This window comes from Qipengyuania vulgaris, from assembly GCF_009827325.1.
Lineage (GTDB): Bacteria > Pseudomonadota > Alphaproteobacteria > Sphingomonadales > Sphingomonadaceae > Qipengyuania > Qipengyuania vulgaris.
Map to the genome: position 1 here is coordinate 504,143 of NZ_WTYC01000001.1, position 230,686 is coordinate 734,828.

203 protein-coding genes, 3 tRNA genes, 1 other RNA gene and 4 pseudogenes (2 of these 211 cut by a window edge) are annotated in these 230,686 nt (G+C 60.2%); 99 read left to right on the forward strand and 112 right to left on the reverse strand.

Annotation, left to right across the window (positions count from 1 at the left end; translation table 11 throughout):
• Both GRI69_RS02540 and rnhA read left to right on the forward strand, forming a co-directional pair.
• Positions 1 to 79, forward strand: partial view of a homoserine kinase gene (locus GRI69_RS02540; protein ID WP_160726734.1) — the 3' end only. 878 nt of this gene lie to the left of the window's left edge; 79 of the gene's 957 nt are visible here — the last part of the coding sequence; the start codon falls outside the window, past its left edge; it ends in the stop codon at positions 77 to 79.
• Positions 80 to 106: 27 nt separating this feature from the next.
• On the forward strand, positions 107 to 556 hold the full coding sequence (gene rnhA, locus GRI69_RS02545; protein WP_160726735.1) for a ribonuclease HI: 450 nt from the start codon (positions 107 to 109) through the stop codon (positions 554 to 556).
• Positions 557 to 603: 47 nt separating this feature from the next.
• On the opposite strand, the gene GRI69_RS02550 is transcribed toward rnhA, so the two are convergent.
• Complete coding sequence (locus GRI69_RS02550) at positions 604 to 1,701, reverse strand: FAD-dependent oxidoreductase (RefSeq protein ID WP_160726736.1); 1,098 nt, start codon at positions 1,699 to 1,701, stop codon at positions 604 to 606.
• The gene (locus GRI69_RS02555) at positions 1,698 to 2,702 is read right to left on the reverse strand and encodes an alpha/beta hydrolase (RefSeq protein WP_160726737.1); all 1,005 of its coding nucleotides are present in this window, start codon (positions 2,700 to 2,702) and stop codon (positions 1,698 to 1,700) included. Before GRI69_RS02555 ends, GRI69_RS02550 begins: the two co-directional genes overlap by 4 nt.
• A 62-nt stretch (positions 2,703 to 2,764) precedes the next feature.
• Between GRI69_RS02555 and GRI69_RS02560 the strand changes: the two genes are divergently transcribed.
• From GRI69_RS02560 to GRI69_RS02590, 7 genes are all read left to right on the forward strand, one after another.
• Complete coding sequence (locus tag GRI69_RS02560; RefSeq protein WP_160726738.1) at positions 2,765 to 3,478, forward strand: A24 family peptidase; 714 nt, start codon at positions 2,765 to 2,767, stop codon at positions 3,476 to 3,478.
• Between the two features lie 91 nt (positions 3,479 to 3,569).
• Positions 3,570 to 4,655 carry a Flp pilus assembly protein CpaB gene (cpaB, locus tag GRI69_RS02565; protein ID WP_160726739.1) on the forward strand — a complete coding sequence of 362 codons (1,086 nt, stop codon included), beginning with the start codon at positions 3,570 to 3,572 and terminating at the stop codon, positions 4,653 to 4,655.
• A 38-nt stretch (positions 4,656 to 4,693) separates the two neighbouring features.
• Positions 4,694 to 6,238, forward strand: coding sequence for a type II and III secretion system protein family protein (locus GRI69_RS02570; protein WP_160726740.1), 1,545 nt, complete (start codon positions 4,694 to 4,696; stop codon positions 6,236 to 6,238).
• 14 nt (positions 6,239 to 6,252) lie between these two features.
• Positions 6,253 to 6,903 carry a CpaD family pilus assembly protein gene (locus tag GRI69_RS02575; RefSeq protein ID WP_160726741.1) on the forward strand — a complete coding sequence of 217 codons (651 nt, stop codon included), beginning with the start codon at positions 6,253 to 6,255 and terminating at the stop codon, positions 6,901 to 6,903.
• Between the two features lie 3 nt (positions 6,904 to 6,906).
• Positions 6,907 to 8,184, forward strand: a complete 1,278-nt coding sequence (locus GRI69_RS02580; RefSeq protein WP_202391788.1) for a pilus assembly protein CpaE — start codon at positions 6,907 to 6,909, stop codon at positions 8,182 to 8,184.
• An 87-nt stretch (positions 8,185 to 8,271) separates the two neighbouring features.
• Positions 8,272 to 9,243 carry a type II secretion system F family protein gene (locus GRI69_RS02585; RefSeq protein WP_160726742.1) on the forward strand — a complete coding sequence of 324 codons (972 nt, stop codon included), beginning with the start codon at positions 8,272 to 8,274 and terminating at the stop codon, positions 9,241 to 9,243.
• Between the two features lie 19 nt (positions 9,244 to 9,262).
• Positions 9,263 to 10,252: a type II secretion system F family protein gene (locus GRI69_RS02590; protein WP_160726743.1), complete on the forward strand. Its 990-nt coding sequence runs from the start codon at positions 9,263 to 9,265 to the stop codon at positions 10,250 to 10,252.
• A 45-nt stretch (positions 10,253 to 10,297) separates the two neighbouring features.
• On the opposite strand, the gene GRI69_RS02595 is transcribed toward GRI69_RS02590, so the two are convergent.
• Entirely contained in the window at positions 10,298 to 10,768 is a 471-nt protein-coding gene (locus GRI69_RS02595) for a MarR family winged helix-turn-helix transcriptional regulator (protein WP_160726744.1), read from the reverse strand.
• Positions 10,769 to 10,833: 65 nt separating this feature from the next.
• Positions 10,834 to 11,706, reverse strand: coding sequence for a crotonase/enoyl-CoA hydratase family protein (locus tag GRI69_RS02600; protein ID WP_160726745.1), 873 nt, complete (start codon positions 11,704 to 11,706; stop codon positions 10,834 to 10,836).
• A gap of 213 nt (positions 11,707 to 11,919) precedes the next feature.
• Between GRI69_RS02600 and GRI69_RS02605 the strand changes: the two genes are divergently transcribed.
• Positions 11,920 to 13,299, forward strand: a complete 1,380-nt coding sequence (locus GRI69_RS02605) for an NAD-dependent succinate-semialdehyde dehydrogenase (protein ID WP_160726746.1) — start codon at positions 11,920 to 11,922, stop codon at positions 13,297 to 13,299.
• 28 nt (positions 13,300 to 13,327) lie between these two features.
• Positions 13,328 to 13,927, forward strand: a complete 600-nt coding sequence (locus tag GRI69_RS02610) for an SDR family oxidoreductase (RefSeq protein WP_160726747.1) — start codon at positions 13,328 to 13,330, stop codon at positions 13,925 to 13,927.
• Between the two features lie 76 nt (positions 13,928 to 14,003).
• On the opposite strand, the gene GRI69_RS02615 is transcribed toward GRI69_RS02610, so the two are convergent.
• Together GRI69_RS02615 and GRI69_RS02620 are read right to left on the reverse strand one after the other, a co-directional pair.
• Positions 14,004 to 14,789, reverse strand: a complete 786-nt coding sequence (locus tag GRI69_RS02615) for an SDR family NAD(P)-dependent oxidoreductase (protein WP_160726748.1) — start codon at positions 14,787 to 14,789, stop codon at positions 14,004 to 14,006.
• A 132-nt stretch (positions 14,790 to 14,921) separates the two neighbouring features.
• A complete protein-coding gene (locus GRI69_RS02620; protein WP_160726749.1) occupies positions 14,922 to 16,094 on the reverse strand; it encodes an acetyl-CoA C-acetyltransferase in 1,173 nt (390 codons plus the stop codon).
• A 129-nt stretch (positions 16,095 to 16,223) separates the two neighbouring features.
• Between GRI69_RS02620 and GRI69_RS02625 the strand changes: the two genes are divergently transcribed.
• Genes GRI69_RS02625 through GRI69_RS02635 form a run of 3 tightly spaced genes read left to right on the forward strand, consistent with a single transcriptional unit; the run spans position 16,224 to position 19,553 of the window.
• Positions 16,224 to 16,970 carry a 2OG-Fe(II) oxygenase gene (locus GRI69_RS02625; protein WP_160726750.1) on the forward strand — a complete coding sequence of 249 codons (747 nt, stop codon included), beginning with the start codon at positions 16,224 to 16,226 and terminating at the stop codon, positions 16,968 to 16,970.
• Positions 16,970 to 18,661, forward strand: a complete 1,692-nt coding sequence (locus GRI69_RS02630; protein WP_160726751.1) for a 2OG-Fe(II) oxygenase family protein — start codon at positions 16,970 to 16,972, stop codon at positions 18,659 to 18,661. Before GRI69_RS02625 ends, GRI69_RS02630 begins: the two co-directional genes overlap by 1 nt.
• Positions 18,654 to 19,553, forward strand: a complete 900-nt coding sequence (locus GRI69_RS02635; RefSeq protein ID WP_160726752.1) for a class I SAM-dependent methyltransferase — start codon at positions 18,654 to 18,656, stop codon at positions 19,551 to 19,553. Before GRI69_RS02630 ends, GRI69_RS02635 begins: the two co-directional genes overlap by 8 nt.
• A gap of 128 nt (positions 19,554 to 19,681) precedes the next feature.
• On the opposite strand, the gene GRI69_RS02640 is transcribed toward GRI69_RS02635, so the two are convergent.
• The gene (locus GRI69_RS02640) at positions 19,682 to 22,759 is read right to left on the reverse strand and encodes a TonB-dependent receptor domain-containing protein (protein WP_160726753.1); all 3,078 of its coding nucleotides are present in this window, start codon (positions 22,757 to 22,759) and stop codon (positions 19,682 to 19,684) included.
• Between the two features lie 127 nt (positions 22,760 to 22,886).
• On the opposite strand from GRI69_RS02640, the gene GRI69_RS02645 reads away from it, so the two are divergent.
• Positions 22,887 to 23,519 (forward strand): hypothetical protein, encoded by a 633-nt coding sequence (locus tag GRI69_RS02645; protein WP_160726754.1) that lies wholly within the window; start codon positions 22,887 to 22,889, stop codon positions 23,517 to 23,519.
• 246 nt (positions 23,520 to 23,765) lie between these two features.
• Entirely contained in the window at positions 23,766 to 24,560 is a 795-nt protein-coding gene (locus GRI69_RS02650; RefSeq protein ID WP_237452897.1) for a hypothetical protein, read from the forward strand.
• Between the two features lie 116 nt (positions 24,561 to 24,676).
• Here the strand turns inward: GRI69_RS02650 and GRI69_RS02655 are convergent, their stop codons facing one another.
• From GRI69_RS02655 to GRI69_RS02670, 4 genes are all read right to left on the reverse strand, one after another.
• Positions 24,677 to 26,680, reverse strand: a complete 2,004-nt coding sequence (locus GRI69_RS02655) for an alpha/beta hydrolase family protein (RefSeq protein ID WP_160726756.1) — start codon at positions 26,678 to 26,680, stop codon at positions 24,677 to 24,679.
• Positions 26,681 to 26,782: 102 nt separating this feature from the next.
• On the reverse strand, positions 26,783 to 30,256 hold the full coding sequence (locus tag GRI69_RS02660; RefSeq protein ID WP_160727025.1) for a TonB-dependent receptor domain-containing protein: 3,474 nt from the start codon (positions 30,254 to 30,256) through the stop codon (positions 26,783 to 26,785).
• A 370-nt stretch (positions 30,257 to 30,626) separates the two neighbouring features.
• A complete protein-coding gene (clpB, locus tag GRI69_RS02665; protein ID WP_160726757.1) occupies positions 30,627 to 33,203 on the reverse strand; it encodes an ATP-dependent chaperone ClpB in 2,577 nt (858 codons plus the stop codon).
• A 138-nt stretch (positions 33,204 to 33,341) separates the two neighbouring features.
• Positions 33,342 to 34,790, reverse strand: coding sequence for a helicase HerA domain-containing protein (locus GRI69_RS02670; RefSeq protein WP_160726758.1), 1,449 nt, complete (start codon positions 34,788 to 34,790; stop codon positions 33,342 to 33,344).
• A gap of 121 nt (positions 34,791 to 34,911) precedes the next feature.
• Between GRI69_RS02670 and GRI69_RS02675 the strand changes: the two genes are divergently transcribed.
• The 3 genes from GRI69_RS02675 (at position 34,912) to GRI69_RS02685 (ending at position 40,409) form a co-directional block, all read left to right on the forward strand.
• Entirely contained in the window at positions 34,912 to 37,110 is a 2,199-nt protein-coding gene (locus tag GRI69_RS02675; RefSeq protein ID WP_160726759.1) for a penicillin acylase family protein, read from the forward strand.
• Between the two features lie 55 nt (positions 37,111 to 37,165).
• Positions 37,166 to 40,039, forward strand: a complete 2,874-nt coding sequence (locus GRI69_RS02680) for a M16 family metallopeptidase (protein ID WP_160726760.1) — start codon at positions 37,166 to 37,168, stop codon at positions 40,037 to 40,039.
• 64 nt (positions 40,040 to 40,103) lie between these two features.
• Positions 40,104 to 40,409: a hypothetical protein gene (locus GRI69_RS02685; RefSeq protein WP_160726761.1), complete on the forward strand. Its 306-nt coding sequence runs from the start codon at positions 40,104 to 40,106 to the stop codon at positions 40,407 to 40,409.
• Between the two features lie 72 nt (positions 40,410 to 40,481).
• On the opposite strand, the gene GRI69_RS02690 is transcribed toward GRI69_RS02685, so the two are convergent.
• The 8 genes from GRI69_RS02690 to rpsU all read right to left on the reverse strand — a co-directional run bounded on the left by GRI69_RS02690 (position 40,482) and on the right by rpsU (position 49,037).
• Entirely contained in the window at positions 40,482 to 42,644 is a 2,163-nt protein-coding gene (locus tag GRI69_RS02690; protein ID WP_160726762.1) for a S46 family peptidase, read from the reverse strand.
• A gap of 148 nt (positions 42,645 to 42,792) precedes the next feature.
• On the reverse strand, positions 42,793 to 44,289 hold the full coding sequence (gene gatB / locus GRI69_RS02695; protein WP_160726763.1) for an Asp-tRNA(Asn)/Glu-tRNA(Gln) amidotransferase subunit GatB: 1,497 nt from the start codon (positions 44,287 to 44,289) through the stop codon (positions 42,793 to 42,795).
• Positions 44,282 to 44,422, reverse strand: coding sequence for a hypothetical protein (locus GRI69_RS02700; RefSeq protein ID WP_160726764.1), 141 nt, complete (start codon positions 44,420 to 44,422; stop codon positions 44,282 to 44,284). The genes gatB and GRI69_RS02700 overlap by 8 nt, the downstream gene beginning before the upstream one ends.
• Positions 44,419 to 45,912, reverse strand: a complete 1,494-nt coding sequence (gene gatA / locus GRI69_RS02705) for an Asp-tRNA(Asn)/Glu-tRNA(Gln) amidotransferase subunit GatA (RefSeq protein ID WP_160726765.1) — start codon at positions 45,910 to 45,912, stop codon at positions 44,419 to 44,421. The genes GRI69_RS02700 and gatA overlap by 4 nt, the downstream gene beginning before the upstream one ends.
• Positions 45,912 to 46,214, reverse strand: a complete 303-nt coding sequence (gatC, locus tag GRI69_RS02710; protein WP_160726766.1) for an Asp-tRNA(Asn)/Glu-tRNA(Gln) amidotransferase subunit GatC — start codon at positions 46,212 to 46,214, stop codon at positions 45,912 to 45,914. Before gatC ends, gatA begins: the two co-directional genes overlap by 1 nt.
• A 59-nt stretch (positions 46,215 to 46,273) precedes the next feature.
• The gene (locus GRI69_RS02715; RefSeq protein WP_160726767.1) at positions 46,274 to 48,037 is read right to left on the reverse strand and encodes a DUF4153 domain-containing protein; all 1,764 of its coding nucleotides are present in this window, start codon (positions 48,035 to 48,037) and stop codon (positions 46,274 to 46,276) included.
• An 83-nt stretch (positions 48,038 to 48,120) separates the two neighbouring features.
• A complete protein-coding gene (locus tag GRI69_RS02720) occupies positions 48,121 to 48,696 on the reverse strand; it encodes an FKBP-type peptidyl-prolyl cis-trans isomerase (RefSeq protein ID WP_160726768.1) in 576 nt (191 codons plus the stop codon).
• 134 nt (positions 48,697 to 48,830) lie between these two features.
• Entirely contained in the window at positions 48,831 to 49,037 is a 207-nt protein-coding gene (gene rpsU, locus GRI69_RS02725; RefSeq protein ID WP_011413239.1) for a 30S ribosomal protein S21, read from the reverse strand.
• A 206-nt stretch (positions 49,038 to 49,243) separates the two neighbouring features.
• Here rpsU and crcB point away from each other — a divergent pair, with 206 nt between their 5' ends.
• From crcB to GRI69_RS02750, 5 genes are read left to right on the forward strand one after another with little or no spacing between them, the layout of a single operon-like run.
• Positions 49,244 to 49,654, forward strand: a complete 411-nt coding sequence (crcB, locus tag GRI69_RS02730; protein ID WP_160726769.1) for a fluoride efflux transporter CrcB — start codon at positions 49,244 to 49,246, stop codon at positions 49,652 to 49,654.
• Entirely contained in the window at positions 49,651 to 50,772 is a 1,122-nt protein-coding gene (locus GRI69_RS02735; protein WP_160726770.1) for a pseudouridine synthase, read from the forward strand. The genes crcB and GRI69_RS02735 overlap by 4 nt, the downstream gene beginning before the upstream one ends.
• Positions 50,769 to 51,428 (forward strand): HAD-IA family hydrolase, encoded by a 660-nt coding sequence (locus GRI69_RS02740; protein ID WP_160726771.1) that lies wholly within the window; start codon positions 50,769 to 50,771, stop codon positions 51,426 to 51,428. The genes GRI69_RS02735 and GRI69_RS02740 overlap by 4 nt, the downstream gene beginning before the upstream one ends.
• Before the next feature lie 37 nt (positions 51,429 to 51,465).
• The gene (locus tag GRI69_RS02745; protein ID WP_237452898.1) at positions 51,466 to 51,696 is read left to right on the forward strand and encodes a hypothetical protein; all 231 of its coding nucleotides are present in this window, start codon (positions 51,466 to 51,468) and stop codon (positions 51,694 to 51,696) included.
• Positions 51,693 to 52,382, forward strand: a complete 690-nt coding sequence (locus tag GRI69_RS02750) for an ATP12 family protein (protein ID WP_160726773.1) — start codon at positions 51,693 to 51,695, stop codon at positions 52,380 to 52,382. Before GRI69_RS02745 ends, GRI69_RS02750 begins: the two co-directional genes overlap by 4 nt.
• Positions 52,383 to 52,398: 16 nt before the next feature.
• Here GRI69_RS02750 and GRI69_RS02755 read toward each other — a convergent pair whose 3' ends face one another.
• From GRI69_RS02755 to GRI69_RS02775, 5 genes are read right to left on the reverse strand one after another with little or no spacing between them, the layout of a single operon-like run.
• Positions 52,399 to 53,589, reverse strand: a complete 1,191-nt coding sequence (locus tag GRI69_RS02755) for a GAF domain-containing sensor histidine kinase (protein ID WP_160726774.1) — start codon at positions 53,587 to 53,589, stop codon at positions 52,399 to 52,401.
• Between the two features lie 44 nt (positions 53,590 to 53,633).
• On the reverse strand, positions 53,634 to 54,218 hold the full coding sequence (locus tag GRI69_RS02760; protein ID WP_202391790.1) for an ABC-type transport auxiliary lipoprotein family protein: 585 nt from the start codon (positions 54,216 to 54,218) through the stop codon (positions 53,634 to 53,636).
• A 17-nt stretch (positions 54,219 to 54,235) separates the two neighbouring features.
• Positions 54,236 to 55,183: an MlaD family protein gene (locus GRI69_RS02765; protein WP_160726776.1), complete on the reverse strand. Its 948-nt coding sequence runs from the start codon at positions 55,181 to 55,183 to the stop codon at positions 54,236 to 54,238.
• A gap of 3 nt (positions 55,184 to 55,186) precedes the next feature.
• Positions 55,187 to 56,095, reverse strand: a complete 909-nt coding sequence (locus tag GRI69_RS02770) for an ABC transporter ATP-binding protein (protein WP_160726777.1) — start codon at positions 56,093 to 56,095, stop codon at positions 55,187 to 55,189.
• Positions 56,095 to 57,204: an ABC transporter permease gene (locus GRI69_RS02775; protein WP_160726778.1), complete on the reverse strand. Its 1,110-nt coding sequence runs from the start codon at positions 57,202 to 57,204 to the stop codon at positions 56,095 to 56,097. Before GRI69_RS02775 ends, GRI69_RS02770 begins: the two co-directional genes overlap by 1 nt.
• 103 nt (positions 57,205 to 57,307) lie before the next feature.
• Between GRI69_RS02775 and GRI69_RS02780 the strand changes: the two genes are divergently transcribed.
• Both GRI69_RS02780 and GRI69_RS02785 read left to right on the forward strand, forming a co-directional pair.
• Entirely contained in the window at positions 57,308 to 60,280 is a 2,973-nt protein-coding gene (locus tag GRI69_RS02780; protein WP_160726779.1) for a valine--tRNA ligase, read from the forward strand.
• 200 nt (positions 60,281 to 60,480) lie between these two features.
• On the forward strand, positions 60,481 to 61,218 hold the full coding sequence (locus GRI69_RS02785; RefSeq protein ID WP_160726780.1) for a 7-carboxy-7-deazaguanine synthase QueE: 738 nt from the start codon (positions 60,481 to 60,483) through the stop codon (positions 61,216 to 61,218).
• Here GRI69_RS02785 and GRI69_RS02790 read toward each other — a convergent pair.
• The 3 genes from GRI69_RS02790 to GRI69_RS02800 all read right to left on the reverse strand — a co-directional run bounded on the left by GRI69_RS02790 (position 61,215) and on the right by GRI69_RS02800 (position 64,930).
• Complete coding sequence (locus GRI69_RS02790) at positions 61,215 to 63,179, reverse strand: ATP-binding protein (RefSeq protein WP_237452899.1); 1,965 nt, start codon at positions 63,177 to 63,179, stop codon at positions 61,215 to 61,217. The two genes, GRI69_RS02785 and GRI69_RS02790, sit on opposite strands and share 4 nt — an antisense overlap.
• Before the next feature lie 99 nt (positions 63,180 to 63,278).
• On the reverse strand, positions 63,279 to 63,989 hold the full coding sequence (locus GRI69_RS02795; RefSeq protein ID WP_160727027.1) for a TIGR02186 family protein: 711 nt from the start codon (positions 63,987 to 63,989) through the stop codon (positions 63,279 to 63,281).
• Positions 63,990 to 64,024: 35 nt separating this feature from the next.
• Positions 64,025 to 64,930 (reverse strand): sulfite exporter TauE/SafE family protein, encoded by a 906-nt coding sequence (locus GRI69_RS02800; RefSeq protein ID WP_160726781.1) that lies wholly within the window; start codon positions 64,928 to 64,930, stop codon positions 64,025 to 64,027.
• A 200-nt stretch (positions 64,931 to 65,130) separates the two neighbouring features.
• Here GRI69_RS02800 and nhaA point away from each other — a divergent pair, with 200 nt between their 5' ends.
• Positions 65,131 to 66,348 carry a Na+/H+ antiporter NhaA gene (gene nhaA / locus GRI69_RS02805; protein WP_160726782.1) on the forward strand — a complete coding sequence of 406 codons (1,218 nt, stop codon included), beginning with the start codon at positions 65,131 to 65,133 and terminating at the stop codon, positions 66,346 to 66,348.
• A 16-nt stretch (positions 66,349 to 66,364) separates the two neighbouring features.
• Here nhaA and GRI69_RS02810 read toward each other — a convergent pair whose 3' ends face one another.
• Positions 66,365 to 66,802 (reverse strand): VOC family protein, encoded by a 438-nt coding sequence (locus GRI69_RS02810; RefSeq protein ID WP_160726783.1) that lies wholly within the window; start codon positions 66,800 to 66,802, stop codon positions 66,365 to 66,367.
• An 82-nt stretch (positions 66,803 to 66,884) separates the two neighbouring features.
• Complete coding sequence (locus GRI69_RS02815; protein WP_160726784.1) at positions 66,885 to 67,637, reverse strand: TorF family putative porin; 753 nt, start codon at positions 67,635 to 67,637, stop codon at positions 66,885 to 66,887.
• A gap of 272 nt (positions 67,638 to 67,909) precedes the next feature.
• Between GRI69_RS02815 and GRI69_RS02820 the strand changes: the two genes are divergently transcribed.
• From GRI69_RS02820 to GRI69_RS02830, 3 genes are read left to right on the forward strand one after another with little or no spacing between them, the layout of a single operon-like run.
• A complete protein-coding gene (locus GRI69_RS02820) occupies positions 67,910 to 68,713 on the forward strand; it encodes a metallophosphoesterase family protein (protein ID WP_160726785.1) in 804 nt (267 codons plus the stop codon).
• The gene (locus tag GRI69_RS02825) at positions 68,714 to 70,024 is read left to right on the forward strand and encodes a UDP-glucose dehydrogenase family protein (RefSeq protein ID WP_160726786.1); all 1,311 of its coding nucleotides are present in this window, start codon (positions 68,714 to 68,716) and stop codon (positions 70,022 to 70,024) included. It begins immediately after the preceding gene.
• 54 nt (positions 70,025 to 70,078) lie between these two features.
• On the forward strand, positions 70,079 to 70,573 hold the full coding sequence (locus GRI69_RS02830) for a hypothetical protein (protein WP_160726787.1): 495 nt from the start codon (positions 70,079 to 70,081) through the stop codon (positions 70,571 to 70,573).
• On the opposite strand, the gene GRI69_RS02835 is transcribed toward GRI69_RS02830, so the two are convergent.
• The 6 genes from GRI69_RS02835 to GRI69_RS02860 form a co-directional block, all read right to left on the reverse strand.
• Positions 70,558 to 71,340 (reverse strand): hypothetical protein, encoded by a 783-nt coding sequence (locus GRI69_RS02835; protein WP_160726788.1) that lies wholly within the window; start codon positions 71,338 to 71,340, stop codon positions 70,558 to 70,560. The two genes, GRI69_RS02830 and GRI69_RS02835, sit on opposite strands and share 16 nt — an antisense overlap.
• A 39-nt stretch (positions 71,341 to 71,379) precedes the next feature.
• An RNA gene (gene rnpB, locus GRI69_RS02840) (RNase P RNA component class A) lies at positions 71,380 to 71,774 on the reverse strand.
• 376 nt (positions 71,775 to 72,150) lie between these two features.
• Entirely contained in the window at positions 72,151 to 72,843 is a 693-nt protein-coding gene (locus GRI69_RS02845; protein WP_160726789.1) for a TonB family protein, read from the reverse strand.
• An 11-nt stretch (positions 72,844 to 72,854) separates the two neighbouring features.
• A complete protein-coding gene (locus GRI69_RS02850; RefSeq protein WP_337191011.1) occupies positions 72,855 to 73,601 on the reverse strand; it encodes an N-acetylmuramoyl-L-alanine amidase in 747 nt (248 codons plus the stop codon).
• Positions 73,598 to 74,257, reverse strand: coding sequence for a histidine phosphotransferase family protein (locus GRI69_RS02855; RefSeq protein WP_160726790.1), 660 nt, complete (start codon positions 74,255 to 74,257; stop codon positions 73,598 to 73,600). Before GRI69_RS02855 ends, GRI69_RS02850 begins: the two co-directional genes overlap by 4 nt.
• A 33-nt stretch (positions 74,258 to 74,290) precedes the next feature.
• Complete coding sequence (locus GRI69_RS02860; RefSeq protein WP_160726791.1) at positions 74,291 to 74,686, reverse strand: M67 family metallopeptidase; 396 nt, start codon at positions 74,684 to 74,686, stop codon at positions 74,291 to 74,293.
• A 16-nt stretch (positions 74,687 to 74,702) separates the two neighbouring features.
• Between GRI69_RS02860 and GRI69_RS02865 the strand changes: the two genes are divergently transcribed.
• From GRI69_RS02865 to GRI69_RS02895, 7 genes are all read left to right on the forward strand, one after another.
• Complete coding sequence (locus tag GRI69_RS02865; protein WP_160726792.1) at positions 74,703 to 75,647, forward strand: RluA family pseudouridine synthase; 945 nt, start codon at positions 74,703 to 74,705, stop codon at positions 75,645 to 75,647.
• A 122-nt stretch (positions 75,648 to 75,769) separates the two neighbouring features.
• A complete protein-coding gene (gene rpoH / locus GRI69_RS02870; RefSeq protein WP_337191012.1) occupies positions 75,770 to 76,675 on the forward strand; it encodes an RNA polymerase sigma factor RpoH in 906 nt (301 codons plus the stop codon).
• Between the two features lie 69 nt (positions 76,676 to 76,744).
• Positions 76,745 to 77,419, forward strand: coding sequence for a monofunctional biosynthetic peptidoglycan transglycosylase (gene mtgA, locus GRI69_RS02875; RefSeq protein WP_419957058.1), 675 nt, complete (start codon positions 76,745 to 76,747; stop codon positions 77,417 to 77,419).
• A gap of 5 nt (positions 77,420 to 77,424) precedes the next feature.
• Positions 77,425 to 78,345 carry a cation diffusion facilitator family transporter gene (locus GRI69_RS02880; RefSeq protein WP_160726793.1) on the forward strand — a complete coding sequence of 307 codons (921 nt, stop codon included), beginning with the start codon at positions 77,425 to 77,427 and terminating at the stop codon, positions 78,343 to 78,345.
• Positions 78,345 to 78,914, forward strand: coding sequence for a sigma-70 family RNA polymerase sigma factor (locus GRI69_RS02885; RefSeq protein WP_160726794.1), 570 nt, complete (start codon positions 78,345 to 78,347; stop codon positions 78,912 to 78,914). Before GRI69_RS02880 ends, GRI69_RS02885 begins: the two co-directional genes overlap by 1 nt.
• Positions 78,911 to 79,633 carry an anti-sigma factor gene (locus GRI69_RS02890; RefSeq protein ID WP_160726795.1) on the forward strand — a complete coding sequence of 241 codons (723 nt, stop codon included), beginning with the start codon at positions 78,911 to 78,913 and terminating at the stop codon, positions 79,631 to 79,633. The genes GRI69_RS02885 and GRI69_RS02890 overlap by 4 nt, the downstream gene beginning before the upstream one ends.
• A gap of 84 nt (positions 79,634 to 79,717) precedes the next feature.
• Entirely contained in the window at positions 79,718 to 80,287 is a 570-nt protein-coding gene (locus GRI69_RS02895) for a fasciclin domain-containing protein (RefSeq protein WP_160726796.1), read from the forward strand.
• A gap of 173 nt (positions 80,288 to 80,460) precedes the next feature.
• On the opposite strand, the gene clpX is transcribed toward GRI69_RS02895, so the two are convergent.
• The gene (clpX, locus tag GRI69_RS02900) at positions 80,461 to 81,717 is read right to left on the reverse strand and encodes an ATP-dependent Clp protease ATP-binding subunit ClpX (protein WP_160726797.1); all 1,257 of its coding nucleotides are present in this window, start codon (positions 81,715 to 81,717) and stop codon (positions 80,461 to 80,463) included.
• Between the two features lie 184 nt (positions 81,718 to 81,901).
• Positions 81,902 to 82,615 (reverse strand): ATP-dependent Clp protease proteolytic subunit, encoded by a 714-nt coding sequence (locus GRI69_RS02905; protein WP_160726798.1) that lies wholly within the window; start codon positions 82,613 to 82,615, stop codon positions 81,902 to 81,904.
• A 280-nt stretch (positions 82,616 to 82,895) separates the two neighbouring features.
• Between GRI69_RS02905 and GRI69_RS02910 the strand changes: the two genes are divergently transcribed.
• Genes GRI69_RS02910 through GRI69_RS02920 form a run of 3 tightly spaced genes read left to right on the forward strand, consistent with a single transcriptional unit; the run spans position 82,896 to position 87,895 of the window.
• Positions 82,896 to 84,983 (forward strand): TonB-dependent receptor plug domain-containing protein, encoded by a 2,088-nt coding sequence (locus tag GRI69_RS02910; RefSeq protein WP_237452900.1) that lies wholly within the window; start codon positions 82,896 to 82,898, stop codon positions 84,981 to 84,983.
• Between the two features lie 41 nt (positions 84,984 to 85,024).
• On the forward strand, positions 85,025 to 86,518 hold the full coding sequence (locus tag GRI69_RS02915) for an amidase (RefSeq protein ID WP_160726799.1): 1,494 nt from the start codon (positions 85,025 to 85,027) through the stop codon (positions 86,516 to 86,518).
• Between the two features lie 3 nt (positions 86,519 to 86,521).
• Positions 86,522 to 87,895 carry a cation:proton antiporter gene (locus GRI69_RS02920; protein WP_237452901.1) on the forward strand — a complete coding sequence of 458 codons (1,374 nt, stop codon included), beginning with the start codon at positions 86,522 to 86,524 and terminating at the stop codon, positions 87,893 to 87,895.
• Between the two features lie 61 nt (positions 87,896 to 87,956).
• On the opposite strand, the gene tig is transcribed toward GRI69_RS02920, so the two are convergent.
• Both tig and GRI69_RS02930 read right to left on the reverse strand, forming a co-directional pair.
• Positions 87,957 to 89,552, reverse strand: a complete 1,596-nt coding sequence (gene tig, locus GRI69_RS02925; protein WP_160726800.1) for a trigger factor — start codon at positions 89,550 to 89,552, stop codon at positions 87,957 to 87,959.
• 61 nt (positions 89,553 to 89,613) lie between these two features.
• Positions 89,614 to 89,698 (reverse strand) — tRNA-Leu (locus GRI69_RS02930).
• A gap of 149 nt (positions 89,699 to 89,847) precedes the next feature.
• Here GRI69_RS02930 and GRI69_RS02935 point away from each other — a divergent pair.
• The 6 genes from GRI69_RS02935 (at position 89,848) to GRI69_RS02955 (ending at position 93,087) form a co-directional block, all read left to right on the forward strand.
• Complete coding sequence (locus tag GRI69_RS02935) at positions 89,848 to 90,096, forward strand: hypothetical protein (protein WP_160726801.1); 249 nt, start codon at positions 89,848 to 89,850, stop codon at positions 90,094 to 90,096.
• 11 nt (positions 90,097 to 90,107) lie between these two features.
• The gene (locus GRI69_RS15700; RefSeq protein WP_202391791.1) at positions 90,108 to 90,278 is read left to right on the forward strand and encodes a hypothetical protein; all 171 of its coding nucleotides are present in this window, start codon (positions 90,108 to 90,110) and stop codon (positions 90,276 to 90,278) included.
• Between the two features lie 50 nt (positions 90,279 to 90,328).
• Positions 90,329 to 90,613 (forward strand): DUF3297 family protein, encoded by a 285-nt coding sequence (locus tag GRI69_RS02940; protein ID WP_160726802.1) that lies wholly within the window; start codon positions 90,329 to 90,331, stop codon positions 90,611 to 90,613.
• A gap of 214 nt (positions 90,614 to 90,827) precedes the next feature.
• The gene (gene der / locus GRI69_RS02945) at positions 90,828 to 92,267 is read left to right on the forward strand and encodes a ribosome biogenesis GTPase Der (RefSeq protein WP_160726803.1); all 1,440 of its coding nucleotides are present in this window, start codon (positions 90,828 to 90,830) and stop codon (positions 92,265 to 92,267) included.
• Entirely contained in the window at positions 92,260 to 92,769 is a 510-nt protein-coding gene (locus tag GRI69_RS02950; protein WP_160726804.1) for a DUF2721 domain-containing protein, read from the forward strand. Before der ends, GRI69_RS02950 begins: the two co-directional genes overlap by 8 nt.
• Positions 92,770 to 92,874: 105 nt before the next feature.
• Positions 92,875 to 93,087: a hypothetical protein gene (locus tag GRI69_RS02955; protein WP_160726805.1), complete on the forward strand. Its 213-nt coding sequence runs from the start codon at positions 92,875 to 92,877 to the stop codon at positions 93,085 to 93,087.
• On the opposite strand, the gene bfr is transcribed toward GRI69_RS02955, so the two are convergent.
• The 3 genes from bfr to GRI69_RS02970 all read right to left on the reverse strand — a co-directional run bounded on the left by bfr (position 93,084) and on the right by GRI69_RS02970 (position 95,247).
• Positions 93,084 to 93,575 (reverse strand): bacterioferritin, encoded by a 492-nt coding sequence (bfr, locus tag GRI69_RS02960; RefSeq protein ID WP_160726806.1) that lies wholly within the window; start codon positions 93,573 to 93,575, stop codon positions 93,084 to 93,086. The genes GRI69_RS02955 and bfr overlap by 4 nt on opposite strands.
• Before the next feature lie 122 nt (positions 93,576 to 93,697).
• Entirely contained in the window at positions 93,698 to 93,892 is a 195-nt protein-coding gene (locus GRI69_RS16465) for a (2Fe-2S)-binding protein (protein ID WP_160726807.1), read from the reverse strand.
• Between the two features lie 71 nt (positions 93,893 to 93,963).
• The gene (locus GRI69_RS02970; RefSeq protein ID WP_237452902.1) at positions 93,964 to 95,247 is read right to left on the reverse strand and encodes a DUF418 domain-containing protein; all 1,284 of its coding nucleotides are present in this window, start codon (positions 95,245 to 95,247) and stop codon (positions 93,964 to 93,966) included.
• A 237-nt stretch (positions 95,248 to 95,484) separates the two neighbouring features.
• On the opposite strand from GRI69_RS02970, the gene GRI69_RS02975 reads away from it, so the two are divergent.
• Genes GRI69_RS02975 through GRI69_RS02980 form a run of 3 tightly spaced genes read left to right on the forward strand, consistent with a single transcriptional unit; the run spans position 95,485 to position 98,307 of the window.
• Positions 95,485 to 96,204: a ParA family protein gene (locus GRI69_RS02975; protein ID WP_160726808.1), complete on the forward strand. Its 720-nt coding sequence runs from the start codon at positions 95,485 to 95,487 to the stop codon at positions 96,202 to 96,204.
• A 30-nt stretch (positions 96,205 to 96,234) separates the two neighbouring features.
• Positions 96,235 to 96,954 (forward strand): hypothetical protein, encoded by a 720-nt coding sequence (locus tag GRI69_RS15705; RefSeq protein WP_202391852.1) that lies wholly within the window; start codon positions 96,235 to 96,237, stop codon positions 96,952 to 96,954.
• Positions 96,955 to 96,993: 39 nt separating this feature from the next.
• On the forward strand, positions 96,994 to 98,307 hold the full coding sequence (locus tag GRI69_RS02980; protein WP_160726809.1) for an SPOR domain-containing protein: 1,314 nt from the start codon (positions 96,994 to 96,996) through the stop codon (positions 98,305 to 98,307).
• Positions 98,308 to 98,379: 72 nt separating this feature from the next.
• Here GRI69_RS02980 and GRI69_RS02985 read toward each other — a convergent pair whose 3' ends face one another.
• Both GRI69_RS02985 and GRI69_RS02990 read right to left on the reverse strand, forming a co-directional pair.
• Positions 98,380 to 99,594, reverse strand: a complete 1,215-nt coding sequence (locus tag GRI69_RS02985) for a dihydroorotase (protein ID WP_160726810.1) — start codon at positions 99,592 to 99,594, stop codon at positions 98,380 to 98,382.
• Complete coding sequence (locus GRI69_RS02990) at positions 99,591 to 100,616, reverse strand: aspartate carbamoyltransferase catalytic subunit (protein ID WP_160726811.1); 1,026 nt, start codon at positions 100,614 to 100,616, stop codon at positions 99,591 to 99,593. The genes GRI69_RS02985 and GRI69_RS02990 overlap by 4 nt, the downstream gene beginning before the upstream one ends.
• 111 nt (positions 100,617 to 100,727) lie before the next feature.
• Here GRI69_RS02990 and sppA point away from each other — a divergent pair, with 111 nt between their 5' ends.
• Both sppA and GRI69_RS03000 read left to right on the forward strand, forming a co-directional pair.
• The gene (gene sppA / locus GRI69_RS02995; protein ID WP_160726812.1) at positions 100,728 to 102,608 is read left to right on the forward strand and encodes a signal peptide peptidase SppA; all 1,881 of its coding nucleotides are present in this window, start codon (positions 100,728 to 100,730) and stop codon (positions 102,606 to 102,608) included.
• 71 nt (positions 102,609 to 102,679) lie between these two features.
• Positions 102,680 to 102,754: transfer RNA gene (locus tag GRI69_RS03000), tRNA-Val, on the forward strand.
• Positions 102,755 to 102,899: 145 nt separating this feature from the next.
• On the opposite strand, the gene GRI69_RS03005 is transcribed toward GRI69_RS03000, so the two are convergent.
• From GRI69_RS03005 to GRI69_RS03020, 4 genes are all read right to left on the reverse strand, one after another.
• Positions 102,900 to 103,967: an FAD-dependent monooxygenase gene (locus tag GRI69_RS03005; protein WP_160726813.1), complete on the reverse strand. Its 1,068-nt coding sequence runs from the start codon at positions 103,965 to 103,967 to the stop codon at positions 102,900 to 102,902.
• Positions 103,964 to 104,650 (reverse strand): methyltransferase domain-containing protein, encoded by a 687-nt coding sequence (locus GRI69_RS03010; RefSeq protein ID WP_160726814.1) that lies wholly within the window; start codon positions 104,648 to 104,650, stop codon positions 103,964 to 103,966. Before GRI69_RS03010 ends, GRI69_RS03005 begins: the two co-directional genes overlap by 4 nt.
• Positions 104,640 to 105,686, reverse strand: a complete 1,047-nt coding sequence (locus GRI69_RS03015; protein ID WP_419957059.1) for a type III polyketide synthase — start codon at positions 105,684 to 105,686, stop codon at positions 104,640 to 104,642. The genes GRI69_RS03010 and GRI69_RS03015 overlap by 11 nt, the downstream gene beginning before the upstream one ends.
• A 167-nt stretch (positions 105,687 to 105,853) precedes the next feature.
• On the reverse strand, positions 105,854 to 106,249 hold the full coding sequence (locus GRI69_RS03020; RefSeq protein WP_160726815.1) for a cupredoxin domain-containing protein: 396 nt from the start codon (positions 106,247 to 106,249) through the stop codon (positions 105,854 to 105,856).
• A gap of 322 nt (positions 106,250 to 106,571) precedes the next feature.
• Here GRI69_RS03020 and GRI69_RS03025 point away from each other — a divergent pair, with 322 nt between their 5' ends.
• Entirely contained in the window at positions 106,572 to 108,431 is a 1,860-nt protein-coding gene (locus GRI69_RS03025) for an ABC-F family ATP-binding cassette domain-containing protein (RefSeq protein WP_160726816.1), read from the forward strand.
• Between the two features lie 155 nt (positions 108,432 to 108,586).
• On the opposite strand, the gene GRI69_RS03030 is transcribed toward GRI69_RS03025, so the two are convergent.
• Positions 108,587 to 109,876 carry an adenylosuccinate synthase gene (locus GRI69_RS03030; protein ID WP_160726817.1) on the reverse strand — a complete coding sequence of 430 codons (1,290 nt, stop codon included), beginning with the start codon at positions 109,874 to 109,876 and terminating at the stop codon, positions 108,587 to 108,589.
• A 125-nt stretch (positions 109,877 to 110,001) separates the two neighbouring features.
• Between GRI69_RS03030 and GRI69_RS03035 the strand changes: the two genes are divergently transcribed.
• The 3 genes from GRI69_RS03035 to GRI69_RS03045 are packed head-to-tail and all read left to right on the forward strand — an operon-like array spanning position 110,002 to position 112,409.
• Positions 110,002 to 110,820 carry an aldo/keto reductase gene (locus GRI69_RS03035; RefSeq protein WP_160726818.1) on the forward strand — a complete coding sequence of 273 codons (819 nt, stop codon included), beginning with the start codon at positions 110,002 to 110,004 and terminating at the stop codon, positions 110,818 to 110,820.
• A 25-nt stretch (positions 110,821 to 110,845) separates the two neighbouring features.
• On the forward strand, positions 110,846 to 111,811 hold the full coding sequence (gene trhO / locus GRI69_RS03040; protein WP_202391793.1) for an oxygen-dependent tRNA uridine(34) hydroxylase TrhO: 966 nt from the start codon (positions 110,846 to 110,848) through the stop codon (positions 111,809 to 111,811).
• Complete coding sequence (locus GRI69_RS03045; protein WP_160726819.1) at positions 111,804 to 112,409, forward strand: glutathione S-transferase; 606 nt, start codon at positions 111,804 to 111,806, stop codon at positions 112,407 to 112,409. Before trhO ends, GRI69_RS03045 begins: the two co-directional genes overlap by 8 nt.
• Here GRI69_RS03045 and GRI69_RS03050 read toward each other — a convergent pair.
• The 3 genes from GRI69_RS03050 to GRI69_RS03060 form a co-directional block, all read right to left on the reverse strand.
• On the reverse strand, positions 112,406 to 113,518 hold the full coding sequence (locus tag GRI69_RS03050; protein WP_160726820.1) for an ATP phosphoribosyltransferase regulatory subunit: 1,113 nt from the start codon (positions 113,516 to 113,518) through the stop codon (positions 112,406 to 112,408). The two genes, GRI69_RS03045 and GRI69_RS03050, sit on opposite strands and share 4 nt — an antisense overlap.
• Positions 113,519 to 113,546: 28 nt before the next feature.
• Positions 113,547 to 115,130, reverse strand: coding sequence for a phosphoglycerate dehydrogenase (serA, locus tag GRI69_RS03055; RefSeq protein WP_160726821.1), 1,584 nt, complete (start codon positions 115,128 to 115,130; stop codon positions 113,547 to 113,549).
• 90 nt (positions 115,131 to 115,220) lie between these two features.
• The gene (locus tag GRI69_RS03060) at positions 115,221 to 116,378 is read right to left on the reverse strand and encodes a phosphoserine transaminase (protein ID WP_160726822.1); all 1,158 of its coding nucleotides are present in this window, start codon (positions 116,376 to 116,378) and stop codon (positions 115,221 to 115,223) included.
• A gap of 253 nt (positions 116,379 to 116,631) precedes the next feature.
• Between GRI69_RS03060 and GRI69_RS03065 the strand changes: the two genes are divergently transcribed.
• On the forward strand, positions 116,632 to 117,804 hold the full coding sequence (locus GRI69_RS03065; RefSeq protein ID WP_160726823.1) for a glycosyltransferase family 4 protein: 1,173 nt from the start codon (positions 116,632 to 116,634) through the stop codon (positions 117,802 to 117,804).
• 1 nt (position 117,805) lies between these two features.
• Here GRI69_RS03065 and GRI69_RS03070 read toward each other — a convergent pair whose 3' ends face one another.
• Positions 117,806 to 118,228 (reverse strand): hypothetical protein, encoded by a 423-nt coding sequence (locus tag GRI69_RS03070; RefSeq protein WP_160726824.1) that lies wholly within the window; start codon positions 118,226 to 118,228, stop codon positions 117,806 to 117,808.
• 96 nt (positions 118,229 to 118,324) lie between these two features.
• On the opposite strand from GRI69_RS03070, the gene GRI69_RS03075 reads away from it, so the two are divergent.
• Together GRI69_RS03075 and GRI69_RS03080 are read left to right on the forward strand one after the other, a co-directional pair.
• A complete protein-coding gene (locus GRI69_RS03075) occupies positions 118,325 to 119,641 on the forward strand; it encodes a replication-associated recombination protein A (protein ID WP_160726825.1) in 1,317 nt (438 codons plus the stop codon).
• A complete protein-coding gene (locus tag GRI69_RS03080) occupies positions 119,634 to 120,509 on the forward strand; it encodes a DUF2267 domain-containing protein (RefSeq protein WP_160726826.1) in 876 nt (291 codons plus the stop codon). The genes GRI69_RS03075 and GRI69_RS03080 overlap by 8 nt, the downstream gene beginning before the upstream one ends.
• Here GRI69_RS03080 and GRI69_RS03085 read toward each other — a convergent pair.
• Positions 120,506 to 121,447 (reverse strand): glutaminase, encoded by a 942-nt coding sequence (locus tag GRI69_RS03085; protein WP_160726827.1) that lies wholly within the window; start codon positions 121,445 to 121,447, stop codon positions 120,506 to 120,508. The two genes, GRI69_RS03080 and GRI69_RS03085, sit on opposite strands and share 4 nt — an antisense overlap.
• 91 nt (positions 121,448 to 121,538) lie before the next feature.
• Here GRI69_RS03085 and GRI69_RS03090 point away from each other — a divergent pair.
• Positions 121,539 to 121,614: transfer RNA gene (locus GRI69_RS03090), tRNA-Thr, on the forward strand.
• 481 nt (positions 121,615 to 122,095) lie between these two features.
• Here GRI69_RS03090 and GRI69_RS03095 read toward each other — a convergent pair.
• Both GRI69_RS03095 and GRI69_RS16380 read right to left on the reverse strand, forming a co-directional pair.
• Positions 122,096 to 123,046: an MlaD family protein gene (locus tag GRI69_RS03095; RefSeq protein ID WP_006834175.1), complete on the reverse strand. Its 951-nt coding sequence runs from the start codon at positions 123,044 to 123,046 to the stop codon at positions 122,096 to 122,098.
• Positions 123,019 to 123,564: a MarR family winged helix-turn-helix transcriptional regulator gene (locus tag GRI69_RS16380; RefSeq protein WP_160673231.1), complete on the reverse strand. Its 546-nt coding sequence runs from the start codon at positions 123,562 to 123,564 to the stop codon at positions 123,019 to 123,021. Before GRI69_RS16380 ends, GRI69_RS03095 begins: the two co-directional genes overlap by 28 nt.
• Before the next feature lie 108 nt (positions 123,565 to 123,672).
• Between GRI69_RS16380 and GRI69_RS03105 the strand changes: the two genes are divergently transcribed.
• The 3 genes from GRI69_RS03105 to GRI69_RS03115 are packed head-to-tail and all read left to right on the forward strand — an operon-like array spanning position 123,673 to position 127,882.
• On the forward strand, positions 123,673 to 124,800 hold the full coding sequence (locus tag GRI69_RS03105; protein ID WP_050599652.1) for an HlyD family secretion protein: 1,128 nt from the start codon (positions 123,673 to 123,675) through the stop codon (positions 124,798 to 124,800).
• Between the two features lie 3 nt (positions 124,801 to 124,803).
• The gene (locus GRI69_RS03110; RefSeq protein WP_050599572.1) at positions 124,804 to 126,357 is read left to right on the forward strand and encodes a DHA2 family efflux MFS transporter permease subunit; all 1,554 of its coding nucleotides are present in this window, start codon (positions 124,804 to 124,806) and stop codon (positions 126,355 to 126,357) included.
• Between the two features lie 37 nt (positions 126,358 to 126,394).
• Positions 126,395 to 127,882 carry an efflux transporter outer membrane subunit gene (locus tag GRI69_RS03115; RefSeq protein WP_160727036.1) on the forward strand — a complete coding sequence of 496 codons (1,488 nt, stop codon included), beginning with the start codon at positions 126,395 to 126,397 and terminating at the stop codon, positions 127,880 to 127,882.
• Between the two features lie 440 nt (positions 127,883 to 128,322).
• Here GRI69_RS03115 and GRI69_RS03120 read toward each other — a convergent pair whose 3' ends face one another.
• The 11 genes from GRI69_RS03120 to GRI69_RS03170 form a co-directional block, all read right to left on the reverse strand.
• Entirely contained in the window at positions 128,323 to 131,259 is a 2,937-nt protein-coding gene (locus GRI69_RS03120) for a TonB-dependent receptor (RefSeq protein WP_041685421.1), read from the reverse strand.
• A gap of 419 nt (positions 131,260 to 131,678) precedes the next feature.
• Complete coding sequence (locus GRI69_RS03125; protein WP_050599570.1) at positions 131,679 to 132,650, reverse strand: alpha/beta fold hydrolase; 972 nt, start codon at positions 132,648 to 132,650, stop codon at positions 131,679 to 131,681.
• Positions 132,647 to 134,284, reverse strand: coding sequence for a flavin-containing monooxygenase (locus tag GRI69_RS03130; protein WP_160682993.1), 1,638 nt, complete (start codon positions 134,282 to 134,284; stop codon positions 132,647 to 132,649). The genes GRI69_RS03125 and GRI69_RS03130 overlap by 4 nt, the downstream gene beginning before the upstream one ends.
• A complete protein-coding gene (locus GRI69_RS03135) occupies positions 134,281 to 135,891 on the reverse strand; it encodes an acyl-CoA synthetase (protein WP_006834182.1) in 1,611 nt (536 codons plus the stop codon). Before GRI69_RS03135 ends, GRI69_RS03130 begins: the two co-directional genes overlap by 4 nt.
• A gap of 63 nt (positions 135,892 to 135,954) precedes the next feature.
• Positions 135,955 to 137,046, reverse strand: a complete 1,092-nt coding sequence (locus tag GRI69_RS03140) for an acyl-CoA dehydrogenase family protein (protein ID WP_160726828.1) — start codon at positions 137,044 to 137,046, stop codon at positions 135,955 to 135,957.
• Positions 137,046 to 138,296 (reverse strand): acyl-CoA dehydrogenase family protein, encoded by a 1,251-nt coding sequence (locus tag GRI69_RS03145; protein ID WP_063506922.1) that lies wholly within the window; start codon positions 138,294 to 138,296, stop codon positions 137,046 to 137,048. The genes GRI69_RS03140 and GRI69_RS03145 overlap by 1 nt, the downstream gene beginning before the upstream one ends.
• A gap of 6 nt (positions 138,297 to 138,302) precedes the next feature.
• Complete coding sequence (locus GRI69_RS03150) at positions 138,303 to 138,779, reverse strand: Zn-ribbon domain-containing OB-fold protein (RefSeq protein ID WP_006834185.1); 477 nt, start codon at positions 138,777 to 138,779, stop codon at positions 138,303 to 138,305.
• Positions 138,776 to 139,948: a thiolase C-terminal domain-containing protein gene (locus GRI69_RS03155; RefSeq protein WP_050599565.1), complete on the reverse strand. Its 1,173-nt coding sequence runs from the start codon at positions 139,946 to 139,948 to the stop codon at positions 138,776 to 138,778. Before GRI69_RS03155 ends, GRI69_RS03150 begins: the two co-directional genes overlap by 4 nt.
• A complete protein-coding gene (locus GRI69_RS03160; RefSeq protein WP_160726829.1) occupies positions 139,945 to 140,637 on the reverse strand; it encodes a Coq4 family protein in 693 nt (230 codons plus the stop codon). The genes GRI69_RS03155 and GRI69_RS03160 overlap by 4 nt, the downstream gene beginning before the upstream one ends.
• A gap of 80 nt (positions 140,638 to 140,717) precedes the next feature.
• Entirely contained in the window at positions 140,718 to 141,860 is a 1,143-nt protein-coding gene (locus GRI69_RS03165; RefSeq protein WP_006834188.1) for an NAD(P)H-dependent flavin oxidoreductase, read from the reverse strand.
• A gap of 50 nt (positions 141,861 to 141,910) precedes the next feature.
• Complete coding sequence (locus GRI69_RS03170; protein ID WP_234036496.1) at positions 141,911 to 142,717, reverse strand: FadR/GntR family transcriptional regulator; 807 nt, start codon at positions 142,715 to 142,717, stop codon at positions 141,911 to 141,913.
• A 123-nt stretch (positions 142,718 to 142,840) separates the two neighbouring features.
• Here GRI69_RS03170 and GRI69_RS03175 point away from each other — a divergent pair, with 123 nt between their 5' ends.
• The 5 genes from GRI69_RS03175 (at position 142,841) to GRI69_RS03195 (ending at position 149,727) form a co-directional block, all read left to right on the forward strand.
• Positions 142,841 to 144,103, forward strand: coding sequence for a cytochrome P450 (locus tag GRI69_RS03175; RefSeq protein ID WP_006834190.1), 1,263 nt, complete (start codon positions 142,841 to 142,843; stop codon positions 144,101 to 144,103).
• 28 nt (positions 144,104 to 144,131) lie between these two features.
• Positions 144,132 to 144,458: a 2Fe-2S iron-sulfur cluster-binding protein gene (locus GRI69_RS03180; protein WP_006834191.1), complete on the forward strand. Its 327-nt coding sequence runs from the start codon at positions 144,132 to 144,134 to the stop codon at positions 144,456 to 144,458.
• Between the two features lie 68 nt (positions 144,459 to 144,526).
• Positions 144,527 to 145,738 carry an acyl-CoA dehydrogenase family protein gene (locus tag GRI69_RS03185; RefSeq protein ID WP_160726830.1) on the forward strand — a complete coding sequence of 404 codons (1,212 nt, stop codon included), beginning with the start codon at positions 144,527 to 144,529 and terminating at the stop codon, positions 145,736 to 145,738.
• 18 nt (positions 145,739 to 145,756) lie between these two features.
• Positions 145,757 to 146,827, forward strand: coding sequence for an acyl-CoA dehydrogenase family protein (locus GRI69_RS03190; RefSeq protein ID WP_160726831.1), 1,071 nt, complete (start codon positions 145,757 to 145,759; stop codon positions 146,825 to 146,827).
• Between the two features lie 167 nt (positions 146,828 to 146,994).
• Positions 146,995 to 149,727, forward strand: a complete 2,733-nt coding sequence (locus tag GRI69_RS03195) for a TonB-dependent receptor (RefSeq protein ID WP_160726832.1) — start codon at positions 146,995 to 146,997, stop codon at positions 149,725 to 149,727.
• A gap of 118 nt (positions 149,728 to 149,845) precedes the next feature.
• Here the strand turns inward: GRI69_RS03195 and GRI69_RS03200 are convergent.
• Positions 149,846 to 150,996 (reverse strand): IS3 family transposase gene (locus GRI69_RS03200; RefSeq protein ID WP_160726833.1). Its coding sequence is split into 2 segments (ribosomal slippage): positions 149,846 to 150,744 and positions 150,744 to 150,996, totalling 1,152 coding nucleotides; the frame shifts between segments, so codons are not numbered across the junction.
• A gap of 239 nt (positions 150,997 to 151,235) precedes the next feature.
• Here GRI69_RS03200 and GRI69_RS03205 point away from each other — a divergent pair.
• Positions 151,236 to 151,874, forward strand: a complete 639-nt coding sequence (locus tag GRI69_RS03205) for a TetR/AcrR family transcriptional regulator (RefSeq protein WP_063512598.1) — start codon at positions 151,236 to 151,238, stop codon at positions 151,872 to 151,874.
• Positions 151,875 to 151,915: 41 nt separating this feature from the next.
• Here the strand turns inward: GRI69_RS03205 and GRI69_RS03210 are convergent, their stop codons facing one another.
• The 7 genes from GRI69_RS03210 to GRI69_RS03240 all read right to left on the reverse strand — a co-directional run bounded on the left by GRI69_RS03210 (position 151,916) and on the right by GRI69_RS03240 (position 161,827).
• Complete coding sequence (locus GRI69_RS03210; protein WP_094062454.1) at positions 151,916 to 152,533, reverse strand: ABC-type transport auxiliary lipoprotein family protein; 618 nt, start codon at positions 152,531 to 152,533, stop codon at positions 151,916 to 151,918.
• Positions 152,530 to 153,495, reverse strand: a complete 966-nt coding sequence (locus GRI69_RS03215; protein ID WP_237452903.1) for an MlaD family protein — start codon at positions 153,493 to 153,495, stop codon at positions 152,530 to 152,532. Before GRI69_RS03215 ends, GRI69_RS03210 begins: the two co-directional genes overlap by 4 nt.
• Positions 153,438 to 154,205 (reverse strand): ABC transporter ATP-binding protein, encoded by a 768-nt coding sequence (locus tag GRI69_RS03220; RefSeq protein WP_160726834.1) that lies wholly within the window; start codon positions 154,203 to 154,205, stop codon positions 153,438 to 153,440. The genes GRI69_RS03215 and GRI69_RS03220 overlap by 58 nt, the downstream gene beginning before the upstream one ends.
• On the reverse strand, positions 154,202 to 155,302 hold the full coding sequence (locus GRI69_RS03225) for an ABC transporter permease (RefSeq protein WP_160726835.1): 1,101 nt from the start codon (positions 155,300 to 155,302) through the stop codon (positions 154,202 to 154,204). Before GRI69_RS03225 ends, GRI69_RS03220 begins: the two co-directional genes overlap by 4 nt.
• Before the next feature lie 643 nt (positions 155,303 to 155,945).
• Positions 155,946 to 157,397, reverse strand: coding sequence for an efflux transporter outer membrane subunit (locus tag GRI69_RS03230; protein WP_160726836.1), 1,452 nt, complete (start codon positions 157,395 to 157,397; stop codon positions 155,946 to 155,948).
• Positions 157,394 to 160,657: a multidrug efflux RND transporter permease subunit gene (locus GRI69_RS03235; RefSeq protein ID WP_160726837.1), complete on the reverse strand. Its 3,264-nt coding sequence runs from the start codon at positions 160,655 to 160,657 to the stop codon at positions 157,394 to 157,396. The genes GRI69_RS03230 and GRI69_RS03235 overlap by 4 nt, the downstream gene beginning before the upstream one ends.
• Positions 160,658 to 160,660: 3 nt before the next feature.
• Positions 160,661 to 161,827, reverse strand: coding sequence for an efflux RND transporter periplasmic adaptor subunit (locus tag GRI69_RS03240; protein WP_337191013.1), 1,167 nt, complete (start codon positions 161,825 to 161,827; stop codon positions 160,661 to 160,663).
• A gap of 96 nt (positions 161,828 to 161,923) precedes the next feature.
• On the opposite strand from GRI69_RS03240, the gene GRI69_RS03245 reads away from it, so the two are divergent.
• Complete coding sequence (locus GRI69_RS03245) at positions 161,924 to 162,580, forward strand: TetR/AcrR family transcriptional regulator (RefSeq protein WP_160726838.1); 657 nt, start codon at positions 161,924 to 161,926, stop codon at positions 162,578 to 162,580.
• Between the two features lie 523 nt (positions 162,581 to 163,103).
• Here the strand turns inward: GRI69_RS03245 and GRI69_RS03250 are convergent.
• Positions 163,104 to 164,079, reverse strand: a protein-coding gene (locus tag GRI69_RS03250) for an IS630 family transposase (RefSeq protein ID WP_160726839.1) whose coding sequence is annotated in 2 segments (ribosomal slippage) — positions 163,104 to 163,713 and positions 163,712 to 164,079 — 978 coding nt in all. Because the reading frame shifts where the segments join, the coding sequence is not laid out codon by codon here.
• 176 nt (positions 164,080 to 164,255) lie between these two features.
• Here GRI69_RS03250 and GRI69_RS03255 point away from each other — a divergent pair.
• A pseudogene (locus tag GRI69_RS03255) lies at positions 164,256 to 165,125 on the forward strand (IS3 family transposase); the annotation flags it as partial.
• A 268-nt stretch (positions 165,126 to 165,393) separates the two neighbouring features.
• On the opposite strand, the gene GRI69_RS03260 reads toward GRI69_RS03255, so the two are convergent.
• The 4 genes from GRI69_RS03260 to GRI69_RS03275 all read right to left on the reverse strand — a co-directional run bounded on the left by GRI69_RS03260 (position 165,394) and on the right by GRI69_RS03275 (position 169,098).
• Entirely contained in the window at positions 165,394 to 166,164 is a 771-nt protein-coding gene (locus GRI69_RS03260; protein WP_160726840.1) for an NUDIX hydrolase, read from the reverse strand.
• 77 nt (positions 166,165 to 166,241) lie between these two features.
• Positions 166,242 to 167,828: an ABC1 kinase family protein gene (locus GRI69_RS03265; protein WP_094062446.1), complete on the reverse strand. Its 1,587-nt coding sequence runs from the start codon at positions 167,826 to 167,828 to the stop codon at positions 166,242 to 166,244.
• Entirely contained in the window at positions 167,825 to 168,313 is a 489-nt protein-coding gene (locus tag GRI69_RS03270; RefSeq protein WP_232508371.1) for a MarR family winged helix-turn-helix transcriptional regulator, read from the reverse strand. Before GRI69_RS03270 ends, GRI69_RS03265 begins: the two co-directional genes overlap by 4 nt.
• 308 nt (positions 168,314 to 168,621) lie before the next feature.
• A complete protein-coding gene (locus tag GRI69_RS03275; RefSeq protein ID WP_094062444.1) occupies positions 168,622 to 169,098 on the reverse strand; it encodes a MarR family winged helix-turn-helix transcriptional regulator in 477 nt (158 codons plus the stop codon).
• A 76-nt stretch (positions 169,099 to 169,174) separates the two neighbouring features.
• Here GRI69_RS03275 and GRI69_RS03280 point away from each other — a divergent pair, with 76 nt between their 5' ends.
• Both GRI69_RS03280 and GRI69_RS03285 read left to right on the forward strand, forming a co-directional pair.
• Entirely contained in the window at positions 169,175 to 170,062 is an 888-nt protein-coding gene (locus tag GRI69_RS03280; RefSeq protein WP_094062443.1) for an alpha/beta fold hydrolase, read from the forward strand.
• Positions 170,059 to 170,472 carry a hotdog fold thioesterase gene (locus GRI69_RS03285; RefSeq protein WP_094062442.1) on the forward strand — a complete coding sequence of 138 codons (414 nt, stop codon included), beginning with the start codon at positions 170,059 to 170,061 and terminating at the stop codon, positions 170,470 to 170,472. Before GRI69_RS03280 ends, GRI69_RS03285 begins: the two co-directional genes overlap by 4 nt.
• 155 nt (positions 170,473 to 170,627) lie before the next feature.
• Here GRI69_RS03285 and GRI69_RS03290 read toward each other — a convergent pair.
• Positions 170,628 to 170,807, reverse strand: a pseudogene (locus tag GRI69_RS03290) (IS3 family transposase); the annotation flags it as partial.
• 4 nt (positions 170,808 to 170,811) lie between these two features.
• Positions 170,812 to 172,003, reverse strand: a pseudogene (locus tag GRI69_RS03295) (IS3 family transposase).
• 133 nt (positions 172,004 to 172,136) lie between these two features.
• On the opposite strand from GRI69_RS03295, the gene GRI69_RS15990 reads away from it, so the two are divergent.
• Positions 172,137 to 172,547, forward strand: coding sequence for a hypothetical protein (locus tag GRI69_RS15990; protein WP_237452904.1), 411 nt, complete (start codon positions 172,137 to 172,139; stop codon positions 172,545 to 172,547).
• A 394-nt stretch (positions 172,548 to 172,941) separates the two neighbouring features.
• Here GRI69_RS15990 and GRI69_RS15995 read toward each other — a convergent pair whose 3' ends face one another.
• The 3 genes from GRI69_RS15995 to GRI69_RS03315 form a co-directional block, all read right to left on the reverse strand.
• Positions 172,942 to 173,301 carry a hypothetical protein gene (locus tag GRI69_RS15995; protein ID WP_237452905.1) on the reverse strand — a complete coding sequence of 120 codons (360 nt, stop codon included), beginning with the start codon at positions 173,299 to 173,301 and terminating at the stop codon, positions 172,942 to 172,944.
• Positions 173,302 to 173,510: 209 nt separating this feature from the next.
• Positions 173,511 to 173,726 carry a helix-turn-helix transcriptional regulator gene (locus tag GRI69_RS03310; protein ID WP_006834205.1) on the reverse strand — a complete coding sequence of 72 codons (216 nt, stop codon included), beginning with the start codon at positions 173,724 to 173,726 and terminating at the stop codon, positions 173,511 to 173,513.
• Positions 173,719 to 174,210, reverse strand: a complete 492-nt coding sequence (locus GRI69_RS03315) for a hypothetical protein (protein ID WP_160726841.1) — start codon at positions 174,208 to 174,210, stop codon at positions 173,719 to 173,721. Before GRI69_RS03315 ends, GRI69_RS03310 begins: the two co-directional genes overlap by 8 nt.
• Before the next feature lie 366 nt (positions 174,211 to 174,576).
• Here GRI69_RS03315 and GRI69_RS03320 point away from each other — a divergent pair, with 366 nt between their 5' ends.
• From GRI69_RS03320 to GRI69_RS03405, 18 genes are read left to right on the forward strand one after another with little or no spacing between them, the layout of a single operon-like run.
• The gene (locus GRI69_RS03320; protein ID WP_006834207.1) at positions 174,577 to 174,909 is read left to right on the forward strand and encodes a hypothetical protein; all 333 of its coding nucleotides are present in this window, start codon (positions 174,577 to 174,579) and stop codon (positions 174,907 to 174,909) included.
• A 31-nt stretch (positions 174,910 to 174,940) separates the two neighbouring features.
• Positions 174,941 to 175,228, forward strand: coding sequence for a type IV conjugative transfer system protein TraL (traL, locus tag GRI69_RS03325; RefSeq protein WP_006834208.1), 288 nt, complete (start codon positions 174,941 to 174,943; stop codon positions 175,226 to 175,228).
• Between the two features lie 12 nt (positions 175,229 to 175,240).
• On the forward strand, positions 175,241 to 175,810 hold the full coding sequence (locus GRI69_RS03330) for a type IV conjugative transfer system protein TraE (protein ID WP_006834209.1): 570 nt from the start codon (positions 175,241 to 175,243) through the stop codon (positions 175,808 to 175,810).
• Complete coding sequence (locus tag GRI69_RS03335) at positions 175,807 to 176,622, forward strand: type-F conjugative transfer system secretin TraK (RefSeq protein ID WP_006834210.1); 816 nt, start codon at positions 175,807 to 175,809, stop codon at positions 176,620 to 176,622. Before GRI69_RS03330 ends, GRI69_RS03335 begins: the two co-directional genes overlap by 4 nt.
• A complete protein-coding gene (locus GRI69_RS03340) occupies positions 176,622 to 177,938 on the forward strand; it encodes a TraB/VirB10 family protein (protein ID WP_006834211.1) in 1,317 nt (438 codons plus the stop codon). Before GRI69_RS03335 ends, GRI69_RS03340 begins: the two co-directional genes overlap by 1 nt.
• Positions 177,935 to 178,819 (forward strand): DsbC family protein, encoded by an 885-nt coding sequence (locus GRI69_RS03345; protein WP_160726842.1) that lies wholly within the window; start codon positions 177,935 to 177,937, stop codon positions 178,817 to 178,819. Before GRI69_RS03340 ends, GRI69_RS03345 begins: the two co-directional genes overlap by 4 nt.
• Positions 178,816 to 179,403 (forward strand): hypothetical protein, encoded by a 588-nt coding sequence (locus GRI69_RS03350; RefSeq protein ID WP_050599560.1) that lies wholly within the window; start codon positions 178,816 to 178,818, stop codon positions 179,401 to 179,403. Before GRI69_RS03345 ends, GRI69_RS03350 begins: the two co-directional genes overlap by 4 nt.
• Positions 179,400 to 181,943, forward strand: a complete 2,544-nt coding sequence (traC, locus tag GRI69_RS03355) for a type IV secretion system protein TraC (RefSeq protein WP_066284723.1) — start codon at positions 179,400 to 179,402, stop codon at positions 181,941 to 181,943. The genes GRI69_RS03350 and traC overlap by 4 nt, the downstream gene beginning before the upstream one ends.
• A complete protein-coding gene (locus tag GRI69_RS03360; protein WP_050599558.1) occupies positions 181,940 to 182,320 on the forward strand; it encodes a hypothetical protein in 381 nt (126 codons plus the stop codon). The genes traC and GRI69_RS03360 overlap by 4 nt, the downstream gene beginning before the upstream one ends.
• A complete protein-coding gene (locus GRI69_RS03365) occupies positions 182,313 to 182,699 on the forward strand; it encodes a type-F conjugative transfer system protein TrbI (RefSeq protein WP_228135197.1) in 387 nt (128 codons plus the stop codon). Before GRI69_RS03360 ends, GRI69_RS03365 begins: the two co-directional genes overlap by 8 nt.
• Positions 182,696 to 183,217 (forward strand): S26 family signal peptidase, encoded by a 522-nt coding sequence (locus GRI69_RS03370; RefSeq protein ID WP_050599556.1) that lies wholly within the window; start codon positions 182,696 to 182,698, stop codon positions 183,215 to 183,217. Before GRI69_RS03365 ends, GRI69_RS03370 begins: the two co-directional genes overlap by 4 nt.
• A complete protein-coding gene (traW, locus tag GRI69_RS03375; protein ID WP_082835680.1) occupies positions 183,214 to 183,852 on the forward strand; it encodes a type-F conjugative transfer system protein TraW in 639 nt (212 codons plus the stop codon). The genes GRI69_RS03370 and traW overlap by 4 nt, the downstream gene beginning before the upstream one ends.
• The gene (gene traU, locus GRI69_RS03380; protein ID WP_050599555.1) at positions 183,849 to 184,862 is read left to right on the forward strand and encodes a conjugal transfer pilus assembly protein TraU; all 1,014 of its coding nucleotides are present in this window, start codon (positions 183,849 to 183,851) and stop codon (positions 184,860 to 184,862) included. The genes traW and traU overlap by 4 nt, the downstream gene beginning before the upstream one ends.
• On the forward strand, positions 184,859 to 185,611 hold the full coding sequence (trbC, locus tag GRI69_RS03385; protein WP_050599554.1) for a type-F conjugative transfer system pilin assembly protein TrbC: 753 nt from the start codon (positions 184,859 to 184,861) through the stop codon (positions 185,609 to 185,611). Before traU ends, trbC begins: the two co-directional genes overlap by 4 nt.
• On the forward strand, positions 185,608 to 187,341 hold the full coding sequence (locus GRI69_RS03390) for a conjugal transfer protein TraN (protein WP_067695815.1): 1,734 nt from the start codon (positions 185,608 to 185,610) through the stop codon (positions 187,339 to 187,341). Before trbC ends, GRI69_RS03390 begins: the two co-directional genes overlap by 4 nt.
• Entirely contained in the window at positions 187,338 to 188,168 is an 831-nt protein-coding gene (locus tag GRI69_RS03395) for a conjugal transfer protein TraF (protein ID WP_230833605.1), read from the forward strand. The genes GRI69_RS03390 and GRI69_RS03395 overlap by 4 nt, the downstream gene beginning before the upstream one ends.
• Positions 188,158 to 189,594, forward strand: coding sequence for a conjugal transfer protein TraH (locus tag GRI69_RS03400; RefSeq protein WP_160726843.1), 1,437 nt, complete (start codon positions 188,158 to 188,160; stop codon positions 189,592 to 189,594). Before GRI69_RS03395 ends, GRI69_RS03400 begins: the two co-directional genes overlap by 11 nt.
• A 12-nt stretch (positions 189,595 to 189,606) precedes the next feature.
• A complete protein-coding gene (locus tag GRI69_RS03405; RefSeq protein WP_067695821.1) occupies positions 189,607 to 192,318 on the forward strand; it encodes a conjugal transfer protein TraG N-terminal domain-containing protein in 2,712 nt (903 codons plus the stop codon).
• Here the strand turns inward: GRI69_RS03405 and GRI69_RS03410 are convergent, their stop codons facing one another.
• The gene (locus GRI69_RS03410) at positions 192,319 to 192,522 is read right to left on the reverse strand and encodes a hypothetical protein (RefSeq protein WP_320181559.1); all 204 of its coding nucleotides are present in this window, start codon (positions 192,520 to 192,522) and stop codon (positions 192,319 to 192,321) included.
• A 149-nt stretch (positions 192,523 to 192,671) separates the two neighbouring features.
• On the opposite strand from GRI69_RS03410, the gene GRI69_RS03415 reads away from it, so the two are divergent.
• Entirely contained in the window at positions 192,672 to 193,031 is a 360-nt protein-coding gene (locus GRI69_RS03415; RefSeq protein ID WP_067695826.1) for a helix-turn-helix domain-containing protein, read from the forward strand.
• A complete protein-coding gene (locus tag GRI69_RS03420; RefSeq protein WP_067695830.1) occupies positions 193,028 to 194,326 on the forward strand; it encodes a type II toxin-antitoxin system HipA family toxin in 1,299 nt (432 codons plus the stop codon). Before GRI69_RS03415 ends, GRI69_RS03420 begins: the two co-directional genes overlap by 4 nt.
• 228 nt (positions 194,327 to 194,554) lie before the next feature.
• Here the strand turns inward: GRI69_RS03420 and GRI69_RS03425 are convergent, their stop codons facing one another.
• The 5 genes from GRI69_RS03425 to GRI69_RS03445 form a co-directional block, all read right to left on the reverse strand.
• Positions 194,555 to 195,259: a hypothetical protein gene (locus tag GRI69_RS03425; RefSeq protein WP_157075203.1), complete on the reverse strand. Its 705-nt coding sequence runs from the start codon at positions 195,257 to 195,259 to the stop codon at positions 194,555 to 194,557.
• A 9-nt stretch (positions 195,260 to 195,268) separates the two neighbouring features.
• The gene (locus tag GRI69_RS03430) at positions 195,269 to 196,405 is read right to left on the reverse strand and encodes a hypothetical protein (protein ID WP_067695838.1); all 1,137 of its coding nucleotides are present in this window, start codon (positions 196,403 to 196,405) and stop codon (positions 195,269 to 195,271) included.
• A 163-nt stretch (positions 196,406 to 196,568) separates the two neighbouring features.
• Complete coding sequence (locus GRI69_RS03435; protein ID WP_067695841.1) at positions 196,569 to 197,489, reverse strand: XamI family restriction endonuclease; 921 nt, start codon at positions 197,487 to 197,489, stop codon at positions 196,569 to 196,571.
• Positions 197,480 to 199,096, reverse strand: coding sequence for an N-6 DNA methylase (locus GRI69_RS03440; protein ID WP_067695844.1), 1,617 nt, complete (start codon positions 199,094 to 199,096; stop codon positions 197,480 to 197,482). The genes GRI69_RS03435 and GRI69_RS03440 overlap by 10 nt, the downstream gene beginning before the upstream one ends.
• Positions 199,093 to 199,443 (reverse strand): HigA family addiction module antitoxin, encoded by a 351-nt coding sequence (locus tag GRI69_RS03445; protein WP_067695847.1) that lies wholly within the window; start codon positions 199,441 to 199,443, stop codon positions 199,093 to 199,095. The genes GRI69_RS03440 and GRI69_RS03445 overlap by 4 nt, the downstream gene beginning before the upstream one ends.
• Before the next feature lie 385 nt (positions 199,444 to 199,828).
• Between GRI69_RS03445 and GRI69_RS03450 the strand changes: the two genes are divergently transcribed.
• On the forward strand, positions 199,829 to 200,464 hold the full coding sequence (locus GRI69_RS03450) for a S24 family peptidase (protein ID WP_067695850.1): 636 nt from the start codon (positions 199,829 to 199,831) through the stop codon (positions 200,462 to 200,464).
• A gap of 15 nt (positions 200,465 to 200,479) precedes the next feature.
• Here GRI69_RS03450 and mobF read toward each other — a convergent pair whose 3' ends face one another.
• From mobF to GRI69_RS03470, 4 genes are all read right to left on the reverse strand, one after another.
• On the reverse strand, positions 200,480 to 203,404 hold the full coding sequence (mobF, locus tag GRI69_RS03455) for a MobF family relaxase (protein WP_067695853.1): 2,925 nt from the start codon (positions 203,402 to 203,404) through the stop codon (positions 200,480 to 200,482).
• A gap of 59 nt (positions 203,405 to 203,463) precedes the next feature.
• Positions 203,464 to 205,776 carry a type IV secretion system DNA-binding domain-containing protein gene (locus GRI69_RS03460; protein ID WP_067695856.1) on the reverse strand — a complete coding sequence of 771 codons (2,313 nt, stop codon included), beginning with the start codon at positions 205,774 to 205,776 and terminating at the stop codon, positions 203,464 to 203,466.
• Positions 205,766 to 206,098 (reverse strand): hypothetical protein, encoded by a 333-nt coding sequence (locus tag GRI69_RS03465; RefSeq protein ID WP_083508388.1) that lies wholly within the window; start codon positions 206,096 to 206,098, stop codon positions 205,766 to 205,768. Before GRI69_RS03465 ends, GRI69_RS03460 begins: the two co-directional genes overlap by 11 nt.
• A gap of 731 nt (positions 206,099 to 206,829) precedes the next feature.
• Entirely contained in the window at positions 206,830 to 207,051 is a 222-nt protein-coding gene (locus GRI69_RS03470; RefSeq protein ID WP_067696232.1) for a hypothetical protein, read from the reverse strand.
• Positions 207,052 to 207,396: 345 nt separating this feature from the next.
• Here GRI69_RS03470 and GRI69_RS03475 point away from each other — a divergent pair, with 345 nt between their 5' ends.
• Positions 207,397 to 207,663, forward strand: a complete 267-nt coding sequence (locus GRI69_RS03475) for a DUF6437 family protein (RefSeq protein WP_067695862.1) — start codon at positions 207,397 to 207,399, stop codon at positions 207,661 to 207,663.
• A 66-nt stretch (positions 207,664 to 207,729) separates the two neighbouring features.
• Here the strand turns inward: GRI69_RS03475 and GRI69_RS03480 are convergent, their stop codons facing one another.
• The 7 genes from GRI69_RS03480 to GRI69_RS03510 all read right to left on the reverse strand — a co-directional run bounded on the left by GRI69_RS03480 (position 207,730) and on the right by GRI69_RS03510 (position 213,630).
• Entirely contained in the window at positions 207,730 to 208,128 is a 399-nt protein-coding gene (locus GRI69_RS03480; RefSeq protein ID WP_067695865.1) for a single-stranded DNA-binding protein, read from the reverse strand.
• A 268-nt stretch (positions 208,129 to 208,396) separates the two neighbouring features.
• A complete protein-coding gene (locus GRI69_RS03485; protein WP_067695868.1) occupies positions 208,397 to 208,666 on the reverse strand; it encodes a hypothetical protein in 270 nt (89 codons plus the stop codon).
• A gap of 70 nt (positions 208,667 to 208,736) precedes the next feature.
• Positions 208,737 to 209,672, reverse strand: coding sequence for a DUF2493 domain-containing protein (locus tag GRI69_RS03490; RefSeq protein WP_067695871.1), 936 nt, complete (start codon positions 209,670 to 209,672; stop codon positions 208,737 to 208,739).
• Positions 209,673 to 209,891: 219 nt separating this feature from the next.
• Positions 209,892 to 210,332, reverse strand: a complete 441-nt coding sequence (locus GRI69_RS03495; protein WP_011413780.1) for a hypothetical protein — start codon at positions 210,330 to 210,332, stop codon at positions 209,892 to 209,894.
• Between the two features lie 11 nt (positions 210,333 to 210,343).
• Positions 210,344 to 211,273, reverse strand: coding sequence for an ArdC family protein (locus tag GRI69_RS03500; RefSeq protein WP_067695873.1), 930 nt, complete (start codon positions 211,271 to 211,273; stop codon positions 210,344 to 210,346).
• Positions 211,274 to 211,518: 245 nt separating this feature from the next.
• Positions 211,519 to 212,469 carry a patatin-like phospholipase family protein gene (locus GRI69_RS03505; RefSeq protein WP_157075204.1) on the reverse strand — a complete coding sequence of 317 codons (951 nt, stop codon included), beginning with the start codon at positions 212,467 to 212,469 and terminating at the stop codon, positions 211,519 to 211,521.
• A gap of 19 nt (positions 212,470 to 212,488) precedes the next feature.
• Positions 212,489 to 213,630 (reverse strand): IS3 family transposase gene (locus GRI69_RS03510; protein ID WP_157075205.1). Its coding sequence is split into 2 segments (ribosomal slippage): positions 212,489 to 213,393 and positions 213,393 to 213,630, totalling 1,143 coding nucleotides; the frame shifts between segments, so codons are not numbered across the junction.
• Between the two features lie 111 nt (positions 213,631 to 213,741).
• Between GRI69_RS03510 and GRI69_RS03515 the strand changes: the two genes are divergently transcribed.
• Entirely contained in the window at positions 213,742 to 214,797 is a 1,056-nt protein-coding gene (locus GRI69_RS03515) for a hypothetical protein (protein ID WP_067695885.1), read from the forward strand.
• 192 nt (positions 214,798 to 214,989) lie between these two features.
• On the opposite strand, the gene GRI69_RS03520 is transcribed toward GRI69_RS03515, so the two are convergent.
• From GRI69_RS03520 to GRI69_RS03540, 5 genes are all read right to left on the reverse strand, one after another.
• Positions 214,990 to 215,955, reverse strand: coding sequence for a hypothetical protein (locus GRI69_RS03520; protein ID WP_237452906.1), 966 nt, complete (start codon positions 215,953 to 215,955; stop codon positions 214,990 to 214,992).
• A gap of 19 nt (positions 215,956 to 215,974) precedes the next feature.
• Positions 215,975 to 217,135 carry an MvdC/MvdD family ATP grasp protein gene (locus GRI69_RS03525; protein ID WP_067695891.1) on the reverse strand — a complete coding sequence of 387 codons (1,161 nt, stop codon included), beginning with the start codon at positions 217,133 to 217,135 and terminating at the stop codon, positions 215,975 to 215,977.
• 1 nt (position 217,136) lies between these two features.
• Positions 217,137 to 217,934, reverse strand: a complete 798-nt coding sequence (locus GRI69_RS03530; RefSeq protein WP_083508390.1) for a Fic family protein — start codon at positions 217,932 to 217,934, stop codon at positions 217,137 to 217,139.
• 127 nt (positions 217,935 to 218,061) lie between these two features.
• Positions 218,062 to 218,223 (reverse strand): hypothetical protein, encoded by a 162-nt coding sequence (locus GRI69_RS16000; protein WP_237452907.1) that lies wholly within the window; start codon positions 218,221 to 218,223, stop codon positions 218,062 to 218,064.
• Positions 218,224 to 218,468: 245 nt separating this feature from the next.
• Positions 218,469 to 219,092, reverse strand: coding sequence for a hypothetical protein (locus GRI69_RS03540; protein WP_067695897.1), 624 nt, complete (start codon positions 219,090 to 219,092; stop codon positions 218,469 to 218,471).
• A 107-nt stretch (positions 219,093 to 219,199) separates the two neighbouring features.
• On the opposite strand from GRI69_RS03540, the pseudogene GRI69_RS03550 reads away from it, so the two are divergent.
• A pseudogene (locus GRI69_RS03550) lies at positions 219,200 to 220,551 on the forward strand (IS3 family transposase).
• 35 nt (positions 220,552 to 220,586) lie between these two features.
• Here the strand turns inward: GRI69_RS03550 and GRI69_RS03555 are convergent.
• The 5 genes from GRI69_RS03555 to GRI69_RS03575 all read right to left on the reverse strand — a co-directional run bounded on the left by GRI69_RS03555 (position 220,587) and on the right by GRI69_RS03575 (position 229,853).
• On the reverse strand, positions 220,587 to 221,090 hold the full coding sequence (locus tag GRI69_RS03555) for a hypothetical protein (RefSeq protein ID WP_160726846.1): 504 nt from the start codon (positions 221,088 to 221,090) through the stop codon (positions 220,587 to 220,589).
• A 404-nt stretch (positions 221,091 to 221,494) separates the two neighbouring features.
• Complete coding sequence (locus GRI69_RS03560) at positions 221,495 to 222,238, reverse strand: recombinase family protein (protein WP_067695913.1); 744 nt, start codon at positions 222,236 to 222,238, stop codon at positions 221,495 to 221,497.
• Positions 222,239 to 222,543: 305 nt separating this feature from the next.
• Entirely contained in the window at positions 222,544 to 224,517 is a 1,974-nt protein-coding gene (locus GRI69_RS03565) for a ParB/RepB/Spo0J family partition protein (RefSeq protein WP_067695916.1), read from the reverse strand.
• 104 nt (positions 224,518 to 224,621) lie between these two features.
• Positions 224,622 to 228,869 carry a strawberry notch family protein gene (locus tag GRI69_RS03570; RefSeq protein WP_067695919.1) on the reverse strand — a complete coding sequence of 1,416 codons (4,248 nt, stop codon included), beginning with the start codon at positions 228,867 to 228,869 and terminating at the stop codon, positions 224,622 to 224,624.
• A gap of 75 nt (positions 228,870 to 228,944) precedes the next feature.
• The gene (locus tag GRI69_RS03575; protein ID WP_153038146.1) at positions 228,945 to 229,853 is read right to left on the reverse strand and encodes a DUF7146 domain-containing protein; all 909 of its coding nucleotides are present in this window, start codon (positions 229,851 to 229,853) and stop codon (positions 228,945 to 228,947) included.
• A gap of 138 nt (positions 229,854 to 229,991) precedes the next feature.
• Between GRI69_RS03575 and GRI69_RS03580 the strand changes: the two genes are divergently transcribed.
• Together GRI69_RS03580 and GRI69_RS15710 are read left to right on the forward strand one after the other, a co-directional pair.
• Complete coding sequence (locus GRI69_RS03580) at positions 229,992 to 230,576, forward strand: lytic transglycosylase domain-containing protein (RefSeq protein ID WP_063506971.1); 585 nt, start codon at positions 229,992 to 229,994, stop codon at positions 230,574 to 230,576.
• 64 nt (positions 230,577 to 230,640) lie between these two features.
• Positions 230,641 to 230,686, forward strand: the start of a protein-coding gene (locus tag GRI69_RS15710; protein ID WP_197458270.1) for a thermonuclease family protein. The gene runs 506 nt beyond the window's last position; only the first 46 of its 552 coding nucleotides appear in the window; the start codon lies at positions 230,641 to 230,643; its stop codon lies beyond the right edge, outside the window.

Genomic DNA, 230,686 nt, shown 5'->3' on the forward strand with positions numbered 1-230,686 from the left:
GGTCTTGCGCAAGGACCCGATGGATTTCGTCCGCCGGTGGAATTTCTACGCCGACCAGGGTGCTACAGCGTTTGCCTGACGGCAACGAGCCGCTACAGGCGCGACCATGAAGACAGTCGAGATTTTCACCGATGGCGCGTGCAAGGGAAATCCCGGCCCTGGAGGCTGGGGCGCGATACTGCGCATGGGCCATCACGAAAAGGAATTGTCGGGCGGCGAACCCGACACGACCAACAACCGGATGGAAATGACCGCTGCCATCAAGGCGCTCTCGGCACTGATAGAGCCATGCGAAGTCGCGCTGCATACCGACAGCAAGTACCTGATCGACGGGATCACCAAATGGGTCCACGGCTGGAAAAAGCGCGGCTGGGTCAATGCCAGCAAGAAGCCCGTACGTAACGCCGAGTTGTGGCACGAGCTGATCGATCTGACAGCGCGCCACAAGGTCGACTGGCATTGGGTGAAGGGACATTCGGGGCACCCGGAAAACGACCGGGCGGATCAACTCGCCAGCGACGCCGCAGAGCGGATCGCTTCAGGCGGTAAAGACTAAGGCGTCAGAGCCTCCCCGCCACAATCTAACGAGTGATACGAGGGCGGCTAGCCAAAGCGGATTGGGTCATAAAGCGCTGCATCCAAATTTTGCGTCATGCCATCGCGCGCTTGTCCGAGCAGGAGCTGCGCTGCCAACCTGGCAGCGGCGGGCGAGGTCTGGATGCCATAGCCGCCTTGCCCTGCAAACCATGCGAAACCCTCGGTGCGAGGGTCGTAGCCGTAGATGGGTAGCCGGTCGGGCGCGAAACTGCGTAAACCTGCCCAGCGGCGCTCCAAAGCTTCGATCTTCCAATCAACCACCTGCTCCAGCCGGCCGATCGCTTCCGCGACGGCCAGTTCTTCGGGGGCAGCGTCGCAGGGAGCGCTTGGCTCTTCGTCGTGCGGACTGAGCCACAGGCGCCCCGCCTCCGGCTTGAAATAGAACCTTCCCGAAATATCGAGCACCAGCGGCTGGTCCGGCTTGGGTGCGGGATCGGTCCGCAACTGCACCACGGTCCGGCGTAACGGCTGGATTCCCAGTGGCCTTGCTCCAGCCGTCCTGGCGACTTCATCAGCCCATGCGCCTGCCGAATTGATTAGTACCTTCGCTGCGAACGTTCGCTCGCCAGCGCATGCCAAGGACCATGTCCCCTGCCTCCGGATAGCCTCGCCAAGCTGCGCGCGACATTCGAGCACGACATTCGCGGATTTTGCGCGGGCAAGATAATGAGCATGCAGGGTAGCGACGTCGATATCTGCGCATGCCGGCTCCCAGACCGCGCCCGTCCAGTCTTCGCGCAATCCTGGGATCATCCCCTGCAGGGGCTCTCTTCCGATCCGCTCGATCGTCGCGCCGGTCGGCTGGAATCTTTTCATGAAGGCATCGAGTGCCCGAGTGTCGCTCTCTCGCCCTATGTAGAGCGCGCCCCGCTGCGTCAAAAAGCCGTTGTCGCGCAGGTAATCCCCCGAAGCGAGCGTGAGCGGCACGAGCTCGGGGCCCCCGTAACACTCCTCCCAGAATGCTGCGGAGCGTCCGGTGGCGTGATAGCCGGGTTGGTCTTCGGCCTCGAGCAACAGCACGCGCGCACCGCCTTCGCCCAATTCGGCGGCAAGGCTGGCCCCGGCGATCCCGGCCCCGACGATGGCGAAATCGTAAATGCTCACAGTACCGGGGGCGCCACCCGGTCGAGGAAGTTGACAATGGCCTGCATTGCGCGCGAGCGTACTTCAGGCACCTCTCGCAGGACTTCGTGATGCGCTTCCTCGCCGAATTCGGCCAGTTCTCCGTTGGGAAAGCGCTGCGATGCCCGTACAGCCGATTCGTGCTTCACCAGCCTGTCGTTGGAGGTCGAAACGACCAGCACCGGAATATCGACCCTTTCCATCGCGCCGGGAGCTTCCAGTTCGCGGATCGAGGCATAGGCGCGTTCGACCCAGCGCCAGCTTCCCGGCCCCATCGCCAACTCGGGCCGCTTTTCACGCCACCACAACTCATCGGCATAGCGCTCGTCATCATGCGTCAAGAGATCGCGGCGGCGGGCCGGCATCTCGCCCGGCTTCTCGCTCCATTTCCACGCGGGGCGTTTGGGCGACCCGAGGCTCGCCATGACCCGCGCAACCGAATGGAGGACCGCAAGCGGCAGCGGGGGACCAGCCATGCCCAGCATGGGGGCGGAAAGAACAACGGCATCCGGATCGACCGCGTCGTCGATCAGTGCGCGCGCAACAATGTGACCGCCCATCGAGTGAGCGATAAGAACGTGGGGTGCGGGCGAAGCCGATTTCCATGCCGACCAGAAGTGGCGCAGGTCCGACACCCAATCGCCGAAATCCTCGACATGTCCCGTGAGCTTGTCGTCGCCCAGCCTGCCCGACCCGGCCTGGCCCCGCCAATCGAGCGCGGTTACCTTCCAGCCCGCACGATGCCATTCTTCCAGGCTTTCGATGTATTTCTCGTAAAAGTCGCCGCGGCCGGGAAGGAACAGGATTGAACCGCGCTCGGCACCCGCTGCACCCGGCCAATCGATCCTGCGCAGTTCATGGCCATCGCCAGCCTGCCAAAAGCCTTCCACGGCATGCGCCGGTATAGACCGGCGATCGATTGGACTGACCGCCCCGGATTGCTGGATATCGGAAATGGGTACCTCCGTTGCCGTTTCGGCCATGGTTACTGTTTGGTAAGCATGTTTCTGTAGCTCTCCCGCCTGAAGCATTTTCGGGACGGGTAATGGACCATCAGATTTTCACCTATGTTCTGCTCGGCGCCTTGGCAATGGCGCTGCTGGTTGCGGCATTTACCGACCTCAAGAGCCGAACCATCGGAAACAAGCTCAATCTGGTAATTGCTGCCGGTGCACCCTTGTTCTGGTGGGCCAGCGGTCTCGACCTTTGGCCGGGCGTGGCGATCCAGCTGGGTATCGCCGGTGCAACTTTCGCAGTGTGCTGCCTGTTCTTCGCAATCCGGCAGATGGGCGGCGGGGACGTCAAACTGCTCACGGCCCTCGCACTCTGGTTTCCGCCGACCAATTTCCTGGGTCTGGTGTTGATCATGGCCATGCTCGGTTGGGTCCTGACGCTGGTCATGGGCATCTGGGGTGTGGCGCATTCGAAGATTGTAGGCGCCAAGCCCGTTCGCGATACCGCGCTGCTTGTCGCCTGCACATTGATCGCGGCCAATTTCGCGAGCGCAGTATTGGGCGGACCGAAACTGGCAATTCCTCCGGGTTTGATCGACGCGTTCGGTTCGAATCCCGACACGGCGATCTTTGTCGCGATGCTTCCGATAGCGGTCCTCGCCATCGTCACGATTGCGTCGATTCGCATCATTCGCCGTCACGAGCACCAGCCACGCGTTCCATACGGCCTCGCCATTTCCATGGCAGGGCTGTGGATAGTCGGCGGCGGACTGATTTCGGGCATGGCCCCGGTCACAGGGGGCTGAAACCCGATTTTAACCAATCGGCGCTTAGTGATGGAAACCATAGCTGCCCGCATTCGAATCTGCGCGGGCCATACGAGGGGGCTTAAAAGCCATGGATAGGAAGAAGCTGGTTCTGCTGGTAGGCGCACTGATCGTTGCGATCGGTACCGCACTCGTTGCCCGCAGCATGTTCGCAGGGGCTGCGGCTCCGCAGGCTGAGGCCGCAGCGGTCGAAGCTCAAGGCCCCAAGGTTCTTGTCGCGCAGCGCGCTCTGCCCGTCGGCACCATCATCACAGCGGATGCCATCGGATATCAGCTGTGGCCCGAAGAACTGGTCCAGGATGCCTACTTCCTCGATGGAGAGGCAGACGTATCCCAGCTGATCGGCACAGTGGTCCGCTACCCGGTCACTGCAGGAGAGCCCGTAACGCAGGGTTCGCTGGTGAAGCCGGGAGACCGCGGATTCCTGGCGGCTGCTCTGACGCCCGGCATGCGTGCCATCACCGTCCCCGTGGATGCGAAAAGCGGTGTGGCCGGTTTCGTGTTCCCTGGTGACCGCGTGGACATGGTTTTAACTCAGGCCGTAAACGGCAACGAGGGCCAGTCACTGAAAGCTTCGGAAACCATTCTTCGTAATCTTCGCGTACTGGCAACCGACCAGACCACAACGCAAAACACAGTTGATGGAAAGACGCAGGTACGTGCCTTCCGCACGGTAACGCTCGAAGTCACGCCGACGATCGCCGAAAAGGTGGCTGTCGCACAAACTCTCGGCACGCTGAGCCTCGCACTGCGTCCGCTGGCGGACAGCCAGGGCGAACTGGAAAAGGCTATAGCTTCGGGCGATCTGGTCATCCCCGACGGCACCAGCCCCGAGGAGGAGGAACGCCTTCTTCGCGAAGTCGCCGGTCGTCCGGATGACGGCAAGAGCACCTATGTCACTGGCGGCGACGTATCGCGCTTCCAGCGCAGCTCGATGCCGCCACAGGGCGCGCCTCGCAACGCCGCTGCCCCGACGAATACCGGTGGAAGCGAAGCCGCCGCCCCGGTTCGTACGGGCCCGACCGTGATCGTCACGCGTGGCAAGAATGCCCAGGCCGTACCAGTTGGCCGTACCGGCGGCATTGCCGCCTCGGTCGCCGAAGGTACTGGCCGGGCTGCACAGACCGTGCCGTCCGCGCTGAGCACTCTTCGTTGAAAATAGAACAGACAGGAAGCCATTCAGGGGGCAATTCCATGAAACGTCGTCTTACCACCAAATTGCTGTGTGCCAGTATCGCTCTCGCGCCGCTGGCGGCAGTCCCGACGACTACGGCCACGGCCCAGTCGGTCGTTCGTCCGAGCCAGGAAATCGTACTCTCGATCGGACGCGGCGAACTCGTCAACGTTCCCGGTTCGATGGCCGATGTGTTCATCTCGAACGACAGCGTTGCCGATGTACAGGTCAAGTCGCAGCGGCAGCTCTACCTGTTCGGCAAGGCTGGCGGTGAAACAACTGTCTATGCCAGCAATGCCGCGGGCGATATTATCTGGGCTGCCAACGTCCGCGTCGGTTCGAACATCTCCAGCATCGACCAGATGCTCGCCCTCGCAATGCCGGAGGCAAAAGTGAACGTGGCGACCATGGGCACCAACACGGTGCTCCTGACCGGAACCGTCGCGGCGCCGGAAGATGCCGCGGATGCACAGTCGCTGGTCGAAGCCTATGTCGGCGAAGGCACAAACGTTATCAGCCGGTTGCGCATGGCAACGCCTCTGCAGGTAAATCTGCAGGTCCGCATTGCCGAAGTCAGCCGCTCCGTCGTCAAGACGATCGGTGTGAACCTCGCTACTGTCGATGCAACCGGCGGCTTCCGCTTCGGGATCGGCCAAGGCTTCGGGTCAGGTATTCCCAGCTATACCCCCGGCGGTCCTGCCGGCTTGGGTGTCGGATTCACGAACGCCGTTGCTGGTGGAACCAACGTTCCCACCAGCGGACAAGGCTCGACGCTCGGCTTCGCTGGGAAACTGCTCGGTCTCGATATTCTGTCGGCACTCGATCTTGCCGAAACGCAGGGCCTTGTGACAACCCTGTCGCAGCCGAACCTGACAGCCCTTTCGGGCGAGACGGCGGAATTCCTTGCTGGCGGAGAGTTTCCGATACCTTCCAGTGGCGGCCTCGGCACGACCAGCATCGAATACAAGAACTACGGAGTGAGCCTCGCCTATACTCCGACCGTTCTGGCCAACGGCCGCATTTCGATCCGGGTGCGCCCGGAAGTTTCGGAATTGTCGAGCCAGGGAGCCATCGAGGTCGACGGGTTCCAGGTGCCGGCATTGACGACGCGCCGTGCCGAAACGACCGTGGAACTTGGTTCAGGCCAGAGTTTCATGATCGCAGGACTGCTGCAGAACAATGCACAGAACGCACTCGAAAAGGCACCGGGTCTGGGCGACATTCCGATCCTCGGCAATCTGTTCCGTTCGACCACCTATCGCAAGGGTGAAACCGAACTGGTGATCGTGGTCACCCCCTATCTGGTGAAGCCGGTCAACGCCAATGACATCCGCCTGCCCACGGACGGCTTCCTCAAGCCGACCGAATACCAGCGCCTGCTGGAACTACGCGAGGCCGATGGCGTGTCGGGTGGATCGCGCCCGATGCCGAGCGCGAGAGCTACGGACGTGGCGCCGCAAGTGTCGCAAGGCCCGGCCGAGCCGGTCGAACAGGTGGCGATGCCCGCCGAGGCACGTCGTAACGAGAAGACCGCGGCGGCCACGCCCGGCTTCAGCTTCGAATAAGGGACCCGAGAACCATGAGCAAATTCAGCACTCGCGCTCTCGCAGCTCCGATGATGGCCTCGCTGGCCCTCGCCCTTGGCGCCTGCGGTCCGTCCAACATGTCCAACCGGACTCTTTACAGCGTCAAACAGCCGGTCGTCGAACGCTCGAACTACGTGTTCGATCTGAACACGACTTCGGAAGGCTTGCCGGTCTCCGAACAGCAGCGCCTGGCTGGCTGGTTCGACAGCATGGACCTGCGGTTCGGCGATCGTGTTTCGATCGATGATGGCAGCAACAGCCTCGCCTTGCGCGACGATGTCGCGGAAATTGCCGGCCGCTATGGCCTGCTGGTCGCTGAAGGCGCTCCGGTTACTGCCGGACCCGCCGGCCCCGGACAGGCACGCATCGTCATCACGCGTACCAGCGCTTCCGTGCCCGGATGTCCGGACTGGTCGCACACGGACGAATCGAACGACCTCAACGCGACAAATCCGAACTATGGCTGCGCCACCAACGGCAATCTGGCGGCCATGATCGCCAACCCGGAAGACCTTGTCCAAGGTCAGCAGGGCACAGGTGAAACGATTGTAACCACTTCGACCAAGGCCATTGAGGCCTATCGGGAAATGGCACCGACCGGAACTGGCGGGCTTCCCGAGGTAAGCAGCCAGGGAGGCAACTGAGCCATGAGCGCTTTTCCGAAATCGGGCGGCATGCCCGGCAATCGCGATCCGTTCGCAGCCTATATCTGCGACGAGACTGCGCTGGACGTCCTGCGTCCGGTGGTGATCGAGCTCGGCTGGCAGCCGGAGAAGTGCAACAAGGGCGGCCTGCGCAACGCAGTCCAGTCGCTCTCGGTGTCGGCCAGCCCCAACATCCTGATGGTCGATCTGTCGGAAAGCGGCGATCCCCTCAACGACATCAACGGCCTCGCCGAAGTGTGCGAGCCAGGTACCGTGGTAATCGCCATCGGCCAGGTCAACGACGTTCGTCTCTATCGCGACCTGCTCGCGAGCGGGATTCACGACTATCTGCTCAAGCCTCTATCAGCGCCTGTATTGCGGGATTCGCTCAACGCAGCGCAGGCGGTCTTTGCCGCTCCGCGCTCCGGCGAGGGGGAGCAGATCACGCGTCACATCTCGACTGCGATCATCGGAACCCGCGGGGGAGTTGGCGCTTCCACAATCGCGACTTCGCTGGCCTGGCATTATAGCGCCGACCGGAAAATGCCGACGGCACTCCTCGATCTCGACGTGCACTTCGGCACTGGCGCCCTGACACTCGATCTCGAGCCTGGCCGTGGCCTCACCGACGCGATCGACAATCCGAGCCGCATCGATGGCCTGTTCATCGAACGCGCCATGATCCGCGCGAATGAGAACCTGGCAATTCTTTCGGCAGAGGCCCCGATCAACTCGCCGCTAATGACCGATGGTGCGGCCTTCCTCCAGCTTCAGGAAGAGTTTCGGCACGCCTTCGAAATGACCCTCGTCGATCTTCCGCGCAACATGCTGATCAACTTCCCGCATGTGCTGAACGATGTGAACGTGGCAACGATCGTGTGCGAGATGACGCTTGCGTCGGCACGCGACACGATCCGCGTCCTGTCCTGGCTCAAAACCAATGCGGGTCATGTGAAGCCGCTCATCGTGGCGAACAAGGTCCAGCCGGGTAGTGCCGAAATAAGCAAAGCCGATTTCGAAGCATCGATCGAGCGGAAGATCGATGTGGTGATACCCTTCGATCAAAAGGGATCAAGCGTTGCTGCCAAGCTCGGCAAGACCTTTATCGATGCCAATAGCTCAAGCAAAGTCAGCGCAGGGATCAAGCAGGTGGCAAGCAAGATCATCGGGATCGGCGATGAGGACGGCGAAGATGCTGCTGAGGCAGACAGCAAGAAGTCCCTGTTGGGTAACTTCGACCTGAAATCGCTGATGTCTAAGAAGGACAAGGCCGACGCCTGACGAGTGAACCGGAGACAAACGGAAAAGCATTGGAAGCCTTTCCGTTTGTCTCCGGGGCTTAGGGAACGGACCGGACGGAGTAGATAAATGAACACGATCCAGCTCGTGCTAATGATCGGCGGCGTTTTCGGCCTTTTGATCCTTGCGTTCGTCGCCGTATCCGGCTCGAATGCCTCGAAGGCTAGCCAGCGCCGCCTGCAGCAAGTGCGTTTCCGCCACTCCGACAGCACAGACGCGAAGGTGGAATCGCAGCTCAAAAAAGCGATTGCTGCTCGGAAGCCCAAGCAGTTCAGGCAGGCCGGCTCCAATTCCCGGATCGAAGCGCTTGCCTTGCGTTTGCATCGCACAGGAAAGAACTGGACGCTTACCCAATATACCTATGCGACGATCGGCGTTGGTCTGTTCGTCGCCATAATACTCTTCCTGCGGTCCGGTTCATTGCCGCTATCTTTCGGCGTAGGCATCTTCGCGGGCGCGGGCATTCCGCACTTCGTCGTGGGCCAGGCGATCAAGCGCCGCACAGCGCAGTTCAATGTCAAGTTTCCCGATGCGATCGAACTGCTGGTTCGCGGACTGCGCTCCGGGCTTCCAGTGACCGAGACGTTGTCCGTGGTAGCACAGGAAGTTCCCGGCCCGGTTGGTCAGGAGTTCAAGGCCATCGTCGAGCGTATCAAGATCGGGCGCACGATGGAGGAGTCTCTCCAGGAAACTGCAGACCGGCTAAACATTCCCGAATTCAATTTCTTTTGCATCACTCTAGCGATCCAGCGCGAGACCGGCGGTAATCTTGCCGAGACGCTATCCAATCTTTCGGATGTGCTTCGCAAACGCGCGCAGATGAAGCTCAAGATCAGGGCCATGAGTTCGGAATCGAAAGCCTCGGCCTATATCGTGGGCTCGCTACCTTTTATCGTGTTCACGATGATCTGGTGGATCAACCCCAGCTACGTCGGCGGCTTTTTCGAAGATGATCGCCTCATTGTGACCGGGCTGGGTGGCCTGGTGTGGATGAGCATCGGCGGCTTCATCATGGCCAAGATGGTCAGCTTCGAAATCTAATTGATTAGGGACAGATACAATGGAAAGCGGAACCGGCCCTACTCTACTTGGCTTCGATGTCATCCTCGTCGGCTCTATCCTTGCGGGAGTTGCTGCAATGGCAGTCCTGCTCGCCATCTATACGGCGATCACGATCAGGGATCCGATGACGAAGCGCGTAAAGGCCCTGGAAGGCAGGCGCGAAGAACTCAAGCTCGGCCTTGTGACCGCAAGTGCGAAAAAGCGCCAAAGTCTCGTGCGCAAGACGAACACGACCGACAAGGTACGCGAAACCCTCGGCAATATGAAGGTGCTTCAGGACAGCCAGGTCGTGGAGATGCAGCAAAAGCTTGCCTGGGCAGGTTTCCGCAACAAGGAAGTCGCTGTCATCCTGATCGGCCTGCGCATGATTCTGCCGGTCGTATTGGGAACTGTCGCCGCCATCCTGCTCTACGGTATCGAAATCTATCCCGACTGGCAGTTCAAGCGCGTGGCCGCGCTCGGTGCAGCGCTATTCCTTGGTTACAAAGGTCCGGAAATCTATCTCAGCAACATCGCTGGCAAACGCACTGACGCTATCCGAAAAGGTTTGCCCGATGCACTCGATCTGCTGGTCATCTGCGCAGAAGCCGGTCTTACCGTCGATGCTGCGTTCAATCGCGTCGCCAAGGAACTGGGGCGCGCCTACCCCGAACTGGGCGACGAATTTGCCCTGACGGCGATCGAGCTCTCGTTCCTGAACGAGCGTAAAAAAGCCTTCGACAATCTGGCCTTTCGCGTGAATTTGGAAGCGGTAAAAGGCGTGGTCACCACGATGGTACAGACAGAGCGCTACGGCACGCCGCTCGCGTCGGCGCTGCGCGTCCTGTCAGCGGAATTCCGTAACGAGCGCATGATGCGCGCTGAGGAAAAGGCGGCGCGCCTGCCGGCCATCATGACCGTGCCGCTCATCTTGTTCATCTTGCCGGTTCTCTTCATCGTGATCCTGGGTCCGGCAGCCTGCGACATCTCGGACTCCTTCATGAACTAACAGGTTCAGAAAGGTCCCGAAAAGCTCGAAGCCTCGTCGACCTGATCAGTCGGCGAGGCTTTCTGCATCGAAATCTCCGGCACTTTCGCGCAAGCGGGAAAGCATGTCGCGCATGGCGAACTGCTCTTCTTGGCTGAGCACCGAAAACAGTTCTGCCTCGATCTTGAGCGCAAGAGGCATGATCCCGGCATGCACCGCCCTGCCCTCCGCCGTCAGTTCAAGCATGTGCGACCGGCCATCGTTCGCATTGGGTTTGCGCTCCGCGAGACCGCGCTGCTCCAGCGTCTTGCACGCGCGATTGACCGGCACCTTGTCCATCAACGTCGCCTGGGTGAGTTCGCGCTGGGTGGTTGGGCCGCTATCTCCGAGCACGGCCATGACCCGCCATTCGGTGGTCTTCAGCGCAAAACGCTTGCGATATTGCTCGGCAATGCGGGTAGACACCGCATTCGAGGCGACCGACAATTGATAGGGGAGGAATTCGGCGAGACGCTTGGCGGGCTTACGAGTGGACATGGCTCACACGTCTAGTCCGATCACCCTGATTTACAAGGTTGCAACTGTGACCATCTCACTTGCAACTAATTATATCCGGGCTCATCCCACCACGGATAAAAATCGGGCATGTCCTCGCCGACGGTATCCGGGTAGTTGGGCGGGCGCTTCTCGAGGAAGCTGGCGATACCCTCCTTGGCATCGGCGCTACGACTGAGACGGTAGATCGAACGGCTGTCGATCCGGTGCGCATCCATCGGGTGTCCGCCGGCTCCGAGCCGCCACATCATTGCCCGGGTCATGGCGACCGACACCGCAGAGGTGTTGTCGGCGATCTCCCGCGCGAGTTTGATAGCTGCTTTCATCAGACCATCGGACGGATGAACTGAACGAACAAGACCCCGATGAAGCGCTTCATTCGCATCGAAAATGCGTCCAGTCATACACCACTCTATCGCGGTCTGCATCCCGACGAGCCGTGGAAGGAACCAGCTTGAGGCAGCCTCCGGCGTGATCCCGCGCCGCGCAAAAACGAAGCCAAAGCGCGCATTTTCGCTGCAAATTCGAATGTCGAACGGCAATTGCATCGTCGCGCCGACACCCACGGCGACCCCGTTGCAGGCCCCGATCAGCGGCTTTTTGGAATTGAACAGTCGCAAGGTCAGCCGCCCGCCCCCATCGCGGACTCGCTCATCCGACAGGTCCTCGACAGGGTTCGGATCCGAGAATACGTGACCTCCGCCTTCGGGAGTAAGGTCCGCCCCCGCACAGAACGCACGCTCGCCGTGGCCCGTCACGATAACCGCCCGCACGCTGTCGTCGGCATCGGTCACATCAAGCGCGTCGATGAATTCCTGCATCATGATCCGCGTGAACGCATTCATCTTTTCCGGGCGATGAAGCGTGACGGTGGCGATCCCATCGGCGATATCGAGTTTGATCTGGGTGTAGTCACTCATTTGATTTCCTCAGGCCTCTCTGTCGGGTCCACTTGGAACACGCTCCTCGGCAAATTGGAAGCGGCTCGTTGTAAAACCTGACTGGCTTCTGCGTGCGCTGAAAGGCCTCGCCGACGAGGGTTCCCCAGGGTCCGGGAAATAGAGTCCGGAACATGAGCCTGAAGGATCCGTTGCAAATACGAACCTTCAATCAATCATCATCAAGGTGCACCCATGGCGCAAATCCAGACCTGCAACCCCGCAACGCGTGAACCAATCGAAACCTACGATCTCATGTCGAAAGACGAAGCCTTCGCCAAGATCGAGGCAGCGCACAACGCCTTTGTCGAATGGAAGACACGAAGCCACGAAGATCGCGCGAAGGTCCTGCGCAAGATTGCAGGGACCCTTCGTGACAATTCGGACCGCATCAGCGACCTGATGACACGCGAGACCGGCAAATTGCTGAAAGACGGCAAGATGGAAGTCGAAATTTGCGCGCGTATTTTCGAATACAGCGCCGATCACGGCCCTTCTGAACTTGCCGACGAGGAGCGCGAACATACGGGCGGCAAGAAGCGCGGCATCGTGACCTATTCGCCTATCGGCGTGATCTATTCCATCCAGCCGTGGAATTTTCCGCTGTATCAGCCGGTGCGCGTGCTGGCGGCCAATGCGATGGCGGGCAATGCCTGCATTCTCAAGCATGCTTCCATCTGCACCGGCAGCGGGTTGCTGTTGCGCGACCTTTGTCTGGAGGCCGGTCTTCCGAAGGGCCTCTTCGAAGTCGTGCTGGTCGATCACGATACATCGGACGAAATCATCACCCATGAGAAAGTCCGCGCGGTCACGATGACGGGAAGCGATAGCGCTGGTCGGCACATCGGAAGCAAGGCTGCCGAGGCGTTGAAGAAGACAGTCCTGGAGCTGGGATCGAACGATGCCTATCTGGTGCTTGAAGACGCCGACATCGAGCTGGCGGTTAAAACCTGCGTTACCGGGCGGCTCTACAATAACGGCGAGACCTGCGTTTCGGCCAAGCGCTTTATCGTTACCGACGCGGTCTACGAGGAGTTCGTCGAGGGCTTCGTGAAGCAGATGAAGGCAACGAAGATGGGCGATCCCACGCAGGAGAATACCCAGCTCGGCCCGGTGTCCAGCAAGGAGCAGTTCGATACGCTAGTGGAGCAGGTACGCAAAAGCCTCGACGGTGGCTGCACCCTTCTCTGCGGCGGAGACCCGGAGGATGATCCGGATGGCTGGTATTACCCGGCGACCGTCCTTGCCGACTGCAAGAAGGGCACACCAGCCTACGACGATGAATTGTTCGGTCCCGTCGCTTCAGTCATCCGGGCGAAGGATGACGAGGACGCCATGCGCATCGCCAACGACAGCCGGTATGGACTTGGTGGCGGCATCTTCACCAAGGATCAGGACAAGGCGATCCGTCTCGCGCGCGACCACTTCGATACCGGCATGATCCGCATCAACTCTTTCGGAGCAGCCGATCCGAACATGCCCTTCGGAGGCGTCAAGGATTCCGGATATGGCCGCGAACATGGCGGCTTCGGCATGAAGGAATTCGTCAACGCGAAGTCCATCTTCCTTCCCTGATCGCCCGCACAACAACAGGAGACCGTCCATGAAAATCCTAGTCGCCGGAGCTACCGGCAACACCGGCCTGCGCCTCGTCAGCGAGCTTTGCGAACGCGGCCATGAACCCATCGCGCTCGTAAGATCATCGTCCGATACGGAGAACCTGCCGAAAGGCGTGACACAGCGAGAGGGAGATCTTACCGACCTCGAAGACGATGTAACAAAGGGCTACGAAGTCGTCATCTTTGCTGCCGGTTCGGGCGGCGATACCGGCCCGGAAATGACCGACAAGGTCGACCGCGACGGCGCGATCAGCCTGATCGATATCGCCGAGAGAACCGGGGTGCGCCGTTTCGTGATGCTGAGTTCGGTGGGCGCCGACGATCCCGATCCGGACAGCGAACTGGCGCATTACCTCGAAGCGAAGCACGCGGCGGACGAGCGGCTGAAAAGCAGTTCGCTCGAATACGCGATCCTGCGACCAGTCGCCTTGACGGATGATGGTCCGACCGGATCAGTCAGGCTCGGTGACGACGTCGATCCAAAGGGAAAAGCCGCTCGCGGCGATGTCGCGGTACTACTCGCCGACGCAGCAGAGCAGGATGAATGGGTGGGCGCAATCCGACTGATGGAAACGGTCGGCTGAATTCACGCACTGAAGTACAAAGCGCCGCCCGTTCCTGTTCGAACGGGCGGCGCTTCTTGATCAGAGGGGGCGACGACTACCGCGGAGCCATGCGGATCGCGCCGTCAAGCCGGACGTCCTCGCCATTGAAGTAGCCGCATTCGATCATGGTCATGGCGAGCATGGCATATTCGTCCGGGTTGCCGAGACGCTTGGGGAACGGAACGCTGGCAGCCAGCGCCTCTTTCACCTGCGGGGGTGCGGCGTTCATCAGCGGCGTGTTGAAGATGCCGGGGAGGATGGTGTTCACCCGGATACCTTCGCTCATCAGGTCGCGCGCGATTGGCAGGGTCATGCCGATCACGCCGCCTTTTGATGCCGAATAGGCGGCCTGGCCCATCTGGCCGTCTTCACCGGCAACCGATGCAGTGTTGACGATCGCACCGCGATCGCCGTCTTCGCTCAACGGGTCGAGCGTCATCATGCCGGCGGCCGATTTCGCAATGCAGCGGAAGGTGCCGACAAGGTTCACCTGGATCACGAATTCAAAGGCCTGCAGCGGAAAGTGGCTGATTTCGCCCGTCTGCTTATCGCGTTTGGCAGTCTTGATCGCGTTGCCGATGCCTGCGCAGTTGACCAGAATCCGTTCCTGTCCGTGCGCCTCTCGCGCCTTGGCGAAACCGGCGTCTACATCTTCATCGCTGGTGACGTTTACCTTGCAGAAGATCCCGCCGATGTCCTTCGCGACGGCTTCGCCCTTCTCTTCGTTCATGTCGAAAATGGCGACCTTTGCGCCCCTGGCCGCGATGGCACGGGCAGTGGCTTCGCCAAGGCCCGATGCACCTCCGGTGACGACTGCGGGGGTATTGCTGCTAACTTCCATTGTATATCTACCTCTCGGTTCCGTTCGCCCTGAGCTTGTCGAAGGGCCGTACTTCTTTTGAAATCCCGCGCCATAAGAAAAGCGGTGCTTCGACAGGCTCAGCACGAACGGGATCGGGAGCAATTGTCTTCTTTAGAGCGCCTCGATGATCGTAACATTGGCGACACCGCCGCCTTCGCACATCGTCTGCAAGCCGTATTTCTTGCCGCGCGCTTTCAGAGCGTGAACCAGCGTGGCCATAAGCTTGGTCCCCGATGCACCGAGCGGATGGCCAAGCGCAATGGCACCGCCATTGACGTTCAGCTTCTCCGGATCCGCACCGGTATGCTTCAGCCATGCCAGCGGCACCGGCGCGAAGGCTTCGTTGACTTCGAACAGATCGATGTCGGAAATCTTCATGCCCGCGCGTTCAAGTGCACGGTCCGTAGCGAAAAGCGGCTCTTCCAGCATGATGACCGGATCACCGGCCGTGACAGTGAGGTTGTGAATGCGCGCCAGTGGCGTGAGTCCATATTCCTTTAGCGCCTTTTCGCTGACCACCAGCACCGCGCTGGAACCGTCGCAGATCTGGCTGCTCGAAGCGGCAGTGATGGTGCCTTCCGGACTGAGCAGCTTCACTCCTGCAATACTTTCCAGCGTGGCGTCGAAGCGAATGCCTTCGTCCACCGTATGCATCTCGGTGCCTTCGGCGGTATCGATCTCCACCGGCACGATTTCGCCCTGGAATGCGCCGGAGCGGGTTGCCTCGATCGCCTTCTCATGACTGGACAAGGCAAAGCGGTCGAGATCGTCCTTGGTGAAGCCATGCTTCTTCACGATCATCTCCGCGCCCATGAACTGAGACCACTGGATGCCGGGATATTTCTCTTCGAGACCCGGCGATTTGTAGTTCCCCAGACCCTCTTTCATATGGAACATCGCGGTCGAACCCATGGGCACCCGCGTCATGCTCTCCACTCCGCTGGCGATGACGACATCCTGCGTTCCGCTCATCACCGCCTGCGCAGCAAACTGGATCGCCTGCTGGCTGGAGCCGCACTGACGGTCGATGGTCACGGCGGGTACCCCCTCGCCGAGGCGCTTGCTGGCAAGAACGGCATTTCGTCCCACCTGCATCGCCTGTTCGCCGCCCTGGCTGACGCAGCCCATGACGACATCGTCGACGGCCTTTGCCTCCAGCCCCGAACGCTCCATCACCGCATCGAGCGATTGCGCTGCCAAGTCGACCGGATGGACCCCGGCAAGCCGCCCTCCCCGGCGTCCGCCCGCAGTGCGTACGGCTTCGACGATATAGGCTTCGGGCATCGGTCTCTCCAGTTGCGTTGCAATTTGATACGGGACTATGGCCGCTTTCCGTTTACGTCAAGTGCGGCTTGCGGCGTTGGTTGGTGCCCTGTGCTTGCGGGGAGGCAGAGCGCATCGTAAGGCTTGGTCATGGCTGAAAAGAAGCTTTTCGAGATCAATCCCAACCTCGATCGAGCCGCGCTCGCCGAACGCTTTGCGCAAAACGGGCGCGTCCAGGTTCGCGATGTCCTGACCGAAGAAACGGCGCGCGAGATCCAGATGATCCTCGCGCGCGCAACCAAGTGGGGCATGGCGGTTCAGGCCGGCGACGGACCGGGAATCAAACCGCAAAGCTTCCGCCAGGAAGAAGTGCAGGCACCGGGTGGTGCCGAACGGGTCAACGCTGCGGCGATGGCAGCACATCAGGCATCTGCAAGGGGCGACTATGCCTTTCGGTTTGCGCAATATCCGATACTGACTGCGATCCAGGAAGGCTGGGATCCGGGCGGTCCGCACGAGTTGATCCTCGAATATATCAATGCACCCGAATTCCTTGATCTGGCCCGCGAGATCACCGCAACGCCTACACTGACCAAGGCCGATGGGCAGGCCTCGCTATTCGCACCCAACCACTATCTGGGACGTCACATCGACAGCCACGTCGCCGAAGGATGGCGCTTTGCCTACACCCTCAACTTTGCGCCGGACAACTGGCATCCGGATTGGGGAGGATACCTGCTGTTCCTTGATGAGGAGGGCGATATCGTCGAAGGCTTCCGCCCGCGATTCAACGCGCTCAATCTCTTCGCCGTGCCGACCAGCCACATGGTTTCCTATGTCCCTCCATTCGCACCGATGGGCCGTACAGCGATAGTCGGCTGGCTACGCGACAAGTGATGACGACTGCGCAAGACTGGTTTGCTCGCGCAATATCGGCAGAGCAGTCGGGAAATCTACAGGAGGGCTTGCGGCTTCTCGAACGGGGATTGGCCGAACATCCCGAGCATGCTCAGCTGCACAATTCCTTGGGATCTATGGCGATGCGCAGCGGCAATCCCCAAGCTGCAGACGCCGCCTTTTCCCGCGCACTCGCGCTCGAGCCACGTAACCTCGAATTTGTCATCAACCGAGCGATTGCTCTCGGGAAACGGGGGCTCCATCAAGAGGGGCTGGCTCTGCTTACAGAGCATGAGGAAAGCGGATCTCGCGAGGCGCGCTATTGGTCGGTCCGGGCAGCAACCGCGCGATCTGCTGGTCGGCCCGCGGAAGCGGCGGCGGCTTATGATCGCTGTCTTGCCATTGAACCCAGCCATGCAAAGGGTTTGCACGGTAGAGCCCGCACCGCACTTGATCGGGGCGAAGAAAATGCAGTTGCCCGCTTCGATGCGGCGTTGGCGGTCAACAGTTCGGAGGCCGATCTATGGCTGGGCAAAGCTCAGGCGCTGGATGTGGCCGGACAGCACACAGCCGCGCGCGATATTGCGGAACAACTCGTTACACAGGCGCCGCAGTGGCTGGAAGGACTGAAATTCCTTTCTCAGCTGCGCTTGGCCGCAGGAGAAAAGGACTTCGCCGCGCATTATCGCGAGGCGGCAAGGCGCGTTCCCACGGACCCAGGTATTCCTTCCGCCCATGCGGCAGTGCTGGCGGGGCTGGACTATAACGAGGAAGCCGCCGAAGTTTCAGCCGAAGCACGCAAGAGATTCAGCTCACTCCCATACTTTGCTCTCCTCGAAGCCATCCATGCCGGCGCTGCCGGCCAGCCTAAAAGGGCTGAAAAGATCTTTGCCGATCTCGACCTCGACACCAGCGAACGTGCCATCCACGAAGCGCGTCACAGGATCCGGATCGGCGAGTTGGCCCGGGCGGAAGCGCTGCTCGATACCGCGATCGGCGATGAATCCGTGTCGCATTCCGCCTACGCCCTGCTAGGCTTGGTCTGGCGGCTGAATGACGATCCCCGCGCGAATTGGCTACACGGTCAGGCAGGGCTGGTCCGGCTAATACCACTGCGCAACAGCGAGAACGTCCTGCCACCTGCCATCGAAACCTTGCACAAGCTTCACGAAAATTCGCCTCTCCCTCTCGGCCAGTCGCTGCGCGGAGGCACGCAAACGCGCCATATTCTGTTTCATCGGCATGAACCCGAGTTCGCCCGGTTGCAGGAAGCGATTGTCGGGACGCTGGAAGATTATCGAGCGGGTTTACCGCCTTATGACGAAACGCATCCACTCTTGCGCCACCGCAGCGCGCCATGGTCTCTGGCAGGATCCTGGTCGGTCAGGATGCATGGCGGAGGCGATTTCCACACATCGCATATCCACCCCCAGGGCATGCTGAGCTCCGCGCTTTACCTTATCGTTCCAGACCAGGCGAAATCCGCAAACCAGCAAGGGTGGCTTGAGATCGGGCGTCCTCCGCCCGACCTGGGACTGGACCTCGGACCGCTGACAACCATCGAACCGCAGGAAGGATGCCTAGCCCTGTTCCCAAGTACACTTTATCACGGGACCACCAGTTTCGGGAGGGGCTTGCGAATGACGGTAGCTTTCGACGTTGTAGCCGACGGTGTAGCTCGCCATGGATAGGGTGGAGAAAGAAAAGGCCTGGAAGGCCTTTTGGGAACGTCAGCAATCCTCAACGGCTGGATCCGTGGTCTCGTCCGGGCCGGATCCGATCACCCGGGCCCAATTCGATGCCTGGGCGGACTTTTCCGCACATCTTAAACAAGGCGCGCGGGTTCTAGATCTCGGAACGGGTGGCGGGAAGCTTGCCAAGATCCTGTTGCAGGCGCGGCCGGATTTATCGATCGTGGGGATAGACCTTTCCAGCCCCCTGCCCGCTGCGCCTGACGGGATAGAACTCATTGGCGGCATATCGATGGAAAACCTTCCCTTCCCCGACAGCCATTTCGATGCGGCAGTGAGTCAGTTTGGCTTTGAGTATGGCGATACGGATCTTATCTCCGATGAGATTCTCCGTGTCGTGAAAACCGGTAGTTCTATCGGGCTGATGGTCCATCTCGGCGGAGGGCCCATCCTTGCTCATAATCTCAAGCGAAAAGAGCAAATTCTTTGGGTAAAAGTCAAAAAGGGTCTCTTCGATTACGTGAAGGAGATGCTCCACGACGAGGACTCCGATCGACAAGCGGCGATAGGTTTAGCGCAGAACATGGCGGTTGATGGAGCGGCCCGCTTCGGCAAGGGTTCGGTAGCGTGGGAGCTACCCGAGGCCGTTCGGCGTACACTGATTATGGCACAAGGCGGAGCGCACGAAAACTTGGTCGCAACGCTGGATCTTATCTCGGATCAAGCAGAGGCTGAACTTGGACGGATAGCGTCGCTTGCAGACGCCTGCGCGGCTGCCGACAATCGAGAACACCTTCTGGTGGGATTCCAAAGGCAGGGTCGGTTACCGATCGAAACGGTCTCCGTGCGCCTACCCGGTGAACCTGCCTTCGCCGAACTGATTATCATGTAAGCTTGGCTCTGGACCGGCGCATTCACGCTGTTCCGCCTGCGACGAACTTCGCAAGCTGCAGTGCCAATAGAAAAAGGGCGGCGGACCGAAGTCCACCGCCCGTATTTACGCTACTTCGAACGTGTCGATCAGAACTTGAAGTTGATCGAGGCGAAGAAGTCGCGACCCAGCACGTCGAAGGTGCTCGGGTAAGTGTTGGCCTGCTCCTGGTTATCCCCAAGCAGCGTACCATTGTTGTCGCTCGACACGATGATACCGTTGAACGTCGGGGTCTGCGGCAGAGTATCGAACAGATTGTTCACACCGATGGTGAACGTGGTCGATTCGCTGGCCATGAACGAGAACGTCAGGTCGACCAGATCGTATGCCGGGATACGCTCTACACCGTTGAAGTCGTTGTAGTTCACCGTATCGTCGTCGTCTTCGACGCCCGAAAGATGACGCCAACGAACCGAGGTCGTGAGCGGACCGTCGATGAACGATGCACGAGCCGTCCACTTGAACGAAGCGGTCGGATCGCCGCACTCGACGCCAAAGCGGCCGTCGCATACGATCGTACGTTCGAGATCAGCAACCGGACGGAAGCTGTTGCTTTCGGTCCAAGTTCCCAAGAACGACAGGTTGAGATCCTGCTCACCCGTGCCGGTCAGCAGCGAGAACGGGAGAACCGTGCTGTAGGTCGCCTGAAGGTCGACACCAGAGACAGAATATTCTGCAACGTTCACACCTGCCACGAGCGGCGGGTTATCGACAGTAATCGTACCGTCTCCGTTACGGGTACCCACGAACGGCTCACAGACCGGGCTGTTGAGGTCCTGAACTTCACCGAAGCAGAGGTTCAGAAGACCGGCCAAGCTACCACCTGCGATCGAGATGAAGTCTTCGACCTTGATGTCGAAGTAATCGGCCGTAAGCGTGAAGCCCGGGAAGAAGCTCGGCTGAAGGACAACACCTGCCGTCCAGCTGGTCGAGGTTTCTTCCTGGAGGTCCGGGTTACCACCGAACAGGGCAGGGATCTGCGCGTTCGGCTGTACGACGTCACCGGTACCCAAGTTACCCGCAGGAACACCGTTCTGTACGCAAAGGTCACCGGCGCCGGGATTAGCGGCGAGGAAGTCCGCGCTACCGCACGGATCGGTTGCACCGGGGAAGCCGATTGCCTGTCCACCGAAGAGTTCGCCGACGTTAGGCGCACGAACTGCACGCTGATATTGACCACGCAGCGTGATATCCGGGATCGGCGAGAACTGCACGCCACCGGCGTAAGTCCAGGTTCCGCCAACAGCCTCAAGAGAATAGTCCGAATAACGCGCAGCGCCCGTAAGCTCGAGACGGGCACTGCCGAACTCGATCGGAATGTTCAATTCGCCGAAGACTTCCTTCACATCGTAAGCGCCTTCAGTCGGCGAGCCGGCATTGAAGCCGATCACGTCACCCGAAGCGAGTGCGGTGTCCGGAAGGAACTGCGAAGCGACCCTGCGGTACTCGCCACCTAGAGCGAAACCGACCGGCTCTGCGGTACCGATGGCGAAATCGCCAAACGTACCCGAGACGGTGCCTACAACGTTCTCGAGAGTCGAGATGTCGCCATTCTGTGCCTGGATCGAGATCTGATCGACCTGAGCCGGTGTGAGCGTGTTCAGACCGAAGATGTTGATCGCCGGAGCCGAACCGTCAAGCGCAGCCTGGAAAGCCGAACGCGAGATGTTGCCGGCCTGCACGTTGGCATTCCGGGTACGTGCATACATGTAGTACGCATCGTAGCTCAGGTAATCGTTGATCGGACCACGCATACCACCAAGGACGCGGAATGCGTTACGCTCGTCGAGCGAGTTACGCGAACCGGTTTCGATGACACGGCGGTTGATGCCGGTGCTGACAACACCCAGTTCTGCACCCGGAAGAGCACCGAAGCAGGGAGTGCCGTCTTCAGGCACCATGCCGCCCGGACCGCAATAGCCGAGGCTGTCGTTGAATGCCTGACGCTGGGCAGCAGCGGCTGCCTCACGCTGGTCGAGAATGTTCAACTCATCGATCGCAGCTTGATCAAGGAACGGCGAAACAGCGTCGATGTTGACGTTATAGGTGCCGGTAACCGGGGTAGCAGCAAGTTCCTGCGCCACACGGTTGTTCACAAAAGCAACTTCCGTGTACATCGTGTGCCCGCCGCCGATATCGTAATCGGCATAACCACCGATCAGATAACGTTCCTGCGGGAGCTGGAGATAGTTGGCCGGAGCATAGTTGTAGGTGTAGCCGTTGCCGTCACCGAGCGTTCCCGGCGTGAAGAATACGCCGTTATCGACCAATAGGCCCTGAGCCAGCGGAGCGGTTACAGCTGCTTCACCGGCATCGGATGTATCGCCGTCACCGTTGAGATCGAGCGCGGGACGGACCGTGGTGGTTGCCGAAGCGTTGATGCGGCCTTCAGGAACAGTGCCCGAACCGAACTGCTGCAACGGCGCACCGAAGGATTCACCACCAAGGGCGAAGTTCGAGAATCCGCGGTCCGACTGGAAGATCGAGCTGCGGTTGAAGTATTCCGCAAATACGGTTGCGTTACCACGGCCATCGTCGAAGCTAGTGCCGATCGCACCATGCACTTCGTAACGGGCGCCATCGCCACGTTCAGTGATCGAGTACTGACCGCCGAGCTCGACACCTTCGATGTCGCGCAAACGGAAGTTAACGACGCCAGCAAGCGCATCCGAACCGTAAACGGCCGAAGCACCACCGGTAACAACATCGACACTGTCGAGCAAGAAGGACGGGATGGTGTTGAGGTCGACGATCTGGGCAGTATCGTAGAACATCCAGCGACGGTCGTTCACGAGGACCAGTGTACGGGCGGCACCGAGACCACGAAGGTTCAGGGTCGCAGCACCGTTGCCCGGGTTATTCGAGAACGAAGTGGTTCCCGGAATGACCTGCGGCAGGGTGTTGATCACGTTTTCGACGTTGACCGTACCCGACAGTTCGAATTCTTCGTCCTGCACAACAGCGACAGGAGCAGCCGTTTCGACGTTGCGACGCGCAATGCGCGAACCCGTAACGATGATCGGCGCGATTTCAGCATCGGCAGCGCCCGGCTCAAGTGCAGGCTCGTTAACCTGTTCGTCAACCTGCGCATAGGCTGGCGAAACAACCATGGCACCGGCCATGATCGTGCCCGTCAGCAACGCGGCTTTGTTAAACTTGTAAGACATTTCTATCCCCTCTGAGGAGGGCACCATTTCGGTGCCCCATAAGAAAGTTGATCCAGAAACTAGTCTGAATATGCGGGGCGTACTTCAACGGCGCGTTCCACTGCAATCTCAGATGCGAGGAAGCGGTATGGAAATCCGCGAGTGTGACAATGGAGTCACAGTTGACTTTGGTGACCGAATCCCGGCGAGTAGGAGGGCATTTGCCGATCGAGAGGATTATCCGGTGACCAATTTCATGAGCATATTCCGCGCAACAGGCATATCCACTTTGGCAGTGGCTGCGTGTGTTGCAGCTCCTGCGAACGCTCAAGATGCGGAAGATCGCGGGAATCAGCTCCAAGCTTTGCGCGATTGCCGCACAATCGAGCAAAACGAGGCGCGTCTAGCGTGTTTCGATGCGGCCGTGGATAGTGTGATTGCACGTCAGGACAGCGGCGAGTTGCAGGTGCTGGACAAAGAAGATGTTGCCGAGACCCGACGGGGCCTATTCGGCTTCAGCCTACCCAAAATCGGCATCTTTGCCTCTGACGACGAAAAAGAAAACACGATTCTGCAGTCGCGGATAACCGGGTTGCGCCGCCTTCGCAGCGATCACTGGGAAATCGAGATTTCGGAAGGTAGTGTCTGGAGAGCCACAAACACTCCGCGCCAGTTCAGGCCCGAAGTCGGAGACGAGATCGAGTTGGAAAAAGCTGCCATGGCCTCGTATTGGCTGCGAGTGAACGGGGCGCTGGGCGTTAAGGCTAGCCGTATTCGATGATCACGGCCAGGCCTGCGAACAAAGTCCTGAATTCCTAGCCCTCAAGAACGATATTCCTCAAGTCTCATGATTCCAGATGTCGAGTCCAATCCTGAATGGATACCGCACGCGCTCAATTCGGAGACACGAACGGTCGAGTTCCTCAGGGTTCCCGAGGAAAGGTATTCCGCAGCCGGGTTTCTTTTTGAGTACGCACCGACCGACCCCGCCGACCGAATCTCGATATCGTTCGATCAGGTGAGCGAAATGGAGGTCGATGCTTTGCCCCTCCATTTCATTTTCCACACGGCGTTCTGTCGTTCGACGCTGCTGGCCCGGGCGCTGAACATTCCCGGCATTTCGATGGGCATGAGCGAGCCCGGCATCATTGCGAGCCTTGCATCCGGCGGCCCCGGGGTAGAGCCGCTCATTAAGCCATTGCTGCGGTTGCTGGGCCGAAAGAAGGCTGGAATCGACGCGATCTTCGTCAAATCAACAAATCACGCCAATCGCCTAGTTCCAAAGTTGCTCGGCGCTCAGCCTGACGCTCGCGCGGTGCTGATGACCAATTCGGTCGCGCCATTCTTGCAAAGCGTGCGCAAGCGCGGCTTGATGGGGCACCGCTGGGGGCGCCGATTATATCTCGAACTGCAGAACTATACCGGTGTCGACCTTGGCATGTCGCCCGAAGAGCAGTTTTCGATGACCGACCTGCAGGCTGCCGGCCTTGCCTGGCTTCTCAGCCAGTACTACTTCACCCGCCTCGCAACGGGCGATTTCAAGGATAGAGTGCGCACGCTCGACGGCGATTTCTTCAACGAGAATCGCGGCGAAACCATTCGGGCAGTCCTCGCATTTGGCGGCGTCGATCTTGGCGAACACACTGCCGAGGTCCTTGGGGCAAACCCGGCGTTTACGAACCATTCCAAGCTTGGCGGCCCGATGGTCGAAACCACTGCAGACAAGCCGACATCAGAAGAAATCGAGCAGGTTGAGCACTGGCTGGGGCTCATTGCCGGGCAGATGGATGTTGACATGCCCTTACGCCAGACCTTGCTTTAGAATCGAAAAACCCGTGGGCCGACGGATATGCCCGATAATCCGCGTCGAGTTTCGCGACTTCATACAAAAAAGCCCGGCACTGCGGCCGGGCTTTTAGTTTTACAGGACCTGAGGCCTCAAAGGCCGCCCGGTCCGCAATCGTTCGCTAGGAAGTCCAGCATCTTCGTATAGAACTGCGTCTGATGCTCGTACATCAGCGTGTTGTAGAAGTGATCGGCACCTTTCAGCGTAAGGTACTGGGCATCAGTCTTGCCGGCCTCTTCCATCGCATCGCGATAGTCGGTCATGTTGAAATAGAGCACCCGTGCGTCGACGTCACCATGAACCATCAACAAAGGCACGTTGACCTTCGAAACTTCATCGATCGGATTGATGCCAATCATGCCGCGACGCTGCGCCCAATCATCGATAGCTTTCGGGCTATAGGGATTCCGGCGTAGCTTGTAGACCTTCTCGGGATCCGCAACGGCGGCGCCAGCGATGACGCACTGGTACACATTCGGGTCGCGCGAAGCGGCCACGAGCGCGGCATAGCCCCCATAGGACCAACCGAACATCGCCACACGGTCGGGATCCACGAGACCCTGGTCGATCAGATATTTCGCGCCGTCGTCCTTGTCGTCCTGCATGGCGAGCCCGTGCTGCCCATAGGCGGAATCGAACAATTCCTGACCCCAGCCAACTGACATGCGGTATTGCGGCTGGAGCACCATATAGCCGGCATTTGCCAGCAACTGGCCCCATTCGTCGTAACCGATGACCTCGTTCACATGAGGGCCGCCATGCGGAAGTACGACGAGCGGGAATGGTCCCTCACCCTTGGGCTTCGTGACGTAGCCCGCAATCATCTTGCCATCGCGCGCCTGATAGCGAATGAATTCCACGTCGGAGAGTTGTTCTGGCTGGATCAGCGGGTTGCGGCTGCCGAGTTTCGACATCCGGCCATCCTTGATCAGCCAGTACGACCCCGGATCGCGCGGCCCGGAATTGTAGACCACCATCGTATTGCCATCGCGCGAACGGCTGGTGATCGAGACTGCGTGAGACTGGGGAATCTGCGCCTCGAGCGCATCGTATAAAGCCTTCTCCTCGGCATCGAACCACACGCGTTCGCGCTTGGCCCATGGATAACGAGCTGCCACAAGCGTGTCATTACCGGGAATCGAGTGGGTTTGTGTCCACATGATATCGGCCTGGTCGGTGGCGGCAAGCTTCTCACCGAACTGGCCGGTATTGAAATCGAATTCCCACAGCGCGGCTTTGTCCTCGCCACGGTTGTCGATCACATAGCCGATATTGGGATTTTCGGGATCAAACCCCTTGAGGCCCATGAAACCGCTAAGCACGCGATAGAGATTTTCGTGCTCACCTTGGTCATAGCGTTGAAATTCTTTCCACGAGCTGTCGCCGGGCGAACGGTAGTAGGTAATCTGCTCCTTCGATCCCTGATCGTAGCCTTCGGTCCAGCGCGGATTGCCGTCATTGTCGAACACCGCGTCGGGGTATTTCTCACTCCCCTTGAGCACGAGCGAGCGAGCGCCCGTCTTGAGATTGAAACGGTAATAAGAGCGCGGACGGAAGGCGGCGAAGGGATCCACGCCCGTTGCGTCTGCGACGGCATTGCCCGAAGAAACCAGGATGTGGTCAGGTTCATTGGGAAGCAAGTTAGCGAGTCCGAAATTTCCCGGCAACTCTGCGAATTTGTTCGTATCGAGATTGTAGGAAAATGCCTTGTAGTCATAAGTCCCCTCCTCGGGACCATTCACCCTGCTGCGGTTCTGCTCCCAGGCAGTGCCGAAGATGTAGTTATCGCTCACCCACTGCACCTGGATGATTTCCATCGGGTCGGCGTTTAGGCGGCGGAACGGTTTCGACATGTCGTCGATCTTGTAGATCTCGAGGAGATACTCGCCTTCCTTGCTTTCGAGCTTTTGAACTAGCACGTGCTTGCCGTCAGGCGATACTTCGACTGCATTCACAACGTCGCGCAGTGCCCACACGTCAAGTGGGACGGTCGGTTGGCCGGAGATGGCGGTTTGCGCCAGTCCAGGCACGGCCGGCAGAGCGAGGCAGAGCGCACCTGCCGCTGCTGCCATGAGGGTTGATCTAAACTTTTTCATAAAGGCGACTCTCACAAGATCCTACATTTGTCGAAAGTAAAAAGGGCGGCTCCAGCACTGAAGCTGGAGCCGCCCTCATTTACACGTTCAAGATGAACGACATCAGAAGTCGAAGCGAACCGATGCGAAGAACTCGCGTCCGTCGTAATCGTATCCGTTACCAATCGCGGTGTTGGCGATCGACAGAACTTCACTCGGATCCACCAATGGCGGAGCAGTGTTGAAGATGTTGTCGACGCCCGCAATGACAGTGAACCGATCGGCACGATAGCGGATCGATGCCGTGTGCAGGAACTGCTCGTCGGCAAAATCGACGTCACGACAGAATACGCCGTCTCCTGCAACTACACCGTTAGCAGAACCAGCACCCGTGCAAGTATCGCTAACAGCGTTCGGAGCGGGCGTGTCGTCGGTAATCGGCTGACCATCCGGACGGTTGTTGAACGCGTCGCTGAATTCATCTTGGATATCTTCGTCCAATTCAACCGGCCCCGTATAGCGGGTCTGCCAAGTGAAACGGAACTTATCGATATCTGCTGTAAAGGTCAGTCGACCAGTCCACTTCGGCAGGCCGAACTCACCAGCATCCTCGTCGAACGTCGGCTCGCCATCATCTCCAATGAACAAAGAGCTACGTTCGATAAGATGGTTTGCGCTCAGATTGAGGCCCAGGTCGATCAGTTGTCCGAAAGCGCCTACTTCCTTGCCGACGAAACCATTAATGTCGACACCACGAACACTTTCTTGGTTCAAGTTAATGAACCCGGCTTCGACATCCGAGATCAACATCCGGCCATTCGGATCATATGTCAGACGATCACAGAACGGGCTGCGCGAATCTGCTTCCCGCAATGCGAAGCAGTCATTGACAATGAATTGCGACGCGGGCTCGATAATCGAGTCCTTCAGTTTGATATCGAAGTAGCTGGCGCCAAGGCTCATGTCGAAGCCGTCACCAAACGTCTCCTCGAAAGCGAAGCCTGCAGTAATCGAACGGGAAGTTTCCGGTTCGATATCCAAACTGCCTCCGGAAGCAATCTCGGCACTCGCGAACTGGGTCGTGTCCGTCGGAGTCGTGCCGACTGTAAAGGGATCGCGACCTTCTCTGATACAGCTATCGATTACGCTCTGTTCACGAGTGTCTTCGGCCGCATCATAACCGCCTTCGCCGTCAAGGATGGGCGAGTAAGCGGCGGCTGGGACCGCACAAGGATCGAACAGCCCATTATTGAAACCACTCTGCCCGGCGAGGAAGTTCTCGCGGAGGTTGGGGGCTCGGAATGATGTCCCGTAGCTGAACTTCAGCAGCAGCGGATCAATCGGACGCCATCCTGCCTTGACGGCATAGGTAAAGTTCGTTCCGTAGAATTCTTCGTCCGTCACACGGCCCGAGAGATTGACGTTGAGTTCCCTGACCCACGGCTTTCCAGCCTGAAGAGGTATATCGATCTCGCCGAATGCTTCCTTGATTTCCTTGCTGCCTACTGCGCCCTTATCGGCGAAGAAGCCATAGAAGAGACCGTTAGAAGCGACTGCATCCGGCTGCGAGTCGATCTCATCCTTCCGATATTCAAGGCCCAGCACCGCACCGACAGGTCCGGCCGGCAGCGTGAAAAGGTCACCTGTGACAAAGGCGGACAACAGGGTTTGCTCATACACTGTGTCGAAAGAGCGTACCCCGAAAAGATAGTCGGTCTCGGCTTGGCTGGAGAACGTACCGATCGCATTGCCGAGCAAACTTCCAGCGAACAGGTTAACCGGCACGCAGCCTTCCGTAAGATCCGGAAGTGCAGCGCCGGGATTTGCAAGATTAGCCACATCGCATGCGCCGCCTGGTAGCAGGTTTATCGGCTGGTTATTGTAGTCATCCGCGATACCGTCACCATCGTTGTCGAATATCCCGTCGCCATTATAGTCGGCGGTTGGATCCTGACCGAGAGCGAGGAGCAGCTTGTCTTCGCGAATACCACGGCGAACCGAGCTACCTTCAGCCCGCGAGTAAACCAGCGACGTGTCGAAGGTCCAGCTTGAGCCGATGAACGGCAGGTCTCCACGGACACCGAGAACACCGCGGTACTGTTCCTGAACCACGTCGGTATTGTCACGATCGCCCTGCACCGAAAAAACGGGCTGAGTATTAAGGGAGGTACCAGTCGCAAGCGCGTTGGGCGTTCCCGGAGCGAAACCCTCGTACTCATTGTTCGCAGCCCGGCAATCAACACCAAATTCAATGTTGCAAGGGTTGAACGGATTGCTTCCCGAAACGACCGGGAACACCTGCGCTGCGCCTGTATTATCGGCGAAAATTTCAGCCCTTGTGTAATTTGCTTCGAAATAAGGCGTAATGTTGCCCGCACCCGCAAGGGTGTATTCACCGTAAGCCATCACATTGTAGAGCTTCTGCTCGCTCAGGAATACCTCGTCCGGATCAGCACCATTTCGGTTGAAACCGTTAGGAAAGTCGACATCACGGAAGCCGTCTCCGTCGGAATCGACATTGCGTCCGAAGGCATCCCGGAAAATGCTGTAATTCGGAACACCAGAGTTGGCGATTTCGGGCTGATACCAGAGATTTCCGAAATAGGTGCCGGGCGCCAAAATGCGTCCGACTTGACTTGTGACGACACAATCCTGCTCAATAACGGAAATGTCTCCGCCACTCTGAGACTGAACAACGGCGTTGCTACGCAGGTCGGTCGTAAGAATTTGGCCATCTTCGGTGAATTCGCGATGTGTTGCGCAGCCTTGGAAAAAGTCGCGGTCACGCAGGCGGATTTCGTCGCGATAGTCGTATTCCGCACCAATCCCGATAAAACCACGATCGAAATTCAAGCCGTAAGCACCGCTGATGGTATAGTCTTCGCCGGAGCCCTGCGGATTGATTTCGCCGCGTGCATAAAGCTCAAGGCCATCAAAGTCCTTACGGAGGATTACGTTACCGACACCAGCGACAGCATCCGACCCGTAGATCGAGGATGCGCCGTCCAGCAGCAAGTCGTAGCGATCAATCAAAGAGCCCGGAAGGAGGTTGATCGAAGGGTTGGTCGGCGCGCCTTCTACGCCGGCGGGCGCAAGCCGACGACCATTGACGAGAAGCAGCGTACGATCGGCACCCAGACCACGCAGGTTTAGCGTCTGCGAACCCGGGCCGTTATCAAGCACGAAACCCTGGAAGGTGGCATCAATCTGCTGGCCAGAAGCGCTTTCCGAACGCTGGAGAATCTGTGAAGGGTCGAACAGACCAGTCTCGTTCGAAGCTTCAGTAGTGATGACTTGGAGCGGTGAAATGCTGCTGTATGTATCTCGCTTAATGCGCGAGCCGGTCACAACGATGGCGCCTTCAGTCTGCTGACCGGTAGCACCAGTATCCGTTACGTCGACGACCTCGTCGGTGTTACCGTCATTGCTCGATACGCCATCGGGAGCGGTGTCTTGCAGAACACATTCACCATCGACGTCATCGTAGCCTTCGGCGCAGTCAGCGTCCTGAGCGAACGCTTGGCCACCCGTAACGAGAGCCAGAGCGGACACCGAGACGGCGAGACCCTTTATAGTAGTTGTATGAATTTTTCGCATTTTGAACTCCAGTTGCGACAACCGGAACTGCGCTCCCACCCAACGGACAGCAAATTCTGCGCCCCCCTAGTGGCGCAAGCTTGCATGAAATGTCCGGGCGAATAAGCCCCCAGTCCCAACAGAGGGCTTAGTGCGTTAACCCTTGCCACCTGTCAAAGCACCTTAGCGGTTTTGGAGGCTGGTGTTGCGCAATTCCCACAACATAGGGCCTGCTGCGACGGTTAAATCAACTCTTCGAGAAAGATTCGCCTACTGAGTGCGACCGTGGCCTACTAAAGTTTCAAGGTAACATTTGGACACTTCCCGAAACTCGTATGCAGTCTGCGAATCACCGCTGTTGTTGCACGCTCATGACAAATGGTGCGCCCTGTCAGCCGATAACCATCTCCAACGCGCCGTCACCCTCGTCGATCTTGACCTTCGAACCGTCCGGAACGTCACCGCGCAGGATCATGTCGGCTAGCGGATCCTGTACGTAGCGCTGAACGGCGCGCTTCAGGGGCCGGGCGCCATAAACCGGATCGTAGCCCACCCGGCCGAGCCACTTCTTCGCAGCCTCAGTCAGGTCGAGTTCGATCTTGCGGTCTTTCAGCAGCTTTTGCACCCGCGCCACCTGGATATCGACGATCGGAGCCATGTGCTCGTGCGCCAGCCGGTGGAACAGGATGATCTCGTCCAGCCGGTTCAGGAACTCGGGGCGGAAATGTCCGCGCACGACGTCCATCACCTGCGGCTCGACGTCCTCGACCTTCTGGCCGTCATCCATATTGGCAAGGTACTGGCTGCCCAAGTTTGAGGTCAGGATGATCAGGGTGTTGCTGAAATCTACGACCCTTCCCTGCCCGTCGGTCAGGCGCCCGTCGTCGAGTACCTGCAGCAGCACGTTGAAAACGTCGCTGTGCGCTTTCTCGACCTCGTCGAACAGGACGACCTGATAAGGCCTGCGCCGTACCGCCTCGGTCAGCACGCCGCCCTCTTCGTAACCGACATAGCCCGGAGGTGCGCCGATCAGGCGGGCGACCGCATGCTTTTCCATGAATTCGCTCATGTCGATACGAACCATCGCGCTGTCGTCATCGAACAGGAAACCGGCAAGTGCCTTGGTCAACTCCGTCTTGCCCACGCCCGTAGGGCCGAGGAAGAGGAAGCTGCCCAGCGGCCGGTTCGGGTCCTGCAGGCCAGCCCGCGCACGGCGCACTGCCTTGGACACTGCATCGATCGCTTGGGACTGGCCGATTACCCGCTTCGACAGGATGTTTTCCATGTCGAGCAGCTTCTCGCGTTCACCCTCCATCATCCGGTCGACGGGGATACCAGTCCAGCGGCTGACGACACCGGCGATATCGTCTTCGGTCACCTCTTCCTTGAGCAGAGCGTTTTCCGTGTGGCCGCTCGCTTCCTGAAGCTTGCGTTCCAGCTCCGGAATCCTGCCGTACTGCAGTTCACCCGCCTTCTGCAGATCGCCGCCGCGCTGTGCCTGCTCGAGTTCGATGCGTGCCTGGTCGAGTTCTTCCTTGATCCGCGCCTCGGCATGGATCTTGTCCCGCTCGTTCTGCCACCGCGTGGTAAGCTCCGACGACTGTTGTTCCAGTTCGGACAGTTCCTTGCGCAGGGCCTCCAGCCTGTCCTTGGACGCGGTATCGGTTTCCTTCTGCAGGGCCTGTTCCTCGATCCGCAGCTGGATGATACGCCGGTCGAGTCCTTCGATCTCCTCGGGCTTGCTCTCCACCTCCATGCGGATACGCGAAGCGGCCTCGTCCATCAGGTCGATGGCCTTATCGGGCAGGAAGCGATTCTGGATGTAGCGGTTGCTTAGCTGGGCCGCAGCGACGATCGCCCCGTCGGTGATGCGCACGCCGTGATGCAGCTCGTATTTGTCCTTGATGCCGCGCAGGATGCTGATCGTGTCCTCGACACTCGGCTCGTCGATATAGACGGGCTGGAAACGGCGCTGCAGCGCTGGGTCCTTCTCGACATATTTCTGGTACTCGTCGAGCGTGGTCGCGCCGATGCAGTGCAGTTCTCCGCGCGAAAGAGCAGGCTTCAACAGGTTGCCAGCATCCATGCTGCCTTCGGAGGCACCAGCTCCGATCAGCGTGTGCATCTCGTCGATGAATAGAATGATCTGGCCCTCGGCGCCCTTCACCTCGTCGAGCACCGCCTTGAGGCGTTCCTCGAATTCGCCGCGGTATTTGGCGCCTGCTATCAGCGCGCCGAGGTCAAGCGACATAAGTGTGCGCCCCTTGAGACTGTCGGGAACGTCGCCATTGGCGATCCGCAGCGCAAGGCCTTCCGCAATCGCGGTCTTCCCGGTTCCGGGCTCGCCGATAAGGGCGGGATTGTTCTTGGTGCGGCGGGCCAGGATCTGAACCGTGCGGCGGATTTCCTCGTCGCGGCCGATCACGGGATCCAGCTTGCCGTCGCGAGCCGCCTGCGTCAGGTCGCGCGCATATTTCTTCATCGCGTCGTAGCTCTCTTCGGCGCTTGCGCTATCGGCGGAGCGGCCGCCGGTGGCTTCCTGGATTGCGGTTTCGAGCGCCTTGGCATCCACGCCTGCAGCCTTGAGCGCCTTGCCCGCTGCGTTGTCGGCGATTGCCAGTGCCTGGAGAATGCGCTGGACCGGGACGAAACTGTCGCCCGCCTTCTCCGCCAATTGCTCAGCCTGATCGAGCGCCCGTACGGCATCGTTGTCGAGGCCGGGTGTCGCCTGCGCCCCGCCACCGGACACTGCCGGGACCTTGCCCAGCGCAGTATCGATCTCGGTGATCGCCACGCCAGGATTGCCGCCTGCCCGCTGGATCAACTGCGCGGCCATTCCCTGCTCGTCGTCGAGCAAGGCCTTGAGAAGGTGCGCGGGTGAGATCCGCTGGTGGTTCATGCGGATGGCGACCGTCTGCGCCGCCTGGAGAAAGCCCTTGGCCCGGTCCGTGAATTTTTCGAGATTCATTCGAAACCCCTATCCTTGAAGTACCGCTCGAATATGGTGTTGCGATTATGCAACACAAGCCCTGCCCCACTTTTTACCACGAGGTGTGTTAGCCGGATATAGGGGTGCAATGCGCGAAGGGGAGAGCAGTGCCGAAATTTATTCGGCGTCTACGCCTTCCAGTCCGGGCACCATAACGGTTCGTCCGCCGCCGAAGTCCTCACGGACCACGATAAGGCCCTGACGTTCGAGATGATCGAGCAGCCGGCGGATACGTCCGGGCGAACTGGTGCCATAGGCGCGCGCAAGCTCCTGTTCGTCCACCTCGGTCTCTCCCGCGTGGGCTGCCTTGGCGATGACGAGGAACGGGCCGAGCAAATCCTCCTCAACACCGCTTGCCAATCTCATTATGCGCGCCTGCAAATGCTCTCCCAGCTCTGCCAACCCTGCGCCGGCAAAGGCGAAGCGGCGGCGGAAGGCACGCATGTCGGGCATGGGTCCGATCAGCCGTTCGCGGCGGCAGCGGGTGAGGAAGGTCTGGTACTGTGCACTGGCCGACTGAAAGGCGATGCCCTCTTCGCCCGCCAGTTCGCCAATGATCTCCTCGATCCGCGAGGCAACGGAGGAGGTGTCGACCGGTAAGGCAGCCGGCTCGACCTGCCGTTCCTCTGCATGGGCAATGCTGTCCTCTATCTCTTCCAGACGCGGCGCAAGCGGGGGAGCGGGGGGCGGCGGCGCCTTGGCGACATCGCTGGCAAGGTCACGGGTCAAGAGGTCGGCCATGTCCTCGGGCGCCGTTTCGGGCATGGCCATCAGCCCTTCGCTCCGCGCAGCATTGCCGGTCTTTACCGCGCCGATCTTTACCGCCAGCGGCAAGCGGGTGATAGCAGGGCCAAGTGCGAGGAAGTGTCCGCGCTCGAGCTCGCGGATACGCTCAGCCTGGCGCCGCTCCATGCCGAGCAGGTCAGCCGCGCGCACCATGTCGATATCGAGGAAGGTGCGGCCCATCAGGAAATTCGAGGCTTCGGCTGCCACGTTCTTCGCCAGCTTCGCCAGCCTCTGGGTTGCCACCACTCCCGCAAGGCCGCGCTTGCGGCCACGGCACATGAGATTGGTCATGGCAGACAGCGTCATGCGGCGCGTGTCTTCGGCCATCTCGCCTGCGGCTGCGGGCGCAAACATCTGCGCCTCGTCGACGACCACCAGCGCGGGATACCAATGCTCTCGCGGGGCGTCGAATAGCGCGGTCAGGAATTGCGCGGCGCAGCGGATCTGCTGTTCGACCTCCAGCCCATCAAGATCGAGAACCACGCTGGCGCGGTGTTCCCGGATACGGCGCGCAAGCGCCTCTATCTCTCCGGGGGAATACGCCGATCCGTCGATCACGACATGCCCGAATTCCTCCGCCAGCGAGGGAAAATCACCCTCGGGATCGATCACCACCTGCTGGACCATGCCTGCGCTCTGTTCGAGCAGGCGGCGAAGCAGATGCGACTTTCCGCTGCCCGAATTCCCCTGGACGAGCAGGCGGGTTGCGAGGAGCTCCTCGATGTCGAACTCAACCGCTTTGCCGGTGGTCGTGTGGCCGATGGTGATCTGCGATGTCACAAGCCCACGGCTAGCGTGCCGAATCCTTTGGCGACTAGGCCGCCCGTAACAGTTTTGCCCAGCGGCGATTGCTTCACCGCCATCCCCTCGCTAGGCAGGTTGCAAGAGAGGACTGAATTTCATGAAAAAATGGATCGGGCGTGTCGCAGCCGCCCTGGTGGTAATTGTGCTTGTCGCATTCGTGGCATTGGCGACGTGGGAACCGTTCTGGGCAAAGCGCGAGGGCATATTACCGCCTCAGGCCAGCTATTCCGCCGAAATTATCCGCGACGAATTCGGCGTTCCGCACATCTACGGAGAGCGCGACCGCGACGTGGCATACGGCGTCGCCATTGCCCATTCGGAAGACGATTTCGCGACCCTGCAGGACGTCGTCGCCATGGCCCGCGGGCGCTACGGTGCAATTGCGGGTCAAGACGGTGCCGCCATCGATTATGTCTATCACCTCCTCGACGCACGCGGCACCGCGGATCGGCACTATCCCGGACTGCCCGAAGACACGCGTGCGCTTTTCGAAGCCTATGCCACCGGCCTCAACGATTATGCCGAACAGAACCCGGACGAGATCAAGCTGGGCAATCTCTTCCCGGTAAACGGCAAGGATGTTGCCGCCGGGTTCGCACTGCGCCAGCCGTTCTTCTTTGGCCTCAACAACGTGATCGAACCACTGGTGGCGGGCGAGGACCTGCGCGCCGAGTACGGCCCAGATATTCCCGGTTATCCCCGCGAAGGCACGCCAGCCCGTGCCGAAGGGCAAGATGAAGCCGAAAAAGTCGCCTACTCGCCATTCGGGAAGGACGCCGCACACAACGGATCCAATGCCTTTGCAGTCACGCCGGAGAAATCAGGCGGCCCGACCATCCTCGTATCCAACAGCCACCAGCCCTGGCGCGGCGGCGTGGCATGGTACGAACTGGTCGTGGAGAGCGAGGAAGGCTGGCACTATGCCGGTGCGAACTTCCCCGGATCGCCCTTCCCCTTCCTTGGCCATAACGAGGCGCTTGGGTGGACCAACACGGTCAACACGCCCGACATGGTAGATGTGTACGAACTCGAACTGGACGAGACGGGTAACCGCTACCGCTTTGGCGGCGAGTGGCGCGACCTTGAAACACGCACCGTCACGCTGCCGGTCAAGATTGGTCCGATTGTCCTTCCGATCCGGCGCGATGTCCATCGCAGTGTCCACGGCCCAGTCATCATCAACGATCGCGGTGCCTTCGCCTTTCGCTATGGCGGGATCGACAATCTGGGCCAGCTCGATGCCTATTACCGGATGAACAAGGCCGAAAGTCTGGAAGAGTGGGAGGCCATCCTCGCGCGGATGGACATTCCCTCGACCAACTTCATCTATGGCGACCAGGAAGGGAACATCGCCTACGTCTACAACGCCGCCCTGCCGGATCGCCCGGAGGGGCCGAACTGGCGCGGCGTGCTGGACGGTTCCGACCCGGCGCTCGTGTGGGGCGGGCCAGTCGATTACGAAGAACTGCCGCGTTATCTGAACCCGGCCTCGGGCTGGCTCTACAATGCGAACAATGCCCCCTTTACGGCGGCAGGCGAAGGCAGCGACCTTTCGCCTGATGAATTTGCGCCGGAACTGGGCGTCGAACTCAAACAGACCAACCGCTCGCGTCGCGCGTGGAAGCTGATGACCGAGGCTGAGCGGCTAGATCGCGAGACGCTTGAAGAGATCAAGTACGATACGGATTACGAGCGCAGCGGATACGTTGCCAATCTGTGGGAAGATCTCGCCGCACTCGATCTTTCCGACGATCCTGACCTAGACCGAGCCCGCAACCTGCTTCTCGGTTGGGATTTCCGGGCCGACAATATCGGACGGGCTGATAGCCTCGCCTTGCTCATGATCCGCGAATTTATGTCGTCGTCCTATCAGAACAATCCATGGCCCGATGTACGCGAGGAACTCGCAAAGGCGGTCGATCATCTCGAAACGCATTTCGGGCGCATCGATCCTCCGATGGGAGACCTACTCCGCTTGCGTCAGGGCGAAGTCGACCTTCCGCTGGACGGCGGATCCGACACGCTCCGCGCCTCTACGCTGTGGGACGTCGAAGAAGACGGAAGGCTTGCCGTGCGCCACGGCGACAGTTTCATCCAATGGGTCGAATGGCTCCCGGGCGAGCGTGTTGCATCGCGCTCGATCCAGCCTTTCGGAGCAGCAACCACAAAGCCGCAGTCGCCGCACTATACTGACCAGTCCACACTGTTCATCCAGCACCGTTTGAAACCGGTCCATTTTTGGCGCGAAGATGTATTGGCCAATGCCGTCACTCGAAAGACGGTGACGCACCGCTAATCACTGGCTAGCGTACCAATAGTTATTTGTATGAGTCGCGTTCAGGGGAGAATTCATGCGTTTTAAGACTTTGCTGGCGGTTTCGGCCGCGCCCTTCATCCTTGCCGCCTGCGCAACTGCGCCGGCCTATGACGTCGCCGATGCCGGCAGCGCCGAAGTCGCCGCCACCGATACGGCAGAACCAGCCGAGCTGACCTCGCTCATCGACGAGGTCGCCATTCCCCATGAAAAGTTCACGCTGGAGAACGGGCTCGATGTCATCGTGCACACGGATCGCAAGGCGCCGATCGTCGGTGTCGCGGTCTGGTACAACGTAGGATCAAAGGACGAACCGCAAGGCCAGACCGGCTTTGCCCACCTGTTCGAACACTTGATGTTCAACGGCTCGGAGAATGCGCCTGAAGACTATTTCCAGTACCTTCAGGAAATGGGCGCCACCGATTACAACGGTACGACCAATTTCGACCGCACCAATTATTTCCAGACCGTTCCTACCGCTGCGCTGGAACGCGCGCTGTGGCTGGAAAGCGACCGCATGGGCTATCTGCTCGGTGCAGTGACGCAGGAAAAGCTCGATAACCAGCGGGGTGTCGTCCAGAACGAAAAGCGCCAAGGGGACAACCAGCCCGGCGGTCTCGTGTTCTATGAGATCATCGATACGCTCTTCCCTGCGCCGCACCCATACGACCACTCGCCCATCGGCTCGATGGCCGATCTCGACGCAGCCAGCATGGAAGACGTGCGCAACTGGTTCCGTGACAAATACGGTCCCAACAACGCCACACTGGTTCTCGCCGGTGACGTCTCGGCTTCCGAGGGCCGCCAACTCGCCGAAAAATACTTCGGTGCAATCGAACGGGGCCCGGTGAATGAACCCGCGCAGGCAGAGATCACCGAACTGGCTGCGCCCGTGCGCACAGTGATGCGTGACCAGGTCGCAGCGACCAACATCAGCAAATACTGGACCGCCCCCGGCATCACCGACCGCGAACTGACCGCCTTGACCGTCGGCGCCCAGATCCTCGGCGGCCTCTCGTCGAGCCGCCTCGACAACGCCTTGGTACGCGACGAACAGCTCGCTGTCGGCGTTTCCGGTGGCAACTTCGCCTTCCAGCGCGTCGGCATCCTGAACGTCGGCGCAACCGCAAAGCCGGGCGTCGAAACCGAAGTGCTCGAAGCGCGCCTCGACGCACTGATCGCACAGTTCATTGCCGACGGCCCGACGGAAGACGAAGTCCGCCGCGCCGCGACGACAACTGTTGCCCAGACCATCCGCGGTCTCGAACAGGTTGGCGGATTCGGCGGCAAGGCCGTGACCCTCGCCTCGGGCGAAGTCCTGGCCGACGATCCCGGCTTCTTCGCGCAGCAGCTTGAAACGCTAGCCACGCTGACCCCCGGCGAAGTCCAGGCGGCCATGCAGCGCTGGATGACGCGGCCTGCGATGACGCTAGTCCTAGAGCCGGGTGAGCGTGACAGCGAGTATGAAGAAGCCGCCTCGGTCGAAGCCGAGGCCGCCAGTGACGAAACGGCGGCAGCGGAGGAAATCACCGTGACCAAAACACGTCCGGCCCCGCCGATCGCCAGCAGCGCCGATCTCGATTTCCCGGATGTCCAGCATGCCACGCTGGCCAATGGAATGACGCTGCATTACGCGATGCGCGACGCCGTTCCGGCGACCTATGTCACGATGAGCTTCGATGCCGGCAGCGCGGCCGATCCGGTCGCCAAGCGCGGGCTCGAAACCCTGACCTTGTCGCTGTTCGACGAAGGCACCACGACCCGCACTTCGCAGGAACTTGCCGAAGCCAAAGAGCGGCTCGGTGCCAACATCTCGCTCGGCGGCGGTGAAGATCGCTCGACCTTTACCCTGTCGGCCTTGTCCGCGAATCTCGTACCTTCGCTCGAACTCATGTCGGACGTGGTTCGCAATCCTGCTTTCGATCCGGCCGAGATCGAACGCGTTCGCACCCAACAGGTCACTGGCGTCCAGCAGGAATTGCGCACTCCGGCTTCGATTGCCGCGCGCACGCTGACACCGCTCATCTACGGGGAAAACAATCCCTATGGCGGCGCTGCCAGCGGATCGGTGGAATCGCTCCAGGGCATAACGCGCGTCGACATCGTGACCTTCAAGCAGCGCTGGATCAGGCCTGACAATGGCGAAGTCTTCGTCGTCTCCGATCGTCCGCTCGCCGAAATCGTTGGCGCGCTCAACACCGTCTTCGGTGACTGGGATGCGCCTGCGGTAGCCAAGGGCGAGAAGAGCTTCCCGGCAATGCCGGCGAAACCGGAAGAAGCTCGCATTGTCTTGGTCAACCGGCCCAATTCTCCGCAGAGCTATATCCTCGGCGGCCAGATCACCCCGGTCGATGCCCGCGATGAAACCTATGTCGACTTCCTCAACGCGAACAACGCACTGGGGGGCAACTTCCTCGCGCGTCTCAACATGAACCTGCGCGAGACCAAGGGCTGGAGCTACGGCGTTCGCGGCGCGCCGCAAACCAACGAGAATGCGGTTGCTTATCGCGTATCGGCGCCTGTCCAGGCTGACCGCACGGGCGATGCACTCGCCGAACTGATCCGCGAGACCGGCGAATTCCTCGACACGCGAGGGGTTACCGAAGCCGAGCTGACCCGCATCGTGGCGGCGCAGATCGGGGAGCTCCCGGGCCAGTTCGAAACGTCCGGTGCAGTTCTTTCGGCCATGCAGAACAATGCGCTCTACGGCCGTCCGGACAATTACTACGAGCTGCTCTCCGACCGGTACCGTGCGCAGACTGGCGCCAGCCTCGATGCGGCCGCACGGGCTGCAATCGATCCGGACCGGTTTGTATGGGTGATCGTCGGTGACGCCGAGAAGGTCGAGCCGCAGCTGGAAAGCCTCGGGCTCGATGTCGAGGTCGTCCAGTCGGCCCCGACCGCGAATTGAGGCTTATTGACATTCATGTCAGCAAGCACGAAGACCACGCGAGTTCAAATCAAGGAGAATACGCATGTCCGTAGCCGGAACTTATGAAACCGTCGTCAAAAGCCCCATGGGCGATCAGAAGGGGACCTTCACTGTCGTCCCGGGTGACGATGGCAACACCTTCACCGGTTCGATGGCCGGCGGAATGGGCGCGATGGACGTCAAGGACGGCAAAATTAACGGCGACGAGCTGACCTGGGCGATGGACATGACCGTCCCGATGCCAATGACGCTCAACTGCAAGGCGACCGTCAATGGCGACCAGCTGACCGGCACCGTCAATGCCGGCGCTTTCGGCGACATGCCGCTGACCGGCGAACGCCAGGGCTGATCGCCCCAAACGAAAAGAAAGGGCCGCCGGAGCGATCCGGCGGCCCTTTTTGTTTGTCTTGGCTGTCGAGGGTTACTCGACCACGTCCATTTCCTCGATGAGGCCCTGGGCACCATCGACCTTGTCCATCACCCAGAGCATATAACGGGTGTCGACATGGATCGTGCGCGTCGTACGCGGATCGAAATGCCAGTCGGAATTGACACTTTCGAACGTCCCGTCGAACAGCAGGCCGACGAGTTCGGCACGCGCATTGAGCGTGGCCGAGCCGCTATTGCCGCCGGTGCTGTCGAGGTCGGACAGGAAGTTTACCGGGACCGAGCCGACTTCGGGCGAATAGTACTTACCGTAATCTTTCTCGCGGATTTCCTGCAGCTGCCGTTCGGGAGCATTGAACGGTTCTTCGCCCGTATCCTTTTCGGTAATACCTTCAAGCGTGGTGAACGGCATATAGGCCATGCCGTCCTTGGGCGAACCGCCCAGCACGGTGCCGTAGGTAACCCGTAAAGTGGAATTCGCGTCGGGATAGGTCGCCAGACCCTGCGAACGCTGCCACTGGGTGATCGCCTCCATGTAGCCGGGACGTAGCGCCAGCGCGCGGCCGGACCGTTCCTCGCTCTCGGCTTCCAGCCCACGCTCGTACTCGTAGAGCGCGACTGCAAGCTGCATGAAGGGATCGTCCGATGCCTCAAGATCCTCAGGTGTGGCATCCATCAGCGACAGGCGCGTTTCCGCATCGTCGAGCGACGTGCCCGCGTAATATGCGTCGAGCTTGGCCGACAGGATCGCCTCGTCGATCTGGCCTGTCAGACCCAGCGCATTGTCGAACACGGCCACGCGGTTTTCGGCAGGCTGGTCAAGATAGCTATCGAGGAACAGCATCCATTGCGCCTTGTCGACTGAGGCTTCATACCGGCGGTCGAGCGCCTGAAGCCCCTGACGGAAGAAGGTCATGTCGCGTTCCTGGAAACCCGGCTCACGTTCTGCGTCGGGCTTCTGACGCTCGTGTGCGAGGCGATAGAGGCGCTGCGCCGCAGAAAGCAGCGCAGGACGGGTCGCGAAGCCATACCAGAAGGCTTCCTGCGCAGCCTCGGCGCTTTCCTGTGACAGCGCCTGCAGGCCGGCAATGGCCTCGCCATATGCGGCGCGGCTACCGTCGGCCGCAATCCAGCCAGCCAGTGCTTCCTCACGCTCACGGCGCAGGTCGACCAGGCCCACGCGGCGTGCGCCTTCGAGCTGCCCGCGCGTATTCTTCTCGAAATTGTTCAATCCGGCGAGAAGCGATTCGTATTTGACCCGCGCATCCGAACCCTCGGGCGCCGCTTCCTCGATGGTGTCGATCCACTCGTTGAGCAGGGTCACGTAGGTCGGGTAAGACCAGCTGAAGGTGTTCTCCACCTCTGCCAGCGTGGCATAGCGCGAGGTCGATCCGGGATAGCCTGCGGCCATCACGAAATCACCTTCCTTCAGGCCGCCTGCACTCACCTTCAGGTGATGTTCCGGCTGATAAGGCACGTTCTCTTCCGCATAATCAGCAGCCGAACCATCGGGCGCGACATAGGCACGGTAGAACGCGAAATCACCCGTGTGGCGCGGCCACATCCAGTTATCGATATCGCCGCCGTATTTTCCGATGGAGTCGGCCGGTGCATAGACCAGACGTACGTCGCGCACTTCAAGCCGCTCGATCAGCGTATATTCCGCACCGCCATAGAAGCTGGCGACCTGACAGCGGTAACCCGCCTTCTGTTCGCACTCGGCGGTGATGTCCTTCATGCGCTGCTCGACCGTCTCATACCGCTCGGTCGGCGACAGGGCTTCGGTCCCTTCGCGCATGCGCTGCGTCACGTCGGTCAGCGCCGTGGTGACGTAGATGCGCGAACCCGGCGCGGCTGGCAGTTCGTCAGCCGTAGCTTTCGCGAGGAAGCCGTCGACCAGATAGTTGTTCTCGGCAGTCGAGTTGTACTGGACCGATCCGCGGGCGCAGTGGTGGTTCGTCACCACCAGACCAGCCGGCGAAACGAAGCTGGCCGAGCATCCGCCGAGCGAAACGATGGCTCCCATAGGGAAACCGGTCAGATCGGTCAGGGCTTCGGGATCGATTTCCAGCCCGGTTTCGCGAAGATCATCGGCGATCTCCGGAAGCTGCTGCGGCGTGAACATGCCTTCCTTGGCGGCAAGTGGCGCGGATGCGGCGCACGCCAGGAGGGCGGCGACGGTCGTGATTTTTCTCATTGAAGTACAGTCCCCTACCTTGTGCGCGAAGAACGCACGGTGGCAGGTGGCGTAAGGACCAACGATCCGCGGATCAAGCATGCGCTCGGCGGGTTACTTCTGGGTTCGACCAAATCCCGCGCAATCAGCCGTCCGGGAGCACGAAAACTCAGCCTAGTTTGTCTTTCAGCAGCTGGTTGACCACCGCCGGATTGGCCTTGCCCTGCATGGCCTTCATCGTCTGGCCGACGAAAAACCCGAACAGCTTGTCCTTGCCGCCGCGGTATTCCTCGACCTTGTCGGCATTGCCCGCGATGATTTCGTCGATGGCCGCTTCGATCGCACCGGTGTCGCTGACCTGCTTCAGGCCTTCGGTATCGGCGATCTCCTGCGGATCGCGGCCCGTGCGAAGGACGATCTCGTAGACCTCCTTGGCCTGTCCGCCGGAGATCTCGCTCTTGTCCTGCATGGCGAGGATGCTGGCTTGCGCTTCGGCGGTGGCGTTGGCCATATTGGCCTCTTCGCCCAGCGACTTGACCACGCCCGGAGCTACCGAGAGGGCCCAGTTCGCGACCTGCGTTGCCACCTTCGCCTCGGGCTTGCCGATTTTCGCTGCGGTCGCGGTGAGCAGGGTTTCGAAGCGTCCGAAAGTCTCGACCTCTGCGGTCAGCTCGCGCGCATTGTAAGGCGTCAGGCCAAGCTGGTTCTCGTAGCGTGCCCGCTTGGCATCGGGCAGTTCGGGCAGGCTGGCGCGGCAATCCTCGAGGAAGCTGTCTTCCAGTTCCAGCGGCAGCAGGTCCGGATCGGGGAAATAGCGATAGTCATGCGCGTCTTCCTTGCTGCGCATGGTCCGCGTCGTGCCGGTCGCCACGTCGAACAGGCGCGTTTCCTGATCGACCGTTCCGCCGTTCTCCAGCACATCGACCTGGCGGTTGGCTTCGTATTCGATGACCTGCATCACGAAGCGCACCGAGTTCACGTTCTTGGTTTCGGTGCGCGTGCCAAATTCGTCGCCCGGGCGGCGGACGGAGACGTTCACGTCGGCGCGCATCGAGCCTTCTTCCATGTTCCCGTCGCAGCTACCCACGTAGCGCAGGATGGACCGCAGCTTGCGGACGTAGGCGCCCGCTTCGGCGGGGCTGCGCATATCGGGCATGGATACGATTTCCATCAAGGCGACGCCGCAACGGTTGAGATCGACATAGGACATGGTCGGATGCTGGTCGTGCATCAGCTTGCCCGCGTCCTGCTCGACGTGGATGCGCTCGATCCCGATGACCTTTTCTTCCGGAATGCCCGCCTTTTCGTCGGCGTCGATCAGCAGCTGTCCTTCGCCTACGATGGGGTGGTAGAGCTGGCTGATCTGGTAACCCTGCGGCAGGTCGGCATAGAAGTAGTTCTTGCGGTCGAACCGGCTCCATTTGTTGATCTGCGCCTCGATCGCCATCCCCGTGCGTACCGCCTGGCGGATGCATTCGCGGTTCGGCACCGGAAGCATCCCCGGCATCGCTGCATCGACGAGGCTGACCTGCGTATTCGGTTCCGCGCCGAAAGCGGTCGAAGCGCCGCTGAACAGCTTGGCATTGGAAGTGACCTGCGCATGGACTTCGAGGCCGATCACGACTTCCCATTCGCCGGTTGCGCCCTGGATGCGGTAGTTAGTCATCTTCATTCTGCTTTCGGTTTTCGCTCTTGAATCGCGCCTCGCCATGGCCGATCCGCTTGGCAAGAATTGCCGGCACCGCCATCACGCCGACAACGGCCACCGCGGCGATCAGCGTGAAAATGGCTTCGTTCACCACCACTTCTCCGGCTTCGCTTCGAACCCGGCACGCTGCTGGATCGCCAGACCTGCATTGAGCACGCCCTGCTCGTCGAAAGGCTTGCCGACGATCTGAAGGCCGAGCGGCAGACCGTCCGGGTTGACCGCGGCGGGCACGCTCATCGCGGGAAGACCTGCAAGCGATGCGGGAACAGCGAACACGTCGTTCAGATACATCGTCAGCGGATCGTCGTTGAGCGAGCCGAGCGGGAAGCTGGCGGTCGGCGTGGTCGGCGCGAGGATCGCGTCGCATTCCGCAAACGCCTTCTCGAAGTCCTGCGCCACCAGCGTGCGGATCTTCTGCGCCTGCGTGTAATAGGCATCGTAGAAGCCCGCGCTGAGCACATAGGTGCCGATCAGCACGCGGCGCTTCACCTCGTCGCCGAAACCCGCGGCGCGGGTTGCGGCGTACATGTCCTGCAGGCCGGCCCCTTCGGGCAGGTCGCGCAACCCGTACCGCACGCCGTCATAGCGCGCGAGGTTGGACGAGGCTTCTGCCGGGGCGATGATGTAATAGGCGGGCAGCGCATACTTGGTGTGAGGCAACGAGACGTCGACGATCTCGGCGCCTGCATCGCGCAGCATGGCCTTGCCCTGTTCCCAGCTGTCGAGGATTGCCTGGTCGGTACCGTCCATGCGGTATTCGCGCGGGATGCCGATCTTCTTGCCTGTCAGGTCCGCATCGAGTGCCGTTTCCCAATTGGGCACGTCCATGTCCAGGCTGGTCGCATCCTTGCCATCGAAACCGGCCATGGCTTCGAGCATGATCGCGCAATCTTCGACGCTGCGCGCCATCGGGCCTGCCTGATCCAATGAGCTGGCAAAGGCGACCACGCCCCAGCGGCTACAACGGCCATAGGTCGGCTTGATCCCGCAAATGCCGGTGAAGGCTGCGGGCTGGCGGATCGAACCGCCGGTATCGGTGCCGGTGGCCGCCGGCGCAATGCGCGCGGAAACGGCCGAGGACGACCCGCCCGACGAACCGCCCGGGCTCATCGCGGCATTGGTGCCATCCTTTTTCCACGGCGAATTGACGTTGCCGAAAAAGGACGTCTCGTTCGACGAGCCCATGGCGAACTGGTCGAGGTTGAGCTTGCCCAGCATGCCCGCGCCTGCATCCCACAGCTTCTGGCTGACGGTGCTTTCATACTGCGGCGTGAAGCCTTCCAGAATGTGGCTGGCGGCGGTGGTCTGGACGCCCTTCGTCGAGAAGAGGTCCTTCATGCCGATAGGCACGCCGCCCATCTTGCCGAGATCTTCGCCCTTGGCGCGTTTCGCATCGGCGGCATCGGCCGCAGCAAGAGCGTGGTCGGGGGTGGTGACGATGAAAGCGTTGAGTTCGCTCGCCGAAGCCACCGCAGCATTGAACGCCTCGGCCACTTCGCGTGCGGTGAACTCGCCGCCGGCCACGCCGTCGCGGATCTGCTTGACGCCCAGATTGGTCAGTTCGTTTGCGTTCTGAGGCATTATTCGATCACCTTCGGCACACCGAAGAAGCCGTGTTCGGCCGCCGGTGCATTGGCGAGTATATCCTCGCGCCGACCACCCGAAGTTTCGGGGATCGCATCGACCACATCGTCACCCAGGCGCAACGTGTTCGGGATGACAGCGGTCATCGGTTCGACACCGGAGGTATCGACCTCGCCCAGCTGTTCGACCCAGTCGAGGATATTGTTGAGTTCGGGGACCATTCGATCGAGTTCCTCGTCGCCCATCTTGATGCGGGCGAGCGAGGCGATCTTGGCCACTTCTTCGCGTGTGACTGACATGGGTGTGCGCACTAGCCGCGCAGGGGGTTCTCTTCAAGCGGCTATGCGGCGGTGCAACATCATTCGAATTTTCGTCCGGTCGGTTCGCCTCCCACGAAAATCTCCCTTTCGCGGGAGGGCGCGATCGTCACCGCGCCACTTTCGATGGCGCGTCTTTCCCGAAGGAGCGATACGCGTTCTTCCTCCTTGGACATCGGTTTGGCGGGCGGATCGCCCGTCAGGATCTTCCAGCCGCCATCGCGAAACCCGAACGGCTCGATATCGATCGCGCAGTCACGCCCGGGCTCGACCGCTTCGCCTTCCGTGACCTGCGGCGCGGTGCATCCGTCGCCCAAAACCGCGACCGTCTCGTCATCTGCCTGAAGGTAGACCCGGCAGACCACCTCTCCCCGGCAGACATGAACTTCCGCGATGGCATCCTTCAGTCCCGCCGGCAGCGCAGTACCGACGGGATAGACCGCAAAACGGTCGGTCAGCTCTCCGCGACCATCCAGTCCGTCCGGCGGCCAAGAACGCTCCGTCTGCGCCTGCGCTTCCTGCGCCAGCTTCGCCACTTGGGCGTTGCCGCTTTTCGCCAGCTTCGCCAGCGCTTCACGCCCGGCATCGCCGAAATCCCAGCGCAGGGCCGCAAAGTCGAAATCCTCTGCCGAGACTTCGCCCGCTTGCAATCTCGCCAGCTGGTCGCGCGCGGATATGACACCGAAATCGAGGATGGGCAGCGCAAGGATAAACGCAAGCACGCAGGTTCCGGCTGCGAGATGCAGATTGGCCCTACGCACGCGCTCCATCCACTGCGTCATGCGTCCGCGGATCGGAGCGACGAAATAGGCCACGCCGTATGCCACTGCGACCATGATCGCGATCAGACCCCAGATACGTTCCGGACTCAGGCCGTATTCCGCGATGCGCGTGCCGGTGGAAATCGCCGCCATGATCGAAAGCGGCAGGATACCCAGCGCCAGCACCAGTGCCGCCCAGCGCAGCACACGGCTGCCACTGGCCTCCGCATCACCGTTTCGGACGACTGAATTGACCAGCACGAAACTGGCGGCCGCGCAGGAGAGCAGCAGCGGCGTCGGACTGCGTGTCGCACCCCAGAGTACGTCGAGGCCGCTCACCAGTACCGCGAGAATGAAGATCGCCAGCGCCCCCGCGAAGGGAACCGCAATTAGCGACAGAACCAGCATCCCGACCGATTGCAGCGTGCCGATAACTTTGAGCTGGTTGCGGAGAACCCCGAGCGCAGCGCCGAAGGTCACCCCTGCGAAGGTCCAGTTGAACCATTCCTCCCGCAAAAGTTCGCGCAGAAATTCGATTTCGATGGCGGCAAACAGCTCGGCCAGAAGATTGGCGAGCAGGAAGGACAGGCCGGTGAATGCCAGCGCCCCGCCTGCGCTTATGGCATCGGTCCAGACATGGAAGTGCGTGTCGTCGTAGGACGTCCGCCAGCGTAGGCGATGGAAACGCGCCTGGAATAGCGGCAAGGCCAGCGCGATCGAGACGATACCTGCTGCCAGCCAATATCCCTCGTCGGCGTAATGATCCTCTGCCCGTGCGACCCGCCAGGCGATACCCGCCATCACGGCGCCGACCAGCAGGGCAAAAGCCAGCGGTCCTCTCCAGCGTTCACGGACCAGCGTGAAGGCAAAGGCAAGCGGGCCGAAGAACAGGAAACCCGTCAGCGCGGCGCGCCAGGGCGGGACATTGTCGTATTGCCAATCGCTGGCGTAGTGGATCAGTAGCCCTGCGACGCCCAACAGCAGCGCGAGCATCCAGGGGCGCAGCGACCAGTCGGTATCGCGCGTCGTATCGGTATCCGTCATCGCCAGTCCCTCCTCCATCGGGAGGAAGGACTAGCCGAAAGTCAGCGTCCCGGCATGAGGAAAAGCTGAGGAATTGCGGAAAATTACTCCGGCGCTGCGGGAGCCGCAGGTTCGCCTTCGGGACCCTGCGGGCCGCCCATCGCGCCCATCATCGCCTGCAACTGCTGCGCCTTCGCTTCGAATTCCGCACGCGGCAGAAAGTCGACGACCTCGACCTCGAATGTCAGATCGGCATTGGGCGGAATGTCCGAGCCGGGAGGCGGCTCGGCGCCATAGGCCTGGTCGCCAGGAATCGTCAGGCGGTACTTGCCGCCCTTCTCCATTTGCGAAAGTCCGTCGAGGAAGCCGGGGATGATCGCGCCTTCTTCCAGCAGCAGCGGGCTGCCTTCGGGAAAGAAGCCCGGCGGAATGGGTAGCGGCCGCGAACGGTCGAACTCGGTTCCATCGTCCAGCGTGCCGACATAATTCACGAACACGACATCACCGATCTGAGGCGATTGGCCATTGCCTTCGGTAAGGACCTCGACACCGGCAGACTTAGGCGCCGCGGCCCATGCGAGCCCCGCGCCCAGCAGGATTGCGACGATCACGCCGAGCCAGAGCTTGGTCAGCGAGCCTTTCTTGATAGGCTGGAGCGGTACGCGGGTAATCTCGGTCATGTGGAATTCGTCCTGATACGCAAAGGGCGCGGATTTCTCCGCGCCCTCATGGCTTGTCTGGTGCGTTGCATCAACGGGAATTTTCGGGCGGCCCGTATGGGCGCAAACCGGTTCCCGCTTTTGCTGACGGCGCTTTATTTGATGCCGTCACGCTCCATGCGCTTGCGCTCCATCTTGCGGGCGCGGCGAACGGCTGCTGCCTTTTCACGGGCGCGCTTTTCGCTGGGCTTTTCGTAGTGGCGACGCAGCTTCATTTCGCGATAGACGCCTTCCCGCTGCAGCTTCTTCTTGAGCGCGCGGAGGGCCTGGTCGACATTGTTATCGCGAACCATGATCTGCATAAACTTCAATACCTCGACTTTGCGGGCCAGAGCCCGCTCAAAAGCGGGGTATGCCTCCTTGAATTGGGTTCTGCTTCTTCAACGAAAAGCGCGCCGAATCCGTTCCGGACCGGCTCGAATGGCGCGCACATACGGATTCGGCGGGAAAAAGGCAAGTGCGTTAGAGCGGCTTTCGTAATGGCGCGCAAGCCGCTAGTGGCGTGATCATGTCCACCCTGTCCCCACTCGTCGCCACGCTGCACGTCGCCATTGGCGGCGGTGTGGGCGCAGCGCTGCGTTACCAGACCGGCCGCGCCATGACGCATTGGCTCGGCGCGCCGATCGTATCCGCCTTTCCGTTCGCCACCCTCGCCGTAAACGCGATCGGTAGCTTGCTGATGGGCATACTGGCCGGCTGGCTGGTCCGCCACGGCAGCGAAAACAGCGAACAGCTGCGGCTGCTTCTCGGTGTGGGCGTGCTTGGCGGTTTCACCACCTTCTCCGCCTTCAGCCTCGAAATGGTGCTGATGATCCAGCGCGGACAATACCTCTTCGCTTCGCTTTACGCGGTCCTTTCCTTCGCCCTCGGGATCAGCGGATTGCTGATGGGGCTTGCTATCATGAGGATGGCCACGTGAAGACCTCCGACGAAGTCCGCAATTTCACCGTCACGGCCGACGACGACGGCATCCGTCTCGACCGCTGGTTCAAGCGCCATCTGCCCCAGGTCGGCTTCGGTACGGTCAGCAAATGGGCGCGCACCGGCCAGATCCGTGTCGACGGAAGCCGCGCCAAGCCGGACGACCGGCTGAGCGAAGGCCAGCAGATCCGCGTCCCCCCGGGCGGCGATGCACCGCACAAGGGCCCAAAGCCCAAGCGCGAGCTCACCAAGGCCGAAATCCAACAGGCCGAGGACATGCTGATCCAACAAACCGAGAGCGCCCTGGTGCTCAACAAGCCCCCGGGTCTCGCCACGCAGGGCGGAACGAACACCTTCAACCACGTCGACGGCCTGCTGGATGCCTATATGGGCGAGGATGACGAACAACGCCCCCGCCTTGTCCACCGCCTCGACAAGGATACGTCGGGCGTCCTGCTGGTGGCGCGCACTCCCGGCAGCGCGGCGTTCTTTTCCAAGCGCTTCTCGGGCCGATCGGCCAAGAAAATCTACTGGGCGCTGGTCGTCGGCGTGCCGGATATCCGGGAAGGCGTGATCGAGGCCCCGCTCGCCAAGCAGCCGGGCTCTGGCGGCGAGAAGATGCATGTCGATCACGAAGGCGGTGCGCCTGCCAAGACCAAGTACCGGGTCGTCGACAGCGCGGGAAAGAAGACCGCCTGGCTCGAACTGCAACCGCTCACCGGCCGCACCCACCAGCTTCGCGTCCACTGCGCGGCGATCGGCCACCCCATCGTGGGGGATGGCAAATACGGCGGCAAAGACGCCTTCCTCACCGGCTCGGTCAGCCGCAAGATGCACCTCCACGCGCGCCGGCTGATCATCGACAGTCCGGATGGCAAGCTCGACGTCACCGCCGAACTGCCCGAACATTTCGCGACCAGCATGGAGCAGATCGGTTTCGACGAAAAGGCGAGCGACGCTCTGCCGATGCGTGACGATCCCCCGCCCAAGTCGCGCGAGGAAAAGAAGCAGCAGGCCCGCCAGCACGCCAAGACCTACAAGAAGGCGCAGCGCGGTCCGCGGCGCGCGCGCGGAGGTTCCGGCGGCAAGCCGAAAGGCGCAGGCAAGAAGAAGTGACCCGCCTCGTTATCTTCGATTGCGACGGAACGCTCGTCGACGGGCAGGCCGCGATTTGCGACACTATGGCCGAGGCATTCGCTGCCGCGAAGCTCCCCCCGCCCGACCGCAACGAAGTGCGCCGCATGGTGGGATTGAGCCTGCCCCAGGCGCTGCGGCGGCTCGCCCCGGATGCCCAGGAGGACCAGCACCTCGTGGCGCTCGAAGCCTACAAGACGGGTTACCGGGAGCGGCGGACGTCGGGTCTGCTCGAAGAACCACTCTACGATGGCATGGCTGCGCTGATAGAACGTCTCGCGGCGGCGGGCTGGCTGCTCGGCGTGGCAACCGGCAAGAGCGACCGCGGGCTGCATGCCTGTCTCGACACGCATGGCATCAAGCACCATTTCGTAACGCTTCAGGGGGCGGATCGGCATCCATCGAAGCCCCATCCAGCGATGCTCGAAGTGGCGCTCGCGGAAGCCGGAGTTGCCCCGTCCCGAGCCGTCATGATCGGCGATACCAGCTTCGACATGGAGATGGCCCGTGCTGCGGGCGTCCGCGCAATCGGCGTGGCCTGGGGCTATCATGAGCCGCGCGAATTGCTCGAAGCCGGGGCTGAATGCATTGCCGAAACAATGGAACAGCTCGAGGAGATGATCTGTGCAGCCGGATGAGCAACCGCCCAAATCTGACCGGGATCCGGGACGCGATTTGGGGCGCGATTCAGGCCGCGAACAGGGGCGCGATCCTGCCGCCGCGAAATTCTGGACGCTGCAGGGAATCCGTCTCGCCGGCATCGCGACTGCGATGGCGGGTGCTGCGGGAGTGGCCGAGAAACTGGCCATGCCGCAATGGGCCGCCGGTCTGCTGCTCGCTGCCGGCGTAGGCATATATTTCGGTCTGCCGGTCGCACTCGCCCGGAAGTGGAAGGCCGAAAGGTGAAGCGTTTCTACAAGGATGTGACGACTGCTCGGACCGAGCAGGGCTGGATCGTGTCTCTCGATGAACGCCCGCTCAAAACTCAGGGCGGGCAGCCGCAAGTCGTGCCGTCCGAAGCCCTCGTTGAACGGATCGCCGCGGAATGGCGCGAACAGGGAGAAGTGATTGAGCCTGCCTCCTTCCGCCACCGGGATATGGCCGATTACGCGCTCGACGTAGTGAGCGCGGACAGCTCGGAAGTGGTCGAAAAACTGCTCGGCTATGCCGAAACCGACACGCTCTGCTTCCGCTCCGATCCGGAAGACCCGCTCTATCGCCGCCAGCAGGAAATGTGGGATCCGATCCTCGAAACGATGGAGGCGCGCGAGGGTGTGAAGCTGCACCGCATCAGCGGCATCCTTCACCGTCCACAGACTGCGGACACGCGCGAGAAATTGCGCGCAAGGCTGGAGGCGCTCGATCCCTTCACGCTGACCGCGCTGGAACAGACTACCTCCCTATCCGCATCGCTATGCATCGGACTGGAAGCTCTGCAGGAAAACGCGGATGCCGAGGCGCTGTGGAATGCAGCCAATCTCGAAGAAGACTGGCAAGCTGACCTCTGGGGCCGTGACGAGGAGGCGGAGGAGCGCCGTACGAGGCGGAAATCCGACTTCCTTGCCGCCATTGCCTTCGCGCGAGCCGTTTAACCAGCTCTCGACGCGGTCATGTAGGCTCGGCTTGCCCGGTCAACGGCATACGAAAGGTGAAGGCGGTTTCCCGGTCTTTTGAACGGGCGGTCAAGCTACCATTGTGCGCTGCTGCAATCTGAGAGCTTATGTAGAGGCCAAGTCCAAGCCCCTGGAGGCTTGATCTCACCTCTCCCCGCGAGAATGGCTGAAACAGCCTTTCCATCGCATCCTCTGGGATCGGATCGCCTTGATTGATCGATTGGAAGACCAGTTCATCGTCTTCCACCAGCAATGCTACTCCTATCGCATGTTCCGGATCGCCATGCATGATGGCATTGCCGATCAGGTTCGAGAAGACCTGACCGAGCCGGCTATGGTCGGCAAGGACTTCCACTTCGGTCTTGATTTCCGGAACGAGATCGCACTCAGGATGGCTCGTGCGAAGTTCCGAGACGACTTGCCGGAGGGTATCGGCAATGTTCTTGCGCGATTGCTCGAGCGGAATGCCTCCGCCGAGTCGGCCACGCGCAAAATCCATCACGTTGTCGATGAGCCCGGCCATGCGTCTGACGCTGCCCTCGATCAGATCGACGACCGATATACCACGATCGCTCAGCGTCTCCCTCTTCAGGATCCTCGCGCCTGCGTCGATCCCGGCCAGAGGATTGCGCAAATCGTGGCCAAGCACAGCGATGAATTGTTCGCGCAAAGCCGATGCTTCCTGTTCGTCGAGAAGCGCCGTCTTGCTTTGCTCTACCGATCGGCCTGCCTCGATATGATACGCGATCAGCTCGGCGAACAACTTGAACATCCTGAGAATTCTGGGTTCACTGGCCTGTGCTGGCTTAGGTGAGATGGCACACAGGGTGCCAAAGAAACTATCGTCGGAAAGGATGATCGGAACGGAAATATAGCTTTTCAGGCCATAGATTTGGGGCGTGTGATGCTTGCAATAAAGCGGGTCGGTATCGACATCGTCGATCACCACCGGCTTTCGATGGTCGCGAATTTCATTGCAGATTGTAGTCTCGACATCGAGTTCGCCGCCGGGCTCCAGCCCAAAGGCAATCTCGTCGCGTACGCCGCAGGCAATCCAGCGATTTTCGGTGACCCGCGCAATCGCGGCAAAGCCCATCCCGGTCGTTTGACAAACAACATCGAGAATAGTTGGCACCGCGTCGATCGCGCCAATCGTGCGAATATCTTCCGAAAACTCCGCGTCCATCAAGCCTTCATATTTCCCCTAAGAATATCAGCCACCCGGCCGAGCTATTCCACCCAGTCGGCAACCTGCACAGCAACATCGTTCGCCGCCCGATTCAGTGCCGGTCCAACGCTGGCAACATCGGCTGCGACGCCCGGCACCACGGCTTCGAACCGGCGCGTCGTCACCGCGCTTCCTTCGCCCGGACGGACGGCGTCGAACACGATCACCACGCTAGACGTGCGCGCGTCGTAGCCGAACTGGCGGAGCGTGCCGGTAAGGCGGTTTTCGGCAAGTGCCCCCGGATCGTCACCGTCGATCACCACCCGGTTGCTGCGCGTGCGGATCGTCTCCGCGATCAGGCGGCGGAACAGGCGCGCAGGTTTTTCGACCCATACGGCATCCTGAAGATAGGCGAGTTCGGTGTCGGTGATCTGCACCGGGACGCGGGTGACATCGAGCGCGCTGGGCGCTTCGAATTCGGTCAGCGCGATGGCTGTCCCGGAAGTGCTGGATGCTCCGGTCCCCGCAGGTGCGGTCGCCGTGGGTGTCAGCGTCAGGAGGCTCTCGGGCGGTTCGCTCCCGAAAGAGAGGCAACCGCCCAGAAGCAGCGCGGGGGCAAGGATGGCGAATTTGAAATGCTTGGTCATCGCGCGGAACCCCTGTCTCACGGCTCGTACTCGGGCAATGGTTGCCCCTCGAGAAGCGCGCCGGCACCCTTCTCGTCGATCTTTTCGGTCACGTCGCGCAGCGCCTTGCTGGTCGCCCGCAGGTCGCGCAGGGTCGCTTCGGCTGCGGGCAGCGTGCTTTCGGTCAGTTGCCTCGTAGCCGGGCGCGCTTCGGAAAGGACGCCCTGCAGTTCTTCCGAGGCATCGCCGGCCTGCTTCAGCGTGGTCCGCAACTGGTTGGCCAATTGCGCACCTTCCTGATTGAGCAGTCGGTCGGTCGAAGCGGTCACATTCTCGAATTCATTGAGCGCTCCCGATGCTTCACGCAGCGTGACCTGCAATTCGGCCATGGTCCGTTCGAACTGCGGCGCAGCCTGCGCCAGTTCGGCAGTCATCTGGTTGGTATTGGCCAAGATGCCGGCAATCTCGCCCTGATTCTCCTCGTCCAGCAACTGGGTCAGCCGTTCGGTCAGCGTTGCCAGCCGCTCGAGCAGCAGAGGCGCGTTGGACAGGAGAGCGTTGAGCCCGCCGTCCTTGGGCGGAATGATCGGCACGCCTTCGGTACAGGCGGTTGTTTCGCACGAAATAGGCGGCGCGCCGCTGCGTGCACCGTCGAGCAGAATGGTAGATACGCCGGTAAAGCTGCCCTGGATGGTTGCAGTCGTCCCGACGAGGATCGGAACTTCCTCCTTCACCTTGATGCGCACGCGCACGAAGCCGGGGTCTTTTTCCCACAAAACGATTTCGCTCACCTGGCCCACCGGCACACCGGCAAAGCTGACCTGGCTGCCATTGGCGAGGCCGGAGACGCTTTCGGCAAAGAAGATGTCGTAATCCTTCTGCGCGCCTTCGTCCCAGCGCGCGATCCACACGACGAACAGCGCCAGTGCCGCAAGCACCGCCAGTGTGACCGCCCCCACCCAGATGTAATTCGCCCGTGTTTCCATTGGTTAGGCCTTATCCCTGCTTGGAGGCGCGTTGTCCAACGCTTTGACCGCATGCGCCGCGACCGGCTCGTCCATATGCCGCCGCAGTTCGTCGAGCGCCTGCGCAGTCAGCGCCGCTCGCCCGCGCGGCCCGTTGAAATATTCCTGGATCCACGGATGGTCGAGCTCCATGAGTTTGGGCACCGTATCGACGGCAATGACCTGCTTGTCGGCCAGCACTGCAACCCGGTCGCAAATTTCATGCAGCGTATCGAGATCGTGCGTGATCAGGAACACGGTCAGACCCAGCGTTTCCTTGAGTTCGCGGGTCAGATTATCGAAGGCCGACGCACCGATCGGATCGAGACCGGCGGTCGGCTCGTCAAGAAACAGCAGTTCGGGATCGAGTGCCAGCGCGCGGGCCAGGCCAGCGCGTTTCTTCATCCCGCCCGACAGTTCGCTCGGATATTTGTTCACTGCTTCTTCCGGCAGGCCGGACAGCATGATCTTGTAGCGCGCAATCTCGACGCGGAGCCGATCCGAAATCTCGGGATAGAACTGCTTCAGCGGCACTTCCACGTTCTCACCAACCGTGAGGGTCGAAAAGAGAGCGCCGCCCTGGAACAGCACCCCCCAGCGATCGCGCACGCCGATTTCCTGATCCGGTTCCGCATCGACGATGGACTTGCCGAATACCTCGATCTCGCCCTCGGTCGGTGGCTGCAGCCCGATTATCGACCTCATAAGCACGGATTTGCCAGTCCCCGAACCGCCGACAACGCCCAGGATCTCACCACGATTTACCGTGAGGTCCAGCCCTTCATGGATCACCGCATCGCCGAACTGGTTCTTCAGGTTCCTCACCACGATGGGATGTTCACCGCGATAGCGTTCGTGGCGCCTGGTGGATTTCTTGTGTCTTTGTTCTGCCATCAGCCCCACCCAAGCTCGGTGAAGAAGACGGCGAAGATGGCATCCAGCACGATGACGGCGAAGATGGCCGAAACCACCGACATCGTCGTGCGCAGGCCGACCTCTTCCGAATTCCCCTTCACCTGCATGCCGTGATAGCATCCGGCCAAGGCCACGATCAGGCCGAAGACGGGCGCCTTGATCATGCCGACCCACACATCGTAAGTCGGCACGACTTCCTGAATGCGTGAGAGGAAGGTGAAAAACGGAATGCCAAGCATGATTTCGCCGACGAACGCCCCGCCGATGATCGCCATGCACGACGCATAGAAACCCAGCAGCGGCATCATCAGAACCGCAGCCAGGATGCGCGGGACCACCAGCGCTTCCATCGGCGAAATTCCGATGGTGCGCATCGCGTCGATTTCCTCGGTCAGCTTCATCGTGCCGATTTCGGCGGCAAAGGCACTTCCCGACCGGCCCGCGACCATGATGGCGGTCATCAGCACACCCAGTTCGCGCAGGGTAATCCGGCCGACCAGATTTACCGTCAGCGTTTCCGCCCCGAAGGCAGCAAGCTGCACCGCCCCTTGCTGCGCGATGACGATCCCGATGAGGAAGCTCATCAGGCCGATGATGGGCAGCGCCGAAACGCCTACCAGCTCGACCTGGCGCACCAATGCTACCATGCGAAAATTACGCGGATGCCGCGCCAGTCTCGCCAGGGAGAAGATCAGCGCACCGAGGAAGCTGACGACGCCGATGGCGCCCGACCTGGCGTTGAACACCTTCTCGCCCACTGACTCGGGAACGCGCTCCCACACCGGCGCACGTGGTGCGGCAATGTCGTAATCGCCGCTGAGTCCTTCGAGCGCGCCCAGCAGGCGTTTGGCCCGGTCGCTGGCCCCGACGATCTCCGCCTCATGCTCGCCGGCGATCTGGCAGGCCACCCAAGCGCCTACCGTGTCGATTTCCGATACATTGGCGAGGTCCACCTTCGCGATCGGTCCCTCAAGGTCGCGCAGCTCTTCGTCGACCTCGCCGATGGTCGAAACGAGATAGGGGCCGCTGAGGGTAAGCACCGCTCCCTCTTGCCCCTGCTCAAGCTCGTATTCTGCCAATCCAGCCATCAGCCCGCGCTATGAGGGGAAATGGTCCGCTAAACAAGCTTGTATCAAGTCCTTTTCCATACGCCGTTGCATCGCACAAAGGGCGCTGGCAAAGGCGGCAGCCATGAGCACCGAGCTATCCAAGACTTTCGACCCGGCAGAAATCGAGCAGCGCTGGTACGCGCATTGGGAAGAAAACGGCCTGTTCCGTCCCGAACGCCTGGACGCAGAGCCCTTCACCATCGTGAACCCGCCGCCGAATGTCACCGGCTCGCTCCACATTGGCCATGCGCTCGACAACACGCTTCAGGACGTGGTGATCCGTTATGAACGCCTGCGCGGCAAGGATGCGCTGTGGGTGGTAGGCACGGATCATGCGGGCATCGCCACGCAGATGGTGGTCGAACGCCAGCTCGAGGCGCAGCAGGACAAGCGCACGAATTACAGCCGCGAAGACTTCGTCGACAAGGTCTGGAAGTGGAAAGAGGAAAGCGGCGGCCAGATTACCCGCCAGCTGCGCCGGCTCGGATGTTCGATGGACTGGTCCAGAGAGCAGTTCACGATGGACGAGCATTTCTCGAACGCCGTGCTCAAGACCTTCGTCAATCTCTATAACGACGGCCTGATCTATCGCGACAAGCGGCTGGTGAACTGGGATCCCAAGCTCAAGACCGCGATCTCCGATCTCGAAGTCGAGACCACCGATGTGAAGGGCGGCTTCTGGCACTTCAAATATCCGCTGGCAGATGGCGTCACGACGTCGGAAGGCAAGGACTATCTCGTGGTGGCGACCACGCGGCCCGAGACGATGCTGGCCGATATGGCCGTGGCTGTGCACCCCGACGACGAACGCTACAAATCGGTCGTGGGCAAGGACATCCTCCAGCCGATTACCGGTCGCCGCTTCAAGGTGATTGCGGATGAACATGCCGACCCCGAACTCGGTTCGGGCTGCGTGAAGATCACGCCGGGTCACGACTTCAACGATTTCGAGGTCGGCAAGCGCGCAGGCATGAAGGCCGGCGAAATGCTCAACATGCTCGATGCCGAGGCGAGCGTCTGCCAGACCGCCGATGGGCTCGTCCCGGAAGAGTTCCTCGGCATGCACCGCTTCAAACGCGACGGTGTCGATGGCGCACGCGAACTGGTGGTCGCGCGGATGAAGGAACTGGGCTTCCTCATCCCGCATGTCACAAAGGACAAGGACGGCGAACGCGTCGAGCACGACGCCGAACCGCGCACCATCGCCACTCCCTTCGGCGACCGCGGCGGCGTGGTGATCGAGCCCTGGCTGACCGACCAATGGTATGTCGATGCCGAAAAGCTCGCGAAGGCCCCGATCGAGGCGGTGAAGGACGGCACCATCGAAATCGTCCCGAAGAGCTGGGAAAAGACCTTCTTCAACTGGATGGAGAATATCCAGCCCTGGTGCGTCAGCCGCCAGTTATGGTGGGGCCACCGGATTCCGGCGTGGTATGGGCCGGAAAAAGGAATTGACGGCGCGGTAACTGTGGGAAGACAGGGGGGTGAAGTAGCCGCATCCTACACGAACCCTCAGGCTTTCGTCGCGATGACCGAGAAGGAAGCGATCGAAAAGGCCAAAGAATACTACGGTGCTGATACTCAGATCAGAATTTCGGACCGTGTTAGGTTACCGCTGGCCAACGTTGTCTATATATCTCGCGACGACGACGTCCTCGACACGTGGTTCTCCTCTGCGCTCTGGCCCTTCGCCACGCTCGGCTGGCCCGGTGACACCTACCAGCCCGTTCGCCCTGAGCTTGTCGAAGGGCCGCACTTCACTTCTGGATCAGCGGAGAAAGAAAAGGACGGGGCTTCGACAGGCTCAGCCCGAACGGATTTGGATGTTCGGGAAGGCGGCTGGGAAGAAAACCCCAATCTCCTGTCCAAGCACTATCCCAACGACCTGCTGATTTCCGGCTTCGACATCCTGTTCTTCTGGGATGCGCGCATGATGATGCAGGGCATGCACCTGACGGGCAAGGCGCCGTGGCCACGGCTCTACCTGCACGGGCTGGTGCGCGCGGCGGACGGGGCGAAGATGTCCAAGTCCAAAGGCAATGTCGTCGATCCGCTCGGCCTGATCGACCAATACGGTGCCGATGCGCTGCGCTTCTTCATGTCGGCGATGGAAAGCCAGGGCCGCGACATCAAGATGGATGAGCGCCGCGTCGAGGGCTATCGCAACTTCGCGACCAAGCTCTGGAACGCGACGCGTTTCTGCCAGTCGAACGGCATCGGTGCGAGCACGAGCATCGCCGCCCCTGCCGCAACGCAGGCGGTCAACAAGTGGATCATCGGCGAGGTTGTCGAAACGAAGGACGCGCTCGAGCAGGCCATGGCCGACCTGCGTTTCGATGCCGCAGCGAACACGATCTACCACTTCGTGTGGGATCGGTTCTGCGACTGGTACATCGAACTCATCAAGGGCAATTTCGACGAGGAAACCAGGGCAGTCGCCGGTTGGGCGCTCGACCAGATCCTCGTCATGCTGCACCCCTTCATGCCCTTCATCACCGAAGAACTGTGGTCGAAGCAGGGCAACCGCCCGGACTATCCGCTGATCACCGCCAAATGGCCCGATCCGCGGGCCGAAGTGGATGCCGACGCGAAGGCGGAAATCGACTGGCTTATCGCGCTCACCAGCGCGGTACGCACGGCGAAAAACGAACTCGGTATCGCTCCCGGCTCAAAGCTGGAAGCCTATTGCCCTTCACCCTCCGCGCTGGGTCGCAAGGTGGTCGAGGAAAACGCCGCCGCTATCGAACGCCTCGCGCGCCTCACACCGGTCCATTTCGCCGAAGCTCCGGGCGGTGCCGCGATGCAGGTGGCCGCGGGCGAGGATGCCTTTATCGTGCCATTGGAGGGCGTGATCGATATCGATGCCGAAAAGGCGCGCCTGACCAAGGCAATGGAAGCCTCCGCCAAGGAAGCGAAATCGCTCGAAGGGCGGCTCGGCAATGCGAACTTCGTCGAACGTGCCAAGCCGGAAGCGGTCGACAAGGCCCGTGCCGACCTTGCGCACCATACGGCGGAGATCGAGCGGCTGGAAACGGCTCTGGCCCGGCTGGGCTAGGTCTTCCCTACACGGGGCGTTTCTGACAATGCCGGGCTGTGAGAATAGCAAACGCCTTGCCCGGACTGTCACGCCGCCCTGCGCAGCGGAACCGCAGCCATGGCTTGCCGGGGTCCGGCACGGCCCGCTCGCCAAGTCGATTTTCGAGTGAACTTGGAGTGAACTTTGGTTCGCTCGGGGCGCAGAGCGGCAGGTAGATTATGGGCCAGCTTGTTCTAGCTACCGACGACAATGGCGAGCCCGAGATTTTCGCATCGGTCCAGGGCGAAGGGCCGAGCGCGGGGATGCCGGTCGCATTCATGCGTCTGTCGCGCTGCAACCTCGCCTGTGTGTGGTGCGATACCGCATACACTTGGCATTTCGAGGGCGATGACCGGCCCCACCGCGATGACGCGACATTTGTGCGTAAGTCCAACCAGGTGACGCTTGATGAAGACGAAGTCGCCGCGCGCATCCTTTCGCTGGGTCAGGACCGGCTGGTCATAACCGGCGGGGAACCGCTTCTGCAGGCACCCGCGCTGGCGAAATTGCTCGACTTGCTGCCCAATATCGCGGTCGAGGTCGAAACCAACGGGACCACCAAGGCGACATCCCGGCTCGATATCCGCATCGATCAGTTCAACGTCAGCCCCAAGCTGGCGCACAGCGGCAATCCCGCCGATCTGGCACTGCTTCCCGAACGGCTTGACGCTTACGCCACCGATCCGCGTGCATGGTTCAAATTCGTGATTGCGGAGCCTTCGGATGTCGAGGAGGTGCTGGCGCTGCGCGACCGTTATCGCTTCAAACCCGGACACGTCTTCCTGATGCCGGAGGGGACGGACAGCGAGACCATCCGCGCCCGAGAGAAATGGCTCGCCCCGCTATGCCTCGAACACGGCTTCCGCCTGAGCGACCGCCTGCACATCCACCTTTTCGGGGATACCCGCGGAACCTAGCCCTGCGAACGCCACCGCTGGACGGTGCGAAGGACAAGATCCTCCTCGCCGCCGGGGTTGTTCCACATTTCGATGAAGCTCGGATCTTCCGAAGCAGGACGCTTCATCTCTTCGAGATTGTCGAAGCTCACGCGGATCGGGATAGCGACGCCTTCGCCGCAAATGATGCACTCGCGGTTGCGGAGCGCCGGTATGGCATCGAGGAAGCCGCGCGCCCCTTCGGGCATGGCCGCACGGACGAATTCCTGGTCGCGGTCGTTATTGAGGCGCATCGAGATGATCGTGCCGCACTGCGACAGGACGCCTTCGGCAAGGTCAGACGGACGCTGCGTGATGAGACCCAACGATATCCCGTATTTACGCCCTTCCTTGGCGATACGGCCGAGGATCGTGCCGACCGAGTTGCCATCGGCGTTCTTCTCGTTCGGGACATATCGGTGTGCTTCTTCGCAGACCAAGAGGATCGGAGTCGTCTTGTCGTCGCGCCCCCAGATGGCAAAGTCGAAGACAAGGCGGCTGAGCACCGCCACCACGGTGGAGGTGATGTCGGAAGGGACGCCCGAGACATCAATGATTGAAATCGGCTTGCCGTTCGATGGCATGCGAAAGATCTTGGAGATGAAATCCGCCATGGTGTCGGCCACCAGCATACCCGAGAACATGAACTGGTAGCGCGGGTCGCTCTTCAACTCGTCCAGCTTGTTCTTGATCCGCATATAGGGCGCGGAATTGGTCGCCTTGTCCAGCTTGCCCATCTGGTCCTGAATCTCGTTCGAGAGGTCCGAAAGGAGGTAGGGAATGGGCGAATCGACCGTGATCTTGCCCATGGTTTCGGCCAGTCGGCTTTTACTGCGCGCCTTGAGAAGGCACCGTGCGAGAATGTCGGCGTCGATCTGCCGCTCGTTCCCATTGCTGGTCAGGATGACTTCGCAGTGTTCCTCGAAGTTCATGATCCAGTAGGGCATCTGGAGGTTCGATACGTCGAGGATCACTCCCGTATGCCGGAAAGCGGCGGAATATTCGCCGTGCGGGTCGATCATGACGATATGACCGTCGGGTGCGGCCTCGCAGATACGGTGCAGGATGAGCGCTGCGCTGGTCGATTTACCCGTACCGGTTGAACCGAGGAGCGCGAAGTGCTTGCCAAGCATGGCGTCCACGTAAATGCCCGCGCGAATGTCCTTGGTCGGATAGACCCTGCCGATCGTGACCGCACTGCGCCCGTCGCTGGCATAGACCTGCTTGAGATCACTGGTGGACGCGGGATAGACCATTGCTCCAGGGACCGGATAGCGGGTTACACCCCGCCGGAAACCATGCAGGCGACCGGTCAGCTTCTCCTCCATCCCTTCGCCGAGGAAATCGATATTGGCTAGGATGCTTCCGGCCTTGCGATCCTGCCGCTGGTTGCGCACGCTGGCTAGGAGCCAGCTGTTGCCGACACGGATCTTGATCTGCGAACCGACTTGGCCGGCCATGGCGATGGCGGGATCGGAATCTTCCGAGCATTCGCCGAGCCGCTGGATATCGATAGCTATCATGGAACCCGAACCGGCGATTTCCAGTACGACGCCTATAGGTTGCAGGGCATTATCGCTTGGCGCCGCAAGCTCCTCTTCGGCAAGCTGTTCGGACTTTCGCTCCGGAGCCGGCGCAGGTGTCTCGCTCAGCCTGGGCGCTGGAGCAGGCTGCGCTTCAGCGGAGCCCTGGCTATCGGCTAGAGCAGGCGGAACTTCCTGCTTTGAATACAGAGCTACGTCTTCTGCTTCGGAGGATGCGGCTTGCTGCTGGTGCACGTACCCCGAACGCGAAGTCATTCCGCTTGCGGGTGAGGCGTCCTCAGGCCCGGCCGAACGACGGATACGGTCACGAAGAGAATTGCTGCGCTGTTCCGGCTGTTCACCTTCCATCTGGCGCGAGTCACCAAAGGAACCAGGATTTCCGTTGCCCATATCGTTCATTATTCAGCCCAGGCCCTTCGAATTGGCACACATGTGTCGGGCCGAAGTGATGGCGGATAAGGGTTAAAATCGGGTCAACGATGTCGCCTTGTCAAAGCGTCACAGGCGCGCAAAAACCCGTCCAGCGCCCCAGCCCATGAAAACCGAAAGAAGAACTGCGACCAAGCCATAGGCGAGCCCGAAATCCTGGGAAAACTCCTCGACACGGCGTTCCATACCGACCTTGCGAACTTCGACTTCCGCAATGGCCGAGGCGATGACGCGACCTTCTGTCACGGCAAAGGTTTCGGCCGTATATGTTCCGGTCGTGACGTTCGATGGCAGCGATATGCGCGCCTGATACAGAACGTTTTCGGTGATCTGCACCCCGTCCATGTCCTCCTTGTAGAGGCCCTGCCGCTGCTTGAGATCGACGAGGCCGAGCGCAAAGCGCAACTGCTCTTCGGGATCGATGCTGCCACTCGGGGAAAGCTGGATATAGGCTGTGCCGAACTCGTATATCGCCGCGGTCTTTTCATCGACGATCTCCGAAATTGGGCGCGAAGAGGCGACCGCGAAGAAGCTGGGCACCGAACGGAAATCGTTGCTCTGCGCGTTTACCCAGACACCGGCGAAGCGCTCCTTCTCACGCAGCCGGATCGGTTCGGCAGGTCCCTTGAGCACAACTACGATATCGTACCCCTGCCCGGCCCTGCCTTCGGGGTTGAGCACCGCTCCGAACAACAGCAGTTCGGTTCCGGTGAAACCTTGCCTCACCCGCACTTCATGCTGCGAGACTTCGGGTACCAGCACCGGGTCGCTCTGACCCATCAGCGCGAATGCTGCGAGCAGGAGGAAGAACGCTCTCACAGCGCGTAAATCGTGTAGATTTCGTCGGGCTGGTAGAACAGGCCCAGAAGCATGCGGAATGCGATGGCGAGCACGATGGCGGCCAGTACCAGGCGCAGGATTTCGGGCTTTGCCCTGCCCGCGAGCTGCGAGCCGAATTGCGCTCCTGTCACGGAGCCGATCAGCAGCAGGGCCACCAGCACGATGTCCACCGCGCGGGTGGTCAGGGAATGCATGATGGTGGTCGCGATGGTGACGAACAGAATGTTATAGAGACTTGTGCCGACAACGACATTGGCGCTCATCCCGAGGATGTAGAGCATCGCCGGCACGAGGATGAACCCGCCTCCTACTCCCATCAGCATGGTTAGAATGCCGACCACCACGCCGACAATCGCCGGGGCGAGCGGCGAGATGTACAGACCAGAACCATAAAAGCGCCACCGCCAGGGCAGGTTGGCGACCAGTGGATGGTGTCGTCGTCGTGCCGCCTGCTTGCCGGCGGTTCCGCGGAGTACTTGCAGGCCTTCCTTAGCCATCAGTAAGCCGATGGAGCCGAGAAGCACGACGTAGAGCGCATTGATCACGACATCGATTTGCCCGATCGAACGGAAGAAGCGAAACAGCAGCGCGCCGATCCCGGCCCCAATGACACCGCCGCCGACCATCACCATCCCCATGCGATAGTCCACGCCCTTGCGCTTGCTGTGGGCAACTACTCCGGAAACGCTCGCACCGGTGACCTGCGTCGATGCGGAAGCGGCGGCCACCGTCGGTGGAATACCGTAGAAAATCAGGAGAGGGGTAGTCAGGAAGCCTCCCCCTACGCCGAACAGCCCCGACAGCACCCCGGTCACCGCGCCGAGGGCCACGATCCAGAGACCGTTCACCGATAGGTTCGCGATGGGGAGGTAAACGTCCATTGATCAGCCCCTATCGCAGGCGTGACGTGTATAAAAGCGGAACTGCTGGTCCAATCATCCCCTCGCTCGATTATTCAAATGAATTACCGGGATTCGACGTCCAGGATGGCCGATCTGCGACACCGTTCTCCCCGGAGTTATTCGATTTGCGGGAATCGGCGCTTGCAACGAGGCTGGCTTTCCGAAAAAGAGCAGCCGACATGACCGAACGCCCATCAGCCATCCGCCTCGTTTTCGCTCCCGTGCGCGCGCTGTTCGTCAGCGACGCTTCTGCCGGTATCCTGCTGATCCTTGTTGCGGTCGCGGCGATGCTCGCGGCGAATTCGCCCTTTGCGGAAGAATACCATCACCTGTTCCACGGGCTGATGTTCGATGCGGAGGTCTTCAAACTGAATACGCTCCACCTGTGGATCAACGACGGGCTGATGGCGATATTCTTCTTCGTCGTCGGTCTCGAGGTGAAACGCGAATGGATCGAAGGCCAGCTTTCTACTGCGGAACAGCGCCGCATGCCCGTGCTCGCCGCAGCCGCTGGCATGGCGATCCCCGCGCTGGTCTACCTGTTCTTTGTGAATACAGAAGGTGCCGAGGGTCTGACACGAGGCTGGGCCATCCCCGCCGCCACCGACATTGCATTCGCGATGGGTGTGCTGGGTCTGCTGGGCAACCGCGTGCCGGCCTCCCTCCGCCTGTTTCTTCTCACCGTTGCGATCGTCGATGATATTGGCGCCGTGATGGTGATTGCCCTGTTCTACACTGCCAAGATCAAGCTCAGCTGGCTGCTCGGCGCTCTTGTGATCACCGCCGTAATGTTTGCGATGAACAAGATGAGGGTGAAGGCTTACTGGCCCTTCATTGTCGGCGCGCTGATCCTGTGGTTCTTCGTGCTCAACTCTGGCGTCCACGCAACAATTGCCGGGGTCGTCGCGGCACTTACCATTCCTATGATCGGTAAGGATGACGAAACCATGGTCGAGACCATGGAGCACTCGCTCGCTCCCTGGAGTGCCTATCTGATTGTGCCCGTATTCGGCTTTGCCAATGCCGGTGTTGAATTGGGCGACCTTGGCATGGCCGGTGTCTTTGCGCCGTTACCAATTGCGATTGCGGCGGGTCTCTTTATCGGGAAGCAGGTCGGTATCTTCTCGGCGATCTGGGTGGCAGACAAGGTCGGCTTCGCTCCGCGGCCCGACCGGGCAAGCTGGCCTGAAATCTGGGGTGTGTCGATCCTGTGCGGTATCGGCTTCACCATGTCGCTTTTCATAAGCGGGCTGGCCTTTGCCGGAAACGCCTTGCTGGTCGAGGAAGCCAAGATCGGCATTCTCATGGGATCATTGATATCGGCGGTGGTGGGCTTCACCATCCTGCGCCTGACGACTACCCATCCGGACGACCAACGCTCACCTTACATCGATTGAAGGCGAGCGATATCGTTTACCAGCTTCCGGTGTTTTCCATGCTGGCCCATGGTTCGGCAGGCTCGAGATAGCCATCCTGCAACAACTCGACGGAAATGCCGTCGGGTGAGCGGACGAATGCCATATGACCGTCGCGGGGCGGCCGGTTGATGGTGTGGCCCGCATCCATGAGGCGCTGACAGGTCTCGTAGATGTTATCCACCCTATAAGCGAGATGGCCGAAATTGCGGCCACCGTCGTATTGCTCGGGAGCGCTGCCATCCTCGGACGGCCAGTTGTAGGTGAGCTCAACCTCGGCAACGTCTTCCTGTCCGGGAGCAGCAAGGAAGATCAGGGTGAACCGTCCCTGTTCGCTTTCCTTCCGGCGGACCTCTTCGAGACCGATGAGATTGAAGAACGCGACTGTCGCTTCGGGATCGGCGACGCGGATCATGCTATGGAGATATTTTGTCATGGCCCTCAGGTAGGAGCATGCATTGCACTCGAAAAGGGGCGCCCCCGAAGGCGCGCCCCTTGGTACATCGCCAGTGAATTCTCTAGAAACTGGCGCTGATGGTCCCGACGATTGCATCATCGGTAAACCCGTCGATCGAAGGGCCTTCTACGCCGACATAGGCTACGCTGACTTCGAGAATGCCCGAGGAAACGCTTGCGCCGACCGACCAGTCCAATCCGTTGTCATCGGCGGACCCGGCGAGAAATGGCGGGGCCAGAGCGCCGTCCGTGTAACCCAGATGCGCCGAAAGCGAGATTGGGGTCGAAGGCAAAGCATACCCCAGGTCGGTATAGACGTAGAGGTTATCGTCACCGCCGAGCGAATCCTGTTCGAAGGCGTAGGCCGCGCCTACGGTTGCTTCCGCAGGGCCGAGTGTGAAGCCGACCGAAGCGTAAGGCTCCCAATAGTCGGTGTCGAGGCCCAGTTCCTCGGTAGGATAGGCGTAATAGAGTACCCCGACATCGAGAGCGACGCCGTCGGACACATCGCCCGACCAACCTGCATAAATGTCGAACTCCATCTCGCCATATGCGTCTCCGCCGTCGATGGATGATGCCCAGGTGCCGACGTAGAACCCACTTTCATGAGCGACGTCGACGCCGCCCTGAATTGCGGGATCGCCTCCAGACAGCGACACACCGCGGAAGCGGTAGTCCGTTGTCAGGGCGGCATTGGCAGAAACTGTTATCGGGCCGCTGTCTTCTTCTTGCGCGCTTGCCACAGCAGGCAAAGCGACGCCGGAACCGGCTAGGGCGAGCGAAACGGCAATCTTGCCGTGAAAGGACGTGAGCATTTGCGAACTCCTTGGGTTCGGTTTGTTGCTTCGTCCCACCTGCGCATTCGCCGGGCCCCGATTTTTTGTAGGGATCCTCGATCGAATTCGTAATGAACGTGCAGGAAATGCATTTTACGCGCAAGATAGCTTCACCAAGTTTTCGCTATTGCAACAAATAGCGTGGCTATTGTGCAACTGCGAAGAAGGCTTAGCTGCTCCCGGCGGCTTGCCGCTCGCGGCACTGTGGCCTAAGCGCTCGCAAACCCTCGAAAGATACCTGCACCCAAACCATGTTCGAAAGCATCCGCCGTCTATTTGCGTCCGACACGGCGTCCCTGCAAAACGCGCGAGTTCCAGATGGAGAACGTCTCTATGTCATCGGAGATATCCACGGCCGGCTGGACCTGTTCAGGGCGCTTCGGGACGCCATAGAAAATGACGATGCGGCGCTACCGCCTCGTGAAACGACGGTCATTCTTCTGGGCGACCTCGTCGATCGCGGGCCTGACAGCGCCGGAGTAGTGAAGTCCGCGCGGAAATGGGGCGAAAGCCGCAAGGTCCGGTATCTTGCAGGAAATCATGAAGAGATGTTCCTGCAAAGCTTCGAAGATCGCGAGATACTGCGCCATTTCCTCAAGCATGGCGGGAAGGAAACCATCCTCAGCTACGGGCTGGAACGGAAAACCTATTCGCGAATGAAGATGAGCGAATTGCAGGAGGCGATGAAGGAGGCTGTCCCCAAGAAGGACCGCAAGTTCCTCGCCTCCTTTGAAGACATGATCGTGATCGGCGACTATGTTTTCGTTCATGCAGGTATCAATCCGAAACTCGGATTGGACGAGCAAAAGCCATCCGACCTGCGCTGGATACGTGAGCGTTTTCTCAAGCACGAAGAGGCGTTCAGCCACGTTGTCGTGCATGGCCACACTATTTTCGAGGAAATGGAACACCGCGAGCACCGGATCGGGATTGATACGGGGGCCTTTCGGACTGGCCGGCTTACCGCCTTGGCACTTGAAGGGACTAGCCGGCGCACCATACAAGCCATCGCGGACAAGGACGGCGAAATCGCAATCGAAAAGAGAGATGCGTAAATGAAAATCGCAATGGTGGGTTCGGGCTACGTGGGCCTGGTATCGGGCGCTTGTTTCGCCGACTTCGGCCACGATGTTGTCTGTATCGACAAGGACCAGTCGAAGATCGACCGGCTGCACGATGGCATCATGCCGATCTACGAGCCCGGCCTAGCCGAACTGGTTGCCTCGAATGTTGATGCGGGCCGGCTGACTTTCACCACCAGCCTCGCCGACGGGATCGAGGGAGCCGATGCCATCTTCATCGCCGTGGGCACGCCCAGCCGCAGGGGCGACGGGCATGCGGATCTTTCTTACGTGTATGCAGTGGCGAAAGAAATTGGCGAGAGCCTTTCCAATGATGCCGTGATCGTCACCAAGTCCACGGTCCCGGTCGGGACGGGCGATGAGGTCGAGCGGATCCTTTCCGATAGCGGCACCTCGCATCGGTTCGCCGTGGTCTCGAACCCCGAATTCCTGCGCGAAGGGGCCGCCATCGGCGATTTCAAGCGCCCCGATCGCATCGTTATTGGCGCAGAGGACGAGTTCGGCCGCCAAGTCATGCGCGAAGTCTATCGCCCGCTTTTCCTCAACGAATCGCCGATCCTGTTCACCGGCAGGCGTACGAGCGAACTGATCAAATACGCCGCAAACGCCTTTCTCGCGACCAAGATCACCTTCATCAACGAGATGGCCGACCTGTGCGAGAAAGTGGGGGCGAATGTGCAGGACGTCTCGCGCGGCATCGGGATGGATAACCGTATCGGCTCCAAGTTCCTTCACGCAGGGCCCGGTTACGGTGGTTCATGCTTTCCCAAGGACACGCTGGCTCTGCTCAAGACGGCAGAGGATTACGACAGCCCGACCCGGATCGTGGAAGCGGTGGTCAAGGCGAACGACAGCCGCAAGCGGGCGATGGGCCGAAAGGTTCTCGATGCGTTGGGCGGTGCCGAAGCGGCTCGCGGCAAGAAGGTTGCGCTCCTCGGTCTTACCTTCAAACCCAATACCGACGACATGCGCGATTCCCCTGCAATTGCAGTCGCCCAAGCGCTGACCGATGCAGGCGTGGAAGTCGCTGCCTTCGATCCCGAGGGCATGGAACTGGCGAAACTGCTGATGCCCGACGTGACGATGGTAGACGAACCCTATGCCGCAATCGAAGGTGCCGATGCCATCGCGATCGTCACCGAATGGGATGTTTTCCGCGCCCTCGACCTGAAGCGGATCAAGGACCTCGCGAATGCACCCGTCCTGGTGGATCTGCGCAATATCTACCGTCCCGATGACGTGCGAGCATTGGGTTTCGAGTATTCAAGTATCGGCCGGACCTGATCCGAACCTCGAGCATTTCACCCTGCACGAGTAAATTAGGCGAAAGATCTCCCGATGAGCATGGACGAGTCCGAAGGGCTGGATAACCCGGTCGCCAAATGGACGGTCATCGCGACCATGGCGGCGCTCGTCATCATGCTTGCGGTCGCCACATGGCTCGCCGTTTCCGTTTCGCTGGAGACGGTCACGCGTGTCGACGAGAAAACCGGCCAAATCCATATTCGCGGCAGCGAAGCGAAATTCGTCGGCTATGCGAAGGGGGTCTATTCAGACCATCAGGTGCGTATAGAGGGTTTGCCGAGCACCGAACAATTGACAGAGCTACCTTTGGCATGGCGTGCCCTGTGCGTCGTGCGCGACGATCCTCGAACCGACTGGAGCAATGCCAATCCAATGCTGGAGGTGCACCTGCATTCCGATGAAATGAACGAGGCATGCCGCCCGTTCGAGGGGCTGGAAATCGAAGGTTCGCCTCCCGTTCCGGAGACTGCACCGAAGCCCAGTCTTCCGGCAGCGATTGGCGAGGAACTCGGTCAGCCCAGCCAGTGATACCGATGGGCCTTGTGACGGAGCGCGATTAGCGCCGAGCCAAGCACCAGCACTCCGGAAACAACTGCGCTGGCTGCGATGGCACCGCTTTCCTGTCCATCGCGGAAGTATATCGCCAGCAGCGCCCAGCAGAACACCAGTGCGTACCACGGATTGCCGCGTGAGCGTGCCACGGCAAGGGCAGCGAAAACGCCGCCAACCAGCACGATTCCCGCTGCGATCATCGGGAAGGCAGCTTCGCCGCCAACGCCATGATAAACCAGCGACGCGGTGATGTTCACGATGCTCGCAGCTGTCAGCCATGCGGCCAGTGCGCTGAAGGTGATGGCCACGATGATCCGCTCCGCAGCGGAGAAGGGGCGCTCCGCGGCCACGAGCGTCCGCATGATCGCCAGCAACGCGATCAGTGAAACGAGGATGATCAGAGCCGAAATGAAGGTGAGATTGGCGAATTGCGTATAGATCGCCCAGACGCCCTGCATCGAAAGCGCCACGGCCGAACTCCAGCCGATCTTCGCCAAAAGCGTATTGTGTCGTTGGGCCGAAAGCGCCTGCCAGATGGCATAGACCGCGCTGCCGAAGAACAAGGGGCCCCAGATCGCAAAGGCCCATCCTGCAGGCGTAATGAGCGTACGGACGCTGTCGGATCGGTCGCCGATGGGTTCGCCGAAGCCCAGCTGCGGCAGGAAAGTGGCGCCAATCTGGATTACCACTGCAAGGACGATGGCGATTCGTTGCAGCGCGCTGCGGGGCTGTCGTTGGATCATGATACTCCAATCGCTGGGTAAGCAGGACAGTTCCGCTATAATGCCAGGGGGCCTGTAAGCCGGGTTCTGTTCCGCACGCGGTATGCTTGCACACCAGCCGCACGGCGGCAGCCATTCGTCTGGGCCATGGATTGCTCCATGGCTCGAGCAGCCAACCCGGGCGACTGGGGAGAAACACCCCTGCCTTTCGGCACGCCGCCCCTATTCGGCCTTGCTCCGGGTGGGGTTTGCCATGCGGGCGCTGTTACCAGAACCCCGGTGCGCTCTTACCGCACCCTTTCACCCTTGCCTGATCTTCCGAAGAAGCCATCGGCGGTATGCTCTCTGTGGCACTTTCCCTGGACTTGCATCCGGCGGGCGTTACCCGCCACCCTTGTCTCGTGGAGCCCGGACTTTCCTCGCGACCGAAGTCACGCGGCTGCCCGGCCCCCTGGCGAGAAGGCAGATAATGCGCGCCGCGCAATTCGCCAAGCGAAACCGCTTCGAAGTGTGACGGGTACACGTGTTTGTAAACCCGTGACCTTCCAGCTTTCTGGTTCTTTTCCAAGGCTTTGGACCTATCTTCGCTGATAGGGGCGTGACTTTTGCGAGAACGAACATCGACTGCGGACTTCATGCCGGTTCTAGCACCGGAACCGATCCGCGTAGGTTTTCCTGAACCGGAACGAGGCGTTTCAAGGTGCATCCCCGACTTCTACATCGGTACTACGCCTGTAGGATACCGCGCCAGGCGCAGCACTCCATTGCGTATTCTTTCCCCCGCCACCCACCCGGGTCCGGGACTCGAGCCTAGTCAGCGAGAACTGCCGGCTACAACGTGTCGATTTCCGGATAAGGCACGACGGAGAAGCCGGGAACATTCGTCCCATCAGCCGCTTTCGCGGGCGAGAACTCTGCCTCCTCCATCAATGCCGCGCAGGTTTCTTGATCGAGCGCCCCATTACCGGTAGAAAATATCATCCCGCATCCCGTTGGATTGCCAGTCGGGTCGATTGTCAGGGCAAACAATGCCTTATCGCCGGGAGCTGCTTCGATTGCCGAAACGAAATCTTCGTCGAAGATGCGTTCACGCAAATCCCGGCCATTGATCAGACTGGCAGGCTTGAAGCCGTTTGCATCCCATCCACCGTCAGGCAAGACGTACCGGACCGATTGTGCGGTGCTGCTGGCAATAGGTTCGCCAGCCGAGTTGCGAGCCGGATTGTAGCGCGCATGCTCTTTCATGCCGCTGCAGGCCGCTTCATCCAAAGCTGCCGAACCGCTTGAGCCGGTCACGTCGCAACCCTGCACTCGCCCGTCCGCGCCAATGCGAATCTGCATGGTGACGGTGCCATCTTCCTCATTTCGAAGAGCCGCAGCCGGATAAGCCATTTGAATCTGGCGTGCCCATTCCATTAGATCGCGCGGGCTAGCACCTCGCGCCTCGCTCTCATCCTGCGCCGAAGCGCTGCTTGCCGACAACGCGAGCATAACTCCCAAGGCAGCGACCCGATACTTCGACATTTTATTCCCCCTTACCTTGCGATCCCCCTATCCCGATCCAGCAGGAGCTGGAACAGGATCGCCCTCACTTCGCCGTCGATCTCGCCGTTGATCTTTTCAGGACGCCACCGGCGCTGGAAGGCTTCGACCGCCTTGTGCCCATCGGAAACGTCGTAACCAAAGCGTTCGAGCGCGAGGTAGAACGCGGCGTCGTTATCGAACGGATCGCCTCGTTCGAGCTTTTCCGGTCGCGGCAGGCATAGTCCGTATTCGGCCAGGCGATCCCACGGGAACAGCTCGCCGGGATCGATCTTGCGCGCTGGCGCGACGTCGGAATGGCCGACCACATTGGCGCGCGGGATGTCGTATTCTTTCACGATACGCGCGACCAGCGGAACCAGCGCTTCGAACTGCGCCTCGTTGAATTCGCGATAGCCGTATTTGTGGCCCGGATGGTCGAGTTCGATACCGATGCTGGCCGAGTTCACGTCCTTGTGCCCGCGCCAATAGGAGACGCCGGCGTGCCATGCCCGCTTTTCTTCGGGGACCAGCCGCACGACTTCGCCATGCTCGCCAATCAGGTAATGCGCGGAAACCTGGGCCTCCGGATCGCACAGGCGTTCGATGGCGAAGCCCTTGTCCTCCATCTCGGTGTAATGGATGACCAGCATCGAAATGGGATGCTTGCGTTCGTCGTGATTGGGCGAAAGCACCTCGCGGTCGACGAGTTCGTCCTTGCTGGCGGGCAGGCCTTCGCCCAGCTTGCCGAAATCGCTCACCCGATCAGTCCTTCGCCTTCGGGCAGGATCGCGCCGAGCACCAGCGTTTCGTCGGTTCTGGCGTATTGCAATCCGCCCCCCGACTGTTCGGCGAGCAAGCGGATCATATGTGCTGCGGCCGTGCGGCTGGAAAGCTCCTCGCGCGCAAGACTTCCGTCGAGAGCGCGGCCGATATTGTCGTCGAACCCGATCTTCGGGCCGGCAGCGCGAACCACGATCTCGCAATTGCCATCGCGCACCTCGGCACCGATATCGAGCGTACCGCCGCGCACCAGCGCATCCATCGCGATCTGGGCAAAATTGAGGAGGACCTTGACCGCCGGCTTGGCAAGATTGGCCGCATCGATCGCCCAGTTGACCTCGACCTTCTGCTTGTCTGCAACCAGCGCGTTGATCAGGGCCTTGGGTTCGTGAACGTCCACGCGCTCACCGAAACCGCCTGCAGCCCCGAAGGCCAGCCGGAAGAATTTCAGCTTGTTGGTCGAAGTCGTCGCGCTCTGTTCAAGCAGCGCCATGACGTTCCTGCGCATTTCGGGATCGTCTTCCATCGCCAGAAGCTCGAGCCCGTTGTTCAGGGCACCGACCGGGCTGAGCATGTCGTGGCAAAGGCGCGAGCAAAGCATTGCCGCAAGATCGATCGATTGGCTGTCGTCCATTTATATCCCGTCGAAACTCGAATTGACCGCCTTCTAGCGGGGGGAGACCACATAGGGAAGCTCGGCGAATCGCGCATCCCCCTCGCGCCAGAAAGTGACGCGGCCCGCCGCGATTATCGCCCAGATGAGCCGCTGGCCCGTCGCCATGGTTTCGTCTGTCGCGGAAGGACGGGCAAGGCCGTTGGGGTGGGAATGATAATAGCCCACCACCTGCGGCCCTCCTCCGCGTGCCGCGCGGTGCGCTTCGACCAACGCCTGCGGGTCGATTTCGAAATGGCTTTCGGGCCGCGGATGGACATTTTTCGCCGAATGGATCGAGGAGATGACATCCCCTTTACCCAGAAGGATTCCGCAGCATTCGTGGGGGTGAGCGTTGATCGCTTCCGAGTTCAGCCCATCCAGAACATCGCTTGAGAGTTCCACCGTCATCGCGCATGGCCCTAGCATGTCTTCGCCCCAAGTCCTCATCGGAAAGCTCGAAATGGGTGGCCGCCTGGACAAGGCGCTGGCTGAAGCGACCGGCCTTTCGCGCGAGAGGGTGAAGGGTCTGATCGCGGATGGCGCTGTCGAGATAAATGGGAAGTCGGCGAAATCGGGTTCTGCAAAGCTGGCGGGCGGCGAAAGCTACGTCGTCTCCCTGCCCCCGCCCGAGCCGCTGGAAACCATCGCACAGGACATTCCCCTCGATGTGGTGTTCGAGGACGAACATCTGCTGGTGGTGAACAAGCCGGCAGGGATGGTGGTCCATCCGGCGGCAGGCAATCGCGACGGAACGCTAGTCAACGCGCTGTTGCATCATTGCGAGGGACAGCTTTCGGGGATCAATGGCGTCGCCCGTCCGGGCATCGTGCACCGGATCGACAAGGACACGTCCGGCCTGCTCGTCGTCGCCAAGAGCGATGCTGCGCATGAAGGGCTGGCACGGCAATTTGCCGACCATTCGATCATGCGGCGTTACTTGGCGGTATGTGCGGACCACCCCAACCCGCCGTCGGGGACCATTTCGGCTCGTATCGGGCGATCGGACAAGGACCGCAAGAAGATGACCGTCTTGCCCGACAAGGCCACACGCGGCAAACACGCGGTCACCCATTACGAAACCTTGCAGCGTCTCGATCATGCCTCGCTTATCGAATGCCGCTTGGAAACGGGGCGCACGCACCAGGTGCGCGTTCACTGCGCGTCAATCGGCCATGCGCTATTGGGTGACCCTACGTATGGACGCACGCCCAAACCGCTTCGAGGACTTCTCGAAAGCCTCGATTTCAAGCGCCAGGCGCTGCACGCGGCCCGTTTGGGATTCATACATCCTATCAGCGGTGAAAGCTTGAATTTCTGCGCCGAATTACCCCTCGATATGCGGGAACTCATCGACGAAACCGCTCGTTGAAATCGATGAAACGCGTGTGCAAATTCGGCCGCGTCCTGTTACAAGCAAACCAGTGGCCCGAATGATCGGATGCCCAGCAGGGGTCCGGCAAACGAGGTCGACGCTAGAAAGGTCAGGGTAAAGTGAGCAATACCAGAAGTTTGAGCGTCCCGGCGCTCGGTGGTGAGCAGAGCCTCAATCGCTATCTCTCCGAAATCAAGAAATATCCCGTGCTGACGCAGGAGCAGGAATACATGCTCGCCAAGCGTTACGAAGAGCATGAGGACAGCGAAGCTGCGGCGCAGCTCGTCACCTCGCACCTGCGGCTGGTGGCGAAGATCGCCATGGGCTATCGCGGCTACGGCCTGCCCGTTTCGGATCTCATTTCCGAAGGCAATGTCGGCCTGATGCAGGGCGTGAAGAAATTCGAAGCCGACCGCGGCTTCCGCCTCGCCACCTATGCCATGTGGTGGATCAAGGCGAGCATCCAGGAATACATCCTGCGCAGCTGGTCGCTCGTGAAAATGGGTACCACCGCCGCGCAGAAGAAGCTGTTCTTCAACCTTCGCCGGATGAAGAAGAACCTCGATGCCTATGAAGACACCGACCTTCACCCGGACGATGTGAACAAGATCGCGACCGATCTCGGCGTGCCCGAGCAGGAAGTGGTCAACATGAACCGCCGGATGATGATGGGCGGTGACGGTTCGCTCAACGTGCCGATGCGCAATGGCGAAGAAGGCTCGGGCGAGTGGATGGACTGGCTGACCGACGATCGTCCGCTGCAGGACGAGACGGTTGCCGATACCGAGGAAAAGGAAGTGCGCCACGAAATGCTGGTGGAGGCGATGGACAGCCTCAACGAGCGTGAACAGCACATCCTCACCGAACGCCGCCTGACGGAGAACCCGCAGACGCTCGAAGAACTTAGCCAAGTCTACAACGTCAGCCGCGAACGCATCCGTCAGATCGAGGTTCGCGCCTTCGAGAAGCTGCAGAAGGCGATGCAGCGCATCGCTGGCGACCGATTGCTGCCCGGCGTGGCCTGATCCGCCAGACTGAACATGAAAACGGCGTGAGAGGATGGACCTTTCACGCCGTTTTCTTTTATGGGCCACATGATGATACGGTCGCTGACACGTTTCCTGTTCAAGTTCCTTGTCGGCTTCCTCGGACTGAGCGTGGCGCTCGTCCTGCTGTTCAAGTTCGTCCCGGTTCCGGTTACCGCCACGATGGTCCTCGACGGGAACGGAATCACCAAGGACTGGGAACCGCTTTCGCAGATCGATCGCAACATGGTGCGCGCGGTGATTGCCGCCGAAGACGGCAAATTCTGCAGCCATGACGGTTTCGACCGCGAGGCGATCGAGACGGCCATGCGCGAGAACGCAGAAGGCGGGCGTATCCGGGGCGGCTCCACCATCAGCCAGCAGACCGCCAAGAATGTCTTCCTGTGGCAGGGTGGCGGCTATTTCCGCAAGGGACTGGAAGCCTATTTCACGCTGCTGATCGAGAAGATCTGGGGTAAGCGGCGCATTATGGAAGTTTACCTCAATGTCGCGGAAACCGGCATCGGAACCTATGGTGCCGAGGCCGGGGCGCAGCGATATTTCGGGAAGAGCGCGGCATCGCTGAGCCCTCTCGAATCCGCCCGCATGGCGGCGGCTCTCCCACTCCCGAAGGAACGGTCGGTCAAGAACCCGGGCGGCTGGCTGCGCGGCCATGGCAATACGATTTCCGCACGTATCGGTATCGTCGCCCGTGACGGGCTCGATTCCTGCGTTTACCAGTAGGTTCGATGGAAGCGGGTCACAGCCACGAACACGGACATGCGCACGGGGCGGGACACGGCCATGCGCCTAAGGATTTCGGCCGCGCCTTCCTGATCGGCATCGTGCTGAATACCGCATTCGTGATCATCGAGGCGGTCTATGGCTGGCTTTCCGGATCGATGGCGCTGATTGCCGATGCCGGACACAATCTCTCGGACGTAATGGCGCTGATGCTGGCCTGGGGGGCAAGCGTAGCCGCGAAGAAGCCGGGCAATGCGCGCTTTACCTACGGTTACAAGAGTTCGACCATCCTCGCGGCGCTTGCCAATGCAGGGCTGCTGCTTATCGCGATCGGGGCAATCTCCTTCGAAACGATCCAGCGCATTGCCGATCCAGCACCGGTGGAAGGCACGACGATGGTCATCGTGGCGGGTATCGGCATCTTCATTAACGCTGGAACAGCCATGCTGTTCATGCGGGGGCGCAAGCACGACATCAACATTCGCGGAGCGTTCCTTCACATGGCGGCGGATGCACTGGTCAGTCTCGGCGTGGTCATCGCAGGCATCGCGATCCTGCTCAGCGGCGCACTCTGGATCGATCCACTGGTCAGCCTGCTGATCGTGGCAGTCATTGCCTGGGGGACGTGGGGGCTGCTTAAGGATAGCGTTGCCATGAGCCTGCTCGGTGTGCCGAAGGGCGTATCGGAAAGCCGCGTTCGCGGGTATCTGGTCGGACTGGAAGGGGTGAGCGAAATTCACGAGCTGCATATCTGGCCCATGTCGACGACCGAAACGGCGCTGACCGCGCATCTGGTGATGCCGGATGGCCATCCGGGTGACGCTTTCCTGCGCGAGATCGGCCACGAGCTGGAGCACCATCACCGGATCGGCCACGCGACCATCCAGATCGAACAAGCGGGCCTGCATTGCAGGTCCCGGTGCTGATGATGCCATCCGGAAGCGATGCACGCGATCGGCTCGAAGCGGCAATGGCTCGCCTTGCTGGCGGCGATCGCAGCGCGCTGGAGGAAATCTATCGGAGCACCTCGGCGAAACTTTTTGGAATTTGCCTTCGTATCTTGAAGGACGAAAAGGAAGCCGAGGACGCGTTGCAGGACGTTTACATCTCTCTCTGGCGCAGGGCCGACCGCTACGATGCGGAGCGGGCGAGTCCGATAAGCTGGCTTGCCACATTCGCGCGGAACCGCGCGGTGGACCGGCTGAGGGTGGGCAAGGTCCGGCAGGGCAGCGTGCCCGCCGAACACGCCGCGCCGATTGCCGACGAGGCACCGCTTGCAGAAAGTTTGCTGATCGATGCAGAGCATGATGCGCGCATCCATCATTGTCTCGATCGGCTGGACGAAAAGCCGCGCAGCGCGATCCGCAGCGCCTTTTTCGACGGCCGCACTTACGCCCAGATCGCGGAGGCTGACGGGATACCGCTCGGCACGATGAAGAGCTGGGTACGCAGGGGACTCCAGAAATTGAAAGCATGTCTGGAGCGCGGCGAATGAGCGAGGATTTCCGCCCCGACGACTTTCTTGCGGCCGAATACGTGCTCGGCCTACTCGAAGGAGAGGATTTGCTCGCAGCCCGCGCACGGGAGGCATCCGATGAAAAATTCGCTGTCGAGGTCGCACGTTGGCAGGACCAGCTGGCGCCGCTGCTCGATACGATCGATGCGCGCACGCCGCGCGAGGAAGTCTGGAAAAGGATCCGGGACGAGTTCGATACGCTTGGCGATAGTGCCGAGATCATCTCGCTGAATACGCGGCTCCGGCGCTGGAAAATGGCCGCCGGAACGGCCGCTGCCGCAGCTGTTGCGGCCATATCCGTGCTGGTTCTTTCCCCTTCGCAGACACCCTCGTCCGCGCCCACCGCCGAGCCGCAGGCACCTCTCGCCGCATCGATCCCGATTGCCGATACGCAGTTGCGGCTGGCTGTCACATACCTCCCCGACCGTCAGGAATTGCTGGTCTCGGCCAGCGGACTGACCGCTGATGGAGTGCACGACCACGAGCTCTGGCTGGTACCCCGGTCCGAGGATATGCCGCTGCTTTCCCTCGGTGTGGTCGCGCCCGGCGAAGAACGCCGTATATCTCTGGACCAGGCTGTCGCCGAGCAAATGGCGGATGGCTCTCCTCTCCTCCTCACCCGGGAACCGCTGGGCGGCAAACCACCCGGCATTGATGCAGGTCCGGTCGTGGCCGAAGGACGCATGCAAACGATCTGAAAATTTTTTGCATCCGCATTGCGGCGGCTTTCGTAACTCCATGCACAAGTTGGACGGGGCTTGTGAGATAGAGGAGTTATACCAATGACCATTTCGACCCAGTTGAAAGCCGCAGCAGCGGCATCTGTTCTTGCCATGGGCGGTTTCGCCATTGCTGCATCCGGCCCTGCGCTCGCCCATAATCACAAGGAAAAGCCCGCACAGGCTCAGACCAATATCGTCCAGACCGCAATCGGAACGGGCTTGCACGAAACGCTGGTCGCCGCTGTTCAGGCTGCAGACCTGGTCGACACGCTGTCCTCGCCCGGTCCCTTCACCGTATTTGCGCCGACCGATACCGCATTTGCCGCCCTGCCCGATGGCACGGTGAGCACGCTGCTCGAGCCGGCTAACAAGGGCCAGTTGCAGAACATTCTCACCTACCACGTCGTGGCAGGCCGAATTCCCGCCGCACAGCTTTCCGCTGCAATCAAGACGAATGGCGGCAGCTACACCTTCGAGACGGTTGCAGGCGCCGAACTGACCGCGAGTTTCGCAGGCGAGAACATCGTCATCACTGACGGTGCCGGCGGCACCAGCACCGTGACCATGGCCGACGTGAAAACCACCAATGGCGTCATCCACGTCACCGACGGTGTCTTCCTGCCGGGTTGATCCCTAAATCAGTCAACAACGCCGCTAGGGCTACCTCCCCCTTTCGAGAGAGCGGCGTCACTGCCCCGTCCGGCCACCCCATCGGCCTGGCGGGGCCTTTTTCTAGCCCCAAACGCAAAACGCCGCGAGGTTCGAAAACCGCGCGGCGTTTTTAATAACTGGGAGAGTGAAAGCTAGGCCGCTTCTTCCTTGGGTCCGTGAACCTGGATCGGATCCTTCTTGCCCTCGACCACATCGGCATCGATGACGATCTCGGTCACCCCGTCCATGTCCGGCAGGTCGAACATCGTATCGAGCAGGATGCCTTCGACGATCGAGCGCAGGCCGCGTGCGCCGGTCTTCCGCATGATGGCCTTTTCCGCGATCTTCTGCAGGGCATCCTTCTTGAAGGTCAGTTCGACATTCTCGAGTTCGAACAATTTCGCATACTGCTTGCACAGCGCGTTCTTCGGCTCGGTCAGGATGGTGATGAGCGCATCGACGTCAAGATCCCGCAGCGTCGCGATGACCGGCAAACGGCCGACGAATTCGGGGATCAGCCCGAACTTCAACAGATCTTCCGGTTCGCCCTTCTCGAGCAGTTCGCCCACACGGCGTTTGTCCGGATCGGCGACATGCGCGCCGAAGCCGATCGAGCGCTTCTGCAGGCGGTCCCCAATGATCTTTTCAAGACCCGCGAAGGCGCCGCCGCAGATGAACAGGATGTTCGTGGTGTCGACCTGCAGGAATTCCTGCTGCGGATGCTTGCGGCCGCCCTGAGGCGGGACAGAGGCGGTCGTGCCTTCCATCAGCTTGAGCAGCGCCTGCTGGACGCCCTCACCCGACACGTCGCGCGTGATCGAGGGGTTCTCGGCCTTGCGCGTGATCTTGTCGATCTCGTCGATGTAGACGATGCCGTGCTGCGCCTTCTCGACATTGTAGTCCGAAGATTGCAGCAGCTTGAGAATGATGTTCTCCACATCCTCGCCCACGTAACCGGCTTCGGTCAGCGTGGTGGCGTCGGCCATGGTGAAGGGCACATCGAATGTGCGAGCCAGCGTCTGCGCCAGCAAAGTCTTGCCGCAACCGGTCGGACCGACGAGCAGGATGTTCGACTTGGCGAGTTCCACATCGCCTGCCTTGCCGCCGTGCTTGAGACGCTTGTAGTGGTTGTGAACCGCGACCGAAAGCACACGCTTCGCGCGGTCCTGCCCGATCACATAGTCATTGAGCGTTTCGAAGATTTCGGAAGGCGTCGGAACGTCGCCGTCCTTTTTACCGGAAATACCCGCCTTGGTTTCTTCGCGGATGATGTCGTTGCACAGCTCGACGCATTCGTCGCAGATGAACACGGTCGGGCCCGCAATCAGTTTGCGCACCTCGTGCTGCGACTTACCGCAAAAACTGCAGTACAACGTGGATTTACTATCGGTTCCGCTCAACTTGGTCATTTCCTGCTCTGCCCCGCCAGCCCAAAATACAGGGATTCGCCGACTCTAGGCCGGTACGGGATTCGGTCAACATTTCACTACCAGCAACCCCTTGCCATAAGCTGAAGGCGCAAGGTTGCCGATTTCCTAGGACAATAATGCAACAGTCCCCCAGAGAGACAAACGGGGGACGTTGAAAGGATGGCTATTCGGGCGCTCCGCCCGAACCCTTGTCCGCGTCCTTGATGGGCTCGTCGTCGCCTTCGTTCTCGGGACGGGCCTCGAAAACCTTGTCGACGATGCCGAATTTCATCGCTTCATCGGCTTCGAGGAAGGTGTCACGGTCCATCGCCTTCTCGATGTCCGACAGGCTCTTGCCGGTATATTGCACGTAGAGATCGTTCATCCGCTTGCGAATGCGCAGGATTTCCCGCGCCTGGATTTCGATGTCACTCGCCATGCCGCGGGCCCCGCCCGAAGGCTGGTGGACCATGATGCGCGCATTGGGCAGCGCGATACGCATGCCGGGTTCACCCGCTGCAAGCAGGAAGCTGCCCATCGAGGCGGCCTGACCGATACAGACAGTTGAAACACGCGGCTTGATGTACTGCATTGTGTCGTGGATCGCCATGCCAGCAGTCACCACGCCGCCGGGCGAGTTGATGTACATGCTGATGGGCTTGGACGGATTTTCGCTTTCAAGGAACAGCAGCTGCGCCACGATGAGCGAGGCCATGTTGTCTTCCACCTGCCCGGTGATGAAGACGATGCGCTCGCGCAGCAGGCGGCTGAAGATGTCGAAGGCGCGCTCGCCGCGGCTCGACTGCTCGACCACGGTGGGCACCAGCGCCCCGGTCAGGGGGTCGCGGTCGAACTGGCCCTGCGAACCGTGCGCGTCGCTGCCGAAGAGGTCGATCATGAAAATCCTTCCGTCTGAATATCGAGGGTCTATGTCGCCATAGCACCCGGAATGTTCAAGGGTCTTTCCGCCCAAATGCGCAACTAACCTCCAACGGCCTGACGGTGCGGATACCGGCCTTTGTCACCCATCCCCGCTCCAATGGTTTTGATCAGCCACCGAAATTGACATTCGTCGGACCCGTTAGGCGCTCATCGTAAGAAAAATGTCCTTGATCGACCGAGACTGGGGCGCCTCAGTTACAGTTGTAAACGGCGTGGCGAGAAAGACAGGAGATACAATGCCGCACTCGTTTTCCGCCAGCGCAATTACCATCGCTTGCGCGCTTTGCCTGCCTGCCAGCCTTGCTGCGCAGGATGAGGACGCCGGTGCAGCGCCCGCCGCCCCCATGCCCGGCGCAGCCCGCGTGTTCGAGCCCGTCTACTTCGAGCAGTTCGCCCCTCGAAATGCGCTCGACATGGTCACGCGCATCCCGGGCTTTACCGTCACCGGCGGCAACGATCAGGGCCAGCGCGGTCTGGGGCAGGCGACACAGAACGTAATCGTCAACGGTGAACGCCTTTCGAGCAAATCCGACAGCATCGAGGACCAGTTGCGCCGGATACCGGCCACCGATGTAATCCGGATCGAACTCGTCGACGGAAACACGCTCGACATTCCGGGGCTGACCGGACTGGTCGCCAATGTGATCTACAAGAGCAACGGCGCGTCCGGGCAGTTCCGCTGGACCACCGGGTTCCGCCCCCACAATACCGAGGCGCAATTGTTTGGCGGGGAAATCTCGCTCACCGGTAGTGAAGGAAGGCTCGACTATACGGTTGCGCTGTCCAACCCGAACGAGCGCTTCGGCGCGGATGGGCCGATCCTGATAACGGACGGAGCCGGCAATCTGATCGAAGAGCAATATTCGCGCTTCTCTGGCAAGTTCGACGAGCCCAAGCTGGCCACGACATTCGGCTATGACTTTGGCGGAGGTGTCGAGGCCAATCTCAACCTGAACTATGGCGAGGACTTCCTTTATCGCAACGAGCCGGAGATCGGCTATCCGGTTTCCGGACCGGTGCGGACACGGACGGTCGATACACACGAGGATGGCCCGCAGTACGAGATCGGCGGGGATATCCAGTTTCCTGTGGGTCCCGGGACGCTCAAGCTCATCGGGCTTGAACGCTACGAGCGAGACAATTTCACCCAGACCCTCATCGATCGCTTCGACGATGGCACCGCGCCGACCGGCTTCCGTTTCCTGCAGACGAACGGGATCGGCGAACGTATCGGACGCGCGGAATACAGCTGGAAACTTTGGGAGGCTGACTGGCAGCTTTCGGGAGAAGCCGCCTTTAACCGCCTCGATCGCCGATCATCCCTGTTCGAACTCGATGCGGACGAGGATTTCGTCCAACTGCCCTTCCCCGGCGGCAATGGCGGAGTGCGCGAAGAACGGTACGAAACCAGTCTCAGCTTCTCGCGCGCGCTGTCCCCGACACTTTCGGTACAGGCGATCGGCGCCATCGAGTTCTCCAAGATAGAGCAAACCGGGGACATGCCGAATTCACGCAGCTTCAAGCGCCCGAAAGGATCCGTCGCCGCCACCTGGAAGCCTGCGGACGACTTCGATGTCTCCTTGACCCTTGCGCGCCGCGTGAGCCAGCTCGGCTTCGGCGATTTTCTTGCCAGCGTTTCACTGAACAACGACAATCAGAATGGCGGCAACAACGAGCTGGTCCCCTATCAAAGCTGGAACATCGAGGTTGAGGCGAACAAGCGGCTCGGCCCGTGGGGGTCGTTGAAACTCGAGGCCCGCCAGGCATGGTTCGAGGATTTCATCGACTGGTTTCCCCTGCCCAACGGCGGGGAAGCGCGCGGCAACATCGGTGATGCGAACCGGCTCCACCTGCAGGCCAATGCAACGATCAACCTCGAACCGATCGGCTGGAAAGGAGCGCGCTTCGATATTGCCGCGATCAAACGCTACATGTACGTCGATGATCCGTTCACCGGTGTGGAGCGCGGCTTCTCCTACGATCAGGAAGGCGGCCTCGAAATCGATTATCGTCACGATATTCCCTCGACCGACTGGGCCTATGGTGCAGGCATAAGCCATTTCGACAATGCGCCTTATGCACGGCGCTTCGAAGTCGGGCGCGAATGGGAGGGGCCTTTCTTCGATACGCTGTTCGTCGAACACAAGGACGTGATGGGCCTGACCGTGCGCGCGCAGGCAACCAACCTCTTGCTGGACGCTCGCAATCGCTTCCAGCGCACCGTGTTCGACGGTTCTCGCACGGATGGCGACATACTGTTCCGCGAAGATGTCGATCGCAGGATTGGGCCGATCTATCGCCTCACGATAAGCGGAGACTTCTAAAGCGCGCTTGCTTTCGCATGGAGCGCTGTCAGGGTGCGGATATGATCCTCCGCGCCCTGCCGCTCGCCCTTGTCCTAACCCTTGCCGCATCGCCATCGACTGCCCAGCAGGCGGAAGAAGATGCCCAAGCCTATCTAGAACGGATCGCGGCGATTGACGATGCGGGACCGCAGCTTAACGCCGTGATCGCAGTCAACCCTCAGGCGGTAGAGCAAGCACGCGCTGCCGAGGCAGGCGGCGGCTTGCTCGAGGGCCGCACGATCCTGGTAAAGGACAATATCGAAACCCGGGAATTGCCGACCACCGCAGGCAGTCTGGCGCTGGCGGAGAATCGAACCGGGCGCGACGCGCACCTGATCGGCAATCTGCGCGCTGCCGGGGGCGTGGTGCTGGGCAAGGCCAATCTCTCCGAATGGGCCAATATCCGCGACAACAATTCAACCAGCGGATGGAGCGCGGTCGGCGGGCTCACACGCAACCCCTATGCGACCGACCGGAACGCCTGCGGTTCGTCCTCGGGCAGCGGGGCGGCGGTAGCTGCAGGACTGGCATGGGCCGCAATCGGCACGGAGACGAACGGATCGATTACCTGCCCGGCAAGCGTGAACGGTGTGGTGGGTTTCAAGCCAAGTGTCGGTGTGGTCAGCCGCACCCACGTGGTCCCGATCTCCAGCACGCAGGATACCGCAGGGCCCATGGCGCGCTCGGTTGCGGATGCCGCATTCCTTCTCTCGGCGATTGCCGGGCGTGACCCGAAGGACGAAGCAACGCTCGCTGGTCCGGGCAGGACAGATTTCCACACCGGCCTCGAAGAATTCTCGCTGGAAGGCGTGCGCATCGGCGTGATGCGCAGCCAGGTCGGCGACCGGCAGGACCTGAAGGATGTCTTCGAGACCGCGCTATCCGATCTGGAAGCCGCGGGCGCCACCTTGGTTGATATCGAGTTCGAACCGAATGAAGAGATGTACGGTGCAAGTTTCACCGTATTGATGTTCGAACTGCGCGAAGAAATGGGCAGGTATCTCAGTAGCCTCCCAGGGGACGGCTTGCCTCGCAGTCTTGCGGACCTGATTGCCTTCAACAAGGCAAATGAGGATCGCGAGATGCGCTGGTTCGGTCAGGATCTTTTCGAACTGGCGGAAATCTCAACCGACCGCGAAGAGTATGAGGAGGCGCGGGCTATTGCAGTGCGGATCGCTGGGGAAGAAACCTTGGACATGCTGATGGAAGAAAATGATGTGGCCTTCCTGATTGCTCCTACCCGGGAGCCGGCATGGACCAGCGATCTCATCAACGGGGATAATTTCAACGGCAGCATCGGTTTCGGCTCGCCCGCGGCAATTGCCGGATATCCGCACCTCACCGTGCCGATGGGTTCGATAGAGGGTTTACCTGTGGGCATTAGTATATTCGGCGCGAAATGGAGTGACTTCGAGGTGCTCCAGTTAGGCGTCGCTTACGAACGCACACGGAGCGCCAAGCTTCCCTCCCCGTCGCTCGAACCCTGGGTCCCCGCCCCGGTTGAAGCGGAGTAAGCGTTGTTGGAATTCGACCCGCGTATCTTCATGTTCGTCATCTTCGGGCTGGGCCTGATGCTGGCGGTATCGCTGGAACGCTACCTGGCACGCTTCTGGTTGTCCCTTCCGATCATCTACGTCGGGGCGGGTTACATACTGTTCTCCCTCCCGCTGGGGTTGCCGCACATCAACCCTACGGTGGACGGCTTCGATGCGGTTACGCTGGAATATGTGACCGAGTTTATCGTGATCGCATCGCTCATGGCGGCAGGCATCGCCATCGACCGGCCGGTGAGCTGGGCCAATTGGCGGCAAATCTGGCCATTGCTGGTCGTCGCAATGCCGCTCACCATTGCTTCGGTCGCATTTCTGGGCTGGTGGGCGCTGGGCCTTGCCCCCGCATCGGCCATCCTGCTTGGCGCGGCCCTCGCGCCGACCGACCCCGTTCTGGCGCGCAGCGTGCAGGTCGGCCCACCGGGCGAGAACAAGCGTCATGACGTCCGCTTCAGTCTGACCGTCGAGGCTGGGCTGAACGATGGACTGGCTTTCCCTTTCACCTACCTTGCGATTGCGGCGGTTGGCATGACGAGCCTGGGCGCATGGACGCTGGAATGGGCTGCGCTGGATCTGGGCTGGCGGATACTGGCGGGCTGTGCGGTAGGGTGGGCTGTCGGGCGAGCCGGCTCATGGTACGTGTTCGAACGTGAAGCCGATGCGCCCATCGAGGAGATCGGCGAGGAAGAGGAAGATAGCGCGGGGAAGCCCAAGTATTCGACCAGTGAAGGGTTGATTGTGCTCGGCGCGTTGCTCCTCGCCTACGGACTGGCCGAATTGGTAGAAGGATACGGGTTTCTCGCCGTTTTCGTGGGTGCAGTCACGGCCCGCCAGCGCGAGAACCGCAGTCGCTATCACAAGATAAGCCATCACTTCATCGATCAGATCGAACAGATCGTGCTCGTAGCCGTACTTTTCGGTTTCGGCGCGATGCTGGCGAGCGGAGTACTCGCGCCACTCACATGGCCCGGCGCACTGATCGCACTTGCACTGGTCTTCGTAATCCGTCCGATAGCGGGATTCCTCGCCGAGGCACGATCCGACCTTCCGATGATCGGGACTCTGGCTATCGCCTTTCTGGGCGTCCGCGGAATGGGATCGATCTATTATCTGGCCTACGGCCAGAACCATGCCGATTTCGCCCAGCTCGACCAGCTATGGGCCGTAACCAGTTTCGCCATCCTCGTCTCCATAGTGGTGCACGGGATCGTCTCGGGACCGTTCATTCTCTTCGCCGAAAGGCGCAAATCGCACATACATTCAGGGCAGGAAGAAACGATGCTGTCCCATACGCCAAGCGGCCGCCCGTTCATGGTCGAAGGCACCAACGATTCGGAATAGGAACGAAAAGGGCGGCAGGATCACTCCTGCCGCCCTCTGCGATTGGTCGTAGTCGAACCGCTTACTTCTTCTTCGAAGCAGCCTTCTTGGCCGGAGCCTTCTTCGCGGCAGGCTTCGCATCATCTTTTTTGGCCGCAGGCTTCTTGGCCGGGGCTTTCTTGGCTGCAGGCTTCTTTTCGCCTTCGTCCTTTTTCGCCGCGGCCTTCTTTGCAGGTGCCTTCTTTGCCGCTGGCTTCTTCTCGTCAGCCTTCTTCGTGTCGGCCTTCTTGGCAGCGGCTTTCTTAGCCGGAGCCTTCTTCTTGACCGGCTTCTTCGCAGCTTCGGCGTCTTCTTCGGCCTCGATCGCGGCTTCGAGCTCGTCGCGCGTCACTTCGCGGTCGGTGATCTCGGCCTTGTCGAAGAGGAAATCGACGACCTTGTCTTCATAAAGCGGTGCGCGGAGCTGAGCAGCAGCCATCGGTTCCTGCTGGATATACTGCATGAACCGTTCGCGATCTTCCGCGCGATACTGCTGGGCCGCCTGCTGGATGAGCATGCTCATTTCCTGCGAAGTGACCTGGACGTTGTTGGCCTGTCCGATTTCCGACAGCAGCAAGCCGAGACGCACACGGCGTTCGGCGATGTGGCGGTAATCTTCCTTCTCGGCTTCCATTTCCTTGAGCATCTCTCCCGGATTTTCCGAACGAGCGGCTTCCTGCTGGAGCTGGTTCCAGATTTGGTCGAACTCCGCATCCACCATTCCCTGCGGGACGGCGAAATCGTGACCTGCTGCAAGCTGATCGAGCAGCGAGCGCTTCATCTGTGTGCGCGTAAGCCCGGCAGTTTCCTGCTCGAGCTGGCCGCGCAGCAGTTCCTTCAGCTTGTCGAGCCCGTCGAGACCGAAGTTCTTGGCGAAATCGTCGTCGATCTTGGTGTCGCCTTCGACCTTCACCTGCTTCACGGTAACGTCGAACTCGGCCTTCTTCCCAGCGAGATGCTTCGCCTGATAGTCTTCGGGGAAGGTCACTTCGATGGTCTTGCTGTCACCGGTTTTCACACCCGTCAGCTGGTCTTCAAAACCGGGGATGAACATGCCGGAGCCAAGCACCAAGGCGGCGTCTTCGGCCTTGCCGCCTTCGAATTCCTCGCCGTCCACGCGGCCGACGAAGTCGATGATCAGCTGGTCGCCCTCTGCGGCCTTCTTCGTCTTGGCGGCGTCCTTGTAGCTCTTGTTGTTCTCGGCCAGCTTGCCGATCGCGTCCATGACCTGCTCGTCGGTGACAGGAACGGTCAGGCGCTCGATCTTCAGATCGTCGGTCGAAGGCGTATCGACTTCGGGAAGCACTTCGAGCTCGATGGTAAGGGTCGCGTCCTTGCCTTCTTCATAGCCGTCGCCGATTTCAACCTTCGGCTGCATTGCGGGCTTCAGCTTGTTGTCCGCCATCGTCTTGTCGACCGATTCGCGAATCATCTCGTTCACGGCTTCGGCATGAAGCTGTTCGCCATGCATCTTGCGCACGAGATTGGCCGGGACCTTGCCTGGCCGGAAACCGGGCATTTTCACCTGCGGAGCAATCTTCTTGATCTGCGAATCGATGCGGGCATCGATTTCCTTCGCGGGGATGGTGATCGCGTAGGCCCGCTTGAGGCCTTCGTTGGCGGTTTCTTTGATCTGCATGGGATTAAGGACTCGCGAGTTTCTACTATTTATCTGAGCGAAGGCCCGCGTCGGGCGAAATTGGTGCGGGCGAAGGGACTCGAACCCCCACATCTTTCGATACTGGTACCTAAAACCAGCGCGTCTACCAATTCCGCCACGCCCGCAAACCCGAACGAAGTCGTGCGCCAGCGTGGGTACGCCGCGCATATAGGCGCGTGCCTCTAGTCGGATGCGGCCAAAAGGGCAAGCGTGACGACGGCCAGGGGAACAGGCCGCCACGACAGACCGTTCTCGAAGGGAAAGGATCGCGAACATGAGCCGCTACGACACCCCCAAAGTGCCCCCTGCCACACCGCCCGTGATCGACCCCGATGTCGAACCGAAGAAGGCCGCGGAAATGGAAGCTGAAGGCGAGAGCGAAGGAGATGTCATCGCCGGCAAGAGCGAACCGGACGAAATCGACGTCGAGACAGAAGAGGCGCTGCGACCCGCCATGGAAAAAGGCCGTGAAGGTCACGGCGAACAAGCACTCGACGCAGCAACGATGTTACCCCCCGACTGAGGAGAGACCAGATGGCAACCCAGCCAGACCCCGATACGATCAATCCCGGCGCACCGCCCGAGATGCCGCCTGCCAGCCCGCCCGACGAAGCGCCAATGCAGGAGCCGCCGGGAATCGAGCCGGTCCAGCCCGATTATGATCGGCCTGACCGCAGTCCGGTCGAGACTCCACCGCCTGATTAGGAGGCAAATCAGCTTGTCTGCGGGGCCGTTCGCCAGTAGAGGCGCGCGCCATGAGTGAAGACAGCAAGCCCCAGACCCCGCCGCTCCACCTTTCGGTGAATCCGAAGAGCGAGCATTTTGACGTCGACGTGTTGCAGCGCGGTGTTGGAATCCGGTTCAAGGGGCGCACCCGCACCGATATCGAGGAATACAACATTCCCGAGGGCTGGGTGCGTGTACAGGCAGGCAAGACCGTCGATCGCAACGGGAATCCGTTGACCCTCAAACTCAACGGGCCGGTCGAGGCATGGTTTGAGGACTTGGGCGATGAGCCCCCGGTGGCCACGGCGGACTGAGGGCGCCTTCTTAATATCCAATGGTCTGTGGAACGGCAGGACAGCAAAGTTCTTCTGGCCAAACCGACCCTCGCAAGCTGCCGCTGACAGAGTTATGGCGGGCGGGGTTTATTTTCTGTCCCCAGACATTATTCCAGGTGTTCCATCCTCCAGGAACCTCCAACCGGCCTTGCCAAAGTAGAGCATTGCGCCCACTTGCTCGCAGGCACGCATCATGACTTCCCTTGATAAACCCACCGTCATCATCATCGGCCGACCCAACGTCGGCAAGTCGACGCTGTTCAACCGGCTCGTCGGCAAGAAACTCGCGCTGGTCGACGACCAGCCGGGGGTGACGCGCGATCGGCGTCTGGGCGATGCCGAGATCGCGGGGCTGGAATTCACCATTGTCGATACGGCGGGCTGGGAGGACGAAGATGCCGACAGTCTCCCCGGCCGGATGCGCAAACAGACCGAGGTAAGCCTTGAGGGCGCCGATGCCGCGTTATTCGTGATCGACGCCCGCGCAGGGCTTACACCGCTGGACGAAGAAATCGGCCGGTGGCTCCGCGGGCAGGATGTGCCGGTTGTGCTGGTCGCCAACAAGGCAGAAGGCAGAGCCGCCGAAGCAGGCATTCTCGAAAGCTACAGCCTGGGCCTGGGCGAGCCGCTGGGCGTTTCCGCCGAACATGGCGAAGGAATTGCGGACCTGTTTGCAGGCTTGTGGCCCATTATCGGCGAAAAGTCCGAAGCAGCCGAAGCCGAGGCTGATCTTGCAGCCGACAACGAAGATGACGAAATTTCCGGGCCTCTCAAGTTGGCCATCGTCGGCCGCCCCAACGCTGGGAAGTCGACGCTGATCAATCAGCTGCTGGATGAAGACCGCCTGCTTACCGGTCCCGAGGCAGGTATCACGCGCGATTCGATTGCCGTGGATTGGGAATGGCATGATCCCAAGGCAAACGAAACGCGCCAGATCCGGCTGATCGATACTGCAGGAATGCGCAAACGCGCCCGCGTGGTCGAAAAGCTGGAGAAACTTTCTGTTGCCGATGCCAAACGCGCGATCGACTTTGCAGAGGTCGTCGTCTTGCTGCTCGATGCCACCAAGGGTCTCGAGCATCAGGACCTCAAGATTGCATCGCAGGTCCTCGAAGAAGGCCGCGCCCTTATGGTCGCGATCAACAAATGGGACATCGCCGAGAACCCGTCATACCTGTTCAATGGCATTCGCGAGGCGCTGAACGAAGGGCTTTCGCAGGTTCGCGGCGTGCCCCTTTTTGCCGTATCGGCAAAGACCGGCAAGGGGCTCGATACGATGCTCTCCGCCGCTTTCGAGATACGCGAGGCGTGGAGCCGCCGCGTCTCGACGGCAGCGCTCAACCGCTGGTTCGACGATGCGCTCGCCGCCAATCCGCCGCCTGCACCGGGCGGCCGCAGGATCAAGCTGCGCTATATTACTCAGGCGAGCACACGCCCGCCTCGATTCGTGGTCTTCGGCACGAGGCTCGACGATTTGCCAAAGAGTTACGAACGCTACCTCATCAACGGAATCCGGGCGAAGCTCGGGTTCGAGGCGGTACCCGTGCGTGTTGTCCTGAAGAGCCCGAAGAATCCGTACAATGCCAACCGGGGTGGTGGAGGTAACTACAGTCGCGGTTCCGATCGTGACTGAATTGCTTGCGATCCTGCCGGGACTGGAACTGATCGAACGCACCAGCTCCACTTTGCGCGTCCAGAACGTGGTTCAGTTGAGCCTGGCACCGGCCTTCCTGCTCGCAGGGATCGGGGCGGTCATGAATGTCATGACCAATCGCCTGCTCTGGGTCGCCAATAAGATCGAGCGCATATTGGCGGCGGACGCGAAGGATGAGGCTGGCGATCAGTTGATGGAACTTCCGGCGCTCGAGTCGAGAAGAATCCTTGCGCAGCGTGCCGTAATGTTCAGCACTGCCGCCGCCTTGACGATCAGTATCGTGATTCTTCTCCTGTTCGTGAGTGCTTTTGTGCGGACTCCGTTGGGGACGCTGGTAGCGGTCACATGGGTCATCACAATGGGCCTGCTCATGGCAGGACTTGCCTTTTTTCTGCTCGAAACGCGAACCGCAGCACGGCGAAATCTGGAGCGGATGAAGGAACGCCGGTTCGGCCCAGACGACGATCCGTCGCAAAATTAGTGTGTGATTTCGGCAAGCTGACTTTACGGCGAGGCCGCACGTTTTAGTTGTGCTGCATTAAGGAATAGCGGCGCAGCTTTTCTCCTACATCATAGGAGAGGTGCCATGCCGCGCATCGAGATAGCCTTGTGTTCGCGCTTTGACGAAAAGGGCCAAACGATAAAGATAGAGGCGCTGGATGTGCCCACCGCTCTGACCATCACCGACATAAACGTATCTGCCGGGGATGCCGAATTGTGGCAGGACGGCAAGCGAATTGGCAGACTCACCAAACACGCAGCAGGGCACGGGACTTTCTGGGAATTGGGTCCCGACTAGCCCGCTTCACCCTCGCCCGCCGGCTTCGAATTGAGCTGGACGTAGTTCTGCAGGCCCATGCGTTCGATCATGTCGAACTGCGTTTCGAGGAAATCGACATGCTCTTCCTCGCTTTCGAGGATCCGCTCGAAGATTTCGCGAGTGGTATAGTCCCGCACTTCTTCACAATGGGCGATCGCATCCTTCAATAGCGGGATGGCCTCCATCTCGACTGCCAGATCGGCTTTAAGGATCTCATCAACCGTCTCGCCGACCTTGAGTTTGTGGATCGCCTGGAAGTTCGGGAGGCCGCCAAGGAAGAGGATCCGTTCTGCCAAGACATCGGCATGCTTCATCTCGTCGATGGATTCATGCCGCTCGTATTCGGCAAGTTTGGTCACACCCCAATCGGCAAGAACGCGGTAATGTAGCCAGTACTGATTGATCGCGGTCAGCTCGTTCGTGAGCGCCTTGTTGAGGAATTCGATGACCTTGGAATCGCCCTTCATGACTTGTCGCTCCGCTACATTTCAAGTTGCGGCCTTATGCGCTGTGAGGCGGCCCCCGGCAAGGGCGGGTTAGGGAAAAACGGCAGAATTCCGCCATTGCGAGCGAAAGTCAGTAGCGAATACTACGCCGCGACGGAGGTAGGCTTGAAGGCCATTTCCCGTTCTTCCAGCAAGATTGCATCGGCCTCGTTGAGGCAGGAACCGCAAGCAGGTTGCTTACCTAAAGAGGCATAACAGGCTTCCGCATCGCCCGGACAACGGCGGGCCGCATGGCGCAGGTCGCTTTCCCGAATTGCGTTGCAGATGCAGACATACATGGCGTTGCGCGATCCTTTGCGATTGATTCGCAAGAGCGTATGTAATGCGAGTTACTCGCATTAGCAAGCCGTCATTGCCTGAGTGCGAAGACCTTCCCGTAAGTCAGGCAACGCCAAAGCCATTCCAGGGGGCCATATCGGAAGCGAACCAGCCAAGGCTGTGACCATGCCAGCATCGCAATCCACGCTGCGAATACGACGAGATAGAGTTCACCGCGGCCCAACTGGCCGAACAGATCGAAACCCCAGTTGCCGAAAACCATCAGCATGACGAGAGATGTGCCGATGTAGTTGGTGAAGGCAGTCCTCCCGGCAGCCGAAATGCGGTCCCCGATCCAGTTTCCTGCGCGAGGCACGTACAGAGCCAGAAGCGCAGCAAGGCCCAGTGTCATCAACAGGCGCGGAAAATGAGACCAACCGAGGAAGGCGGCCAGCACGCCGTAATAGGTGAAACCTCCGTCCATGGTCCTCAAGGCGATAATGGTCGTCAGCGCCCCGCCCACTGCCAAACCCACCCAGCCCCACAGGCGCTGGCTTCGCGGATTCCACCCTCCCCCGAACAGACCAAGGCGGTAGAGTGCCATTCCGATCAGCATAAGGGGCAGGGTTTCAAACACGACGAGCCAGACGTTGACCAGCGGATCCGTGCCGTGTTCGTCGATCGTGTGGGATACGAACTGCAGGTAGGTTCCTTCCTGCCGGATCGCAGTCTCGGCTCTGCCGTCGGCCAAATCCGTTTCTGCCGCCTTGATGAACTCGCTTCTGACCTGATTCATCGCCGCGCTGTCGGGCTCCGGTCCATCGGCAGTCACCTGCATGAAAATCATGCCGATGGCGTAGAAGATACCTCCTGCAATGTACCCGAGGATACCCAGGATCAACTGGTTTCGCGCGCTCACATTGATAAACAGCAGCACCGCAATAAAGCCGCTTACGGCGTAGGAAAAGAGGATGTCACCCCGCCAGATCAGATAAAAATGGATCAGCCCGAACGCGCCCAGCCACAGCAGGCGCTTAACCTGGAGCCAACGGCTCGCACCCTTGCCCCAGGCCTTTTCCATGAACAGGTAGAGGCCTGCGCCGAAGAGGATGGTGAACAGGCCGCGCATCTTGCCGTCAATCAGGACCAGTTGGGCCGCCCACATCCAGTCCTCTGCGTCAGAGTGACCGGTGGTGAATGCCTCGGGATACATATACGCGGTAAAAGGCTGACCCATCGAAAAGATGTTGGCTGCCAGAATGCCCATCACAGCGATGCCGCGAATGAAATCGAGACTGGCGCTTCGCTCCCCTCGAACCGAAACAGGCTGCGGACGGTCCGGGGTCGCTTCTTCGTGAATCATACTTGCGGTCATCTTCCTGCCCCTGAAGCGCAAAGCCTTTGTGCATTTCAACTTCGGGCCCAGTGCATCCCGGCGGACGGCTGAAGCAAGGGCAATCTCTACCTGGTTTCAATTGCCATGCATCTCGGAGCGTCAAATGTTTCAGGGAATTAACCCTAAATTAGGGGTAGTCTGCGATCCCCCTGTTTCGAGACCGCCGCAAACTAGCGGCACAGGGAATTGATACAGGCGCTACAGGGGGACCTAGCCTTGCGTGTACTGGCTTTGGCATCACAGAAGGGCGGATCGGGTAAAACCACGCTTTCGGGACATCTCGCCGTTCAGGCTCAGCGAGCGGGCGCAGGCCCGGTCGTCCTGATCGACATCGATCCGCAAGGGTCACTCGCAGACTGGTGGAACGAGCGCGAAGCGGAACTTCCCGCTTTCGCCCAGACGACCGTCGCACGGCTTGCCGCCGACCTAGCTATCCTGCGTCAGCAGGGCTTCAAGCTGGCGGTGATCGACACCCCGCCAGCGATCACCATGGCGATCCAGTCGGTCATTTCCGTGGCAGAACTCATCGTCGTTCCGACCCGCCCAAGCCCGCACGATCTGCGCGCCGTGGGCGCCACGGTCGACCTGTGCGAACGGGCAGGTAAGTCGCTGATATTCGTGGTCAACGCTGCAACGCCGAAAGCCAAGATCACTTCGGAAGCTGCAGTTGCACTTTCGCAGCATGGCACGGTCGCGCCGATTACGCTTCACCACCGCACGGATTTCGCCGCATCGATGATCGACGGCCGCACAGTCATGGAAGTCGATCCCGAAAGCCGATCGGCGGCCGAGGTCACTGCCCTGTGGAAGTACATTTCCGACCGGCTCGAAAAGCAGTTTCGACGCACCGTCTTTGCAGCGCCCGGCCAGCAGGCCGCGCAGCAGCCAGGTGCCTATCGCCCCGCCGGTGGCTTCGGCCGTCGGGTCGCCCAGTAAGAGCAACAAGGTAAGGCGGAGACCAGCCGGATGTCGGACGCCAATTTCGCTTCTCTTTCCTCAACCCTCCTTGCACGCAAGGGCGGGGCAAAGCCTGCCATGCGCCCGCAATCGGCCGCTCTCGGACCAGTTGACGGCGCCTCGGCTGCCGCGAATCTAGAAGATCTGGGCTGGAATGACATGGGCGAGGATGCCCCTGCCCCCCAGCCTGTGCATGACAGCACCTCTGCTCCCATGGGTGGCCCACGGTCTCTGGCCGAATCGAGCCTGATCAAGAAACCAGCGCTTCCTCCGCTGGACGAACGTTACGAACTCGGCACCGAGGGCAGTGAAAGCTCTACCCGCGTCGTGTCGATCAGTCCGCTGCAATCCAAGGAAAGCAGCAACGGTCACAACGAAGTTCGCGAATCGCTCGACCGCATTGCCACCAAGCTGGAGGGCAAGAGGGTTTTCGAGGCCGATAACGAAGACGAGGAAGAGTATTCCGACGATGCGGAAGAGACCGCTTCGGAAGTTGTTCTTCCAAAAGCCATCAAGCCTGCGTCGGCCCGTTCCAAAGGGGTCGCCAAGGGAAAACGCGCAGCTTTCACGCTGCGTCTCGATCCAGAGCGCCATCTCATGCTGCGCCTGGCCTGCACCGTTCGCGGTAGCAGCGCCCAGCAACTCGTGACCGACGCTCTAGATGGCCTGCTGGCCGAAATGCCGGAAATCGCCATGCTCGCCGCCCAGGTGCAGCGCAGGCCGAATTAAATTCCAAGGACGTGGGATCGCCTTTTGAGGGATAACAATATGACGACCAGGAACTCCGCCTTCATCCGGCTCGCCTTGACCACGGCTCTCGCGACAACCGCGCTCGCGGGCTGCTCCGGAAAGGTTGCGCCGACGGCCGCCAATTCCGCGGGTAAGGCCGAAGTGGCACTTGCCAAAGGCAAGGCCGACAAGGCTGTCACACATGCGGAAGCAGCGGTTCTAGCAAGTCCGCGAGATGCCTACACCCGCACCCTGCTTGGCAATGCATATCTCGAAGCGGGCCGCTTCGCTTCGGCAGCCACCACTTTTCAGGATGCGATTGCGCTTGGCGATGGCTCCCCTCGAACGGTGGTCAGCCTCTCGCTGGCGCAGGCGGGCATGGGCGACCGAGCAGCCGCCATCCATACCCTCGAGAGTTATGAAACCGCCATTGATCCAGCCGATTTCGGCCTCGCGATCTCGCTTGCAGGACAGCCGCAGCGCGGCGTCCACGTCCTCTCCAACGCTCTACGTGCAGGTAACAACACCGCCAAGGTCCGTCAGAACCTCGCCTATGCATATGCAATGAGCGGGCAATGGCGTGAAGCGCGCCTGATGGTTGCCGAAGATGTTTCGGCTGACAAGGTCGGCGAACGCATGGCCGAATGGGGCGCGATGGCGCACCCCGAACACTATCGGACACGCATCGCGGCACTTCTCGAGGTCGATATCGTGGCCGATCCCGGTCAGCCGACAATGCTCGCACTATCGAACAATCCGAACGTGGAAATGCTCGCATCCGAGAATGTCGAGTCTGTCGCTGAGGAAATGCCGGAAGCCCAGTTCGCCTATGCGCAGGAACTCCCGGCCATCCGACCAGCGGCGATCGAGCGCATCGACCTAGAAGACGAGCAAGCTTTTGTACCGCAGCCCGCCGCCAGTAATTCTGAGCGCTCCGAATCTGCATCACTCCCGGCGGATGGTGTTACTTCGCGTCAAGTCGCACCGACGAAGGTTGCTGCACCGGCTCCGGCAGCTCGGAAGGCATCGAAGCCCGCACCAAGCCTTTCGCTTGCTCGCGGCGACTACAACATCCAGCTCGGCTCCTATTTCTCGATGCAGGATGCGGAAGCGGGATGGAATAAATTCCAGGCAATGTATCCGGAGCTTGGTGACGCCGAACGCGTGATCAGCAAGGCCCGCGTAAACGGCAAGATCTATTACCGTGTCGCTGCCGTCGGATATGCCAGGGACTCTGCCCGTGCACTGTGTTCCACAGTCAAGGGCAAGGGTGGTGGCTGCATTGCCTATGCCAGCAGCAACCCACTTCCGGGCGCGCTTGGCAATGGAAGTATCAGGGTGGCCGCCCGCTGAAACGCCTCTTGGCGATACATAACTGTCAATTAAGACCCCTCCCGAACGCCGTTCTGGAGGGGTCTTCTTTACCTAGATCTCGATTGCCAGGCCGCCCTTCCATAGAGCGGTGACCCGGCCCTGCGTCGGCTGACCGTCAAATGGGGTATTTCCGGCGGTTGCGGCCATCTTCGCACTCTGGATGACCCACGGCTTGTCCGGGTCGATCACAGCGACATCTGCCTCATAGCCTTCGACAAGGCTGCCAGCACGCACTCCGAGGAGACGCGAGGGATTGGTGGATACCAGTTCGAATGCCCGTCCGAGGTCGATGACCTCGTCCCGCACCAGCGAAAGCACCATTGCGAGCAGGGTCTCCGCCCCAGCCATGCCGGGTTCCGCATCGCTGAAGGGCAGGCGCTTGTCCTCGGGGCCGCGTGGATCGTGCCCGCTTGCAACTACATCGATCGTTCCGTCGGCGATCGCCTCGCGCACCGCATGCCTGTCGTCCTCGGATCGCAAGGGCGGAGACAGGCGGGCGAATGTCCTGAATTCAGCCGTGGCGAGATCGGAGAGCATGAAGTGTGCCGGCGTCACACCGCTCGTTACGCGCAGACCATCTTTCTTTGCCCTTCGCACAAGCTCCAGGCCTCGACGCGTAGTGACTTGCCGAAAGTGTATCTGCGCACCCGCCATCTCGGCGAGCGCCAGATCGCGGGCGATTGCGATGGCCTCGGCTTCGCAGGGCGCGCTCGGCAGGCCGCGGCGGGTGGAATATTCGCCGGCGGTTGCAACGGCATCGCCCACCAGTGCGGCATCCTCCGCATGACAGAAAACAGGCAGGTCCAACATCGCGGCATATTGCAGCAATCGGAGCATGACCCCGCTATCGGCAATCCATTGCCGCCCCGTGGCAATACCCTTTGCACCTGCCTCTTGCATGAGGGCGACTTCCGCGATCTCGCTTCCGGCAAGTCCTCGCGTGCCGGCAGCCAGCGGATGAACCCAGAGGTCCGGCTTGCCGCTTTTCGCTATGTAGGAGACACGGCTCGGCAGATCGAGCGGCGGTGACTGGTCCGGCATCAGGGCAGCGCGCGTGATCCCGCCGAAATGAAACGCAGGCTTGTCGATCGCAAAGACACCGAGGTCGACGAGACCAGGGGCGACCAGCTTCCCCTTCGCATCGACGACATCTCCATCACCGTGGGCAGCTATCCTGCCGTCCGCCATGTGCAGCGAACCTTCACGGATGCCATCGGGCGTCACGACGCGGCCGTTGATGATCGTTACGGGTGACATCTGCTTCATGCCGCGTCTCCCCAGCCTTCGACTCCCCGTGCGCGGCGGGTCAGGACATCGAGACAGGACATGCGGATTGCCACACCCATCTCCACCTGCCGCGTGATTATCGAGCGATCGATCATGTCGGCGACATCGCTGTCGATCTCCACCCCCCGGTTCATGGGCCCGGGATGCATCACAAGCGTGTCGGTCTTGGCTTTCGCAAGCCGTATCTTGGTCAGCCCGTAGAGGTGATGATATTCGCGCGCCGATGGGATGAACTGGCCGCTCATCCGCTCGCTCTGAAGGCGGAGCATCATCACCACGTCCGCGCCGTCCAGAGCGGCATCGAAATCATGGAACACCTCCGCACCCATCGCTTCGATGCCCACTGGCATGAGGGCGGGCGGCGCACAGAGCCTCACGCTTGCGCCCAGCGCCTGGAGGCAGAGCAGGTTGGAACGCGCGACGCGGCTGTGCAGGATATCTCCGCAGATCACGATCGTCTGACCGGTGAAATCGTCTGCGGCCTCGCCCCGTTCACGAAGCGCATGACGTAGTGCAAGCGCATCGAGCAGCGCCTGTGTCGGGTGTTCGTGCTGGCCATCGCCTGCGTTCAGGACAGGGCAGTCGACCTTGTCCGCAATCAACCCCGTAGCGCCGCTCGATCCATGGCGGATCACGATCGCATCGGCGCGCATTGCGTTCAACGTGATCGCGGTATCGATCAGCGTTTCGCCCTTCTTCACCGAGGATTGCGCGGCGTGCATATTGACCACGTCCGCGCCCAGCCGCTTGCCCGCGATCTCGAAGCTGAGAAGCGTGCGGGTAGAGTTTTCGAAGAAGGCGTTGATGATCGTGAGCCCGGCCAGCGCATCGACATGTTTCGACCGCTGTCGGTTCAGTGCGACCCATTGTTCTGCCTCGTCCAGCAGGAAAAGGATTTCGTGCCGTTCCAGTTGGCCGATGCCAAGCAGGTCGCGGTGCGGGAATGCCAGCGCACCCGCGGGATAGCGGGCCGCGTGAGGCGAAGGTTCCGAACTTGTCATTAAAGCCACGCCCTTAGTCGAGAGCTATCTACCCCTCAAGCATAATCCGGTGGCGCAACGCTTCGGCCTCCCCTAGGTCTAGCGCGAAGGTATTTCAGGGGACGTGTTTTCATGCATTTCGCAGGCAAAGTCTGGCGCTTGCTGGTTGGCATCAAGGACGGTCTCGTCCTTCTGTTCATGCTGCTCTTTTTCGGACTGATTTTCGCGATACTCACCGCGCGTCCCAGCCCGGCTCAGGTCCGTGAAGGGGCGCTTCTGCTGGAACTTGACGGCGTAATCGTCGAAGAGCGCACGCCGATCGATCCGTTCGCGGCTCTCTTGGCAGGAAGCGCACCGGTCGGCGAATATCAGGCCCGCGATCTGGTTCGCGCACTCGATGCTGCGGCAACTGACGAACGCATCAATGCCGTGGTGCTCGATCTCGACCGATTCCTCGGTGCAGGCCAAGTCCACCTAGCCGAAGTGGGCGAAGCGCTTGATCGGGTTCGCGCCGCCGAGAAGCCCGTACTTGCCTACGCCACCGCCTATGCCGACGACGGCGTATTCCTAGCCTCCCACGCAAGCGAAGTCTGGGTCAATCCGCAAGGCGGCGCTTTCGTCGCAGGTCCGGGTGGCAACCGCCTTTACTACGCTGGCCTGCTCGAGAAGCTGAACGTCAATGCCCGGGTGTACAAGGTGGGCACATACAAGAGCGCGGTAGAGCCTTTTACCGAAGCCGGCATGTCCGATCCTGCGCGTGAAAACGCCCAGGCCCTTTATGGTGCACTCTGGGAAGAGTGGCAGGCCAGCGTCAAAAAAGCGCGGCCGGCTGCGGATCTCGCGCTCGTAAGCGGCGATCCGGCGGCGTGGGTCGAGGCGGCCGAGGGCGATCTCGCGACCGCGGCGCTCAATGCCGGTCTGGTCGACAAGCTTGGCACCCGAATCGAATTCGGCGAGCGCGTGACCGAAATCGTTGGCGAAGATGACTGGAACGAGATGCCCGGGACCTATCCGTCGACGTCTCTGTCGGCGTGGCTCGAAGAAAATCCCTGGCCGACTGACGGACGCGAAATCGGCGTGGTCACGATTGCCGGCGAAATCGTGGACGGCGAAGCGGGGCCCGGCACCGCAGGCGGCACGCGGATTGCCACGCTGCTTGACAAGGCGCTGGAGCGCGATTTTGCAGGTCTGGTGGTACGTGTCGATTCACCGGGCGGTTCAGCCTTGGCAAGCGAAGAAATCCGCAACGCGATCCTGCGCCACAAGGCAAAGGACATTCCTGTCGCGGTGTCGATGGCGAATGTCGCCGCGAGCGGCGGCTATTGGGTTGCAACCCCGGCCGACCGGATATTCGCCGAACCCGAAACGATTACCGGATCGATCGGCATCTTTGCCTTCATCCCGACCTTCGAAGACGCTGCGAGCAGCCTTGGCGTGACGAGCGACGGCGTCAAGACGGGGCCGCTATCGGGACAACCCGACCCGATCGCCGGCTTCACTCCCGAAGTGGATCGCATCCTGCAAGCCTCGATCGAAGATGGCTACAGCGACTTCCTGACGCGTGTTGGAGCCTCGCGGGATATGACACTCGATCAGGTTGATCGGGTAGGCCAGGGCCGCGTCTGGGATGGCGGAACCGCCCGCCAATTGCGCCTCGTCGACGAATATGGCGGGATGGAAGAAGCATTGGCTTGGGTCGCCGGTCAGGCGGAACTCAGCGAAGAGGAGTGGTCGCCCGTCTATCTCGGCGATGACCGCGGCACTGCCGACACCATCCTGCGACAGTGGCTAATCGGCGAGGAAGACGCTGGTGGTCGCGACGTTTTTGCCATGATGAGCGGCCAGCAGCGCGCCACGGCGGGGATGGTCGTGCTGGACGCTCAGCGCCTGCTCGGCACCAGCGGAATTCAGGCCTATTGTCTGCTATGTCCATCGCCCAGTATCGCACAAGCACAGGCGGAGCGGGGCTTCGATGGATTCCTGCGACAGATCGGAGCGTTTCTCTCGAACTGACACGCTTGCCATGCTCTGATTCGCCGGGTAGAGGCGCGCCCCTGCCCGGCGCTGGAGCGCCAATTCAGGGCGGGCGCGTAGCTCAGTGGTAGAGCACACCCTTCACACGGGTGGGGTCGCAAGTTCAATCCTTGCCGCGCCCACCATCTTTTCAGACGCTATTGTAAAAATCTTAGCTCCCCATGGTGAACCCATGAAGGTGGACTTTGAAACCGATGCGATGCGACCGAACACCCGGCTGTACCCGAGCGCCTCACCCTCTGGAACGATGACCATGCTGGATGACAGAACTCAAATCCGGCTCATCCGCATCGCCATCCCAGCAAGCCCGGGGATGAGGCGTGCCGCGACCGTCATCACCGCCGCGCCACGCGAAGTTTCAGCCAAATGCCAGAGTGTCTCCGCCACCCGCACGGGCCGCGCTGCCCGCTGTGCGAAGCGGCGCTGATAGATCGACGGCCCCTCGCCCTCTAGGTAGCTTTGTGCCGCCGCCCGGCCGCTGGCGAGCGCAATCGCCATTCCCTCCCCAGCAAGTGAAGGGATGACCGCCGCCTGATCGCCCAGGCGGTAGACCCCGCTGTCAGCCTCATGCGCGATCCAGCCATAGGGAACTGCGCCGATCGTATCGACGGGCAGTTCAGCTTCGGCGTAGGCCATACGGCGGGCGAAACCTGCATTTTTGCGCGCAATCGCTTTTAGCAACTCCCAAGGATCGCCACCGGCATCGGCCAGTACAGATTTGCGCACCGCGAGGCAGATATTCGCGCTGCCGTCTTCCTGAAGTACGACGCCGGCATAGCCACCGCGAAACAGATGTAATTCAATCGCGGCGCCGATCATTCGATTGAGTTTGTCCGAGGCGGGGATACGCACACGCAGACCGAGCGCGAGGTCGGCACCGTCGCGCGGCCTCGCTTCGCCGCGAATGTCGTGTTTGCCGATGGCAAGAAAGATGGCGGCGCTTTCCCACGTTCGACGCTCACCTTCGATGCGGCCGGACGCAACGCTCCGCGCGCGATCGATTTCGAGCTGCGCACCTCGTTCTACCGCAAGATGCCGCAGAGTGCTGTCGAGCGCTTTGCGAGAAAGGCCATAGCCGGCTTCTGGTAGTGCAGCTTCTGCCTCTCGCTCCCCAGCATACAGTCGCAGCCGCGTCACGCGCCTTGCGCCAAGCGCTGCCGGGTCGCAGCCCAGCTCGCGCAATGCCTTGGCAGTTCGCCAGCTCAGGAACCCCCCGCAAATTGCATCGCCAATGTCGGGCTCACGATCGATCAGGATTGGCTCCGCCCCGCCTTCCGCGAGCAGCAGCGCGGCCACGCTTCCTGCGGGCCCCGCCCCGAGCACAATCGGGCGGATCATTTCAATCGCTCAACGCAGAGGCGGAAGGGGAAAACCCGTTTGACCGCCGCAGCCGTGACGCCAGCCTCCGCGAGGATCGGCAACCACTCTCGAGGGCGATAGGACCGCGCTATCGAAAGCTGGCCGTCTTTACGTACGATCTCGTGCCAGCCTGCCAATCGTGCGAGCAGCGGGTAGCCCGCATGAGCGAAGCCATGACGGTGCAAATCGTTGACGAACCAGCCTGCAGTGGCTTCGGCTTCCACAAAGCGCAGGTAAGCAACAAGCTGCGCATGCGTCATGTGATGTGCAACGAGACTTGAGACTATGCAGTCGAAGCTCTCTCCAGCGAGGTCGGCGTAATCCCCGGTGCAATATTCGATCGGCTCACTCGCGTTTGTCATGCCGCGAGCGACAGCCTCGCTACGCGGATTGAGATCGATCCCCACCAAGCGCGCGGTTTTGCCCCGGTTACGCGCCCAACGGGCAATCGCGCGCAGCATGTCTCCTTGACCAAAGCCGATGTCGAGGAGCGAAATTTCGCTCCGCCCACCCACGGCCCGTTCCAGAAACTCCAGTGTCGGGCGGCGTGCCATTGTGACGGTATTGACCTTGGCCAGATCGCACAGGACCGCGGCGTAGACATCCGCATCGAGCGCGGGATCGTCCATGATTTCGTCTGCCTGCGCCCGCCTATCCAGCATCGCACCGTCCGAAGCGGAACCCCTCCATCGCGAGCCCGGGTCCGAACGCCAGTGCAACGCCGCTTTCCGGCCGGTCGCGCATGATCCTCTCCAGCACGAACATCAGCGTCGACGAGGACATATTGCCGAAATCGCGCAGCACTGCACGGGAGTGATCGAGCGCACACTCGTCTAGATCGAGACCGTCGGCGACCGCGTCTAGTATCGAGCGCCCCCCCGCATGCACGGCGTAGGCTGCAGGCTTGTCGTCTTTGCCGAGCACGCGGGCGCGCACATCGTCGCGCTTCAGCGCGGCGCGGATACGTACGGGGACTTCGCCCGAAAGGCGCATATGAAAGCCCGTGTCGCCAATCTGCCAAGTGATCAGCTCGTCACTTTCTTCCAGCGCCGCCGTTAGTCCGGTGCCTATCGCGAGGCCCTCACCACTGCCGCTCACAATCGCAGCCGCGGCTCCGTCGCCGAACTGTGCGCCTGCCAGCAGCGGCTCGATATCGACCGTCTCCTGATGATGCAGCGTCGATAGCTCGATCGTTAGCACCAGAACGCGCGCTTGCGGTTCGGAGCGCACGATATGACGCGCTGTCCGCAGCGCAGTTACGGCAGCATAGCAGCCCATGAAGCCCACAAGCACGCGCTCGACATCGTCTGCCAGCCCGAGACGACGCGCCACGATCTGGTCGATCCCAGGCGCGACGAAGCCAGTGCAGCTAGCTACTACCAAATGCGTGATCTCACCCAAGTCACCCAGCTTGCCAATCGCTGCCAGCGATAGCTTGGGCGCTTCCTCGGCATACATCTCCATTCGCCGCGCGGTTGACGGTGCTTCGGCCGAATAGAAGCCATCGCCTTCATCGAGCCTAGCGTCCTCTTCGGATAGCACCGACCAGCGATGGTCGATTCCCGAACGTTCGGCCATGCGGGCATAGAGCTTCGCCTCGCGGCGCCCCTCAAGCTGACGCAACGCCCAAGCACGGTAGTCCTGTTCGAAGTCGCAATCGGGCACGGCGGTAGCCAAGCGATTGATTCGTGCTATCACTCTGACGGAAATCCTCGTTTCGTTCGACCAACTTTCCAGGCGGACGAAGAGTTCCGGTCGAGAACCTGCCGTTCGTCCGACATCAAACCAAGCTTTGCCTACATAGGATGAATTTGCGCTTTCGCTGAAATAAAACGGGCGCTAGCGAACTTGTGTCGCTGCTGTTCTTACTGAACCACTATTTTTCCGCTCATGCCCAAGGTGTTGTGCATGAAATGCGTGCAGGTCAGCTTGTAGGTTCCTGCGACGGGGACAAGGCGTATTGTCACCGTCTCGCCGCCATCAACTTCGACATTCCCATTCTTAATTTTTTCTCGATCCTCTGGCGCAATCCTCGAACTCGCAAAGAAGGCCGGGGCCGAAAAACTGTGCCCGCCTTTTTCATTTCGGAGGACCAGCTTGGTCGGGGTGCCCGCAAGAAGATTCACGACCTTCGGTGTGAAGGAAAAGGAATCAAGAGTTACCTCCGTTACCGCGGCAGCGTTCCAATCTGGTTGGTCCTGACCCGCAGCAGGTATCGCGAGCGTTAGAGCGGCAGCAGCGAGGGCAGCGCGAAAAGTCATAATCGTTCTCTTTCGCCCCGTTCTTACCAACGACGGCGCAAAATTAGATTACTCCTAGGATCGGTTCATGGCAACTTATGTTCGTCTCGTTTGCAACGTGGAACTGACGAAAGGCGCTTGTCACGGTCAGATTCGAGTGACCACCATCGGAAAACACTGAGACCAGCAATTTAATGACGCAGTCGGCTTGCGGTCCATTCACACAGAACTCTTCGGTGGGAAAACGACCCACTTCCCGACAACCGATACAGCGTAGCGATAGCACGTTACCCGATTGGTATTTCCGTTGGGCGAACGGAGATTGGCTGCTAGGGGCCCCCGCATGCTTACCATCGACGGTGTCACAGTGCGGCTTGGCGGCCGGACCATTCTCGAACGCGCCAGCGCGACGGTCCCGGTGGGAGCACGCGTCGGCCTGATCGGTCGCAATGGCGCGGGCAAATCCACTCTCATGAAGGCACTGATCGGGGAAATCGAACCCGATGCCGGCGAAATCAGCAAGCCGTCTCGCGCCCGGATCGGTTATATCGCGCAAGAGGCCCCCAGCGGCAACATGACGCCGGAGGAGGTCGTGCTGGCCTCCGCTACCGAACGTGCGGCACTGCTCGAAGAACTCGAGACCTGCACCGATATGGATCGGATGGGCGATGTGCACGACCGTCTGCTGGCGATCGACGCCTACAGCGCACCGGCACGCGCGGCCAAAATTCTCAGTGGCTTGGGGTTCGATGAAGTGATGCAGCAGCGCCCCGTGGAAAGCTTTTCCGGCGGCTGGAAGATGCGCATTGCCTTGGGCGCACTGCTGTTTTCCGAACCGGACATCCTGCTGCTGGACGAACCGTCCAACCACCTCGACCTGGAAGCGACCCTTTGGCTCGAGAATTTCCTCAGGTTTTATCCCGCAACACTGGTGGTGATCAGCCACGAACGCGACCTGCTGAACAAGGTGGTCGATCATATCCTGCACCTGCAGGGGGGCGAGCTGACCCTTTATCCGGGCGGATACGATGCGTTCGAGAAGCAGCGTGCCGAACGCGCGGCGCAACTGGCCGCAGCGAAGGCTTCGCAGGATGCTCAGCGTGCCCGGCTGCAGGATTATGTCGCCCGCAACAGCGCCCGTGCATCGACTGCCAAGCAGGCCCAGTCACGCGCCAAGATGCTGGCGCGGATGCAGCCCATCGCGGCGCTGATGGAAGATCCCACGCTCAGCTTCGACTTCCCCGATCCGGAAGAGCTTCGATCGCCGATGATCACGCTGGATCAGGCCGCGGTGGGCTATGGTGAAGCCCCGCCCATCCTGCGGAGGCTCAATTTCCGGATCGAAGCCGACGATCGTATCGCCCTGCTGGGCCGCAACGGCAACGGGAAGACCACGCTCGCACGGCTTCTCGCGTCCCAACTTGAACCGGCGGAAGGTGAAGTCAACGCACCCGGCCGCTTGAAAGTCGGCTACTTTACCCAGTATCAAGTCGAAGAATTAGCAGGCGAAGACACACCACTGGATCTGATGACCCGGGCGATGGAAGGCGGAGCCCAGGGTGCCATTCGCGCACAACTGGGGCGCTTCGGCTTTTCCGGTTCGCGTGCGCAGACGCGTGTGGACAAGCTGTCCGGTGGGGAACGCGCGCGTTTGGCTCTTGCGCTGATTACGCGCGACGCGCCGCATCTTCTGATCTTGGACGAACCGACAAACCATCTCGACGTCGACGCGCGAGAGGCGCTGATCCAGGCGCTCAACGGGTATACCGGCGCGGTGATCCTGATCAGCCACGACCGGCACATGGTCGAATTGACGGCGGATCGGCTGGTCTTGGTCGATGGTGGCACTGCGCGCGAATATGCCGGAAGCATGCAGGACTACATTGATTTCGTCCTGGGCCGAAAACCATCACGGGAAAGCCGTCGCGGCGGCGCGGGAAAACAACGCGGTTCTCGAAGTCGCGATACCGCGGACGAGATACGGACCGCAAAATCGGAATTGGCGAAGGCGGAGAAGGAAGTAGTTCGCCTGACTGCAGACCTAGAAAAGCTCGATGCGATGATACTCGAACACAGCAATCAGTCCGGTGCGAAAATGCAGGACACGCTTCGGGCCCGGGCCGAGGCCGTCGATGTCTTGGCGATCGCTGAGGAGAAATGGCTGGCCGCAGGCACTGCGCTCGAAGACATTGAGCAAGGCTAGGACGCAATTTCCGTGGGGCGACGTGGGCGATTGCGACTGATTCAATAATCTTGGGCCGACCTTGAGTTGCCTTGCGCCGCGATTATAGCGGTGCCGAGCTTCCTAAACGCGCCGGCAAATTCCGAAACCTTTTCGTTCGCTGATGCCGAAAGAATTCAATCCATGAAGGGATCGCGCATCAGGATGGTGTCGTCGCGCTCTGGGCTGGTTGAGACCAAAGAAACCGGCGTTTCGATCAATTCCTGGATGCGCTGCACGTATTTCACTGCGTTGGCGGGAAGATCGGCGAAGCTGCGCGCACCCGCGGTGCTTTCGCTCCAGCCGTCCATCGTCTCGTAGATCGGCTCGACCGCGGCCTGGTCGGCAGCGTGGCTAGGGAAGTAATCGTAGACGTTGTTGCGCAAGCGGTAGCCGGTGCAGATCTTCACCTCGTCGAGCCCGTCCAGAACGTCTATCTTGGTCAGCGCGATACCAGTCACTCCGCTGATTGCGCAGCTTTGACGCACGATGACCGCGTCGAACCACCCCACGCGGCGCTGACGACCGGTGACCGTGCCAAATTCATGGCCGCGTTCACCGAGACGCTGGCCAATTTCGTCTTCTAACTCGGTCGGAAAGGGGCCGCTGCCCACGCGGGTGGTGTAGGCCTTCACGATGCCGAGTACATAACCCGTCGCGTTGGGGCCGAGCCCGCTTCCGGCGGCAGCGGTGCCGCTCACCGTGTTCGAGCTGGTGACGAACGGATAGGTGCCGTGGTCGATGTCGAGAAGTACACCCTGCGCGCCCTCGAACAGGATCTTCGCGCCGGCCTTGCGGACTTTCTTAAGGCGTTTCCAGACCGGCTGGGCATATTGCAGCACGAAGCCTGCAATTTCCCGCAATTCGGAAAGGAGCTGTTCGCGATCCACCGGCGGCTGTTCGAAGCCGGCGCGCAGGGCGTCATGGTGTGCGCAGAGTCGATCGAGCTGCGGCTCCAGGTCATCCAGATGCGCCAGATCGCAGACGCGGATCGCACGGCGGCCGACCTTGTCTTCGTAAGCTGGGCCGATCCCGCGCCCGGTTGTGCCGATCTTGCCCGAACCCGCTGCCGCTTCGCGCAGACCGTCGAGGTCGCGGTGAATGGGCAGGATGAGCGGGCAGTTGTCCGCCACAGCAAGGTTGTCGGAACTGATCCTGACCCCCTGCCCTTCCAGCTTTTCGACTTCCGCTTTTAATGCCCAAGGATCGAGCACCACGCCATTGCCGATGATCGACAGCGTGCCCGACACGATACCTGAAGGAAGCAGGGAAAGCTTGTAGGTGGTGCCGTCGATCACCAGCGTGTGGCCGGCGTTATGACCGCCCTGAAAGCGGACTACGGCATCGGCGCGGCTGGCAAGCCAGTCGACGATCTTGCCCTTGCCCTCATCGCCCCACTGGGCGCCGATCACGGTGACGTTGGCCATAACTTTTTTGCTCGCAATGTCGGATGCTCAAACGCGCGCGGCGTTAGGGGTATATCGGGCACGGGGCAAGGCGCATCGCTGGAAACTTCGCCGCACTTCTCCATTGTGTGGGCAAAGGAGACTTTATGACCGACTATCCCACACTCGATCTGAATGATGGCCGCAAGATTCCGCAGTTAGGCTTCGGCACCTACAAGCTGGCAGAAGACAAGGCGCCCGATGCCGTATCGACCGCGATCGATGTCGGCTACTGGCTGGTCGACACGGCGGCGATATACCAGAACGAGAAGGGCGTAGGCAAAGGCATCGGTGAATGGTCCGATATCTTCCTCCAGACCAAGATCTGGAACGAAAGCCAGGGATACGAACGAACCCTTCGCGCAGCAGACAAGTGTCTCGAACGGCTGGGCCGCGACCATGTCGACATGCTGCTGATCCACTGGCCGTGTCCGGAAAAGGGCCTCTTCGTGGAGACCTGGAAAGCGCTGATCGAATTGCGCGAGGCCGGGAAGGCGAAGTCCATCGGCGTATCCAATTTTCGCGAGGAAGACCTGCGCCGCATCATTGATGAGACAGGAGTGACCCCGGCGCTGAACCAGATCGAGTTGCATCCCGCATTCCAGCAGCGCGAAATGCGCAGGGTTCACGAGCAACTGAGCATTGTCACGCAAAGCTGGTCACCGCTGGGTCAGGGCGAAGGCCTGTCGAACGAGGTGATCGAAGAAATTGCAAAAGAAACCGCCCAACCGGCGAGCGCTGTTATCTTGCGGTGGCATTTGCAGCATGGTCTGGCTCCCATTCCCAAGGCATCGAGCCGCGACCATATCGAGGCCAATTTCAAGGCGCTGTCCTTCGAATTGAGCGACGATCAGATGGCGCGCATCGATGGCCTCGATGATCCGAAGGGCCGGATGGGTCCCGATCCTGCCGAATTCAACGACTGACCAAACGGGGGTGCGGCGTGACGGAATGGCTGCTATCGGCCCGCCAGTGACCGACCAGCGACCCATTCGTATCGCCGCACTCTATCATTTCACGCGGTTCAAGGATCCCTCCGTCCTGCGCGAGGGATTGCTTCATTGCGCAGAAGAGAACGGCGTGCGCGGTACGCTGCTGCTGGCAGAGGAAGGCATCAACGGCACGATCGCCGGCAGCGACGAAGGGATTGAAAAGGTTCTCGACTACATTCGCAACATGCCCGGCTGCAGCGATCTAGAATGGAAGGAATCGCGCGCTGCCGAAATGCCTTTCCACCGCACAAAGGTCAGGCTGAAGCGAGAGATCGTGACCATGGGGCAGCCCGATCTAGACCCGCTGAAGGGCGTCGGGATCTATGTCGATCCGCAGGACTGGAACGAACTGATCTCGGACCCCGATACAATCGTGATCGACACGCGCAATGATTACGAGGTTGCGATCGGCAGCTTCGAAGGCGCGATCGATCCGGAAACGCAGAGCTTCCGCGAATTCCCTGAATGGTTCCGCGATAGGAAGGCTGACTTCGAAACTGAAGGGCGTAAGCCGAAGATCGCGATGTTCTGCACCGGCGGGATTCGCTGTGAAAAATCCACCGCGTTCCTGAAGTCCGAGGGCCTCGACGAGGTCTATCACCTCAAAGGCGGAATCCTCAAATATCTTGAGGAAGTACCCGAGGCCGAAAGCCGCTGGCACGGCGAATGTTTCGTGTTCGATGAGCGCGTGAGCGTGAAGCATGGTCTCGAATTGGGATCACACACTCTATGCCGCGCCTGTCGCCGCCCGCTGAAAGAATCTGACCTTGCGCACAGGCACTACGTCGAGGGCGTGTCCTGCCATCAATGCTATCCGGAACGGAGCGACGAACAGCGCGCTCGGTATGCCGAACGGCAGCGTCAGGCGAAGCTGGCGGAGGTTCGCGGCGAAGAGCATGTGGGGCGTAAGACAGGCGATGGCTGAAGCGCTCCTCTACTCCTTCAGGCGCTGCCCCTACGCCATGCGCGCCCGTATGGCGCTGGCAGTTAGCGGCGCAGAGTACGAACACCGCGAGGTCGTGTTGCGGGACAAGCCGCCCCAGATGCTCCAGGCCTCACCAAAAGGGACAGTACCCGTATTCGTAACGACGGATGGCGAAGTGCTGGAAGAGAGCACCGACATTATGCGCTGGGCTCTCGCGAGATCGGATCCCGAAGATTGGCTGGACCGTGACGATCCCGCATTGGTTGCTGCCAATGACGGTCCCTTCAAGCACCATCTCGACCGGTACAAATATTCCACGCGGTACGATGATGTCGATCCGGAGGAACACGGTTCAGCAGCCGTGAAATACCTGTGCGATCTGGACGGTCGTCTTTCCGATACGCCGTACCTGTGCGGCGCAAGCCGTGGCTTCGCGGACATCGCTATATTTCCATTCGTCCGCCAATTCGCGAATGCCGATCGGGATTGGTTCGATGCGCAGGGGCTGACCAACGTAGGGCGCTGGCTCAAAGGTCTGGTCGGTTCGGAACTGTTTACCCGGATAATGGCCAAGCATGACCGATGGTTTGCCGATTAGAGCTCGACCGGAGTCCCATCCTTGAGGATGTGCGAGCAACCCAATGATGACGCACCATCCTGGTCATCGATAGCCGCAACGGTTCGCCAACCTTCACTGCGTAGAAGCGCGGCGGCGTCTCGATCATGTCCCAGCGGCAGGAACGCCGTTTTGCGGCTCTTCTCAGAGCCGGTACCGAGCGTTTCCAGTAGAGGTTCCATATAGAGCGAAAAGCCGGTGGCCGCCTCTTCGCTACCCTTGATGGCGTAGGTTCCGCCGCGACCGAGCGCTGCACGTGCGCCCTGTGCATGCAGGGTGAACCCGAACCAGCTCTGGTATTCGAAGCCATGCCGTTCGGATGGATCGAGCGTCAGTCTTACGCGGTGGCCCAGCGCGGATGCGATCTTGCGTAGGCCTGCAATTCGTGTGGCAAGTGCACCGCCCGCGTCCAGCGCGGCCAGCTTTTCGATCGCCTCGTCGAAGGGACCGGTGGCATAAAGCAGGGGAAGATAGTCCGCGCCGCCTGCTGCCTTGAGCGCACCAGCATCTTTCATATCGAGTTCGCGCCGCACCGCTTCACGCCTGTTAGCGTCAAGCGGCAGCGCCTTGTCTGCCAGAGTGTCGACGAGATCCGGAAGCGTGAAGTCGACGGAAAGACCGGTGACGCCTGCCGCTTCCAGTGCATCGAGCGCCACCGTAACCGCCTCGATCGCCGCGGCGACATTGTCGCTCCCGATCAATTCGGCACCCAGTTGCAGCCGCTGGCGAGCAGGATCGAGTTGGTCCGCCTTGAGTAGCGCCACATCCCCCGCATAACAAAGCCGCAAGGGGCGCGCCGCATCGGCGAGTCCGGTGGCGGCGATCCGTCCGACCTGAACCGTCATATCCGCTCGCAAAGCAAGCGTGCGCAGGCTTTCCGGATCGGTGAACCGGACCATCCGGCGTGTCGCCACACCTTCCATTCGGCCCGCCAAGGAGCGTTCGAACTCTATCAGTGGTGGGCGGACACGGTCATATCCATGACTGTCCATCGCCCGCAGGATTTCGCGCATGGCGCGCGTGATAATCGCCGAGCGCTCCGGAAGAGCATCTTCAAGGCCGATGGGCAGGAGATCGTCGAGCTGGTTCATTGCGCGGCGTCCCCTGCCCTATCGCGGATCAGAATTCCAGCGGCATGACGGTCTTTACGCCTTCGAGCGCGCAGGCTTTCTTTACTACACCATCCGGAATCGGCTGATCGACGCTGAGCAGCAGGATGGCTTCGCCCCCCGCAGAGCGCCGGCCGAGGTTGAAGGTGCCGATATTGATGCCGTTCTCGCCTAACAGCGAGCCGATGCGGCCGATGAAACCCGGCGCGTCCTCGTTCACGATATAGAGCATGTGCCCATCGAGTTCCGCCTCGATCCGGACGCCGAAGATTTCGGTCAGACGCGGCGCATCGGAACCGAACAGCGTGCCTGCCACCGACCGGTCACCTGCGTCGGTCCCGACGGTTACCCGGAGCAGCGTATTGTAGGCGCCTTCTTTCTCGTGACGGATCGAACGGATATCGAGCCCCCGTTCCTTGGCGAGGTAGGGCGCGTTGACCATGTTCACCGTGTCCGAATACTGGCGCATGAGCCCCGCCAGGACGGCCCCTTCGATGGGCTTTCCAGACAGCTCGGCCGCTGCACCTTCCCGCTCGATATTGATCTTGGTGAGGTTGCCGTGGGCCAGTTGCCCCACGAGGCTGCCGAGGTTTTCGGCAAGTTTCATGTAGGGGCGCAACTTTGGCGCTTCCTCCGCCGAAAGGCTCGGCATGTTGAGCGCGTTCGTCACCCCGCCATTGACGAGATAATCGGCAAGCTGTTCGGCCACCTGCAGTGCGACGTTGACCTGCGCTTCTGTCGTGCTGGCGCCGAGGTGCGGCGTGCAGATGAAATTGGGCTTGCCGAACAGCGGGCTGTCCTTGGCGGGTTCCGTCTGGAACACATCAAGCGCCGCGCCCGCAACCTTCCCGCTGTCGAGCGCCTCGGCCAATGCCTCCTCGTCGATCAACCCGCCCCGCGCGCAGTTGACGATGCGGACGCCTGCTTTCGTCTTTGCAAGGTTCTCCTTCGAGAGGATGTTGCGCGTTTCGTCGGTCAACGGCGTATGAAGCGTGATGAAGTCGGCACGCGCGAGCAACGTGTCGAGATCGACCTTCTCCACCCCGATCTCCAGCGCGCGTTCCGCAGTCAAAAAAGGATCGAAGGCGATCACCTTCATCTTGAGACCCTGAGCTCGGGCCGCGACGATAGACCCGATATTGCCCGCACCGATCAGACCAAGCGTCTTTCCGGTGACCTCCACGCCCATGAAATCGTTCTTCGGCCATTCGCCTGCCTGCGTGCGACGGTCGGCGGCGGGTATCTGTCGGGCAAGCGCCATGATCATCGCGATGGCATGTTCGGCAGTCGTGATCGAATTGCCGAACGGCGTGTTCATTACAACCACGCCCTTCCCGCTGGCATAGGGAATATCGACGTTGTCCACGCCGATACCTGCGCGGCCGATGACCTTGAGATTGGTCGCAGCGTCGAGGATTTCGGGCGTTACCTTGGTCGCCGAACGAATGGCGAGACCATCGTACTCCCCGATGACGGCTTTGAGTTCATCGGGCGTCATGCCCGGCTTCACATCGACTTCGCAGCCCCGCTCTTCAAAGATGCGCGCTGCGTTGGGGTCCATCTTGTCGCTGATGAGAACTTTGGGTTTGGTCATGACGGAATTGTCCTGTCGTTCTCCCGGAAAAAGCGCCGGGTAGGGGAATTAGGAGAGAGGCGGCGGCCCGTATCGGGGCCGCCAGCCGGATCAGCCGTTCTTGACGGTTTCGTAGGCCCACTCGATCCATGGCAGGAGACGCTTCAAGTCCTCCTGCTCGACCGTACCGCCGCACCAGATACGAAGGGACGGCGGGGCGTCGCGATATCCGTTGAAATCGTAGCCGACATCGCGCTCTTCGAGCAGCTTGACGATCTTCTTCGGAACGCCTGCCTTGTCCTCGTCGGAAAGGCTGTCGTACCAATCACCCTGGAAGACGAAACACACGCCGGTGTTCGTCTGCTTGGCCGGATCGGAGACCATGTTGCGCAGCCACGGCGTCGCCTCGATCCAGTCCTTGACCAGCTTGGCATTGGCATCGGCGCGTTCGAACATGGCCTTACGTCCACCCATCGCCTGCGCCCATTCGAGCGCGTCGATGTAATCTTCCGTCGCCAGCATGGAGGGCGTGTTGATCGTGGCACCTTCGAAAATGCCAGTGTTGATCTTGCCGCCCTTCTTCAAGCGAAAGAGCTTGGGCAGCGGCCATTCGGGTTCGTATTCCTCGATCCGCTCGACAGCCTTCGGGCTTAGGATCAGCATGCCGTGCTGGGCTTCGCTGCCCATCACCTTCTGCCAGCTGTAGGTCGTGGCATCGAGCTTTGCCCAGTCCATCTCCATCGCGAAGACGGCGCTGGTCGCATCGTTGATCGTCACGCCTTCCCGCCCCGCGGCGAGCCATTCCGTATCCGGGATTTTCGCCCCGGAGGTGGTCCCGTTCCAAGTAAAGACCACATCGTTGTCCTGCGGGATCGAGGCCAGATCGGGAATTTCGCCGTAATCGGCATCGAGCGTCGTCAGCTTCGGGAGTTTGAGCTGCCTGACAGCATCCTGGATCCAGACATTGCCGAAGCTTTCCCATGCCGCGACGGTGGCCGGGCGATCGGGGCGAAGCATCGTCCACATCGCACATTCAAGCGCACCTGTGTCCGAGGCAGGCATGATGCCGACGAGATAGTCGTCGGGCACGCCGAGCATCTCCTTCGACAGGTCGATGGCGTATTTCAGCCGCGACTTGCCGAGGGCGCTGCGATGCGAGCGTCCGAGCGATTCGGTTTTGAGATTTGCGGCAGACCAGCCCTTGTGCTTGGCGGTCGGTCCGGACGAAAAAAATGGGCGCTCTGGTTTGAGCGTCGGTTCGGCAGTCATGTATTCTCTCCTTGCAGAGAGCTCGCGCGGCGTTGGGACCGCGTGGCCCGCCGGCGGCAATAAAGTTGCTTGAGTTCAAGTCAATGCGAAATAGGTATGCGCTGACCAAGTGGATGTTCGTGAGATCAGTCCACGACATGGGTTGCAGTTCCGAAGGGACTTTAAGAATGCGGCGGGCCGACGCAATCGGTCGTCGCAGCGAAGTGCTCTGCCTACTCGCCAAACGCTGCGCCTTTTCCTATGGCCGCACGCGATGGATGTAACCGACCTTCGCATCGCGCTCTTCAGCGGGAACTACAATTATACCCGTGACGGTGCGAATCAGGCGCTCAATCGCCTTGCGGATTATCTGCTCAGGCAGGGGGCCGCGCTGAGGGTCTACTCTCCTGTCGTGGAAAAGCCCGACTTCAAAGCGACCGGCGATCTCGTGGGGGTCCCCAATGTGCGCATGCCGGTAAAGGGGCGCGGCGAATATCGCCTGCCCCTCGGCCTCGACGAAAAAGCCCGCCGCGATCTCGCGCAGTTCGCACCGAACCTGATCCACATCGCCTCGCCAGACCCCACCGGGCACGCAGCGCTCAAATGGGCGCGAAAGCATGATGTGCCAGTGCTTGCCAGTGTCCATACCCGGTTCGAAACCTACCCGCGATATTACGGCCTGGCTTTCCTCGAGCCGGCCGTCGAAGCCTTGCTGCGCCGCTTCTACAATCGCTGCGATGCACTGGTCGCGCCTTCGCAAAGCCAGATCGACGAGCTGAAATCGCAGGAGATGCATCACGATATCTCGATCTGGTCCCGCGGCGTCGACCGCGAGGTTTTCGATCCTTCGCGGCGCGACATGGAATGGCGCCGCGCCAACGGACTGAACGACGAAGACACTGCGATCGTGTTCTTGGGGCGTCTGGTGATGGAGAAAGGCCTCGACGTATTCGCCGATGCCATCGTCGAACTGCGCAAGCGGCAAATACCGCACAAGGTGCTCGTAATCGGCGATGGTCCAGCTCGCGGCTGGTTCGAGAAGGCACTTCCGGGCGGAACCTTCGTCGGTTTCCAGACCGGCAGGAACCTTGGACGCGCGCTCGCCAGCGGTGATGTCTTCTTCAATCCCTCGATTACCGAAACATTCGGCAACGTGACACTCGAGGCAATGGCATGCGGGCTACCTGTGGTAGCGGCGGGAGCGACAGGCGCCGCCAGCCTGGTCAAACATGGCGAGACCGGTCGCCTTGTCCCGCCGAGCAAGACGGACGCGTTCGCAAAAGGCTGCGCCGAGGCACTTGCCCCTTATTGCACCGATGACGCCTTGCGCCTCGCCCACGGCAGGGCCGGAGAAATGGCTGCGCGAGCCTATTCCTGGGATGCGATCAACCAGGCGGTCGTGAACACCTATTTGCGCCTGCGCAGCCAACGATCTGCGGTAACCTAGCTTACCGCAGCACGCCCTGCGATCTCATCCGGAACGCATACCAGGTCAGGAACAATGTGGTCGCCCAGATAACGATGGGCAGACCGATCCCCGCCATATCGACTGGCAGTTCGGTCAGCACGCGCTGGTAGATGGTAGTTCCGACGAGGCCTACCAGCGCGACCAGCATCGCAGTTACGGCATGGCGCGAACGAAGGAGGATCAGGATCGAACCAGCCAGCGCACCCCATACACCCAAGGCCCACAGGGCATCCGCCCAAGCGGGAAATTCGGTGACGTAGTCAATCGCCTCCCGGGACATTCCATAGCCATCGAGCATGCCAAGCTGCGTGCTCGTATAGCTCCAGCATCCCACCGCGTTCCACAGCAGCGTCAGGATACCCACGACCCACAGGTGCCACGGTGTTTTGGTTTCCACGTTCATATCACAAGCCTCCCCATCAACTCGCATACCCGAAGGAATCATAACCTATTGCTCGGCGATGGCAAAATGCCGAAACACTCCCTAAGTCGCACCCCCATGGCAGACCTATTCGCCGACGATATACCTCAGACGCCTCGTCCGGACGCCCTGCGCGAGGATGCGCCCTTGGCCGACCGCCTCCGCCCCGTGAACCTCGATGAGGTCATCGGGCAGGATCACCTGACTGGGCCCGAGGGGGCCATCGGACGTATGGTCGCTGCGGGTCGCCTGTCGAGCATGATCCTTTGGGGTCCCCCCGGCACAGGCAAGACCACCATCGCCCGGCTACTGGCAGACAGCGTGGGAATGCGCTTCGAAAGCGTGTCGGCCGTCTTCAGCGGGGTAGCCGATCTGAAGAAGGCCTTCGCAGCTGCTGACAAGGCCGCCGAGGCAGGCCAGCGCACTTTGCTCTTCGTAGATGAAATCCACCGCTTCAATCGTGCTCAGCAGGACGGATTCCTTCCTTTCGTCGAGCGCGGAACGGTCACGCTGGTCGGTGCCACTACCGAGAATCCGAGCTTCGCACTCAATGCCGCGCTTCTCAGCCGCGCGCAGGTGCTAATCCTTCAGAGGCTGGACCGCGAGGCATTGGGACACTTGCTGGGCCGGGCCGAAGATCTGGAAGGCCCCCTCCCCCTCACCGCCGAGGCGCGCGATGCGTTGATTGCCAGCGCCGACGGTGACGGTCGCTTCCTGCTCAACCAGGCCGAAACGCTCTACAATGCGAAGATCGAGGAGCCGCTCGATCCCGCCGCGCTCGGCAAGTTCCTGCAACGGCGCGTGGCGGTCTACGACAAGGACCGCGAGGGCCATTACAACCTCATCTCCGCCCTCCACAAGGCTGTCCGGGGAAGCGACGTGCAGGCGAGTCTCTATTACCTCGCGCGCATGCTGACCGCAGGTGAAGAGCCACGCTTCCTGGCACGCCGGCTCGTCCGCATGGCAGTGGAAGACATCGGCATGGCCGATCCGCAGGCGCTGGTCCAATGCATGGCGGCCAGGGATGCCTACGAATTCCTGGGTAGCCCCGAAGGCGAGCTCGCCCTGGTTCAGGCCTGCACCTATCTCGCCACGGCGCCCAAATCCAATGCGGTCTACAAGGCGCAAAAAGCGTCATACCGGTCGGCAAAGGAAACGGGGAGCCTGATGCCGCCGCAAAATATCCTCAATGCGCCGACCAAGCTGATGAAGGATATCGGCTACGGATCGGGCTACAGCTACGATCACGATGCCGAGGATGGATTTTCCGGCCACAATTACTGGCCCGAGGAAATGGAGCCTCAACGCTATTACGAGCCGGTCGAACGCGGTTTTGAACGCGAAGTGACGAAGCGCCTGGAGTACTGGGACAAGCTCCGGCGCGAACGTGAATAGAAGATTTCGCCATTTCATTGCCATCGACTGGTCCGGTGCAAAGGGCGCCCGGCAAAAAGGGATCGCTCTGGCCATCGCCGATGCCGGCGGTGGGCCCCCTGTACTGGTGAGGCATCAATGGTCCCGGGAGGATGTGCTCTATGTCCTACGCGAGCGGCTTCCAGCCGATACGCTGGTCGGGCTCGATCTCGGGATCGCTTTGCCTAACGCCGATTGCGGAGCCTACTTCCCCGGCTGGACCCACTCTCCCCCAGACGGACCTTCGCTTTGGGCGCTCATCGATCACATTGCCGGTGAAGAAACCAATCTGGGCGCCAATGCCTTTGTCGCTCACCCGGAGCTGCGTCCCTACTTCCGGGATGGGGCCGAAACAGGTTCTCGTTTCGGTTGCGACGGTGCCAATCACGGACGTGGCCGTTTCCGCGTTACCGAGCAGGCACAGGCGGCGATGGGCTGCAAACCCTATTCGAACTTCAATCTCGTAGGCGCTGCACAAGTGGGCAAGTCGAGCCTCACTGGGATGCGGATGCTCCACCGGCTCCGCGGCCACCTCCCCGTCTGGCCGGTCGATCCGCTACCGCAGAAGGGCTCCGTACTGGTCGAGATATACACCAGCCTTGCTGCCCTTGAGGCCGGAAGATCCCCGTCGAAAGCCAAGATGCGAAGCTATCACGAACTGAACGAGGCTCTGGCGGTTCTAGGCTCGCCGCCCGTAATGGATACCGGTCCGGTAGACGATCACGCCACCGACGCGCTGCTCACCGCTGCGTGGTTGCGCAGCGTCGCGCACGAGCCGCATCGATGGAATCCGCCTATGCTCACCAACGATGTCGCGGGCACCGAAGGGTGGACGTTTGGCGCCTTCTAGGGCTCGGTCCATTGCCCGCTGAAGATCGACCAGCCCGTCTTGAGCGCAATCGAGGCCAAGGCCTTGGCACCCAGCAGGCTCGTTCCCGCCCGGTTCAATCCGGGAGACCAGACCGCAATTGCGGCCCTGCCCGGTACGCTGGCGAGAATCCCGCCGCCGACCCCGGATTTTCCCGGAAACCCGACCTCGAAAGCGAATTGCCCGGAGTTGTCGTAGTGTCCGCACATGAGCATCAACGCATTGATGCGGCGCGCGCGGCTGGCGCTGCACATCCGCTGGCCTGTGACGGGGTCAGTCCCGTCGACCGCGAGGAATAGGGCGCTTTCCGCGAGTTGACGACAGCTCATCGAAAGAGCGCACTGGCGGAAATATACTGACAGAACGTCCTCAACCGGATTGATGAGGCGACCGAAATCAGCGAGGAACCAGGCAAGACTGCGGTTCCGCGACCCGGTCTCGCTTTCGCTTCGCGCCACTTCCGGATCGAAGGAAATCGTGTCGTCTCGCCCCATGCGCCGCAGACGGCCGAGCAGATCGTCCACCGCCTCGTCCGGCGTACGGTCGTCGATAAATCTATCGGTGGTGATAATGGCGCCCGAATTGATGAAGGGATTGCGCGGAATGCCCTTTTCGCGTTCCAGTTGGACGATCGAATTGAAAGCATCCCCGGAAGGCTCCCGGCCAACAACGTCCCACAGCGCCGCCCCTTGTCGCTCCAGCGCCAGAGCCAGCGCGAAAACCTTGGAGATGGACTGGATCGAAAAGGCTTCGTCGGCATCCCCGGCGCAAAAAACCTCGCCCTCCTTGGTGGCAAGCGCGATGCCGAATTTCCGGGGGTCCACCGACGCAAGCGCCGGGATATATCGCGCAGGGTTACCGCTGCCGCGTTCGTCAGCCAGTTCTTTCCATGTTTCGGTAACGATTGCGCCCAGGTCCATGGCATGGCCGATAGGCGTGCGCGCGATGTGACGCAATCGGACTGGACGCGAGAATGATTTTGCGCCAGAGGCGCGCCCTGCTTTGCGATGTGCCGGCTTAGCTCAGTTGGTAGAGCAGTTGATTTGTAATCATCAGGCCAGGGGTTCGAATCCTCTAGCCGGCACCACAAGTGGTAGGACGTGAAAAGAGACTGGATTGTAATCCGGGTTCTTGCCAAGATCATGAAACCCTTTTGGCGCGCGATTTCATACCTCAGTGCGCCAATTCTCTACATCTCTTGGGAATTTGACGGTTTCGCGATCCTCTCGAAGCGATGCTAGACCATCTCACCCAGCAGGCTCTGTCGAGGGACAGTCATTCTGACAGTACCCCAACAATATCAGTATGTTGAAAGAAATGGTGCCAGAAGAGGCATCACATTCGAACTTCTTTTCCGTTTAATTTCTGATGTTTAGATATTTCGGTCAAGCTGAAAAGCCCGCAAAAGGCCCGCAAAATCCCTCTAATGTATTGGTTCGATGCCTTTTTTAGGACTCGGAATTTCAATTTCAAACTTGACCGCGGAGTAGGTCGTTATCCGCTTTGCGCTCCAATCTCCGCTATTCTACGGGCTGCGCGCTCTGCCCGGAAGCAGTCATCCGTTCGGTTTACTTTAAATCATCGATATTCGTTCCAGCTTCTCTTCTTTTTGGCCGATAGTCTGGGAGGGGAGGATTTGATGTAATTCCCTCAACCTGAATATCTTCGATTTTTTCACTGAGAGGAGCAAGTTCGCGACTAAGCTCGCGAAGGTCCGTTTCACCTTCAACCAAAGAATCTTCGACCGCCGGAATGCCACTCCTTATCTGGGAAAGTTTGTTTTCAGCGTTCTGCACCCCCTCCCTGAATTGGCGAAGGCGTCGTTGCGCGATAGCAGAAGCGCTCCGCCCTGAGATCCGCCGATCTGCATCTCGAAGATTATTTCCCCATCCACCAACCCTTTGCCCTAAGTCTAACAATCTTCCTTTTGTTGAGGCCAATCGTTCGTCCCAACCTTCGGCGTCCGATGCGAGTGCGGCCGTCGTGACTCGAAGCCGGACAAGATCGGAGGTGATCACCCGTTGCTTTTCTGGCTCCAGTCCTTCGTTCAGAGCGCGAATGCTATTTGCCACGGTCTCTACAGTGGCGGTCGCATCCCTCCCCAATAGTCCGGTTTCGTCCGCGGCGGGAATGATCTTTTTTCCTGACTTGTCGGTGTAAATGCCCTGACGACCCCGTCGGCCCTCGAGCACGAGCGCAGCCTCTCCAGTTATCAGATCCGTGCTGATTGTCGCTTCAAGGCCGTGGACTTTCGCCGCAGAAGGATCGAGAGTCAGAACAACGACCACGTTTTCCGGTTCATTTTCCGCCAGACGAACCGATGTTACCTGTCCCACAGGGACTCCCGATAGTGTTACAGTCGATCCCGACTGAAGGCCTTCCACGGAGCGATCAAACTTGATCTGATATGTTTCCTGATTTGGTCTGGGATCGATTAGCCACATCGCGAAAGCGATGGTCGTAAGCATCAGAATGCCAACGATCCACGCCACTAGGGAGAAGTTTGCGTTAGTTTCCATCTAGCACGCCGCCAGCGGTTTGTTCGTCCGGCAGAGGGCCGGTGCAATGAAAGTTCGCGTCCCGCATGCTCCATTCGGTTGTCCGCTATAGAACATGACCGAGGTTCGTCCCCTGGCGCAATCGCCACGAGCGGGGCATCCGGGCGCGTCGAATGTGTTTTGGTTTGAGATCGGCCTAGTCCCAACACGGGCGTGATGCCGCCCCGCCCGTGGCGACCGAATATTGCTATGACTTGCGCAAGCCGCGTCCGGTCACTCAAGCGCGAAGGCGTCATGTCTTCCAGGCCGCTGCTGGAGGATGTGATTTCAAGTCTCCTGGCGATGTCCGTCTGGTTCAGGGCAGGAGCTCTGATGAGCTGCGCCAACACACGCCACTGCGTAGGATTGAGGCTCAGCGGCTGTGCTCGGTCATCGAATGCCTTGCGCGCGGCGCGGCTGATCTGGTCCATCATGAAGATCGCTCGATCATCGTGGGTGATGACATTGTCGAGTGCGAGAGTGCCCTCATCTTCTGGCATGAGACATTCCTATCGATCGGAGAAAAATAGTAAAGGACTTTCGCATTTTGTTTTGGCCGCTATATCGCTCGCGCAGCGGCTCAAACGATGGCGAGGAGCGAAATAATCATGGCGGACGAGACAGCAGGGGCTAGCGATGAAGGCGCACGTCCGACGGGGTTGTCCAGTCCGCGGGTCCGGCTGGGTCTGCTGATCGCCGGCATTCTGGTCCTGCTCGCCGGGAGCTACTGGTATTACAATCATCAGACGTACGGCAGATTCCAGCAGTCCACCGACAACGCTTATATTGCCGCCGACAGCGTCATCATCTCCCCCAAAATTGCGGGCTACGTCGAGCGCGTATTAGTGACGGAGAATCAAACGGTCGCGTCGGGCGATGCGCTTGTCCAGCTGGACGTGCGAGATTATCGTGCCCAAACGAACCAGGTCGAAGCCCAGATCGCCGCGTCGCTCGCCGGAGCAGATACGGTACGCGCCCAGCAACAAGAGCAGGACGCGGCAATTGCCCAGGCCCGTGCACAGCTCGCAGCGGCATCTGCACAGGCTGGTCTCGCTGCTGAGCAGGTTGTCCGGTACCGCCCCCTTGCCGCTTCGGGAGCGGAGCCGCGCGAGAGGCTCGATCAGCTGGAGGCCCAGGCCAGAGAAGCGCAGGCTCAAGTCGCGGCAGCGCGCGCCGCGCTCACGGCGGCACAGCGCCGACAGAACACGCTTAGCGAGCAGATAGACCAGGCCAATTCGCAAGCCAACGCCGCTCGTGCGCAACTCGAGGCCGCCCGTCTGAACCTGTCATCGACCACGCTCCAGGCCAGTATTTCCGGGCGGGTGGGTGACCTCACGGTCCGACCTGGACAATTTGTCCAGCCTGGCCAACGCCTTATGAGCCTCGTACCGACCGACCGCCTCTACGTGACAGCAAATTTCAAGGAAACGCAGCTCGGACTTGTCCGCCCGGGGCAACCCGTCACCTTGGAAATCGACGCGCTGCCGGACCTCGAGCTATCAGGAAGAGTGCAGAGCATCGCGCCGGGTACCGGGGCAGAATTCTCAATCCTTCCGCCACAGAACGCGACGGGTAATTTCACCAAGATCGTTCAGCGCGTCCCGGTGCGCATATCCATTCAGGCTTCGCCCGAGATCCTGCGTCTGCTGGTGCCGGGCATGTCTGTTGTCGCGAGTGTCGATACGCGCGCCGCTAGAGACCAACTCGATTCGATCCGCAACGCGGCCGGAGACTGACCGATGGCAGGCGCCGCTGCAGCGGTTTCGCCGCCGGTCGAAAAGGCCGATGCTACGGCCTGGATCGCCGTAGCCGCCGGTGCGCTGGGGGCGATGCTGGCAACGCTTGACATCTCGATCGTCAATTCGGCGCTGCCGACGATCCAGGGGGAAATCGGCGCGACCGGAACCGAAGGCACCTGGATCGCGACAGCCTTCCTTGTTGCCGAGATCATCATCATCCCTCTGAGCGCGTGGCTGGAAAGACTGCTCGGCCTTCGCACGCTGCTCATCGTCGCGGTTTCTGCCTTCACGGCCTTTTCGGTGTTGTGCGGCATTGCCACCGATCTGACGACGATGATCATCGGTCGCACCGGTCAAGGGTTCATGGGCGGCGCGCTTATTCCAACCGCCATGACCATCGTCGCAAAGCGACTGCCTCCATCGCAACAGCCGATTGGCATGGCGCTCTTCGGAATGACCGTGGTTCTTGGGCCGGTAATGGGCCCGTTGGTGGGGGGCTGGCTTACCGAGAACCTGAGCTGGCACTACGCCTTCTTCGTCAACGTGCCCGTCTGCGCGTTGCTCCTTGCTTTACTATTCATCGGGCTACCCCATGAAAAGCCCGACTGGGTTTACCTGCGCGAGGCTGATTGGGCGGGAATAGCTGGTATGATCCTTGGGTTGGGTGGGCTGACCATCGTTCTGGAAGAAGGCCACCGTGAGGAGTGGTTCGATTCCACGCTGATCGTCCAGCTCACACTGATGACGGTCGTGGGTTTTGCACTTCTGACCTACGGACAGCTTTACGCGCGCAAACCCGTGCTCAAATTGCGCCTGATGCTCAGCAGGCAGTTTGCCAGCGTCGTGGTGATGGCACTGGCGCTTGGCATGGTCATGTATGGCTCGACCTACGTGATCCCGCAATTTCTCGCGATAATTTCCGATTATAATGCCTTGCAGACCGGACTTGTGATCTTCTGGATGGGCGTTCCGGCTTTCCTGTTGATGCCCGTTCTCCCGTTCATGATCCGCAGGATTCACATCCGCATTGCGGTCGGCGCGGGCATGTTCATCATGGCGCTAAGCTGTTTCGTCAGCATAAATCTGACAGCGGAATCGGGAGGTGGAGTGTTCACCGAAAGCCAGTTCCTGCGTGGCATCGGCATGATCCTCACGATGATGTTCCTCAACCAGGCGACGGTAGCTTCGGTTGCCAAGGAGGATGCCGGCGATGCTTCCGGGATCTTCAACGCGGCGCGAAACCTCGGGGGCTCGTTCGCGCTCGCGGGGCTTGCCTCGTTCCAGGATCAGCGCCTGTGGCATCATAGTCGACGCATGGAAGAAACCCTCAACGCCAACAGCCCCCGGCTACAGGAATACCTGGACGGCATGACGGCGTCGCTGGGCAGCCCCCAGGCCGCGCTGGAGATGCTTTCCGGCATCATTCAGCGCGATGCGTTCGTGATGACCTACAACGATGTCTTTTTCGCCATGGGCGCGATTACCCTGGTCACGGTGCCGCTGGTACTGTTCCTCAAGCCTCTCCCGAAGAACTTATCCCTTTCGATGCACTGAGAACTCTATGCGCAAGACCCTAACCCTCCTCGCTCCCATGGCGCTCCTCGCGGGTTGCATGTCCGGTCCCGACTATGCCGGTCCCCCGCAACTTGCGACCGCCGCAGGCAATGCGTTCGTACGCGCCGGCCCCGAAATCGATCCGTTTGCGCCGATTGCCGGCGACTGGTGGACGCTGCTCGGCGATCCGGTTCTCAATGAACTGGAGGCGCGCGCGCTGGTCGGCAATCCGGGCGTGGCCGCGGCGCGCGCTCGCATCGAACAGGCAAGGGCTTCTCTCCGCCAGGAGCGCGCCAACCGGCTACCCGCCGTGGCTGCGCAGGCGACTGCGGTGCAGGCGAATATCCCAGGGCTAGATATCGGCAGCGGCCCGCCCCCGGGATCGCCCGGCGCTCCTGCAGACACCGAAGAGCAGGACAGCCTCAGCGTCTACAACGTCGGGCTCAATGCAAACTGGGAGATCGATTTCGCTGGGGGGCAGGCACGGCGTGTCGAGGCCATTAACGCTCAGGCTGCGGCCTCGGTGGCGAACGCCGAGGATGCGAAAGTCCAGCTCGCCGCCGAAATCGCGCGGGCGTATGTGAGCCTGCGAGAAGCGCAAGGGCGGCTCGAGCTTGTCCAGCGAGAGCGCGACTTGCAGCAGCAAATTCTCGAATTGACCTATCAGCGCTATACACAGGGCGCTCTCGCGCTGTTCCCGGTCGGTAACGCGAACGCCGAGCTCGAACTGCTCAAGTCGCAGATCGCGGAAGCTCAAGCGGACATCGATGTATTCAAAGACACGCTCGCGGTGCTGACGGGCGAAGCGCCCGGCGCACTCGACGGGCTCCTGGCGGCTCAGGCCGAAATTCCGCTTCCCCCCGAACGGGTCGCGGTGGGCGATCCCGCAGCGCTAATAGCGCGGCGGCCGGATGTTCGAGCCGCCGAACGCATGCTGGCCGCGGCGAATGCGCGCATTGGCGTGGCAGAGGCTGCTCGCTTCCCCAAGATTTCCTTCATGGGGATTCTCGGTTTGGGCGGATCGGAGCCCGACGACATCCTGGACCCGGGCAACTTATCGGCAATCGCTTTGCCGCGGCTGCAGTGGAACCTGCTTGATTCCGGCCGCACGGCAGCATCGATCGATCAGGCCGAGAGTGCGCGCGACGAGGCCGAAGCGCGCTATCTTGAAGTGGTCCTGGGCGCACTACGCGACGCCGAACAATCGCTTGCTCGGTTCGGGCAACAAAGAGCCAACGTAGCCGCGCTGGCGCAGATCAGTCGGCAGGCCGACACGGCTGCGGAGCTTAACGAGCAACGCCGCGCCGCGGGGGTAATCTCGCAAGGCGAACTCAACACTTCGATCCGCAAGCGCGAACAGGCCAGAGCAAATCTCGATCGGGCGATCGCCGCCATGACAAATGGCTGGATCGCGATCCAGAAGTCGCTTGGGTTGGGATGGGTCGAATTGTCTCGCGACAATCGCACGTCGGTTGAGCCAGCTCCGGTCGATCGAAAATCAGTTATGAAACCTGAACAGAGTTAGGATAAGTTTTCTCAGAAGTCTGCCCCGCAGCCCCTTCCAACTTTTCCTAACGCGTCAGCACCTCGTGCACTACGACCCAATCTTGGATCATAGGGGTCAGCATGTTTCCGCCTTTCGCAGAGTGCGTTTGCCAGTATCACCATCGGATATCCCGATTGCACTATTCGGTGACTCTTCATTGTCGTTTCTATGTAAGGCCTTAAGCTTTCCGCGAGCATCTCGTAGCGACATCAACGAGCGATCGTACAGGCATTTCGAGTGCAGCTCGCATTTGGCCGGTTCGATGACCGCCTCGTCGGTAGGCTTACGAGGCGGTCATCGAGCATTACGCCGCTCTGGAAAAGCTATAAAGTCATGGGTCGAAATACGAACTAGCTGGCACTGTCCGTTCGGGTCGTTGGGAGGACCACCGATCTCCCCGCCAACACGATCTGGACCTGTTAGAAACTGAACCCCAAAGCAACACCATATCTACGAGGATCCAAAGTGTAGATATTGGTAAAATTCCCCGAGGATGCGTCGGTCAAGTACAATCCTGTCACCGAGCTGCTGTCGAAAATGTTCTGAACAAATCCGCGCACGAACCAACGCTCATCCGCACTGTTCAACTGCACGATCGCGTTGGCTTGCACGAATGGCTCGATCCGGTTGACCCTGCCGTTAAAGATATTGCCGTATTGCTCACCAGTCAGCGCTACGTCCACGCGAGGAACCAGAGTCATGCCATTGTCGAAAGTGGCGGTGTACTGCACACCCATCGAAACCTTCATTTCGGGGGCCTGCGGCAACTTGTTCCCTTTTATGTTGACCTCTACGCCAGGGCTTAATACCGCAAGGCCGCTGCCCGCCGGAACGGCTCCGGCCAAGACATCGCAAATGCTGAATGCGCCGCTTGACGCAAGATTGCCGTCATTAGGAAATTCTTCGGGACCACGAAGACCCAGAGCTGCGTTCACTCCGGCCACGAATGCGTCGGCCACGCCGGGGGCTGGCCCGGTTACGGCACAATTAGCACCGTTGCTAATATCCTTGATGATGACGGCATCAGGATCGCCGCCACCCGGGTCGCGCGGATTGGAGAAGAACTGGTCGCCGGCAACTTCCGCGTTGAGATAACTGAACGTCAAGTTGACAAGCCAATCGGGATCGGGCCGGATAACGGACTCTAGTTCCACACCCCAGATATCGGCATCGATAGTATCATTAACTGAGGTACGGGCGACGATGCGGCTAAGCTGCAACCCGCTATACTTATAGTAGAATGCAGTAGCGTTTAATTGCAGTGCGCCATTCGCAAAGGTATTTTTCGATCCGATTTCAAATGCGTCGATGGTTTCTGATCCGAAGCTTTCAGCCACATCGAAAACGGGCGAAAGGGGCGGGTTGATACCCCCGGATTTATAGCCCCTGGCATAAGATGCGTAAATCGAATTGTCAGGCGTAACTTCGTAGTCGAGCACCGCACGCCCGGTTATTTCATCGAAACCTACTTCTCTAAATTGCGTTAGCTGCTCACCTGGCGTACCAGGATCGGCATCAAAAAGACCAGAGGGACCGGTTAAGGGAGTGATCGGGCTGTCGAACGGCTCCCCGTCATTCGCGTAAGGATTGAGGAAGCTAATCAAGGTCGTGCGCGCAGTCACGTCTTTCTTGTCGTCGTTATACCGCAAACCTCCGGTGAAGGTCAGACGCTCGGTCAGGTCGACGTAGATCTCCCCGAACACACCGAAGCTCTCAAGATTAGCCTCGAGAGAATTGTTGCGGTACATGGATGTTGCGAAGTAGGATGGCGGTGCACCGCCTGCCAAAGTACCAAACGATCCCAGAATGGCACTGGCGTAGTCAAGCGCGAATGAGTTTACATAGTAACTGTTGTCGGTAGTCTTGGACTTTGCATAGATCCCTCCGAGCAGGAAATTGAATGCTCCGTCGAAATCACTGGAAAGGAGGATTTCGCCGCTCCAGGATTCGCGTTGCTCTGAAGACCTGTCGAAGGATAGCGGCGTTTCGCCGCACAATACATTACCTTCGAACGCGCCCCTGTTCCCATCATCGTTATCGGAGGTGCACAATACGCCCCCTGGGCCATTGGGGATGAGAGCCTCCACAATCGGGGTAAAATACGCCGACGAACCTGGCACGAACGCCGGTGCAGGTGCGGGGAGGCCGGTAGGCAAACCGTTGGCCGCGAAGCCGGACAACACGTTCAAGGCCGTAGCAAAGCCGGTACGATCCTGAATGCCCAGAAAGTAGTCCTGCCGGGAATCGACTTCGGTGTCCTGATAAAGACCGGTTGCAGTCAGTGTCATAGCTCCGATGCGCTGCTCGAGACGGGCCTGTAGCTGCACTTCATCGGCAAAATAGAATGGAGTATACGCCGTGTTTACCGTGCGCACATCGTCGGGCTTATCGAATCCTGCAAATGCATCGGGGCCGTACAGGCTTCCCAATCCCAGTACTGAGGGAATTCCCTGAATAGCGAAGAACTCTTGCGAACTGAGCGTTGCGCCGACTGTGGAATTGGCATTGGTGATGTCAAAGTCGCGGCGATTGTTCAGACAACCCAGCACGCCGAGCGGGTCACGCTGGCAGGCCTGCTTTTGATTACGTAAACGGGTGTCATCTTCCCTGAAATAATATGCCATGAAGTCGAGAGTGGTATCGGCACCGGGTTCAAAACGAAGAGAACCACGAACAGCGTACATGTCTCGGTCGTCGACATCCGAATTGTCGAAAAGGTTTGTGGTGTAACCGTCGCGATTCAGAAAGAATCCGGCTACCCGAACGCCGATAGAATCGCCGATCGGGACATTGACCATCCCTTCGGCCTTGATGCTGTTGTAATTCCCATACTCGAACTCTCCGGCCGCGCCGAAAGAACCGAGGTCAGGCTTGGCTGTCACAAGGTTGACAACACCCGAGGTAGCGTTGCGGCCGAAGAGGGTGCCCTGCGGCCCCCGTAGGACCTCAATTCGCTCAAGGTCAAAATATTCTGTTTCGAACAGCCGGGTACCAAAAAGAGGGGAACCATTGATATGGATAGCCGTCGCTGCGTCACACGTCACACCAACACAAAGATCGCCGATACCACGGATGGTGAAGGACGACCCGGTGAAGTTGCCCTTCGAAAATGAGACGTTCGGGAGCGTCAATTGAAGGTCAGCAGCGTTTTCGATCTGCTGGCTTTCGAGAGCCGTAGCATCGAAGGCACTGACCGCGATCGGCACCTCTTGCAGACTCTGAGATTGGCGTTGGGCCGTCACGATGATTACGGATCCTTGGGGTTCCGCCTCATCAGTTGTGGAATCCTGCGCTAAAGCCATCTGCGGCCAAGCCAAGATGGCCGAAGTGGCGAGCACCATCGCTCTCAGTGTCATATAGCATCCCTTCCCATCTCTTCAGTGCAACGATAATTGGCTCCGCCGCTTACTGCAAAATGGGGCGACCTCGAGGGTCGCCCCTTAGTCTAAGGAGAGGAGAGGGAGAGAATTAGCCCAATCCCCGTCCATGGGCATATAAATCCGCGTGATATTAGTAAAGCGCCTTATCTTTTGACCCCATGGGCCACGATCCAGACCGCACGCGGAGTGAACGTTTGCTAAAGATCAGCAATGGTTGGCGCGCTAAGCGAGTTGCTCCCGATAAAGCTTTTGCCCCAGCTGGCATCGAGACCAACGAAGCGTTCGCCGTGCCGACGGCGACAATAGTTCGGATATAGTACAAGATGAATATGGACGCCCTTTGCCCCCATCTCGCTGGCCTCTGACCAGGAACCAGCCTCTTAGTATGGGGGATCTCAGAGGCTCCAAAAGGCCAGTACCGCCCGTAGCGCAGCGACGAACGCGAGCGGCTGATCCAGCATGAGATGATGGCGTGCATCGGGCACTGCAACAATTGGTATCTTTCCCCCTCCCAGTTCCCGGATATAGCGGGCGGAATCGCGATCAAAGAGCTGACTTTTCTCGCCGTACACAATCGCTTTGCGCCCGGGCGCATCGACCAGCCTCTGGCCTACTGTCAGCCATTCGTCGGGCTTGTTGCTGCGCCGGAACACTTCGGGAGAAAACTTCCATGTCCACTCCTCGCCATCGCGGCGGAGAGAGTGATAGGCCATGTAATCCATCAGGAACGGCTCACCAACTGCCTGCGGCGGCGACAGGATATACCTCTCGCGCGCCGCTTCGTAGGTGGGGTAGCGTCGCACCGGTTTGTCAGGATTACCCGACCCGGGGCTCGATCTGCCCATGGTCCAGTATTTCTCCAGCTTTTCGGGCCGCATCACCATGAGATCGCAGACAATAACGCCGGCGAAGGCATCCGGCGATTGGGAAACGGCGGTCAGCGCTGCACCCGAGCCGAAACTATGGGCGATGATCGTCGGTCTGCTTCCATCTGCAAACAAATCGAGCGCTTCGCTGATCTCGACAAATTCCTTTCCCCGCGCAGCTATATCGGCCACGCCGCGCATCTCGCTATCGCCCATACCGGCCAGATCGAACGCCACCACGTCGTAGTCTTCGGCAAGGTACGGTGCGATGAAGGCAAAGCAGCGGGCATGGGCGAGAAAACCGTGAGTCATGAGCAATTTGGGCCGGTCACGCCTGCCCCAGCGAAGATAATGCACCCGCGCGCCACCAACCTCTACGAAGCCTTCCTCACGGGGCACGCTCAGCGCCCAGGCGAACCATTCGGGTATATCCGCCCCGTCGCCGGCCCATACGGGATCAATATCTGTTGACCCGTCGTGGATTGGTTTCATTTCATTCATTTCGGCGCAGTCTCCATACCGGATAGTGTATTCCTGATAAAACCACGATAATCGTGCCGTGCGACATCGTGGCATAGATCGGCGTAACCAGATACGCTGGGGAAATTGATCAGTTGTCGGGGTTTGCCGGGAATATTGGCGCCCATGTACCACGATTCAGCCTTGGGGAAGAGCGTCATCGACCCTACTTGGGCGACCATATCGGTCCAGCTTCGCTCGGCCAGCGCATCGGCTTCGAAAAGGCCGATCCTGTTATCGCGCAGCCAGATCAGGAAATCGCAGATCCAGTCACCCTGGATTTCGGCGCTTGTCGGACCGTTGGAAAAGCCTGAAGGGCTGAGCGGGCCGTAGGCGAACAGCATGTTCGGAAATTGGGCGACGGCCATGCCCAGATAGGCTTTGATCTCACTCTTCCATGCTTCTGCCAGCGCCAGCCGACCGCGGCCGGTGATGTTCATGTCGATGAGCCCGCCACGACCGGCATCGAAGCCGGTCGCGAAGACAATGAGATCGCACGGGATCATGCCAGTGGCTGTTTCTATCCCGGCCTCGGTGACGCGAGTGATCGCGGTGTCGTTCAGATCGACCAGCGTCACATTGTCTTGTGCGAAGATCTCGTAATAATTCTGTTCGAGCGATGGTCGCTTGGTCCCGAAGGGATGTGGCGGCTCATCGGGAGCGAGCTTCTCGGCAATGGTCGGGTCGCAGATCCGCTCGCGCACCTTGTCACGCCAGAACTCGTAGGCGTGGCGATTGGCGTCCTCGTTCGTCAGTATGTCAGCGAAATTATGATACCAGAAGCGCAACCCTCCTCGCTGCCACAAATCCTCGAAATGCGTAGTCCGCTCTTCCTCGGTCACAGCCAGGGCCGAAATGTCCAGCGATTGGCATTCGAAACCGCCACTTGTCGTAAGCCTTTTCTGGAAGACAGCGGGATATTCGGATTTTTCGCGAAGCTGACGATCAGCGTCCAGTTTTTCCTGCCGCATGGGAAGGGCGAGAATCGGGGTTCGCTGAAAAAGCGTCAGCTGCTCCGCGCAGCTTGCCGCCTCCTGCGCCACCTGTACGCCGCTGGCACCCGTGCCGATCAGGGCGATCCGGCGGCCGGAAAGGTCGATGCCTTCCTGCGGCCAGCGGGCGGTATGGCACCATTCGCCTTCGAAATCGCTAAGGCCCGGGATATCGGGAATGTAGGGTTTCGAGGCGAACCCCAGGGCCGGCAAGAGGAAACGCGCGCTTACTTTTCCGCCATCGTCGAGCTTCAATCGCCAGCAGGCGGTGTCTTCATCGAACGGCGCGCTTTCGACCCGTGTTTTCATTCGCATTGCCGGCCAGAGGTCGAGCGTATCGCAGACGTGGAGGAAATAGGCGCGCAGTTCTTCCCAGCCTGGAAATCGTTCGCTCCACGTCCAGCTTTTCCATACTTCCGCAATGGAAAATTCGTAAAGTGGAACCTGGGAATCGACCCGTGCTCCCGGATAGCGGTTCCAGTACCAGATTCCGCCCGGCTGCTCCGCTGCGTCTACCAGCAGAACATCGAACCCCGCCTGACGCAGCTTGTAAAGCAGGTATATTCCGCTGAACCCGGCCCCGACGATTACGACATCATAGTCAGGAGGGGGCGAATGGCTCACGAGGCCCCGGCACCCGCTTTCGCGATGTCTTTAGCCGTAGTATAATCCGCCTTGCCGTTTGACGCGCGCAAGGCGGTTTGCGTTGGGCAAATCGCCTTGGGCGTTTTGTAACCTGCCAGTTGCTGGCGCACGTGATCCTTGATCGCTTGCGCGTCGAAGTCCGCATCCTGGGTCAAATGCACCACAGCGGTCACCGCTTCGCCCCATTTTTCGTCAGGCACCCCGACGACAAGCGCGTCGGCAATGGCGGGATGGGTTTTGAGCACTTCCTCCACCTCCTCGGGGTAAACCTTTTCACCTGCGGTGTTGATGCAGACGCTGCCGCGGCCCAGCAAGGTCAGGCTTCCATCGGATTCCACCCGGCACCAGTCGCCCGGGATGGAGTAACGCACGCCATCGATCGTCCTGAAAGTCTTGGCCGACTTTTCCGGGTCCTTGTAGTATCCTGTGGGGATTGCGCCCTTGCGGGCAATAAAGCCGGGCACGCCGCTCCCCGCCTCGACCTTCCGGTCGTTCTCGTCGAATACGTCGCAAAATTCCCCGATCCCGAATTTCGCGGTGTTGGTGCCGCCCTGTGCGGTCGTCACCGACAAGCCGTAGCCCAGCCCTTCCGAAGCGCCAAAACTGTCCATGAGGATGACCTGGGGGATATGTTTGCACAGGCCCGCCTTTACCTGTTTACTCCACATGACGCCGGACGAGATGATCGAAATCAGGCTGCTCGTGTCCCAGCGCTTCGGGTGGGCGTCCAGCGCCTGCAGCATGGGTTTGGCAAAAGCGTCACCGACAATGGCGATGCTCTGCACCTTGTGCTGGTCCACCGCATCCCACAATTCTTCCGCGTCGAAGGATGGATCGGACAGCGTGACGATGGCCCCGCCCGACATGAGCGTGCCAATAGCAGTAATGAACCCGGTTCCATGCATCAGCGGGCACGCCGGCAAAGTGATGCGCGCAAGCTCGCCCTGCTTCACCAGGGCCACCATTTCCTCCATGGTCTGGGGAACCGGACCCAGCAGCTTTTGCGCGTCGAGCTGAGCCTTGCGCATATCATCGTGTCGCCACATCACGCCCTTGGGCATGCCGGTGGTACCGCCTGTATATATGAACAGCAGGTCATCGGGAGAACGCTCGATATCGAGAGGCGCGCCGTTACCTTCTACAAGTTTTTCGTAAGGAAGCGCGAAGGAAGCGATCTGCGAAGCATCGCCGATTTCTACAAATGTATGAACCTTGGTCAACCGTTCCTTCAGTTCAAGAATGCAGTCGCGGAACTCGGAACTGTAAACAATTACCTCGCTATCGGAATCGTCGAAGATGTAGAAAACCTCCTCGGGACGGTAACGATAATTGATGTTCACGTGCGTGAGGCGGCCCTTGAAGCACGCGGCCATCAATTCCCCGTATTCGGAACGGTTGCGCATGTAGAAGGCTATCTTCGCCCCGTCGCCTGCACCTTGCGCGCGCAGATTGCGCGCCAAATTGTTCGAACGCTTCGACATTTCGGGCCAGCTAATGATCCGGTCGCCGTGAATCAGCGCCGGAGCATCTTCCGGGACCGCAGGTTCGATTGCATCAAGGATGTCGCCAAGGTTCCAGTCGATCACGTATTAATTCCTCTCTCCTTGGTGGCCACGATTTTGTCGGTAGCGTGCGCCTAATTCATCGTCTCATGCGACCTGCGTCCACCCCTGCAAGGCCGCTGCTTCGGCCCGGACCGCTTCGGGACTTCCCAGAACCTGGCGGTCGAAACCGATTCGCTTGAACCAGAAATGCAGACCTAGGAGATCGGTAAAACCCATCCCCCCATGCACCTCGGTTGAGGTTCGGGCGACAAAACGGTGGACTTCGCCCGTATGTGATTTGGCATGGCATGCCACCAGCGAAGTCTCGTCGGGCGTCGCATCGAACGCATGGGCGGCATACCAGACCAGCGAACGGCATGGTTCATGGCGGGCAGCCATTTCCGCGCACATATGCTTGACCGCCTGGAAGCTGCCGATCACTCGTCCGAACTGTTCGCGCTGCCCGGCATAGTCGACCGCTTTTTCGATCATAGCCTGGCCCGCACCGAGGCTATCGGCGGCCAGGAGCACCCGGCCGGCGTCCCGCAGGCGCCTGACTGTGGCCCCACCATCGTCCGCGAGAGCCTCGCCCGCTACGCCAGAAAACCGCAGCTCCCCTACGCTCCGGGTGCGGTCGATCGTTTTGAGAGCAACCTTCTCCAGACCCGCAGCATCGCCAGCTACGAAGTGCATACGACCGGCGGTATCGGCTACCAGAAACGCGTCGGCTTCCAGGAAGTCGAGCGCGAACAAAGCCGTTCCGTCGAGCTTTGCGCCGTCGAAGTCCACGCCTGCCCGGTCCCGGATCTCCACCGTTTCCGCGATCGCGACGGCGATTTGCGCCTCGCCCTTCGCTATCCTCGGCAGCCAGTGCGCCTTCAACTCCTCGCTACCGCCCTGTGCCAGCGCAAGGGGTGCCAGTACATGGGCACCGATAAAAGGCACCGGCGCGACGGCATAGCCGAGCTGCTCGGCCACAGCGGCGGCATCGAGCATTGTCATCCCGAGCCCGTCATGTTGCTCGGGAACCATCATTCCCCAAATGCCGATTTCGCCCAGCGCCGAACGCACGTTGTCGCTGAAGGGAACCGAGCCCTCCGCGCATTCGCGCACATGATCGAGCGGACAAGTATCAGCAAGAGTGCGGCTGATCGCGTCGCAGAGCATCTCCTGGTCTTGCGAAAGTCCGAAATCCATCAGGCGGCTCCCTTATTCTGCCCGCTTGCAACGGCCGTCGCCTGTTCGACGGCGGGAGGCGTTGCGAACTTGGGTTCGCGCGGCATTTCCAGCCCGCGTTCGGCGATGATGTTCTTCTGGATCTGGGCGGTGCCTCCACCGATGATCAGACCAAGCTGGAACATGTAGTTCCACTGCCAGGCACCGTCTTCGCGCTCGCGCTCGCTTCCGTGATAGAGTATGCCCATCTCGCCCATTGCGTCGATCGCGAGCGCGGAAATCTGATGGGCGAGCTCACAGCTCTGCAGCTTCACGACAAGTTTCGCCATGCCGCCGGCATCCCCCCTAAGGCTGTTCGACAGGATGCGCATGCCGTTGAATTTCATCGCCGCGACTTCGGCTTGCAATGCAACCAGCCGGTCACGCAGAACGGCGTTGTCCATTGCGCAACCCTGGCCGATGCGTTCTTTTTGCATCAGCCTGACCAGCGCCTGGAGCCGGTTTTCCAGTGCATCGGGGTCGCCCAGCATGCCACGTTCATGGCCCAGTGTGGCATTGGCCACGTACCACCCCTGCCCGCGCTGCCCGACGATCTGATCCAGGGGAACCCGCACGTCGGTAAAGAACGTTTCATTGAACTCGGCATGACCGGTCATGGTCTTGAGTGGTCGGACCTCGATCCCTGGTGTGTCCATCGAGAAGATCAAGTAGGAGATGCCGCCGTGCTTGGGCGCGTCCGGTTCGGTCCGAACAAGGCAAAAGATCATGTCCGCCTGCTTGGCCGTGCTGGTCCAGATCTTCTGTCCGTTGATGACAAAGTCGCCATTTTCGACGCGGGCGCTGGTCTTGAGCGCGGCGAGGTCCGATCCCGCTCCAGGTTCCGAATATCCCTGACACCAGACTATCTCGCCATTTAGGGTCGGCTCGATCCATTGCCGTTTCTGGGCTTCGGTTCCGAGTTCCAGCAGCGTGGGAACGAGCATGGAAATGCCCTGGTTCGCAAGGCCTGCGGGGATGCCAGCGCGCGAAAATTCCTCGGCAATGATCCGCGATTTCAGGATGTCCGGCTCGGCTCCGTATCCGCCGTATTCCTTGGGAATCGTACGCGCCGTGTAACCATGCAGGATCAACAGCTTTTGCCATTCGACGGCTTCGGGGGAAGGGCGCGCGGCACGGCCTTGGCCATCGGGTGCGCGGTGACCGTGGGTTTGCAGGAACTGGCGCACTTCCTCGCGAAACGCGTCATACTGGGGTCCGTAGTCGAGATCCATCTTGGTCTATCCTTCTGCGCGCGCGATCGCGACGGGTCGGAATACTGGCAGGCGAAAATCTTCGGAGATCGGCTCGAAATCCAGCGTGACCGGCAGATCGAGCTCAAGCTCGTCGAGCGCGCAATCGACCAGCCGGGTTGCCATGCGCACTCCCTCCTCCAGTTCCACCACCGCAGCGATGAAGGGAATCTCGCCGGCGAAGGCGGGATGCAGTGCCTGATGGGTCACCGTCCAGGAAAACAGCGTGCCATTGCCGGTGCTACGCTCCCACGACCATTCAGGAGAACCGCATCGGGCGCACATATAGCGCGGCAAATGCCGAAAACTGCCGCATCCTTCGCACTGCTGGAAGTAAAGGTTGCCGTCCTGACACCGGTTCCAGAATTCCTGCTCCACCGGATCCTGCGGGCGCGGCTTTGGCTTGGCTGGTGCGGCCTGCGCCGAGGGGCGCATCTTGGGCGGCAGATCTTTCTCGTCGCTCACGCAAACCTCCTCAAAATCGCTATACTGCCGTCACCCAGATCGCCCCAGCCGGTCACCAGGCCGGTCTGGGCGCCTTCGACCTGCCGCTCCCCACAATCGTGGCGCAACTGACGCACCGCCTCGACGACATGGTTCAGTCCCCAAACATGGGCCTCGCTCAGCAGGCCGCCATGGGTGTTGACGGGATAGCGCCCGCCCAGCTCGATCTGGCCATTCGCGACGAACTCTGCCTGTCCACCTGGTTCGCAATAGCCCAGGGCCTCCAGCTGAAGGAGAACCACGTAGGTGAAGCAGTCGTAGATCTGCAGAAAATCCATGTCTTCGCGATCGACCCCCGCCATTTCGAACGCGCGCGGCGCGGCGTAGCTCAGGCCGATCTTGAAGGGGTCGGGACGCGAAGGGATATCGTCGGCGGGGTAAGGATGCCCTTCAGCCGCACCGGCGATGCTCACGGGAACATGCGGCATGTCCCTGGCGCGGTCCATTCGCGAAACCACGACTGCGCATGCCCCGTCAGTCTCCAGACAGCAATCGTAGAGGCGAAAGGGTTCGGATATCCAGCGCGCGGAATGGTAGGTTTCGGCATCCAGTTCCCGGCCATAAGTGAAGGCCTGCGGATTCATCTGCGCATGGCGACGGCACGCCAGTGCAACGGCCGCCATCGCTTCCGGGCCGATATCGTAAATTCGGGAGTGCCGGGTGGCGAGCCAGGCATACATCTGCACCGGCAGGAACACGCCATACGGAATGTAATAGCCTTGGATCGTATTCGTCAGGGTGTTCATGTTCATCGGCCGCGTCGGCGGTGCGCCAGGCTTGGGCCGCAAGGCGGAATAACCGTTCCACCCGAGCGTCACCAGCACATGGTCGCATAAGCCGCTGGCAATTGCCATCGCGGCGTTCTGGAGTGCCGTGGTAGGGCTCGCCCCGCCCATGTGGACCGTAGAGGCATAGCGCAGAACTTCGATACCGAGGTTAGCCGCCATCTCTTCCGAGGTGGTGTAGATCGGCGGAGGAACCATGCCGTCGATATCCGACGGCTTCAGCCCTGCATCTGCTATGGCTTTGCGCGATGCTTCCAGCATCATGTCGACCGCGGTTTTCTCGGTGCCTTTCACGAAAGCGGTTTCGCCCACTCCGGTGATGGCCGATTTGTCGCTTAAGCTCATGCCTGCCTGACCGCCTGGTAATCGCGTTCGAGCTGTTCGGAAAGAGCGCGCACCCTCTGATAGGTCTCCGGCGGACGCAGTCGCAACCCGCGGCGGACATCCTCCAACGGACGATCGAGATTTTCTTCCCAGTAGAAGGTGGTCAGATCGGCTGCAGCCCGGCCCCGGCGCCACGCTTCAAATGCAGCGCGCGCCACTGGCAACTGGGCAGCTTCCAGTTTCATCTTGGGAATGCCGACGCCCAAGATGAAAGCGATCCCGTGATTATAGAATTGCGCGTTTCCGAAGGACAGCACGCACAATTCGCCCAGTGCGTCCCTGCCGTATCCGGCGACGTCATGAAACAGGTCATGCGAATCGCGAAGGCGCCGACGATAGAGGGAAACATCGGGGTCGCCGAGGTCCTCCAGACCTCCGGCCTCGCTGGCTTCCGCCAGACCTTCTGCTGTCAGACCCTCCCCGTAAACAAAATCGAGGTAGGCTCGGCCAAGCGTGCCAGACGCACAGGTCGCAAGGCGTTTGCGATCGCACAAGGTTTCAAGTAGGTCGGCCCGGTCGGAAGCGATACGCCGCCCATCGCTCGACTTCATGAAGCGATTGAAATTCCGATAATAGGAATTGCCCGACAATGCCTTGACGATACGGAACACCTGCGCCGTATCCTCCTTGTCGGCAATCAACTGCCTCATTGCCCCAGCGCTCTGAGAGGCTCTACGGGGCGGCGCAATTCATGACCTTTGGCGTAAGCCATCTTCTTGCCTCCTGCGCTTCACTTGTAGATACCAGCGGACGCCAACGCCTTCTCGGCTCCATCGACCAGGTCGCGCATCACTTCGGCGGCAGGCCGGATCGAATCGATCAGGCCGATGCCTTGCCCCGCGAAGCCGGGGATGACATCCTTGCGCTCTGCCTTGATCCCGGAGGCCATGACCGGGCCGGAGATCATCGACTGATAGGGCATCGGCAGAGGCTCCTTTCCGGCCTGCACCCAGGCGTCGGCCCATTTGTTACGGATCATGCGCGCCGGTTTGCCGGTAAGCGATCGACTAACGACCGTATCGGCATCGCCGCTTTCGGTGATCGCCTCTTTCTGGAAGCGCTCGATGCCCGCTTCCTCGGTCGCGAGAAATGCCGTGCCGACCCACGCGCCCTCTGCCCCCAGCATCATCGCAGCGGCAACACCCCGGCCATCCGAGATACCGCCGGCCCCAAGGACAGGAACACGATCGCCAACGGCGTCGACCACCTGGGGAATCAAGGAAATAGTCCCGATCGGCGAGTTGTGACCTCCGCCATCGTGCCCTTGCGCGACGATCATGTCGATGCCCGACCCGACGACCTGTTCGGCGTGCTTGACCTTGCCGATCACCGCCATGACCTTGGTGCCATTGGCATGGAGCCGATCCATCCACGGTTCAGGATTGCCAAGGCCGGCAGCATAAACCGGCACCTTTTCCTCGATCACCACTTCCATCTGCGCCTCAAAGAATTCCTTCGAGAACAACTGCGGGCCGCCCTTGCCCATTTCAGGCGCGCCCGCCGCCCGCATGGCGGCGGCAGCATCGACCTCCGGAAGCTCTTCACGATCCATGAAGTCGCGCGCGAACTGCTGATATTCACCCATCAGATCCATGGGATTTTGGGGTGCAGCACCGCTTTGAGGGGCAGAGCCGCGCCTGACCGACGCGGGGAGCAGCGTATCGACACCGAAAGGTTTGTCGGTCAATTCCCGGGTCTGGCGAATCCAGTCACGCAACTGATCGGGCGAACACGCCGCGGCACCCAGGACCCCGAGCCCGCCGGCATTCGAAACCGCAGCCGCCAGCGCCGGAACGCTCGCTCCGCCCATCCCGGCAAGCAGGATCGGGTACCGGATCCCCAGCATTTCGCATATTCGGCTCTTCAACGCCATTCTTCCTCTCCAGCCACTTGCCTAAACGCACACTCAAACTATTGAAAATTCTACAGCTGCCCCCACCGCACCCGCTGCGAGACCAGCTCGGGGCTGCGCTCCGAAAGATAGACGGCAGAGCCGGCCACCAACCGGCTCATTGCTTGACGGGCCGCGGCGCTGTCGCCAGTCCGCACTGCCTCGAGCACCCGCACCAGAAACTTCATCTGCACCGCCCGTTCCTGTGCCGAATATCCCAGCGAATGGGAAAACTCGCGGGTCAACAGATGCATCGCAGAGGTCAGCAAACCGAACAGCGGATTGCCGCTCGCCCAACCCAACAAGTCGTGAAATCTGCGATTAAGTTCCTCGAATTGATCAGAGGCTTCATGATGCCTCAATTCCGCCAGACACCCTGCCAACGCGCTGAGATCAGCGGTAGTTGCACGCTGGGCTGCATACCCTGCGACATCGGGAGCAATTGCTTCGCGCAATTCAAGCAAACCACGCAAATCGGCTTCCATGAAATGCAGAATCAATGACAAACTGCTTGCAAAATCGCCGGTCTGCGGACGGGCTACGACGGGACCTCCACCACGGCCGAGCTGGAGATGGATGACCCCTTGCAATTCCAGGAACCGCAAAGCCTCCCGCAAAGTTGCGCGCGCAACCTCGTAACGCGCGAGCATTTCATCCTCGCGCGGAAGCCTGTCACCCGGGTTATGGCGACCCGCCTCGATGTCCCGCACGATGCTTTGCGCAAGAGAAAGGGCACGCTTGGCCTTCTTCACCGCTGACATCCGCCACTCATCAGCACACCCGCACCTCTCGAATAAAAAGTATAAGGATATTAGCAAACCTTCGTTGGATCGGCACACTATCCGATGGGATTGGTGTCTGCAAGGGACTAAAAGAGTATACGATTTATTGACTGCACGAGATGTCTCCCTTAAGGATGACTGAAGGCCGATCAGGCCTGAGATGTAGAAGGAATAGTTCTTATGGACAGCCAGATCGCCGAGCCGGATGCCGCGGCGAGGATCGCGTCAATTCCGATCGAGGAAATCGACGTGGCCCGGCCAAGCCTGTTTCAGAACGATACCATCGGTCTATTTTTTGACAGGTTGCGCGCCGAAGAACCTGTCCACTACTGCCGCGAGAGCTATGTCGGCCCTTACTGGTCCATTACCAAGTTCGACGACATCATGGCGGTGGACACCAATCATAAGGTCTTCTCTTCGGAAGCGAAGCTAGGCGGAATTGCAATCCAGGACATGCATTCGGTGGAAGGCGCGCTCGAACTTGAAATGTTCATAGCGATGGACCCGCCCAAGCACGATCAGCAGCGCAAGGCGGTGACTCCGGCAGTGGCTCCGTCCAACCTGCAACTGCTCGAGCCGATCATCCGCAAGCGCGCGGGAGAGATTCTCGATGAACTCCCGATTGGCGAAGATTTCGACTGGGTGGATAAGGTTGCGATCGAGTTGACGACGATGACGCTGGCAACCTTGTTTGATTTCCCTTGGGAGGAGCGGCGCAAGCTGACGCGCTGGTCCGATGTAGCAACTGCGGCACCTGAAACCGGGATCGTCGAATCCTACGAGGCGCGGCGCGAAGAACTCATCGGTTGCGCGATGTATTTCAAGACTCTGTGGGACGAACGGATAAACGAGGAGCCGAAGAACGACCTCATCTCGATGATGGCTCATTCTCCCGCCACGCGCGACATGCCGTTCCTCGAGTTTCTCGGCAATCTTATGCTGCTGATCGTCGGTGGAAACGACACAACACGCAATTCCATCAGCGGCGGCGTGCTCGCCTTGAACCAAAGCCCGGACGAGTACGCGAAACTCGACGCGGATCCTTCGCTCATTAGCAAAATGGTTCCGGAAATCATCCGTTGGCAGACCCCCCTCACTCATATGCGCCGCACCGCGCTGGAAGATTGGGAGATCGGCGGCAAACAGATCAAGAAGGGCGACAAGGTGGTGATGTGGTACCTGTCAGGCAACCGCGACGAGAGTGCTATCGAGCGCGCGGACCAGTTCATCATCGACCGCAAAAATCCGCGCCATCACCTCTCATTCGGCTATGGCATTCACCGCTGCATGGGAAACCGGCTCGCGGAACTGCAGCTGCGGATCATCTGGGAAGAAATTCACAAGCGCTTTTCCCGGGTCGAGGTTACAGGTGAACCAGAGCGTCTTTTTTCAAACCTCGTCCGCGGAATCACCAGGCTGCCGGTGCGGCTCCGCGCCCGCTGACTCTCGAGATCGAAATGCGGAGTTCAAGATGATCAAAATTACGTTCGTGGCTAGCGATGGTGAGCGACGGGAGGTCGAAATAGAAGAAGGCGAGACAGCCAGGGAAGCGGCGCTATACAATGACGTGCCGGGTATCGATGGCGATTGCGGAGGGGTATGTGCTTGCGCGACCTGTCATGTGCATGTCGATCCCGAATGGATCGACAAGGTGGGTCGGCTTATGCATGATGGAATGGAGGCCGACCTCTTGCAGTTCGCCGAAGGCACCACTGAATACAGTCGCCTTGCCTGTCAGATTCCGATGAAGCCGATGCTGGATGGATTGGTTCTTCACCTACCCGAACAACAATACTGACGGAGGGATCCTCGTCCCCGTAGCCTACATTCTTATCTGTCTTTCCTTGATTCTTCGAGAAAACACCCATGGCCACACAAATCGAGCCCGCAACCCAGACCGACGAAGACGCCTTCCGCGCGGAAGTGCAGCAGTTTCTGGCGGACAATTTTCCCGCCGAACTCAAGGGCCAGTCGAACGCGCTGGCCGGCGTGGACGGCCCCACCAATGAAACGCCGGCGCAGACCAAGTGGCGCGAAGCCGTGGGCGCGCGCGGCTGGGGCACCCCCACCTGGCCGAAGGAATACGGCGGCGGCGGCCTCACCAAGGCGCAGGCCAAGATCATCGACCAGGAATTCGCCAAGGCGGGTGCCTACAACCCGATCGGCGGCATGGGCGTCATGATGTTCGGCCCGACGCTGCTCGAATACGGCAACGAGGCACAGAAGCAGGAGCATATTCCGCCGATCTGCCGCGGCGAAATCCGCTGGTGCCAGGGCTATTCGGAACCCAATGCCGGCTCTGACCTCGCGAACCTCCAGACCTTTGCCGAGGACAAGGGCGACCACTACCTTGTCAACGGCCAGAAGACCTGGACCAGCGGCGGCCAATGGGCCGACAAGTGCTTTGCAATTGTACGAACCGACAAGAGCGACAAGCACAAGGGCATCAGCTTCATGCTGATCGACATGGACACGCCCGGCGTCGAAGTCCGCCCGATCACCATGATCAGCGGGACCAGCCCGTTCTGCGAAACCTTTTTCACCGACGTGAAGGTCCCGAAGGAAAACCTCGTCGGCGAGGAAGGCCAGGGCTGGACCGTCGGCAAGCGCCTTCTGCAGCACGAGCGCACCAACATCTCGGGCGGCGGCAGCCTCGCCCGACTCATGGGCCAGAGCCTTGGCGATATCGCCAAGAAGTACCAGCCGACGGGCGCCGACGGCGAACTCGCCGATGCGGTGCTGCGCGACAAGATCGCTGATTTCGAAATCCGCTGGAACAGCTTCCTGCTCACCGCGCGCCGCGCGATGGAAGAGAGCAAGGCAGCTGGCGGCGTCTCCGAAATCAGCTCTGTGCTCAAGAAGCTCGGCACCAAGCTGAGCCAGGAACGCAGCGAATTGCTGATCGAAATCCGCGGGTTGCAGGGCCTCGGCTGGGAAGGCGACGGCTTTTCGGACGGCGAGCTCGGGGCCGTGCGCGCGTGGCTCTTCGGCAAGGCCACGACGATCTATGGCGGCTCGACCGAAATCCAGAACAACATCATCGCCAAGCGCGTGCTCGGCATGCTCGACCACCAGTAAGAGAGGGGAGCAAGGACAATGGCAGTTCTCAACGAAGAACAGGAAATGCTGCGCGACATGGCGCGCGAATGGGTCGTCAACGAAAGCCCGGTCACCGAATTCCGCAAGGTCCGCGCCAGCGGCGAGCCCGAAGCCTTCAACCGCGACGCCTATGCGACGATGGCGCAGATGGGCTGGGCCGGGGTCATCATCCCCGAAGAGCACGGCGGGTCGGACTTCGGCTTCCTGTCCGCGGGCCTCGTCGTCGAGGAACTCGGCAAGACGCTGACCGCCAGCCCGCTGGTGATGAACACGGTAGCCGCGAGTGCCATCGTGCTGGGTGGCAGCGACGAGCAGAAAGCGAAGTGGCTGCCTAAACTGGCGAGCGGCAAGGCGATTGCGACGCTAGCGGTCGATGAGGGCGCAAAGCACGATCCGTCGAAGATCGAGACCAGCGTATCGGGCGGCAAGCTGTCGGGCACCAAGGCTTTCGTCCACGAGGCGCATGGTGCCGACCTGTTCGTAGTGGCCGCAAAGGACGGGCTTTATCTCGTGGAGAAAGGCGACGGCGTGTCGCTAGCCACGCGCAAGCTCACCGACCAGCGCAGCCATGCCGACGTCACCTTCGACGGCGCCGCGGCGGACAAGTTGGCCAGTGGCGGCGACAGCCTGCTGGACGACGTCCTCGACCGGGCGCGTGTCCTGACGGCGGCCGAAATGCTCGGCATGGCGCAGCAGGTGTTCGACGATACGCTCGCCTATCTGAAGCAGCGCGTGCAGTTCAACCAGGTGCTCGCGAGCTTCCAGGCGCTGCAACACCGCATGGCCCACCTCTTCGCCGATCTTGCGCAGATGCGTTCGGCTGTCGAGGCAGGGCTGCAAGCCGTCGATGGCGGCTTCGGTGTGGCGCGCGCGGCGACGATCGCCAAGGCGGAGGCCAACCGTGTCATGCACACCATGGCGAACGAGGGGATCCAGCTACACGGCGGTATCGGCATGACCGACGAATACGACGTCGGCTTCTACCTCAAGCGCGCCCGCGTGCTGGAGCAGAGCTTCGGTTCGTCGAGCTACCTCAAGGATCGCTTCGCGAAGCTGTCGAGCTACTAGAGACCTTCATGTAGAGACCTGCATTGCATTTTTGCCACATGCTGGTCGAAAATGCGGAATAATCTGTCAACCCAACCCACACGTCTTGAAATGAATCGCGCCTGTCGGCATCGGGTCCTGACACCGTGAAGTGCTCAGGATGGGGCACATTCGTAGAGGAGAGAGACATGAAAAGAATTCCATCACGCCACCATTGCGCCCTTGGTGCATTGGCAGTGGCACTGGCCTTCACGCCGACCGCCGTCTTCGCCCAGGACAGTGGCGAACCCGATGCGGATCTGGTCGAAGGGGCCGATGTCGAAGACCAGAACGTAATCATCGTTACCGCGCAAGGGCGATCGCAGGTCCTGGCGGATGTTCCGGTTGCCGTGTCGGCTGTCTCCGGAGAAACCCTCCAGAATTCGGGCGCCAGCGACATTCGTGAACTGAACCAGGTTGCGCCGTCCCTCCTTGTATCTTCCACCGGCAACGAAGCTAACGGTTCCGCGCGTATTCGCGGTATCGGCACGGTCGGCGACAACCCTGGTCTGGAAAGTTCGGTCGCGGTTTTCGTCGATGGAGTCTATCGCTCTCGTTCGGGAAGCGCCCTGAGTGAGCTCGGCCCTATCGACAGGGTCGAGATACTTCGCGGTCCCCAAGGTACTCTGGGCGGGCGGAACTCGTCGGCAGGCCTGATCAATATCTATACCGCACCGCCCGAGTTCGATTTCAGCGCGTATGGAGCCTTCACTTATGGCAACTATGATGCGATCCGCGTCGAAGGCGGCATAAACGCTCCGCTTGGCGACAGAGTAGCTGCGCGCGTTGACGGCGTGTATTTTGAGCGCGACGGCTTCTACAACGATATTACCAACGGCGGGACGATCAACAATCGCGATCGTTATCTGGTCCGCGGTCAGCTCCTGTTCGAACCCAATGACGACCTGTCCATTCGCCTTGTCGGGGATTATTCCAAAAAGGACGAAGCGTGCTGTGCCGCGACGTTCGTCCAGCCCGAGTTTGCCCCGCTTGCACGGATCAGCGCCGGATTTGATCCCTTTACGAGGCCATCGGATGGGGCCGCCCTGACGAGTACCGAAAATCCGATCGTTCCCGTTTTGCTTGCGCTTGGGCAGGATCCGCGTGCCCTCACCCAGGATACATTCAACCGCGACCTGTACCCTACGCCAGGCAGAAGCTACGAAGGCGAAACCGAAGACTACGGTATTTCGGCTGAGATGAATTGGGATTTCGGGAACGTCACGTTGACGTCTATCACGGGCTACCGTGAATATGCCAACAGCCAGGGATCTGACACCGATTACACTACTGTCGATATTCTCTACCGCGCTCCGACCGAGAATGCTCTGGCTCGAGACTTTGAAACATTCACTCAGGAACTGCGCCTTACCGGTGAGGCCTTCGATGGTAAACTGGACTGGTTGATCGGCGCGTATTACGCCAATGAAGAACTGCAGGTGCGTGACAATCTGCGGTTCGGCACCCAGTACGGCAATTTCGTAGCGTGCCGCATCGCTATCGCGATCAACCCGGCTTTGGTCAATCCGGGGGCTTCCAATTGCCTGGGTGCCAACGTGGCGGCATTGGACGGTACGCTGACCGGAAGCCCGGCATTCGGCGCTGCAACCCCGGCGATCCTCGCAGGTATCAACAACCTTGCAAGCATCAGCGATTTGGGAACGGTCAGCGAGGTCTACAATCAGACGAGTGAGAACTTCGCGTTCTTCACGCATAATATCTTTGCGATCACGGATACGCTCGATTTGACGCTGGGGCTTCGTTATACAAACGAAACCAAGGACTTCGACGCAACTTTCCGCAACGACAACACGGTTTGTCCGACAAACCGCAATCTGCTCGGAGGCTTTCTGGGTGTTCCGACTTTGGCACCTCTGGCCGGTGGTATCATCAGCCTTTCCTGCCAAGGCAATTCGACATCGGAGCTCGATGGAGTTTCTCTCGAAGACTCGCGCGAAGAAGAGGAGTTTACCGGCACGGCTATCCTGAGCTGGAAGCCAACTCCCGATCTGCTAGTCTACGGTTCGTATTCACGCGGCTACAAGGCGGGCGGTTTCAACCTCGACAGGTCTGCACTGTCAAATCCGCTTGCGTTCGATCCGGCCAATATCTCGGCAGCCGCGCTGCAGTTCGATGAAGAAACAGTCGATGCATATGAGATCGGCCTCAAATACTCGACACGCGAGTTCGGGGTTAGCATTGCAGGCTTCCGGCAAGAGTTCAGTAACTTCCAGTTGAACACGTTCAATGGGGCGTTCTACATCGTACAGACGGTCAATAGTTGCGATAGCGATCTCGGCGGGGCCGACAGAGACGCAAGCGCGACAACCGGTGCATGCTCTTCCGATGAAGTTGCACCAGGTGTGATCGCTCAAGGGGTCGAGATCGAAACCTATCTACGGCCCGCTCGTGATTTGGATATTACCCTTGGCGTCACCTATTCTGATGCGAGCTTTGAAGACAATCTTATCGGGGACGATACCGGGGCACCGCTCGACCCCGCACTACGCTTGCTGCCAGGCGACAACCTGTCGAATGCACCAGAGATCGTGGCAACATCGTCGCTTACGTGGACGCCGCCAATCGGCGACAGTGGGCTCGAAGGCCTGGTCTTCGTGAACGCTCGTATGGCTGGTGATTACAACACCGGCTCCGACCTGCTCTTCGGCAAGGAACAGGACAGCTTCGTCGTAGTGAACGGGCGTGTGGGTCTGACCAATATTGCGGATCGCTTCGCGATCGAGGGCTGGGTCAATAACTTGTTTGACGTTGGATATACGCAGGTGGCCTTCAACACGCCTTTCGTGGCTCCGCAACAAACGTTCTCCGCTTTTCTTGCGGAACCGCGGACTTACGGCATCACCGTGCGCGGCAAGTTTTAAACTTACTCGCTAATTGCAAGAGGGTTCGGCGCTTCGTTGTGTCGGACCCTCTTTTTTGACCCTCTCTTCTCAGCCAATGTAACTGGTCTGAGTGACGTGCTCCCCTGATTGTTACCATTCAGAGGTAGAGTCTCGCGCCTTCATGATTGATGTTTGATGGGATGGCAACGTGTCTGGTGGCATGCCCCCAGACACGTTCGCCGGCGATCTCGGCGGGGGTCTTCCCGCCCAGTTTCGAGTGTGGCCTGACCGTGTTGTAGTCGTGCCGCCATGCAGCGAGCACGAACCGGGCGTGCGCCAGCGAGGTGAACAGCGTCTCGTTGCGGCATTCGTCGCGCAGACGGCCATTGAAGCTTTCCACGAAGCCGTTCTGCATCGGCTTGCCCGGCGCGATGTAGTGCCACTCGACCCGCCGCTCCTGTGACCAGCGCAGGATGGCCGATGAGGTCAGTTCGGTGCCATTGTCGCTGACCACCGTGTGTGGCTTGCCGCGCATCCCGATCAGGCTGGTCAGTTCCCGGGCGACCCGCGCGCCTGACAGCGACGTGTCGGCCACCAGCGCCAGGCATTCTCGCGAGAAGTCATCGACCACGCACAGGATGCGGAAGCGGCGACCACAGATCAGGCTGTCGGATACAAAGTCGAACGACCACCGCTGGTTCGGACCATCTGGCAACACCATTGGCCTGCGCGTGCCCAGTGCCCGTTTCCGGCCGCCACGGCGGCGCACCCGTAGCCCTTCCTCGCGGTAGATGCGCAGCAACTTCTTGTGGTTGGGCCTCATGCCTTCCCGCGCCAGCAGGTAGCCCAGACGGCGGTAGCCGAACCGGCGACGCTCCGCTGCCAGCTCGCGCAACCGTTGCCGCAGTGCTCCGTCATCCGGCCTTGTCGGCTCGTAACGGATCACCCTGCGGCTCACACCAACCAGACTGCACGCCCGACGCTCGCTCAGCCCGTGCTGCTCACGGGCATGGGCGACGGCTTCCCGCTTCGCGCCGGGCGTTACCATTTTTTTGATGCCAGATCCTTCAGCACCACGTTGTCGAGCATCGCCTCGGCCAGCAGCTTCTTCAGCCGGCTGTTCTCCTGCTCGAGCGTCCGCAGCCGCCGGGCATCGGAGACCTCCAGCCCGCCGAACTTCGACTTCCACTTGTAGAACGTGGCTGAACTGATCCCGTGGCGGCGGCACACCTCCGCCGTCGGCATCCCAGCCTCCTGCTCCTTCAATACCGCGATGATCTGCTCTTCGCTGAACCTGCTTCGTTTCATTTTCGTCCGACTCCTTCGCGTCGGACTCTACCAAAAGCCGGTCACATTTCAGGGGAGCACGTCAGTCCGTCTCCTTGTCAGGGCCGGACTCTACCTATCATTGGAGGAAATTTAGGGGCTCAGACCACTTGCGAAACTGTTGGCTAACGCCTCTGTCTTCTTTAAGATGGCGGCAATGGCGAGACGGGCGAAACATGTTGGCGGAGAGAAGTGCGTGCCAGGTGATGGAATCAAGTTGAATGGGTAGGCCTACCCGCCAAGCTTCGAGGGTTCTGTCGAGAAAGATACTTCGGACCGCTCGTCAAGCCTTCCTGGATGAAGGATTCGTCAGAACAACAACCGATCACATTGCCGAGAAAGCGGCGATATCAAAACGAACCCTGTATTCTCGGTACACGGGCAAATCGGCACTGTTCGAGACTGTGATCTTGACGGAAATCCACGATCGGTTGAACGCTCTCGAACAGGACATACCGGACCTTGGCAATATCACTCTCGATCTTGTGGTCTTAGCCGAAAAGCTACTTTCGTGGATGCTTTCCGATGTGCATGTCGCTATGGAGCGCGTCGTGCTGGGGGAGGCCACGCGGTTCCCCGCACTTGCAAATAAAGTCTATGAGTTCGGGTTCATCCGCACCACAAAACTGGTGGTCAGAGTGTTGCAGAGAGCGAACGAAAAAGGCGAGATTGCCGTGTCAGATCCCGATTTTGCCGCTGAGCAATTCGTTTCGGCGGTGATCCTTTCACCGTTTCGTCGTGCGGCGCTGGGCATAACTGAAGCTGGCTACACCCCTGAAATTGCCGAACGAATGGATCGATCGGTAAACCTCTTCGTTTACGGTTGTCGACCGTCCGTTGCCGATAGTCCCTCACGATAAGCGGGGGTATGTGGAACCCGTTATCCAAACTGCACGACTAGTTATTCGCCCATATTTTCTCCGACCCAGACAGCCATCTCGTCAGCAATTTGCACACTTGCAGTGTTGAAAGCGTCGATGACTGACGAAACCGTGTTCTCTACTGCCGGCACTTGTCGGGAAAATTTCCCAACTGCCAGGGGGCCAGAGTTCGCAGCGCGAGCGAGTTCGGCTTGAGCGACCACACGGATAACCGGCGGCTTTTCGGACCCATTTTCGTAATAGGCCGCGTAAGAGGTGAATCTCGTAGAGAGCAAATGATGATCGGGTAATCCCGACTGGATCGGCACATAGGCCTGATTTACGTTGCGCTCTATGCTCTCCTTGAGCAGATCGCTTATCATCTCAGGGGCAGGGCTGGCCCACCGGGCCTCGGCCAAATATGTGATCTCCTGCATTTCGACAGTGGGGATCCGGTCTGCATCAGCACCTGAAGGCATCTGGGGTCGAGCGATATAAAGAGGTAAACGGCCTTGCGCGACAGCCGGTGCCGTGTCTGCATTGTTGCCCACCCGGTACAGGGACGTCTCGTCGCCAATTCCCAAAACACCGCCGCCGCACCCTGTCAGACCCACCAGCACCACGATGATCGGAAGGTTCTTCGATAGCAATCTGATCATTCTGACAGTTTCCTTTCACGGGGATTACGGCGCAGTTGACGAGAAAGCTGCTCTACTTCAGTCGCGGCTTTATCGAGCGATTCCAGTGTCTGGGCGATCCCTGATCCGTCCGGCCCGGCCAATCCGCTTGTGGCTGTATCGAGTTGCTGGATGACGGTGCGCGCCTCGGCGATCCCGGCCTTCAAATCTCTTGCGGCTGCCGACACGTCCGCGAAGGCCTCCCTGCCATCGCCTTCAATCGCCGTCCGTGCGGATTGCGCAGCACCTTCGACATCTGCAGCAGCGCGGTCCAGCCGGACCAATGTCTGTTCCGCTGTTTCAAACATACCACGACTGGCGCGCAGTTGCTCGGTGGTTGTCTTGACATCGGCAATCGCGGAAGAAATGTTCTCGATGTTTTCATCGGATAGAGCCCGATTAACGCGGCTCAGGACCTCCGAAGCATCGGCAAGCACCTCTCCGCCGCCATCCATCAGCGATTCCATCGAGCTTTCTTCCGCCTGGATGGTCGGTCGCTTATCGCTCGAGCTCTCCATTAGGAAAGGCTTTGTTGGCGTTCCGGCGCCGATCTGAATATGCTTGCCACCGGTAATTCCCTCGGACTCGGTCGTTGCCGTTGAATCTGATCGTACCGGCGTATCCTCTCGAACACGGATTTCGGTCACAACCAGATTCGGGTTGTCCGGATCGAGTTGGATTGACGTGACCTCCCCGACGGGAATCCCGTTGAATTGAACTTCGCTACCCTGGTTCAAGCCGCGAACAGGACCGTCGAAAACGACACGGTATTCGTCGAAATCACTGGTGAACTGCGATTGCCCCAACCACAGCACGAACGCGAAGGCAGCGCCCAGCAGGACAAGCGTCAGCCCGCCGATAAGACCGTAATTCGCTTCTCGCTCCATTAGCAATTCCTCTCCTTGGCGCGTTTCGCCCGGCCCGCGAAGAAATCCTTGACCCATGGATGATCGGACTGTTCCAACTCGGGAATTGAAGCAATCTCCACAATTTTACGGTCAGCAACCACAGCGGCGCGGTCGCAAATGGAGTAGAGACTGTCGAGATCGTGAGTTACCATGACTACGGTGAGGCCGAGCGTGTCGGTCAAGGTGCGGATAAGTTGATCGAATTCTGCCGCACCGATGGGATCAAGCCCTGAAGTAGGCTCGTCCAGAAAGAGTAATTCAGGGTCGAGGGCCAAGGCCCGGGCAACACTGACGCGCTTGCTCATGCCCCCTGAAAGTTCGGTCGGCTGTTGGCGCGCGACTTCCGCTTCGAGGCCCACCAGACCAATCTTCATCAAGGCGACACGCTTTAGCCATTCGCCGCGCAATTCGGCATGCTCGATCAAAGGCGCTTCGATATTCTGCTGAACGGTCAGCGATGAAAATAGCGCACCATGCTGGAACATCACGCCAATGCGGCGATCGACGGCAAGGCGATCAGAGGCATTCGACATTTCCTTGCCAAAAATTTCGATAGTTCCGCTATGCGGTTCAAAAAGGCCGAGGATGGCATTTACCAGAACCGACTTTCCGCTTCCCGATCCGCCAATGATTGCAAGAATCTCTCCCCGGCGCACCTCCAGGTCCAGATCTTCGTGAACGACATGGTCGCCAAACCGGGTGGTCAGACCCTGGACACTGATAATCTGGTCATTCTCTTCGCTCATATGCCGAACACATTGAAAAGAACGGCAAAGGCAGCATCAAGAAAGATGATGGCGAACAGCGCCTGGACAACTGCCACGGTGACTCGGGAGCCGAGTTGCTCGACATCGCCTTTGACAGCAAGGCCGTGCCGACATCCGGCAATGGCAATCACGGCAGCAAGAACCGGAACCTTCGCTATCCCGACCCAGAAATGGCGAATTTCCACCGCGCTTTCCAACCGCTCGATGAACAGGACCGGGCTTACGCCCATAATGCCCCAGCTGACGACCAGGCCCCCGGCCAGGCCAGCGATCATGGCGATGACCGAAAGTAACGGCATGGTGATGAGCAAGGACAAGAAACGGGGGAGGACAAGAGCGTCGAACAGATCGATACCCATAACCTGCATTGCCTCGGTTTCCTGGTTCATGCGCATCGCACCGATCTGGGCGGCAAAGGTCGATGTCGATCGCCCGGCAAGAAGGATTGCGGGTATCAACACGCCAAACTCTCGCAGGACCGATATGCCGACCAGTTCCACGACCAGTTCCGCTGCCCCCAATTGTTCCAGCAGATCGCTTCCAATCAGGGCGACCACCGCCCCGATGAAGAACGTCATGATGGCAATCAGCGGCAAGGATTCGAGTCCGGTTTTCTGGATTGACGATGCCAGGGCAACGGGCCTGATGCGGCTGGGGTTTGCGATCGAACGAACCAGAGAAACCTCTAGCTTCCCCAGAAACCGGGCGCTTGTTTTTATGGACTGTCCTGCCCGATAAACCACTTTCCCCAAGCGAACGTGCAGCGGGTGGCGGGCGGCCTCCGAAGCATCTTCTCCCTGGGTGGCGGCGTCCACGAGTTCGAACAAGCGCGCCAGATTTTCAGGCAGCCCCTCAATTTTTGCCGCTCCGGGCACAAGCGTCAGGATTGCAAGCGCGCCGACGCTGTCGACCCGACCTAGCTCGCTGCAGTCGATTTCCGGATGATCCGAAGAACCATACGAACCTGTCTGTGGGAGTTCTGCGAGGTTTTGCGTGGTCCAGTCGCCCGAAACGACCAACGTGGTATTTTCCTGTTCCTCTCGAACGGAAATCTCTGGCCGTGATCCCGGCTTCATCGAGCGAAGAGAACAGCTGGAAACAAAGGTGCATCAACAGAAACCGGAGCTGGTCGAGCAATGCACCCGGGATACACTCCAAATTCGCCGGAATCAGTCCGATCCACTTTGAACAAATAGCTCATGCCGCACTGTCTCTGACCCTTAAGTAAACTGATTCGTATCATTAACTTAGGGGGTAAGCAAGTGCGCCTGAAGGTCGCTCAAGCCATGTATCGAATTCGCAACTTCAGCTTTATCGCGCAGACGCGGGACATACTGTATCGTCATAGGATAGCCTATTGCAAACCGCCGACCATATCGAATCGGCTAGGCACGTACGGGCAGACATCGCCCGGGAAGAGCCTGGTACGGTACGGCTCTGCGCCATTGTCTCGCTTCGCATCGACCTTGCCTGAGGCGAAGCGATCTTCGTCCTGCCGTCGAACGTGTGAGACCTTCTGCCCCGGTCTCGATTGCTATTCGGGTGGCTCGTTTGCTCCTATAGCGAGTCAAAGACACAAGGCCCTCACATTGCGCTGCGGGGATATCGGAGCTTGGCGGACGACGGCGGCACTTGGCCCGAAGGCTGGCGCAGACTCGAGGTGAAATGCCGTCTGAACGACGTCCGCCCGAGTTGACCTTTGCCGTATTTGCAAGGGTTCTAGTAAGTCCCTTGCCAGAGGGGATTTTCGTCCCCAATCCCGCCGCCCAGAGCTACGAAAAGCGTGGCGCGGTTCTGGAGCAAGGCCCGTTCGGTCGCGAGAAGCTCCTGGCGGGCGTTGAACAGGTTTCGTTCAGCATCGAGAACCTCGAGATAATTGGCTACACCCTCCCGATAGCGCAGGCGCGCGATATGGGCGATCCGTTCCTGTGCGATCACGGCGCGTTCCAGGGTTGCAACCTGCTCGGCCAACCAACGACGTCCGGCCAGTGCATCCGAGACTTCACGGAAGGCCCCCTGGACGGTCCGATCGTAATTCGCCACCTGCTCGACCTCCAGGGCCTGGGCGAGAGCCAGATTGGCTTCGCGTGCGCCCCAGTCGAAAATCGGCAGCGAAATGGCTGGACCGAAGCTCCATCCCCAACCGCTGCCCGAAAACAGATCATCAAGGCTGCTTGACGAAAAGCCGGTATTGCCGGTCAGCGAGATAGTGGGGAAGAATGCTGCGCGAGCGGCACCGATATTGGCACGCGCTGCCCGTAGCTGTTCTTCGGCCGCGACGATATCGGGCCGTACAAAAAGCAAGGTGGACGGCAGGCCCGCGGCCAGCCGCCGCTCATTACCCTGCTGCGCCAGAGCGAGCCCGTCGGGAAGCGGATCGGGAATAGTACCACCCACCAATACTGCCAGCTGATTGTGTAGACGCGCCAATGTTAGCTGCTCGGCTGCCAATCGCTGTTCTGCCTGGGTCAGCAGTGTTTCCGCCTGACGGAAAGGCAGTGCCGAGGTCACGCCATTATCGAGACGCACCTTTGCAATCCGCAGCCCTTCGCGCCTGCTTTCGGCGGTGGCTTCGGCCAGGGCGATCTGTTCTTCTGTCTCGACGATTTCGTAATAGGTCGTCGCGGTATCCGCAATCAGCGAGAGATAGAAAGCACGCTGCGCGGCAACCGTTGCGAGATATTCGGCGCGCGCGGCATCGCTTAGGCTCGCGACCCGGCCCCAGAAGTCCAATTCAAAGGCACTGACGCCAACGCCTACGTCAAAGCGGTTAAACGTAATCGCATCGGGAGCACCCTCCACATCACCTGTGTCGAGCGCGGGATTGGCCGAAAGCGGCTGACGTGTGCGAACGGCACCTGCATCGGCAACGATATCAGGGAGTCTGCGGCTGTCCTGGATGCGATAACGCGCGCGAGCCTGTTCTATGCGCGCGGTTGCTGCCAGCAAATCACGATTATTCTCCAGCGCAAGGGCGACGAGGCCCTGCAGGCGAGGATCCACGAACCATTCGCGGTAGGAGAGCTGGGAAGCGACGACTTCGCCATCGGGCAAGTATTCACTGTCGAATGTGGGCGTCGTGGCTGGCGCGGGTCGGACATGGTCGGGCGCCATGCTGGCGCAACCTGCCAGCATCGTCGATGCCAAGGCCAGGGCAATCAAACGTTTCATCGGACTGGCTCCTCATCCGGACCCGGTTCCGTGTCGTCCGGCTTTGCCTTTTCGGGATCAGCCTCGTCCAGATGTCCGGCTGCGACCGGCTGCTTGCGGCTGACATTCCTGCGCACCAGCAGATAGAGCATCGGGATGAGGAAAATGCCGAAAATCGTTGTTGCGACCATTCCGCCCATCACTCCGGTACCCACCGAGATGCGGCTCGCCGCGCCGGCACCTGAAGCGAGCGCCAAAGGCACCATACCCATGGTAAACGCCAGCGAAGTCATGATGATTGGTCGCAGGCGCAGGCGGGCTGCAGCCTTTACTGCATCTATCCGTCGCAACCCACGTTCTTCTTCCTCGATCGCGAATTCGACAATGAGGATCGCGTTCTTGGCAGCCAGTCCAATAATCGTGATCAAGCCGACATTGAAATAGATATCGGCCGAAAGGCCCCGCAGCATGGAAAACACGACTGCGCCCAGCACGCCGGTGGGAACGATCAGCAGGACTGCTAGCGGCACCGCCCAGCTTTCGTAAAGCGCAGCAAGCACCAGGAACACGACAACTACCGACAAGGCGAGAAGAAAGCCGATCTGCCCACCCGCCTGTTTTTCTTCGTAAGAGAGGCCAGTCCATTCATAGCCGATGCCTTGCGGCAATTGCTCTGCGAGTTGCTCCATCTCGGCAAGCGCGGTGCCAGAGGACTCGCCGGGGGCGGCCGTTCCCGAAAGTGTCATCGCGGGGTATCCATTATATCGCGACAGGCTGGCAGGTGCTGCCGACCAACGGGCGGACGCAAAGGCGCTGAATGGCACCAGCTCCCCGCTTGCATTGGGAATGCGCAGGGCCATGATATCCTCGGGCGTCATCCGATAAGGGGCGTCTGCCTGTATTTGCACCTGCAGCACACGTCCGTCGCGGTTGAAATCGTTGACATAAGCTGAGCCGAAAGTGATCGATAGCGCGGTGTTCACATCGGACAGCGAAAGGCCGAGTGCACGGGCCTGAACCCTGTCAATTTCAACCTCGACCTCGGGGCTGGGGCCCTGGTCTTCCGGTCTCAGATTGGCGATCACTGGACTTTGAGAAGCGATGCCCAGCAGTTGGTCGCGCGCTGCTGTCAGAGTTTCGCGCCCCACCCCGCCACGATCCTGCAACTTGAGGGTGAAGCCGCTGGCTCTGCCCAGCGACTGGATTGCAGGAGGCTGGATTACAAAGGCACTGGCATTGTCGAGCTGCATGAAACGGTCCATCGCATCTGCCAGCATTTCGCCGGCGCTACTGCCGGGCCCATTCCGTTCTTCCCAGGGTTTGAAAGTTGTGAACATCAAGGCGTTGTTCTGCCCGCGTCCGAAGAAACTGAAACCGCGGACGAGTACGAGATTCTCAGTCTCCTCACGATCCATCCAATATCCGGTGATTGGCTCCAATGCCTCGTCAGTTCGAGCCTGGGTCGCACCAGGTTGGGTCTGTACCGCAGTGATAAGAAATCCCTGGTCTTCGGTCGGCAACATAGCGGATGGAAGACGGGCGAACAGCACCACCGTCAGCAGGACGAGCGTGAGGAAAACCGCGAAGCCGCGCCATGGCCGCGACAGGATACGGTCATTGGTGCGCCCGTATTTTTCCTGCATTCGCGCAAACCAACGGTTAAAACGCGAGAAAAAGCGCGCTCCGAAACCGCGGGTACGCGCCAGCATGCCTCGCCAACCCGCCGCTGGTTCAACCTCCGGATCAACGTTCACTTCTCCGGCATCATCGTGTCCATGATCCATCGGCTTGAGAAAGGTCGCGCACAAGGCGGGGGTAAGCGAAAGAGCCAGAAAAGCTGAAAAGAAGATCGCGATTGCCAGCGTGACCGAGAATTGCCGATAGATTCCCCCGGTGGAGCCGGGGAAGAACGCCATCGGGACGAAAACGGCAATCAATACCAGCGTGATACCGATGATCGCACCGGTGATTTGCCCCATTGCCTTGCGGGTAGCCTCCAGCGGCGGCAACCCTTCCTCGCGCATGATGCGTTCGACATTTTCAATGACCACGATGGCATCATCCACAAGGATACCGATAGCCAGGACCATGCCAAAAAGTGACAGAACGTTGATGGAGAAACCGAACAGCCACAATCCCAGACACGCCCCGGCCAAGGCGATCGGCACCACAAGTGTGGGGATGAGCGTGGCGCGCCAATTCTGCAGGAAGAGAAACATAACGAGAAAGACGAGGACCATTGCCTCGACCAGCGTTATGACGACTTCTTCCACCGACGCTTCGACGAATGGGGTAGTGTCGTAGGGGATCTCCCATGCCACATCAGGTGGCAAGCCTTCGTCGATTTCGGCCAGGCGTTCCCGGATACCTTCGGCCGTGGTCAAGGCATTGGCACCGGTAGCGAGTTGGATCGCCATCCCGGCCATCGGCTGGCCATTGAGGGTGGCGGAGGTCGCATAGGATTGAGCCCCGATCTCGACCCTCGCGACTTCACCCAACCGCACCACTGCTGCACCTGTGTTGGCCCGCAAAATAATGTTCTCGAACTCCTCCACGGTAGAGAAGCGGCCCTCGGTGGAGATGTTGGCCGTAATGAGTTGCCCTTCGGCAAGTGGTTGTGCGCCGATGGCACCGCCTGCCGTCTGAGCGTTTTCTTCGCGGACTGCTGTCAGCACGGCTGACGGAGACAGATTGTAGGAAGCCAGCGCTTCGGGATCGAGCCAGATGCGCATTGCATAAGGCGATCCGAACAACATAACGTCGCCCACGCCGTTTACCCGGCGTAGTTCGTCGATCACCTGGTTGGATGCGATATTACCAAGATCGGTGGAATCAAGACTTCCGCTGGCGGACGTCAAGGCTACGATCATGAGGAACCCCTCACTCGCCTGCCGAACTGTAATGCCTTGGCGGCGCACCTCCTCGGGCAGGCGGGCCTCCACCGTGCTGAGGCGGTTCTGCACCTCGGTTTGGGCGATATCGATGTCAGTGCCCGCTTCGAAGGTCAGAGTAATGCTGGCCTGCCCCGCCGAGGTGCTGGTCGAGGACATATAGAGAAAGCCATCGACCCCATTGAGTTGCTGCTCGATTACCTGAGTAACATTCTGCTCGAGCGTCTCTGCCCCGGCGCCTGGATAAACGACATTGATCGTCAGTGACGGCGGCGCGACTTCGGGATATTGTTCGACCGGCAGGGAGCGCAAGGCAAGCAGCCCCGCAAGAAGGATGGCCAGCGAAACCACCCAGGCGAAAATTGGTCGATCGATGAAGAAACGTGCCATGTGCTAGCGAACCTTGCCGGAAGCGGCGGCAGAGGGAGCGGGGGCAGGTCGACGTCCGGTAGGCGTGTTGGATATCTTGACCGGAACGCCCGGTCGGATTTTCTGAAGATTACTGACAATAACCGTATCGCCTGGCTTCAGACCACTTTCGACGATCCATTTGCCATCGACCATATCCCCCAGCTCGATCGGCCGGACCAGGGCCTGCCCCTCCTTGTCGACCAGGAAAACGGATCCGCCGTCACCGGTCAGAGTCACTGCCTGTTGCGGGATAGTGATCCCGTTCGGGATCTTGCCGGCATAAATTTTCGCCCGCACGAACTCCCCAGGAAGCAGGATGCGCGAGGGATTACTGAATTCGGCACGCAGCTCAACGGTCCCGGTCTGCTCATCGACCGAGAAATCAAGAAAATCGATATAACCCCTAATAGGATATTCGGTCCCGTTGCCGAAGGTGAGGCGCACCTCGATCTGTTCGCCATCATTCAGATCGATTTCGCCCGAAGCAATGGCGCGGCGCAGGTCAACAACCTCGCTGGCTGCCTGTGCGAAGCTCACATAGACTGACGAGATCTGTTCGATTCGGGTCATCAGCGTGCCTTCCGGCTGACTGACAAGGGCCCCTTCGGTAACCTGCGCACGGCCCGCACGGCCGCTGATCGGCGCGCGCACGGTGGTATAACCGAGTTGCAGAGAGGCCGCCTCCAGCTGCGCCTGAATCTGGGCAACATTTGCCTCCGCCTCGCGCGAAGCGGCAATCGCCGCGTCGTATTCCTGACTGCTGATAGCGTTTTCTTCGATCAACGGGCGGTAACGTTCGACCACGGCCCGGGCATTGGCTGCTGTGGCCCGCGCGCGGGCAAGTGCAGCCCTCGTCTGGTTCAAACTTGCGCGCAGTTCGCGCGGATCGATGCGGAAAAGTGGTTGTCCATTCCTTACGTCGGTTCCTTCTTCGTAAAGCCGCTCTTGCACTATCCCCGTAACCCGGGCGCGCACCTCTGCCACGCGTACCGGCTCGACCCGTCCAGGTAGTTCGATTATGTTCGGAACGGTTTGCACAGCTACTGTTACCGTGCGGACCGGAATCGCCTGAGCCGCCATTTCTTCATTCGGTTCGGAACAGCCGACGAGCAACAGGGCTGCGGCTAAGAATACAATTTTAGATTTCACGGGTGGCGGCTTTCAGTCAGCTTTTGTGCATGTGCGAAGATGTAATAGATATTACGCCCTTGTCCCGCAACCCGTTTTCGTCGAGGTTTGCGCTAAATGACCGATCAAACCGAACGTGACCGACTTGACCGCCGCAGGCGAGCCTTCATCGAAGCTGCCAGGGAATTGTTCGTTAGACTGGGCTACGAACGCACGACGCTGGGTGACATAGTCGATCGTGCAGGCGGCTCTTTGGCTACGGTCTACAAGCTGTTCGGCAACAAAGAAGGGATACTCGAGGTTGTTGTTTTCGAAAAGGCATCTTCCGGTGCGACGCTGGTCCGCGAGGCAGCTGAAAAAGGCGGTACGCCACAGGAAATCCTTCACCGCCTTGCAATAAGTTTTCAGGCCCACTTCCTAGATCCGGAAGTGGTCGCTTTGGTTCGAATCGTCATCGCGCGCAGCGTGAGCAACAAGGAATTCGCCCGACGGTTTTTCGAACGTACGGCAACGCGGACCCTTGATTCGCTCCAACAGCTCTTTGCGGACTGGCAAGAAGGAGGGATCGAACTGAACGCGCCACCGCATATACTTGCTGAATTGTTTCTTGGGCTATTCGTAAGCGACGTACATGCAGACGCGATCAGTCACAGGGTGGGTATTGACAACAGCCTTGAGCGATTACGCGCCAGAACCCATTTCTTCGTTATGGGATCGGGTGTGCTGGAAAACAAGAATGCAAACATCTCCTTCGAAGGTTCAAACGGGCTATAAGTCTCTCTACCGTAGTTCACCCGGCAGATAGATTATCCGACTTATCCAGACAGAAACCTATAACCGAGCCGCAGCCTGACGGAGCGCCAATACATTTTATACGGCGTTGGCGGGCCGTCGACCTGTTGCAGGAAGATTGCGTGCCTCCGCTCGACGAGGATTTTGGCCAGCAGTGCTCTAGGCCGTGTGGACAAAGTATATCCGTAGTTTGGCTGAGGCGAGAGCTACGAAGCCAAGGTAAGACCCTTTGGTTTTATCGTAGCGAGTTGGCAACCCTGCGCCAGTTCTGCAGTCTGTTGAACAATCGCTCGATAAGGCTACGTCAGCGGCATTTCTCCCGATTATGTGGGGCGGGGTTGCGGCGGTTGCTCCTTGCGGAGATCACAGCCTCGACGCCGGCAGCGACGATCTCCTCGCGGATGGCATCGGCATCATAGCCGCGATCAGCCAGGAATGCCTCGATCCGGTCCCCGCTCGGTGCCGTGCCAGCCCCAAGATATACAAGGTTGAGAGCGGATTCCGTTCACTCTGGGTCATAGCCGCAGGAGCTGAAGTAGTTGGCGCTTTCGTCGGGCTGGAAGAGGTCGACGAGCCTGCCGATCAGGTCCCAGAGGCCGGATACGGTTCGCTCCGCTGCCTTGCGGAGCATCGCCTTGAGCCGGACGAAGGCCTTCTCGATGGGATTGAAGTCGGGACTGTAGGGCGGGAGGGACAGCAGTGTTGCCCCTGCCGCCTCGATCAGCTCGCGCACCGACGCGCGCTTATGGCTCGACAGGTTATCCATGATGACGATGTCGCCACAGCGCAGCTCGGGTACGAGAACCTGGACGACATAGGCTTCGAACCAGTCGCCGTTGATCGGCCCGTCGAGCACCATCGGAGCGATCATTCCACTCATCCGCAGGCCGGCCACCAGCGTGGTCGTTTTGCGATGCCCATGCGGGAAGCCCATCCTCAGACGCTCGCCCCTGGCGCACCGGCCATGGCTGCGGGTCATGTCGGTCGCGGTCCACGTTTCGTCGATGAAGACCAGACGCTCCGGATCGAAGTCGAGTTGCCCTTCGAACCAGGCGGGGCGCTGGCTCAGGACGTCGGGCCGGTCCTGCTCGATCGCGTGGCCAGTCTTTTTTGCGCGTGATGCCGTGACGCACGAAGAAGCGATGAAGCGTCGAGTTCGCCACTACCAGACCGATGCCGCTCAGTTCCGCCCGAAGCTCGTCGAGCGTGATGTCCTTGCGCGCTTCCCACAGAGCCAGGATCATCTCCCGATACTCCTCGACCCGGCGCGAGCGCGTGGTCCCGCCTTGCGGCTTGGGTGCAAAGTTCCCGGTCGCGCGGCGCTGCTCCTGCCACCGGATCGCTGTCGAAGGGGCAACACCAAACCGGTCGGCCGCCGAACGGCAACTCATCCCCGCGTCAACCGCGCCCAGCAGCCGCGAACGTAAATCCATCGAGAGAGGCCGACCCGTTCCATACTGGCCTCCTTCACCTGCCAGCATGATGAATCAGAAAATCACCGGCTTGGGAATCCCTCGCGATTCGGACCGGGCGGAAACCGCTCTAGCACCTGGGATCGCAAATTTTGAATAGCCCTTAGATTTGTGGACGCTTTCTTTCCAAATTTTGAGGACAGGCGGCGACGATGCATATTTGACTTACGGCCACTTCGTTCTGCCAGGGATGCAAAGTGAGATACGCGTTCGTTGCCGAGCATCGCGTGCTGTTTTCGGTGCGCGCGATGTGCCGGTGTCTTCGCATCCAGCCCAGCGGCTTCAACGCCTCGTTGAAGAGCCCGTTGAGCAGGCGGGCGAAGGAAGATGCTCGGCAGACGTGGGAAGAGAGCGGCAAGGTCTATGGCTACCGCAAGCTGCACGACGACCTGCACGATCAGGGCGAGACCTGCTGCCCGAACCGGGTGGCTCGTCTTGCCGGCCTGGCCGGGATCAAGGCGAGGATAGGCTACAAATGCAGGCCGGGCAGCTATGGCGGCAAGCCGTCCAGGGTGATCGACAACACGCTGGTCCGCCAGTTCGATGTCGCTGCACCCGACAAGGCATGGGTGACCGACATCACCTACATCAGGACGCAGGAGGGCTTTGCCCATCTGGCGGTAGTGATCGACCTTTACTCCCGCCGCGTGGTGGGCTGGTCGATGCAGAACCGCCAGACCACCGACCTGGTCCTGCAGGCATTGCTGATGGCGGTGTGGCGCAGGAAGCCGAAGGGGAAGGTTCTGATCCACTCGGATCAGGGATCGCAGTTCACCAGCATGGACTGGGCCTCGTTCCTTAAGGCCCACAATCCGGAACACTCGATGAGCCGCCGTGGCAACTGCCATGACAACGCCGTGGTCGCGAGCTTCTTCAACCTGCTCAAGCGCGAGTATATCCGGCGAAGGACCTATCGCTCACGCGACGAGGCCAGGCAGGATGTGTTCGATTACATCGAAATGTTCTACAACCTGATACGCAAGCATGTAAGGAACGGGATGCTGTCACCCGTAGAGTTCGAAAGGCAGCAGATGATGAGCACCGAGGGCGTCTAGAAAATTCGGGGCTATTCAGTCTGGTGTTGGCCACTCAATCTATTGCGCAGGGCAGCGAGCGTTTTGACCAAAGTTCGGCCGCGCGGGATTAAAAGAACAGTCTCCGTTCCGAGCTGTTTGAGGTTCTCAATCGCGATCGAGCAGACGGATATGAAACAGCGGTCGCCAACCTAGGAGCGGGGCCAGATCGTTCGGTTTCAAACCGTCCGGGGCAAGACACTCAAGGCATTTAGCTGATCTCTTTCGACTGACTGCCTTGATGCACTGTTTACCCAACTACCTCGCTCGCCGGGCCGTAACCTGCATCCTCCGGGATGGTCAGGATATTCTTGCCATCTCGCTGCAAGACCCGCGGCAGGACAGGCACGATCGTGCGCGCCAGCGCGCGATCTACGCAGTCCGCAGCACTGTTCGCCTCGGACAACAGTTCCAGGTTCAGTCGGGTCGGGAAAATGACCGTGCGCTCGCCCGATTTGCCCATCTCCAGAGCACGATTGGGTGACAGCCATTCTGCATCCACCGTCTCATAGCCATCGCACGCGGCAATCTGGCGTTCGGGGGCTCGAGCGACGTAGAACCAGGTGTCAAACCGTTTCTTCATGAAGACCGGGGTAATCCACCGGGCAAAATCGGTGAGACTGTCGAGCCGCAAGATCACATCGGACTGCCGGACGACATCGAGGAACGATCTTTCCCCCTGTTCGACTGCCCGGCGGCTGTCCGGGTCACAGGCCCCTTCGAAAGGGCTGCCATCGCGGTTGACCGCCAGCAAAATGCCAGCCTCCTCGTAAGCTTCGCGGATCGCAGCGATCTTTAAAACTCTTTGGGTCGTATCGACCTGATCCCACCCGTCAGAGTAAGCGGCCCATTCCTCCAAAGAATCATCTGAATGGGGTTTCCCGCCAGGGAAGACCAGTGCTCCAGATGCGAAGTCGATCTGATGATGTCGCTTCACCATGAGAACCTGAAACTCCGGTTCATCCCGCACCAGCAGCATGGTGGCGGCAGGCACCGCCTCGGCAGGTTTCTGTTCGGTCATTTCCACTCTTCTCCCTTGATGTAGCCAATATCGGTGCCGGGCGGCCGTGATCGAAGCGTTCATTGTGTGTGGTCTTATCAGTTCCATCTAGGAATGAGTGCTATTCCCGCGAAAGCCAGAACAATTCCTGCCAGTAACAACGATTGGTCGGCCAGCAATGCGGCAGAGATGATCAACGCTGCCACCACCGGACCCTTGACGGGGGTGCTGCGGTCCTCTTCCCGCGTCAGATGGTTCAGGCTGGCTGGGTCGATGGATACCTGAATCGTACCCGATCGAGCGACCGAGGCAACGTTATCGATCAGGTCGGGCAGCGATGCCGAGAAATCCAGCAGGCCACTGCGGACCTTGGCCAAATGATCCCGCGCGGCTCCGATCGAAAATCGCTCGGCAAACAATTGCATCACGATCGGCTTCGTTTCTTCGGCAATATTGTAGTCCGGTGCCAAAGAGCGAACGAAGCCCTCTGCGGTCAGCAAGGTACGCAGCAAAACAGCGAGGTCGGGCGGCAATGCGAGGCGATAATCGCGCAACAATCCGAAAACCCGATCGAAGATTGCCGAGAATTCAATCCCCACAAGAGCTGTGCCGCGAAATTCCTCGATCAGCTCGTCCAGATCCATCACCAATTGCGCGCGGTCCACGAGTGGATTGCCTGCCCAGTCAAGCAGCAGATCGGCCACCTTGTCTATCTGATCGTTCGCGATAGCAAAAATCAGGCGGACAATTTCCTGACGCCGCGCGCCGCTGAGAAAGCCCACCGAGCCGAAATCGATAAAGCCTACCTGGTTCCCTTCCATCCAGAAAACATTGCCGGGATGCGGGTCGCCATGAAACTCTCCATTGAGAAGGATCATCCGCAACACTGCATCGGCATAGCGCTTCGCGAACCGGGCATTCCCTGCCGGATCAGTTGCCGGGTGCCGCGACGCGGGTTTTCCGACCAGGGCTTCCTGCACATTGATCGTCATGCCTGTGAGTTCCCAATGGATCTCGGGGGTCTTCACCCCAAGCATCTCCAGATAACCGCCAATCCGTTCACAGGCGCGTGCTTCTGCCGCCAGGTCCATCTCCCGCGCTAAATTCTTTCCGAAAGTCTGAAGGAATTCCACGGGTCGATAGCGGGCAATGTCGCTTGACCGACGCTCGGCGAGGCCCGCGAGCCGTGTCAACAGCCTCATGTCCGCCTCGATCCTGGACGCCATGCCGGGTCGGCGTACTTTCACGATAGTCTCGCTTCCGTCCAGCAGGGTTGCGACATATGTCTGTGCGATAGAGGCGGAGGCGATCGGGTTTCTCTCGAAAGCCGCGAATTCACGTTCCCAGTCGCTGCCCCAAGCCGATACAATCACCGGTTCGATCTTATCGAACGGCAGCGGTTCCACCTGGTCGTGGAGAGTGCCGAACGCGGAAATCCAGGGTTGTGTAAACAGATCGCTTCTGGTCGCGAGGAGCTGGCCAAGCTTTATCCCGACAGGGCCGACATCGCGCAATAGCGCCACCACCGATGCAGGACGCAAGTCCTCGGTATCTGGCTCCTTCTCCGAAACCGGCATAATGCCAAGCAAGCTTCCGAGATTTTTCAGACCGTGCCGGGCGAAAATCTGACCGAGTTCTGCTAGCCGCGTCAGTTCACCGACACTGTTTTCCAGATCGCGCTTCATCGGCTTGCTTCACAAGTGTCAGCCTGCTTCTGATTCTCCGCAACTTTTCGAAGCATGGCACGCAGGAAGTCGATTTGAGGCGCAGACATTCCCTTCCAGAGCGTTTCGTGGAGTCGATCAGCCGCTTCGCGCAGTTCCGGCCAGATGGTTCTTACTTGCTCGGTGAGGTGGAGGTTCCAAACTCTTCGATCGTGCGCCGCCCGCTCTCGCTCGATCAAACCTTTTTCAACCAAAACTGTGACAGCCTGTCCTATCGTCGCCGATTCAAGCTCGAACAGGCGAGAAATCTCGGTCTGTGTTAGCGTAGGTTCCCGCAACAAGGACGCGATGATCCGCCATTGTGTTTGATTGAGGTCGAGCCCCACGATCAGAGCGTCGAACGTCCGCCGAGCGGTCCTGTTCACCTCTTCCAGCAAATATAGGATGTCATCCTTTTCGTTGGGGGCGTAATCACGTATTTCATCTTTCGGCATATGCTTATCCATCGCGCTATCCTGAAAGGCTCGCGCAAGCCTGGCGTGCTCAATCTCAGGGTCAACCATATTCGCTAGCAGTGCCGCCCTGCAAACACTCGCTGATTTCACGCTACAGCAGAAACTGAATCCAATGGTCGCTCAAGCCGATAAGGAACCGTACGGCGCTGGGTGAGTGCGAGGGCTCCGGCCACCTCGCCTGCCACGACTGCCGGGATCTTATGATCGCAAGCGCTCGGCCTCCATCACTTGAACATCAGCCCCCCCCTGAAGGGCAAAGGTGGGGCATGAACGCGGGGCATTGGCTCGATTTCGAGTGATTATGGCTCGCTGGCCAGATTGTCATGCATCCTGGCCAGCGATCCGCGTAAGCGCTCCAGTTCCCCAAAACGGATCCCCCCGAGCAAGCGAGCATACATTGCATCAGCTTCTACTCGCATCTTGGGAAGTAGCTCGATTGCGGCAGGGCGTAAATGAACCCGCCAAACGCGCCTGTCGTTCTTCGCGCTGCGTCTTTCCACCAGCTCAAGTTCTTCCAGGCGATCAATAGTCCGGCCGATGCTAGCGCGCTCTAACTCCAGTTCCCGAGCCAGCTCGGTCTGGGTCATGCCTGGGCTCCGAAAGAGATAAGCCAAAATACGCCATTGCGTCCGCGTGAGCCCGAATTGTTCAACCGAAGAATCAAAGGTCCTGCGCAAACGCCGCGTCACTTCCTCCATAAGAAAGAACAGCCGATCGGTATCGGTGAGGAAACTTGCCCCCTTTGTATCCGTGTCATAGTCCGTCGTGGCAGCCATCCTGGGCAACCTACCATAGCCGATCAGGAAATAAAGCGGTTTACTGTAAACCAATTTACAATATAGAGGTTGCGATATGCAGTCGCAAACTTTCCATATCGGGGGAGATGGTGGCATCTCCATAGCAGCCGAAGCGACCGGAAATGCCGATGCTTTACCGGTCTTGCTCGCGCATGGGGGCGGCCAGACCCGTCACGCATGGAAACGTGTCACAGCCGATCTCGCCAGTGCGGGATTTCGTCCGATCGCAATTGACATGCGCGGTCACGGGGACAGCGAATGGTCTGCCGAGGGCGCTTACGAAACGCGCGACTTCGCTTCAGATCTCGTTGCGATCGCTTCAAAAATGGACCGCAAGCCAGCGCTCGTCGGGGCCTCCCTTGGCGGGCTGGCCGGACTGATCGCCGAAGGACACCTTGCGCCGGGCCGCTTCGCGTCGCTCACTCTCGTCGACATCGCGCCGCGTATGGAGACGGGGGGCGTTATGCGCGTAGTCGGCTTTATGGAGGAGCACGTGGAGACCGGTTTCTCTTCACCGGACGAAGCGGCAGAGGTCATCGCGCGCTACATGCCACATCGCCGCAAGCGCGGAGCCGGCAAGGGTTTACGGCGCTATCTGCGAGAGAAGGAAGACGGCCGCTACTACTGGCATTGGGATCCGGCCTTTATCCGCAACATCACACTAGCCAAGCGAAGCGATCCGGCTCATCAGGAACGCCAGTTTGATGCGCTGAACGATGCAGCCAGCAGGCTTTCTCTGCCATTGCATATTATTCGCGGCGGATCGAGCGATCTGGTTTCCGAAGACGCGGTCGCGCAATTGCTCGAACTTGTTCCACACGCTGAATACACCGACATCGCAGAGGCAACACATATGGTGGTTGGCGATGCCAACGATGCCTTTTCGGCAGCGATACTCGATTTTCTCAAGCGTAATCACAGTCCGCAGGGAGCCGTTACATGACCGATAATCCGACAAGGATCGATCCTAAGCGCCTCGAAGAGATCCTGCAGATTGCCCCGTTTCACCGGTGGCTTGGCCTCACTTTACGGTCATGCTCGAACGAGCAGCTTGAACTGGAGATGCCTTGGCGCGACGAGATCGTGTCAAACCCGGCAATCGGTTCAGCGCATGGCGGCGTGCTCGCCTCTCTGATCGATTTAACCGGGCTCTACACCTTATTGTCGCAAGGTACAGGGGCCAAGGCGACCGCCGATCTGAGGGTCGACTACCACCGCCCGGCAACCTCGGGACCACTCATAGCATCGGGCAAAATAATCAAGATCGGTAAAAATATCTCGGTCGCTGAAACACGTGTATACGGTCCTACTGGCAACCTTTTGGCTAGCGGCCGCGGTGCCTACGTATGCTAACAGCGTTATCCTAATGGAACTAACTGCAGGGCGAAAATTAGCAGGTCTGTTCCTCGAAGACCTGCAAAATTGTCCCACGACTTTCAGAGCGAATTGCGTCGCGATAGCCGCCTTCCAATGAGTGACGTGACCCCCTGATCTTCCCCCAGCTGGGATTAGAGCCGAGCCGCGTTGATGCGTATGAGCGCGGTTGAAGCAATGGGCTGCGCAGCGGAGCCCGTAGGGCGTGGCGAAGGAGGCCATTGCTTATCTAGTTCGGCGGCGAACGCCGCCGGTGTCGCGTAGCCAAGGGATGAGGGCGCTCTCTCTCGGTTGTAGTCTTCCACCTGACCTGCCCCATCAGGGTGGTCCACCGGTTAAGTTAGAGTTCCGGCGGTTGGGGTCGCCCTGCTGGGCGGCCTGGAGCGCAGCGTAAGGCAGCATGGCAGGACGAGGCAAGATCGTTTGTGGGGCCGGCGGCTGGTAGCCCAGCGAAGAGTGTGGCCGGACGGTGTTGTAGTGGATACGCCAGCGCTCGATCAGGATGATTGCCTCCTTCAGAGTGTAGAAGATTTCCCCGTTGAGAAGCTCATCCCTGAGCTTGCCGTTGAAGGATTCGTTGTAGCCATTCTCCCATGGTGATCCGGGTTCGATGTAGAGAGTCTTCACACCAATCCGCCCGAGCCAGTCGCGCACGGCATGAGAAGTGAACTCAGCGCCATTATCGCTACGGATGTGATCAGGCGGACCATGGCGTTGGAACAGCTCGGTCAGCACGGCCAGGACATCATCGCTCTTGAGCTTGCGCTGGACATGGATCGCCAGGCACTGGCGGCTGTACTCGTCGATCACGGTAAGCATGCGGAAGGCCTTGCCGTCATGGGTGCGATCCATGACGAAGTCGTAGCTCCACACATGGCCACTATATTGCGGACGCAGCCTCACGCATGATCCATCGTTGAACCACAGACGCCCGCGCTTTGGCTGTCTCTGCGGAACCTTGAGCCCTTCACGGCGCCAGGTCCGCTCGACCCGCTTGGCGTTCACCAACCAACCTTCATTGCGCAGCAGCGCCGTGATCCGGCGATAGCCGTAGCGACCATATTGCTGGGCCAGCCGGATGATTGCAGCTGTCAGCGGCTTCTCGTCGGCTGGTGGTGCGGGCAGCTTGCGCTGGGTCGAGCGGTGCTGGGCAACGACCCGGCAGGCACGGCGCTGGCAGATATCCAATGCCTCCTGCCATGGTCGATGGCCAGCCGACGCCGTGAAGGGCTCAGTACTTTCCCTCGACAACCTCCTTCAGGATCAGCGCATCGAGCGTAAGATCAGACACCGCCTTCCTGAGCCGCTGGTTCTCCTACTTGAGATCCTTCAATCGCCGAGCCTGGCTGACCTTCAGCCCACCGTACTCGCGTCGCCAGCGATAGTAACTCTGCTCCGAAATCCCCAGCGATCGGCTGATCTCCCCGATCTTCTCTCCGTGCGAGAGCCGAACTTCGGCCTCACGCAGTATCCCGATAATCTGTTCCGGCGTGTATCTCTTCCGTGCCATTCATCAGCTCCTTTCAAGCCGTAAATAGCCGAAATCCTAACTCTCAAAACGGACCACTTTTCGGGGGGAAGGTCACCTCTGGCCGATGGGAAGGACGCTGACAGGCTGGAAACCGCAGTTGGGCGGTTGGGGCTTGATCGACCTTAGAAACGCGCAATCGGTCGATCCGTTTTCCCTGGTCTCAGATGAACTCATTGAGGTTGCCGACTGGGAACTACTTGATTTTGCAGTTCAAGTTGTCAAGCAATGGCTCCAAAGGAAAGGTTTCGAGATCATGTCCACTCACTCAAATCCCAACGTCGATCCGAACATCTGGTTTGTCGGAGACAATGGACCCGAGTGGGTAATCGTACGAGCAGCGCGATATCCAGAAAAGGTGGCTCAGATCCCGAGCAACGTAGAGGCCATCGATAAGCAATGCGAAGCTCTCAGTCACTTGGGGAATTTCGCATCTTTTGGCTTTGCGTTGGCGGAAAACGTTGAAACGCCCATCTGGCGGGGACACGCTGCCGATGTCCAATTCGAAGGCATTAAGCCGATCTGATCCGGAAGCTCTCATTGCTCCACGCAGGTGTGCGATCTGTTGAAGAATCATGCGGCCATATTCGTGCTCGGCGGTCGCTTTTGGGGTGTAATATCGCCGTCGCTCTGCGCCAAAACACCAGACGTCCAGACCGGTAACGGCGTGGGCTGTAGACTGGAGTTCGTTCGACCTGAGGCCGGTCGGATTACGACTTTTTACCAGTCGTCGAAACTTTGAATTTTGCTCAGATTGGAAACCTCATTCAAGTGCGTTTCCAAGTGATGGCGTTCCTCATCCCAAACCACAAACAGATGTTCTGCGCCAGGATTCTCAATGTTGTTTAATTCGAAATCGTACACATCGAGAAACAATTGCTCGTAGTACTTAGAGAGACGATTCTCCATGCTGGTGAATGTCACGTATAGCTGGGCATTCTTCGGCCATTTTTTCTGACGTGGCTATCAACGCGAAGCTCAGCAAACCCTTTCCCGACATACACGCATAACATCGTGTAATTGCCATGGTCGTCGCAGGCGTCATAGTCTACCCACAGGTGATAGAGGCCTGTCTGACCACGGAGGAATTTAAGATAGAGCTTGTACGTTATGTTCCCAATACGGAGTTCGTCGTCGACCGGCAGTTCCGCACAAAATGCGCTCTCGTTCACCAACTCATGGGCAGAAATTGGCTGGCTTAGTTCTAAGAGCGCTATTTGATCGAACGCATCGTACTCTTGATTTTGACACGGGAAATCTTGTTCGATGCACTTTGTCATGATCGGCTCGACCTACTCAATATTGTATGTTCCTTAATAGGCGCCGGTGGCTTCCGAAAGCAGCTCGGTTCTTGCAGCGACGAGCGCTCCCAATACTCGAGGGTATCGGGCCGACTGCTTCGATCCGGCGACCGCGCAAAGGATGCCTTTGACTGCCCCTGTCGATGGCACGTCCGCCTCCAACCAGTCAGCTCCAGACCAATAAGCGGTCACTTCAGGCGGTCCGAAATCCAGGCCTCCACTTCGTCTTCTGCCCATGCGACCGCATATCCACCCAGCTGCACGGGCTTCGGAAACTTGCCCTCGGCCATCCAGCGATAGATTGTCGAACGGCCAAGCCCGACGCGATGCTGAACTTCGGGCAGGCGAATGAGCCGCGTCACCCGCCGGGTTTCGGTCGCTCCTTTGTCTATCTCTTCACCCACGATGGCCTCCCTCGGCACCGGCAAAGACATCGCCAAGCAGCGCATCCTTGCGTTCGAGCTCGTCGATGTGGTCGGAGAGCAAGCGGGCGACGCGGTGCGCGGTCCCCTTGGCCCAGCGCGGCTTCACATCGTGAACCTGGTTGCCCAAGACACGCTCGAGCGCTGAAGGCAGTTCGCCGGAAAAGTCCTCGAAGAATTGCGCGAGGTCCGATTGCAGCCAGGCAATCGCGTGATCGCCGCTGCTGACGAGGAACAGCAGCAGGTGGGCATGAGGAGCGACGCCGCTCGCGGCAAGAATGCGCAAGGCTTCGCCGAGGCTGGCCGAGCGTTCGCCCGCAAGAACACGGCGCAGGGCATCCTTATGGATCTGCGCGTCGCGAGCGATGTCGCAGCGGGCACGGCCGCTGGCTTCGACGGCGGCCAAAAGCAGCCGGGCGAGGTCGGCGCGAACCTGTTGTTCGGCAAAGAGCGCCATGTTGGTCATCGACGAATCCTTATCTCCAGAGTGATCGACTCTCCGGCTAACCGCGAAGGAAGCCTGTAGGAAAACAAAAAGAACATTTAGAGAACATAGAGGAAGGAACGATCAGCTTCCTCCGACGATTCGCGCGAATTTCGGTCGCCTGCGCGCATATCGCGGCTCTCTTCGCTCAGATGCCGGCACAGTCAGCGCTGTTGCGCGATCAGCCTGCGCGAATCCCGTGCATCGCACCTCCCGATGTCGCTTTTTGCTTGGTCGAAAGCCCCAAAATCCAATTCCCGATTTCCTACAGCCCGGCTCCGGGGAGAGGAAAGAACATACAGCGAACGCATCGCTGGCTGATGTTCAATCCCTCGAAAGGTTCCATCCATGACCACCAAGACTGCCCTTCCGGTCCAGCAGCGCTCGCCCAACGGGGCTCGCGGCCGCGACTACATTCTTCCCGCCTGCGTGGCGCTGGCCTGCGCCGGTGCCGCCTTTGCCGGCGCCGATACCACCTTCGATCCCGCGTTGACCAAGTTCACCGACTTCCTCGAAGGTTCGGGCGGCAAGATCATCACTGTGCTCAGCCTTGCGGGCGGCCTGATCGGTCTCGCCTCCGGGCGTTTCTCGCTCGGCCAGGTCGCGGTGCCGGTCGGCGTCGGCATCGGTGTCGGCACCGGCGTTCCGATCGTCACCTCGGTCGTGACCGCGGTCATCTGATCAGCGGATCCGGTCACGACAGGAGGGCGGCATGGCCGACAGGTACCTCGTTCCACGGCGGCTCGACGACCCGGAGCTCATCGGCTTCTGGACCATCGACGAGTTTGCAGGGATCCTTATTCCCTTCGCCTGGGGCATTCTCTCGCAGCATATCTTCATCGGTATCGGCCTGGCCGCCGGGGCCTGGCTTGCCTTGCGGAAGGCAAAGGCACGCGGCGCCGGTTCGGCACTGGTGCATGCTGCGTACTGGTACCTACCCGGGAGCTTTCTCGGGTTGAAGGCCACGCCGCCCTCCCACTGCCGCCTGTTGGCGGGCTGAGGGAGGCGAACCATGCGAGCAGAATTCGCGCACGAACAGGCGCAGACCTACCTGCGGCAACGCAACCGCTTTGCCGTGCTGGCAGGTGTCCTGGGCCTGACCACGCTGGTCAGCCTCGGCGCCGCGGTCACCCGCGACGAGCAGGTTGTGTTGGTGCCGATCACCTCAGAGCGGATCACCGTCTCGAGCGGCGGGATCGACGCGCCCTATCTCGAACTTGTCACCCGCGACACGGCACTGATGCTCCTCAACCGGGCGCCCGAAAGCCTCGATTACTGGATGACGAACATCCTGAAGCTCGCCGATCCCGCCGCGCACGGCCGCCTCAAGGCCGAGCTCGTCCAAATCGTCGAGGAACAGCGCGGCTCGGACATCAGCCAGGCCTTCGTGATCGCGGAAATGCACGTCGACCCCAAGGCCCTGACCTCGACCGTCACCGGCACGCTCAAGACCTTTGTCGGCACGCAGGTGATCGCGAGCCAGCGCCGCTCCTTCCGTTTCCGCTGGTCGAAGCGTGGCCTCAGCCTTGCGCTCGCCGGCTTTGAGCAACTTCCCACCGACAAGGAGGAACCCGGCCAATGAGCCTTCTCCCATCTCCCCTCGCTGCTGCGCTTGCCGGAACCGGCCTTGCCTGTTTCGCGATCGGCGCGACAAGGCGCCCCGATCCCGGGCTCAAGCTGACCGGCCTCGCCGTGCTTGCCTTCGCGCTCGCGCCGGTCCCGGCGTATGCCGACCAATTCGTCGAAGCGGCCGACAACGCGACCATCGACTGCGAGCTCGCTCGCGGCGAACTCACCCGGATCGCGCTTATCGATGACGGCTTTGCCAATGTCTCGAAGATCGCGAGCGGTTTTCCCTACAATGATTTCCAGGTGACGCACGAGCCAGTGCGCGGAGACATCTATATCTCCGTGCCCCCGCAATTTGCCGCTGCCCGGGTCAGCTTCTTTGCGACCAGCAAGGCGGGCTACGTCTACAAGTTCGCCTGCCGTCTCGGCGGCGAGGAAGCGACCCAGCTCTTCATCACCAATCCCGCGCTCGCTAAAGCCGCGGCCACCGAATGGGAGACCGAGACCGGTCCCGAGGACGCCGCGATCCGCCTGATCGAGGCGATGGCGAGCGATGCCGTCCTGCCCGGATTCACTGCCCGCGCCGAACTGTCGGCTCCGCGCCGTACCGGCGGGATCGAGGTCCAGCTGGTCGCCGAATACCAGGGCGATGAACTTACCGGACAGCGCTTCCTCGTACGCAACCTCGGCCAGGAAAGCCTTGCGCTTGGCTCCGAGCGCGAAGGTGCCGCAGGCGCGCTCGCTTTTGCCTATGGCCGCGATGCACTCGCTCCCGGTGAAGCGACCAGTGCCTTCCTAGTCTTTGCCAAGGGAGGACTCGACTGATGGCCGAGGCACCACAGAAGGACGCCGGAAAGAGGCCTCTGCCGGGCTCGCCGGAAGCGCGAGAAAGCGGACGGCGCAACCTCAATTCGCAGATCGCGCAGCGCCAGAAGATGCTGCTCGCCGGGATCGGGGCCATCGCGCTCATCGGCGGCGGCATGTTCATTTTCGGCGGCGACGGCGACGAGGCTGGCACCGATGCCAATGGTGCGGCGACAATCGACACCGGCGGCCTCGTCAATCGTAACCTCTCGCAGCGCGAGTTCGTCGCGAGCTACGGTAACCGGCTCGATGCACAGGGCCGCGCGATCAAGGATCTCCAGCAGGCCCAGCTGCCGCGCCCCGAGATCGAACAGGAGCTCGAAGCCCTGCGCAGCGAGAACGCGCAGATGCGCTCCGACGGCCAGGCGGCGATCGACGCGATCTCGGCCGAGAATGCCAATCTGCGATCACAGCTGAGCGAAGCTGCGAAGGCACCTGCCGCCGCGCCGCCACTGCCACCGCCACCTGCCTATGGACCCGGCGTCGGCACCGGCGGAGCTGTCCAGCCACCGCAAGGAGCGCCGGAAACGCAAGGCGGACAGCTCAGCCTGATGAGCTTCAGCGCGGAGACGGGCAAGGACGGCAAGCCGCGTGCGGCAGAGACTGCGCCAGCCTTGTTGCTCGAAGCGAGCCGCGATTACCTTCCGCCCAACAGCTACGCACCGGCAACGGTCATCGTGGGTGTCGATGCCTCGACCGGCGTTGCCAGCCAGAGCGATCCGCTTCCCGTGGTGCTCCGGATCACCGGTCCGGCCCGCTCGGTGATGCGCGGCAACAAACTGCTCACCACCGATATCACCGGCTGCCTCGTCAATGGCGCGGCGCGCGGCGATCTCTCGGCGGAGAAGGTCTACGTCAAGCTGGTGCGCATGACCTGCGCGCAGCCCGGTGGGCGCTTCGCGGTGAGCGAGGTCAAGGGGTTCATCTCCTTCGCCGGAAAGTCGGGCGTGCGCGGCCGCGTGGTCAGCCGCGAAGGCAGCCTTGTCAGCCAGGCGCTGCTCGCCGGGATTGTGGGCGGCTTCGGCCGCGGATTTTCCGCCAACGCCAACGGCATTTTTACCGGCCAGGTCGGCGCCAACGGTCAGCGCGAGGCGCTGTCGCCGACCGACATCCTCGCCGGTGGCTTTGGCCAGGGTGCCGGCGAAGCCGCCGACACCGTCAGCCGATACCTCATCGAACGCGCCGAACAATACCAACCCGTCGTCGAGATGCCGACCGGCATCGAGGTCGAGATCGTCTTTCTCGACGGCGTCCACGTCAGGAGCCCCTCCAAATGAACTACAATAACCACCGGCCGGGCCTGAAGGCCCGCGCCGCCCACCTTGCCATCCACATGTCTCTGGCCCTTTCGAGCGCCGCCGCCGTGCTGACGCTCGGCGTCTCTGCCGTCACTGCGATGCCTGCGAGCGCCGCGGGCATGGCGAGCGATGTCGCGCAGGCGCTGAAACTGCGGCTGCCCAAGACCCCGATCGATGCGATCAGCTGCGACACGCTCGGGCCCTGGTGCGAAGTCGTCTCGGGTGACACGCTGTTCTACATCGACGAGACCGCCCGCTACCTGTTCGTAGGCCGTCTCTACGACATGGAAGAACGGCGCGACGTCACTGCCGCCCGCCTGCTCGAACTCAATCCCGATCTGCTCGCGGCCGGTGCGGCGCGCGTAGCCAGTGACGCGCCGGCGGGACGCGACGAAACGCCTGTCCAGGCGGGTGCCAGCCATGTCGACCTCTCGTCGCTTCCGGCTGCCGGCGCGATCCACTGGGGCAACCTCAAGGGCGAACGCCTGGTCGTCTTCTCGGATTTCCAGTGCGGGTATTGCCAGCGCCTGACCGCCGAACTCGCCAAGGCCAAGGTTCATGTCGAAGAGCGACCGATCTCGATCTTCGGCGCGGCAAGCCGCAAGATTTCCGAGGCGGTGCTGTGCGCTAAGGATCCGGCAAAGGCACTCCATGCGGCCTATTCCGGCCAGGCTCTGGCGACTGATAAGACCTGCAAGGAGGCCAAGGCACTCGATGCCAACGAAGCCTTCGCGAAGGCCAACGGGTTTGCCGGAACTCCGGTCATCGTGCGCGCCCGCGATGGGGCGGTGCTTCATGGCTACCGCGATGCCGCGGCGATCCGCCGCTTCGTCGCCGAAGGCAAGGGAGTGGCGCAATGAGCCGGCTTCCAATCCTTCGCGCCATGGTGCTCGCTGCGCCGCTCCTCCTGGCCAGTGGCTGCGCCAGCCTCGGCGGCAACGTCAAAGGCAGCTTTGCCTGCCGGGCTCCGGAAGGGACCTGCGCGCCGACTTCCGCGATCGATGCCGGGGCGACCGGCATTGAAAAGGCTGACACGGTTGACGCGCATCGGACGGTGACCCCGACCGGCGAAGCGGTTCGTCGCCTGCTGGTCGTGCTGACAGGCTACCGTGACGCGGCGGGCCGCGACCATGAGGCGCGCGTCGTTCACCTGACGCTGCCCGAACAGGCAGGGACAGGCTGGCGCACGCCGCAGGGCCGCCGCGAAGTCCTGCGCTCGCTGGCATCGACTATTGCCGCGACGCGCGAGAGCAACCCCGCAACCGATTTCCAACCGCCAAAAATCCAAGAGGCAGACACATTGCCGGAACAGCTGTTCATCCCCTCGCAGCCCGTTCCGGCGATGCCCGGCGCTGACGCGCCGGAACCCGGGGGACCTGGCTCGTTTTCCCCTCCCCGCGAGCCGGTCCCCCAACCTGACATGACCGAAGGAGAGAGCCAGTGACGCTATCCCTTGCTGCCGCGCGCGACGCACTCTCGCGGGGCCTGTTTGCCGACACGGCTCGGCCCGAAAAGCCGCGGGCGCATTTCGGGCTCGATATGCTCTCGGACTGGCTGCCCTACCGGGTCTATGACGAGGGGGCGAAGCTCTACCGCAACGCCCGCTCCAAAGGCTTCGTGCTCGAAGTCACCCCGCTGATCGGGGCCGACGAACGGACCGGCGAGATCCTCGGTCAGTTCTTCTCCGAAGGCCTGCCGCAGGGCGCCTGCCTCCAGGTCCTGAACTTCGCATCTCCGCGGATCGGCAGCGTGGTCGGCCCCTGGTTCGCTCCGCGCTACGAGCAGGGCGGGATCTACGAGGCCATCGCCAGAGCGCGCACCAGGCGCCTTTACGATCTCGTCTGGAGCTCGGGCTCGGCGCATGCGCCGTTCCATGCTCGCAACGTCCGGCTGATCGTCTCGCTCGGCGTGCCGGTGCCCGGAAGCGTGACCGACGCGGAACTTTCGGAATGCCGCGAAGGGCTGATGGGCATGCTCCACTCGCTCGGACTGCACGCGCAGGAGCTGCGTCCGGGCGGCCTCTTGGCGCTGATCGACGAGCTCACCTCGCCGACTACCGCGCACGAGACCGATATCCATGCGTGGAACCCGCACGATACGCTTCAGTCCCAAGCGATCCGCCGCGACATCGAGCTCGAGGTCGGCGACGATCGCCTGATCCTCAGGACCGAGCGCTTTCGCGAGACGGGCCGCGACGAGGAGGGCAATCCTGAAGTCGGCGAATGCTATCCCGACCATTTCGATGTGCGGCACTATGCCGTGCGCTCTACCCCTGAGCGCTGGGCACCTTGGGAATGCGCGCGGCTCATCGGCGACATGTTCACCGACAAGCTGCGTTTCCCCTGTCCGACGGCAACCATGCTGTGCCTGGTCTACCCCGACCAGGAAGCTGCTTCGGCGCGCGCGGGCTTCAAGTTCATGCGCACGACCAGTCTCAGCCAGACCAAGAGCGCGCGTTTCTTGCCCAAGCTTGCCGAACAGTCGGCCGAGTGGCGCCACGTCCAGGCCGAACTCCAGGCTGGCAAGAAGCTCGTGAAGCTGTTCTACGGGCTCACCAGCATCTCGCCGCTCGGCCAGGGCGACGCGCATGAACGCATCATCAAGGCGATCTACAAGGCGGCGGGCTGGGACCTTGCCGACGAGCGCTTCCTCCAGCTCCAAGGCCTCGTCGCTGCCTTTCCCCTGTGCCTCGCCGATGGCCTCGCCGACGACATGGCGCGGTTGAAGCGTCTCAAGACCATGCTCTCGACGACAGCGGCACATATCGCGCCGATGCAGGGCGAATATCTCGGCGGCGTAATCCCGCACCTCCTGCTCGTTGGCCGCCGCGGCCAGCCCTTCTGGTGGTCGCCATTCGAGAACGGTGCCGGCAACCACAATATCGCGATCTGCGGCAAGTCGGGTTCGGGCAAGTCGGTGCTGCTGCAGGAACTCTGCGCCGCCCTGCGCGGCGCCGGTGCCAAGGTCGTGGTGATCGACGACGGCCGCAGCTTCGAGCATTCGGTCAAACTGCAGGGCGGACGCTTCGTTGAGTTCACGCTCGCCTCGGGCTTTTCCCTGAACCCCTTCTCGATGGTCGACGATGCCCGCGCACACGAAGACGAGGACTACCGCCTCGACTGCTTCGCCATGATCAAGGCAATCATTGGCCAGATGGCGCGTCCCGGCACCGCGCCGAGCGATACCGAGCGCGGGCTCATCGATCGGGCCGTGACCGCGACCTGGGAGGCACTCGGCAGCGGCGCATCGGTCGACGATGTCGCGCATGCGCTCCATGGATCGGAAAGCGAGGCGGGCCGCGATCTCGCCACCGCGATCGCGCCCTTCTGCCGCGGCGGCAGCTACGGCGGGTTCTTTGCAGGCAAGGCGAGCTTCGCGCTCGACGATGATTTTACCGTCTTCGAGATGAGCGATCTCGCAAGCCGCGAGGAACTGCGCAGCGTCGTCCTTTCGGCGATCATGTTCATGACCAGCCAGGCGATGACCCGCTCGTCGCGAGCAACCAAGAAGCTGCTGCTGATCGACGAGGCCTGGGCCATGCTCAAGGGCGGGTCGATGGGCGAGTTCGTCGAAACCTATGCCCGCACTGCCCGCAAGTACGGCGGCGCGCTCGCCACCGCGACCCAGTCCCTCAATGATTATTACAAGTCCGACGGCGCGCGCGCCGCGCTCGAGAATAGCGACTGGATGCTGGTACTTCAGCAGAAGGCCGAGACGATCGCCGATTTCAGGGCGAACGCGCGGCTCGACATGGACGACCGCACCGAGACGCTGATCCGCAGCCTCAAGCGTTCGGGGACCGAGTACAGCGAGGTCTTCATCAAAGGCCCCGAGACCGAGGCGGTCGGTCGGCTCGTGCTCGATCCCTTCTCGGCGACGATCTACTCCTCCGATCCCGACACCTATGCGGCGATCCAGGACTGCGAGCGGCGCGGGCACAGCCTCGCCGATGCCATCCGGATCGTGGCGGGAGGCGGACAATGATGGTCTCGCATCTCGTCGACCGGACCCCTCCGGCCAATCTCCGCAGCCTGCTGCCGTTCCTGCAAGGGAGCTGTTTCGTCCTCATCGAGACCGCGCGCTTTGCCGCGACTTCACTGCTGATCGTGCTGGGATTGCCGCTCGCGCTGTTCCTGTTCGTTGCGGGCTGGGACCTTGGCGGCCTCTTCACCCAGCTCGCCAATCTGTCGGACCGATATCTCGAAGCCGACGGGCTGCGCCGCAGCCTGTTCAGCCAGGACCTCAAGGGCTGCTTCCTCGCCCTCGCTGGCGCTGTGACGCTGTTTCGCATGCCCCGCTTCCTGAGGCGGCTTGCGGCCGATCTCGACAACCATCCGGCCCGGGAGGCTAAACGTGACTGAGACGCGCAGACTACCATCCTTCAATCGCCCGCTGTTGCTGAGAATTCTCGGCGTGCTCGCGCTCGTGGTCGCATTACTCTGGGCAGCCTGGGTCAGCCGCGAACTGTCGGAGCCGCGCCAGCAGATCGTCACCGTCCGGCTTGCCGAGACCATCGCCGCATTCGTCGATGCCGAAGCGCGCGCAGAGCAGGATCCCGAAGCCAGCCAGGCGCGCGTGCTCGCCTTCCTTCAGGCGTCCGAGCGCGCTGTTGCGGAAATGGGGGCCGATGGCCGCGTGGTGCTGGTCGGCGAAGCAGTGCTCGCGGGCGATGCCCCCGATGCTACCGATGAACTGCGCGTGCGGATCGCTCGCCAGCTTGGGCAGGGAGGCGGCCAGTGACGCGCTTTGCCTCTCGTTTTGTCCGCACGCTCAAACGACCGCTCGTCCTGACCGGTCTGGTGCTGCTGCCACTTGGATGGGGCGCGGTCGACGCCTTCGCGAAAGACCATGCCTTCCTCATCAATGCCAGCCCGAGCCTGCCCAACTGGGCCTTCTGGCTCGACAAGCATGCGCGGATCGAGCGCGGCAGCCTGATCTTCTTCGAGCCGCCGGCGAGCAGACTCGTCGAAGCGCATTTCGGAGAAGGCGCGCAGCTCTTCGGCAAGCGGGTGTTGGGCGTGCCGGGCGATGTCGTGAGCCACCGTGGCCACGAGGTCTTCATCAACGGCCGCAAGATCGCCGCGCGGCTCGATGAGACCCGTCTCGGCATTGCGCTTCACAAGGGCCCCGAAGGCCCGATCCCCGACGGCTGCTTCTACACCGGGACCAGCCATCAGCGCGGCCTCGACAGCCGCTACGCCGAGATCGGCTTCGTCTGCCGCGGCCAGATCCTGGGCAGCGGGAGGGCGATCCTGTGAGCAAGCTCATCCTCCCTGCAGCGCTACTTGCAGTCCTGCTCTGCCCTGCCGAGGTGCTGGCGCGCGACTATGGCCAGCGCGGCACGGTGTTTCCCGTGATCGAGCGCGACCTCCTCGAGCAGATTCATTCGCGCCTGACCCAGATGGAACGTTCGGGGGAGACCGCGCGGCTCAATGAAGACCTGAAGCGCCGCACGATCGCGCGCGTGAACCGGCCCGACCCCGTCGCCGGAATCGTCCGGGCCAGCGAAGCCCGTCGCTGGCAATTTGATCCGACGATCACGCTCGCTGCCGATATCCGCGGGGCAAAAGGCGAGCTGATCCATGCCGCTGGCACGAGGGTCAATCCGCTCGACAGCGTGCAGCTACGCGCCGAACTTCTCTTCCTCGACGGCGACGATCCCGACCAGCTCGCCTGGGCGCTCAAGCAGGCCGCCAATGCCAAGCTGATCCTGGTGAAGGGTGCGCCGCTCGAGCTGATGAAGGCCCGCCAGCGCCGCTTCTATTTCGACCAGGGCGGCAAGCTCACGGAAAGGTTCGGGATCAGATCGGTGCCCGCACGCGTGCGCCAGCAGGGCCGCCTGCTCGAGATCAGCGAAATCGCGCTGCCACCGAAAAGGAGGACGGCCCAATGACGCACTTAAGAAAGCTGGCGCTCATGCTGGCCGCCATTCTTGGTCTCGCCACTGCAACGCCCGCGATGGCCGATGCCGGTCCGGGACGCTGCACCGGAAGCTTTGTCAACCCGATCACCGACATCTGCTGGTCGTGCCTGTTCCCGATCTCGATCGGCGGGCTGGACATCTGGCCCTCGAGCCGGCCCGATCCCGATAACCCCGACCTGCCGGTGTGCCTGTGCGGTCTGAGGCCCGGAATTGCGATGGGCTTCTGGGAGCCCGTGCGGCTTGCCGATGTCAGCATGAAGCCGTGGTGCTTCGTGAACCTCGGCGGCATGAAGCTCGATCCCGGCTTCGATATCGGCTTCCGCTCGATCTCGGGTCCATCAGCAGTGGGCGGCGCGAGCCAGTATTATTCGAGCTGGCACGTCCACTGGTATGCCTATCCGCTGATCTACTGGATGGAGATCGTCGCCGATTTTCTGTGCCTGGAATCGGGCTCGATCGACATCCTCTACATCTCCGAGATCGATCCGCTGTGGCAGGATTCCGAGCTCACCGCGATCATCAACCCCGAGGCCGTGCTCTTCGCCAACCCGCTGGCGCTCGCTGCCTGTGCGGCCGACTGCGTCGCCTCGACCGCGAAGCTGCCGATCGACGAGATGTTCTGGTGCGCGGGCTGCCAGGGGTCGATGTACCCGATGAACGGCAATGTCTCGGCCAGCATAGGCCACGTCCAGGCCTCGCGCCTCGTGCTTTCGCGCTTTGCCTACAAGCTCCACCGCGAACTCGTCTCGTGGGGGACGATGGGGTCCAAGGGCCTGTGCGGCAAATATTTGATGCCGGTGATGCGCAAGCAACAATACCGCTTCCAGGCCACCAACCCCAACCCGGCGACTTCGGGCCGTTACGCCTGCCCGCCCATCGGCGCCTCCACCACCTTTCAATCGGCCGGACAGGTCATTCCCGCCATCGGCGAAGACATGGGATACCTCGTCTGGCGCAAGCGGAACTGCTGCGCGCTATGAACAAGCACCTCCTCCTTTTGCCCGTCGGCCTTGCCGTCACTCTCGGTGGCCTCGCTCTCGCCCAGAGCGCGCCCGAAGGCATCGACCTTGAAGCGATCCGCGAGCGTGCGGCCGAACACGCCGACGATGCGCAGGCGCTCAGCACCAATGTCCGCCAACGCGCCGAGGCGCTGACCGAGGACGCACAGGCTATCCAGGCGCAAGCGCAGGCCAATCGCGCAGCCTATGCGGACAGCATCAAGGCAACCGAGACCGACGCCGTCCTCGACTTCGACGCCATGATCGCAGGGCAAGCCGCCGCAGAGAAGGCGTCGCTCGGGGGAACCCCGCGCTTCATTGCCTTTGCCAGCCTGTCGATGCCGCCCGAAGCGCTGAAAGCACTGGTCCACGACATGACCAGGGCGGGAGGCGTCACCGTGCTGCGCGGCTTCCCGCAAGGTAACAGCGAGGCATTCAAGAAGCGGCTCGCCGCCATCTGGAGCACCCGAGACGCGGCCGGTTCGCTCGGCATCGATCCAAGGCTGTTCCGCGCCTTCAACATCGAAGCTGCACCGAGCTTCATTATGCTGAGCACCGAGTTCAGTCCCTGCGACGGGTTCGATTGCACCAGCGAGGTGCCGCCGCACGACCGCATCGCCGGCAACATTAGCGTGGGCGAAGTCCTCGAGACCTTTGCCTCGGGCAAGGGTCCGGGCGCCGAACTTGCCCGCCTCCATCTGCGCCAGCTCTCCAGGGAGGAACGGCCATGACCGCCAAAACCCTCGCCCATCTCCTTGTGGCACTCGTCACCCTCACAAGCGCGGCTTCCATTCAGGCTCAGACCCGCGATGCGGCAAGGGCTGACGGGAAGTACTTTGCCACCGAGCTGCTGGGCGAAGCGCGCGAGGCAGCAACGACCAATCCCGACGCAGCACGCGTTCCCAATTTCGATCCGCAAGCGACGCGCGATCTGCAGGATCTTGCGCGCGATCCCGACCAGATCGAGACCCGCGCCCGCAGCGCCGCTACGACCAGCACGCCGATGCGGACGATCCGCGACAGCATGGCCAATCGCGCACGGTTCGAGCCGAACGAGATCGAGGACGTGATCGCGCGCAGCCTCGCCATCAACGAGACGCCGCTCGACTACACCAGCGGCATGGCAATTTCGGGCAGCCAGGGATCCTGCGTTCCGCTGCCGCCCGGTTCGGGCGCGGCGGGCACATATACCGCGACCTGCAATACGGGCACACGGATCGATCAGTCGGTTGGCCAATGCGCGGTACCACTCGTCGTCAGGGTCAGCCAGCAACCGCAGTATCATTACCTTTGCAGCCCATTGGGCAGCTTCAACCTATCAGGTGAGCCGGACTGCGAAGAGTTTTCGGGCGCTCTTTGCCGGGTGACCGGGCACCGCGATGGTCCTTGCTTGCAGTGGGGTTGGTCCGGTGGTCGCAAGTGGTGCACCGAGCCGGGCGATCCGCTTACCGAGCTGACCTGCGACGAACAGGTCGCAGGTCAGACGCCCTACCGCATTGCCAACGCTACCACCGTTACCACGACCCCGGACGAAAGCCAGTGCACAGGTTTTGCGGACAATAGCGATTGCACGCTGGACGCAGAGATCTGCACCGATACCGATCCGCAGACCCGCGTGGTCGATGGCGTCTCTGTCACAAAGCCCTGCTGGGAATGGCAGAGGAGCTACACCTGCATCGCGCGCGAAGCGGCGACCGATTGCTCCGACATCGAAAGCCAGGGCAGCTGTCGCTTTGTTCGCGAGGAATGCCTCACCGACGAAGACCCCTGCGAGACCTGGGAGCGCATCTACGAGTGCCCGCTTCCCGGGACCGACAGCTCCACCCAGTATGTCTGCGACGGCGATGTCTATTGCATCGACGGCAGCTGCGAGACGATCCAGCGCACCGCGAACGACGAGTTCAAGGATGCCGTCACCGCGCTCCATGCGATGGACGAGGCCCGCGGGCAGTTCGATCCCGAGACGCTGACGCTGTTCCGCGGCACGCGCAACACCTGCTCGTCCAAGGTCTTCGGCGTGCTCAACTGCTGCAAGGGCAAGGGTTTCCCGCTCATCCCCGGCATCAGCCTGCTGGTCGCGCTCGGCTGCAACCGCGAGGAAGTTCTGCTCCACGAACGCGATGCGCAGGGGCTGTGCGCCTACGTGGGGACCTATTGTTCGGACAAGTTCCTCGGCGTCTGCCTGACCAAGAAGAAGGTCTACTGCTGCTTCGAGAGCAAGCTCTCGCGGATCCTGCAGGAACAGGGTCGCCGCCAGCTGCGCAAGCCCTGGGACAAGCCCAAGGAAGAGCAGTGCGAGGGGTTCACGCTCGACGAGTTCGCCCGGCTCGACCTCAGCCAGATGGATTTCAGCGAAGTCTATGCCGAGTTCACCGAGGCTGCACGGCTCCCCGACGAGCTCGAGACCAGCATCCTCATCCAGCAGAAAATCGAAGATTATTACGCAAGGAGTGGCCAATGACGCGCCGCCAATCACTGCCGATGCTGGCCCTCCCAGCACTGGCCATGATTCTCGCTGCACTGCTCCCCGTTCGGGCAGCCGCCCAGGAAGCGCGCCAGGCAAAGCCAGCTGCTTCGGCAGACAGCCTCTACTGCGAGCAGCGCAGGCTCGGCTACTGGTTCTATTGCGTAAAGCCGGTGCCGGCAGACGAGCCGCAGATGGCGCAGCCACCAGCCCAGGTGACCGCCACGCAGGAGCTGGACGCGGTCACGGGGGAACTGCGCGAACTCAAGGCGCGCGCGATCCTCTATCCGACGCCGGAAAACGTCACCGCCTATATCCGCTTCCAGCGTGCCCAGCTCGACCGGGCTTCGCTGTTCTCCGATGTCTGGCAACGCGCGATTTGGCAGGATCCCGAGCTCGACTACACGCTCGAACGACCGGTCGGCGCACTCGCCAAGAAGCAATGGCAGGACGCGCGCGCTGCCGACCGCGACGCGGTGATGGCCAGGCTCTCCGAACGCTATGGACTGTTCTACTTCTTCGCCCAGACCTGCGGCGCCTGCGAAGTGATGAGCCCGATCGTGCGCTCGGTGGCGGACCGCTGGCATATCACGGTCCGGGCGATCTCGACCGATGGCGGGCCGTCCAGGCACTTCCCCGACTACAAGGTCGAAAGCGGCCAGCGGCCCCGCATGGGGCTCGAACCCGGCATCACCCCGGCGCTCGTGCTTTGGGACAGCGTGGCCAGGCGCCCGATCCCGATCGGATACGGCGTGCTCTCGGCCGACGAGCTGCAGGACCGCATCTACCTCCTCACCTCGAAGGAAGCCGGACATGATTACTAGCATCCGCAATGCGGCGCTCACCATAGCTGCCGCCAGCATGGTCGCGTCCCCCGTCGCCGCAAACGTCGGCGACAGCATGGACCGCTTCATGGACGACATGGGCGCTGCGGCCAATGTCACCGGGCCGAGCGCATTCGAAGGACAGTCGGCGGGCTATTACAGCCTCGGCAATGTCTGGACGCGCTTCCCGCAGAAGACGACCAGCATCGCCAACCTCCAGCTGCCGCGTGCCCGCGCAGGTTGCGGCGGCATCGATATCTTCGCCGGGTCCTTCTCCTTCATCAACGCGAGCGAGATGGTCGCGCTGTTGAAGGCCGTCGCGAACAATGCGGTGGGGTTCGCCTTCAGCCTCGCGATCGATACCGTCTGCCCCGAGTGCTCAAAGATCATGCAGGAGTTCAGCCAGAAGGCGCAGCTCATGAACAATCTCTCGATCAACTCCTGCGAGATGGCGCAGGGGCTGGTCGGCGGCGTCTGGCCCAAGGGCGATCTCGCCGACAAGGCGATCTGCGAAGCGATCGGCAATTCCGAAGGTATCTTCACCGACTATGCTGCCGCCAAACACGGTTGCGGCACCAGGGGTCAGCGCGCCTCGACCAATGAGAGCGCCGGCGCCGACTATGCCGACGTCAATCCCGGTGTACCGCGCAATTACACCTGGCATGTCCTCAAGCAGAGCGCCTTCTTCAACCCTGGTGGCACCTTCGACCGCGACCTCGCCGAGTATGCGATGACGCTCATCGGCACGGTGATCTACGTGCCGCCCCGCGATGACGAACCAGGCAAGTTCGTGCCTTTCGCAGGCGATGCCTCCTCGACGCTGGTGACCGCGCTGCTCGACGGGACGCAAGGCCAGTCGGTGCGGGTGTTCCAGTGTGACGAGCCCGACCAGTGCCTCAACCCCACTTTCCAGCAGATGAGCCTCACGAGCGCGAAGGCCATCCGGCCCCGCGTTGCCCAGCTCATCGGCAGCATGGTCGAGGCCATCCGCAGCGACACAGCGATCGGCGACGAGGAGAAGGAGCTGCTCCAGGTGGCATCGGTGCCGCTCTACAAGATCCTCACCGTGCAGGCGGCCTATGGACGCGGGATGGCAACCGACGACCGCGACACGCTGGCCGAGATCGCCAGCATCGATCTTCTCTATGCCATCCTCGAACGCATCACAGCCGAGGCCGGACGCTCGATGGCGAGCTTCATTGCGGCCGATGAAGCGAAACTCGCGATCTGGCGCGCTCAGGTCGCGGAAGTCCGGTCAAGCCTCGCCCAGAGGCAAGCGACCGGACAGGCGCGGGTCTCCGCGATCATGCAGATCATCGAGAAGACCGCGATGATCGAGAACATGCTCGCCGCCTCGATGTCGCCATCGATGGCCGCCGCGCTCGACTGGTCGCGCGGGATGCAGTCCCGCTCCATCGTTCCATAAGGGTGAGGCAGCATGGTCGAGATTTTCACGGTCGGCGGCGGCGAGTATATCGTCAATGTCCTCAATGCCGTTGCCGCCTGGACCGGAGCGGGCGGCTACAAGAGCCTGATTCAGGTCGCGCTGGTGATGGGCATGGTGCTCGCGGTCATCGTGGTCGCGTTCAACCAGGACTGGCGCGCATGGCTCAACTGGTTCCTCGGTGCGACGCTCATCTACATGTGTCTGATGGTGCCGCGCATGGACGTCCATGTGACCGACCGGGTCAATCCAAGCCTTGCACCGGCAACGGTGGCCAATGTTCCGCTCGGGCTCGCCCTGATGGCAAGTTTCACCAGCCAGGCGGGGGACTATCTGACCCGCTCGGCCGAGCTCGTCTTCGGCTTGCCGGACGACCTCAACTACTCGAAGAACGGCATGATCTATGGCGCGCGGCTGCTTGAATCGACGCGGAGCTTGCGCATTTCCGATCCGGAGTTTGCTGCGAACTTCGACGAGCATGTCAGGCAATGCGTGTTCTACGATCTGCTGCTCGGCCGCTACTCGATGAAGGAGCTGTCCGAGAGCGATGATATCTGGGCGACGATCGCACCCGGCAGCGCGGCGCGCGCGCAGAAATTCCTGACCCGGCAGGCCGACGACAGCGTGACGGCCTCGATCATCACCTGCCGCGAAGCCTACACCGCGCTTTCGGGGCAATGGGCGAGCCTCATTGACGAGATGACGCTTGTCGCGGGACGCCAACTCTATCCGCGCCAGACCGAAGCGCTCGCCAAGGCCAAGCTCATGGCCGACCTCCCGATTGCCTATCAGTATCTTACCGGCATCTCGCGCAGCGCGAGCGACATTTTCCGCCAGGTGTTGACGATCAATGCCATGAACCAGGCCATGCACGGCTTTGCAGGGGCGAGCGGCACGGGCAGTATCGACGTCTTCGCGCAGACCCGGGCCGATATTCAGACCGAGCGGACCTATTCTTCGATCGCGCACAACGCGATGAAATGGGTCCCAATCCTCAATGTCGTACTGACGGTGGTGTTCTACGCGCTGTTCCCTGTCCTGTTTCCGCTGTTCCTGATGCCGCGGACCGGACCCATTGCATTGAGAGGTTACGTCACCGGCTTCTTCTATCTTGCGGCGTGGGGACCGCTCTTCGTCATCCTGCACATGATCCTGATGTTCAAAGGCGCGGGCGATGTCGCCGCCGCTGGCGGCAGCACGGGCCTCAGCCTCGCGACCTTTGCTGGCATGAGCGACGTCAACAGCGATATCGGCATCTTGGCAGGCTATCTTGTCGCCTCGATCCCGTTCCTTGCCGGCGGCGTGGCGCGTGGTGCGCTGGCGATTTCGGGCCAGGCAACGAGCTATCTCAACCCGAGCCAGAATGCAGCCGAGGAAGCCTCGCGCGAAGCGAGCACCGGCAACGTCTCACTCGGCAACTCGAGCATCGACAATTCGACAGTGTTTTCCCGCCAGTTTGCGCAGGGCAATCTTGCCCCCAACATTGCCTATGGCGCGGCACAGACGCGGGGATTCAGCGACAGCGGCACGCAGACGACCAGCTTCCCCGATGGCGAGTTCGCTGCAGTCCCGAATTCAAGCTATCCGTTCACGCCGACGCTCGGGCAGGACTTCACGGGCCGCCTAGGAACGATGGCGAGCCAGAGCCGGACGCAGAGCGAGACCTATGCCAACCTCGCCCAGCAATCGACGAGCTCTGCGCTCACCCGGTTCAGCGAGATCCGCAACGCCTACAGCCAGGGTCAGAGCTCCGATACTGTCAGCGGCGTTGGTACGAACGACAGCATCGGCACGGCATTCAGCGAAGTCGACAATGCCTCGAGGACGCTCCAGCAGCAGTTCGGCCTGTCCCGGCGCGCGTCAGACGACATTACTATTTCTTGGTTCCTCAACGGCGAAGCAGGAGCCGGAGCAAAGGCCGAAGGTGGAGTACTAAACGCGCAGGCGGGCGTCCGCGGTGGCCGAAATCAGTCGTGGACCGACAGCGATATCGGGATCGCCTCGGAAGATCGCGGCAGGATAATGGGTACGCTGCGGCAGCTTTCGGATAGCCGCAACTGGTCGAACACGCGTGAAGGCTTCCTGCGCGAGACGAGTTCGAGTTCGGTATCGCAGGTGTCAACCAGCTCGTCGGGTCTCAGCCGATCGCTGACCGAAGCCGAAAGCTACACACGAGAGGCGCGTCGGGCCGAAGAGGTGGCCAGCCGCCTCGAGAACCAGGCCAGTTGGTACGAGGCCAATAGTGCCGCAGGCACGCTAAACCTGAGCCAGGCTTATCGCGAATGGGGCATGGCCGAGATCGAAGCCAATCGCGACTATTACGGGCCGGTGCGCTTCGACGACATCGAGTTCCAGATGAGCGCGCGCGGCCAACAACTGCAATCGCGGTTTGTCGAGAGCTATGCTGATCGCCTACAAGACGACATCGAAGCCGACCTTTCGCTGCCGGACTTCGCTCCTGTCAGCCGCCCCGGGATCGGAAGTGCTGGGCAGGTACGCGCAAGAGGAGCCGTGGGCTCTGCGGGTGGTCCCTCAATGCCCGATGCTCCTGATCGGTCTGACATCACGGATGAGGTCGAGCGGGTGCGCCGACAGGGTCGTGGCAGGATCGGAACCGTGCGAACTTATCTTGATCGCCAAACGGAAGGCGCCACGGGCGCGAGTGAGGAAGCTGCAGACGACGTCAAAGAATGGGGCAATAGATAGCTACAGCACGAAATCCTGCAGGATGACGAACACCGCAAATGCGACGACGACCAGCCCAAGTAGCCAGAGTCCGCGTCGTTCCCAAGGATCTGCTAGAGCCTTCTTCCAGCTGTATTCCATGCGCCGATTTTCGGAGATGGCACGGTCGATCTCTCGCAGGCCCTTCCAGTCCGTCTGGTCGTTTTGCTCCTTCTCGTCATCCATTTCCATCACTCCGACCTAAATAAAGTAGCAAATTTGATGCATTATCGGGCATAAGCCAATTTACGTCTCGATATTGACACATTAAATATCATCACGTAAAGACGCAAAATCGCTACACAAAGCTCCATAACGGAGATAATGTCTCGATAATGCCACATTATGATTCACCAGATCTGCGTCCGCTCTCGGTGCTGCTATCCGACCTCGGGAAGCAGATCGAAGCATATCGCATATCACGCAATCTCAAGCAGGCCGAGCTTGCGGAAATGGCAGGTATCTCGCGTTCAACGCTCGCCCGCCTGGAAGCCGGTAATGGCGGGACCATCGATAGCCTCGCCAGGATAATGCGTGCGCTCGACATTGAAGACCGCCTGCTGGATGTCATGCCGGACGCCAAGCTGAGACCGCTCGATCCCCGGTCCGACACCGGCAAGGCGCGGCAAAGGGTGCGCAAGTCTTCTGAAGGTGAGGCTGGCGAGGAATGGAGCTGGGGTGACGAGGCCCCATGACGCGTGCGGTAGTCAATCTCTGGGGTCGTCAGATCGGCGCCGTCCTGTGGGATGAAGATCGCGATGTCGGGGTTTTCGAATACACTCCGGAATTCAGTCGCAGCGGCATCGAAGTCGCTCCGCTCACAATGCCATTACGAAGCGGCGTCTACGATTTTCCCGCGCTGAATTACGAGACCTTTAAAGGGCTACCGGGCATGCTGGCAGACAGCCTGCCCGACAAGTTTGGTAACGCGCTGATCAATCGCTGGCTTGCCGAGCAAGGCCGCACAGCCGACAGCTTCGATCCGGTCGAGCGCCTTTGTTATACCGGTCGCCGAGGCATGGGTGCGCTCGAATTCGAGCCCGCTACCGGTGAGCGCCGTGAACAGGGTCGGCCGGTCGATATCGCTCCGCTTGTCGAACTCGCCAACAGGGTCATTGCCGCGCGTGAAGAACTGGCCGGTGTGCTCAAGGGTGAAGATGATCATCGCGCACTTCAAGAGATCTTGCGCGTCGGCACCTCTGCTGGTGGCGCCCGGGCCAAGGCCGTCCTCGCCTGGAATGAGGAGACCGGAGAATTCCATTCAGGGCAGCTGACTGCAGGGCCCAGGTATACGCAATGGCTCGTCAAGTTCGACGGCGTGTCGGGCAGTGCCGACAAGGAGCTAGCCGATCCGATGGGCTTCGGCCGACTTGAATACGCTTGCTATCTGCTAGCCCGAGAGGCCGGCATCGACATGGCTCGTTCTCGTCTGCATGAAGAAGGCGGCCGGGCGCATTTCATGACACAGCGTTTCGACCGCACGCCTGATGGCAAGAAGCTTCACATGCAGTCGCTTTGCGCAATGCGCCATTTCGATTTCAACCTCGCTCGCGCATACAGCTACGAGCAGGCGATCGAGACCATCCGCATGCTCGGTCTCGGCCGCGAAGCGATTAAGGAGCAGGTGCGCCGCGCGCTGCTCAATATCTTCATCCGCAACCAGGACGACCACACCAAGAACATCGCATTCCTCATGGATAGCTCGGGTCGCTGGAGCCTCTCGCCCGCATTCGATGTCGTCTATGCCTACAATCCTGACGGGGACTGGACCAACGAACACCAGATGTCTCTGGCCGGAAAGACTGACGGCTTCGAGCTTGATGACTTGCTAGCGTTCGGCAAGTTCGCTGACCTGAAGGCAGGTGAGATCAGAAACATGATTGCCGAAATCAGATCCGCAATCAGCCTTTGGGACAGATTTACGGACTTGGCGGGTCTTTCGAAACGACTCTCTGCGCGTGCGAAAGCCGGATTCCGAGCCGAACTATAATGAAAATTGCACACTGAAAGTGATCCGAGACCAGGACTCACGCCAGTCCTTGCGGCTAAACTACTGTGCGGTGTCATCGCGGCTTCCAAGGTGATAAACTTGGGATCATCTCCGTCAGTTCGATTACACATCGTGGCATACCGACTAGACTTTGGAGAAGCTGTAGGTTGATTTTCAAAACGGCCACCGCAATTGGCATGCAAAATTGAATCTTTGGGAGTGCTGTCTCTAGGTTGGCCAGAAAACAGCGCTTGTTAGCTCCACGTACTCCTGACGATCGAAGTCCGCTGGTTCGACGTTCTGAAATATATTCAGAAATGCCTCCGCCTCGACGCTTTCTGGTTCAATGTATTGAGAGATCGCCCCAGTACAGCGAGAGCATGCCGCTGACAGGATCGGGATCAAATTGGCAAACATACGGTCCACTTCGTAGCTGTGAGCAAGACACCAATCCTCGAAGCGGTCCGCAGCAATGGCTTCACGCCCCGCAGCAACAGAATCCGCGTACTTGGCTGATTGCAAATCTAGAATTGCGCGGATGTCAGACCAGCTGACATAGTGTTCAGCGAAACTTCCACCATCTTCGCTTTCACCTGCTTCGAAATTGATCAGCAGATAGTCTCTGGGATGCTCTTCGGCTCTAGCCCGTCGATAAACGCTTCGAAGCCCGTTGGCTTGGTTATGGTGTCGAGCGTTTCTCAGTCGCAAGACAAATGCGCACAAGGGGTCATCGTAGAAATTGAAAGCTTCCGGCGCTTCCAATTTCACTGCGTCATAAAGGCCATGGAATGCATTCAGAATCCCATCGATTGCGTGGTCTAGATTGCCGACGGCTTCTGGTGCATCGATCAGAAAAAGTTGGCGAAAGCGAAGATGCTGTTCGGCAAAAACTCGAAACGCTTGGGCTAGAGTTTCGAAGCGATCTGAGATCATAGAATGGTGCTACTTAAAGGGTGTGATGGCTGGATCGGAGCCGCCGAACGTGAATTCGATCCAATCATCGTTATCGTCCTCGCCGCCAGGAATCACCTCAATCTTTGTCGGAAGCCTCCCGTTCGCGAACGGCAGTTTGAATGGATTGCCACGTTGAAGTTCTGACATACGATCCACACTGATTTGGCCAGTGAGAACCTCCATAATCATGCGAGAGCTCAATCTGACATTATCGCCTGACATTTTGCAGCCTCCATGGTGCCCCCATCCATAATCTGCTTCGATCGCCCTTCGTGCAGCATTGACTGGCATGTCTCGGGGATAAGGGAAGTTTCGCATCATCGAACGAAAGGTCGTGTCGAGATCGCCAGCAATCTTTAATGCGTCTTGCGTGCGCAGCATTGCAAACATTTGCCGGTCGTAGCCCTCGGCGGGATGCCAGCCACGTCTCTCCTCACGAACGCTAATCGCCAAAACGAAGTCTACCGAGCTGTTCTGCCGCAAGAAATCGCGTGTCAGAGTATCCATGAGATCGATGCGATTGCCGAAGCCACCATCGGCCATAGTGGCGCAATCCGCATCGCAGATGATTATCCCGGTTAAGGCATCCACCCCCTTCAACTGCGGAACCTTCGATCTCAGCGCCTTATAATAGGGGTTCCGATTTTTGATGCTTGGGCGGTCATATGAGGCATAGCCGCCGCTACTGTAGGGGCTCTTGGCCGGATCAATACTGACTGAAATTTCAGTTTCCTCGTCCACAATGTCTACGCGGATCGGACACTGCCCAGAGCGGTGCTGTTGCCTTATCTCAGGCTCGATGGCTGTCTTGAAGTATTGGCGCAGGCTTGACCGATTGGGCATCTGCAAGGTCGTTTGCTCGCCTCGATCCTTTCGCTCTCGACTCGATCCTATTCGGATATCCACTCCGCCTATTGGCATTCCGAGCTTGGTTTTCAGACTTTCAACCAGATTGCTCAGATCTTCATATGGATTTTTCTTGTCGAGCCCCGCGTCGGATACGGTAGTCACGTCTGCTACAAACGATATGCCTAGGCCTGCGTACTCGATATCGGGATTTTTGCCGTTCACCTGCTCCGCTTCAACAGCTACCGACCCGACTTGATTGAGGCCGTGTACAACCATGAGTTCATAAACGGCTGCCAGCCTATCGCGATTTGGCTGATTTAATCGGCGCACTAAGTCCGCATGCCACTCGCTCGGAGTGCAGGGCCGGATTGCGTCCAAACGTGCTTGAATGCTTCGACGACTAAAGAGCAAGATGGCCGCCTTTAGTCATTGATGCTGGTCACTTCTTTGAGCTGGCGATCCATTCCGTCAATGGCTCCAGATCGTGTGCCCAGAAGATGGTCAGGCCGCGTTCCTGCGCATCCAACAAATTGTGCAACTTGTAGACGCCGCTGAGGACCGCACTTGGCACAACCTGCCGCAGGCCAAAGTCCGTTTTCCAGCTCGTAGCTTTCACCGCAGCATCATTGTTCAACCGCTTGACCGAGTTGGTTGATGAGTTTGACACCTTACACTCTATGGGCATCACGCGATGGTCCCAAAGTCGCACGATGATATCGCCTTTGCGGTTGCCGAGCACACTTTCGCCGCAGAATTGTCCTGGCTCGGGTGCCAGGGCGATCGTAGTGATCTTTCGCGGTTCCACCTCTTCGAAACCGAGCTTCAAGAGTGAATCCTTCACCGCGCCTTCCTGACGATCTTTGCCAGATGTCCGACGCTTTGTCTGAGCTCGACTCGCAGCCATCAACGCCGCCGAGGCAAGCACGGCTGCATTGCGCTCAGCCTCGGTCGGTTCACGATCTTCAACGACCCAAGCGAAGCGCCGACGGTCAAGCACCTGGCGGACTACAGCTATTACGCGCTGGACCAGTGCCGGTGTGGCCGCAAGATGTCCTTTCGTGAGCGATTGTGCATCCGAAAGGGTCTTCAGATCGTCCTGAGAAATCGGAGGACCTGCGAGATACCTGAACGCCTCAAGCAAATTTGGATCGCCCAAAACATCGAGCGCCGTATCCTCAAGACGAGAAAGGTCGACGGTGGTCTCGAGTATCTCCTCGATATGCCCCTGATACTCGTCAAAAGCGTCGAGATAGTCTTCCAGAGGTTCTTCGAGACGTTCGGTGCAAAAGGCCGCGATTGCCTTTTCTCTTTCGACCTCTAATTCTTCGTCGCTCCAAAGCGGCCGATCAATCACAGGCATACTCCGCTTGTGAGCAACTCCGGGCTCGGCACAATCACCCGTTCCATTTCACGAGGCTCAAATTTGGTTAGACCACCCGCGTAAGTCCGTCCCGACTTTTGCGAGATGTTGTGCTGCAGATAGGAGACCAAGGCGCGCTTCAACTTTTCGTTCATCGGGTCACGAGGATACAACCCATGAGCGATATTGATATGCCTTGCTCCGGCTTTGTTTAGGGCAAAGCCAGGAGGGCGTCGGGCCATATATGTCGATATGATCGGGGCCGCTTCGCGAAGCCCAATTGACCACCAAGCCTTTCTATTGCGTGCGACATACCCGCTATGTGCACCCATCGATTTTGCTACCTTCAGGAAGCTTTCAACGCGCTTGCGGTCTGAGACAGAAAGTTCATCTAGGTCGGTTGGCAGATCGATGGCTTGCCTGAGCAAGTCGGGATCTTTCAACAAGCCGCCGGAATTGAAGACCTCGCGAGCGCGCGTGATGGTTGGGAAAAGCACCGAGTCAGGCAAACCAGCACTATGCTCTCCGGCGATCCATACGCCGTTTGCCCCGGTAACAGTGCCGCGATGAACCCGGCACAGTTCTCCTAGCTCGACGTATCCCTCGGGTGGACGTTCCGCTACCCGCGTCAGATGTGACCACCGCTTCTCGGTAGCGAGACGGTCTCGCCTAATGCGTCGACCACTTCCGAGTTTACCCAGACTTGCGAGGTCATCTACTCTCTGAAAGCTAACAGTCTTGGGTTCCGCACCAATTTCGAAGGTTGTGATCGCTGCGGTCGTGGCAGCATCGGGAAATGGCTGCGCGGTCGGTTCGATTACGGTAATGTTCTTCCCGCCGAGTTCGCCGAGCATCAGCGACCGAACGAGCGAGCCGTAGTTCACGTCAAGCCACTCGGAAGCTGTAACGAATGCCCCTACGTCCTTCTTCTCGGCTTCAAGTGCTGTCGCGAGGAAAAAGTACACGTGGAGCCCAGCGAGTTTGCTCGCCGGCAGTTTCAATTCTGCCGCTCTTTGCGCGAGCCAATCCTTCCACACAGCATCGATCTGATGATGCCTGACGTATGGTGGATTACCGATGTACAGTGTCTGTCCAGCAGTCCTCTCGGTGAAATTTCGGAAGTCACCGAGTATGATCTTTGCCCGCTTTGCATACCCATTCACACACAGATTGGCACGGGCCATCAGGGTTGCGACCGGGTCCACATCAATGCCGACAAGCTGAGCATTTGGGAACGCTCGCCCGGCGGCTGAGAGGAAGCGGCCTGAGCCAACCCCTGGGTCGACAACGCGCGATGGACTTGAGTTATTCGCGGCCCACTGCACCATCGACTGAACAATGCCCTCAGGAGTGTACGTCGCCCCATCAGACCGGCGTGTCTCCGCAGATCGGATTGACGAGAACCCTTCTCCTAAAGGGTCATTTCCGCTGAGAATTGAATCACGCAGCAGAGCCACTCTCTTTGCGGAAACTCGCTGCTTGGCAGAGCTTGCAGCGAGCCTCTTTTCAGCCTCCGATAACCCATGCCCGACATCGAGCGCGCCGAGTTGCAAGGCTGCCGAAATCAGTTCCTTCTCTGACGCGAAGAGAATGGGGAGATCAGTCATCGGACCGCCTCCCGATTTGCGCTTTGGCTCATCGACGTGGTTCCAACAAATTGGAACGGCTGCACCTCAATTTCTCTGTTTTTCTTGCGAGCTTCGGCGATGTCAAATGCAGTCTGCATCTGCATCATCGCTTCCAATGGAAATCCGAATGCCTTCTCCAACCGAACTGCCATCTCTGGAGACAAATGAACTCGTTGGTTGATGAGTTTGGATAGCGAAGGACGCGCGACGCCTAGAGCCTTTGCTGCCTCCGTGACGGATATCCCACGCTCGTCAATCAACTTGATTTTCAAGAACCGACCAGGGTGCCCGGGATGCTCCGTTCTAAACTGTGTCGCAGTACCCATTTGGTATCCCCTTTGCAGTCTATTGCCCTGTAACGCTACGGGTTACAAGTGTACCTTTGTTCTTTTTTTGTTCCACTGTCAATTGGAGCTGAAAGCAGCCTCACGAGCGTCGAGCTAGATAATTCTCTACCTTCTCGACTGTTCGGCGGCGCGGCCTGCGGCCAGCTCGTAGGTCAAGCACGAAGCGCGGATCGCCAACCGCGCGACGACCGAACCGTGTCGCCGAAATGTGCGATTCCTTCAGATGTCGTTCAATGCGATCCAGCAATTTCATGGCCTTCCTCGACTCACTCAACACTTGTGTTCCTGTTTTGTTCTTAGTAGGAAGGTTCCATCGAGTCTAGGAGATTTCCTTCTCTCCTGAGACCGCTAGAAGGAACGACACATGGAACATGTCAGAGAGGAGCTCGATCGCCTGATCCAGCAGCGACGGCTCGGATATTCCTCGATCTCGCGGATGATCGGAAGAAACTCGTCCTACATTCAGCAATTCATCAAGCGTGGATCGCCGCGCAAACTGGATGACGATGACCGGCGCACGCTTGCCAGCTTCTTCGGGGTCGACGAGCAAGTGCTTGGCGGACCGCCCGCACCCATGCGTGACGGGTTGATCGAAATACCCGTGCTCAATGTCGATGCATCGGCGGGCTTTGGAGCGATTGCCGAAAGCGAGACCGCCCATACCCGCTTCGGTTTCGACGAACGCTGGCTTGGCCGGTTGACCCGGGCGAAGAGCGCCAGCCTTTCGATCATCCACGTCTTGGGCGACTCCATGGAGCCGACACTCAGCGATGGCGACGAGGTGCTGGTCGATGCATCGGACCAAGGCTCGCGGCTGCGCGACGGTATCTACGTCCTGCGCGCCGACGATGCGCTGGTGGTCAAGCGCGTGACGCTCAAGCCCGGTGGCCGCAATATCACCATCAGCAGCGATAATTCGGCCTATCCGAGCTGGGACGATGTCGACCGGTCCGAGATCCAAGTGGTCGGACGGGTCATCTGGTTTGGGCGGGCGGTATAGAAAGCTCTCGTCGGCTCAGATCCCGATTTCGAAATGCTTTACCCTTTCCTTCGTGAGTTCGGGCTTGTCACTTGCAGGCGAAGGGCTGCGGACATCCTCGTCTTGCGAAAGGCCCTTGGCCGCTGCCGCCTTGAGCCTTTGCGTTACTTCAAGGGCCGACGCTTTCTCGCCGCTGTTGGACTTGATGGCCCGGCCGAGTTTCTCGGCATTATCTGCAATCAGCGTAAGGCCGTCGCGAAGCCGGGTGACCGTGACCAGGAAAGTCTGCCGATTGGCGAGATTGCGTTCGCGGCTGTCCATCACTGCGATCCCGCGATCCGAAGTAAGTCCCTGCGCCATATGCGCATTGAGGGCGTAGGCGAGGTCCATGCATTTGAGCATGGGGTCGCCGCGGTTCAGGCGGAGCTCCTTGCCCACTGATGTCTCGACCAAGACGCCCTTTGTGTCGATGGCCACGATCCTCGCCTGGTCGGCGTTGAACAGCCCGCGCTTGTGGTCGTTGTCGGTCCAACGGATTTTGTCACCTTCAATGATGGACAGCGATTTGCGCTCGAAGAGCGACAGCCGGCTATCGTCTGCGCCCGGCCGCAAGCGCGCGGGATTGAACTTGCGAAGCCGTCCTTTCCTGTCCTCAAGCACGAGCTGCTTCCGCGCATGGTCAATGGTCTTGACGGTGTAGTCACCCTTGGAGAGTTTCTGGGTGCTGTCGCGCGAGCGGAAGTTAAGGACCATGCCTGGTTGGTAAGTGCGAAGATAGCGCAGCTCCTCGTGTGTCACATTCACCCGCGAATGAACGGTCAGCCGGCCCGATCGTGGGCCGAGCTCGCCGTTGGCCTTGAGTCCGCACTGCACAGCCTCGTTGACCGCAGAACGTAAGGCCCGTCCCGAAGCGTAGATCGACGTCCGATCCCGATCCGCCGGGCTGAGCGAAAGCCACTTTTCGGCAGCAACAATCGCGCTGTCCCCACGAGCTTCGATGGTTGAAGGAGCAAGAGCCTGGAGCGCATCGTCGATGCGTCCCTCCTGCGCTGCGGCCTGGGCTCGCCGCAGTATGGGATCGCGGCCGCGTAAATTCACATCCATGTTGGCGCGCTCGATCCCGGCCTGCTGGACGAGGTCGAAGGGCTTACCGGCATCGACGGCGGCTAGCTGTCGCTTGTCGCCGACGAGAACCAGGCGCTGGACTTCTGCAAGGTTCGCCAGCCGTACCAGCTTGGCCTTGTCCTCGTTCGACACCATCGACGCCTCATCGAGCACCAGGACATGGTCTCCGAGAGCGCTCCGAGCCTCACGCAGCAACGTGGCATTTCCCGGCTCGTGCAGAAGCCTGCCCCATTGCGCGAGAAAGCGGGCGATGGTCATCGAACGGATGCCGGTGTCGCGCTCGAGCATCTGGACGAGCGTGTTCTGCACGGCGAGCCCCAGTACCTGCTTGCCTTCCTCGCGAAGCAGCTGGGCAACAGGCTTCATCACGCTGCTTTTGCCCGCCCCGGCTATGCCCTGGATCGCTACGGTCCGGTCACGCGACGAAAGGACAAGGCCAGCCGCATTCTCCTGTCCTTCGTTGAGCGAAATTCCGTGGTTGAGCGCAGCAACAGCCTGAACCCGCTCTGCAGCGTCCGCCCGATCCAGGATGGGCAACACCGCACCTCGTCCCTGGTCGACATTCGCAATAATGGTGCTTTCAAGGTCAAGCGCCTCCCGGCTCGCCAGCCAGCCTTTGTGCTCGCCTTTGCCGGATTCGAGTGCGCCGCTTCTGATCAATGCGTTCACACGGGTTTCGATGTGGTCCACCGTCGTCGGCAGCCCAAAATCGAGCGCCGCCTTCAGCAATCCCTCACGGGGAAAGGCTGCCTCGCGCTGCGAGAGATGGCGCACCGCGGAAGCAACGGCCTGCGCTGCCGCGATGGTCGGTGCATCTTGCTTGAGGACATGGGCAGGGATCAGTGGATCCGCCGGATTGCCCTTGATCCGCTGCGCGAACTCTCTCAGCTTCGCAATTCCACGCTGCAGAAGGTTCCCTTCTTTCGAGCTGGGAATGTCCTTTGTTGCAGCGCGCATCTGCGACGCATCGATCAAGCCGGTAAGGTCAATCCCGACTTCCTGGGATTTCTGCCGCCACCCATCGAGAAGGCCTTCCCGGTCCCTAACGGGCGCCTTGCTTTTCCTTGTATCGAGCACAGCAATGTCGCGGGTTTTCGGAGTATTCTCCCCCAGCTGGCGTACCGCGTCGAGGACTTCTTCGCGCCGCGTCGAAAAGGCCATAACTTGCTGGCGGGCAATGCCCGCTGCTTCGAAGTTGCCATGCTTTCCAACCGGCCCAGCCTCGTAGCCCATTTTCTCGACTGCCAGACGAAAGCGAGCCATGGTCATCGAGTTGAGCAGCGTGTTGAACGACCAAAGTTTGTCGTTGCGAAGCGCGCGCCACTTTCCGTCGCTGCCTTGCGTGACATTCGCCACGACCGCGTGAAAATGCAGGTTTGGCTCCTGGTTGCGGTTGGTGTCGTGCTGGAAAAGACCAATCGTCAGGTTATCTGTCGCGACCTTCCCGTAACCAGCCTGACTGCCCATCCGGGTCTGCGCCGCGTTCTTTTCTGCCCAGCGCAAGGTCTCGATGACGGCCTCACGATAAGCATCGATAATCCGCTGGTCGCCGCCCACCAGCGCGAGCAGCGACCAGCTTTTCGGGAGTGAAAATGTGAGGTCGGTTCCCGGCCTGTGGGCCTGGCCCGCGTTGCCGACCTGGATACCGCCGGGAAGCTCTCCCCGCAGCAAGGCATCGAATTGCTCGGCGCTGACGCGGCCCTCAAGGCCAAGTCGTTCCGCTCCCTTCCCGACCCAGGTTCCGGAACGATCGGCATCGGCGCCGGTGTAGTAATTGTCTGCCGCGAAATAGCTCGCAGCAGCCGAAGGGGAGCGCACATTGGCGACGGAAAGCATCCAGTTTGGTCCTCGTCACGGCTCCCCTCGCGGCCGGGTAATCCCTCCCTATTTGCCTTTCACATGTCGGGCTCGAACTCGCCGAAATCCTTTTCCGGAGGATCTGCGACCGCACCTTCACGCAGGTCTTTCTCGACCGGTATGAGAGGCTGGCGCCCGTTGGCAGCTGAACGGCCTCGTTGCGTCGAACCAGCCTTGCCACCTGTGTCATCGCCGGCGGTTCCGGGTTCGGACGGATGCTGTTCCGCGCCCATTGCTGGTGCATCCTCACCGGTTTGCACTGCGGCGAGAGGTAGCGTTGGACCTGCATCCAGATGCGTATCGGAACGGGTTTCGGCACCGAGCTCACCAGTAGCGCGTCCTGCATTCAGCTTTTCAAGCGGCACAGGCTCCTGCCGATCCTGCGGTTCATCGGCGACACGGCGCTGCCCCTCCAAGTCGAGTTTGAGCTGCTTTGTATCGACAGGTTTACCGGCACCGTCGTCGTTCGAGGCGGGATGCTCATCAATCGGTTTCGAACCCGGTCTTGCTTGAAGCGCCGTTGCCGCAGGACCCTGGTCAGGCTTAATGAGCGGTTTCTCGCGGGCGATGAATCCCTCGGCAATACGGCCACGCGTGCGCGGAATGAGCGATACCGGCGCAGCGGGGAATCCGTCGGGAAATTTGATGTAGGCCGACAACCTCGGAAGGTTCATAAACTGGTCGGGCAGGAGCAATGGCTCGATCTGCCGCCTCGGCGTCAGGCTGACCGCATCGCGCGCATTGTTGTACCCGTAGCTATAGCCTTCTTCCATGTCGCGCACCTGCCGGTGGCCGATGAAATCGGAGCACCAGGTCGCTGTCTCTCGATCGGCCGTCGCTAGGATGAGCTTCGTTCGCGCAAGCGAGGAAAGTGTCATGGCCATGTTCTCGCCGTAGACTTCCTTGAGCTTGGCAAACGCATGCACCCCGGTGACGATCGCACCGCCGAAGTTGCGCGCCGTTTGCAACCCCTTTTCAAGCGCCGGTAGTCGGTGAAGGGCACCGAGCTCGTCGATCAGGAACCACATCCGCAGGTCATGTGTGCGCTCGAGCGTCATCAGCGTATTCATCGCCGTGTCGAGCCACAGCGTCAGCAACTGCGAGGAGATGCTCATGTCGACATAGCGGGCAGAAAGGAACAGGATCGAGCCCGCCTGGTAGTCGCCTTTGACCCAGTCGCGGACCGAAAAGCGCGGTCCGGATGAGGGCAAAAGCTTGAGCACTTTCGCATTCGCATTGAACACAGCGCGGATCGATTCCGCCATGCGGGCCGCTTCCGGAGCGGTCAGCGGATCGGCCATGGTACCGCGCATCAGCTTATGCACCTCGGACAGATCAGCGGTCATCAGCCGCCGTGCCAACGCCTCATTGGTTGCAGTGCCGGTACGGGCAAGATGAAGACACATCTCGACAAACAGCATGCGCGCCGCAAGCACCCAGAACTGTTCTGAACCACCCCCGTCATGGGGCACGAGCGCTTCAGCGGCAGCATGAAACTCAGCTTCCGTCGTGCAGTCGTTGAACACGCTCCAAAGCGGGCACCGCACATCGACAGGATTGAGAATGATGTCGCGTGCAGGATCGTAGAAGGCCTCAATGAATGCCCCTGTGAGGTCGAAAATGACCGCGCGCTGGCCGCGTTCACGCGCTTCGGCAACAAGTTCGGTGAGCGCCACGGTCTTGCCGGTTCCGGTCGTACCGATGAGCATGGCGTGGCTCTGCTCGAGCCGCCACGGCCAGCTTACACCGGCGAGATGTGCGGGTTGGTAATGGCCTGCTTCGGCCAGCGCCGACGAGCTCGCAAGCCGCCACTTCCAGCCAAACTTGCGGCCCAGTTCTTCGGCCCTGAATGCCTTGTTGTGACGCTCGATTTCTTCTTCGAGTTCGTCGAGCGAAACAAGCATTGCGCCGCGCTCGTGCTTGCGCTCCTTTGACCGACCGCCAAAGCGCTCGGCGAACCACCAGAAGAACACGAAGGCCGGGATCAGCAGTACTGCCGAAACCAGCAATCCCTGCTTCACTGCCGTACGAAACGCCTCGACCGCCTCGCGCATCGGCGGGAACTCGCGAACGATGCCGAACGGGAGGCCGACCCTTTCGCCGTCAAGCAGTTCAAGGTTGACCAGCTTGGCCGGATCGAACTCCATGAAGGCATAGAGACTGGCGTAGATATGCATCCAGACCAGGTAGATCTGGTGATCACTCAGAGCCGACCGCACCTCCCAATAGCAGGTGCCGACCGCTACCAGGCCGGTGACAATCAAGGGGCCCTTCAGGCCGGCTGCAAACATGAAACCAAAGTGGCCGAGCAACTGGCTCCCGCGGGTGAAATTCAGGAGATTATGCTTCATGGGATTGGCCTCCCATGTTTGCGTTGACGAGGAGGCCAAGACGCTCGAGGCGTCGCCGGTATGCCTCGTGAGTACGGTCGCGCAAACTCGCGTCAGGGTGGCTGGCCAGAAGCGCATCGAGCGCCACCGAAATGAAGATTGCCTGGCGCGCGGGATCGAGCCCTGCGGGCCTGTCCTTCGCCTCGTTATCGCGCTGCCACGCTGCGACGATGAGGTCACGAATAAAGACGCTGACACTGACGCCATGGTCCGCGGCACACTGGCGAACCCAGTTACCCACGGAGAGAGATACGAATGTCTGAAGCCGATCTTGTCGGGTCATGAAACAGGTTCCTTGTCGGGCCGACGGAACCTGGCTCACCTTGCGGAAGGTGGCAATGAGAATAAATCGTGAACAACTCGCAGTCAATCGAAAGATTCGGACTATATTTCAAGGTGATAGATGGATGTGAGTTGTCAGCGGATCAGCGCAAAGCCGCTCTACTCGCAGACGGGTTGATTTCGCCCAAAACCACATTCTTTAGCAATAACAGAAAGATTAATCCCGAAATCGCGGGGTAGGGTGTGCTCCTTTGTTCCCAAGTGCGCGAGGTGGTCCAGGCAATGAGGGGGATTCATCAAGGACGACTTTTCCCGATCTCCATGTTGGAGCGCGAGCAACCAAGCCTGGCAGCTCACAGCATGCAGATAGAAAGCAGTTGGACGCCTCCAGCCGAAGACAGCACCTGCGAAAGAGGCAGCGGCCAAGGGCGCGTGGGAAGCAAAGCAAGCGGGACCTGTCGCGTGCCCAAGCTTCCCGCCGCCCGACCCGGTGCCGGTTCGCAAGTGCGCGCGGGGCCCAAGAACAAATTACGCCGCACCCTCAGGAGCGCATCGCAAGATGCGCGGGACAGAGTGCGTCCACAGCCCCGCTCCACTTATCGGGCGGCGCCGCATTGCGGTGGGCGGCCGTCAGAGCAACCGACCGAACCGGTTTCTTGTGCTTCGATGGACTACCCGGCGAACAAGAAAAAAGGGCAGGAACCGCTTCCGGTTCCCGCCCTGTCGGAAGTCTCAAAACTCGTCGAGCATGCCGCCGTGGACCGTGTGGACCACCCGCGCTGCGAGATGCACTGGCAATATGTTGTAGTCACCCTCGTCGAGGGCAAAGTACCCGAGTTCGTCATCCTCGATAACGTGCTGATCGAAGAAGCTGTGCAGCGCTCTCTTCTCGGCTGTCTCCAGAGCCTCGAAATAGCTCCGTGACGGAAGGGCGCAATGCATCGAATAAGCCATGATAATCCTCCTGATTTCTGTCGTGAGACGACAGGAGGTGCGCGCGATGGTCTTGTGCATCCCGGGTCAGGGATCGCCCGGATGGGCGACCGCGATAGCGGCGGTGGGGGTAACGATTTTGTTCGCCGCCGGATGCAATCCGGTGGCGGGCAAAATGGTGGGGCCCCGCCGTCCTTGAGGCGGGAGGCGCAAGGCCATCATGCTGGGAGAACCGTGAGCAAGGACCCACCACCTCCGCCCAATATCAAACATCTGCTGCGTGCGAATTGTCTTTCCTACACCCCGATGACGCGGGCATGAAACCAACCGGGGAGCAGATCCGAGGGGGACAAAAGGACAAGTAACATGCCCCGAAACAGGAGCGCGATAGCAGCCCTGCAAAAGCTCGAAGCAGACCGCGAGGCGCTCGACGCCAGACAACGCGAACTTGAAGTGCAGGCGGCCAGAGAACTCGGCGAAATCATCCTGGGAAGTGGTCTCGAAAGCTTCTCGAAGAGGGGCCTGAGGAAGGTTGCCGAAGAACTCGGGAAACTCGGCGAGGATGCCGCGATCGAGAAACTGACGGGGCGCGGTGCAACACGTGCTTCGAATGCAGCGCCGGGAACCCAGTAACCCCAGAGGAAGAGGCCCTGCCGCTTGCGGCAGAGCCTCTTCGTAAGGGGACGATCGGGATCGATGTCAGTCGATATCGGGAGCGTCGGTGTTGTCGTTGTCGTCGCTCGAACCACTACCGCGGGAGAGGAAGTCGACCTTGTCGGCGAGGATCTCGGTGCCGTAGCGCGTGACCCCGTCCTTGTCCTCCCACTGGGTGTAGTGGATGCGGCCCTGCACGCTGACCAACTGGCCCTTGGAGCAGTACTGCCCGACGGTCTTGGCGAGGCCGTTGAAACAGGTCACCCGGTGGAACTCACTTTCCTTGGCGGTATAGCCGTTCTCGTCCTTGTAGGTCTTGCCGTCCTTGTCGCGTGCGGGGCGATCGGTGACGACGGTGATCCCGGTGACGTTGGTGCCTCCCTTGGTCTCGCGGGTGTCGGGATCGCGGGCGATGCGGCCGGTGAGGATTGCGATATTGGTCATGATAGTAGTCCTTCAGTTCCTCAAACCGGAGACCATCTCCGGCTTGCGAACTTGCCAAAGAAGCAGGGCATGGGAGGACTGCACCGCAGGAGCGAAGCTCCAAGGGGAACCTGTTCATGACGGGTGGTGCGGGCAGGCGCGCGAAGCGCGACCACACGGCCGGAAAGGAACGGGTTGCTGTACTCAGCTGACCTGATTCAGGACTGTTCGCGAAGAAAGCCGGATGGGTATCGGGTGCGGGTCTGAAGGTGCCAAGACCCTACTGCAATCAGCCTGCTCCATCGCCTTCCGATGCCGCCAGTAGATCCATGAAGTTGCGGGCTGCTTCCCGGTCTTCCTCGTTCTCGAACGCCACATCGAGATCGGGGGCGGACCCGAACATGTGTAGGAACGACCACAATGCAAAGCGCTTGCCCCGATCCTTCTCAAGGCCGAGATCGACCCGGCAATGTTCAATGCCGGCTGCAAAGGTGTCTGGGGCAACCCCGGAAAGGTCGCTGGTGGCAAAGTAGCGCTGTAGCAGAACGTCAAGTTGCATGACCGGTTCATATTCGGGTCGGCGCTGAATGCACATCCAGGCAATTCAGATGAAGATGATGAAGGGCCCCTCAGGACCCAGGAGAAGTGCCCAAGAGGCCGCGACGATCGACCACGGTGATCCGGCGCGTCTTAGCATCGATCACCAGTCGTTCGGTGACGCCATTGCCCGGAAAGGCGACGACATAACGCGGATTGAGCGAGAGCATCTGCTCGTTGCGCTTGAACCCGGCGCGGGCACCAAGCCGACGATCGAGCGAATAGGTCAGCTGCTGGACTTCGCGGCGTTCGGCCCAGCTGGCGGCCAGGCGATCGGCACCCTTGCCGTCGCCGCCATGGACCAGGAAGAGATCGGGAACCACGTCGCGAACCTTGTCCAGCGTCGCCCAGATATTGTCGGCATAAACGCGCGCGTCCTCGGCGCTTTCGAAGCTCTGGCGACCACCGGCGAAAACCACCGGAGTGCCTTCCGGGATCAGGGCATTACGCCGGTTCTCGGCGCGTGCGCGGAGGAAATCGCGGGCATCGATCACGGCCGAGGTAAGGTTTCGCGAATGGCTCGTGCGCGAGCCGGAAACGGGCTTCCACGAGGAACCGGTCTCGTCGCGGTAAAGTGCTGCCGCAGCCTCGCGCATCTGCTCGAAGGCCAGCATGCTGGCTTCGGCGGCCTGCGCGCGCTCGACCTGCTCTTCAAGATTGCTCGAATGCACTTCGGAGCCATCGGCGGATGCAAGGAGGACCCGGATCTCGTCGCTGGCCTGGTCAAGTTGAGCCGACTTGCGGCTGGCGGCGCGGTGGAAAAGGTTGACCATACCCCAGGCAATATCCTCGGCATCTGCTTCCAGGGCAGTGTCGGAAAACATCGCAAAAAGGTCGGACCAGACTGCGCCAAGCGTCTGTTCGATCGCATCCTCGCAGGGAAAGTCGGTCTCGTTGAATGGGGCCGGCCTGATGCTGAGGCCTGAGAGATCGAGGCCGCTCAACTGGTCGATGAAGCTGTCGTACATGAGGTGTCTCCTGATCGCGGGGACAAGGCGAGGAGGCACCATTGCCTCGGTCCTGTCCGCCGGAGCCCGATCAGGGCCGGGACAAGGGGCGAGACGCACCGCGAAGCGGGAAACCTGCGGCCCTAGGCTGGCGCGGGTAACACGGGCCGACGGGCCGCAGGTTGCGGCGCGCCCCGACCGGCCCAAGGGCCTCTCCCGGCGGACTGGGATGAGGCAGGATCAGGACCCGGTGTCGCACTTCGATCGGGAGCGCTCGAAGATCGCTTCGCCATTCGAGAACCGCCCGACCAGGCGCAGATCCCCGAACAGGTCGATGAACCTATCCGACACCTGGGTAAGCCAGTGCCGTGCCCTCGCCGTTCGTGGGTTGTAGAAATCCGCCTCCCAGTACCGGGCATCGTCACGCTCGGCGAGCCAGATCGCGGCAAGGCCGCAATAGGTCGATATGCCGCAATCGGCGAAGGCGTTGCGCAAGAGGATTCTGTCCTCGCGGCCGCGCCATCCATCGAAACGCTCGAAAGAAGGAAAGGTCGCCTTCGTGTTATCGATGACCTCGTCGACGAGGCACTCGTAGACCCAGTCGACATCGTCGCCTTCGCCCTCATCAAGCAGGCGAAAGGCCACCACGGAGCCGGTCGGATAACTGACGGAACGTCCCATCTCACTGCTCCTCAGGCGGCGTCAGCAAGGTCGATATCGTCCTCGCTCTCGCCGAATTGGTGACCCCCAAGATCAAGCAACAGGCTGGCCGCTTCCTCGGCCTTGGCCGCAGCGGTCAGGATCGCGCGCTCGTCCGATTTGAGGATCTTGAGCCAGGACGCGATGTAGCTGGCGTGATGGTCGAGGTGGGTGACCGGAAGACCCAGTTCGGCCCCGAGAATGGCCGAGGACAGCTCGGCGATCAGTTCCTCGGCAGCATAGGCATCGCTCCCGAAGCGGTTCTTGAGATCGCGGTCGAGCCGCGAAGAATGCCCCGTCCAGTGCGACAGCTCGTGTGCAAGCGTCGCGTAGTAGTGGTCATAGGCTTCGAAGAGTTCGGCTGGCGGCATGGTGACCCGGTCACGCTGCGGCTCGTAATAGGCCTGGGCTCCAGAATGCCGCAGGTCAGCGCCGATCTCGGCGAAAAAGGTATCAAGCCGCTCTTCGCGTCCTTTGGGCTCCAGCGCGGCAATGAGTGGCTTGGGATGATAGAACTCGGGGAGGCCGTCGCACTGGTCGGCATTGAACACGGCATAAGCTTTGAGGACGCGCCGGTACTCGGTGTCAGCTTCGCCTTCGGTGTTCTCGACCTCCTTGGTGTAGTTCTTGTAGAAGATCGCGATGGTCGATTTCTCGCCTTTGCGGACCTGTCCGCCGAGCGCCTGACACTGGCGGTAAGTCATCCAATAGGGCGAGACGTAGCCGTTGCCATCGGCCACCATCCACAACCAGAAGGTATTCATGCCGCGATAGGGCGTTCCGCAGGAGCGCAACGGCCGCGAGACGGGCACACCGCGCCAAGGCTTGACCCAGGGCTTTGTGCCTTGCTCGAGTTTTTCGATAATGGCGGCGGTAATGCGCTGGGCTGGCGAAGTCGAAGTAGTGCGGCGGGACTTGGTCATGGGAGCTCTCCTGATCGCCGGGACGGGCATGCCCCGGCTCAGGAAAGGCAAAGCTCCCTCCTCTCTCTTTTACATGTGGCGGCTACCGCAGGCGCGAGCTTCATCTCACGCGCTATTTGTTCAATAGACACTTCCAGAGGTGTCGAGCGCGGAGGATAGCCCAAACCTTTTCTCAGGAGGCGACTTTCGAAGATCAAGGCATGCATCGCGGTTGCCACCGGACAGACCTCAGAACTCCTCGTTCGCTAGTTTTTCGCCTGGATCTCTGGCCAATGCTCGCTCACCAAGGAGACCACGAGCTGCTCACCTCTTAAAGAAAGGCGATCGATCCATTCATCATCCATCGCCGAAAAATTGGTTCCATAACCAGCAACTGTGTCGCCGGATATAAAGTCATCTGGTTTGTTCGAGAGTCGCGCGTCGTCTTGTCCGAGATACGGCATTATGAAGCCACCGATCCTTCCGGCTCGTTGCAGATCGAAGAGCCGAGTGGTGGATGCGTTCTGAGCCCTCGCAAAAATGCTTTCAAAAACTGCTGCCATGCGTGCTGGCATTAACGACGAGGGCTCGCCAACATCCAGCGAGTAGCCCGCACGACATGCGATCAATTTGTAAACCGGATCAACCTCCAAGCTTATGGAGTGATCGCGGTCCGGCCAAAACGGCATCAAGCCGAGATTGTCGTAGACTCCTCCGTCAGTGAGTGAGATCCGATCAGAGCGCTTTGTTCCGTTGCGCTCGAACTCAACGGTGGTATCAAGCGCTGGCAGTGCCAACGGGTATGCTGCTGATGCTGCGACTGCATCTGCCAGGCTTGTATCTTCGGAGGTCGCTGAACCGTATCGCCAGCAATGCAACTTTTCTCTTGTAAAGTAGAACGCAGCCTTTGCGCGCAACTCACAGGCGACTATGATCAACCTGGGTCGATCACCACGCAATTCGGACAGGCGCTTCGAACCAAAGACTTTGTCGAAAACTCGCCTCAAAATTGTCGTTCGACTTGCTCTGCGGTGGAGGATCGTCCGGTATGGCCAGCGATCGCGGCGTGGACTCACTGGCAATAGTGAAATCATCAGCTTCGTCGGCAAAGCGGCCAATCGATCAAGGGATATGAGCAAGACGGTGAAGAGCGCCTTCAGCCCTTCCAAACTAAAGACCGCTTCGTAGGCTGCCGGCCAGACAAAACCTTGTCGCAACTGAATAGCCCCTAGTTTTCTAGACGCCCTCGGTGCTCATCATCTGCTGCCGTTCGAACTCTACGGGTGACAGCATCCCGTTTCTCACATGCTTGCGTATCGGGTTGTAGAACATCTCGATGTAATCGAACACATCCTGTCTGGCCTCGTCTCGTGAGCGATAGGTCCGCCGCCGGACGCGTTCGCGTTTGAGCAGGTTGAAGAAGCTCTCGACCACTGCGTTGTCATGGCAGTTGCCACGGCGGCTCATCGAGTGCTCCAGATTGTGGGCCTTCAGGAAGGACGTCCAGTCCATGCTGGTGAACTGCGATCCCTGATCCGAGTGGATCAGAACCTTCCCTTTTGGCTTCCTGCGCCACACCGCCATCAGCAATGCCTGCAGGACCAGGTCGGTGGTCTGGCGGTTCTGCATCGACCAGCCCACTACGCGGCGGGAGTAAAGGTCGATCACCACCGCCAGATAGGCAAAGCCTTCCTGTGTTCTTATGTAGGTGATGTCGGTCACCCATGTCTTGTCCGGTGCCGCGACATCGAACTGGCGGGCCAGCGTGTTGTCGACCACCCTAGATGGCTTGCCGCCATAGCTGCCCGGCCTGCGCTTGTAGCCGATCTTCGCTTTAATACCCGCCAGACGACTGGCGAGACGCGCCACCCGGTTCGGGCAGCAGGTCTCGCCCTGATCGAGCAGGTCGTCGTGCAGTTTGCGGTAGCCATAGACCTTGCCGCTGTCTTCCCACGCCTGCCGGATCATCGCAGTCTGGCGAACATCTTCCTTCGCCCGTCTGCTCAGCGGGTTCTTCAACCAGGCGTAGAAGCCGCTGGGCTGGATGCGAAGACACCGGCACATCGCGCGCACCGGGAACAGCGTGCGATGCTCGGCCACGAACGCGTATCTCACTTTGCATCCCTGGCGAAATACGCGGTGGCTTTTTTTAGGATGTCGCGCTCCTCGGTCACCCGCTGCAGCTCGCGCTTCAGTTGCCGGATCTCGGCGTCCTTTGATCCATCTTCGGGCCGCTTTGCGAACTGTCTCTTCCATGCATACAGCGAATGCTGGCTCACGCCGAGTCGCTCGGAAACCTCCGCCACCCGGTAGCCCCGCTCGGTGATCTGGGCCACCGCATCGCGCTTGAACTCATCGCTGAAATTAGCCTTCCCCATCGTCGCCTCCTGTCCTCAAAATTAGGAAAGAAAGCGTCCACAAATCTAGGGGCTATTCACACCCCGTTAGGCGACATCCATGCGAGGTTTGGGTTTATCGATGACATCATCATGCCTCATGCGCACGTAACGAATGAGCGGCGGATTGCATCAGATGCCGAGAGCTATCCCGAGCAGTTGACGGAATATGAAACGACACCGAAAGCCGAACACCTTCTTTCCCCGGAATTCGTTGAGGCGTGGCAAGAGCAGTTCGGCGCAGGTTTTGACGAAACCCGAGCGCTCGTAGATGCGATTGAAGACATTGGCATCAAGGCGGAGTCCGCTGTTCAGCAGCTCAAGAAAAGTGAACTTCTAGCGATCGGTGACGGGGCTTGGCCAATTACCTCCTCTTCCGTCGCGAGCCTCTTAGACGCACTTATCCACTTGCCGCGTTCCACATGGCGGGAAACGCCTGACGGGTTCGAGGATCGCGACCGGCATCCTTGGCGCTTCCGCCGACAGCTTTCGCTACTACGGCGCCCATTGATCCAGCTTGATGAGGATAGCGATCCAACGCTCATATTTGCTCCTGGCCAGATGCGCGACAGTTTCAAATATATGCTTGGAAATCTGCTTCGCGGTGAGTTCCCGCAAACTCAGCTTTCGCCGAAAATGAAGCGTTGGGCTGGCAAGGCTGCCGACAAGAAAGGACACGATTTCACGCTGAAAGTAGCGGAGCGCTTGAGAGAACTCGGATGGTGCACCGAGACCGAGGTGACAATCCCCAAGATCTTGGGCGAGCGCCAAGACAGGAACTACGGCGACGTCGATGTTCTAGCATGGGATTCGAACAGCCGCCGGGTATTGATCGTTGAGTGCAAGGATGTGCATTTTCGGAAGACCTACGGCGAAGTGGCGGAGCAACTCGCTGATTTCCGGGGCGTCATCCGTGAGAATGGAAAGCCCGATTATCTGCGTAAACACCTTGATCGCGTCGAAATTCTTCGCGGCAATATCGACGCTGTGGCGAGGTTCACCAAGGTCGCCGATTTGACCGACGTCGAGAGCCACCTAGTTTTTGCGGACCCGGTTCCATTGGAGTTCGCACTTGCACAGATGTCCGAGCAGGTTCGTATCTCACATTTTGATCGCCTAGGCACGGCGCTGGTCTGGGAAGCACCATAACTTCGAACTGTTCGAGAACACGAGCGAAACGGCAGTTTCGTGTTCCAGGCAGTAGGAGATCGTCCCTAGTTCCGTTCAGCCGCGCACATTAGATTGGCGCACCTAATGATCACATTCTTGGGATCAAGCCCCACAATACACGGGTAAGGCCCCCACGAAATTCGAGTAGTTGGAACTGTCATCCTTACAGCGCTAGTGCGACTTCTGAACCCCCAAGGCCTCCAAGACGTGAGGAGAAATAACATCAGGATCATACGGGAGGCGCAACGACGGCTTTTTATCCTCAACCTGGAACTGTGTGCCAAAGATTTGCGGCTGATTTGTCGCCAGCAAAAAGCGATCGAGGGAAGCTGCCGCAATCCAGCGTGCGGACGGTTCACCGCGTGCCAGTGCGACCATCGCCAAAGCGTGTGCTTGTAAATAATCCGATGGCTCTTCGCCGTGTTGAAAGATGAATGCAGCGAAATAAAAGTCCCTTCCTGATTTCAATTGACCTTCCCGCAGCAAACTCTTTGCTCGATTCCGCCTTTCTCGATCCCGGAGTGCCAGCAAATGCAGCCCTTGGTCATCTAACGAGGCAGCGTCGCTTCTTTCGCGCTGGTCTTCGTCAAAGATCGACGCGATTTCGCGGTTACTTGGGCGAAATCTAAGGTGACTATAGCGGGCGTTTGAGTCCCAATCTTCAAATGCGCATTTTCCCTCACTCGGAGCCCTCAGCATGGTGAAAGGCTCAAAGGGTAGCAGTTTAAATGAAAATTCCCCCTTGGTTTGATCTACGGGACTTAACTCGATGATGTCGGGGTTGTCAGGGTCACCGGGATCTTCAAACGCAATTGCGAGAGTACCTTCCTGTTCCTCAATCCAAAGAGATCTTCGCGAGACGGCGGGGCCGGACACCTGCCAAAAATCTTCTCCGTCCGTCAGATATTCAGACGGTGCAAGAAGAGAGGCACTCCACGCTTCCTCCTTGGTCAAATCAATTCGGAAAATTGCCTGACTTTCTGCACAAACGTACCATGAACCTTGTAGACCCGCCAAGCTGCTGGCGTCTGTCCGCCCCGCATGCAAAGCACCCGCCCCTAGGAGGCAAAGAGATATCGGCACAGTTCTAAACATTCTCAGGAATGCGCCACTTCGTAGGACCTGATCATATCCCATTACAAAGCACTCCAGATAGCTAAGCAGAAAGCGCGGGGACCTGCTCACCAATATCGGTCACAAAGCCCAAATCAGGGCTAGGGAAAAACTTAAACTGCTCAATGTACTTTTGGTATTCCGGGTCACTCAGCACATCGGGAAACAGGTTTTGGGCGCTGGACGCATCCCAGTCGCTTAGGGTTCCCCAAGCCAGAAAGTGGCAAAACGCGTCGGTGATAGGAACCTCTGGGCATTTATTCTCCAAGAAAAGGAATTGTCCGCTCTCGTTCACTTCCAAGAAGACAACTTCATCGTCAGGCGTTATGATAAAATCAAACGCCCCATACGTTAGGTTAAGCTCCTTCATTAGCTGCAAGCACTTCTCGAATAAGGACGGTGATAGCTCATAGGGATAGCACTTTACGCCACTCAAACCAGACATTCTCCAGTCTACGATTGCCTTTTCATGTCCCTGGGATTCGATCGCTATGCCGAATTGTTTCTCCCCGAAGATAGTTACCCTCGCCTCATACTTCTTTTCTATATATTGTTGGAAGATAGCCGGCTGAAGTCTTACAGCTTCGTCAGTGCGCGAGGAACGTGGCGGGAAAATTGCCGAATAGGCGTGCCAACTCGATTGCTCTCCCTTCCAAGTGTGAGGAAGAAGCGATTTGCAAATGAGCCGTCCTCGAGCTTTCTCACGGAAGCGCTCCACCTGTTCAGGTGAGTTGGTGATTAGGGTCTGTGGGATTTGCAAGCCGAGTTGTGCCGCAATAATCAGTTGCAGATGCTTACTGTTTCCAATCATCTTAGCTGGAAAATCGTTGACCATCAGACTCCCGGCATTCTTGCACATAACATCAATCATCGACAGAATTGATTTCCGGTGAGCTTTGTGAATTTGCTCTATATATGGCCGATCATCTTCGTGGATTTCAAACTCCTTGACGGAGTCTCCCGCCGTCCGTCGGAGCCAGACGGTATCATAGACGACATCAGGACCCAGGATCGTTTGGCTCTCGGTTGAGAATGACCACCCGTCGCCCACGTAAGTGGTTTGCTCATCGTAATAGGGAATGAGGCTTGGCATAAAGAATTCGACCTGAACACCCCTCCTCTCCAGCAAAAATGCCATTACGTAGGCCGTGTGATCTTGGGGCTCTGCGACGATAAGCACACGTGGGGATCGAAAATTGGTCATTCTAAAGCTCCGAGATACCTCTCTCCAATGCTGTGAATTGGCAGCAGAGTTCGATGAGATCTAACATGAATTGGAGAAATTCCTCCCATCTTCCGTCTTGGGCCATGCCGCGGAATGCCGGCGTGAAAGAGTTTCCATAATGATAAATCATGGGGCCTAGCGGAAGAAAGGGTGCTGAAATCACTCCTCGATTTGCAAGATTTCCATGAAAAATTGCGCGCGCCACACGTCCATTGCCTTCTTTTAAAGGATGAAAAATTACGAAGACCGCGTATAGAATTACCGCCTCCAACAACGGAGGAAAGGATCGACGCGCTCGGACATTCTTCAATTCCGGATGCCATAGCCGCGAATTCTCTACATTTATGTATTTCCAACCCGCAACATGCCCCATCCGTGGCTTGACTATTTCATTGTTGCGAAATTGGGCCACTTCGCCGAGCAATTTTGAGCCCATCTCAATGGCCCACTCAGGGTTGACTTGCCAATCGAGGAACTGCTCCCATCGCTCGACGAGAACCGGCTCCGAGCATAGCCTTTCTTGAAAGGTCGCCAGGCTCGGCGCGCGGTAAGAAATCCGAGGATGCGTCGCTATGCGCTCATCGTGCAAAGAAACAGTTTGCAGGAGTCCCGAGGCTCGAACTTCGCTCCCGTAGCTCCGCCACACTGCATTTTCGTAGTATCGGTTGAGCGAGGTGACGACACTCTCCAGCTCACAATATCGTTCCGTCAGGTGCGGTGAGCATTCCGGTAAGGTAAATCGGTCCTCTCGCATTGCGACCCTATTGAGCAAAGCCATCGAAAAAAGGGCGCCCGTAGACGCCCTTTTTCACTTAGTCGGCGTCGACGCCAACGTCATAGTCGGGACGAGGGAATGTGGGCTCCCAAGCTCCTCTGTCGCCGACTTATTTGCCTCGGACATGGATCTATTTGGGCACCAGCCGTCCATTTGGATGCGCAGCTTGCTCGACGATGTAGACCACCGGTTCATACCAAATTGCCCCGGTATCGGGGTCGACGCATTTTTCTAGGTGCCCGCCCCAAACATAGTTCTTCCCGTCGGCGTCGCTGCGTGGCGGCAAGCTCATTGTGCTCCGTCGCACCGGCATCTTCGCGCGCACTGGCACACCAAAGATGAGCGGCATGGGCTGGAAATAGATGCGGCCATTTCGAGTGGCGCTACGCGCAAGCGGTCGAATTACCTGCTCACCGGTCTTCGGATTAATGAGCCTCTCGAATATAGGTTCGAGAGGCACGGCGTCGGGCGGCGGATTGGCGTTAGCGTCCACTGTGAAATTTATACCGCCCGGCGCTTGTCTGGAAGCGCGCGGGCTCATCGCTGATAGTATTGATACTTTCGAGGATCAGCCTGATCCTGGAACGGTTTTCGCTCTTGCTCGGTCCGCGCCTTCTCCAAGGCGCGGAGGCGCTCCGCATTCTCAGGTTTCTTTAAAGCTTCCGCAATAGCCTTGAGTTTGGTCCTCTGGTGTTGATCAAGACGCCTGTAGGTATCTTGATCGAGCTTGATGCTCGCGGCGCGGGCCTCGGCCATCAGAATAAGCCTGCGTCCATCGGGTTCACTCAAAGCGCGTTCAAGTGCGTCTCGCCCTGCCGAGATCTGCGCGGCAAGACTATTCTGTCTTGCGCGGGCGGAATGCTGCCACCGCGGACCGGAGATGCCATGCTCGCTCATCGCCCGTTCCAGCGCGGCAGCTTCAAGAAGTGTGTCGTCTGCGCTAAGGCGGACCTCGAACATCTTCTTCTCGGTATATTGAATGCTTCGCAGTGAAGGCGCCACAGCCTCTAGGTCCGCCGGGGTAGGCGCAAGCGCGACCTCGCCAAATTGGGAGGGCCGTCTCAGGAGTTCGTTTTGCGCATGCCGAAGCCCCTTGTTGCGCGCCTGCTCGCGGAATGCCTGATAGGCACCATCTGCCTGGACAAAGCTGCGGCGGAACAACGCAAGGCTCTGTTCGGTGTGGTGTCCCCCGTCAGCACCTATGGCACAGATTGGCGGTTGTGATTTAAGGAGGATTTGGGCTTCGTCGTAGTGACGAAGGAACGAAGATGAAGCCCAAATCCTCAAGGTCCAAATCGCCTGCCGAGCAGGTGGTGAAGGACATCCGCCGCAAGACCCGTCGGCATTTCTCTGCAGAAGACAAGATCCGGATCGTGCTCGATGGCCTGCGCGGTGATGACTCCATCGCCGAGCTGTGTCGCCGCGAAGGGATCGCCCAGAGCTTGTATTACACCTGGTCCAAGGAGTTCATGGAAGCCGGCAAGCGTCGCCTGGCTGGCGATACTGCGCGTGCTGCGACCACGGACGAGGTGAAGGATTTGCGCCGTGAGGCACGCGATCTGAAGGAGTGTGTGGCCGATCTCACTTTGGAGAACCGGCTGCTCAAAAAAAGCATGATCGCGGATGGGGGTGACGACGAATGAGGTATCCCGCATCCGAGAAGCTCGAGATTATCAGGATCGTCGAGCAGTCGCATCTGCCTGCCAAGCGCACGCTGGATCAGCTCGGTGTGGCTAGGCGCACCTTCTACCGCTGGTACGATCGCTTCCTCGAGGGCGGGCCCGAGGCGCTTCAGGACCGCCCTTCAGCGCCGAGCCGGGTGTGGAACCGCATCGGAGACGATATCCAGCAGCAGATCGTCGAGATGGCACTGGAGCAGACCGAGCTGTCCCCGCGCGAGCTGGCCGTGCGCTTCACCGACGAGAAGCGCTACTTCGTGTCGGAAGCCACGGTCTATCGCCTCCTGAAGGCCCACGACCTCATCACCAGCCCGGCCTACACGGTGATCAAGGCGGCAGAGGCGTTCCACACCCAGACCACCCAGCCCAACGAGATGTGGCAGACGGACTTCACCTACTTCAAGATCATCGGGTGGGGCTGGGTCTACCTCTCGACTGTGCTCGACGACTACTCACGCTACATCATCGCCTGGAAGCTCTGCACGACGATGAAGGCTGAGGACGTCACCGAGACGCTCGACATGGCACTGACCGCCTCAGGCTGCGACCATGCCAATGTCCTGCACAGGCCGCGCCTGCTCAGTGACAACGGTCCCAGTTACATCGCCGGAGAACTGGCCAGCTATCTCGAAGGCAAGGCCATGGATCATATACGCGGTGCGCCCTTCCATCCGCAGACCCAGGGCAAGATCGAGCGGTGGCACCAGACGCTGAAGAACCGCGTCCTGCTGGAGAACTACTTCCTGCCTGGCGATCTCGAACAGCAGATCAAGGCCTTCGCCGAGCACTACAACCATCAGCGCTACCACGAGAGCCTGAAAAACGTGACGCCTGCCGATGCCTACTTCGGCAGGGCAACCGCCATCATCGAACGAAGAGAAAGGATCAAGCGACAGACACTCGAACATCGGCGCTTGCAACACCGCAGGCTCGCCGCCTAAACATCAAACCCAGACAAGGCCCACACTCCGTAAGCCTACGCCGCGAGTTGTGCCAAATGTTCTGACGACGGACAATCGCGGAATTCAAGCTGTTTGAGCTCGTCCGGCCTGAGCCCGGTATTGGCCGCGAAAAGTACAAAGTCGTGCAACTGCTCCGCATGCCACCGATAGTGCGGACGCTGCGGGTCCGCCGCGTTGGATCGCGTGGCCTGATACAATAGCTTATATTCGTTTGGCGTAAACCAGGGTCGATGTTCGACCTTGGTTTGGCGACGGTAAGGATCTGAAAGATCTGGGACGTGTTCGATCCATCCGTGACGGTAGGCGGTCTTCAGCACCATGCTCAGCGTTACGACTTCGTTGTGAAGTGTGTTGCGCGCAGGCGGCTTCCACTCCTTCTCGTCATCGTTCCAGCCTTCCGGCTTAGTCATCCGCTTCACACGGTATTCCTGAGCGGTGCCGGAGGTGATGCTCTTAACGGGCATCTTTTCGAAGTGAGGTAGTAAATGAAGCCTGATCCGGTCTTTGTGGCCCTGCACCCACTTGGGGCTGCGCCGGCCACGGGTGATCGCTTCGTACTCTTTTCAAATTGCTTTGCGGCCTGAGCAAAGGTTTTGCCGGACTCGAGCTCGCCAAATCTCTTTTTGGCGCAGAGCTCCAGATACCAATCTTCGGCAACGTCTTTGGCGCGACCGAGGCTGCGCAGCTTCGTGCTTTTGCGCCACTCCTTGCCGTCGAGGTATGTGGAGCAGTGCCAGTTACCGCCGTCCGCACGGCGGTAGAGGCGGACCTTGTCACCTAAGATTCGATGTATTTCCAAAGCGCCTCCCTTTGTGTGCGTTTGTGTGAGCGCTGTGCGACTCCATTTTAGTGTATCACGGGGGAGTTTTGAGCGTCAAATGCGTGCCGCAGACAAAGAAAAAACCCCTATGAAAAAAATGGTTTAATCATTTTGTCGGTTGGTTGCGGGGGCAGGATTTGAACCTGCGACCTTCAGGTTATGAGGCTTGCCCCGCGGCGAATACTTGACCGAGCTGCAAAGACCCCGTTCGCGAACGGCCGTCATGACGCGGGTGTATCGCCGTGTCCGCAGAAACTCGTCGAAGATAAACCGGACGATCTCAGCTTCTGGCTCGTCGACCTTTAACCCCTGAGGAGTGGCAACATAGCCGAATGGCGGCAAACCACCGTGCATTTTCCCGTGCCGCTTGCGCGTGCGGATGCTGTCGCGCACCCTTTCCGCGATAAGCTCGCGTTCGAACTGGGAGAAGGTAAGCAGCACATTGAGGATCATCAGGCCCATACTGTCGGAAGTATCAAAGGCCTGTGAGATGGAGACCAGAGCTATGTTAAGGCGATCGAAGATCTCGATCATCCTAACGAAATCGGCAAGGCTACCGGTCAGCCGGTCGATCTTGTACACCACGACAACGTCGATTTCTCCTGCTTCGATATGCTGCATGAGCTGCGAGAGCGCAGGGCGATCCATTCCGCTCCCCGAATGGCCGCCATCGTCGTATCGGTTGGGCAGCTCGACCCAACCCTTGTACTGCTGACTCTTGACATAGGCGCTACTGATTTCGCGCTGCGTAACCAGTGAATTGACATCATGTTCGAGGCGCTGGTTAGTGCTCTTGCGGGTGTAAATTGCGCACCGTTTCAACGGTGCGATAGCTTCGATATCCATGGGCAAACTCCGAAATTCCTTCGAAACATCGCCCCGTTGCGATCGGCGGAGAAGGTCTAAGCGCCGGATGTGGAGAATTATGCGGCTATATGAAGAGCAAGGGCATCTCGCGCCTGACCGCTCCCCTTGGAGCGATCAGCCATCGACCTTCAGCCTAAGTCGATTGCCAGCATTGCAAGGTCTGCTCTTGTCTTTTTACCCAAACGCGGACTGATAGTTTTCTGCCGAGTATCTGGCATGGAAAAGGCGGCCCGTCCCGATTGGGACGGACCGCCCGCCGAGTGACCTGGACCTGTCAGGAGGGGTCAGGCAGCCTGCTCGGCAATTTCGTCAGTTGCTTCGGCGTTCACCGCCTCGTCTCCTTCGTGGTCGGCCAATTCGACTTCTTCCGAACCGGCGAAACGCATGCTCGAAGGCACCCAGGCCTGCGCTCGTTCCTTGATATCTGCCTCGCCGATGAAGTTGCCCGAGAAAATGCGTTCGGCAGCGCTCGCGAGTTCTGCCTTCTTCGACGCAGCGTAGCGACTGACCATTTCGGGACCACCAGCGGCATCGAGCGCTTCGAGCGTGCGGGTCTTGGCAACACGGTCGAAGTAGTTGGCAGCCGTAGGACGCCACCAATGCGCGGTCTCGATTTCGAGCAGCGAGCCGAGCGCCTCGTGCATCGGCACCGAACGCTCGCCTTCGCAGGCAAGACTGGCAACGAGTGCACGCGAGACGACATGACCAAGCCAGGCCGAGCGCGCCTCGTCGGTAAGCGCCCGGAACCTGGCAAACCGCTCGACATCGCTCTCGCCAGCACGCCAGCTTTCATCGAGCGACCCCGCGAATTCGGCCAAAGCAGCACTCGCCGGCGCATCCTTGGCCTCAAACCCGGTGACCGGGCCGGACGCTACCGATCCGACAAGCGTCGACGCTTTCTTGGCGCGCCAGTCGTGCCCATCGGCATCGGCGAGCGTGAAGACCATGAAGTCGAGTGCCAGTGCCGGATCGTTTGCGAGATGGATCGCGAGGATGTCGCGGCGCTGCATCGCGAGCTCGTCGAGCAGGCGCTGGGACAGCGAGCTCCCTTTAGGCTTCGCCGCTCCGCTCTCCTCGACGGCCTCGACCACACATTCGTCAGCGATGACTTCGGTCTCGGTGTAGTATTGCTGGACCAATGTCGGCTCGCCATTTCGCGAGAGGACTAGGAAGGCGCCAGCTTCGGATTTCAGCTCGTCGGCGAGTACCGGCGGCCGATCATTGATCGCGCGCATGGCGCGGTCGATTACCACGAGTTCCTGTTCGGCCTTGGCGACCTCATCCTCGTCGCTGTCCTCGTCTTCGAGCACAGCGGCGACGCGGTCGTAGTCGGCCTCGAGCTCGCCAAGTTCCTTCGCTTCCTGTTCGGTCATCGGCGCAGGCTCGCAAGGCAGACGGCTCAGACCTTCAACAAGGTCGTGGCTGACGTAATTGCCAAGGGTCGGCCGAATCCAGGCAAGTCCATATTCGAGCGCGGTCTTTTCTGCGGCTTCGTCCATGGCCTTGTGCGCTAGGTCCTCGAGCAGCGCGACGTCGATCCAGCTCTCGCTGGCATCATCGTCGAACAGTTCGCGCTCGATCCGGCCACCTGCGGCGATATAGGCATCGCGTCCGACGAGAACAGCACGCGGATCGGAACCGCGCACCGTGGCATCGAGCACCATGCGGCGGATCGTGTCGGGCGTGATCTGGTACCAGGCGTCCTGCAGTTCGGCATAGACATGCGCCTGGCGCTCCACGTCGGAGATCGCGCCGTAGGCCTTGGCCATGTCGAGCGTGATCGTGCCTTCGGCGAGCGCTTCGAAGACGCAAGGCGCGAGACTTGCAAGGCGCAGACGTCCTTCGACGAACCGGACAGTGAGGCCGAAGCGGCGCGCCACGTTTTCCGTGGTAGCCCCTGCCTCGATGATGGAGGCGAAGGCCTGCGCCTCGTCGGCGGGGTTCATCGCGAGGCGCTGGAAGTTCTCGGCAAGACTTGCTTCGCGCACTTCGCTTTCCTCGCCTTCGATAACGAGGCAAGTGACTTCGTGCGTGTCAGGCAAGGTGCCCTCTTCGGCCAGCGCCTGCAGCGCGGTGAGACGGCGACCGCCGGCCTCGACCTCGAACTTGCCGCGCTTTCCTTTGCGCACGACGAGGTTCTGCAGCAGGCCGCGCGCAGCAATGTCTGCCCGCAACTGGAGGTCGGCCAGCACGTCGCTCGACTTGCGAACGTTGCGCGGACTCGGGACGAGCTTCTTCAAGGGAATTGACTGGATCATGGGTGTTCTCCTGATAGGATGCAGGCGCAGGTGAGGATCACGAGGCCCACAAGCCCAAAGGGCTCCCTCCACTCTCATTCTGAGATTGGGGTCTGCCCGAGGGATCAGGCGGCAAGCGCGGGGAGGACCGACGAGGCTGCGGAGACTGGCACGAACAGCCGCGTGCGGTATCGGATAATCTCGGTGAAGCAGCCCTTGTTCTTGTACCAGTCGAGCCGATCGGGCGAGAAGCCAGTCAGTTCGAGGCGCTGTTCGCCGCCGACCAACGAGCGCTTCACGGTAAGTGGATCATGGCTTGCGAGGCCCAGCGGTTTTCCGCTTGCGAGGACGAGGTCGCCGATCTGCTCTGCCGATGGTCCGGTAACCCCGGACAGGCCAAAGGTTTTGGAAATCGCAAAGAGATCAACATCGAGCACTTCACGTCCGATGATCGACTGGCCGTCCTCGGCAACGAGCCGGGTGACCCGGACATGATCGCCAGACAGGCGCTTCCAGACCGGGAGCAGCAGCCCGGTAGCGAGATGGACGCGCTCGGTCACCGGTGAAGCGCCAGCCTCTTCTTCCTCGGCACGCCAGGCGCTCGTGAACGCGGTGACGCCAGTTTCTTCCCAGTGGCTTTCACCCAGTGCCTCAAGCGTCCAGTTCGCGGACTTGAGCGGTCGCAGCAGGCGCCGACGTTCGATCACCTCCCCGTCGTCGGCGATGAGACGCCGGGCTGGTATCGACAGCGCGACCTTGCCCGAGCGCGCATTGCGCATCGGGATTGCGTGCGGGCTGCCAATCTCGTGCATCCGTAGCAGGCGCTGCAGGCGCAGAGGCCGCAGGTGCCTCGTCACTTCGAGCGAGACGAGGCGGGTTTCCGCTCCGGTCACGGGGTCGGTGCGCAGGAGTTCATCGGCGAGGACCGTGAAACGATCGACCTTCACGGTTTCCAGTCCCTGATCGAGCGTTCCGGCCTCGCGCGCGGCTTCGATCCGCGCTTCGACGAGGCCAAGATATTCATCGAAGATGGCGTTCTGGAGCGCGATCGGCAGCGCGAGGATGCGGTTGAGCCAGCGCTGGATCGTGGGGAGATTGTCGGTCAGTCCCCCATCTGGGTTTTCGAGACGGAGGCCCGTTCGCTCGACGAAGTGGCCGAAAGTGGTGGCTTCGAGCTTGCCGTCATAGAGCAGCTGGAACCAGCGGCTGAGCGCGTCGCGCGCATAATCGCTTTCGAGATTGTCGGCCGGGTCGAACAGGTTCTGTCCGCCGGTCTGGCGCTGGCCGCGCGTAAGCGCGCCCAAAGCGTCGAGCCTTCGCGCAATAGTCGAGATGAACCGGCGCTCGCCCTTCACATCTGTGGTGACCGGGCGGAACAGCGGGGCTGAGGCCTGATTGGTGCGGTTCGTGCGACCAAGGCCCTGGATGGCGTTGTCGGCGCGCCATCCCGGTTCAAGCAGGAAGTGAACCCGGCGCTGCTGGTTCCTGGCGCCCAAGTCGGCATGATAGGAACGCCCCGTGCCGCCCGCATCCGAGAAGACCAGGATGCGCTTGGTCCCTTCCATGAAGGTTTGCGCTTCGGCGACATTGGCGCTGGGGCTACGCCGTTCGAGGCGCTGCTCACCATCGCGGCCGAGGACAAGCCTGCGGGTCCGGCCCGTGACTTCGGCCACGGCGTCGGTTCCGAAATGTTCGATAATCGCATCGAGCGCAGTGGCGATGGGCGGCAGTGCGCAAAGCTGTTCGATCAGCGCATCGCGCGCAGCAATGGCGCGCGGGCAGAAAACGGGATTGCCCTCTCCGTCGCTCATCGCCTCGGAGCGAAGATTGCCGTCCTCGTCGGCGAAGACCTGCATCAATCGTATCGGGAAGCTCTTCGTAAGGTAGTCGATGACGTATTCACGCGGGGACAGATCGATATCGAGAGCTTCGCGTTCTTCCACGGTAAGGTCGGCAAGGCGCCGGTCGAGCATGGCCTCGGCGGTCGAGACCAGCTGCACGACAACCGAATGCTCTTCGCCAAGCGCTACTTCCATCGCGGGGATCAGGCTCGGCAATTTCATCGAAAGCAGGAGCTGGGCAAAGAAGCGCTGCTTGGTGCCTTCGAAGATCGATAGCGCCGCAGCCTTGGCATTGCGGTTGAGCGTGTCGCCGCTGTCCTCGTCGACCACGCGGGTTGCTTCGAGCGCAGCTTCGAGGTTGCGGTGAATGATCGCCCAGGCATCAGCATAGGCATCATAGATTTTTATCTGCGCTTCGGTCAGGCTGTGTTCGAGGATCTCGTACTCGACCCCGGCGAAGGACAGCGCACGGGCAAGATAGAGACCCTGGGCCTTGAGATCACGGGCGACGAGCTCCATCGCCGCGACGCCGCCAGCGCGGATCTCGGTCATGAATGCCTCGTGGGTCGGAAAGGCGGTCTCGGGTCCCCAAAGGCCGAGGCGGGAAGTGTAACCGAGGTTGGCGATATCCGAAGCGCCAGTGGCAGACGCGTAGAGCACGCGGGCGCGTGGGAGATGGTTTTGCAACCTGAGGCCCGCCATGCCCTGTTCGGAGCCCTTGACCTTGCCGCGGGTTGAAGAGCCCCCAAGCGCATTGGCCATCGCGTGGGCTTCGTCAAAGGCGATCACACCGTCGAAATCCTCGCCCGCCCAGGCAAGGATCTGGTCGAGCCGCGTATCCTCGGCGCGGCCCGAGCGCAGCGTTGGATAGGTGACGAAGAGAATGCCTTCGGACATCGTTACGGGCTGGCCGAGTTTCCAGCGCGAGAGCGGCTGGAGATCGAGCGGCAGCCCGCCAAGCGCCTCCCAGTCGCGGCGTGCATCTTCGAGCAGCGCCTCGTTCTTGGTGATCCAGACATGTCGGCGCTCGCCTGCGAGCCAGCGATCCATGATGACCGCGGCGATCTGCCGTCCTTTGCCCGCTCCGGTTCCGTCGCCGAGGAAGAAGCCTTGGCGGTAGGAGTGTCCGTCCTCGGAGAGTTCCAGCGAGGTGCCTTCCTGGCTCACCTTGAACTGACCCGGAAGATCGCGCGCAAATGCCTGGGCAGCGTAGACCAGTGTCTCGCATTGCGCTTCGGACAGCAGGCCATCGGCCTGCCAACATGCGGGAAGGCGCGGGCAAACATCGGGCTGCGGTGCCGCGACCGAACCCATGGCGACCGATTCCACGAGCGGGGTGGGATGGGCCGGAGCGCCTTCGAACGCGATGCGGCTGGGCCGGTAAGGCAGGTAGATGCCTGCCTGTTCGGGCACAGGCGCGGGGTCGGCGAGGACCGAATAGGCAAGGTCGATCGCATTCGCCGTGGCTGCTGGTGTCGCGGCGAACGGCGCCACCGGCCGAACCGGCGCGCTTTGGGCCGAAGTCTTGCCAACGAGGCGCACTGGCTTGCCGAGCGGCAGGCGGTGGATGTTGGCGGAGGTCTGTATGCGTGGCGGAAGCGCAGTGATAAGCTCGTGGAGCGAGATGAGGTCGGCAGTATCTCCGGTGATCGCAGGCGAGGACGCAGTCGGCGTCTTGTCGAACACAACCAGGCGAACAGCGATCCCCGTCCCTGTCCGGCGAAACATCTGCTGCAGGCGAACATCGAGGAGCAGCGATGCTTCGTCCTGTTCCTTGGCGAAGGCGGAGGCGTCGAAGCCTTCAGGCATAATGGCGACGATCCTCGCCCGATTAGCAGCGGCCCGGATTGCACCGCGTAGGTGACGCATAGCGGTCTCACCGTCCTTGCCGCGTTCCAGGCTGTGAGCGAACGGCGGGTTCATCAGCACGGCAGACGGAACAGGGCCGCGAAGCAAGTCGGCGATCAGTTCCCCGTCATGCGCAGTGATGGTGGCCGTGGGGAAGACGTGGGCCAGACCGTCTCGTCTTGCCGGATCGATCTCGTTGAGGAGCAGCGAAGCGTTCTGGACGCTGCCCCAAAGAGCAAGGGCACCATTGCCTGCGGACGGTTCGAGGAGCGTGTCTTGCGCGCAGCCAGCTGCGGCCTTCGCCATCAGCCAGGCCAGCATTGGCGGGGTCGAGAACTGCTGGAGCTCGACCTGTGCTTCGCTGCGCACATGCCGCGGCGGAAAGGCAGCTTGGAGCCAGTCGAACCGCGCTTCGGCTTCATGCACGTTCGTCGCCAGATCGATCCGTGAGGACTCTCGCAACCAGAGCAGTGCGCCGATCTCGACCGCGTTATTGTAGTCAGCGATGGTCCAGGCGCTTCCCCAGTCCAAAGATCCAGTCTCCTCGGCGAACAGCCCGGAAATGTCGGTACGGGTAAGATGACGTCCCGAAGCAAGAAGCGCGGCAACTCGGGTGCCGATGGCATAGGCCAAGGGCATGGACGGCAACTGCTCGCCGGCGGGAAACAGGTCTGATTGAAACATGGCAATTCGTCCTCCTGATGGGGGCATCGGGACACGCCCTCTGCCGGATCAGGAATTCGAGAAGCTCTCTCTCCTCTACCGCGCCGCTTTGCGGCGCAGCCATGCTGTAAGTTCATCGTTCCAGTCGGTGTCGCGTGAGGATGGTTTGCGAACGTGGATCGTCCGCCCATCGCGGGCATAAGCGGCCAGGCCACGCGACGCAGCCAGCTCGCCGCCAGCATCGTGATCGACGAAGAGGTGAAGCTCGGTCACGCTCTCAGGCACGCTGACGAGACCGAAGCGCTCATTGCCCAGGGTCGCCCAGACGGGGATGCCGGTAAGAGCATAAGCCGACATTGCGCTCTCGATCCCTTCAGCAAGGCCGAGCAGGCCGGAGGCCGGAGCGAAGAGACGAACAGCAGCTTCACCGAGCGCGCCAAGCGCGCGCTTCGGCTTGTCGAAATCAGCCTTGGCATCGCCCGAAAGGAAAGTGCGATGGATGGCGATCGGCCCCTCGTCGAGGTTGACCGCCGCAATCATCGCCGGCAAAAAGCGGGTTCGTCCTTTCGGACCAAGCGGCGTTCGTGAATGGAAGCGGAGCGCCGGAGATGCGGCAAGGATGCCGCGGCTCTCCAGATATGCCTTTGCCGGGCTGGCACGCAGTGGCTGTGCATCGCGCCAGATCCTCAGCGCTGCCGCCGAGGGTTTGCGCGTTCTGGTCTGCTCGGGACCTTCGGTAGTCGCAGAAGCTGAAAAGAGCGCCGGTGCCTCGAAACCTTCACGCGCCAATGCAGACAATACGCTCTGCTGATCACATCCCGCAAAGCAATGGAAAAGGATAGCCTGTCGACCGAGCGACACACCGAGTGACGGCGTGCGGTCATCATGCGCGGGGCAACAGGCCATGCCCTTTGTGCCGGACCATTTGCCCCCTCGCGATTCGCAAATGCGACGGGCGGTCTCGGCAAGCGACCGGTTGGGATGAGTTTGGACAGACAGGGACATGCGAGCTCCTCAGCATGCAAAGTAGCCCCCTCATCAGCGCTCCTCTCCTCTCCCAAAGGCAGGCGTTCGCCGCTTTCCTACAGGGATATGTTCTATCTATGTTCTCTTTCGATTCGAATCAATGGAGCACAAGTCGAGATGACCTCCCTCAATCGTCTGACTGCGATAGCGGTCGCCTGTCTGGGGATGATCGCGACCTCCTCACAGCAGGTCCGCGCCCAGGATTTCACTTTGTTCGAGCACGCGATCGTTCCACCAAAGACGGACCAGCAGCCGGCAAGGCAATATCTACCTGCAATCTACCAAACAGGGCCAGCAGACGTATCCTACCGGGAAGGCCTGTATATGGCGGCAATAGCCGAGGCCGAGCGCCGTTACGGGCTTCCGACCAATCTGCTTCGTGCTCTCATCTGGGCTGAGTCCCGCTTCAATCCGATGGCTGTGAGTCCAGCCGGTGCTGCCGGGCTTGCTCAGCTTATGCCAGCCACGGCGCGAGAACTGGGCGTCCGGAACCGTCATGACCCTCTTGCATCGATCGACGGTGGCGCCAGGTACCTTCGCGACATGTTGGACCGGTTCGACGCGGTCCACCTGGCCTTGGCTGCTTACAATGCGGGCCCAGGTGCCGTCTCCCGATCACGCGGCATTCCCAACAATGGTGAAACGCCGCAATATGTCCGGTCTGTGTTGGGACGTTGGCAAGCAATTGGTACGTACAATTGACGAAACTACCTGATTTCCGGCTATTGTCTGAAATCATGTGCCGGAATGAAGACGGACAACGCCAGTGAATGAGACCCCCGGTGAGCCGTTCGACTTTCGCAAGGCGTTGA

Bases quoted from the DNA above. Each gene is read 5' to 3' on its own strand.
- GRI69_RS03450 (WP_067695850.1), top strand. From the start codon at position 199,829: ATGGAACATGTCAGAGAGGAGCTCGATCGCCTGATCCAGCAGCGACGG.
- GRI69_RS03105 (WP_050599652.1), top strand. From the start codon at position 123,673: ATGGCGGACGAGACAGCAGGGGCTAGCGATGAAGGCGCACGTCCGACG.
- GRI69_RS03405 (WP_067695821.1), top strand. From the start codon at position 189,607: ATGGTCGAGATTTTCACGGTCGGCGGCGGCGAGTATATCGTCAATGTC.
- GRI69_RS02880 (WP_160726793.1), top strand. From the start codon at position 77,425: ATGGAAGCGGGTCACAGCCACGAACACGGACATGCGCACGGGGCGGGA.
- GRI69_RS02835 (WP_160726788.1), bottom strand. From the start codon at position 71,340: ATGATCCAACGACAGCCCCGCAGCGCGCTGCAACGAATCGCCATCGTC.
- GRI69_RS03265 (WP_094062446.1), bottom strand. From the start codon at position 167,828: ATGAAGCGCGATCTGGAAAACAGTGTCGGTGAACTGACGCGGCTAGCA.
- GRI69_RS03520 (WP_237452906.1), bottom strand. From the start codon at position 215,955: ATGGGATATGATCAGGTCCTACGAAGTGGCGCATTCCTGAGAATGTTT.
- GRI69_RS03180 (WP_006834191.1), top strand. From the start codon at position 144,132: ATGATCAAAATTACGTTCGTGGCTAGCGATGGTGAGCGACGGGAGGTC.
- GRI69_RS02815 (WP_160726784.1), bottom strand. From the start codon at position 67,637: ATGCTCACGTCCTTTCACGGCAAGATTGCCGTTTCGCTCGCCCTAGCC.
- GRI69_RS02765 (WP_160726776.1), bottom strand. From the start codon at position 55,183: ATGGAAACACGGGCGAATTACATCTGGGTGGGGGCGGTCACACTGGCG.
- GRI69_RS03160 (WP_160726829.1), bottom strand. From the start codon at position 140,637: ATGAGGCAGTTGATTGCCGACAAGGAGGATACGGCGCAGGTGTTCCGT.
- GRI69_RS03215 (WP_237452903.1), bottom strand. From the start codon at position 153,495: ATGGGTCAAGGATTTCTTCGCGGGCCGGGCGAAACGCGCCAAGGAGAG.
- GRI69_RS02800 (WP_160726781.1), bottom strand. From the start codon at position 64,930: ATGGACGTTTACCTCCCCATCGCGAACCTATCGGTGAACGGTCTCTGG.
- GRI69_RS02630 (WP_160726751.1), top strand. From the start codon at position 16,970: ATGACGACTGCGCAAGACTGGTTTGCTCGCGCAATATCGGCAGAGCAG.
- GRI69_RS02860 (WP_160726791.1), bottom strand. From the start codon at position 74,686: ATGACGGTGGAACTCTCAAGCGATGTTCTGGATGGGCTGAACTCGGAA.
- GRI69_RS02845 (WP_160726789.1), bottom strand. From the start codon at position 72,843: ATGTCGAAGTATCGGGTCGCTGCCTTGGGAGTTATGCTCGCGTTGTCG.
- GRI69_RS02905 (WP_160726798.1), bottom strand. From the start codon at position 82,615: ATGATCGACCTCTTCGGCAGCGACGCGCACGGTTCGCAGGGCCAGTTC.
- GRI69_RS03470 (WP_067696232.1), bottom strand. From the start codon at position 207,051: ATGGCTTATTCGATGCATTGCGCCCTTCCGTCACGGAGCTATTTCGAG.
- GRI69_RS03245 (WP_160726838.1), top strand. From the start codon at position 161,924: ATGACCGATCAAACCGAACGTGACCGACTTGACCGCCGCAGGCGAGCC.
- GRI69_RS02990 (WP_160726811.1), bottom strand. From the start codon at position 100,616: ATGACAAGTTCGGAACCTTCGCCTCACGCGGCCCGCTATCCCGCGGGT.
- GRI69_RS03485 (WP_067695868.1), bottom strand. From the start codon at position 208,666: ATGCAACTTGACGTTCTGCTACAGCGCTACTTTGCCACCAGCGACCTT.
- GRI69_RS02650 (WP_237452897.1), top strand. From the start codon at position 23,766: ATGGAGGTCGATGCTTTGCCCCTCCATTTCATTTTCCACACGGCGTTC.
- GRI69_RS03070 (WP_160726824.1), bottom strand. From the start codon at position 118,228: ATGAACGTGGAAACCAAAACACCGTGGCACCTGTGGGTCGTGGGTATC.
- GRI69_RS03145 (WP_063506922.1), bottom strand. From the start codon at position 138,296: ATGGATCTCGACTACGGACCCCAGTATGACGCGTTTCGCGAGGAAGTG.
- GRI69_RS03195 (WP_160726832.1), top strand. From the start codon at position 146,995: ATGAAAAGAATTCCATCACGCCACCATTGCGCCCTTGGTGCATTGGCA.
- GRI69_RS02720 (WP_160726768.1), bottom strand. From the start codon at position 48,696: ATGACCGAGATTACCCGCGTACCGCTCCAGCCTATCAAGAAAGGCTCG.
- GRI69_RS03035 (WP_160726818.1), top strand. From the start codon at position 110,002: ATGACCGACTATCCCACACTCGATCTGAATGATGGCCGCAAGATTCCG.
- GRI69_RS03420 (WP_067695830.1), top strand. From the start codon at position 193,028: ATGACGCGTGCGGTAGTCAATCTCTGGGGTCGTCAGATCGGCGCCGTC.
- GRI69_RS02655 (WP_160726756.1), bottom strand. From the start codon at position 26,680: ATGAAAAAGTTTAGATCAACCCTCATGGCAGCAGCGGCAGGTGCGCTC.
- GRI69_RS03480 (WP_067695865.1), bottom strand. From the start codon at position 208,128: ATGACCAATATCGCAATCCTCACCGGCCGCATCGCCCGCGATCCCGAC.
- GRI69_RS03435 (WP_067695841.1), bottom strand. From the start codon at position 197,489: ATGCCTGTGATTGATCGGCCGCTTTGGAGCGACGAAGAATTAGAGGTC.
- GRI69_RS03525 (WP_067695891.1), bottom strand. From the start codon at position 217,135: ATGACCAATTTTCGATCCCCACGTGTGCTTATCGTCGCAGAGCCCCAA.
- GRI69_RS02690 (WP_160726762.1), bottom strand. From the start codon at position 42,644: ATGAGAAAAATCACGACCGTCGCCGCCCTCCTGGCGTGCGCCGCATCC.
- GRI69_RS03110 (WP_050599572.1), top strand. From the start codon at position 124,804: ATGGCAGGCGCCGCTGCAGCGGTTTCGCCGCCGGTCGAAAAGGCCGAT.
- GRI69_RS03350 (WP_050599560.1), top strand. From the start codon at position 178,816: ATGAGCCGGCTTCCAATCCTTCGCGCCATGGTGCTCGCTGCGCCGCTC.
- GRI69_RS02760 (WP_202391790.1), bottom strand. From the start codon at position 54,218: ATGACCAAGCATTTCAAATTCGCCATCCTTGCCCCCGCGCTGCTTCTG.
- clpX (WP_160726797.1), bottom strand. From the start codon at position 81,717: ATGACCAAGTTGAGCGGAACCGATAGTAAATCCACGTTGTACTGCAGT.
- GRI69_RS03190 (WP_160726831.1), top strand. From the start codon at position 145,757: ATGGCAGTTCTCAACGAAGAACAGGAAATGCTGCGCGACATGGCGCGC.
- GRI69_RS02980 (WP_160726809.1), top strand. From the start codon at position 96,994: ATGACGACCAGGAACTCCGCCTTCATCCGGCTCGCCTTGACCACGGCT.
- GRI69_RS03315 (WP_160726841.1), bottom strand. From the start codon at position 174,210: ATGACCAACATGGCGCTCTTTGCCGAACAACAGGTTCGCGCCGACCTC.
- GRI69_RS03125 (WP_050599570.1), bottom strand. From the start codon at position 132,650: ATGAATGAAATGAAACCAATCCACGACGGGTCAACAGATATTGATCCC.
- GRI69_RS03410 (WP_320181559.1), bottom strand. From the start codon at position 192,522: ATGGATGACGAGAAGGAGCAAAACGACCAGACGGACTGGAAGGGCCTG.
- GRI69_RS03515 (WP_067695885.1), top strand. From the start codon at position 213,742: ATGCCTCATGCGCACGTAACGAATGAGCGGCGGATTGCATCAGATGCC.
- GRI69_RS02600 (WP_160726745.1), bottom strand. From the start codon at position 11,706: ATGAGTGACTACACCCAGATCAAACTCGATATCGCCGATGGGATCGCC.
- trhO (WP_202391793.1), top strand. From the start codon at position 110,846: ATGGCTGCTATCGGCCCGCCAGTGACCGACCAGCGACCCATTCGTATC.
- GRI69_RS02715 (WP_160726767.1), bottom strand. From the start codon at position 48,037: ATGACGGATACCGATACGACGCGCGATACCGACTGGTCGCTGCGCCCC.
- serA (WP_160726821.1), bottom strand. From the start codon at position 115,130: ATGACCAAACCCAAAGTTCTCATCAGCGACAAGATGGACCCCAACGCA.
- GRI69_RS03075 (WP_160726825.1), top strand. From the start codon at position 118,325: ATGGCAGACCTATTCGCCGACGATATACCTCAGACGCCTCGTCCGGAC.
- GRI69_RS03570 (WP_067695919.1), bottom strand. From the start codon at position 228,869: ATGTTTCAATCAGACCTGTTTCCCGCCGGCGAGCAGTTGCCGTCCATG.
- GRI69_RS02970 (WP_237452902.1), bottom strand. From the start codon at position 95,247: ATGACCGCAAGTATGATTCACGAAGAAGCGACCCCGGACCGTCCGCAG.
- GRI69_RS03320 (WP_006834207.1), top strand. From the start codon at position 174,577: ATGACCACCAAGACTGCCCTTCCGGTCCAGCAGCGCTCGCCCAACGGG.
- GRI69_RS03475 (WP_067695862.1), top strand. From the start codon at position 207,397: ATGCCCCGAAACAGGAGCGCGATAGCAGCCCTGCAAAAGCTCGAAGCA.
- traL (WP_006834208.1), top strand. From the start codon at position 174,941: ATGGCCGACAGGTACCTCGTTCCACGGCGGCTCGACGACCCGGAGCTC.
- GRI69_RS02645 (WP_160726754.1), top strand. From the start codon at position 22,887: ATGGAAATCCGCGAGTGTGACAATGGAGTCACAGTTGACTTTGGTGAC.
- GRI69_RS03165 (WP_006834188.1), bottom strand. From the start codon at position 141,860: ATGGCGTTGAAGAGCCGAATATGCGAAATGCTGGGGATCCGGTACCCG.
- GRI69_RS02680 (WP_160726760.1), top strand. From the start codon at position 37,166: ATGCGTTTTAAGACTTTGCTGGCGGTTTCGGCCGCGCCCTTCATCCTT.
- GRI69_RS03270 (WP_232508371.1), bottom strand. From the start codon at position 168,313: ATGGATAAGCATATGCCGAAAGATGAAATACGTGATTACGCCCCCAAC.
- GRI69_RS03345 (WP_160726842.1), top strand. From the start codon at position 177,935: ATGAACTACAATAACCACCGGCCGGGCCTGAAGGCCCGCGCCGCCCAC.
- GRI69_RS02865 (WP_160726792.1), top strand. From the start codon at position 74,703: ATGTCTTCGCCCCAAGTCCTCATCGGAAAGCTCGAAATGGGTGGCCGC.
- GRI69_RS02570 (WP_160726740.1), top strand. From the start codon at position 4,694: ATGAAACGTCGTCTTACCACCAAATTGCTGTGTGCCAGTATCGCTCTC.
- GRI69_RS02795 (WP_160727027.1), bottom strand. From the start codon at position 63,989: ATGGGTCAGAGCGACCCGGTGCTGGTACCCGAAGTCTCGCAGCATGAA.
- GRI69_RS03490 (WP_067695871.1), bottom strand. From the start codon at position 209,672: ATGTACGACAGCTTCATCGACCAGTTGAGCGGCCTCGATCTCTCAGGC.
- GRI69_RS03390 (WP_067695815.1), top strand. From the start codon at position 185,608: ATGACCGCCAAAACCCTCGCCCATCTCCTTGTGGCACTCGTCACCCTC.
- crcB (WP_160726769.1), top strand. From the start codon at position 49,244: ATGTCCACCCTGTCCCCACTCGTCGCCACGCTGCACGTCGCCATTGGC.
- GRI69_RS03465 (WP_083508388.1), bottom strand. From the start codon at position 206,098: ATGACCCGACAAGATCGGCTTCAGACATTCGTATCTCTCTCCGTGGGT.
- GRI69_RS03565 (WP_067695916.1), bottom strand. From the start codon at position 224,517: ATGATCCAGTCAATTCCCTTGAAGAAGCTCGTCCCGAGTCCGCGCAAC.
- GRI69_RS02780 (WP_160726779.1), top strand. From the start codon at position 57,308: ATGAGCACCGAGCTATCCAAGACTTTCGACCCGGCAGAAATCGAGCAG.
- rnhA (WP_160726735.1), top strand. From the start codon at position 107: ATGAAGACAGTCGAGATTTTCACCGATGGCGCGTGCAAGGGAAATCCC.
- GRI69_RS03460 (WP_067695856.1), bottom strand. From the start codon at position 205,776: ATGAAGCATAATCTCCTGAATTTCACCCGCGGGAGCCAGTTGCTCGGC.
- GRI69_RS15705 (WP_202391852.1), top strand. From the start codon at position 96,235: ATGTCGGACGCCAATTTCGCTTCTCTTTCCTCAACCCTCCTTGCACGC.
- sppA (WP_160726812.1), top strand. From the start codon at position 100,728: ATGCATTTCGCAGGCAAAGTCTGGCGCTTGCTGGTTGGCATCAAGGAC.
- GRI69_RS16380 (WP_160673231.1), bottom strand. From the start codon at position 123,564: ATGCCAGAAGATGAGGGCACTCTCGCACTCGACAATGTCATCACCCAC.
- tig (WP_160726800.1), bottom strand. From the start codon at position 89,552: ATGCAGATCAAAGAAACCGCCAACGAAGGCCTCAAGCGGGCCTACGCG.
- GRI69_RS03205 (WP_063512598.1), top strand. From the start codon at position 151,236: ATGGGTAGGCCTACCCGCCAAGCTTCGAGGGTTCTGTCGAGAAAGATA.
- GRI69_RS02610 (WP_160726747.1), top strand. From the start codon at position 13,328: ATGAAAATCCTAGTCGCCGGAGCTACCGGCAACACCGGCCTGCGCCTC.
- GRI69_RS03340 (WP_006834211.1), top strand. From the start codon at position 176,622: ATGGCCGAGGCACCACAGAAGGACGCCGGAAAGAGGCCTCTGCCGGGC.
- GRI69_RS03580 (WP_063506971.1), top strand. From the start codon at position 229,992: ATGACCTCCCTCAATCGTCTGACTGCGATAGCGGTCGCCTGTCTGGGG.
- GRI69_RS03005 (WP_160726813.1), bottom strand. From the start codon at position 103,967: ATGATCCGCCCGATTGTGCTCGGGGCGGGGCCCGCAGGAAGCGTGGCC.
- GRI69_RS03495 (WP_011413780.1), bottom strand. From the start codon at position 210,332: ATGGGACGTTCCGTCAGTTATCCGACCGGCTCCGTGGTGGCCTTTCGC.
- GRI69_RS03210 (WP_094062454.1), bottom strand. From the start codon at position 152,533: ATGATCAGATTGCTATCGAAGAACCTTCCGATCATCGTGGTGCTGGTG.
- GRI69_RS02755 (WP_160726774.1), bottom strand. From the start codon at position 53,589: ATGGACGCGGAGTTTTCGGAAGATATTCGCACGATTGGCGCGATCGAC.
- GRI69_RS03275 (WP_094062444.1), bottom strand. From the start codon at position 169,098: ATGGCTGCCACGACGGACTATGACACGGATACAAAGGGGGCAAGTTTC.
- GRI69_RS03280 (WP_094062443.1), top strand. From the start codon at position 169,175: ATGCAGTCGCAAACTTTCCATATCGGGGGAGATGGTGGCATCTCCATA.
- GRI69_RS02940 (WP_160726802.1), top strand. From the start codon at position 90,329: ATGAGTGAAGACAGCAAGCCCCAGACCCCGCCGCTCCACCTTTCGGTG.
- GRI69_RS16465 (WP_160726807.1), bottom strand. From the start codon at position 93,892: ATGTATGTCTGCATCTGCAACGCAATTCGGGAAAGCGACCTGCGCCAT.
- GRI69_RS02820 (WP_160726785.1), top strand. From the start codon at position 67,910: ATGTTCGAAAGCATCCGCCGTCTATTTGCGTCCGACACGGCGTCCCTG.
- gatB (WP_160726763.1), bottom strand. From the start codon at position 44,289: ATGACTAACTACCGCATCCAGGGCGCAACCGGCGAATGGGAAGTCGTG.
- GRI69_RS02660 (WP_160727025.1), bottom strand. From the start codon at position 30,256: ATGCGAAAAATTCATACAACTACTATAAAGGGTCTCGCCGTCTCGGTG.
- trbC (WP_050599554.1), top strand. From the start codon at position 184,859: ATGAACAAGCACCTCCTCCTTTTGCCCGTCGGCCTTGCCGTCACTCTC.
- GRI69_RS02785 (WP_160726780.1), top strand. From the start codon at position 60,481: ATGGGCCAGCTTGTTCTAGCTACCGACGACAATGGCGAGCCCGAGATT.
- GRI69_RS02555 (WP_160726737.1), bottom strand. From the start codon at position 2,702: ATGGCCGAAACGGCAACGGAGGTACCCATTTCCGATATCCAGCAATCC.
- der (WP_160726803.1), top strand. From the start codon at position 90,828: ATGACTTCCCTTGATAAACCCACCGTCATCATCATCGGCCGACCCAAC.
- GRI69_RS03045 (WP_160726819.1), top strand. From the start codon at position 111,804: ATGGCTGAAGCGCTCCTCTACTCCTTCAGGCGCTGCCCCTACGCCATG.
- GRI69_RS03060 (WP_160726822.1), bottom strand. From the start codon at position 116,378: ATGACTGCCGAACCGACGCTCAAACCAGAGCGCCCATTTTTTTCGTCC.
- GRI69_RS03010 (WP_160726814.1), bottom strand. From the start codon at position 104,650: ATGCTGGATAGGCGGGCGCAGGCAGACGAAATCATGGACGATCCCGCG.
- GRI69_RS02615 (WP_160726748.1), bottom strand. From the start codon at position 14,789: ATGGAAGTTAGCAGCAATACCCCCGCAGTCGTCACCGGAGGTGCATCG.
- GRI69_RS03230 (WP_160726836.1), bottom strand. From the start codon at position 157,397: ATGAAACGTTTGATTGCCCTGGCCTTGGCATCGACGATGCTGGCAGGT.
- GRI69_RS02895 (WP_160726796.1), top strand. From the start codon at position 79,718: ATGACCATTTCGACCCAGTTGAAAGCCGCAGCAGCGGCATCTGTTCTT.
- GRI69_RS03500 (WP_067695873.1), bottom strand. From the start codon at position 211,273: ATGACCAAGTCCCGCCGCACTACTTCGACTTCGCCAGCCCAGCGCATT.
- GRI69_RS02885 (WP_160726794.1), top strand. From the start codon at position 78,345: ATGATGCCATCCGGAAGCGATGCACGCGATCGGCTCGAAGCGGCAATG.
- GRI69_RS16000 (WP_237452907.1), bottom strand. From the start codon at position 218,223: ATGAGCTTGCCGCCACGCAGCGACGCCGACGGGAAGAACTATGTTTGG.
- GRI69_RS02910 (WP_237452900.1), top strand. From the start codon at position 82,896: ATGCCGCACTCGTTTTCCGCCAGCGCAATTACCATCGCTTGCGCGCTT.
- clpB (WP_160726757.1), bottom strand. From the start codon at position 33,203: ATGAATCTCGAAAAATTCACGGACCGGGCCAAGGGCTTTCTCCAGGCG.
- GRI69_RS03225 (WP_160726835.1), bottom strand. From the start codon at position 155,302: ATGAAGCCGGGATCACGGCCAGAGATTTCCGTTCGAGAGGAACAGGAA.
- GRI69_RS03530 (WP_083508390.1), bottom strand. From the start codon at position 217,934: ATGGCTTTGCTCAATAGGGTCGCAATGCGAGAGGACCGATTTACCTTA.
- GRI69_RS03140 (WP_160726828.1), bottom strand. From the start codon at position 137,046: ATGGATTTCGGACTTTCGCAAGACCAGGAGATGCTCTGCGACGCGATC.
- GRI69_RS02985 (WP_160726810.1), bottom strand. From the start codon at position 99,594: ATGAAGCAGATGTCACCCGTAACGATCATCAACGGCCGCGTCGTGACG.
- GRI69_RS03395 (WP_230833605.1), top strand. From the start codon at position 187,338: ATGACGCGCCGCCAATCACTGCCGATGCTGGCCCTCCCAGCACTGGCC.
- GRI69_RS03285 (WP_094062442.1), top strand. From the start codon at position 170,059: ATGACCGATAATCCGACAAGGATCGATCCTAAGCGCCTCGAAGAGATC.
- GRI69_RS03020 (WP_160726815.1), bottom strand. From the start codon at position 106,249: ATGACTTTTCGCGCTGCCCTCGCTGCTGCCGCTCTAACGCTCGCGATA.
- GRI69_RS02855 (WP_160726790.1), bottom strand. From the start codon at position 74,257: ATGGACGACAGCCAATCGATCGATCTTGCGGCAATGCTTTGCTCGCGC.
- GRI69_RS03095 (WP_006834175.1), bottom strand. From the start codon at position 123,046: ATGGAAACTAACGCAAACTTCTCCCTAGTGGCGTGGATCGTTGGCATT.
- GRI69_RS03445 (WP_067695847.1), bottom strand. From the start codon at position 199,443: ATGGGTACTGCGACACAGTTTAGAACGGAGCATCCCGGGCACCCTGGT.
- GRI69_RS02620 (WP_160726749.1), bottom strand. From the start codon at position 16,094: ATGCCCGAAGCCTATATCGTCGAAGCCGTACGCACTGCGGGCGGACGC.
- GRI69_RS03085 (WP_160726827.1), bottom strand. From the start codon at position 121,447: ATGGACCTGGGCGCAATCGTTACCGAAACATGGAAAGAACTGGCTGAC.
- GRI69_RS03360 (WP_050599558.1), top strand. From the start codon at position 181,940: ATGATGGTCTCGCATCTCGTCGACCGGACCCCTCCGGCCAATCTCCGC.
- GRI69_RS03185 (WP_160726830.1), top strand. From the start codon at position 144,527: ATGGCCACACAAATCGAGCCCGCAACCCAGACCGACGAAGACGCCTTC.
- bfr (WP_160726806.1), bottom strand. From the start codon at position 93,575: ATGAAGGGCGATTCCAAGGTCATCGAATTCCTCAACAAGGCGCTCACG.
- GRI69_RS03560 (WP_067695913.1), bottom strand. From the start codon at position 222,238: ATGGATATCGAAGCTATCGCACCGTTGAAACGGTGCGCAATTTACACC.
- GRI69_RS02770 (WP_160726777.1), bottom strand. From the start codon at position 56,095: ATGGCAGAACAAAGACACAAGAAATCCACCAGGCGCCACGAACGCTAT.
- GRI69_RS02955 (WP_160726805.1), top strand. From the start codon at position 92,875: ATGCCGCGCATCGAGATAGCCTTGTGTTCGCGCTTTGACGAAAAGGGC.
- GRI69_RS03425 (WP_157075203.1), bottom strand. From the start codon at position 195,259: ATGATCTCAGATCGCTTCGAAACTCTAGCCCAAGCGTTTCGAGTTTTT.
- nhaA (WP_160726782.1), top strand. From the start codon at position 65,131: ATGACCGAACGCCCATCAGCCATCCGCCTCGTTTTCGCTCCCGTGCGC.
- GRI69_RS02790 (WP_237452899.1), bottom strand. From the start codon at position 63,179: ATGAACGATATGGGCAACGGAAATCCTGGTTCCTTTGGTGACTCGCGC.
- GRI69_RS03260 (WP_160726840.1), bottom strand. From the start codon at position 166,164: ATGACCGAACAGAAACCTGCCGAGGCGGTGCCTGCCGCCACCATGCTG.
- GRI69_RS02625 (WP_160726750.1), top strand. From the start codon at position 16,224: ATGGCTGAAAAGAAGCTTTTCGAGATCAATCCCAACCTCGATCGAGCC.
- GRI69_RS02585 (WP_160726742.1), top strand. From the start codon at position 8,272: ATGAACACGATCCAGCTCGTGCTAATGATCGGCGGCGTTTTCGGCCTT.
- GRI69_RS02635 (WP_160726752.1), top strand. From the start codon at position 18,654: ATGGATAGGGTGGAGAAAGAAAAGGCCTGGAAGGCCTTTTGGGAACGT.
- GRI69_RS03120 (WP_041685421.1), bottom strand. From the start codon at position 131,259: ATGACACTGAGAGCGATGGTGCTCGCCACTTCGGCCATCTTGGCTTGG.
- GRI69_RS03065 (WP_160726823.1), top strand. From the start codon at position 116,632: ATGGATGTAACCGACCTTCGCATCGCGCTCTTCAGCGGGAACTACAAT.
- GRI69_RS02595 (WP_160726744.1), bottom strand. From the start codon at position 10,768: ATGTCCACTCGTAAGCCCGCCAAGCGTCTCGCCGAATTCCTCCCCTAT.
- mobF (WP_067695853.1), bottom strand. From the start codon at position 203,404: ATGCTTTCCGTCGCCAATGTGCGCTCCCCTTCGGCTGCTGCGAGCTAT.
- cpaB (WP_160726739.1), top strand. From the start codon at position 3,570: ATGGATAGGAAGAAGCTGGTTCTGCTGGTAGGCGCACTGATCGTTGCG.
- GRI69_RS03335 (WP_006834210.1), top strand. From the start codon at position 175,807: ATGAGCCTTCTCCCATCTCCCCTCGCTGCTGCGCTTGCCGGAACCGGC.
- GRI69_RS02580 (WP_202391788.1), top strand. From the start codon at position 6,907: ATGAGCGCTTTTCCGAAATCGGGCGGCATGCCCGGCAATCGCGATCCG.
- GRI69_RS02560 (WP_160726738.1), top strand. From the start codon at position 2,765: ATGGACCATCAGATTTTCACCTATGTTCTGCTCGGCGCCTTGGCAATG.
- traU (WP_050599555.1), top strand. From the start codon at position 183,849: ATGACGCACTTAAGAAAGCTGGCGCTCATGCTGGCCGCCATTCTTGGT.
- GRI69_RS02685 (WP_160726761.1), top strand. From the start codon at position 40,104: ATGTCCGTAGCCGGAACTTATGAAACCGTCGTCAAAAGCCCCATGGGC.
- gatC (WP_160726766.1), bottom strand. From the start codon at position 46,214: ATGTCAGTCACACGCGAAGAAGTGGCCAAGATCGCCTCGCTCGCCCGC.
- GRI69_RS03115 (WP_160727036.1), top strand. From the start codon at position 126,395: ATGGCGCTCCTCGCGGGTTGCATGTCCGGTCCCGACTATGCCGGTCCC.
- GRI69_RS02605 (WP_160726746.1), top strand. From the start codon at position 11,920: ATGGCGCAAATCCAGACCTGCAACCCCGCAACGCGTGAACCAATCGAA.
- GRI69_RS03050 (WP_160726820.1), bottom strand. From the start codon at position 113,518: ATGAACCAGCTCGACGATCTCCTGCCCATCGGCCTTGAAGATGCTCTT.
- GRI69_RS03330 (WP_006834209.1), top strand. From the start codon at position 175,241: ATGCGAGCAGAATTCGCGCACGAACAGGCGCAGACCTACCTGCGGCAA.
- GRI69_RS15700 (WP_202391791.1), top strand. From the start codon at position 90,108: ATGGCAACCCAGCCAGACCCCGATACGATCAATCCCGGCGCACCGCCC.
- GRI69_RS02575 (WP_160726741.1), top strand. From the start codon at position 6,253: ATGAGCAAATTCAGCACTCGCGCTCTCGCAGCTCCGATGATGGCCTCG.
- GRI69_RS15995 (WP_237452905.1), bottom strand. From the start codon at position 173,301: ATGACAAAGTGCATCGAACAAGATTTCCCGTGTCAAAATCAAGAGTAC.
- GRI69_RS03575 (WP_153038146.1), bottom strand. From the start codon at position 229,853: ATGTCCCTGTCTGTCCAAACTCATCCCAACCGGTCGCTTGCCGAGACC.
- GRI69_RS02825 (WP_160726786.1), top strand. From the start codon at position 68,714: ATGAAAATCGCAATGGTGGGTTCGGGCTACGTGGGCCTGGTATCGGGC.
- GRI69_RS02590 (WP_160726743.1), top strand. From the start codon at position 9,263: ATGGAAAGCGGAACCGGCCCTACTCTACTTGGCTTCGATGTCATCCTC.
- gatA (WP_160726765.1), bottom strand. From the start codon at position 45,912: ATGCCTCAGAACGCAAACGAACTGACCAATCTGGGCGTCAAGCAGATC.
- GRI69_RS02915 (WP_160726799.1), top strand. From the start codon at position 85,025: ATGATCCTCCGCGCCCTGCCGCTCGCCCTTGTCCTAACCCTTGCCGCA.
- GRI69_RS03030 (WP_160726817.1), bottom strand. From the start codon at position 109,876: ATGGCCAACGTCACCGTGATCGGCGCCCAGTGGGGCGATGAGGGCAAG.
- GRI69_RS03430 (WP_067695838.1), bottom strand. From the start codon at position 196,405: ATGGTTGTACACGGCCTCAATCAAGTCGGGTCGGTAGCTGTTGAAGCG.
- mtgA (WP_419957058.1), top strand. From the start codon at position 76,745: ATGATGATACGGTCGCTGACACGTTTCCTGTTCAAGTTCCTTGTCGGC.
- GRI69_RS02775 (WP_160726778.1), bottom strand. From the start codon at position 57,204: ATGGCTGGATTGGCAGAATACGAGCTTGAGCAGGGGCAAGAGGGAGCG.
- GRI69_RS03155 (WP_050599565.1), bottom strand. From the start codon at position 139,948: ATGAGCTTAAGCGACAAATCGGCCATCACCGGAGTGGGCGAAACCGCT.
- GRI69_RS03400 (WP_160726843.1), top strand. From the start codon at position 188,158: ATGATTACTAGCATCCGCAATGCGGCGCTCACCATAGCTGCCGCCAGC.
- GRI69_RS03235 (WP_160726837.1), bottom strand. From the start codon at position 160,657: ATGGCACGTTTCTTCATCGATCGACCAATTTTCGCCTGGGTGGTTTCG.
- GRI69_RS02675 (WP_160726759.1), top strand. From the start codon at position 34,912: ATGAAAAAATGGATCGGGCGTGTCGCAGCCGCCCTGGTGGTAATTGTG.
- GRI69_RS02830 (WP_160726787.1), top strand. From the start codon at position 70,079: ATGAGCATGGACGAGTCCGAAGGGCTGGATAACCCGGTCGCCAAATGG.
- GRI69_RS03025 (WP_160726816.1), top strand. From the start codon at position 106,572: ATGCTTACCATCGACGGTGTCACAGTGCGGCTTGGCGGCCGGACCATT.
- GRI69_RS02935 (WP_160726801.1), top strand. From the start codon at position 89,848: ATGAGCCGCTACGACACCCCCAAAGTGCCCCCTGCCACACCGCCCGTG.
- rpsU (WP_011413239.1), bottom strand. From the start codon at position 49,037: ATGCAGATCATGGTTCGCGATAACAATGTCGACCAGGCCCTCCGCGCG.
- GRI69_RS03415 (WP_067695826.1), top strand. From the start codon at position 192,672: ATGCCACATTATGATTCACCAGATCTGCGTCCGCTCTCGGTGCTGCTA.
- GRI69_RS02640 (WP_160726753.1), bottom strand. From the start codon at position 22,759: ATGTCTTACAAGTTTAACAAAGCCGCGTTGCTGACGGGCACGATCATG.
- GRI69_RS03440 (WP_067695844.1), bottom strand. From the start codon at position 199,096: ATGACTGATCTCCCCATTCTCTTCGCGTCAGAGAAGGAACTGATTTCG.
- GRI69_RS02890 (WP_160726795.1), top strand. From the start codon at position 78,911: ATGAGCGAGGATTTCCGCCCCGACGACTTTCTTGCGGCCGAATACGTG.
- GRI69_RS02810 (WP_160726783.1), bottom strand. From the start codon at position 66,802: ATGACAAAATATCTCCATAGCATGATCCGCGTCGCCGATCCCGAAGCG.
- GRI69_RS03220 (WP_160726834.1), bottom strand. From the start codon at position 154,205: ATGAGCGAAGAGAATGACCAGATTATCAGTGTCCAGGGTCTGACCACC.
- GRI69_RS03175 (WP_006834190.1), top strand. From the start codon at position 142,841: ATGGACAGCCAGATCGCCGAGCCGGATGCCGCGGCGAGGATCGCGTCA.